171 protein-coding genes, 1 tRNA gene, 1 pseudogene and 1 riboswitch (1 of these 174 only partly in view) are annotated in these 176,669 nt (G+C 64.1%); of the genes and pseudogenes, 82 read left to right on the forward strand and 91 right to left on the reverse strand.

What is annotated here, in order from left to right:
- The 13 genes and pseudogenes from CN97_RS08220 to CN97_RS08275 form a co-directional block, all read right to left on the reverse strand.
- Window positions 1-1,422: the 5' portion of an FAD-dependent oxidoreductase gene (locus CN97_RS08220; protein WP_211253657.1), read on the reverse strand. It extends 180 nt beyond the left edge of the window; 1,422 of the gene's 1,602 nt are visible here — the first part of the coding sequence; the start codon lies at window positions 1,420-1,422; its stop codon lies beyond the left edge, outside the window.
- 722 nt (window positions 1,423-2,144) lie between these two features.
- Window positions 2,145-3,359, reverse strand: coding sequence for an NAD(P)/FAD-dependent oxidoreductase (locus CN97_RS08225; RefSeq protein ID WP_035709720.1), 1,215 nt, complete (start codon window positions 3,357-3,359; stop codon window positions 2,145-2,147).
- Window positions 3,356-3,676 carry a 2Fe-2S iron-sulfur cluster-binding protein gene (locus CN97_RS08230; protein ID WP_035709722.1) on the reverse strand — a complete coding sequence of 107 codons (321 nt, stop codon included), beginning with the start codon at window positions 3,674-3,676 and terminating at the stop codon, window positions 3,356-3,358. The genes CN97_RS08225 and CN97_RS08230 overlap by 4 nt, the downstream gene beginning before the upstream one ends.
- 42 nt (window positions 3,677-3,718) lie before the next feature.
- Window positions 3,719-4,906 (reverse strand): cytochrome P450, encoded by a 1,188-nt coding sequence (locus CN97_RS08235; RefSeq protein ID WP_035709724.1) that lies wholly within the window; start codon window positions 4,904-4,906, stop codon window positions 3,719-3,721.
- Window positions 4,896-5,624, reverse strand: a complete 729-nt coding sequence (locus CN97_RS08240) for an ABC transporter ATP-binding protein (RefSeq protein WP_035709727.1) — start codon at window positions 5,622-5,624, stop codon at window positions 4,896-4,898. The genes CN97_RS08235 and CN97_RS08240 overlap by 11 nt, the downstream gene beginning before the upstream one ends.
- Complete coding sequence (locus tag CN97_RS08245; RefSeq protein ID WP_035709734.1) at window positions 5,617-6,366, reverse strand: ABC transporter ATP-binding protein; 750 nt, start codon at window positions 6,364-6,366, stop codon at window positions 5,617-5,619. Before CN97_RS08245 ends, CN97_RS08240 begins: the two co-directional genes overlap by 8 nt.
- Window positions 6,363-7,406 (reverse strand): branched-chain amino acid ABC transporter permease, encoded by a 1,044-nt coding sequence (locus CN97_RS08250; RefSeq protein WP_051911077.1) that lies wholly within the window; start codon window positions 7,404-7,406, stop codon window positions 6,363-6,365. The genes CN97_RS08245 and CN97_RS08250 overlap by 4 nt, the downstream gene beginning before the upstream one ends.
- A gap of 38 nt (window positions 7,407-7,444) precedes the next feature.
- Window positions 7,445-8,134: a branched-chain amino acid ABC transporter permease gene (locus tag CN97_RS08255; protein ID WP_254915613.1), complete on the reverse strand. Its 690-nt coding sequence runs from the start codon at window positions 8,132-8,134 to the stop codon at window positions 7,445-7,447.
- 59 nt (window positions 8,135-8,193) lie between these two features.
- Window positions 8,194-8,382, reverse strand: a pseudogene (locus CN97_RS21385) (hypothetical protein); the annotation flags it as partial.
- A gap of 22 nt (window positions 8,383-8,404) precedes the next feature.
- Entirely contained in the window at window positions 8,405-9,583 is a 1,179-nt protein-coding gene (locus tag CN97_RS08260) for an ABC transporter substrate-binding protein (protein WP_035709737.1), read from the reverse strand.
- Window positions 9,584-9,640: 57 nt separating this feature from the next.
- The gene (locus CN97_RS08265) at window positions 9,641-10,399 is read right to left on the reverse strand and encodes a GntR family transcriptional regulator (RefSeq protein WP_165496703.1); all 759 of its coding nucleotides are present in this window, start codon (window positions 10,397-10,399) and stop codon (window positions 9,641-9,643) included.
- 116 nt (window positions 10,400-10,515) lie between these two features.
- The gene (locus tag CN97_RS08270) at window positions 10,516-11,739 is read right to left on the reverse strand and encodes a cytochrome P450 (RefSeq protein WP_035709740.1); all 1,224 of its coding nucleotides are present in this window, start codon (window positions 11,737-11,739) and stop codon (window positions 10,516-10,518) included.
- A gap of 109 nt (window positions 11,740-11,848) precedes the next feature.
- Window positions 11,849-13,030, reverse strand: coding sequence for an ABC transporter substrate-binding protein (locus CN97_RS08275; protein ID WP_035709742.1), 1,182 nt, complete (start codon window positions 13,028-13,030; stop codon window positions 11,849-11,851).
- A gap of 99 nt (window positions 13,031-13,129) precedes the next feature.
- On the opposite strand from CN97_RS08275, the gene CN97_RS08280 reads away from it, so the two are divergent.
- A complete protein-coding gene (locus tag CN97_RS08280) occupies window positions 13,130-14,080 on the forward strand; it encodes a LysR family transcriptional regulator (RefSeq protein ID WP_035710096.1) in 951 nt (316 codons plus the stop codon).
- A gap of 396 nt (window positions 14,081-14,476) precedes the next feature.
- On the opposite strand, the gene CN97_RS08285 is transcribed toward CN97_RS08280, so the two are convergent.
- Genes CN97_RS08285 through CN97_RS08305 form a run of 5 tightly spaced genes read right to left on the reverse strand, consistent with a single transcriptional unit; the run spans window position 14,477 to window position 18,405 of the window.
- Entirely contained in the window at window positions 14,477-15,247 is a 771-nt protein-coding gene (locus CN97_RS08285; RefSeq protein ID WP_211253658.1) for an ABC transporter permease, read from the reverse strand.
- On the reverse strand, window positions 15,244-16,014 hold the full coding sequence (locus CN97_RS08290) for an ABC transporter permease (protein ID WP_035709754.1): 771 nt from the start codon (window positions 16,012-16,014) through the stop codon (window positions 15,244-15,246). Before CN97_RS08290 ends, CN97_RS08285 begins: the two co-directional genes overlap by 4 nt.
- Window positions 16,011-16,778, reverse strand: coding sequence for an ABC transporter ATP-binding protein (locus CN97_RS08295; RefSeq protein WP_211253659.1), 768 nt, complete (start codon window positions 16,776-16,778; stop codon window positions 16,011-16,013). The genes CN97_RS08290 and CN97_RS08295 overlap by 4 nt, the downstream gene beginning before the upstream one ends.
- 20 nt (window positions 16,779-16,798) lie before the next feature.
- A complete protein-coding gene (locus CN97_RS08300) occupies window positions 16,799-17,473 on the reverse strand; it encodes a GntR family transcriptional regulator (RefSeq protein WP_035709759.1) in 675 nt (224 codons plus the stop codon).
- A 2-nt stretch (window positions 17,474-17,475) separates the two neighbouring features.
- Window positions 17,476-18,405: an ABC transporter substrate-binding protein gene (locus tag CN97_RS08305; protein WP_035709761.1), complete on the reverse strand. Its 930-nt coding sequence runs from the start codon at window positions 18,403-18,405 to the stop codon at window positions 17,476-17,478.
- 117 nt (window positions 18,406-18,522) lie between these two features.
- Here CN97_RS08305 and CN97_RS08310 point away from each other — a divergent pair, with 117 nt between their 5' ends.
- The 3 genes from CN97_RS08310 (at window position 18,523) to CN97_RS08320 (ending at window position 20,827) form a co-directional block, all read left to right on the forward strand.
- Window positions 18,523-19,533 (forward strand): fumarylacetoacetate hydrolase family protein, encoded by a 1,011-nt coding sequence (locus CN97_RS08310; protein WP_051911078.1) that lies wholly within the window; start codon window positions 18,523-18,525, stop codon window positions 19,531-19,533.
- Window positions 19,530-20,300: a cyclase family protein gene (locus CN97_RS08315; RefSeq protein WP_035709770.1), complete on the forward strand. Its 771-nt coding sequence runs from the start codon at window positions 19,530-19,532 to the stop codon at window positions 20,298-20,300. The genes CN97_RS08310 and CN97_RS08315 overlap by 4 nt, the downstream gene beginning before the upstream one ends.
- Before the next feature lie 74 nt (window positions 20,301-20,374).
- Window positions 20,375-20,827, forward strand: coding sequence for an aldehyde dehydrogenase family protein (locus CN97_RS08320; RefSeq protein WP_084684056.1), 453 nt, complete (start codon window positions 20,375-20,377; stop codon window positions 20,825-20,827).
- A 59-nt stretch (window positions 20,828-20,886) separates the two neighbouring features.
- Here the strand turns inward: CN97_RS08320 and CN97_RS08325 are convergent, their stop codons facing one another.
- Entirely contained in the window at window positions 20,887-21,297 is a 411-nt protein-coding gene (locus tag CN97_RS08325; RefSeq protein ID WP_035709774.1) for an amino acid-binding ACT domain-containing protein, read from the reverse strand.
- A complete protein-coding gene (locus CN97_RS08330; RefSeq protein WP_035709779.1) occupies window positions 21,284-21,652 on the reverse strand; it encodes an antibiotic biosynthesis monooxygenase family protein in 369 nt (122 codons plus the stop codon). The genes CN97_RS08325 and CN97_RS08330 overlap by 14 nt, the downstream gene beginning before the upstream one ends.
- A 396-nt stretch (window positions 21,653-22,048) precedes the next feature.
- Between CN97_RS08330 and CN97_RS08335 the strand changes: the two genes are divergently transcribed.
- Window positions 22,049-22,714 carry an ArsR/SmtB family transcription factor gene (locus CN97_RS08335; protein WP_035709781.1) on the forward strand — a complete coding sequence of 222 codons (666 nt, stop codon included), beginning with the start codon at window positions 22,049-22,051 and terminating at the stop codon, window positions 22,712-22,714.
- A gap of 269 nt (window positions 22,715-22,983) precedes the next feature.
- On the opposite strand, the gene CN97_RS08340 is transcribed toward CN97_RS08335, so the two are convergent.
- Genes CN97_RS08340 through CN97_RS21445 form a run of 6 tightly spaced genes read right to left on the reverse strand, consistent with a single transcriptional unit; the run spans window position 22,984 to window position 30,834 of the window.
- Window positions 22,984-23,685 carry a response regulator gene (locus CN97_RS08340; protein ID WP_035709783.1) on the reverse strand — a complete coding sequence of 234 codons (702 nt, stop codon included), beginning with the start codon at window positions 23,683-23,685 and terminating at the stop codon, window positions 22,984-22,986.
- Window positions 23,682-26,372, reverse strand: coding sequence for a sensor histidine kinase (locus CN97_RS08345; RefSeq protein WP_035709786.1), 2,691 nt, complete (start codon window positions 26,370-26,372; stop codon window positions 23,682-23,684). The genes CN97_RS08340 and CN97_RS08345 overlap by 4 nt, the downstream gene beginning before the upstream one ends.
- A gap of 8 nt (window positions 26,373-26,380) precedes the next feature.
- Entirely contained in the window at window positions 26,381-26,959 is a 579-nt protein-coding gene (gene kdpC, locus CN97_RS08350) for a potassium-transporting ATPase subunit KdpC (RefSeq protein WP_035709788.1), read from the reverse strand.
- A gap of 10 nt (window positions 26,960-26,969) precedes the next feature.
- On the reverse strand, window positions 26,970-28,994 hold the full coding sequence (kdpB, locus tag CN97_RS08355; protein WP_035709790.1) for a potassium-transporting ATPase subunit KdpB: 2,025 nt from the start codon (window positions 28,992-28,994) through the stop codon (window positions 26,970-26,972).
- Between the two features lie 57 nt (window positions 28,995-29,051).
- On the reverse strand, window positions 29,052-30,737 hold the full coding sequence (gene kdpA, locus CN97_RS08360; protein ID WP_035709791.1) for a potassium-transporting ATPase subunit KdpA: 1,686 nt from the start codon (window positions 30,735-30,737) through the stop codon (window positions 29,052-29,054).
- A 10-nt stretch (window positions 30,738-30,747) separates the two neighbouring features.
- A complete protein-coding gene (locus CN97_RS21445) occupies window positions 30,748-30,834 on the reverse strand; it encodes a potassium-transporting ATPase subunit F (RefSeq protein ID WP_035709801.1) in 87 nt (28 codons plus the stop codon).
- Between the two features lie 816 nt (window positions 30,835-31,650).
- Between CN97_RS21445 and CN97_RS08375 the strand changes: the two genes are divergently transcribed.
- From CN97_RS08375 to CN97_RS19820, 7 genes are all read left to right on the forward strand, one after another.
- Window positions 31,651-32,349 (forward strand): FCD domain-containing protein, encoded by a 699-nt coding sequence (locus CN97_RS08375; RefSeq protein WP_035709805.1) that lies wholly within the window; start codon window positions 31,651-31,653, stop codon window positions 32,347-32,349.
- Between the two features lie 82 nt (window positions 32,350-32,431).
- Entirely contained in the window at window positions 32,432-33,259 is an 828-nt protein-coding gene (locus CN97_RS08380) for a fumarylacetoacetate hydrolase family protein (protein WP_035709807.1), read from the forward strand.
- Between the two features lie 43 nt (window positions 33,260-33,302).
- Window positions 33,303-33,872: an NADPH-dependent FMN reductase gene (locus CN97_RS08385; RefSeq protein ID WP_035709810.1), complete on the forward strand. Its 570-nt coding sequence runs from the start codon at window positions 33,303-33,305 to the stop codon at window positions 33,870-33,872.
- A 73-nt stretch (window positions 33,873-33,945) separates the two neighbouring features.
- Window positions 33,946-34,908 carry a VOC family protein gene (locus CN97_RS08390; RefSeq protein WP_051911079.1) on the forward strand — a complete coding sequence of 321 codons (963 nt, stop codon included), beginning with the start codon at window positions 33,946-33,948 and terminating at the stop codon, window positions 34,906-34,908.
- A 34-nt stretch (window positions 34,909-34,942) separates the two neighbouring features.
- Window positions 34,943-35,869, forward strand: coding sequence for a hypothetical protein (locus CN97_RS08395; protein WP_051911080.1), 927 nt, complete (start codon window positions 34,943-34,945; stop codon window positions 35,867-35,869).
- Window positions 35,844-36,236 (forward strand): nuclear transport factor 2 family protein, encoded by a 393-nt coding sequence (locus CN97_RS08400; RefSeq protein WP_051911081.1) that lies wholly within the window; start codon window positions 35,844-35,846, stop codon window positions 36,234-36,236. Before CN97_RS08395 ends, CN97_RS08400 begins: the two co-directional genes overlap by 26 nt.
- Before the next feature lie 472 nt (window positions 36,237-36,708).
- The gene (locus CN97_RS19820; protein WP_051911082.1) at window positions 36,709-37,044 is read left to right on the forward strand and encodes an IS66 family transposase; all 336 of its coding nucleotides are present in this window, start codon (window positions 36,709-36,711) and stop codon (window positions 37,042-37,044) included.
- A 466-nt stretch (window positions 37,045-37,510) separates the two neighbouring features.
- Here the strand turns inward: CN97_RS19820 and CN97_RS20610 are convergent, their stop codons facing one another.
- From CN97_RS20610 to CN97_RS08425, 4 genes are all read right to left on the reverse strand, one after another.
- Window positions 37,511-39,160: a hypothetical protein gene (locus tag CN97_RS20610; protein ID WP_131389631.1), complete on the reverse strand. Its 1,650-nt coding sequence runs from the start codon at window positions 39,158-39,160 to the stop codon at window positions 37,511-37,513.
- Window positions 39,161-39,876: 716 nt separating this feature from the next.
- Window positions 39,877-41,757: a bifunctional sugar phosphate isomerase/epimerase/4-hydroxyphenylpyruvate dioxygenase family protein gene (locus CN97_RS08415; protein ID WP_035710106.1), complete on the reverse strand. Its 1,881-nt coding sequence runs from the start codon at window positions 41,755-41,757 to the stop codon at window positions 39,877-39,879.
- 24 nt (window positions 41,758-41,781) lie between these two features.
- A complete protein-coding gene (locus CN97_RS08420; RefSeq protein WP_035709814.1) occupies window positions 41,782-42,441 on the reverse strand; it encodes a GntR family transcriptional regulator in 660 nt (219 codons plus the stop codon).
- Window positions 42,438-43,118: a GntR family transcriptional regulator gene (locus CN97_RS08425; protein WP_035709817.1), complete on the reverse strand. Its 681-nt coding sequence runs from the start codon at window positions 43,116-43,118 to the stop codon at window positions 42,438-42,440. The genes CN97_RS08420 and CN97_RS08425 overlap by 4 nt, the downstream gene beginning before the upstream one ends.
- Window positions 43,119-43,255: 137 nt before the next feature.
- Between CN97_RS08425 and dctP the strand changes: the two genes are divergently transcribed.
- Genes dctP through CN97_RS08450 form a run of 5 tightly spaced genes read left to right on the forward strand, consistent with a single transcriptional unit; the run spans window position 43,256 to window position 47,416 of the window.
- Window positions 43,256-44,245 (forward strand): TRAP transporter substrate-binding protein DctP, encoded by a 990-nt coding sequence (gene dctP, locus CN97_RS08430; protein ID WP_051911083.1) that lies wholly within the window; start codon window positions 43,256-43,258, stop codon window positions 44,243-44,245.
- Window positions 44,246-44,298: 53 nt separating this feature from the next.
- Window positions 44,299-44,808 (forward strand): TRAP transporter small permease, encoded by a 510-nt coding sequence (locus CN97_RS08435; protein WP_035709819.1) that lies wholly within the window; start codon window positions 44,299-44,301, stop codon window positions 44,806-44,808.
- Window positions 44,805-46,106 (forward strand): TRAP transporter large permease, encoded by a 1,302-nt coding sequence (locus tag CN97_RS08440; RefSeq protein ID WP_035709821.1) that lies wholly within the window; start codon window positions 44,805-44,807, stop codon window positions 46,104-46,106. The genes CN97_RS08435 and CN97_RS08440 overlap by 4 nt, the downstream gene beginning before the upstream one ends.
- 15 nt (window positions 46,107-46,121) lie before the next feature.
- Window positions 46,122-46,562: a type II 3-dehydroquinate dehydratase gene (locus CN97_RS08445; protein WP_035709822.1), complete on the forward strand. Its 441-nt coding sequence runs from the start codon at window positions 46,122-46,124 to the stop codon at window positions 46,560-46,562.
- Window positions 46,559-47,416 carry a shikimate dehydrogenase gene (locus tag CN97_RS08450; protein ID WP_035709824.1) on the forward strand — a complete coding sequence of 286 codons (858 nt, stop codon included), beginning with the start codon at window positions 46,559-46,561 and terminating at the stop codon, window positions 47,414-47,416. Before CN97_RS08445 ends, CN97_RS08450 begins: the two co-directional genes overlap by 4 nt.
- Window positions 47,417-47,427: 11 nt before the next feature.
- Here CN97_RS08450 and CN97_RS08455 read toward each other — a convergent pair whose 3' ends face one another.
- Window positions 47,428-48,441 carry a cyclase family protein gene (locus tag CN97_RS08455; RefSeq protein ID WP_035709826.1) on the reverse strand — a complete coding sequence of 338 codons (1,014 nt, stop codon included), beginning with the start codon at window positions 48,439-48,441 and terminating at the stop codon, window positions 47,428-47,430.
- A 213-nt stretch (window positions 48,442-48,654) separates the two neighbouring features.
- Here CN97_RS08455 and CN97_RS08460 point away from each other — a divergent pair, with 213 nt between their 5' ends.
- Genes CN97_RS08460 through CN97_RS08475 form a run of 4 tightly spaced genes read left to right on the forward strand, consistent with a single transcriptional unit; the run spans window position 48,655 to window position 51,302 of the window.
- Window positions 48,655-49,992, forward strand: coding sequence for a short-chain fatty acid transporter (locus CN97_RS08460; protein ID WP_035709828.1), 1,338 nt, complete (start codon window positions 48,655-48,657; stop codon window positions 49,990-49,992).
- Between the two features lie 8 nt (window positions 49,993-50,000).
- The gene (locus CN97_RS08465; RefSeq protein WP_248700074.1) at window positions 50,001-50,297 is read left to right on the forward strand and encodes a YciI family protein; all 297 of its coding nucleotides are present in this window, start codon (window positions 50,001-50,003) and stop codon (window positions 50,295-50,297) included.
- Between the two features lies 1 nt (window position 50,298).
- The gene (gene catC / locus CN97_RS08470) at window positions 50,299-50,589 is read left to right on the forward strand and encodes a muconolactone Delta-isomerase (protein ID WP_035709834.1); all 291 of its coding nucleotides are present in this window, start codon (window positions 50,299-50,301) and stop codon (window positions 50,587-50,589) included.
- Complete coding sequence (locus CN97_RS08475) at window positions 50,589-51,302, forward strand: SDR family NAD(P)-dependent oxidoreductase (protein WP_035709837.1); 714 nt, start codon at window positions 50,589-50,591, stop codon at window positions 51,300-51,302. The genes catC and CN97_RS08475 overlap by 1 nt, the downstream gene beginning before the upstream one ends.
- A 45-nt stretch (window positions 51,303-51,347) precedes the next feature.
- Here CN97_RS08475 and pcaD read toward each other — a convergent pair whose 3' ends face one another.
- The 7 genes from pcaD to CN97_RS08510 form a co-directional block, all read right to left on the reverse strand.
- Window positions 51,348-52,124, reverse strand: a complete 777-nt coding sequence (gene pcaD, locus CN97_RS08480) for a 3-oxoadipate enol-lactonase (protein ID WP_242685254.1) — start codon at window positions 52,122-52,124, stop codon at window positions 51,348-51,350.
- Between the two features lies 1 nt (window position 52,125).
- Complete coding sequence (locus tag CN97_RS08485; RefSeq protein WP_035709839.1) at window positions 52,126-53,031, reverse strand: LysR family transcriptional regulator; 906 nt, start codon at window positions 53,029-53,031, stop codon at window positions 52,126-52,128.
- Between the two features lie 98 nt (window positions 53,032-53,129).
- Window positions 53,130-54,740 (reverse strand): FGGY-family carbohydrate kinase, encoded by a 1,611-nt coding sequence (locus tag CN97_RS08490; RefSeq protein ID WP_035709842.1) that lies wholly within the window; start codon window positions 54,738-54,740, stop codon window positions 53,130-53,132.
- 1 nt (window position 54,741) lies between these two features.
- Window positions 54,742-55,470, reverse strand: a complete 729-nt coding sequence (locus CN97_RS08495) for an SDR family oxidoreductase (RefSeq protein ID WP_035709844.1) — start codon at window positions 55,468-55,470, stop codon at window positions 54,742-54,744.
- Window positions 55,471-55,482: 12 nt separating this feature from the next.
- Window positions 55,483-56,736, reverse strand: coding sequence for a sugar ABC transporter permease (locus tag CN97_RS08500; RefSeq protein ID WP_035709855.1), 1,254 nt, complete (start codon window positions 56,734-56,736; stop codon window positions 55,483-55,485).
- Complete coding sequence (locus tag CN97_RS08505) at window positions 56,733-57,578, reverse strand: ATP-binding cassette domain-containing protein (RefSeq protein WP_051911084.1); 846 nt, start codon at window positions 57,576-57,578, stop codon at window positions 56,733-56,735. Before CN97_RS08505 ends, CN97_RS08500 begins: the two co-directional genes overlap by 4 nt.
- 61 nt (window positions 57,579-57,639) lie before the next feature.
- Window positions 57,640-58,704: an ABC transporter substrate-binding protein gene (locus tag CN97_RS08510; RefSeq protein WP_035709862.1), complete on the reverse strand. Its 1,065-nt coding sequence runs from the start codon at window positions 58,702-58,704 to the stop codon at window positions 57,640-57,642.
- A 171-nt stretch (window positions 58,705-58,875) separates the two neighbouring features.
- Between CN97_RS08510 and CN97_RS08515 the strand changes: the two genes are divergently transcribed.
- Window positions 58,876-59,910, forward strand: a complete 1,035-nt coding sequence (locus tag CN97_RS08515; protein ID WP_051911085.1) for a LacI family DNA-binding transcriptional regulator — start codon at window positions 58,876-58,878, stop codon at window positions 59,908-59,910.
- 6 nt (window positions 59,911-59,916) lie between these two features.
- Here the strand turns inward: CN97_RS08515 and CN97_RS08520 are convergent, their stop codons facing one another.
- The 5 genes from CN97_RS08520 to CN97_RS08540 all read right to left on the reverse strand — a co-directional run bounded on the left by CN97_RS08520 (window position 59,917) and on the right by CN97_RS08540 (window position 64,477).
- Window positions 59,917-60,618 (reverse strand): ABC transporter ATP-binding protein, encoded by a 702-nt coding sequence (locus CN97_RS08520; RefSeq protein ID WP_035709863.1) that lies wholly within the window; start codon window positions 60,616-60,618, stop codon window positions 59,917-59,919.
- Window positions 60,605-61,390 carry an ABC transporter ATP-binding protein gene (locus tag CN97_RS08525; RefSeq protein WP_084684058.1) on the reverse strand — a complete coding sequence of 262 codons (786 nt, stop codon included), beginning with the start codon at window positions 61,388-61,390 and terminating at the stop codon, window positions 60,605-60,607. Before CN97_RS08525 ends, CN97_RS08520 begins: the two co-directional genes overlap by 14 nt.
- Window positions 61,387-62,343, reverse strand: a complete 957-nt coding sequence (locus tag CN97_RS08530; RefSeq protein ID WP_035709864.1) for a branched-chain amino acid ABC transporter permease — start codon at window positions 62,341-62,343, stop codon at window positions 61,387-61,389. The genes CN97_RS08525 and CN97_RS08530 overlap by 4 nt, the downstream gene beginning before the upstream one ends.
- 4 nt (window positions 62,344-62,347) lie before the next feature.
- Window positions 62,348-63,220 carry a branched-chain amino acid ABC transporter permease gene (locus tag CN97_RS08535; protein WP_035709865.1) on the reverse strand — a complete coding sequence of 291 codons (873 nt, stop codon included), beginning with the start codon at window positions 63,218-63,220 and terminating at the stop codon, window positions 62,348-62,350.
- Between the two features lie 102 nt (window positions 63,221-63,322).
- Window positions 63,323-64,477, reverse strand: coding sequence for an ABC transporter substrate-binding protein (locus CN97_RS08540; protein WP_035709866.1), 1,155 nt, complete (start codon window positions 64,475-64,477; stop codon window positions 63,323-63,325).
- 236 nt (window positions 64,478-64,713) lie between these two features.
- Between CN97_RS08540 and paaG the strand changes: the two genes are divergently transcribed.
- From paaG to CN97_RS08560, 4 genes are all read left to right on the forward strand, one after another.
- Window positions 64,714-65,502: a 2-(1,2-epoxy-1,2-dihydrophenyl)acetyl-CoA isomerase PaaG gene (paaG, locus tag CN97_RS08545; RefSeq protein ID WP_035709867.1), complete on the forward strand. Its 789-nt coding sequence runs from the start codon at window positions 64,714-64,716 to the stop codon at window positions 65,500-65,502.
- 26 nt (window positions 65,503-65,528) lie between these two features.
- The gene (paaI, locus tag CN97_RS08550; RefSeq protein ID WP_211253665.1) at window positions 65,529-65,960 is read left to right on the forward strand and encodes a hydroxyphenylacetyl-CoA thioesterase PaaI; all 432 of its coding nucleotides are present in this window, start codon (window positions 65,529-65,531) and stop codon (window positions 65,958-65,960) included.
- Window positions 65,961-66,000: 40 nt separating this feature from the next.
- Window positions 66,001-67,311 carry a phenylacetate--CoA ligase PaaK gene (gene paaK, locus CN97_RS08555; RefSeq protein WP_035709868.1) on the forward strand — a complete coding sequence of 437 codons (1,311 nt, stop codon included), beginning with the start codon at window positions 66,001-66,003 and terminating at the stop codon, window positions 67,309-67,311.
- 66 nt (window positions 67,312-67,377) lie between these two features.
- On the forward strand, window positions 67,378-67,977 hold the full coding sequence (locus CN97_RS08560; protein ID WP_035709869.1) for a TetR/AcrR family transcriptional regulator: 600 nt from the start codon (window positions 67,378-67,380) through the stop codon (window positions 67,975-67,977).
- A 60-nt stretch (window positions 67,978-68,037) separates the two neighbouring features.
- On the opposite strand, the gene paaZ is transcribed toward CN97_RS08560, so the two are convergent.
- The 8 genes from paaZ to CN97_RS08600 form a co-directional block, all read right to left on the reverse strand.
- Entirely contained in the window at window positions 68,038-70,113 is a 2,076-nt protein-coding gene (gene paaZ / locus CN97_RS08565; protein WP_035709870.1) for a phenylacetic acid degradation bifunctional protein PaaZ, read from the reverse strand.
- A gap of 45 nt (window positions 70,114-70,158) precedes the next feature.
- Window positions 70,159-70,893 carry a Phenylacetic acid catabolic protein gene (locus CN97_RS08570; protein ID WP_407059731.1) on the reverse strand — a complete coding sequence of 245 codons (735 nt, stop codon included), beginning with the start codon at window positions 70,891-70,893 and terminating at the stop codon, window positions 70,159-70,161.
- 4 nt (window positions 70,894-70,897) lie between these two features.
- Window positions 70,898-71,974: a 1,2-phenylacetyl-CoA epoxidase subunit PaaE gene (gene paaE / locus CN97_RS08575; RefSeq protein WP_035709873.1), complete on the reverse strand. Its 1,077-nt coding sequence runs from the start codon at window positions 71,972-71,974 to the stop codon at window positions 70,898-70,900.
- An 18-nt stretch (window positions 71,975-71,992) separates the two neighbouring features.
- Window positions 71,993-72,517, reverse strand: coding sequence for a 1,2-phenylacetyl-CoA epoxidase subunit PaaD (paaD, locus tag CN97_RS08580; protein WP_035709874.1), 525 nt, complete (start codon window positions 72,515-72,517; stop codon window positions 71,993-71,995).
- Window positions 72,518-72,521: 4 nt separating this feature from the next.
- On the reverse strand, window positions 72,522-73,310 hold the full coding sequence (gene paaC, locus CN97_RS08585; protein ID WP_035709883.1) for a 1,2-phenylacetyl-CoA epoxidase subunit PaaC: 789 nt from the start codon (window positions 73,308-73,310) through the stop codon (window positions 72,522-72,524).
- Entirely contained in the window at window positions 73,310-73,594 is a 285-nt protein-coding gene (paaB, locus tag CN97_RS08590; RefSeq protein ID WP_035709888.1) for a 1,2-phenylacetyl-CoA epoxidase subunit PaaB, read from the reverse strand. Before paaB ends, paaC begins: the two co-directional genes overlap by 1 nt.
- 65 nt (window positions 73,595-73,659) lie before the next feature.
- Window positions 73,660-74,652 carry a 1,2-phenylacetyl-CoA epoxidase subunit PaaA gene (gene paaA, locus CN97_RS08595; RefSeq protein WP_035709889.1) on the reverse strand — a complete coding sequence of 331 codons (993 nt, stop codon included), beginning with the start codon at window positions 74,650-74,652 and terminating at the stop codon, window positions 73,660-73,662.
- A gap of 182 nt (window positions 74,653-74,834) precedes the next feature.
- A complete protein-coding gene (locus CN97_RS08600; protein WP_035709890.1) occupies window positions 74,835-75,668 on the reverse strand; it encodes a PaaX family transcriptional regulator C-terminal domain-containing protein in 834 nt (277 codons plus the stop codon).
- A 308-nt stretch (window positions 75,669-75,976) separates the two neighbouring features.
- Between CN97_RS08600 and CN97_RS08605 the strand changes: the two genes are divergently transcribed.
- From CN97_RS08605 to CN97_RS08625, 5 genes are read left to right on the forward strand one after another with little or no spacing between them, the layout of a single operon-like run.
- Complete coding sequence (locus CN97_RS08605) at window positions 75,977-77,026, forward strand: ABC transporter ATP-binding protein (protein ID WP_088217491.1); 1,050 nt, start codon at window positions 75,977-75,979, stop codon at window positions 77,024-77,026.
- A 3-nt stretch (window positions 77,027-77,029) separates the two neighbouring features.
- Window positions 77,030-77,938 (forward strand): ABC transporter permease, encoded by a 909-nt coding sequence (locus tag CN97_RS08610; protein WP_035709891.1) that lies wholly within the window; start codon window positions 77,030-77,032, stop codon window positions 77,936-77,938.
- Complete coding sequence (locus CN97_RS08615; protein WP_035709892.1) at window positions 77,931-78,734, forward strand: ABC transporter permease; 804 nt, start codon at window positions 77,931-77,933, stop codon at window positions 78,732-78,734. Before CN97_RS08610 ends, CN97_RS08615 begins: the two co-directional genes overlap by 8 nt.
- 22 nt (window positions 78,735-78,756) lie before the next feature.
- Window positions 78,757-79,785 (forward strand): extracellular solute-binding protein, encoded by a 1,029-nt coding sequence (locus CN97_RS08620; protein WP_035709895.1) that lies wholly within the window; start codon window positions 78,757-78,759, stop codon window positions 79,783-79,785.
- A gap of 16 nt (window positions 79,786-79,801) precedes the next feature.
- A complete protein-coding gene (locus tag CN97_RS08625) occupies window positions 79,802-81,487 on the forward strand; it encodes an amidohydrolase (protein WP_035709905.1) in 1,686 nt (561 codons plus the stop codon).
- Between the two features lie 282 nt (window positions 81,488-81,769).
- Here CN97_RS08625 and CN97_RS08630 read toward each other — a convergent pair whose 3' ends face one another.
- Window positions 81,770-83,290, reverse strand: a complete 1,521-nt coding sequence (locus tag CN97_RS08630) for a malonate--CoA ligase (protein WP_035709908.1) — start codon at window positions 83,288-83,290, stop codon at window positions 81,770-81,772.
- Window positions 83,291-85,279: 1,989 nt separating this feature from the next.
- Here CN97_RS08630 and CN97_RS08635 point away from each other — a divergent pair.
- The 4 genes from CN97_RS08635 to CN97_RS08650 all read left to right on the forward strand — a co-directional run bounded on the left by CN97_RS08635 (window position 85,280) and on the right by CN97_RS08650 (window position 89,402).
- Window positions 85,280-86,182, forward strand: a complete 903-nt coding sequence (locus tag CN97_RS08635; protein WP_035709911.1) for a polysaccharide deacetylase family protein — start codon at window positions 85,280-85,282, stop codon at window positions 86,180-86,182.
- 1 nt (window position 86,183) lies between these two features.
- Window positions 86,184-86,471: a hypothetical protein gene (locus CN97_RS08640; RefSeq protein ID WP_035709914.1), complete on the forward strand. Its 288-nt coding sequence runs from the start codon at window positions 86,184-86,186 to the stop codon at window positions 86,469-86,471.
- On the forward strand, window positions 86,468-87,430 hold the full coding sequence (locus CN97_RS08645) for a CobW family GTP-binding protein (RefSeq protein ID WP_035709915.1): 963 nt from the start codon (window positions 86,468-86,470) through the stop codon (window positions 87,428-87,430). The genes CN97_RS08640 and CN97_RS08645 overlap by 4 nt, the downstream gene beginning before the upstream one ends.
- Before the next feature lie 91 nt (window positions 87,431-87,521).
- Window positions 87,522-89,402, forward strand: a complete 1,881-nt coding sequence (locus CN97_RS08650) for an FAD-binding monooxygenase (protein ID WP_035709916.1) — start codon at window positions 87,522-87,524, stop codon at window positions 89,400-89,402.
- Window positions 89,403-89,437: 35 nt separating this feature from the next.
- Here CN97_RS08650 and CN97_RS08655 read toward each other — a convergent pair whose 3' ends face one another.
- Window positions 89,438-90,724 (reverse strand): MFS transporter, encoded by a 1,287-nt coding sequence (locus CN97_RS08655; protein WP_051911086.1) that lies wholly within the window; start codon window positions 90,722-90,724, stop codon window positions 89,438-89,440.
- A gap of 143 nt (window positions 90,725-90,867) precedes the next feature.
- Between CN97_RS08655 and CN97_RS08660 the strand changes: the two genes are divergently transcribed.
- The 4 genes from CN97_RS08660 (at window position 90,868) to CN97_RS08675 (ending at window position 94,303) form a co-directional block, all read left to right on the forward strand.
- Window positions 90,868-91,347 (forward strand): MarR family winged helix-turn-helix transcriptional regulator, encoded by a 480-nt coding sequence (locus tag CN97_RS08660; RefSeq protein ID WP_035709917.1) that lies wholly within the window; start codon window positions 90,868-90,870, stop codon window positions 91,345-91,347.
- 288 nt (window positions 91,348-91,635) lie between these two features.
- Window positions 91,636-92,475 carry an ABC transporter ATP-binding protein gene (locus CN97_RS08665; protein WP_035710131.1) on the forward strand — a complete coding sequence of 280 codons (840 nt, stop codon included), beginning with the start codon at window positions 91,636-91,638 and terminating at the stop codon, window positions 92,473-92,475.
- Window positions 92,472-93,245 carry an ABC transporter permease gene (locus CN97_RS08670; RefSeq protein WP_035709930.1) on the forward strand — a complete coding sequence of 258 codons (774 nt, stop codon included), beginning with the start codon at window positions 92,472-92,474 and terminating at the stop codon, window positions 93,243-93,245. The genes CN97_RS08665 and CN97_RS08670 overlap by 4 nt, the downstream gene beginning before the upstream one ends.
- A 35-nt stretch (window positions 93,246-93,280) precedes the next feature.
- Entirely contained in the window at window positions 93,281-94,303 is a 1,023-nt protein-coding gene (locus CN97_RS08675; protein WP_035709931.1) for an ABC transporter substrate-binding protein, read from the forward strand.
- A 32-nt stretch (window positions 94,304-94,335) separates the two neighbouring features.
- On the opposite strand, the gene CN97_RS08680 is transcribed toward CN97_RS08675, so the two are convergent.
- The 4 genes from CN97_RS08680 to tauA form a co-directional block, all read right to left on the reverse strand.
- Window positions 94,336-94,947, reverse strand: coding sequence for a hypothetical protein (locus tag CN97_RS08680; RefSeq protein ID WP_140418207.1), 612 nt, complete (start codon window positions 94,945-94,947; stop codon window positions 94,336-94,338).
- A 112-nt stretch (window positions 94,948-95,059) separates the two neighbouring features.
- A complete protein-coding gene (locus CN97_RS08685) occupies window positions 95,060-95,872 on the reverse strand; it encodes an ABC transporter permease subunit (protein ID WP_051911087.1) in 813 nt (270 codons plus the stop codon).
- Window positions 95,865-96,647 carry a taurine ABC transporter ATP-binding protein gene (locus CN97_RS08690; protein WP_035709936.1) on the reverse strand — a complete coding sequence of 261 codons (783 nt, stop codon included), beginning with the start codon at window positions 96,645-96,647 and terminating at the stop codon, window positions 95,865-95,867. The genes CN97_RS08685 and CN97_RS08690 overlap by 8 nt, the downstream gene beginning before the upstream one ends.
- Before the next feature lie 37 nt (window positions 96,648-96,684).
- Window positions 96,685-97,662, reverse strand: a complete 978-nt coding sequence (gene tauA / locus CN97_RS08695) for a taurine ABC transporter substrate-binding protein (protein ID WP_035709939.1) — start codon at window positions 97,660-97,662, stop codon at window positions 96,685-96,687.
- A gap of 251 nt (window positions 97,663-97,913) precedes the next feature.
- On the opposite strand from tauA, the gene blh reads away from it, so the two are divergent.
- The 4 genes from blh to CN97_RS08715 all read left to right on the forward strand — a co-directional run bounded on the left by blh (window position 97,914) and on the right by CN97_RS08715 (window position 103,691).
- Complete coding sequence (gene blh / locus CN97_RS08700) at window positions 97,914-99,209, forward strand: bifunctional sulfur transferase/dioxygenase Blh (protein WP_035709942.1); 1,296 nt, start codon at window positions 97,914-97,916, stop codon at window positions 99,207-99,209.
- 836 nt (window positions 99,210-100,045) lie between these two features.
- Window positions 100,046-100,561, forward strand: coding sequence for a 2Fe-2S iron-sulfur cluster-binding protein (locus tag CN97_RS08705; RefSeq protein WP_084684060.1), 516 nt, complete (start codon window positions 100,046-100,048; stop codon window positions 100,559-100,561).
- Window positions 100,558-101,520, forward strand: coding sequence for an FAD binding domain-containing protein (locus tag CN97_RS08710; RefSeq protein WP_035709945.1), 963 nt, complete (start codon window positions 100,558-100,560; stop codon window positions 101,518-101,520). The genes CN97_RS08705 and CN97_RS08710 overlap by 4 nt, the downstream gene beginning before the upstream one ends.
- Complete coding sequence (locus tag CN97_RS08715) at window positions 101,517-103,691, forward strand: xanthine dehydrogenase family protein molybdopterin-binding subunit (RefSeq protein ID WP_035709948.1); 2,175 nt, start codon at window positions 101,517-101,519, stop codon at window positions 103,689-103,691. The genes CN97_RS08710 and CN97_RS08715 overlap by 4 nt, the downstream gene beginning before the upstream one ends.
- Before the next feature lie 325 nt (window positions 103,692-104,016).
- Here the strand turns inward: CN97_RS08715 and CN97_RS08720 are convergent, their stop codons facing one another.
- The 6 genes from CN97_RS08720 to CN97_RS08745 form a co-directional block, all read right to left on the reverse strand.
- A complete protein-coding gene (locus tag CN97_RS08720) occupies window positions 104,017-104,679 on the reverse strand; it encodes an isochorismatase family protein (protein WP_211253661.1) in 663 nt (220 codons plus the stop codon).
- A gap of 880 nt (window positions 104,680-105,559) precedes the next feature.
- Window positions 105,560-106,285, reverse strand: coding sequence for an ABC transporter ATP-binding protein (locus CN97_RS08725; RefSeq protein WP_035709951.1), 726 nt, complete (start codon window positions 106,283-106,285; stop codon window positions 105,560-105,562).
- Window positions 106,286-106,288: 3 nt separating this feature from the next.
- The gene (locus CN97_RS08730; RefSeq protein ID WP_035709954.1) at window positions 106,289-107,047 is read right to left on the reverse strand and encodes an ABC transporter ATP-binding protein; all 759 of its coding nucleotides are present in this window, start codon (window positions 107,045-107,047) and stop codon (window positions 106,289-106,291) included.
- Window positions 107,044-107,976, reverse strand: coding sequence for a branched-chain amino acid ABC transporter permease (locus tag CN97_RS08735; RefSeq protein WP_035709957.1), 933 nt, complete (start codon window positions 107,974-107,976; stop codon window positions 107,044-107,046). The genes CN97_RS08730 and CN97_RS08735 overlap by 4 nt, the downstream gene beginning before the upstream one ends.
- Window position 107,977: 1 nt before the next feature.
- A complete protein-coding gene (locus tag CN97_RS08740; protein WP_035709959.1) occupies window positions 107,978-108,865 on the reverse strand; it encodes a branched-chain amino acid ABC transporter permease in 888 nt (295 codons plus the stop codon).
- A 41-nt stretch (window positions 108,866-108,906) separates the two neighbouring features.
- Window positions 108,907-110,034: an ABC transporter substrate-binding protein gene (locus tag CN97_RS08745; RefSeq protein ID WP_035709961.1), complete on the reverse strand. Its 1,128-nt coding sequence runs from the start codon at window positions 110,032-110,034 to the stop codon at window positions 108,907-108,909.
- Window positions 110,035-110,155: 121 nt separating this feature from the next.
- Between CN97_RS08745 and CN97_RS08750 the strand changes: the two genes are divergently transcribed.
- The 3 genes from CN97_RS08750 to CN97_RS08760 all read left to right on the forward strand — a co-directional run bounded on the left by CN97_RS08750 (window position 110,156) and on the right by CN97_RS08760 (window position 113,551).
- Window positions 110,156-110,896, forward strand: a complete 741-nt coding sequence (locus CN97_RS08750; protein WP_051911088.1) for an SDR family NAD(P)-dependent oxidoreductase — start codon at window positions 110,156-110,158, stop codon at window positions 110,894-110,896.
- A gap of 979 nt (window positions 110,897-111,875) precedes the next feature.
- Window positions 111,876-112,598 (forward strand): ribonuclease activity regulator RraA, encoded by a 723-nt coding sequence (locus CN97_RS08755; RefSeq protein ID WP_035709962.1) that lies wholly within the window; start codon window positions 111,876-111,878, stop codon window positions 112,596-112,598.
- Window positions 112,595-113,551 carry a dihydrodipicolinate synthase family protein gene (locus tag CN97_RS08760; protein ID WP_242685255.1) on the forward strand — a complete coding sequence of 319 codons (957 nt, stop codon included), beginning with the start codon at window positions 112,595-112,597 and terminating at the stop codon, window positions 113,549-113,551. The genes CN97_RS08755 and CN97_RS08760 overlap by 4 nt, the downstream gene beginning before the upstream one ends.
- A gap of 106 nt (window positions 113,552-113,657) precedes the next feature.
- Here CN97_RS08760 and CN97_RS21195 read toward each other — a convergent pair whose 3' ends face one another.
- Entirely contained in the window at window positions 113,658-113,951 is a 294-nt protein-coding gene (locus CN97_RS21195) for a hypothetical protein (protein WP_035709964.1), read from the reverse strand.
- A 181-nt stretch (window positions 113,952-114,132) separates the two neighbouring features.
- On the opposite strand from CN97_RS21195, the gene CN97_RS08770 reads away from it, so the two are divergent.
- Entirely contained in the window at window positions 114,133-114,726 is a 594-nt protein-coding gene (locus CN97_RS08770; RefSeq protein ID WP_084684062.1) for a nucleoside deaminase, read from the forward strand.
- 477 nt (window positions 114,727-115,203) lie between these two features.
- Here the strand turns inward: CN97_RS08770 and CN97_RS19825 are convergent, their stop codons facing one another.
- From CN97_RS19825 to CN97_RS20615, 8 genes are all read right to left on the reverse strand, one after another.
- Window positions 115,204-117,069, reverse strand: coding sequence for a copper resistance CopC/CopD family protein (locus CN97_RS19825; protein WP_051911089.1), 1,866 nt, complete (start codon window positions 117,067-117,069; stop codon window positions 115,204-115,206).
- 151 nt (window positions 117,070-117,220) lie between these two features.
- A complete protein-coding gene (locus tag CN97_RS08780) occupies window positions 117,221-117,685 on the reverse strand; it encodes a YcnI family protein (RefSeq protein WP_051911090.1) in 465 nt (154 codons plus the stop codon).
- 35 nt (window positions 117,686-117,720) lie between these two features.
- The gene (locus tag CN97_RS08785; protein WP_088217470.1) at window positions 117,721-118,533 is read right to left on the reverse strand and encodes an ABC transporter ATP-binding protein; all 813 of its coding nucleotides are present in this window, start codon (window positions 118,531-118,533) and stop codon (window positions 117,721-117,723) included.
- Window positions 118,527-119,720, reverse strand: a complete 1,194-nt coding sequence (locus CN97_RS08790) for an ABC transporter permease (RefSeq protein WP_242685256.1) — start codon at window positions 119,718-119,720, stop codon at window positions 118,527-118,529. The genes CN97_RS08785 and CN97_RS08790 overlap by 7 nt, the downstream gene beginning before the upstream one ends.
- A gap of 10 nt (window positions 119,721-119,730) precedes the next feature.
- A complete protein-coding gene (locus CN97_RS08795; protein WP_035709968.1) occupies window positions 119,731-120,747 on the reverse strand; it encodes an ABC transporter substrate-binding protein in 1,017 nt (338 codons plus the stop codon).
- 22 nt (window positions 120,748-120,769) lie between these two features.
- Window positions 120,770-121,870 (reverse strand): LLM class flavin-dependent oxidoreductase, encoded by a 1,101-nt coding sequence (locus CN97_RS08800; protein ID WP_035709970.1) that lies wholly within the window; start codon window positions 121,868-121,870, stop codon window positions 120,770-120,772.
- A 22-nt stretch (window positions 121,871-121,892) separates the two neighbouring features.
- Entirely contained in the window at window positions 121,893-123,062 is a 1,170-nt protein-coding gene (locus tag CN97_RS08805) for an acyl-CoA dehydrogenase family protein (protein ID WP_088217471.1), read from the reverse strand.
- 290 nt (window positions 123,063-123,352) lie between these two features.
- The gene (locus CN97_RS20615; protein ID WP_156969581.1) at window positions 123,353-123,943 is read right to left on the reverse strand and encodes a hypothetical protein; all 591 of its coding nucleotides are present in this window, start codon (window positions 123,941-123,943) and stop codon (window positions 123,353-123,355) included.
- A 412-nt stretch (window positions 123,944-124,355) separates the two neighbouring features.
- On the opposite strand from CN97_RS20615, the gene CN97_RS08810 reads away from it, so the two are divergent.
- A tRNA-Val gene (locus tag CN97_RS08810) sits at window positions 124,356-124,431 on the forward strand.
- A 453-nt stretch (window positions 124,432-124,884) separates the two neighbouring features.
- Here CN97_RS08810 and CN97_RS19830 read toward each other — a convergent pair.
- A complete protein-coding gene (locus CN97_RS19830) occupies window positions 124,885-125,442 on the reverse strand; it encodes a TetR/AcrR family transcriptional regulator (protein WP_169743191.1) in 558 nt (185 codons plus the stop codon).
- Between the two features lie 415 nt (window positions 125,443-125,857).
- Here CN97_RS19830 and CN97_RS08820 point away from each other — a divergent pair, with 415 nt between their 5' ends.
- The 12 genes from CN97_RS08820 to CN97_RS08875 all read left to right on the forward strand — a co-directional run bounded on the left by CN97_RS08820 (window position 125,858) and on the right by CN97_RS08875 (window position 135,635).
- The gene (locus tag CN97_RS08820; protein ID WP_035709972.1) at window positions 125,858-126,622 is read left to right on the forward strand and encodes an HpcH/HpaI aldolase family protein; all 765 of its coding nucleotides are present in this window, start codon (window positions 125,858-125,860) and stop codon (window positions 126,620-126,622) included.
- A gap of 87 nt (window positions 126,623-126,709) precedes the next feature.
- Window positions 126,710-127,189 carry a RidA family protein gene (locus CN97_RS08825; protein ID WP_035709974.1) on the forward strand — a complete coding sequence of 160 codons (480 nt, stop codon included), beginning with the start codon at window positions 126,710-126,712 and terminating at the stop codon, window positions 127,187-127,189.
- 110 nt (window positions 127,190-127,299) lie between these two features.
- Entirely contained in the window at window positions 127,300-128,370 is a 1,071-nt protein-coding gene (locus tag CN97_RS08830; protein WP_051911092.1) for a threonine ammonia-lyase, read from the forward strand.
- Window positions 128,371-128,637: 267 nt separating this feature from the next.
- Complete coding sequence (locus CN97_RS08835; protein ID WP_035709977.1) at window positions 128,638-129,396, forward strand: ABC transporter substrate-binding protein; 759 nt, start codon at window positions 128,638-128,640, stop codon at window positions 129,394-129,396.
- Between the two features lie 70 nt (window positions 129,397-129,466).
- Entirely contained in the window at window positions 129,467-130,087 is a 621-nt protein-coding gene (locus tag CN97_RS08840) for an amino acid ABC transporter permease (RefSeq protein ID WP_035709978.1), read from the forward strand.
- On the forward strand, window positions 130,084-130,740 hold the full coding sequence (locus tag CN97_RS08845) for an amino acid ABC transporter permease (protein WP_035709981.1): 657 nt from the start codon (window positions 130,084-130,086) through the stop codon (window positions 130,738-130,740). The genes CN97_RS08840 and CN97_RS08845 overlap by 4 nt, the downstream gene beginning before the upstream one ends.
- A gap of 2 nt (window positions 130,741-130,742) precedes the next feature.
- Window positions 130,743-131,465 (forward strand): amino acid ABC transporter ATP-binding protein, encoded by a 723-nt coding sequence (locus CN97_RS08850; protein WP_035709983.1) that lies wholly within the window; start codon window positions 130,743-130,745, stop codon window positions 131,463-131,465.
- 76 nt (window positions 131,466-131,541) lie between these two features.
- Window positions 131,542-132,471 (forward strand): 3-hydroxyacyl-CoA dehydrogenase NAD-binding domain-containing protein, encoded by a 930-nt coding sequence (locus tag CN97_RS08855; protein ID WP_035710165.1) that lies wholly within the window; start codon window positions 131,542-131,544, stop codon window positions 132,469-132,471.
- Window positions 132,464-133,147, forward strand: coding sequence for an aspartate/glutamate racemase family protein (locus tag CN97_RS08860; RefSeq protein ID WP_035709984.1), 684 nt, complete (start codon window positions 132,464-132,466; stop codon window positions 133,145-133,147). Before CN97_RS08855 ends, CN97_RS08860 begins: the two co-directional genes overlap by 8 nt.
- A 91-nt stretch (window positions 133,148-133,238) precedes the next feature.
- Window positions 133,239-134,669: an NAD-dependent succinate-semialdehyde dehydrogenase gene (locus tag CN97_RS08865; protein ID WP_035709985.1), complete on the forward strand. Its 1,431-nt coding sequence runs from the start codon at window positions 133,239-133,241 to the stop codon at window positions 134,667-134,669.
- A 76-nt stretch (window positions 134,670-134,745) separates the two neighbouring features.
- The gene (locus tag CN97_RS08870; RefSeq protein WP_035709986.1) at window positions 134,746-135,390 is read left to right on the forward strand and encodes an LPD3 domain-containing protein; all 645 of its coding nucleotides are present in this window, start codon (window positions 134,746-134,748) and stop codon (window positions 135,388-135,390) included.
- A 47-nt stretch (window positions 135,391-135,437) separates the two neighbouring features.
- Window positions 135,438-135,635 carry a hypothetical protein gene (locus CN97_RS08875; protein WP_035709987.1) on the forward strand — a complete coding sequence of 66 codons (198 nt, stop codon included), beginning with the start codon at window positions 135,438-135,440 and terminating at the stop codon, window positions 135,633-135,635.
- Window positions 135,636-135,850: 215 nt separating this feature from the next.
- On the opposite strand, the gene CN97_RS08880 is transcribed toward CN97_RS08875, so the two are convergent.
- Both CN97_RS08880 and CN97_RS08885 read right to left on the reverse strand, forming a co-directional pair.
- The gene (locus CN97_RS08880) at window positions 135,851-136,528 is read right to left on the reverse strand and encodes an AIM24 family protein (protein WP_035709988.1); all 678 of its coding nucleotides are present in this window, start codon (window positions 136,526-136,528) and stop codon (window positions 135,851-135,853) included.
- 12 nt (window positions 136,529-136,540) lie between these two features.
- Entirely contained in the window at window positions 136,541-137,341 is an 801-nt protein-coding gene (locus CN97_RS08885; protein WP_165496707.1) for a bestrophin-like domain, read from the reverse strand.
- 109 nt (window positions 137,342-137,450) lie between these two features.
- On the opposite strand from CN97_RS08885, the gene CN97_RS08890 reads away from it, so the two are divergent.
- The 5 genes from CN97_RS08890 to CN97_RS08910 all read left to right on the forward strand — a co-directional run bounded on the left by CN97_RS08890 (window position 137,451) and on the right by CN97_RS08910 (window position 142,533).
- Window positions 137,451-138,440, forward strand: coding sequence for a TAXI family TRAP transporter solute-binding subunit (locus tag CN97_RS08890; protein ID WP_169743192.1), 990 nt, complete (start codon window positions 137,451-137,453; stop codon window positions 138,438-138,440).
- A 257-nt stretch (window positions 138,441-138,697) separates the two neighbouring features.
- Window positions 138,698-139,486, forward strand: coding sequence for a pyrroline-5-carboxylate reductase family protein (locus CN97_RS08895; protein WP_035709994.1), 789 nt, complete (start codon window positions 138,698-138,700; stop codon window positions 139,484-139,486).
- Between the two features lie 73 nt (window positions 139,487-139,559).
- On the forward strand, window positions 139,560-140,558 hold the full coding sequence (locus CN97_RS08900) for an ABC transporter substrate-binding protein (RefSeq protein WP_035709996.1): 999 nt from the start codon (window positions 139,560-139,562) through the stop codon (window positions 140,556-140,558).
- Window positions 140,559-140,630: 72 nt separating this feature from the next.
- On the forward strand, window positions 140,631-141,518 hold the full coding sequence (locus tag CN97_RS08905) for an ABC transporter permease (RefSeq protein ID WP_035710000.1): 888 nt from the start codon (window positions 140,631-140,633) through the stop codon (window positions 141,516-141,518).
- On the forward strand, window positions 141,511-142,533 hold the full coding sequence (locus CN97_RS08910) for a quaternary amine ABC transporter ATP-binding protein (RefSeq protein ID WP_035710002.1): 1,023 nt from the start codon (window positions 141,511-141,513) through the stop codon (window positions 142,531-142,533). Before CN97_RS08905 ends, CN97_RS08910 begins: the two co-directional genes overlap by 8 nt.
- A gap of 17 nt (window positions 142,534-142,550) precedes the next feature.
- On the opposite strand, the gene iolB is transcribed toward CN97_RS08910, so the two are convergent.
- The 10 genes from iolB to iolG all read right to left on the reverse strand — a co-directional run bounded on the left by iolB (window position 142,551) and on the right by iolG (window position 153,918).
- Window positions 142,551-143,348, reverse strand: a complete 798-nt coding sequence (gene iolB / locus CN97_RS08915) for a 5-deoxy-glucuronate isomerase (protein ID WP_035710003.1) — start codon at window positions 143,346-143,348, stop codon at window positions 142,551-142,553.
- Window positions 143,345-144,268: a myo-inosose-2 dehydratase gene (iolE, locus tag CN97_RS08920; protein WP_035710006.1), complete on the reverse strand. Its 924-nt coding sequence runs from the start codon at window positions 144,266-144,268 to the stop codon at window positions 143,345-143,347. The genes iolB and iolE overlap by 4 nt, the downstream gene beginning before the upstream one ends.
- Window positions 144,269-144,280: 12 nt before the next feature.
- Complete coding sequence (iolD, locus tag CN97_RS08925) at window positions 144,281-146,113, reverse strand: 3D-(3,5/4)-trihydroxycyclohexane-1,2-dione acylhydrolase (decyclizing) (RefSeq protein ID WP_035710008.1); 1,833 nt, start codon at window positions 146,111-146,113, stop codon at window positions 144,281-144,283.
- The gene (locus CN97_RS08930; protein ID WP_035710010.1) at window positions 146,110-148,020 is read right to left on the reverse strand and encodes a bifunctional 5-dehydro-2-deoxygluconokinase/5-dehydro-2-deoxyphosphogluconate aldolase; all 1,911 of its coding nucleotides are present in this window, start codon (window positions 148,018-148,020) and stop codon (window positions 146,110-146,112) included. The genes iolD and CN97_RS08930 overlap by 4 nt, the downstream gene beginning before the upstream one ends.
- The gene (locus tag CN97_RS08935) at window positions 148,007-149,125 is read right to left on the reverse strand and encodes a Gfo/Idh/MocA family protein (RefSeq protein ID WP_035710013.1); all 1,119 of its coding nucleotides are present in this window, start codon (window positions 149,123-149,125) and stop codon (window positions 148,007-148,009) included. Before CN97_RS08935 ends, CN97_RS08930 begins: the two co-directional genes overlap by 14 nt.
- Window positions 149,125-149,904: an ATP-binding cassette domain-containing protein gene (locus tag CN97_RS08940; protein ID WP_035710015.1), complete on the reverse strand. Its 780-nt coding sequence runs from the start codon at window positions 149,902-149,904 to the stop codon at window positions 149,125-149,127. Before CN97_RS08940 ends, CN97_RS08935 begins: the two co-directional genes overlap by 1 nt.
- The gene (locus CN97_RS08945; protein WP_035710018.1) at window positions 149,904-151,013 is read right to left on the reverse strand and encodes an ABC transporter permease; all 1,110 of its coding nucleotides are present in this window, start codon (window positions 151,011-151,013) and stop codon (window positions 149,904-149,906) included. The genes CN97_RS08940 and CN97_RS08945 overlap by 1 nt, the downstream gene beginning before the upstream one ends.
- A 65-nt stretch (window positions 151,014-151,078) precedes the next feature.
- A complete protein-coding gene (locus CN97_RS08950) occupies window positions 151,079-152,002 on the reverse strand; it encodes a sugar ABC transporter substrate-binding protein (RefSeq protein ID WP_035710020.1) in 924 nt (307 codons plus the stop codon).
- 58 nt (window positions 152,003-152,060) lie between these two features.
- Window positions 152,061-152,909: a sugar phosphate isomerase/epimerase family protein gene (locus CN97_RS08955; protein ID WP_051911102.1), complete on the reverse strand. Its 849-nt coding sequence runs from the start codon at window positions 152,907-152,909 to the stop codon at window positions 152,061-152,063.
- A 1-nt stretch (window position 152,910) separates the two neighbouring features.
- Window positions 152,911-153,918, reverse strand: coding sequence for an inositol 2-dehydrogenase (gene iolG / locus CN97_RS08960; protein WP_035710023.1), 1,008 nt, complete (start codon window positions 153,916-153,918; stop codon window positions 152,911-152,913).
- Window positions 153,919-154,051: 133 nt separating this feature from the next.
- On the opposite strand from iolG, the gene CN97_RS08965 reads away from it, so the two are divergent.
- The 3 genes from CN97_RS08965 (at window position 154,052) to CN97_RS08980 (ending at window position 159,049) form a co-directional block, all read left to right on the forward strand.
- Window positions 154,052-155,059 carry a LacI family DNA-binding transcriptional regulator gene (locus CN97_RS08965; RefSeq protein WP_035710025.1) on the forward strand — a complete coding sequence of 336 codons (1,008 nt, stop codon included), beginning with the start codon at window positions 154,052-154,054 and terminating at the stop codon, window positions 155,057-155,059.
- 837 nt (window positions 155,060-155,896) lie between these two features.
- Window positions 155,897-156,820 (forward strand): helix-turn-helix domain-containing protein, encoded by a 924-nt coding sequence (locus tag CN97_RS08975; RefSeq protein ID WP_131389641.1) that lies wholly within the window; start codon window positions 155,897-155,899, stop codon window positions 156,818-156,820.
- A gap of 51 nt (window positions 156,821-156,871) precedes the next feature.
- Window positions 156,872-159,049 carry a TonB-dependent siderophore receptor gene (locus CN97_RS08980; protein ID WP_035710027.1) on the forward strand — a complete coding sequence of 726 codons (2,178 nt, stop codon included), beginning with the start codon at window positions 156,872-156,874 and terminating at the stop codon, window positions 159,047-159,049.
- Between the two features lie 86 nt (window positions 159,050-159,135).
- Here the strand turns inward: CN97_RS08980 and CN97_RS08985 are convergent, their stop codons facing one another.
- From CN97_RS08985 to trhO, 5 genes are all read right to left on the reverse strand, one after another.
- Entirely contained in the window at window positions 159,136-160,593 is a 1,458-nt protein-coding gene (locus CN97_RS08985) for a PAS domain-containing protein (protein ID WP_035710030.1), read from the reverse strand.
- A gap of 115 nt (window positions 160,594-160,708) precedes the next feature.
- A complete protein-coding gene (locus tag CN97_RS08990; RefSeq protein ID WP_035710031.1) occupies window positions 160,709-161,008 on the reverse strand; it encodes a CcdB family protein in 300 nt (99 codons plus the stop codon).
- Entirely contained in the window at window positions 161,008-161,241 is a 234-nt protein-coding gene (locus CN97_RS08995; protein ID WP_211253664.1) for a type II toxin-antitoxin system CcdA family antitoxin, read from the reverse strand. The genes CN97_RS08990 and CN97_RS08995 overlap by 1 nt, the downstream gene beginning before the upstream one ends.
- 68 nt (window positions 161,242-161,309) lie before the next feature.
- Window positions 161,310-162,353 carry an NAD(P)H-dependent flavin oxidoreductase gene (locus CN97_RS09000; protein WP_035710034.1) on the reverse strand — a complete coding sequence of 348 codons (1,044 nt, stop codon included), beginning with the start codon at window positions 162,351-162,353 and terminating at the stop codon, window positions 161,310-161,312.
- A 1,055-nt stretch (window positions 162,354-163,408) separates the two neighbouring features.
- Window positions 163,409-164,281, reverse strand: a complete 873-nt coding sequence (gene trhO / locus CN97_RS09005; protein WP_035710036.1) for an oxygen-dependent tRNA uridine(34) hydroxylase TrhO — start codon at window positions 164,279-164,281, stop codon at window positions 163,409-163,411.
- 109 nt (window positions 164,282-164,390) lie between these two features.
- On the opposite strand from trhO, the gene CN97_RS09010 reads away from it, so the two are divergent.
- From CN97_RS09010 to CN97_RS09055, 11 genes are all read left to right on the forward strand, one after another.
- A complete protein-coding gene (locus CN97_RS09010) occupies window positions 164,391-166,157 on the forward strand; it encodes an SLC13 family permease (protein ID WP_035710175.1) in 1,767 nt (588 codons plus the stop codon).
- A 174-nt stretch (window positions 166,158-166,331) separates the two neighbouring features.
- Entirely contained in the window at window positions 166,332-166,667 is a 336-nt protein-coding gene (locus CN97_RS09015) for a hypothetical protein (protein WP_051911095.1), read from the forward strand.
- A 3-nt stretch (window positions 166,668-166,670) separates the two neighbouring features.
- On the forward strand, window positions 166,671-166,949 hold the full coding sequence (locus tag CN97_RS19840; RefSeq protein WP_051911096.1) for a hypothetical protein: 279 nt from the start codon (window positions 166,671-166,673) through the stop codon (window positions 166,947-166,949).
- On the forward strand, window positions 166,946-167,305 hold the full coding sequence (locus tag CN97_RS09020; RefSeq protein ID WP_035710038.1) for an antibiotic biosynthesis monooxygenase family protein: 360 nt from the start codon (window positions 166,946-166,948) through the stop codon (window positions 167,303-167,305). Before CN97_RS19840 ends, CN97_RS09020 begins: the two co-directional genes overlap by 4 nt.
- A complete protein-coding gene (locus CN97_RS09025; protein ID WP_035710040.1) occupies window positions 167,298-167,657 on the forward strand; it encodes a hypothetical protein in 360 nt (119 codons plus the stop codon). The genes CN97_RS09020 and CN97_RS09025 overlap by 8 nt, the downstream gene beginning before the upstream one ends.
- Window positions 167,657-168,400, forward strand: coding sequence for a sulfite exporter TauE/SafE family protein (locus tag CN97_RS09030; protein WP_035710043.1), 744 nt, complete (start codon window positions 167,657-167,659; stop codon window positions 168,398-168,400). The genes CN97_RS09025 and CN97_RS09030 overlap by 1 nt, the downstream gene beginning before the upstream one ends.
- A 197-nt stretch (window positions 168,401-168,597) precedes the next feature.
- Entirely contained in the window at window positions 168,598-169,755 is a 1,158-nt protein-coding gene (locus CN97_RS09035; protein WP_035710045.1) for an NAD(P)/FAD-dependent oxidoreductase, read from the forward strand.
- A gap of 12 nt (window positions 169,756-169,767) precedes the next feature.
- Window positions 169,768-170,541, forward strand: a complete 774-nt coding sequence (locus CN97_RS09040; protein WP_035710048.1) for an SDR family NAD(P)-dependent oxidoreductase — start codon at window positions 169,768-169,770, stop codon at window positions 170,539-170,541.
- 38 nt (window positions 170,542-170,579) lie between these two features.
- A complete protein-coding gene (locus tag CN97_RS09045; RefSeq protein ID WP_035710178.1) occupies window positions 170,580-171,338 on the forward strand; it encodes a LamB/YcsF family protein in 759 nt (252 codons plus the stop codon).
- A gap of 2 nt (window positions 171,339-171,340) precedes the next feature.
- Entirely contained in the window at window positions 171,341-172,009 is a 669-nt protein-coding gene (locus CN97_RS09050) for a 5-oxoprolinase subunit B family protein (protein WP_035710050.1), read from the forward strand.
- Window positions 172,006-172,974, forward strand: coding sequence for a 5-oxoprolinase subunit C family protein (locus CN97_RS09055; RefSeq protein WP_051911097.1), 969 nt, complete (start codon window positions 172,006-172,008; stop codon window positions 172,972-172,974). Before CN97_RS09050 ends, CN97_RS09055 begins: the two co-directional genes overlap by 4 nt.
- Here CN97_RS09055 and CN97_RS09060 read toward each other — a convergent pair.
- Entirely contained in the window at window positions 172,971-173,906 is a 936-nt protein-coding gene (locus CN97_RS09060) for a LysR substrate-binding domain-containing protein (protein WP_035710051.1), read from the reverse strand. The two genes, CN97_RS09055 and CN97_RS09060, sit on opposite strands and share 4 nt — an antisense overlap.
- A 153-nt stretch (window positions 173,907-174,059) precedes the next feature.
- Window positions 174,060-174,256: riboswitch (cobalamin riboswitch) on the forward strand.
- Between the two features lie 146 nt (window positions 174,257-174,402).
- Here CN97_RS09060 and CN97_RS09065 point away from each other — a divergent pair.
- From CN97_RS09065 to CN97_RS09075, 3 genes are all read left to right on the forward strand, one after another.
- Window positions 174,403-175,413 carry an ABC transporter substrate-binding protein gene (locus CN97_RS09065; RefSeq protein ID WP_035710053.1) on the forward strand — a complete coding sequence of 337 codons (1,011 nt, stop codon included), beginning with the start codon at window positions 174,403-174,405 and terminating at the stop codon, window positions 175,411-175,413.
- Window positions 175,410-176,450, forward strand: a complete 1,041-nt coding sequence (locus tag CN97_RS09070) for a FecCD family ABC transporter permease (RefSeq protein ID WP_035710055.1) — start codon at window positions 175,410-175,412, stop codon at window positions 176,448-176,450. Before CN97_RS09065 ends, CN97_RS09070 begins: the two co-directional genes overlap by 4 nt.
- Window positions 176,447-176,669, forward strand: a 223-nt coding sequence (locus tag CN97_RS09075; protein ID WP_035710057.1) for an ATP-binding cassette domain-containing protein, incomplete at its 3' end; no start/stop codon positions are given. The genes CN97_RS09070 and CN97_RS09075, both read left to right, overlap by 4 nt.

Genomic DNA, 176,669 nt, shown 5'->3' on the forward strand with positions numbered 1-176,669 from the left:
TGTCGCCAGCATGGCGATGCCTTCGCGGGTGCGCACCGCCTCGGCCCGCGTCGCGGCATCGGCGCCGTGCAGCCCCGCCCACAGCCCATCCAGACGGGAGAGCGAGGCGGAGAGCCGGTCGCCGTGCCGCTGATAGGTGTGCTCGTAGGGCAGCACCTCGCCCCGGACGGCGGCGATCAGCGCCTGCGCGTCGATCGGCCCGCGCGCGCCGTCCCGCAGGCCGAGCCCGCCGGAACGGACCGCGCCGCGCCCGCGATGGGCGCGCGCATGGCCCGCCGCCCCGGCCCCGGCCCAGAAGCCGGAGGACATCGCCCAGGCGGCATTGTGGCTGCCCCCGCCGGTGAAGGCGCCGCAGATCAGCTCCCGCGTCGCGGCATCGCCCGCCGCGTAAAGCCCCGGCACCGTGGTGGCGCAGGTCTCATCCACCAGCCGGAGCCCTCCGGTGCCGCGCACCGTCGCCTCCAGCCGCAGCGTGACGGGGAAGCGGTCGGTGAACGGGTCCAGCCCCGAGCGGTCGAGCGGCAAGAAGAAGTTGGGCTGGTGGTGGCGCATGGCGCGCTGCTCCTCCGCATCCGCGGTCAGCCGGGCATAGACCGCCCGCCCGCTACCCAGTGTGCGGGCGATGGCGGACCGGCCGCCCTTCGACGCCGCCCCGGGGATGGGCGAGCCGTCGGCATAGGTGAATTCCGCCCAGTCGTAGAACCGCGTCTTCGTCACCGACCCGTTGGCCAGCGCCATCGCGTAGGAAGAGGAAAACTCCATTCCCGACAGATCCGCCCCCAGTTCCGCGGCCATCAGATAGCCGTCGCCGGTCAGCACATTGGTGCCGAGCGCGCGGGAGAGGAAGGCGCAGCCGCCCGTCGCGATCACCACGGCGCCGGCATGGACCGTCCAGACATCGCCGCGCTGCCGCCGGATGCCCGTCGCCCCCGCCACCGCGCCGGAGGCGTCGCGCAGCAGCTCCAGCGCCGGGGAATGGTCGAGGATGCGCACCCCCGCCGCCTTCACCCGTTTGCGCATCAGCCGCATGTAGTCCGGCCCGTCGAGCGAGGTGCGCACCTGCCCGCCCGCGCCGTCGTCCAGGAAGGGAAAGCCCCAGTCCGCGAGCAGGTTGACGTTCTCATAGGTCCGGTCCAGCACCCGGCGCATCCATGCGGGATCCGCCAGCCGCCCGCCGAGGTCCCAACGGCTGTTCATCGCCTTGGCGCGCCGGGCGGGATCGGGCGGCACATACCACACGCCGGTGCCCGAGGGCGCGGTGGCGCCGGAGGTGCCGCAAAAGCCCTTGTCGGCCAGGATCACCCGCGCGCCCTGGCTCGCCGCGGAAATCGCAGCCCAGGTGCCCGCGGGACCGCCGCCGATCACCAGCACATCGGCATCGAGATCGCGGCTCGCAATGGAAAGGGTGGAACGCTCTGTCACAGTCACCTCCTTCGGTTCGGGCCCAAGGTGGCGCTATATGTATAGTAAGTAAATAGACAATAAGAAGTGATTTTGCGGCCCCCGCAGGCGGTTTCTTCCTTTCCCGAAAGGTTGCGCAGCAGGTTTTCATTTCAGGCGCGGGTCAGTGGCGGGGCAACGACCTGTCAGGCGCGCCTCGTCTCCCACCTCCGCCGCTATCGCAGCGCGCGATCCCAGTTGGGCCGCCAGCATCCAGACCGGCACGACCGGCGCGGCGAGACGGGACGGGGCGTCATCCAGCTGGGCATCACGCCACGGGCGGGCGGGCGCCTGCAATGTTGTCTTGGCCGGGCTACACGCTGTTACAGATTTCGGTATCCGTTGCGGGTGCCCGCTTGGGCGCGGGCTGGCGCCTGTGTCGACGGCGCTTCGGATGGCGCGGCCTGAAGGCGGTTACCGCCGCTTCACCAGCCCGCGCGGCGCCTAGGGACGGGCGGAATCCCCGGAGCGCAGTGGTTAGGGCTGCACGCAGACGCACCGGGTGCCGATGGTGCCCGAACCGGCCGACCTGGTTGCCGGCTTTGCTGCCGCATTCGCCATGCCGCCCCTTTCGCCGAAGAAAATATCCGCGACCGCGTTGACCGAGGCCGGTAGCGCTTCCCGCGCCTGCTGCGGACCGGGTCGAGCTTGTCATGGCCTCGCCGAAGCCGGATCGAGGAGAGCCGGATCAGGCCCGAGCGAACCTACGCCGCGCCTGTCTTCAACGCGTCCTTCAGATCGTATCCTGCCGCCTCCAGCAGCGCTTGCGGCGCACCGATGAGCTTCCGGGCGGCCATGTGCTGCGGCACTGCGTTCACTGTCTCCACCGCGGCAAGACGGCCCGCGCGGAAGAGCAGCACCACCGCCTGCCCCTCCGCCTGCGGCAGGGCGACAACCTCCTCCGCGCCGGTGCCGAGCCCCGCGATCTGAAGCTTGTGCTTGCCCTGATCGCTCCAGAACCAGGGCACGGCGGCGTAGTCCGCCTCCTCTCCCTTCGCCAGACGCCGGGCGATGTGGCGCGCATGGTCCACCGCGGCCTGCACGGATTCGAGCCGCACCCGCCCGCCCTCCGGCAGCGGAAAGGCCGCGCAATCGCCAAGCGCGGAGATCGCCGGGTCGGAGGTCAGCAGCCGGCCATCGACCACCACGCCGTTTTCCACCGTGAGGCCCGCCGCCGCCGCCAGTTCCGCATTCGGGCGCACTCCCGTCGCGGCCAGCACCAGATCCCCCGCGACCATCCGCCCGTCGGTGAGGCGCACGCCGCGCCCGTTCTCCACCGCCTCCACGCAGGCGCCGAGCAGAACCTCCGTCCCCATGGCGCGATGCGCGGCCAGGAACCAGTCCGACATGGCGGGGGACAGCGCCCGCGCCATCAGCCGGGGCGCTGTCTCCAGCACCGTCACGGCCACGCCTGCCGCCCGCGCCATCGCCGCGAATTCCAGCCCGATGAACCCGCCGCCCACCACGATGGCATGGCGGGTCCGTGCCAGCCGGTCGCGCAGCAGCGCGGCATCGGCCAGCGTGCGCAGCTCCACCACCTCGTCCGCGTCCAGCCCCGGCACCGGCGGGCGGAAGGCGCGCGCGCCGGTGGCGAGCACCAGATGGTCATAGGGATGCGCCGCGCCGCCCTCCGTCTGCACCACGCGGGTCTCCCGGTCGATCCCGGTTGCCCGCGCCTCCACCAGCGTCAGGGCGGAGCGGTCGTAGAACCCCGCGGGCTTCAGCAGCAGCCGCTCCGCCTCCCCGTCGGCCATATAGGCCTTGGAGAGCGGCGGACGCTGATAGGGGAGGCCCGGCTCCTCGCCGATCAGGGTCACGGGGCCTGCGAACCCCTCCTGCCGGAGGCTGGCGGCAACCTGAAACCCGCCTTGCCCGGTGCCGATCACCACCACCCGCGCATCGGGGGCGAGCGGCGTCATATCTGCGCCTCGGGCAGATGCACGACGAGACCATCCAGATCCTCGCGCATCCTGATCTGGCACGACAGGCGGCTCGTCGGCTTCACCTCGGAGGCGGCGCAGTCCAGGAGATCGTCCTCCCCCTCGCCGCGCCCGCCGGTGGCCTCGGTCCAAGCGTCGTCCACGTAGCAATGGCAGGTCGCGCACATCATCGACCCGCCGCATTCGCCGATGATGCCGTCGACATCATTGGCAACGGCGGCCTGCATCACGCTGTCGCCCGCGCGTGCCTCCACTTGCGTCTCGGTGCCGTCGGCGGCGATATAGATGATCTTCATGGGGATGGCTCCTCGCAAAATCCGCGGCGCGGCGGGCCGCGGTCAGTTCAGGATGACAGGAAGGTTTATCGGGCCGCGAAAGCCGAAGCCGCGCCACTGCACGACCTCCGGGTCGGGCAGGGCGATGGCCGGGAAGCGCTCGAAGAGCAGCTCCAGCATCACCGCCCCCACCGTCCGGCGGGAGATATGCACGCCGCCGCAATGATGCGGGCCGGAACCGAAGGACTGGTGCGGGTTCTTTGCCCGGAACACGTCGAAGCGTTCGGGGTGGTCGTAGAGATCCTCGTCATGGTTGGCGGAGGCCTGAATGGTCATCACCGTGTCGCCCTTCGGGATCAGGCAGCCGCGGATCTCCACATCCTCCATCACGAGGCGGGAGGAGGCCTGGATCGGCGCGACCCAGCGCACGCCCTCCTCAAACGCCTGACCCCATTTGCCGGTGCGCCGGACCTCCTCCAGTTGCTCCGGCTCCGTCAGCAGGCCGTAGACGATGGTGGAAAGCGCGTCGCGCGGCTCATTGATGCCGCCGCCGATGGCGATCTTGATATTGGCGTAGATCTGGCTCATCGGGATCGGGTTTTCCGCATTGACCATGACGGAGAGCGCAGAGCGGTCCGGCTCCGCCCGCACCCGCTCAACGCAGCGGGCAAAGAGCGCGTCCATCTCGGCATTGGCGCGGTCGGAGACGGCGAAGGGCTCCGCCTGCCAGCCGAAATTCCCCGCCCCGTCGATCAGCGCCTGGCTCCAGAAGATCATCTCCTCATCCGTCGCCTCGGGAATGCCGAGGATATGGGCGAGGATCCGCGCGGCCAGCGGGCCGGAGACCAGCCTGTGCAGGTCCACGATCTCCCCCTTCGGCAGCCGGTCGAGATAGTCGCCCGCGAACTGCCGGTAAAGCGGCTGCCAGACCTCCTGCACCGTCTTCGGCATCAGCGCGGGGGCCATGGCCATCCGCTCCGCCAGATGCTCCGGCCCGTCCTTGCGCATCAGGGTATGGGCCTGAAAGGCGGGGCGCATCGGCGTGTTCGGATCGTTGGAGGAGAAGATCTCCGGCGTGTCTTTTACGTATTTCGTGTCGCTCGCCCGGGTCAGGAACGTCCGGCCCGCCGCCTTGACGCGCAGCACCGGCGCCTCCGCCCGCAGGCGGCGGTAGATCGGATAGGGGTCGAGGTGAAGCTGGTCGAGGGTGATCGTCTCATCCAGCGGGGCGAGCGTCGTGTCAGCTTGCATGGGTGGCTCCCTGTTTGGCGATGACGCCGAGATGGGTTTCCAGCGCGGCGGGATCGGAAAGGAGCGCGGCGCTCGCCCCCTCATGCACGACCCGTCCCCGGTCCAGGATCACGGCGCGGTCGGTGACGCCCAGGATCTTGCGGGCGTGCTGTTCGACGATGATCGTGGCCATCCCCTCCTCCCGGATGATCCGGCGGATGGAGGCGAGCAGATGCTCCACGATGATCGGGGCGAGGCCCTCCGTCGGCTCATCGAGGAGCAGCACGCGCGGGTTGAGCATCAGCGCCCGGCCCACGGCCAGCATCTGCTGCTCCCCGCCCGACAACTGGTTGCCCAGGTTGGCGCGGCGTTCCTCCAGCCGGGGAAACATCTCGTAGACACGGCGGAGCGTCCATTTGCCGGGCCGGGCGGTGGCGGTCAGGTTTTCCTCCACCGTCAGCGAACGGAAGATGTTGCGCTCCTGCGGCACCCAGCCGATGCCCGCCGCGGCGCGGGCCTCCGGCGCGGCACGGGTGAGATCCGCGCCGCTGAGCGTGACGGTGCCGCCGAAGCGGCGGGTCACACCGATGATGCTGTCCAGCAGCGTGGTCTTGCCGACGCCGTTGCGGCCTAGCACGGCCAGCGCCTCCCCCTCCGCCAGCCTGAGCGAGAGGTTGCGGATCACCACCGCATCGCCATAGCCGGTGGTCAGGTCGCGGAGTTCCAGAAGATCAGCCATGCTCGCCCCCCAGATAGACATCGCGGACACGCGGATCGGCCATCACCTCGGCCGGCGTGCCATCGGCAAAGAGCGCGCCGTTGACCAGCACGGAGATCCGGTCGGCGAAGGAGAACACCAGGTCCATGTCATGCTCGATCAGCATGATGGACACGTCCTTCGGCAGCGCGGCCAGCGTGTCCAGCAGCTCCTGCCGCTCCGCCTCCGGCACGCCTGCGGCGGGTTCGTCGAGCAGCAGGACGCGGGGATTTCCGGCCAGCGCCACAGCGATCTCCAGCAGCCGCTGCTTGCCGTAGGGCAGGCTGCGCGTCTGGTGATCCATCACATCCGTCAGCCGGAAGCGTTCGCAAAGCTCCACGATCTCCGCCACGATGTCGCGCCGCGTGCCCAGCCCGCGCCAGAAATCGCCGCCGCCGCCCATCCGCTCCGACACGGCAAGGCCGATGGATTCCACCGGCGTCATGGCGGGGAAAAGCTGGTTGATCTGGAAGGTCCGGCCCAGACCGCGCCGCGCGCGGTCCTGTTGCGACAGGCGGGTGACATCGGTGCCGTCGAGCAGCACCTGCCCCTCGTTCGCGGCCAGAACCCCGGTCAGCAGGTTGACGAAGGTGGTCTTGCCCGCGCCGTTCGGACCGATCAGCGCATGGCGCGCACCGTGGGCCAGCGTGAAGCTCACGTCATCGGTCGCCGTCAGCCCGCCGAAGCGTTTGCGCAGGTGGATGGTCTGAAGCGCGGCGCTCATTTGCCCCCCCGGATGCGGGTCCAGAGGGCGCGGGGCGCGGCATTGATCCGGTCCCGCCCGATCAGGACGATGACGACGAGGATGAGCCCGATCCAGAACATCCAGTATTGCGGCGTGAGGTTGGAGAGCACGTCCTGCAGCAGCTTGAACACCACCGCCCCGATCAGCCCGCCGTAGAGATAGCCGACACCGCCGAGGACCAGCACCAGAAGCACATCCGCCGAGCGGTGGAAGGCCAGCACGTCGAGGGAGACGAACATCGTCGTCTGCGTCAGCAGCCCGCCCGCGATGCCTGCGATGCCGGCGGAAAGCGCATAGATCGCCACCAGCCGCTTGCCCACGGGAATGCCGATGGTGGCGGAGCGCAGCGTATTGTCCCGGATCGCGCGGAGCGAAAGGCCATAGGGCGATGTCACCACCCGGCGGGCGATGAGGAACAGCAGGAAGGTCACGATCAGGCAATAGGCATAGGCCGTGGTGCCCATCAGGTCGAACTCGAACCGCCCGAAGAGCGGGTCGATCCAGACGCCCTGCAACCCGTCCGCGCCGCCGGTCAGCCAGGCGGCCTTGTTCGCGGCCTCCAGGAGCAGCATGGCGATGCCGAGCGTCACCATCAGCCGGGTGAGGTCGGAGGCGCGCAGCAGGAGGAGCGGCGCCGTCGCCGCGCCGAGCACTGCCGCCGCCGCCCCCGCGAGCAGCAGGCCGGTGATCGGCTCCCCCGTCAGATGCACGGAGACCAGCCCCGCCACATAGGCGCCCAGCCCGAAGAAGGCGCCATGCCCCAGCGACACGATGCCCGCGTAGCCGAGGATCAGGTCCAGCGAGAGCGCAAAAAGCCCGAGGATGGCGATTTCCGTCAGCAGCAGGTGCTTGTCGGGCAGCAGGAAGAAGGTCGCCGCAGCGAGCGCCCAGAAGGCGAATTCGGCGGGCTTCCAGCGCCCCGTGCGGCCGAGGTTGGAGAGCGCCCGCGCCTCCAGCGCGACGGCGGTGGGGCGCGCCGCGACGGGCGCGGGCTGGGTGAAGGGAATGTCTGTGGCCATGGGGCGTTTCCTTTCAGCGGGCGCGGATCAGTAGGGGATCAGCGGGAGCGGGCGATGAGCCCCTGCGGGCGCCAGACGAGGATTGCGATCATCAGCAGGTAGATGAGGAAGGCGCCGAGCTGCGGCACGTAGTATTTCCCCGCCACATCCGCGACGCCGATCAGCAGGGCCGCGATGAAGGGGCCGATCAGCCCCGCCGTGCCGCCGATGGTCACGACGATGAGGAAATAGATCATGTATTTCAGCGGGAAGGTCGGATCCATTCCGAGGATCTCCACCGACAGCGCCCCGCCCAGACCGGCCAGGCCGGAGCCGAAGGCAAAGGTGGCGGCGAAGATGGTCGACACCTTGATGCCCAGCCCGCGCGCCACCCGCTGATCGTCCACCGCCGCCCGCAGGCGGGAGCCGAAGCGGCTGCGGGTCAGCACCAGTTGCAGCCCCACCACCAGCACCGAACAGAGCACGATCAGAAAGGCACGATAGCGGCCCACGGGAATGCCGAAGAAATCGAACCTGCCCTGAAGCCAGGGCGGCAGGGTGATCAGCTGCTGCTGCGAGCCGATCAGGTAGTCGGTCGCCGCCACGACCATGAAGACGAGGCCGATGGAAAAGAGCACCTGGTCCAGATGGCTGCGCCGGTAGAGCCGGGCGTAGAGCGTCCTCTCCGCCAGCGCGCCCGCCAGCGCGGGCAGCAGGAAGGCCACCGGCAGGGTGAGCAGGAACGGCACCCCCAGCGGTTCATCAGGATCGCCGTGGCATAACCGCCCAGCAGCGCGAAGGCCCCATGCGCGAGGTTGATGAAATTCATCAGCCCGAGCGTGACCGAAAGCCCCGCCGCCAGGATGAAGAGCAGCATCCCATAGGCGATGCCGTCGATGAGGATGGTCAGCATGGCGAAAGGCTCCATGACAGGACAGGGAGAATGACGGGACAGGGAGGGGCAGCCCGGCGCCGAATGGGCGCCGGAGCGGGGCATCGGAAGCCGTGGTGGCCTCAGGTCAGGAGTCGGCCTTGCCGGGATCCTTCACTGCCTCGAAGGTCTCGAATTCGACGTTCCAGAGCTCACCGTTCACCCGCTCGACCTTGCGCATGTAGACGTTCTGCACGATGTCGCGCGTCTCGGGGTCGATGGTGATCGGGCCGCGCGGGCTGATCCAGCTCAGGCCCTTCATCGCCTCCATCAGGCTGTCGCCATCCGACTTGCCGCCGGTCTTTTCCAGCGCGGCATAGATCGCATGCATCCCGTCATAGCCGCCTGCGGCCATGAAGTTCGGGCGCATCCCCGGGTTGGCCTTGGTGAAGGCCTCGACAAAGGCGCGGTTCTCCGGGCTCGAATGCGCGGCGGAGTAGTGGAAGCCCGTGATCGCGGCCAGCGCCGGATCGCCCATGCCGTTCAGGATGTCGTCATCCGTGATCCCGCCATCGGCCAGCAGCCGGACGCCGGACTTGTCCAGCCCGCGTTCCACATATTGCTTCATGAAGGGCGCGCCCACGCCGGAGGGCACGAAGACGAAGATCGCATCGGGCTTCTGGTCCGCGACCTTCTGCAGGAAGGGCGAGAAGTCCGGGTTCGCCAGCGGCACGCGGAGGGATTCGGAGACCTGACCCCCGGCCTTGCTGAAATCCGCCACGAAGGTCTTTTCCGCGTCGATCCCGGGGCCGTAGTCGGAGACGATGGTGACGGCCGACCGGATGCCCTCCTTCGCCGCCCATTCCGCGATCTTCGAGGTGACCTGCGGCGTGGTGTAGCTGGTGCGCACGATATAGGGCGATTGTTCGGTGATGGAGGAGGTGGCCGCCGCCATGACCACGGCCGGAACCTTGGCCCGGGTGGCGAGCGGTGCGGTCGCCATGGCCAGCGGCGTCAGGCCGAAGCCTGCCAGCACCGCCACCTTGTCCTTCACGATCAGCTCCTGCGCCAGCCGTTTGGTGGTGTCGGCGACGCCCGCGTCATCCTTCACCAGCAGTTCGACCTCGCGCCCGGCGACACTCGCGCCATGTTCGGCGATGTAGAGCTTTGCCGCCGCTTCTATCTGCCGCCCGGTGGAGGCGAAGGGGCCGGTCATCGGCAGGATGAGCCCCACCTTCAGCGGCTCATCCGCCGCCAGCGCCGGAAGCCCGGCGAGAACCGCGGACACGCCGAGTATGGCGCCCGCAAGCAGGTTGCGTCGTTTCATCTTTCTCCTCCCCATTTTCGGATGCAGGCTCCCTTCCCGCACCCGGATCGTCCCGGATCAGCCGTAGCGGCGGATCAGGCTCGCCCCCGGCAGACCGTCGAGCGGCTTGTGCAGGCGAAGCGCCCGCATCAGATTGCGATGCGACAGCCGCGCATGTTCGCGCAGGATCGCCTCCACCCGCGCGCCTTCCCGGGCGCGGATCGCCTCCAGCACCGCGCGGTGCTGGTCCTGCGCGACGATCAGGTGACGCCGCGCCTGTTCGGTATTCTCATTCAATTGCACCAGCGCGCTGGCGGAGGCGAAGGGCCGCGCATTGGCCCGTTGCGCCTCCTGCCGGAGCAGTGCCGATCCGGTGGCCGCCACCAGCCCGGCATGGAATTCCGCGTTCACCGCGGAATAGCGCATGACCTGGGCCGGGCCGAAGACCGGCGCCTCCAGCACCGTGTCGATACCGTCGAGCACATGGTCGAGGCGGGAGAGCGCGTCCTCCGCCCCGCCCCGCTCTGCCAGAAGGCGGGCGGCAAGCCCCTCGATGGCACCGCGGATGTCGATGGCCTCAGCGATTTCCCGTGGCAGAAACCCCCGCACGGTGAAGCCGCCTGAGGTGAGCGGCTCAAGCAGCCCCTCCTCCCGCAACTGCTGGATGGCCGCGCGGATCGGGGTCCGCGACATGCATAGCCGCTCGGCCAGAAGAACCTCCGTGAACCGCTCGCCCGGCACCATTGCGCCAGTCACGATCAGGTCGCGCATCCCCATGACGGCGCGCGAGGTCTGTGTACCCGCCTGGGCATCTGCAGGGATGGCTTCCTCGGTCACGGTGGCTCCTCCTGCATCAGTGGTATACATGGAAGACGATTCTCGCAAAGGATTTGCGCGATACTCGCGGTTAACTCCCCCTAAAGTATGAGTGCCGCCAGTATGAGTGTATACATTTATCCCCCGACGAGCTGCACTGGCAGAGCGGCCAGGCCGCGAAGCGTATTGTTGTAGCTGCGCTGCGGCTCCCCCGCGAGGTTGATCGCGGAGCAGTGACGGGCCAGGGCGTCCAGCACCACCTCCCCCTCCAGCCGGGCCAGGAGCTGGCCCACGCACATGTGCACGCCGGAGCCGAAGCCGACATGGCCGGAGGCGCGCCGCCCGATGTCATAGCTCTCCGGCGCCTCCCACCGGCGGGGATCGCGGTTGGCGGAGGCGAGGAACATCAGCACCTTCGCGCCCTCCGGCAGGGTGATCCCGCCGACCTCCACCTCCCGCGTGGTGGTGCGGAAGAAGGTCTGCACCGGGCTTTCGAACCGGATCCCCTCCTCGAAGGCGGCGCGCGCCAGCGTCCGGTCCGCGCGCAGCCGCGCGAATTCACCGGGGTTGCGCGCCAGGCAGAAGAGCGCCGCGCCGATGCCGTTCACCGTGGTGTCGAGCCCCGCCGTCAGCAGGGAGCGGCAGAGCAGCACCGCCTCCTCCGGGGTGATCTCCCCCGTATCGGCGGCGGCATGGACGGCGGCGCCGAAGCCGTCGGGGGAGAGGTTCTCCCTCCGGCATTGCTCCGTCACCCAGGCGACATGCGGCGCGGCGCGTTCCAGCGCCTCCCGGCGCAGGCGGTTGTCCGGCCCGAAGGCGTTGAAGGCGAGCCCGGCATAGGGCAGCAGATGCTCCCGCCCCTCCTTGCAGAGCCCCACCGCATCGGGGAACACCGACAGCGGAAACGCCTCCGCCAGATCGGCGATGCCGTCGATTGCGCCCCGCGCCGCCAACCCCGCGACCAATGTGTCGGCGGCGGCGGCAAAATCCTCCTTCAGCCGCCGCATCACTAGGGGAGAGAGCACGCGCTGCAGCACGGCGCGGGCGCGGTCATGCTCCGGCGGATCGGTCTCCAGCACGAGGCTCGGCGGGCGCCACGGCTTTTCGCGGGCGAAGTCGGACAGTCCCACCCCGCGGGAGGAACAGAAGGTCTGCCAGTCGTTCAGCACGGCATGGACCTCCGCATAGCGCGCCACGGCATAGATGCCGTAGCGCGACAGCCAGACGACCGGCCCCGCCTCCCGCAGCGCCTCCTGCGCCGGATAGGGATCGTCGAAATAGGCGATGTCGAAGGGGTCGAGGTCGGAGACGGGCACGCCCGGCGGCGGGGCGGCAAGGGGTCTGAGCGCGGTGGCGGTCATGGCTTTCTCCTGGCGGGAAATGGGACTGGCGGGCGCATCCGCGCGTCCGGCGCGGAACGGACCGCGCCGGACGGGACGCCCGGGGGTGGGGGCGTCGGGGCAAGGGCGTTCAGGCCGCGGATTTCCCCGGGTCGCGCACGGCCTCGTAGGTCTGGAACTCCACGTTCCAGAGTTCGCCGTCGCGGCGTTCGACCTTGCGGATATAGACGTTCTGCACGATGTCGCGCGTCTCCGGGTCGATGGAGATCGGGCCGCGCGGGCTTTCCCAGGCCATGCCCTTCATCGCGGCGATCAGGCTGTCGCCATCCGACATCCCGCCGGTCTTCTTCAGCGCCTCATGGAGCAGGTGCATCCCGTCCCAGGCGGCCACCCCCATGAAGGCCGGGCGCGTGCCCGCCTTCGCCGCGTAATCGGCGACGAACTTGCGGTTCAGGTCGCTGTCATGCGCGGCGGAATAGTGGAACCCGGTCAGGATCCCTTCGGCGGGCGGCCCCATCATCGGCAGGGTCTCATCATCCGTCACGCCGCCGTCTGCGATGAGCCGGATGCCGGATTTGTCCAGCCCGCGTTCGACATATTGCTTCAGCAGCGGCCCGCCCACGCCCGACGGCACGAAGACGAACAGCGTCTGCGGCTTCAGATCCGCGACCTTCTGGAGAAAGGCGGAGAAATCCGGGTTCTGGAGCGGCACGCGCAGGCTTTCCAGCACCTTGCCGCCCGCCGCCTCGAACTTCGTCTTGAAGGTCGCCTCCGCATCGACGCCGGGGCCGTAGTCCATGACCAGCGTGACCGCGCTGCGGTCGCCCTGTTCCAGCACCCAGTCGGCGATCTTCGAGGTGACCTGTGGCGTGGTGTAGCTGGTGCGCACGATATAGGGCGACTTCTCCGTCACCACCGATGTCGCGGCGACCATCACGATCTGCGGCACCTTGGCCCGGGCGGAGATCGGCGCCGCAGCGAGCGCGAGCGGCGTCAGCCCGAAGCCCGCCAGCGCCTCCACCTTGTCATGCACCACCAGTTCCTGCGCGAGCCGTTTCGTCGCATCGGCGACCGCGCCATCATCCTTCACGACCAGTTCGATCCGCCGCCCGGCGACCTCCTCGCCATGCTGGGCGAGGTAGAGCCGCATCGCGGTCTCGATCTGCTTGCCATAGGGCGCGAAAGGCCCGGTCATCGGAACGATCACGCCGACCTTCAGCGGTTTCGCCTCCGCCCATGCCGGGCGCAGGCCCGCGGTCGCGCTCAACGTTGCACCGGCCGCTGCGGCGGCCAGGAAGCTGCGTCTGTCCATTTTCCCTCCCTTGCCGGACCTCCTCCGCCCGACAACAAAACCGTAGCAGCGGTTTTGAAATCTACTTAGCAAATTTATCAAATTATGATTATCTACGGCATGAATTACCGTGACTTGGACCTCAACCTGCTTCTCCTTCTTGAGGCACTTTATGCGGAGGGCAGCGTCACCGCCGCCGCCGCGCGGCTGAAGACCAGCCAGCCCACGGCCAGCTTTGGCCTGAACAAGCTGCGCGCAGCACTCGGGGACGAGCTTTTCGTGCGCGAGGGGGCGGGGATGCGCCCCACGCCCTTCGCCCAGCAGATAGAGGAGCCGGTGAGCCGCATCCTCGGCATCGTGCGCCAGGACCTGCTGCGCCAGCGCGGCTTCGACCCGAAGACCTCGCAGCGCAGTTTCGCCTTCTCCACCTCCGACATCGGGGAACTGGTGTTCCTGCCGGAGATCCTCTCCACCCTGCGAAGGGAGGCGCCCGGCGTCACCTTGCGCTGCCTGTCGCTGCCGCCGGACGAGTTGCAGCAGGCGCTGGCCGACGGGATCGTGGACATCGCCTTCGGCTATTTCCCCGACCTTCAGGGGGCGCTGATCTATCAGCAGAAGCTCTTCGTGCATCCGTTCACCTGTGTGGTGCGCGCGGATCACCCCCTGATCGGCGATGGCCTGACGCTGGAACAGTTCGCCTCGCTGGAACATGCCGTGGTGGAGCAGAAGGGGCGCAGCCAGGAGATCGCGGAACACCGGATGAAGGAGCTGGGGATCGAGCGGCGCATCGTGCTGCGCTCCCCGCATTTCATGTCGGTGCCGCTCTTGGTGGCGTCGTCGGACCTCATCTCCATCGTGCCGCTTGCCGTCGGGCGCGCCTATGCGCGGATCGCGCCGCTGAAACTGGTGCCGCCGCCCTTCGACATCCCGCTGATCGAGTTGAAGCAGTTCTGGCACCGCAGGCTTCATGCCGATCCGGGCGTCGTCTGGATGCGCGGGATCATCGCGCGGCTCTATCTCAACCGCGACCCTTCCGTGGACGCGCGCTCCCCGATCTTCCGCCTGCCGTAAACGGGAGGGCGGCTGATAGGCGCAAGTTTCGCCCAGGCGCTCCGGACGCTGCGGCGGGGCATCCGAGGCGGGAAGGCATCTGCAATCCCGCAGTGTTTCGGCGCGCAATCGCAGGCCGGGTGGCCGCGAATACGCAGGTGGGGCAGTGAGCGGGGAGAACAGCCGCGAATAGCCGTGGCCGTTGCGAGGCCGCCTACACCCGCCGTGACCCGCCGTCCGCCCCACACCATCCGTCATGCCACGAGCCGCCTGCCGTCTCACCGTCGCAGAGGGCATGACCTGCTCATGCGGATACCCTGGCGGGCCGATGTATTCGCACTCCTCGACATACACGGCCGTCCGCGCCTTTGCCGCCCTGCGGGGGTGTTGGCGCAGGTCGGGCAGTCGGGGGGAAGATCAGTGACCGCGTTCGCGCCAGCGCAGAAGGCGCGCTTCGACGAGGCTGACCAGCAGCGAGGAGAGGTAGCCGATGGCGCCGAGGATGATCACCCCGGCGAACAGGTCGGGAGACCGGTAGAGGCGCGCCGAAACCATGATGTAGTGCCCGAGCCCTTCCAGCCCGCCGATCATCTCGCAGACGACGGAGAGGATGAGCGCCGCCGTGACGCTGATCCGCATCCCGGCGAGGATGTCGGGCAGGGCAGAGGGCAGCACGATCTTCCAGATGGTCTCCAACCGGCTGAGATTGAGCGCCCGGGCGATCTCATAGAGCCGTGGCTCCACATTGGCAAAACCATGGATTGTGGAGAGCAGGATCGGCCAGATCGTCCCGAAGGCGATCACGAAGGTCGCCATCCCGTTCGAAAGGCCGAGGAAGGCGATGGCCAGCGGAATGACGGCGGAGGCGGGGAGGGGCCGCAGGAACTCCAGCATCGGGGTGGTCGCGGCCCGTGCCGTGCGCGAGATGCCGATGGCGGAGCCCAGCAGAATGGCCAGGACCGAGGCGACGAGCCAGCCGAAGAACATGTGCCGCAGCGTTCCCAGCGTCTGCGAGACGAGCGCCCCGTTCTGAAATCCCCGAACGAGGGAGGCCCAGGCCTTCTCCGGGCCGGGCAGGAAGAGGGGCGAGATCACACCGGAAGCCGAGACGAGGTACCACGCCAGCACCACGGCCGCTGCCACGAAGAAGCTCAGCAGCCGCGCGGCTGCGGGAGACATTGCGCTCATGGTTTCGCCTCCGCCAGCGCGGCGCGGCCGAAAAGCTTCCCCTGCGCCGCCAGAAGCAGGGCGTTCAGCGCAAGTCCTATGAAGCCGATCCAGAAGAAATAGGCGAGCATCAGATCCGGGCGGAGCGCCTGTTGCGCCGTCATGATCCCGTAGCCGAGGCCCTGAGGGTTGACCGCAATCTCGATCGTGATGGAGATGACGAGCGCCAGGCTCGCCGCGAGCCGGAAGGCCACGAAAAGCCGGGGCAGGATGGCGGGGAGGATGATCTTGCCCACCGTGGCGGAGCGCGACAGGCGAAGCGCGCGCGCCACCTCGCGAAGGCGGGGCTCGACCCCGCGCACCGCAGCGCGGGTCAGGATGAGCATGAGGAAGAAGCAGGATTTTCCCACGATGGCGAATTCCATCCCGTAGCCAAAGCCGAACACCATCAGTGCAACGGGCAGCAGGGCCACGGAAGGAATGGGGCGGAGCGCCTCCACCGTCACTTCCATCGCACGGTCGATGAGGGGCACCACCGCGAACAGGATCCCCGCCAGCATCCCGAGCACGCCGCCCATCAGCAGCCCCCCGAAGGCCCCGGCCAGCGTCTGCCCAGTGGCGCGAAGGACCGAACCATCGGCAAGGCCCGTCGCAAGAGCGGCGGCGATGGCGCTCGGCGGGGCGAGGGTATCGCTGACGATGGCACCGCTGCGGAGCCACAACTCCAGCCCCGCGAGTACGATCAGGGGCAGGACGGCGCCGATCCAGCGCGAGGGCCGGTCGCTCATGCTTCCGATTCCCTGATGAAATCGAACAGTTCGCGGCGCAGGCGCAGGAATTCCGGCTCCTCCCGGGTTTCGAGCTGACTGCGGGGCCGGGGAAGGCGTACCGGCACGTCGATGCCGACGCGCCCCGGATGGGGAAGCAGGCCGATGACCCGGTCGCCCAGATAGATCGCCTCCTCCAGATCATGGGTGACGAAGAGGACCGTGGTCCCGGTCCGTGCGACGAGATCCAGAACCTCGTCCTGCAGGCCCTGGCGCGTCATGGCGTCGAGCGCACCGAAGGGTTCGTCCATCAGCAGAACGGACGGATTCTGCGCAAGGCAGCGGGCGATCTGCAACCGCTGCTGCATGCCGCCCGACATCTCGGTGGGATATTTGTCGCCCTGTCCGGGAAGACCCACCAGCGTCAGCAGTTCCTCGATGCGGGCGGCGCGATCCGCGCGGGGCGTTCCCGCCGCTTCGAGGGCCAGAGAGACATTGCCCGCCGCGGTGCGCCAGGGCAGCAGCGCCTTGCCGTAATCCTGAAACACGATGGCCACGTCTGATCGCGGCCCGGTCATCGGCGCGCCGTCAAGGCGCACCGTACCCTTGCTGGGCGCATAAAGGCCGCCGGCCAGCCGGAGGGCGGTTGTCTTTCCGCATCCCGACGCCCCGATGACGCAGAGGAACTGGCCGGAGGGCACGGCGAAGGAAATGTCACGCAGTATCGTCTTCTGTCCGAAGGCGAGGGAGACAGTGTCGAAAACAAGCTTGGCGGCTTCGGCCACGCTGAGCACCTTCCTGTTTGTCAGCCGGGCGCGTCGGGGTAGACGTAGCGCAGCGTCGTTTCCAGATGCGCCGAAAGCAGCGGCGCGGCGCGGGCGTGGTCGCGCGCCAGCACGACCTCCGCCAGCGTCTCATGCACGGCGACGAAATGATCCGGGTCGGTGAGCCGGCGCAGCATCAGCCGGCGATACCGATAGGCCTGGTCGTAGAGGGTGGAGGCGGCCTCCAGCAGACGCGGCGATCCGCAGGCGGCCAGAAGCGACATGTGGAACGCCTTGTGCAGCACGTCATAGTCCGGTGTCCCTTCCAGCGCCTCCATTCCCGCGCGGCGGACCAGGGATTTGAGCCGGTGGAGCGAGGCGAGTATCTCCGCCTCCCAGCCGTCCTCGCCGTGCTGGAAGGCGAGGCGCAGGCCCTCCACCTCGACCAAAGCGCGCAGCTGCGTGAGATCGGCCAGATCGGCCCGGCTGATGTCGCTCACCCGAAAGCCCCGCCGCCCGATCGCGACGACGAGACCCTGCGCGACGAGCCGCGAGAGGCCCTCCCGCACCGGGGTCGTTCCCATGTCGTACTGACGCGCGATTTCCACGACGCCAAGCCGGTCACCGGGGCGCAATTCGCCGGACAGGATGCCCGACCTCAGGCGGAGCGCCGCACGCTCGGCCAGGGTCAGATCGAGTTCCTGCCCGGTCTCCATCCTCAGTCGGCCGCGATGACGCCGGCCGGATCGACATTCCCCTGCAACAGGCCCTGCGCCTTCATGAGGTCGAGCCACCAGCCGATATCCTCGGCCGAGAGCGTGGCGTCGTATTTCGACGGTGCCGTCGCCCGGACGAGATCGGGGCTCTGTTCGGTGAACTTTGCGACCGATGCAATCACAACCTCCCGGTCGGTTGCGGCAAGCTCCGCCGCCTCCGCGATCGCGGCGCGGAACTTCTGCACGGCCTCGGGGTTCGCCTCCGCCCAGTCGCGGGTCGAGGCATAGAAGATGATGGGCGCGGAACCGCCCAGTTCGGCGATGAAGCGCGGGCCCTCATGCCCATAGCCGGCGGAGAGGATCCTCTGCACCGTCGGGCCGCCGGAAAGCACCGCATCCACCGCGCCCATCCTCAACACATCGGGCATGGAGGGAAACGTCGTCTCCACCATGTTCACCTGCGCGGGATCGACGCCATTGGCCATCAGGTAACGGTTGAACAGGATGTGGATATACGCGCCGAATCCCGGAACGCCGACCTTCTTGCCGACGAAATCCTGTGCCTTTTCGATCGTGACGCCGTCCCTCACGATGGCGAGCGTCCCCTCGTTCGTCGCCTCGTGCATACGCGAGGCGCCGGCCAGCGCGACGAGATCGAGCCCCCCATCCACGGCCTGAAGGAAGACGGAGGATGTGGGCCCCCCGATCTCCAGCGATCGCGACAGGAGGGCGGGCGGAATGTTGGAGTTCAGCGCGATGCGCGTCATCTCCACGTCCAGTCCGTGTTTCTCGAAAATCCCCTGATCCACGGCGATCATCGCCGTTCCGCAATCGGCGGATGACGTGCAGCCGACGTGGATTTTCTGAGCTGCCGCCGGTGCCGCAAGCACTGCGGCAAGCCCTGCCGCCACGATTAGCGCGCGTTGTTTCATGTCGTCTCCCCCCATGCCGGTTCGGAACCAACCCTCCCGTTGACTCCACCGCATTTTATCGACAATCCTGATTATTGTGCATCCTGTCAAGCCGGGTGCGGGGGAGGGGAGACTGCAATGAAGCTGGCCACTTACCGGTCGGAAGACCGCGTTCGCATTGGTGTCGTGGATACGGAGGCCGGCACCATCTTGGATCTTGCTGCTGTCGCCGAAGGGGAGGGTGAGCGGCAGATGTTCTCTTCCATGCTGGCGCTCATCGACGCGGGGGAGGCGGGGCTGGATGCGGCGCGCGCACAGGTCGAGCGCCGGACGGGGGATGGCGAAGTCAGCCGCCCGCTCGCGCAGGCAAGCCTGCTTGCCCCGCTGCCGGAGCCGCGGCAGATGCGCGACGGCATGTCCTTTCCGACCCACATCCTGCAATCCGGTTCGGGAATGGGGCGGGCGCTGGCGGAGGCGCGCGCGGCGGGAGACGAGCAGGAGGTTGCGCGGATCATGGAACGCGCGTTGCCAGAGCTGCCGGAGATCTACAGCCGGATGCCGATCTACTACTTTACCAACCGCCTTGCCGTGACCGGGCCGGAAAGCACCGTGGTCTGGCCACGCTACAGCCGGGTGATGGATTACGAACTGGAGTTCGGCATCGTCACGGGCCGGAAGGGGAAGGACATCCGCGCGCAGGACGCGGAGGATCACATCTTCGGCTACACCATCTTCAACGACTTCTCCGCGCGCGATCAGCAGATGCAGGAGATGCAGGGCCGGCTTGGTCCCTCGAAGGGCAAGAGCTTCGAGAACTCCAACGCCCTTGGCCCGTGGATCGTGACGCGGGACGAAATCCCCGATCCCTACGGCCTGCGGATGACCGCGCGCATCAACGGGCGCACCGTCTGCGACAGCACGAGCAAGGGAATGCTGTTCAGCTTTGAGGAGATCCTCGCCCATGTCAGCCGCGACGAATGGATCCATCCGGGCGAATTCTTCGGCTCCGGCACCGTCGGGAATGGGTGCGGGTTGGAGAACGGCTGGTTCCTGTCGGACGGCGACACGATCGAACTGGAGGTGGAGGGGATAGGAGTGCTCCGCAACCACGTCGCCACGGCCGCCTCCACCAAGGAGAAAACCCAATGACCACGATCATCGATCTTTCCGTCCCGCTGGCGAACGACATTCCGGCCGACCCGCCCGGCAACGATCCCCGGATCGACTACATCGATCACAAGGCCAGCCTGCCCTCCATGCTCGCGCATTTCCCCGGTCTGACGCCGGATCAGCTGCCGGATGGAGAGGGCTGGGCGGTTGAACGCGTGACGCTTTCCACCCACAACGGCACCCATATCGATGCGCCGTGGCACTACCACTCGACGCAGGACCACGGAAAGCCGTCGTTGCGGATCGATGAGATCCCGCTCGATTGGTGTTTTCGCCCTGGCGTGAAGCTCGATTTTCGCCACCTGCCCGATGGGCATGTCGTCACGGCGGCGGAGGTACAGGCGGAGCTGGCCCGTATCGGTCATGTGCTCGAGCCCTTCGACATCGTGGTGGTCAATACCTCCGCCGGCAGGAAGTTCGGTCAGGCCGATTACGTCAGCAGCGGCTGCGGCATGGGGTATGAGGCGACGATGTTCCTGCTCGATCAGGGTGTCCGCGTGACGGGAACCGACGGCTGGAGCTGGGATGCGCCATTCGTCCACACTGCAAGGAAGTTCGCGGAAACCGGTGATGCCTCGCTGATCTGGGAGGGCCACAAGGCAGGGCGGCACACCGGTTATTGCCACATCGAGAAACTCCATAATCTGGAAGCGCTGCCGGCAACCGGGTTCACGCTCAGCTGTTTCCCGGTGAAGATCGAACGGGCCTCCGCAGGGTGGTGCCGCGCTGTCGCCATTCTGGACTGAGGGGACTGGCAGTTGCCCGGCATGGCGGCGGAAATCACCGGGAAGCCGAGGGGGGACCCATTCCTCAGGTTTCCATGGCGGTCCATCCCGCGGGTAGCAGGAGGGGTCTGCTCGGGAGCGGGTCTCCGGTTTGGGAGACGTTGCTGACCGCCTGGGCCATCGCGCGCTGCCTGCTGGATGCGGGTGTGACGCCGCAGGCGGTCAGCCTGCTCTGGGGGCAGGCGGCCGAGATCTCGGAGGCGCTGATCGCCGCGCCTGAAATCCACAAGGTCTCGCGGATCGGCTCCACCCGCGTCGGGCGCATCACAGCCGCGGCCGCGGGGCCGGCCTTGAGGAAATCCACCACGGAACCGGGCGGCCATGGGCCGGTGATCGTGGCCGCGGATGCTGTGGCTGAACCACTTTGCCTTGGCGCAGCCCGGAACGCCCTTTGGCGGCGTAATGGACAGCGGCTTCTGCGCAGAGGGCGGTATCGCGGCCCTGCAATCCTATTCCATGGCGATGCTCGTGCCGGGACACACCCTTGACCGCCCCGGCAGCGAAAAGGTCACGAGGATCAGAACAGCGCCGGAGAGGGGCAATTCGCTCATCGGATACCCGTCCGGAGATCGCCGAGGTCGGACCATTCCCCGGACGCCTGCCGCGCCAGATCCTCCTGATCGCAGATCAGCACAAGCCTGTTGTGATGGTCGGAATATTGCACGAGGATGTTGATCCCGGCATTGGCGAGCGCGCGAGAAATCGCGCCAAGCTGGCCCGGGATGCCCTGTTTCAATCTGCGGATCAGAGGTTTGCGGATCGCCACGACCACGATCCCGGCGTCGCGGGCCGCACGGGCCGCAGCCTCGCCATCGCGGAACAGGAAGTGCGCGATGGCTCGCTCACCTGTGCCGAACACCCCGCCGCCCTCGAACGACACCCCGGCCCGGCCCATCGTCTCGCCCAGTTCGGCGAGCGCGCCCGGACGGTTTTCCAGATGAAACTCAATGTCGAACATGATCGGGTGTCCCCTTGTGGGTCGCGCGGCTGTCAGTCGGGGTCTCATTGCAGGCGGTCATACCGTGATCCCGTATCGCCGGTGCGATACGCAGACGGTAGTCGGCAAGGACATGATCCCGTCCGGCGGCCTGCACGCGCCGGTGTTCATGCGTGTTTCGCCATGCCGCGATCGCCGCTTCGTCGCGCCGGAGAGACAGGGACAGAACCCTGCCGGGGATCGTCAGGCTCCGGGAACGCTCAATCGAGATGAAGCCGTCAATGGTCGCCAGCAGCGGGCGCAGCTGCTCAGCCAGCTCGGGGTACTCCTCCTGCGCCTCGCCCGAAGCCCCGGCCTCGAAAATGACGGCGATCATACATGCATCTCCTGTGGAGCCGAGACCCGCGTGACGAACCGGCGGCTTGCGTGCCGGATGAGCGCCTCGCATCTGGCAAATCCGCAGTTCTTGCGCTTCGATGGGTCCACCGCCAGTGGGGCGCGACGGTTTTCATATCCGGTAGAACAGACGCGGCAGTCGGCCGATCTTCGCCCCTCATGCGGCGCGAAATGGCGCATCGAACCGGCTCCGCGACGCAGACTGTATTCCCTGCATCGACTGGCATATTGCGGGACGAGGCCAGGCTGCTTCTGGTCGATGCGACAGGGCGTAGCGCGGGTAATCATGGGTTCTCCCTTTCTTGTGGGCCCCTGAATGAGCCGATTGGAGACTTAGCCGATTGGAGATCCGGAATGGTTCGGTTAAGATCGAACCATGAGAGAAGGCCCGGATATCGCGCGTATCGCCGCCCTGGTGGCTGATCCTGCTCGCAGTGCGATGCTGATCGCGCTGATGGATGGGCGTGCGCTGACCGCGACGGAGTTGGCGGGCCTCGGCGGAATTACGAAGCAGACCGCCAGTTCCCATCTTGCCAAGCTGGTGGATGGGGAGTTGCTGATTGTGGAGGCGCAGGGGCGACACCGCTACTTCCGTCTGGCCGGTTCCCACGTCGGCAGCCTGCTCGAAGCCTTGATGGTCTTTTCCAGAGATGCGGTGCGACCCCTGCGCACCGGTCCGCGCGATCCGGCGCTGCGCAAGGCCCGCATCTGCTACGATCATCTGGCGGGGGAGATGGGGGTTCGGCTTTTCGAGCGGATGCAGGGGGATCAATGGTTGGCGGAGGATCTGACCGTGACCGAGCGCGGCAGCACCAAGCTGACCGAGATCGGGCTGGACCTCAGGGATTTTCCGCCAAGCAACCGCCCGCTCTGCCGCGCCTGCCTTGACTGGAGTCAGCGGCGACAGCATCTCGCCGGACGGCTGGGCAAGGCGATACTGGACCATTTCATCGCCCGATCCTGGGCACAGCGATTACCAAACTCCCGCGTCATCAGCTTTACCGCCGAAGGCGAGCGGGTCTTCAACGGGTGGCTGCGCTGACCGGCGGAGCCGCCCGGAGCGAGGCCAATGGGGACGCGCTGTTGGTCCTGTGCCCCTCGGGTGGCGGCTTTAGGGGATGGGCAGTGGATTTCCCGATCAGCTTGTGCGCGCGGCGTCACCCCGACTGTCGCAAGAAACATGCCTGTCTTGCCTGCAATGCGCCGAAACTCTGATCTTCCGCGACTGCGGTATGAGGGGGACGGCGATGCTGGGAGAGGTGTTCCGACACGCATGCGCCGTCATCCCCAAGATCCGGGACTCAAGGCCGATCACCTGTGGGACAGCCGATAGCCAACCCCCGGCTCGGTGAAGATCCAACGCGGATCGGCGGCGTCGTCGCCCAGCTTGACGCGTAACTGGCGGATGTAGACGCGCAGATACTGACTGTCCTCGGCATGGGCGGGGCCCCAGATCGCCTTCAGGATCATGTCCTGCGTAACCAACCGCCCGGCGTGGCTGGCAAGAAGCCAGAGAAGATCGAATTCCTTGCGGGTCAGCTTCAGGTCCTCTCCCGCAAGGCTGGCCCGGTGATCGGCCGCATCAATCACCAAGGGGCCCAGTTCAAGAACCGCCGGAGCGGCATCCCTCGCCCGGTCGCGCAGGAGGCCCCGCAGTCGGGCCAGCAATTCACCCGTGGAAAAGGGCTTGGTCACGTAATCCTGCGCTCCGGCGTCAAGGGCTGCGATCTTGCCGGCCTCGTCGCTGCGCACCGACAGAACCAGAACCGGCAGTTGCGACCATTCCCGCACCGTCTTCAGCACAGAAATTCCATCTGCATCCGGGAGGCCGAGATCGAGAATGATCGCGGCGGGCGCCTCCCGCGCGGCCAGTGCGATCCCTTCGCGCGCCGTGCCCGCCTCTGACACCACATGCCCCTCGGTTTCCAGCGCCACACGCAGGAAGCGGCGGATCGGCGCCTCGTCCTCGATGATGAGGATGCGGGCGGGTGGGCTGTTTGCAGGGTCGCTCACGCGGAGACCTCCGGGTTCCACATCGGCAATTCGATCACGATCCTCGTGCCGCGCCCATCGGGATGCACGGCTTCGGCGAGGATGGTGCCGCCATGGGCTTCGACGATGCCCTTGCAGATGGCAAGACCCAAACCCGTGCCCGCCTGTCCGCCGTCCCCCTGCTCGGCCCGCCAGAACATGTCGAAGACCTTGTCCGCGGCCCCGGGCATAAGGCCAGGTCCGTCATCCTCGACCGTCAGGATCGCACGGGCCTTCGATTGATACGCGGCAATGCGGATCGGTCTGCCGGGACCGGCATATTTGCAGGCATTGTCGAGGATGTTGACCAGCACCTGCTCGATCAGCACGGGTTCGACCTGAACGGGGGCCATGTCGGCAGGGATCGCCACCGTAACCGGATGCCCGCGGAGCGGCCCCCGGAGCCGGTTTCGTGCGCCCCCGGCCAGTTCTCGCAGATCGCTGGCCATCGTGCGCGGCTTCAGCGCGCCATGGCCAAGCCGCGTCATGTCGAGCAGGTTCTGGATGTAGCGGTCGAGGCGCTCCCCTTCTTCCCGAATCGTCTCGACCAGCATCTGTGACCCTTCCGCGCTCAGACCCGGTTGCCCCAGCCCCTCGGCCGCGCCGAGGATCGAGACCAGCGGCGTGCGCAGATCATGGCTCACAGAGGAGAGCAGCGTCGTGCGCAGGCGCTCGGTCTCGCTCGTCACGCGGGCATGTCCCAGGTCGTCGGCAAGCTTCACCCGCTCCAACGCCAGCGCCACCTGATCGGCCAGTGCTTCGACCAACCGCCGGTCGCCCGGTGCCGGTTCACGCCCGTCCTCATAGGCCAGACCCAGAACCCCGATCCGTCGGTCCGAAGCGACCAAGGGAAGGAACAGCCAGCGCGAGGCGGGCAGGGTGGCAGTGCCCTTGCCCGCCGGTTCGCCATGTTCAAAGGCATAGGCGGCGGCAGAGATTTCACGCGGCTCCATCCGGTCTTCGGGCGGAAAGGCCCCCGCGATCGCCAGGGGCCGGCCTTCCTGCGGCAACAGCACAATCGACTGGCATTCGAGCACCGCCGCGACATGGCTGACCGCCGCCCAGACCACATCGTCGACCGAGGCCGCGGCGGCCGCCTTGCGCGAGAAGTCGTAAAGCTTGCGCGTCCGGTCAGAGATTGCGCGTTGGGCAACGGCCCGGTCCCGCAGACGCGCGGTGAGATTGCCGGTCAGGATGGAGGCGGCCAGAAACAGCAACAGCGTCAGAAACTGCCCCTGGTTCCAGATATGAAGGGTCAAACGTGGATCGGTGAACAGCAGGTTGTAGGCGAGGAAGCTCAGCAGCGCCGCCGCGACCGACGGCCAGCGTCCAAGTTTTGCCGCCACGGCCACGACGGCTGTCATATAGAGCAGCGACAGGCTGAGTACCGGGATCCACCTGTCCGCCGCGAAGGCCAGCAGCGTCGTCGCCGCGACCACCAGCGTCACCACACCGAAGATGCGCAGGGCGTTGCGGATATTTGTCGGCGCCGGACGCTGGCGCTGGCGGGCGGGGCGTTCCTCGTCAGTGACAAGGGTGAGTTCGAACTGCGTCGCCCCGCGCAGCAGCCCTGCGACAACCAGATCATGAGAGCTGGGCACCAGCCAGCGAAGCAAGCGCGATCTTGGGGCGGGACGCGGCAGGACGATGCGGCGGACGTTGCGCTTCTGCGCGAAGTCGAGAATGTCCTGCGCGGCATCGCCCTCGCATTGCAGCACCGTCACCTCGGCCCCCAGCCGTTCGGCAAGACGAAGGGAGCCGGTTCCGGGGTCTTCGGCCCCGCCCCGCCGCGTCTCCGCCCGCAGGCTGGTCATCGCCACAGCCAGCCATTCGACCCGCGCCCTGTCGGCCGAGCGTTTGGCGATGCGCACGGCATCGCGCCCCACCGCCTGTTCCGGCAGGACAACAAGGATGCGCTCCTGCGTGGGCCAGGGGCCTTCGATCGCATTGACCGCCATATGCTGCTTGAGTTGCGCATCGACCCGGTCCGCCGCCGTGCGCATCGCCAGTTCGCGCAACGCGGTCAGATTGCCCTTGGCAAAGAAGTTCGATACCGCCCGCGCCGCCTGATCCTGCATATAGACCTTGCCCGCCCGCAGACGCGCGATCAGCTCGTCCGGGGGCAGGTCGATCAGCTCGATCTCGTCGGCCAGCTCCAGCACCTGATCGGGCACCGTCTCGCGCACGCGGATGCCGGTGATGCGGGCCACCGTATCGTTCAACGTCTCGACATGCTGGACGTTCAGCGTGGTGTAGACATCGATCCCGGCGGCCAGAACATCCTCGACATCCTGCCAGCGTTTTTCATGACGGCTGCCAGAGAGGTTGGAATGCGCCAACTCGTCGATCAGGGCGAGGCCGGGGCGGCGGGCGATCAGCGCATCGACATCCATCTCCTGCAGAATATGGTTCTGATGATAGACCGCGCGGCGCGGAAGGACTTCGAATCCGCGCAGCATAGCTTCGGTTTCGGGCCGTCCATGGGTTTCGACCACCGCAGCCAGGACTTTGACGCCTTCGGCCGCGCGATCCCGCGCGGCCTGCAACATGGCAAAGGTCTTGCCCACCCCGGGCGCGGCGCCGAGAAATATCTTCAGCCGTCCCCGCCCGTCGCGGCGGGCCTCCATCAGCAGGGCATCCGGTTGGGGACGCGACGGTTCTGACGACATCTGACCTCTCAATCATTGCCAGCAGGTGGTAGCGGCAGCGCCTCGTCAAGCGCAAGGTTGGTCAGCAGCACATTGACGCGTGGCTGTCCATAGAGGCCAAGCCAGCGGGATTCGGCGTGGACGGAGATGATCCGCGTCACCTCGCTCACCGGGACGCCACGTGCCACGGCGATGCGCGCGGCCTGCCCATGGGCGTTTTCGAGCGAGATATCGGGGTCGAGGCCGGAACCCGACGCGGTCACCGCGTCCGTGGGGGCGGGGACGCCATTCTCCCTCTCCCATGCGATGCGGCGATTGGCGATCTCCTGCTGCAGGCTCGCCGAAGTCGGGCCGAGGTTGGAGGCGCCAGAGGGCATGGCGCTATAGGCCGCCGCCGAGGGGCGCGGATGCAGATAGGTGTCGCCCGTGAAATCCTGCGCGATCAGACGCGAGCCGACCGGGGTGCCTCCCCGTTCGATCAGGCTGCCGTTGGCGGCATCGGGCACCAGCCCTTGGGCGATGCCGGTCATCGCCAGGGGATAGGCAAACCCCGTCAGCGCGGTCATGGCCGCCAGGGTGACAAGGGCGGGGCGAAGCTGGTTCAGCATGGCAGGCTCCTTATGCGAGGCCGAGCGCGGTGACGGCCATGTCGATGGCCTTGATCCCGAGGAAGGGCACGATCAGCCCGCCCAACCCGTAGATCGACAGGTTGCGCCTGAGCAGGGCCGCGGCACTTGCGGGCTGATACTTCACCCCGCGCAACGCCAGCGGGATCAGCGCGATGATGATCAGTGCGTTGAAGATCACGGCCGAGAGGATCGCGCTCTGCGGCGAACTCAGGCCCATGACGTTCAGCACCGCCAGCCCCGGAAAGGCCGCGACAAAGATCGCGGGCAGGATGGCGAAATACTTCGCCACATCATTGGCGATGGAAAAGGTCGTCAGCGCCCCGCGGCTGATCAGCAACTGCTTTCCCACCATGACCACTTCGATCAGTTTGGTCGGATCACTGTCGAGGTCGATCAGGTTCGCAGCCTCTTTCGCCGCCGGAGTGCCGGAGTTCATCGCCACGCCCACATCGGCCTGCGCCAGCGCCGGGGCGTCGTTCGAGCCATCCCCGCACATCGCGACGAGCCGCCCGCCCGCCTGTTCGCGCCGGATGTAGTCGAGTTTCATCTCGGGCGTCGCTTCGGCAAGGAAATCGTCCACACCGGCCTCGGCAGCGATGGCGGCAGCGGTCAGGGGGTTGTCGCCGGTAATCATCACCGTGCGGATGCCCATGGCGCGCAGTTCGGCAAAGCGGTCGCGCACCCCCGGCTTGATTATGTCCTTCAGGTGGATCGCCCCAAGGATGCGCTCGTCTTCCGCCACCAGAAGCGGTGTGCCGCCGGACCGGGCAATGTCCTCGAGCCGGGCCTTCAGCGCGGGATCGGCCCGGCTTCCGGTGAACCGCTCGACGGCATCGACCGCGCCCTTGCGCAACTTGCGATCTGGCAGATCGACACCCGACAGCCGGGTCCGGGCCGAAAAGGTCACGGCCTCGCCGCCAGCGGAAGGCTGCCTCGACAGCCCGGCGACCAGCCTTTGCGCGAGGTCGACGATGGATTTTCCCTCGGGCGTCTCATCCGCCAGCGAGGCGAGATATGCCGCTTGCACCAGGTCCGTCTCGCTTACCCCCTGCGCCGGCAGGAAGGCCTCGGCCATGCGGTTGCCGAAGGTGATGGTGCCGGTCTTGTCCAGCAGCAGCGTATCGACATCGCCTGCCGCCTCGACCGCGCGGCCGGATTTGGCGATGACCTTGGCCCGCACGAGCCGATCCATCCCCGCAATGCCGATGGCGGAAAGCAGCCCGCCGATGGTGGTGGGGATGAGCGTCACGAACAGGGCCGCCAGCGTGATGACCGGAATCACGATCCCCGAATAGCGGGCGAATGGTTCCAGCGTTACGACGACGAGCAGGAAGATCAAGGTCAGGCCCGCCAGCAAGATGTTCAAGGCGATCTCGTTCGGGGTCTTTTGCCGCTCGGCCCCCTCGACGAGAGCGATCATCCGATCGAGAAAGCTCTTGCCGGGTTCGGCCGTTATCCTCAGGAGCAGACTGTCCGAAACGACACGCGTGCCACCGGTGACCGAAGAGCGGTCACCGCCGGATTCGCGTATGACGGGAGCGCTTTCGCCGGTGATGGCGCTCTCATCGACCGACGCGACCCCACGGATCACCTCGGCATCGGTCGGGATCAGATCGCCCGCCTGGACCAATACCAGCTGCCCCGGGCGCAGCTGCGAGGAGGGCACCACTTTCGGCGCGGGATCGTTCTCATGCGCCAGCAGTTTCACCATGGTTTCGGCTTTGGTGGCGCGCAAGCTGTCGGCGCGGGCGCGACCCCGGCCTTCGGCCAGCGCCTCCGCGAAATTGGCGAAGAGCACGCAGACCCAGAGCCAGAACGCGATCTGAAGGCTCACGCCCCAGCCTGTCACGCCAAGGGCGAGGTCGCGGAGAGCTAGCACCGTGGTCAGCGCCGCAGTGCTGGCGGTGACGAAGATCACCGCATTTCCCATCAGCGCCCGCGGACGCAGCTTGGTGAAGGCGGCCTTCAGCGCCGCCGAGTAAAGGCCCCTAAGGGCGGAGGAAGAGGTGGACATCGCTGTAGTGCCTGAACTGGTTGGGGAAGACGCGGCCCCTGACGGGCCGCACAGGAGTCAAAAGCTCTGCCCGGAGGTCAGTGCCGTCTGCTCGGCAATCGGGCCAAGCGCCAGCACCGGAAAGAAGGTCAGCGCCCCGAGGATCGTCACGGTCAGGACCAGCAGCGTCACGAACAGCGGCCCATGCGTCGGGAATGTCCCCGAGGTGACGGCTGCGCGCTTCTTCGCCGCCAGCGATCCGGCAATCGCCAGCATCGGCACGATGATCGCATAGCGACCAAGGAGCATGAGCAGCCCAAGGGCCGTGGTCTGCCATTGCGCCGCCGCCCCGAAGCCCCCGAAGGCCGAGCCGTTGTTGCCGACGGCAGAGCTGTAGGCATAGAGGATCTCGCTCAGCCCGTGCGGCCCCGGCTCCTGCACCGAGGCCACCGCCGCGGGCACGGTGGCGGAGATCGCCCCGCCCACAAGGATCCCGAGCGGCATCGACAGGAAGGCGAGCATCGCCAGCGTGACCTCACGCGCCTCGATCTTGCGGCCAAGATACTCCGGGGTGCGCCCGACCATCAGCCCGGCCAGAAAGACAGCGAGGACGACGTAGAGCAACATCCCGTAAAGCCCGGCGCCGACACCCCCGAAGATGACCTCGCCGATCATCATGTTGACCATCTGCACAAGGCCCGACAGCGGCATGAAGCTGTCATGCATGGCATTGACCGACCCGTTCGAGGCCGCCGTGGTCACTTCCGCCCAGAGCGCCGACAGGCCCGCGCCGAAGCGCTGCTCCTTGCCCTCCATGTTGGTGCCGAGGCCAAGCGCCGCGTTGCCGCCCGTCTCGCCCCACCAGATCACGATCAGGCCGATCAGGAACATGACACCCATGGCGGCATAGATCGCCCATCCCTGACGCGCGTCCTTCGCCATCCGACCAAAGAGAAAGCAGAACGCCACCGGGATCAGAAGGATCGACAGGCATTGCGCCATGTTCGACAGGATCGTGGGATTCTCGAAGGGATGGGCCGAGTTCACGCCAAAGAAACCGCCGCCATTGGTGCCGAGTTGCTTGATCGCGATCTGTGCCGCCGCTGGACCGCGGGCGATCAACTGATCCGCGCCCTCCAGGGTGGTCACATGCGCGGCGCCAAGAAGGGTCTGTGGTACGCCCTGCAGGATCAGCGCCAAGCCCAGCAGGATGGAGAGCGGCAGCAGCACATAAAGGACCGAGCGTGTCATATCGGCCCAGAAATTACCCAGGACCGCGCCTGTTTCGCCGGTGAAGCCGCGGATCACGGCGAGACCCACCGCCATCCCTGTCGCGGCCGAGGTGAAGTTCTGCACCGTCAGTCCGGCCATCTGCGCGAAGTAGCTCAACTGCGCCTCGCCGGAATAGGCCTGCCAGTTGGTGTTGGTGACAAAGCTGATCGCGGTGTTGAAGGCCAGGTCGGGGGACATGGGCCCGATACCGTCGGGATTCAGCGGCAGAACGCCCTGCAATCGCAGGATCGCGTAAAGCAGCAGGAAGCCCGCGAGATTGAAGACCAGCACCGCCAGCGCATAGGTCTTCCACCCATGCGTAACCTCGGTGCGAATGCCTGCCAGCCGGTAGACCGCCCGTTCGACCGGTCTGAGCACCGGCGAGAGCAGCACCCGATCTCCCGCATAGAGGCGCGCCATGAACCCGGCCAGAAGCCAGCCCGCAGCGGTCAGCACCGCGCAAAAGAGAACGTATCCGAGAAGGTCTTGCATGAGCGTCCCCTCAGAACCGGCCCGGGCGGATCAGCGCCAGGAGGAGGAAGCCGAAAATCCCCGCAGAGACTGCGAGGCCAAGGATGATGTCGAACATTCCGCTCTCACATCCGCTCAATGAGGCGCGCGGCGCTGGCGAAAAGGCCGAAGCCCGCCAGTCCGAGCGCGAGATAGATCAGGTCTGCCATCGCAGTCTCCCGCAGTTGTCATTGCGGGGTGATCGCTCTGAACAGCGTGAAGGCGATATGTGGAAGGCGGCGGGGAAGCATAAAGATCGCGTAAAGTCGAACACCGCCGGGACTTTACTCGCGTGCGATTTAACGCGTCGCCTCGCTGCAGTATGCATGAGAACCCGTTACGGGGAGATCGGCGCCGGTGCGGGATGAAGGCCCCGCGGCGCTGCCGGGAATCACCCCCCCTCGCCATGTGAAGCGGCGGTCTGCCCGCGCATCCTGTCGGCGGGCAGACCGCGGGGCGATCCCGCCCGCAAGAGCCTCGTCAGATGGGCACGCGGGGAGAGGTGCTGCAAGAGATGATCGTCTGTCACCCTCCGACCGAGTGTCATGAGGGCAAGGTCACGCCATGGCCCGCCATCCCCTCCACGCCGGAGGGCGGCAGCTGATTGGATGCGTGGAACGCCTTCGCTTGCCAGAGCGTATCGCAAAGCGCAGCATTGGCTTGGGAGGAACCTCGACCATCATCCGCTTCGAAACGCTGACAGAGCGCCAACATGAGAGCCACGCTTTCAGGCTTCGTCGCCGCTATCTTTTGATCAACATCTGGCGCAGCCAGCGAAAGTAACGTTGGAAATTTTCGAAAAAATAACTAAATTCCGATAATACTCGCGTTTTTCTTGCAAATGCGGGGCGGATGAACAAGAACGGCTCAAGTGGATGTTCGAGGAAGCAAGGCGATGACCGTAACCAAAACCGTCGAGGGAAACAGCAAGTCTCTGATGGCATCGGTATATGAGCGGCTCAGAGCCGACATCGTCGACGGCATCCGCCGGCCGGGCGACAAGATGCGCTTCGAGGAACTGCGCGAGACCTATGGGGTCGGGCTCAGTCCGCTGCGCGAAGCGCTGACCCGGCTCGCCGCCGAGAAACTGGTGGTGCTGGAGGAGCACAAGGGATTTCGCGTGGCGCCGATCTCGCGGCGTGACTTGGACGATCTGCTGTTCATGCGCCAGGAGGTGGAAGCCATGGCAATTCGCCGCTCGATCGAGCGGGGCGACGATCAATGGGAAGCGGGGATCGTTGCCGCGATCCATGCCCTTTCGAAACGGCACAGCCTGACGCCGGACGGCCATATCGACCCGGAATGGGAAATCCGGCACCGCAATTTTCACGATAGCCTGGTCGCCGCCTGCGATTCGCCGCGTCTGCTGCTGTTGCGCCAGCAGCTTACCGACCACGCCGACCGCTATCGCCGCCTGTCTCATCACTATCCCAGCGCTGGCCGCGACCATCTGAGCGAGCATCAGGCCATCGCCGATGCTGTGGTCTCACGCCGCATCGACGAGGCTGACAAGATGATCCGCGCCCATCTGGCCCGGACGGTCGACATCATTCTCTCAGGGGATGATCTACAGGGAAGCGGATTCGATGATTGATTTTCGAAAATATATTGATTTGCGATAATTGTTGTGGCATCAAGTTGATAACGAATGATTCACCCATGCCGGGAGGAAAAACATGAAGCTCATGACCTATGAGAAGGCGGGGACGCAGGGTGTGGCCGCGATGCGCGGGGCGGAGTGGGTCGATTTGGGGCCGATGGACCTGCTTGGTGCCATCGATGCGCCCGACCTGGATCAGCGGGTGAGCGCCGCGCCAGTGCTGGATATGAGCGGCGTCAAGCTGCTGCCGCCGCTGCCGAAGCCCGGCAAGATCATCTGCGTCGGCCTGAACTATGCCGACCACGCCGCCGAAAGCCCTTACGACGCGCCGGACTATCCAACGCTGTTCCCGCGCTTCACCACCAGCCTGATCGCCGATGGCGACCCCATCGTGCGGCCGCGCATCTCGCATGAGCTGGATTTCGAGGGTGAGCTGGTCGCCATCATCGGCACCACTGGCCGCAACATCCCCAAAGCCAAAGCGACCAGCCATGTCGCCGCCTACTCCATCTTCAATGACGGTTCGGTGCGTGACTACCAGTTCAAGGCGCCGCAATGGACGGTTGGCAAGAACTTCGACGACACCGGCGCTTTCGGGCCCTATGCCGTGACGGCGGATGAACTGCCGGATGGTGCCAAGGGGCTGAGGCTGCAAACCCGCCTGAACGGCGAGGTGGTGCAGAGCGCCTCGACCGATGACCTGCTGTTTCCCGTGGCCGATCTGATTTCGATCATCAGCGAAGCGATCACGCTTGAGGCAGGCGACATCATCGTCACTGGTACGCCGGCCGGGATCGGCTGGGCGCGTACGCCGAAGCTCTTCATGAAACCCGGCGACGTGGTCGAGGTGGAGATCGAGGGCATCGGCACGCTGCGCAATCCGGTCGTGGACGAGGCGGCCTGACAGGCACAACCGGGCGGCGTAACCCTTTGGGAGGAGGGGCAAGATGCTGAACCTGCAGATCATTATCGGCAGCGTACGTCAGGGGCGGGGCGGGCTTTCGGTCGCCGAATGGTTCGAGGGCGTCGCCCGAAGTGACCGCCGCTTCACCGTCGAGCGCGTCGACCTGGCCGAAATCGCGCTGCCGATCATGGATGAGCCGAACCACCCCCGGCTGCAGCAATACACCCACGAACACACCCGCGCCTTCAGCCGTCTGATCCAGCGCGCAGACGCCTATGTCTTTGTCACCACAGAATATAACTATTCCCTGCCCGGCGCGCTGAAGAACGCGCTGGACTACCTTGGCCCGGAATGGGCGGGCAAGCCGATGGCCGCGGTCGGCTATGGCGGCATCTCGGGCGCTGCCCGCGCCGTCGAGGACCTCCGCCGCGTTGCCATCGCGCTGCGCATGGTGCCGCTGGTGCAGGGTGTGGTCTGCCCGCTCTATGCCCAGCAGCGCGACGAGGAAGGTCGCTTCCACGCCAACCCTACCCAGACAACCGCCACCACCGAGACGCTGGATGCGCTGGCCGATCTCGGCGGCATTCTGAAGGCCCGTCGCGCGGCAGCCTGACCACGCCGCGACCGGTTCATTTTTGACCGAGGCCATGCGCGGGCACCTTCCCGCATGGAAAGGAGGGGGAAAGATGACCGCTATCACCGGAAGGATTGCCGCCACCAAGCGACCGGGAGAACTGGGCGTCCATTCGATGGATACCTTTACCATGCGCGTGCCCGACCTGAGGGTCGCCGACGATTTCTATCGCGCCTTCGGGTTGGACATACGCGAGGAAGGCAACACGCTTGGCCTGTATACCTTCGGCTCGGATCACCGTTGGCTCAGCCTGACAGAAGGGCCGAGAAAGCAGCTCAATCACCTGTCTCTAGCCGTGTTCGAGGAGGATTTCGAACCGCTGCGCCAACGGATCGAGCAGATGGGCGTGCGGCTGATGGATGCGCCGCGCGGCTTCGACAGTAACGGGTTCTGGTTTCACGACCCGTTCGGCGTGCTGATCGAGGTCAAGATCGCCGAAAAGACCTCGCCCGATGCAAAGACCCCGTTCTCGCTGAGCTCGACACCCGGCGGGGTGGCGGCGGCACCGATGCGCTCGAAGGCACCCATCGTGCGGCCGCGCCGGCTGGCGCATGTGCTGCTGTTCACGCCGGACGTGCCGAAAGCCATCGCGTTCTACACTCGGGCGCTGGGGCTGCGGCTCTCGGACCGCTCGGGCGATGTGATCTGCTTCATGCACGGCATCCACGGCTCGGACCACCATCTGCTGGCCTTTGCGAAGTCATCCGCCCCGGGGCTGCACCATTGCAGCTGGGACATGGGCGGCATCAATGAAATCGGCAAGGGCGCGATGCAGATGGCCGACAAGGGCTATTCGCACGGCTGGGGCATGGGGCGGCATGTCCTCGGCTCGAACTACTTCCATTATGTGCGCGATCCCTGGGGCAGCTATTCCGAATATTCCGCCGACATCGACTATATCCCGCACGACTGCGACTGGCAGGCCGGAGACTATCCGGGCGAGGATTCCATCTATCTCTGGGGGCCCGAAATGCCCGCCGATTTCGTCCATAACTACGAATCCGACGCGGACTAGAACGCCGGATTCGCCATGGGAAGAGGAGGAGCCCATGCCTGCACCACTGGTTTTCCGTCTTGGCTATGTCGCCCTGAACGTCACCGATCCCGAGGCTGCGGCCAAGGACACCTGCAACATCGCCGGTGCACGCATCAGCGCGCGCGAGGGCGAGCGGATCATGCTGACGTCGAACCAGCGACGGGCCGAGATGATCCTGTATCCTGCGGCCACCAACACCCTGCGCCGCGTCGGCCTGGAAGCCGTCACGCCCGAAGCGGTGGATGAGGTCGCTGTCCGGGCCCGCAAGGCCGGGCTGAAAATCCTGACCGATCGGCCTTCGTTGGACTGTATCAGCAAGGGCGTGACCTTCCTGACCAGCGAAGGCCATGCCATCGAGGTCCATACCCCGATGCCTCTGGATCAGCCCTTGCGCTATCATGGGCCCGGCGTGCATCCGCGTTTCCTCGACCATGTCAATTTCGCGGCCAGGGATCCGGTGACCTTTTCGCAAGAATTGCACGCCGCGACCGGGATGCTGCTGACCGAACGCACATCGGGCTATGAGATCATGTGGATGCGCGCGGCCGATGGCCGCCATCACACGCTCGCTGCGGTCAAGGGAAACACCGGGGTCCATCACATCAGCTGGGAGTTCAAGAATTTCGACGGCCTCAAGGGCATTGCAGATGAACTCGGCGTCGAGAACCGCCGGCTGCTCTGGGGGCCGGGCAGGCATGGTGCGGGCGACAACCTGTTCCTGTATTACGTCGACCGTTCCGGCTTCCTCATCGAATGCATCGCGGAAATGGAGGTGATTCAGGATCTGGATCTGCCCACCCGCGTCGCCGATCCCGGGGAGAATTTGTCGAACTGGCGCGTGGTCAACCAGTGGGGTGCCTTGCCCTCGTTGGAATGGATCCAGCACTTCACCGCCTGCTGCGGAGTGGACGAGCATGACGATCTTCTCCTCCTCGCCTGAGGATCGGGCGCTGGCCGACGAGCTGGAAGCACGGCGCTATCGCGCCATGCAGGCCGGCGACGCTACTGCGCTGGACGCAATGTTGGACGATGATCTGTCCTACACGCATTCCTTCGGCGACCGAGACAGCAAGGCCAGCTACCTGGACAAGCTGCGCGCGGGGTTTTTCCAGTATCACGAACTGCGACCGGTGACAGAGCAGGTGATCCGCCGTGGAGATGTGCTCGTTCTGGTGGGGTCGATGTGGGCACGCGCCACGGTGAATGGTCAAGACCGCGTCATCGACAATGTCTGCACCAGTGTCTGGGCAATGCGCGCGGATGAATGGCGATTCCTTGCCTTCTCACCGACCCCTCTGAAACGCTGAGCGGTTCGCGCTACAGGCTCGCCAACTCTGAAATCTGGCATGGTCAAAGATCGCCGCAGCAGGGCAGGGAAAAAGCCAATGCCGTCATTGAAGGCGTGTTTGCCCCTCGTCCGGAAGTCCAACAGGTTGATGGGATCTCGTGGGCAGTTGAACCGCATTGGACTGGATGGTCGCGTGCCGCCTTAAATGGGTTGCACTTCCACGGTCTGGACCCGTCCGGGCCGGAGCTTTCGGCGGTCGCTATGGCGGGCAAGCCAACAGCGCGGCTTCAGCCCCGATATCTTCCATATCGATGGTTGGACCGCTATAACCGGCTGATCAAACCATCGCGCGAGGGGGGTGCCCTTATTCGGATGGCCCATTGCCCGGTGAAAGCTGACGAGGCCTTCGACCGCGATGGTTCGGAGATTGCCGCGCGGGCCTGCGCCAGATTGCCGAAGTACATGCCGTCGAAGCAAACATCCGCAGTATCTTGCCCGGCCAGCGCCTCCTGGCCCGCCAGACTCGCACTGCACCACTGGTTGCCGCCTTCGGTGACTGGCAGCGGGCGCCGCGCCGGAAAATCTCCGCCAAATCCCGGCGGGGCGAAAAGTTGACACGCCTCCACAACCGATGGGGCGGGTTGCAGACTTTCCTGACCGACGGCCGCATCGAGATCGGCTCCAGCTGGATCGCAAATCTGAAGCGACCTATCGCCCCTAATCGAAAGAATGCGTTCTCCGCCGATCACAAAGCAGGCGGCATCGCCTGTATCGCCTTCCTGCTAGAGACCTGGAAGATCAACGGTGCCAAACTATCGCCCATCTGAAAACAACCCTCGTAGCCGTCGCTAACGGCCATTCACGAAGCTGCCTCGACGACCTCCTGCGCGGTCAGGCCGATCTGACGGCGCTGCCCGAGACCCCTTACGATACGAATGGGGGAAGCATCCACGGAATGGGTAATCCCGGAAAATATGCAACTGTTAGGAGCGGTGGAGTGACGGCCGCGTCTTTGCTCGGGTCTTCCGAAGACGGGAATGATCAACACGAGTTCAGAGATACCTTAAGCGGAGGTAAGAACATGTATCCTCGACACAAAGTCTCGCGAAAAATCTATAAAGCATGACCAATTCCGCTACAAACGGCGCAACAGGATCAAGATCATAATCGGGCGTCTGAAGGAATGGTGCCGCGCTGCCACCCGCTACGACCGAGGCGCGACGGTGTTACTTTTCCCTATAGTCTTCGCGGCTACCGTCTGGTTCTGGCTATGATGCAAGAGGTGCCCTCGCTCTAGAGCATTGCGCGCAATTGATTCAACGTGGCTTTGTGAGTCTCCTGCATCTCGTTTTCTGGAAAGACCTGGATAATCGCATCAATGGCAGCTTGAGCGGCATCGCGGTAACTTTCTTCCCCAGTCAGGCGATAAATTGCCGCCAGCGATCTTGCATCCCCGAAAAGACTTAGAAATAATAGTGCGTTCTTACTTTGAGACTGAGTTTTTGCTATACGCTTGTAAGAGAGTGATGCCATTTGCAGATTTTTGGTGTCACTGTCAATGCGGCCGACATTCTCCAGCGCTGAGGTAAAATAATACATGTGCCATGAACTCAGGCCAATCAGCGCCTTTTCCTCCGCAAGGTCCATCCAAGCTCGATAGGCGTTTCGTATCTTCTTCATGTCGTCAGTATTTATGGATTCTCTTGTCATTAGCCCAGCTTGAGCTATCCGCAAGGGCATCTCAACCCCATGCGAATTTGCTTTCTGCCGCAAGCCTTCAACAAGCTCTATCATCTCATTTTCTTTTCCATAAGAACTTGCCAGAAGACGTTCAGTAGCCTCGGACAAGTCCTTAATGATAATAGAGATCGCAGCATCATCTCCTGCCGCTTTGAAATGCTCTGCGGCTTCCACATATGCTGTGATCTCTCTATAGATATTATCAGAATCACGTGTAAAAGCGGATCTCTTTGAAATACCTAAGCCCATCGATCGGCGTGCATCCCCCCGAACTGTTTCATCAAGGGCTAAGCCTTCAGATCCAAGATAACCAAGAAGGATATTCTGACGTTCGTAGTTTTCAGCGTTGTATCGAGTATTGTTCCGCGACAAGTTCAAATTGTCGATCACGGCGTGAGCGAGAGAGGTTCGGAATACATCATCTCCCTTCCACAACAAGAAAGCTGAGAGTGCATGATCGGAAGCCCCGGCATAATTTCCTGTTGCAAAATTGATCCACCGAAGATCAGAATATAATAGTGCCCGGTCGTTTAAATTCTTGCCTCTATCCCGAGTTATCAAGCCGCTTATCTCTGTAAATGCCTTCTCGTAATCCGCAGTCTTGATATTCTCAAGCAAAGAGGTTCTTACGTCCTGCAATGCAGGGTCAGATGCCTTCGGGCTAGCTTCCAAGCCTCGGACAGCGATCGCATTATGGATGATGTACGCGGATACCAGATCTTGAAATCCCGGAGCGGAATTCCTGCCGGACAAGCGTTCCGCGGCCTGAAGAAGCCGTTTTCTGCCATTCATGCTCCATTCTCTAAGAGCAGGAATATACTGACCTAAGTCGGTATTCTTGCTGGCCGGGGCCGCAAGTGCTTCTTTTAACCGCTCCATATCGGCATTGCCCATGGAGCAAACCGCTGCCGCTTTCTCAGGTATCGGTGTCTTAAGCACTTTACCGGAGAGTATATCAGCGCATGTTTCCGCATCTGCCGGCAGGTTGAATTCTGTGTATTCTTGGGTCACTACTCCGAAAAACGCCTGGGCGGTCTGAGGAAGTGCGTTGGAGACCGAAAGCACTGCGCAGAAGATAATGAAGTTGGATTTTTGAAACTTTGAACTGATACTCTCTCCTTTCCTTCCTGAAATCTGCGAAGTCGAATGCACCGGAGTGCGGTCGCCGGAAACCGGCAGACGAAACAAGGTCAACGCGTCCATGCCTGCACCTGGAATACATAAAAGAGTCTTTAATAGGATGACCTCCCTGAAATGATTCGATCAAGAGGATTATCGGGGTAGGTAATCGGTCCTACACTGGTTGTCTGGCGTTGTATTGTTGCGGGCTGGGGGATTCCTCATGGTGCATTTTTTTGAAGCGCAACAATGCTTTAATGCTGCCCGGAAAGATTCAAGATGCCCGAATGCTCGACATCGACAAGCTCCCTCGCGGCGTCGGAGACGGGATCTTGGCAAGCCGATGACCATTTTTTGGAGGTAACGGACCGACTACGGGCCCTATTCCTGATTTGGAGGAGCGCGCGCGGGTTCAGGCGCTATCGCTTAGGCACAGGACGCTTTGATTTCCGGTTGTGCATCATCAATCAAGCTCCATGAGGAGACGTTCCCGATGAGCAAACTTCACTGGTTGCCCGAATAGCTGCCTCCACGCCTCTCCATACTGGTTCGCCTGCCGATGCGAGCTGTATCATGAGGAGAATAATTTTTTAATTACAATGTATTAATATACTGCTCCGCGCCGAAGAATACCGTCTAACGAAGACCCCACGTCGGCGCCGTCGCTTCCCAATGATTGCTGAATGTCAGAGCACCGTTCGGCCATGTTGCGTAGCGTGTGGATGGCCTTGCCGTCCGTTTCGCGACCGTTGTGCGGATCGTGGATCGGCTGCACATCCAATGCATTCTGTCAGCGTCACCTAGAGTTCCGGTACGGCAAGCGGCCGCAGGTGACGCTTCTGCGCGGCAATTCGGAACGGCGCGTTCGGAGCTCCGTAGCCCTGGTAGCCGCCTTGGCGCTGAACGACCTCAAGGAAAAGTTCCCCAGCCTGACCGGTACTGTAGAACTGATAGAAGCAACCCTCGCCGTCTTCATCATACATGATGTTCAGCCGCCGTAGCCTATCGACGAAGTCCGGCCTCAGATCGAAGCGAGCGGCGAGATCTGAATAGTAGTTGGCGCCGATGCCAAGAAACGGAAAGCCGCGCGCCTCCATTTGCTGGGCGGTTGCGAAGATGTCATTCGTTGCGAAAGCAATGTGCTGCACCGAAGCGCCGAACGTATCGTCGATGAACCTTCGTGCGAGGGTGCGCCGTGCTTCCGCGCCGTTCAGCGTGATGCGTAGCCCACCCGAGAGAATGGCCTGGCTGCGCACCAGCCCATCCGGGTCGACGACGTCCAGCATGGGCATGCGCTCCGCCTCGAACAGAGTGCTGTAGAACAGGGAGGCGCTCAGCATTTCCTCGTAAGCCATTGTCTGGGCGATGTGATCCGTGCGGGTGATGCCGCTTCCCGATGCGATACCGGTAGGGATGAACTCGTGCTCCCAAAGGCTTTGCAGTTCGGGGCCGTCATCGACAAAGCGAAGAACGGTGCCGCCTATCCCCCGGACCGCGGGCACGACTGGATCGTCGGGGGAAATCCTGTCGCCATGCGGCTCCGCCATGAGAGCGACAGCGCGGGTGACAGCCTCTGCCGCATCAGGGACGCGAATGCCGATCTCTGACACCGCTGTACCGTGTGTGACCCAGGAACTGTAGTTGAACCCGTCCGTCCCGGTGTTGAGCACGATGTTCACCTCGCCCTGCTGCCATCGCGTGACCGGTTTGGTCCGGTGACGGCCAACCTCAGCAAAACCGGCGCTTGCCAGGAAGCCGGCGAGGGCGGGGCGTGTCGCTTCATCCGTCGCGATCTCGATATACTCGATGCCTTCCGGCTGGACCGGTCGGGGAAGTCGGTTCTCTCCGGACAAGCAAAGATCAGGCTCCTCGCGGCCCATCTGGTCCATCAGTCCTATGAGGCTCCGCTTGCCGTCATGGGCGACAAGGCGAGGCAGGCCGGAGCGGAACTGATCGTTGAAGATCTCCAGGCTGATAGGACCGGCATAGCCCGTCGCCATCACCGCACGCATGAAGGCGGGGACATCCAGATCGCCCTCACCCGGCATGTTGCGGAAGTGACGCGACCAGTAGAGCAAATCCATCTCTATCCGGGGGGCGTCTGCAAGTTGCACGAAGAAGATGCGGTCGCCCGGTATCTCACGGATTGTCGCGGGAGCTATCCGCGGGCCAAGAGTGTGAAAACTGTCGAGGATCAGCCCGACGTTCGGATGGTCGGCGCGGCGCACGATCTCCCATGCATCCCGATGGTCGCGAACAAACCGGCCCCAGCAGAGCGCCTCATACCCGACGCGGATCCCGCGCGGCTGGGCGATTTCGCCGAGCGCTCGCAAATCGGCGGCCGCCCGATCGACGCCACCAAGCGCGGCAGGATGAACGGAGGAGCAGACAAGCAGCAGATCAACGCCCAGCTCCGCCATCAGGTCGAACTTCCGCTCCGCCCTCGCAAAGGCGCGCCGCCGGAGCGGTTCCGGGAGGGTCTCGAAATCCCGGAACGGCTGGAACAGCATGATTTCCAACCCGTGATCGCGCACCATCCTTCCAACCTCTCGCGGGCTGAAATCCGAGGCGATGAAATCCTGCTCGAATATCTCGATGCCGTCGAAGCCGGCGCTGGCGATGGCGCGCAGCTTTTCAGGAAGCATCCCGGCGATGGAGACAGTGGCAATGGCTGTTTTCATGGGCATCCCCGGCTTTGTCTGCGGCTACGGCGTTAGCGCTTGCATATGCTCCGTGGCGTGCGCGACACCCGCGTTGATATGCTCCCGCAGAATGGTGACTGCGGCAGCGCTGTCGTGGCGCAAGGCCGCATCCCGCAGTGCCCGGTGTTCCTGCCGAGACGCTTCCGGGCGAAAGGTCAATGCGATCATCTGATAGCGCAGATATTTGTCGAAGATCTCCGCATGTGTCTGCATCAGCACCCGCGAACCGCATGCGGAGATAAGTGTCTGGTGAAAGGTCCAGTCGCTTCGCCGCCATGCGGGAATATCCGCCGCATCCCCCGCTTCCAGCCGTTCCTCATGCGCATCGAGCTTGTGATGCGCGGAAAGCACCGCGGCCTCCCAGTCCAGCCCGCCCGTCGCAAAGGAGCGAGCGAGCGCATGCTCCTCCAGCAGCAGTCGCAGCGCGGCGATTTCATGCAGGCCGGCACGGGAAATCGGCGCCACTTCAAAGCCCCGCTGGCCTTCCGCCAGCACGAAACCGTCGGAAGCAAGCCGGGTCAGTGCTTCACGGAGGCTGCTGGTCGCCACATCGTAACTCTCCCGCAGTGTCTCCAGCCGGAGCTTCCGCCCCGGCGCCAGCTTGCCCATGATGATTTCGGACCGGAGCCGCGCATAGAGCGTGGGATGGGCATCCTCCGTCATGCCGCATCTCCCCGCAGCAGGTCATGCTCGACTGTGTAGTCGATACAGGCGCCGATATGCCGGGCGAGGAGCCTCTGCGCCGCGGGCACGTCCCTGTCGAGGGCGGCGCGGAGCAACGCGTGATGCTCCTCTGCCGCCACTGCGCCCCGGAACATCACCAGCAGGACCTGATAGCGCAGGAAACGGTCAAATATCCGGTCATGAGTCGCCAGAAGCTCGCTAGACCCGCATGCTGAGATCAGCGCAACATGGAATTCGCGATCATATCGCTTCCATGTCTCGCTAACGGTGTGATCCCCGCGCAGCATCCTCTCCTCCATGCGGGAAAGCTTGTGATGCGCTGCCACCACCGAGGCCTCCCACTCCAGATCGCCGTTGGCAAAGGACTGGGCGACCGCGTGGCACTCCAGCAGGAGACGCATTTCTGCAATGTCTCTCAGATCCGAGATGGAGATGGGCGCAACCTCGAACCCCCGCTGGTTCTCGGCGACGATCAGCCCCTCCGGCACGAGCCGTGTCAATATCTCACGCAGTGTCGCGATGCTCACCTCGTAGCGCGCGCGCAACTGCTCAAGCCGCAGCCGGCGCCCAGGTGCCAGCTTTCCGAAGATGATGTCGCTCCGCAGGCGGCGATAGGCGCTTTCCCCTGCGGTCTCTTCCCGGACTCCCGTAGCCATCCGCCTCTCCCGCGACATCAGTTAAAACACAAAATATCATATGAAACGAAAATCTCTAGTTGAAAACTGAAATTCCCGATGACATCCTCAGCGCAGGACGAAGCACGGAGGGGGTGCTTCGCCAAAGGGAGGACACCATGACCAAAGTGACCCGGCGCGGCTTTGCCGCGCTCGGCGGGGCCATGCTTGCCACGCCATTTCTCGCACGCCTCAGCCATGCCGCCGAGCAGAGCCGCATCCGCTTTTCCGCCGTGTTCTCCGAGCAGGACATCCGAGCGGGAATGATGAAGCAATTCGCCGAAGGCATCGGCCCGGACTTCAAGTACGAAGGCTTCTACGGCGGGACATTGTTCAAGCAGGGGACTGAGCTTGTCGCCCTCCAGCGCGGCAACCTGGAGATGTCGAATATCGCGCCCCAGGACATCTCCAACCAGATCCCGGCATGGTCCATTCTGACCTCCGGTTATCTGTTCCGCGATCCCGACCACTTGCGCAGCTTCTTCACCTCCGATGTCGGCGCGGAGACGAAGGCGCTGGCTGAGGGGCAGCTCGGTATCAAGATCCTTGGGCCTACCTTCTATGGCACGCGTCAGGTCGGTCTTCGCGGCAATCGCAAGATCGCCACCCCAGCCGACATGGCCGGTGTGAAGCTGCGTATGCCGGGCGGGGAGGCGTGGCAATTCCTGGGGCGTGCGCTTGGCGCAAATCCGACCCCCATGGCCTATGCGGAAGTCTATACCGGCCTGCAGACCGGTGCGATCGACGGGCAGGACAATCCATTGCCCAACGTGGACAACATGAAGTTCTACGAGGTGATGGACCAGATCGTCCTGACGTCGCATCTGGTCGCCTTTGACCTTCTGACCGTCTCTGGCCGGTTCTGGGAGAAGCTGACGGAGGAACAGCGCGCGGCGTTTCAGACGGCGGCCGACGGTGCCATCGGCTGGAGCACGGAGCAGCACGTCACGCGGGAGGCCGAGATCGCCAAGTCCTTCGCGGAGCGCGGCCTTGACGTCTACGCGCCTGATCTGGCCGCCTTCCGCAGCCATGTTCAGAAAGCCTATCTGGAATCCGATCTGGCGAAGGAATGGCCGGCCGGCATGATCGAGCGGATAGCCGCGGCCTGATGCAAACGGCGGCCCCGGGAAGGGCCGCCACTTCCCTTCATCGGAGAATGCCCATGCCGATCCGGCTTCTTCCCTGGCTCCAGCGCCGTTGCGAGGACATCCTCGTCTTCATGCTCGCGGCGATGTTCATCGTGTTTCTCATTCAGATCGTCTCCCGATATGTCCTCAACATGCCGATGGGCTGGACGCATGAAACCAGTGTCATTCTATGGATCTGGCTCGTGCTCTTCGGTGCTTCCTTCGTCATCCGTGACAGGGAGGAAATGCGGTTCGACCTCATCTACGGAGCAGCTGGCGAGAGAACCCGGCGCTGGATGGCGGCGGTGACCGGAGCGGCGTTGATCGCGATCTTCACGCTCTCGCTGCCCGCGACGTGGGACTATGTAACCTTCATGAAAGTGGAGCGTACGGCGTATCTGCGGCTCCGCTTCGACTGGCTCTATTCCATCTACATCGTTTTCATGATCGCGATGATTGTCCGTCATCTGTGGGTCGGCTGGAGGGCTGTCTTCGGACGGGCGCCGGAAGCTTATGACCCCACGACAGCGAGTTCCGGCGTATGACTTTTGCAAGCCCCTTTTCCCTCGCCATCACCACGATGACGGCGCTGGCCCTGCTTGGCCTGCCGATCGGCCTGTCGATGATCTGCGGCTCCGTTCTCTATCTCTGGATAACGGGGATGGACATGGGCACGGCCGCGGAGCAGTTCCTGAACGGGATGTATTCGAACTACATCATCCTTGCTGTCCCGCTTTTCATCCTTGCCGCGGAAATCATGAATTCCGGTTCCATGACGGAGCGGCTGCTGCGGTTCTGCAACGTGCTCGTCGGCCATATGCGCGGCGGGCTGGCGCAGATCAACGTCGTGCAGAGCCTGATCTTCGCCGGCATGTCGGGCTCCGCCATCGCCGATGCCGCCGGATCGGGACGGATGATGCAGAACATGATGACAAGGGAGGGCCGCTATACACCGAGCTACGCGGCGGCGTTGACCGCGGTGACCGCCGTCATCGGGCCTATCCTGCCGCCGTCCATTCCGATGGTCGTCTATGCGCTCGTCTCCGATGTCTCCATCGGCTACCTGTTCCTTGCGGGCGTGGTGCCAGGCCTGCTGATGACGGGAATGCAGATGCTTCAGGTCGCCTGGGATGCGAGGCGGCACAACTTTCCCGTGGAGCCGCGCGTTTCGCTTCGAGAGGTTCCGCGTGTCACCTGGCGGGCGCTGCCCACGCTGCTGATGCCGGTCATCCTGCTCGGCTGTATCTACACAGGCGTGACGACGCCCACCGAAGCCGCCGCTCTGGCCGCCGCCTATGCGGTGCTGGTCTCCGTGATCCTCTACCGCAGTCTGAGCTGGCGCGAGGGGTACAACGCGGTACTGATCAGCGCCAAGACTTCCGCCTCCATCGGCATGATGATCGGCGGCGCCCTGGTGTTCAACTACGTGGTGACGATTGAGAACATCCCGGAAACCCTTCGCGCGGTCCTGACGGGGTGGGAGCTGTCGCCCATCCAGTTCCTGCTCCTCGTCAACGTGCTCCTGCTGCTGCTGGGGTGCGTGCTGGAGGGTACGGCGATCCTCCTCATCATCGTGCCGGTGTTCATTCCCGCGGCCCAGGCGCTGGGGATCGACCTCGTGCACTTTGGGGTAGTGGTGGTGGTCAATATCATGCTCGGACTCGTGACCCCGCCCTATGGCCTGTTGCTCTTCATCATGACCAACATTTCCGGCTCGCCGATGAAGGACATCATCCGCGACTGCCTGCCATTCCTTGGGTGGATGCTGCTCTGCCTGGCAATCATAACCTTCTTCCCCGACCTCGTGCTGTGGCTGCCGCGTCTCGCGGGCTACGCCGGCTGAACCGAGAGTTTCTCCATGACCATCTGGATACTGAACGGACCCAACCTCAACCGGCTGGGAAAGCGCGAGCCGGAGATTTACGGCCGCACGACCTTGGCGGAAGTGGAAACCTGGGCGCGAGAGGCGGCCGGCGACACGCCCCTTCGGTTCCATCAGTCGAATGCCGAATACGAGATCATCGACTGGATTCATGAGGCCATCGACACGGGCGGACGCGGGATTGTCATCAATCCCGCAGGGCTCACCTTTACATCCGTGCCCGTGATGGATGCGCTGAAGATGTTCCCCGGCCCGATCATCGAGCTCCACATCTCCAACATTCACCGGCGCGAAGCCATCTATCACCGATCGCTGGTTTCACCGGTTGCGACGGCGGTCGTCGCGGGGCTTGGCGCGCGCGGTTATGTCCACGCTGTCCATGCGCTTGCAGAGATGATCGGGCAGGATGCGCCATGACCACACCGATCCGGGTGGGGCTGATCGGTGCCGGCATCGGCAGATCCCGCACACCCCTTTTGCATATGGCGGAGGCGGCGGCGCAGGGTTTCCGGCTCCGGTATGATCTCCTCGATATCGAGACGCAGACCGGTGACAAACCCTCGTTGGAGCGCCTCATCGCCGAGGCGGAGGCGCAGGGCTTTGCCGGGCTCAACATCACCCATCCGTTCAAGCAGGCGGTATTGCCCCTGCTGAACGAGCTGTCCGAAGACGCTGCGGCGCTTGGTGCGGTCAACACCGTGGTGTTCGGGGAGAGAGGGAGAACAGGCCACAACACCGACTGGTCGGGATTTCTTGAGGGGTTTCGCCAGGCGCTGCCCGACGTGCCGCGCACCGTCGTTCTGCAACTGGGTGCCGGCGGCGCGGGTGCCGCGGTCGCCTATGCGGCGCAGTCGTTGAAAGTGGAGCGGCTTCTCCTCTCCGACATGGATATCGGGAGGGCGGAGGCTTTGGCCGCGCGCATGAATGCCGTCGCCGGTCGGCCCTATGTCCACGTCGTGACCGACCTCCCGGCGGCGATGCAGGATGCGGAAGGACTGATCAACACCACGCCGATGGGGATGGCGGCGCATCCCGGCCTGCCGCTGCCCGCCGAGCTGCTAGCGCCGCGTCACTGGGTGGCGGATGTCGTGTATTTCCCGCTCGTTACTCCGCTGCTCGCCCTTGCTCGCGAGCGGGGCTGCCGGACCATGGATGGGAGTGGCATGGCCGTGTTTCAGGCGGTCGGCGCCTTCCGGTTGTTCACGGGAGAGGACGCCGATCCGCAGCGGATGCACGATACCTTTCAGGCCGCGACCCGAGTCACTGCCTGAGAGGCGTGCCGTCAGATCGTCGCGACGGGCGTCACGGGCGAGCCTACTGCGCCTGGCATGTAGAGCGGCGGCGCAGTCAGAAAGACCGCATGCCGACCGCGCTCTGCCAATGCGGTCGCCAGATCGCGCAGATACCATAGTTCCGCCAGAGGCAGGCCGATCTTGAACAGGCAGTGATGGTGAAGGGGCAGCCGCAGGCAGCAGTTCTCCCGGTCTGCATGGGCGTCCTCGACCGCGTAGTTGTCGGCGGCGATGGCCGAGATGCGGCTTTCCGTGATCCAGTCGTGAAGCGTCTCGTCCGCACCGTCCAGAACCGCGCCCGTCCGCTCCAGTCGCGCCGGATCCGGGCTGGCCTGCATGTCCAGAAGCGCTTCTGCAAAGCCGGTCCGCAGCAGGAGAATATCGCCTTCACGCACCTCCACCCCCTGCGCCCGCATCGCGTCATGAAGGGCGGCGCGCCCTACGACAGTGCGTTCCATGCCGAAGTGGCGGGCGAGATCAATCAGCACGCCGCGCCCCTGGACCGGGGTCTTTGCCATCTCCGTCACCGATAGCCGGTTTGCAAAGGAGGTGTTCGGGCCGTGCGCATCCGGCCCAAGGATGTCCCGCCCGGCAAGGTGGCCGTTGTAATAACAGCGCTCGGCGACACCGTCGCCGTCTGCGTCAAACAGCGCGCCGACATGCGCAAGCGAGTCCCATTGGGTCGAGAACTGCATGGACATCAGAACCTGATCGTCGCTGATCACGTCCTGCAGCAGCGGATCGACATTGCTTAGCGGGAAATTGACATATGGCGTGTCGCCCGAACATGTCGGGCCGAGACGCGGCGGTTTGCGGCGGGGGTTGAGAGAGATCGGCCCGGGCACATCCAGCGGCAGCGACAGACAATAGGCCCGGCCCTCGCGAATTTCGGCAGCCGCAGCGATACGATGCGCGTCCGTGATGTAATTCAGCGTTCCCAACTGATCGTCGGGTCCGAAATCTCCCCAGTTGGATTTCTCCGGTCGATTCACCCAATTCGGCATAGTCACTCCTCCGTCTGACGATCCCTGATGGCCATCTGGCAACGCGATCGCAAGGGGAAGACTTCTCGGCCCCGGATCGCTTCCTCCGCCCAGAAAGACATCTGAAACTTTCGCAAACATATATGTTGACATCATAACTGACAATGACTGATTAGCTTTGAGCATCATTGGAGAAGCCTGGCGCCCCTACCCGGTGCCTGGGAGGAGGGAAAATTGACAGCAGTCGCCAACTTTTTCACGCGTATCGTCAACCGCTACATGCCGGACCCACTGGTGGTAGCGATTATCCTCACCGGACTGACGCTCGTCTTTGCGATGATCTGGGAGGGAACGAATTTCGTCGATGCCACGCGCTACTGGGGCGACGGATTCTGGAACCTGCTGGCCTTCACGATGCAGATGACCGTCATTCTGCTCGCAGGCTACATCCTCGCCAAGACGCCGCTGGTGGACCGGCTGATGGATCGGGTCGTCGCCGGCATCCACACACCTCAGGCAGCCGTCATCGCCGCCACGCTTTTCGGCGGGATCGGCAGCTGGCTCAACTGGGGTTTCGGTCTGGTGCTGGGCACGCTGATTGCCCAGAAGTTGGGCCAGAAGGTCAAGGGCCTTCACTATCCGCTCGTGATTGCTGCCGGTTACTCCGGCTTTGCCGTCTATGGTGTGGGGCTTTCGGGTTCGGTGCCGTTGCTCATCAACACGCCCGGTCATTTCCTTGAAAGCTCGATCGGGCTGATCCCGCTCAGCGAGACGATCTTTTCCCCCTATCTCATCGTGATGAACCTCATCATCATCGTCACGCTGCCGCTGTTCAACGCCATGCTGCATCCGAAGCCCGGTGAGAAGGTCATCGAGGCAAAGCGCATCGCCCCCGCCGCGACCGAGAACTTGGAACAGCCCCAGAAATACGACACCCTCGCCGACCGGCTCAACAATTCGCCGGTGATCGGCATCGGGATGGGAGTGTTCGGTCTGATCTACGCCGTGCTCTACCTGCTTGAAGGCGGCGGCATCACGCTGAACTTCGTGAACCTGCTGTTCCTGTTCCTCGGGATCGCACTCTTCGTCACGCCCAACCGCTTTCTCGCCGCCGTGAATGACGGGGTGCGCGTCGTGGGGGGCATCATCATCCAGTATCCGTTCTATGCCGGTATTCTGGCAATTCTCGCCGGGTCCGGGCTGGTTGTCACCTTCTCGAACTGGTTCGTGTCCTTCTCCAGTGCAGAAACGCTGCCATTGTGGTCGTTCATCTCGGCGGGGCTGATCAACATCTTCGTGCCCTCGGGCGGTGGGCAGTGGGTCATCCAGGGGCCGGTGATGACGGAGGCCGCACTTCAGCTTGGCGCTTCCATCCCCGCAACCGCCCTCGCCGTCCAGATCGGGGACCAATGGACCAACATGGTGCAACCCTTCTGGCTTCTTCCTGCGCTGGCGATTTCCGGGCTGAAGCTCAAGGATATCATGGGCTACATGGTGCTGATCCTGTTCTACCTCGGTGTGATTTTCGGCGTCACCTGCGGCATCTGGGGCGTCATGGGGGCGGCTGCCTGATGCCGTGGATGGTAGAAACCTACGACAGGCCGGGCGCGGGGGATCTGCGCCTCCGCCTCCGGCCCGAACACCTCGCCTATCTGGAGGAGAACAAGGCTCTTCTCCTTGCCTGCGGCGCCAAACTCGATGACGCGGGCGAGGCTGCGAGCGGCGGCGTCTATCTGCTAGATGTGGAAAGCCGCGATGCCGCAGAAGCCTTCATCGCCGCCGATCCCTTCTTTTGGGGCGGGCTGTTCGAGACCGTCTTCGTCACCCGCTGGCGCAAGGCCTATCTCGACGGACGGAACACATTGCAGGAGGGCTGACATGCTCTATCAGGTCGAAATGACGGTGAACATTCCCCAGGATATGGAGGAGGACACCGTTGCCGGCATCAAGGCGAGAGAGAAGGCCTATTCTCAGGATCTGCAGCGGCAGGGTATCTGGAGGCATATCTGGCGCGTCGCCGGAAGCTATGCAAATGTCAGCATCCTTGATTGCCGCGACAATGCCCATCTGCACGAGGTGCTGACGGCGCTGCCGCTCTATCCCTACATGGATATCTCCGTAACCCCGCTTTGCCGGCATCCCTCCTCCGTCCGGGAGGGCGATCTGTGATGGGGTTCCAACGCCGTGCTGCCGTCATAACCGGCGGAAGCGGGGGCATCGGCGCGGCAATCACCGCGAGGCTGAAGCACGACGGTTTTCAGACGGTCGTCCTCGACGTCACGGAGCCGGAGGCGACCGTGGATGCCTTCGTTCGGGTGGACCTTTCCGATCTGGACGCGGCCCGTTCGGCCGCCGCAGAGATCGCGAACCGCTTTGCCGTCACCTGCCTTGTCAACAACGTGGGCGTGGTCATGCCAGCCCCGCTGGAGGCGGTGCGGGCAGAGGATATGGACCGGCTGATGAACATCAACCTGCGCCCCTCCATCGTCTGCGCGCAGGCTTTTCTTCCGGGGATGAAAGCGGCGGGCGGCGGGCGCATCGTGATGAACACAAGCCGGGTGACGCTCGGCAAGGAGCTTCGCACGCTCTATTCCGCGACCAAAGGGGCAGCACAGTCCATGGCGCGGACATGGGCGCTGGAGCTCGGCCCGCATGGCATCACGGTCAACTGCGTCGCTCCGGGCCCTATCGGCACCGACGCCTTCTGGCGGAACAATCCCCCCGACGCGCCGCGAACGCAGGAGATCGTCAATCACATCCCGGTCCGCCGCATCGGCACGGGGGAGGATGTGGCAAACGCCGTCTCCTTCTTCTGCGCGCCGGACGCAGGGTTCGTCACCGGACAGACGCTGTTCGTCTGTGGCGGCGTGACCGTCGGTTAGGTGGAAGGGGCAGTGGGGTGAAAGGGGCCGTAAGGCCCCTTTTCCTCAGGCCAGATGCTTTTGCAGCAGCGCGGCGACTTCGGCGGGCTGCTCGACGCAGGGCAGGTGTCCCGCGCGCGCGATTTCCACATAGGTCGCGTTTGGGATCGCTTCAGCCATTCCCTTGACCAAAGCGGGCGGTGTGGAGGCGTCATCCGCTCCGGCGATTACCAGCGTGGGCTGGGTGATACGCGCGAGATCGGCGGTATAATCGGCATCGCGGATCGCCTCGGAGACCTGGCAATAGCCGTCGGCGGGTGTCCGCTCCAGCATGGCCCGCCACATGGCGAAATCCTCGGTCGCCTCATAACCGGGAGCGAACCAGCGTTGCAGGATGGCAGCGCTCACGGAGGGAATGCCATTGGCTCGGATCGCTTCGATCCGGGGGTTCCAGATGTCCGGCGAGCCGATCTTCGCGGCGGTATCGGACAGCACGAGATGGCTCATGCCCTCCGGCCGCCGAACGGCGAGCCGCTGCATGATCAGCCCCCCGACCGACAGGCCGACGCCCGCGAAACGCCGGATGCCATGGTGGTCGAGCAACGTCTCCGTATCATCCGCCATCGTCTCGATGGTAAGCACCGGACGCGCCACGCTCAGCCCATGACCACGCTTGTCCTGCCGCAACAAGCCCCAGCTTTCCGGAAGCAGGGCAACGACCCGGTCCCAGACTCGCAGATCGGTACCAAGCGAATTGGCAAAGACAACCGTCGGTGCATCGCCCTGAGGCGCGCGCCAGCCGTGGTGGATGCCATCGACAGCGGTAAAGAACTCTTGGCGCAAATCAGTCTCCTTCAGCGGGATCGCTCCCGTCCAGACAGGACAGGAGCAGGTGCAGCGGGCGGCTTTCGCTGTCCGCACGATAGACGAGCGAGATATTGGCAGTAACGCCGGTCTCCGTCAGCGGGCGGTAAACGACCCCGCTCATCTGGATGTTGCGGATGGCTTCGGGCACGATGGCCACGCCCAACCCCGCCGCGACGAGGCTGACGATGGAGGCAAACTGCGGCGAGCGCTGCACGATGTTCGGCGTGATCCCCGCGACAGCGCAAGCCGCGTGCATCGCCGCCGAAAACCCCGTCTGCGGCGGAAGATGCGTGGCGATGAATGGATCGCGCGACAACTCGGCCAGCGCGACGCATTGTTCTGTCGCGAGGCGGTGGTCGGAGGGCAGGGCAATCCACAAGTTTTCTTCGCAGAGCGTCCTGCTCGCCACATTTTCCGGCATGTCGGCATAGGGCAACCGCACGATACCCGCATCGAGATTTCCTGCGGCGATCTCCGGGATCTGCTGGTCGAGGTCCATGAGGCGCAGCGTCAGCACCGTTTCGGGCGCACATGCGCGATAGTTACGGACAAGCTGCGTCAGCACCCCGTTGAAGGCCGCCGCGCCGATATAGCCAAGCGCCAGTTCCCCCATCATGCCGCGCCCGGCGCGAAGTGCGATGTCTTCCGCTCGCCGGGCCTGTCGCAGAACGGCGCGCGCTTCGGGCAGGATCAGCGCACCGGCCGGCGCAAGACGCACCCGTCGGCGGTTCCGATCAAAGAGCACGGCGCCGACGACTTCTTCCATCTGCTGCAGTTGAAGCGTGAGCTGCGGCTGCGAGATGTTCAGCCGCACCGCCGCATGGCCAAAGTGCAGTTCCTCTGCCAGAACGACAAGAAGTTCGTAGTGTTTGAGCGTGAGCACGTATCATTCAGCCGCTGTTATCAGAAAGACAGATAACAAAATTCGCCGGAAGGGCAACGGCAGCTTTTACCAGCGCGCATGACACGCTTCACGCGGCATTAGCCCTCCGTGATGGACCGAAGGCTCCGCGCCACATCCTGAAGCGCAAGAAAAGCTGCGTATCGCCTGCTGTGAAGAGCCGCGATATCGTCACCCGCTGGCCAGAACGTCTCTCCGGTTGCGGAAAGCCGCGACATGCCGTCCCGCATGTCGTGGACCAGACCGCCCGCCATGGCGCCGAGGATTGCGGAGCCGAGCAGCACCGGTTCATCCGATTTCGCGGAAAGCACCGGCAGGCCCGTCGTATCGGCGAGAAGCTGACGCACGAGCGGAAGTTGTCCCGCGCCGCCGGAGATCGTGATCCGCTCCACATGTGCGCCGGCCTGCTCCTGTGTCTCGATGATCTGCCGCAGCCCGTAGCCGATGCCGCACAGCCCCGCGATATAAAGTGCCGCGAGGCTGTCGATATCCCTGTCCATGCCCAGACCGGCGATGACCGCCCGCGCATGGGGATCGGCGAAGGGTGCGCGGTTCCCGAGGAACTCCGGAACCACATGCAGACCATCAGCCAGCAGGACGGCCTCAGAGGAAGAAGCCGCCCGGCGCATAGCTCTTCCTGCGAGGAAAGCGGGCAGGCTCTCTCCCTCTGCCCGGGCCATCTCCGCTGCCTCCTGCGTGGCGGGATGGGAAGCGATCAGCTGCTCGATAGCGGCGCCGGCTGCGGATTGCCCGCCTTCGTTCAACCACATGCCCGGGACCATCGCAGAGAAGTATGGCCCCCAGACACCGGGTACGAAAACGGGTTTCGCCGTGGTCGTCATGGTGCAGGATGAAGTCCCAAACACATAGCCGAGATTGGCCACAGGGTCGCCCTCGGCCCCGACAGTGCCTATGCCGCCCGCATGGGCGTCGATCAGGCCAGCGCCCACCGGCGTCCCGGGAAGAAGGCCAAGTTCCGACGCCGCCCTCTCCGTCAGGCCTTCGCCGAGTGCGGTGCCCGGCTCCAGGATCCGGGTGCCTATGCGGACGAACTGCTCCTCTGCCAACTGGCCCAATCCGATCTGGTGGAAGTAGCTCGCATCCCAGCGGCCCTCATGCGCGAGATATGTCCATTTGCATGTCACCGTGCAGGTGGAGCGGGCGATGTCCCCGGTCGCGCGCCATGTGAGGAAATCGGCGAGATCGAAGAACGCCCACGCGGCGCCGAACACTTCCGGCCGGTTCTCTCGCAGCCAGAGGAGTTTCGGCGTCTCCATCTCCGGCGAGATGCGACCGCCGACATAGTCAAGAACCGGATGGCCTTCGGCATTTATGCGTTCGGCCTGACCGATGGCCCGGTGATCCATCCAGACGATGATGTCGCGGGCAGGATCTTCGGAGGGCCCGACAGGCAGGGATGCGCCGCTTTCACCCAGAACGACAAGCGAGCATGTCGCGTCGAACCCGATGCCGAGCACGTCCTGCGGTACAAGAGCCGCGCGCCGCATCGCTTCCCGCACGGAAAGGCAGACGGCGTTCCAGATATCCGCGCTCGACTGCTCCACGATGCCGCCCGGCTCTCGCCACAGGCGTATGGGGTGGCTCGCCGAGGCGAGTGCCCGCCCGGTAAGATCGAAAAGCCCCGCCCGTGCGCTCCCCGTGCCGACATCGATACCGAGCACCGCCTGCATGTTACAGATCCACGCTGTTGGGCAGGATTACAAGATCGCGCACCACCACTCCCCGCGGGCGGGTGAGCATGAAGACGACGGCCTCCGCCACCTCTTTGGGCTGCATGAGAGAGCCGTTGGCCAGCGCCTCCTCCATCTTCGCCTTCGGCCAGTCATCCAGAAGAGCGGTGACGACTGGGCCGGGCAGCACCGCGCCGACCCGAATTCCATGCGGCGCAACCTGGCGACGAGTTGTGTGGACGAATGCCTGAACAGCAAATTTTGATGCGGTGTAGATCGGTTCCCACACGACCGGCACGACACCTGCGACGGAAGATGTGAAGAGGATATCGCCGGTTCTGCGCTCGATCATATAGGGCAGCACCGCGTGAACGGAACGGAAGGCTGCATTGATGTTGAGGTTCAGCATCCGGTCCCAGACATCCGGATCTCCCTCCGCCACGGGACCGCCGACATAGGCACCGGCATTGGCGTGAAAGATGTCAAGCGAACCCGCGAGGTCGAGGATCCGCGGAAGCAGGCCCGAGACCTGTGGGCCGTCCAGAAGATCGACGGTAAGGGGCAATGCCGCTGGCCCGATCTCGGCACAGAGCGTTTTCAGCCGCTCCTCCGCCCGGTCGATCAGCACCACTGTCGCCCCTTGGGCCACCAGCGTCCGGGCGCATTCCAGCCCGATCCCAGAGGCCGCACCGGTGATTGCGGCAACCTTGCCGTTGAGCGATTCCGCCATGTTTCCGTCCCCTTACGCGCGGCCGTGGCTGACGCGCGACTGCCGCGCGAGACTGTCCACGATAACCGCGATGGCCAGCACGCCGCCCGTGATCATGTAACGCAGCGAAGAACTGAGGTTGAGAAGTGTCAGGCCGTTGGAGATCGCCTGGATGACGATGATCCCCAGAAGCGCCGAATAGGCGCTCCCCCGTCCGCCAAAGAGAGAGGTCCCGCCGATTACCGCCGCAGCGATCGCGTTGAGGTTGACGTCGCCGGTGCCCGCCTGCTGGCTTGCCGAGGCGAGCCGCGCGGCCGAAAGGACACCCCCCAGCGCTGCCAGCGTGGAACAGAGAACGAAGGCCGAAATGGTGATCCGCCGGACATCAATGCCCGCCCGCCGCGCGGCCTCCGCATTCCCGCCCGTCGCGAACATGGACCGCCCCCATTTCGTACGGGTGAGCGCGTAATCCATCACCACGACGAGAGCGACGAACAACACGAACATGTAGGGAATGCCGCGGCCCTGATTGAGGTACCACACCGCGAACTCGATCCCGAGGGTCAGCGCCGCAGCCTTGAGGATCAGGACGCTGAGGCCGGGATAGGAGAGGTTCGCGGCCGCGCGACGCTGCATCGTCCTGAGGCCGAGCAGAAGTACAGCCAGCCCCGGGAGCGCGCCCAGTATGTAGGAGAGCCAGTCCGGCATCACGAGGATCTGGCCAAAGCGCACGAGGGGCGACGCATAGGGCAGGTTGATCGACCCGCTCGGACCCAGAATGTAGAGCTGCAACCCGAGCAGTGCCAGCAGTCCGGCGAGAGTGGAGACGAAGCTCGGCATCCCGAAGCGGTTGAGCAGCACGCCGTAGATCAGACCCACCAGCGCCCCGAAGGCCAGAGCGGCCAGAATGGCAAGCGGCAATGAGACGCCCATGTTCACCCAGAGCACGCCGACGATGGCGGAGGCCAGCCCGCTCATCGACCCGACGGACAGGTCGATCTGCCCGAGCATCAGGACAGCCACGATACCGAGTGAAATGAACCCGACCGTCGCACAGTCGAAGAGCAGGTTCACGAGATTGTTGGGGGCCAGGAAGACCGGGTTCAGCACACTGAACACGATCGAGATCACGATCAGGCCGACGATGACGGGGAGCATGCCGAGATCACCCGAGCGCACCCGGTCGATAAATCCGGTGAAGGCGCCACCCAACCCCTCGTCCCGGCGCAAACGGCTGTCGGAGCGGTCAAGACGCGCGGCGTCGGTTTTGCTGTCGGGAAGGGTCATTGTCGAAGTTCCTGCTCCTTGCGGGCCCGGCGGCGAGAGACGGCATTCTCGGTCGCCCCGGTGATCGCGGCGATCAGTTCGGCATGCGGCACATCGGCATCGAATGTGCCGCTGTTCCGCCCGAGCCTCAGCACCGCGATGCGATCGGCGACGGCGCGGACGTCTTCCATGTTATGGCTGATGATGATGACGCCCAGCCCCCGGTCCCGCACCCGCTCTATCAGGTTCAGAACTTCGGCTGTCTGGGCGACGCCGAGCGCGGCCGTTGGTTCATCCAGCATGATGATGCGCGGGTTGAGCAGGAGCGAGCGCGCGATGGCCACCGTCTGCCGCTGCCCGCCGGAAAGCGAGGCAATGGGTTCCCGGACCGAAGGAATGCGCGCGGCCAGTTCGCTCAGCAGCGTCCAGGCGCGTACTTCCATGGCCACCTCGTCAAGCCGGAATGGGGAAATCTCCTGCCCGAGGAAAAGGTTTGCTACGACGTCCAGGTTCTCGCACAGCGCGAGATCCTGAAAGACGGTGGCGATGCCCATTTCCAGCGCCTTGCGCGGGCTGTCGAGTGTAACGGGCTTTCCCATGAACTCTATAGTGCCCGAAGTGGGCTGGTGAACCCCGGCCAGAACCTTGACGAGCGTCGATTTTCCCGCGCCGTTATCTCCGACCAGCGCCACGACCTCTCCCGCCCGAACATCGAGCGAAATGTCGGTGAGAGCGGAGACCGCGCCGAACTGTTTGGAGATGCCTTTGAGCCGCAGGATGGGCGTGTCGCTGGAGGTGATCGTGCCGCTCTCCGGCCCCGCCGCTGCGCCGGCGCCGCCGTTGATGCCTTGCTCCGCCGTCATGTGAGATTACCCTTTCCTGTAAGCTGCTCCCGTCCCGTCATCGCGGGACGGGGGCGAGCCATCACTGGATACCGAGCTTCGCGCAGGCGGCGGCATATTCGCCGGTGCAGACCTCCGACGCCTTCTGGATGCCCTTGTCGAAGATCTCAGCCTTGATGTTCTCCGCAGTCACCACGGCGGGAACGAAAAGGCGCGAGGGCGTATCATAGAGCGTAGCCTCTGCCTTCGGGGTTTCGCCCTTCAGGAAAACTGCCACCACATCGGCCGCTGCTGCCGCGACCACCTCCGACGGTTTCGAGATTGTATTGTACTGGTCCCCGGCGATGATGAGTTGCAGCGCCGCGATCGTCGCGTCGTTGCCGGTGACGGGCGGAACCGGGTTTACTCCGGCGGCCTTGAACGCAGCAATCGCACCGCCAGCCGTGCCATCGTTCGCGGCGACCACGCCCTTGATATCCGCGCCGAAGCGGGTGATCTGACCCGCTGCCCATTCCTGCGCCTTGGGAGGTGCCCATTCCGGCGTATCGAATTCCGAGAGCGTCTTGTAATCCGATGCCTGCAGCGCCGCATGAATGCCGTCCCGGATCAGACCGGCTGCCGCGTCAGTGGGAGAGCCGTTGATCTGCAGCACTCCGGCACCAGCCGGCACGCCCGACGCTTTCATATGATCCACGAGCGACTGCGCGATGGCCTGTCCGATCGCCTTGTTGTCGAAGGAGACGTAGTAATCGGCAGGCTTGTCGGGGATCGGGCGGTCATAGGCGATGACCTTCACATCCTGCGATTGGGCAATCTCCACCAGCGCGGCGGCGGCGGCGCTGTCCACCGGGTCCAGCACGATGACTTTCGCACCTTGCGTGATGACCGAGTTGAATTGCTGCTGCTGCAGCGCCGCATTCCCGTTGGCATTCTGATAGATCACGGTGCAGCCCGCACAATGTTTCGCCATGGCCGCTTTGAAGCCGGGGAAGTCGTGCTGCTCATAGCGGGTCGATGCCTGATCCGGCATTAGGAAGGCGACGGTGGCATTGTCTTGCGCCATGGCAGCCGTCGCGACCGTCAGGCCCATCGCGACGCCAGCCGCAAGACGCGGGCCAAGTGCACCGGAAAAACGTGTGGATGTCATCTCTTTCCTCCCAGCGAGATGTCGTAGCTGCTCCGGCATCGCAACTCACCGCGTGCCTGATTCTCCATCAGCTACACCGATTGTGCAAGTTGGCTCAATCGGTGTAGCATGATTGAAAAACATGAAGCAGGATGTCAAGAGCATCCGGCGGAAGGCCAGGGGGAGGCGTCGATGAAAAGATTGGATGGCGACAGCTTCCCCGGAGAAGAGGTGGCTCAGCGGCGGCGGCCCACGATCTATGACCTCGCCTCGCTTGCCGGAACTTCGCCGAGTGCCGTGAGCGCGGTACTCAACGGCAGCTGGAAGAAACGGCGGATCAGCAAGGGGCTCGCTGACCGGATCAACCGTGTCGCGGAGGAGCAGGGCTACGCGGTGAACCGGCAGGCCAGCGCGCTGCGCTCCGCGCGCTCGGGTATCGTCGGCATGATCGTACCGAAATACGACAACCGCTATTTCGGCGCGATTGCCGAACAATTTGAGGCGGGGGCGCGACAGCGGGGGCTTTTCCCCGTCATCACCTGCACCCAGCGTGACCCGGAACTGGAGCTGGAGGCTGCGCGGGAGCTGCTGTCCTATCAGGTGGATTGCCTCGTCGCGACAGGCGCCACCGATCCTGACCGGATTGCCGAACTCTGTGCCGCATCGGGGGTGCGCACGGTCAATCTCGACCTGCCGGGGCTGGCGGCGCCCTCCGTGGTTTCGGATAATTTCGGCGGTGCGCGCGATCTGACCCATCTTATCCTCAGACGCACGGAGACGGTTTCCGGGCGCAGAAGGCCGCTGATGTTTCTTGGTGGCAGACGGAGCGACCACAATACGCTGGAACGCATCCGGGGGTTTCGCGCAGCACATGAGGCGGCCGGAATTCCCTTGCAGGAGGCGCATATCCTTCCCTGCGGCTATGCCGCCGACAAGGTGGAACGCGCCCTGGATGTGCTGGAAGGGCCGCTTGCTGACGGGATTTTTGTCAATTCCACGATCGCGCTGGAAGGGGTCGTGCGCTGGCTGAAAAAGCGGGGGACCGATCCCGAGGCATGCCTGTTCGGCTGTTTCGACTGGGATCCCTTCGCCGCCCTGCTGAAAGGTAATGTCGGCATGGTTCGTCAGGATGTCCCCGCAATGCTGACGGCGCTGTTTGCCCTGCTCGACGGCAAGGCAAAAGCGCCGCAGATCGTCGTCCCCGTGCTGATGGAGCCCGTCGGCTAGATAGACTTAGATCCCCAGATATGCCTCGCGTATCCGCGGGTCTGCGATCAGGGCCTCCGCCGGACCCGCAATGCTGATGCCGCCCGTTTCCATGACATAACCGCGATCCGCGATCTTCAAGGCACCGAAGGCGTTCTGCTCCACCAGCAGCACCGTGACGCCCCTGTTCTTCAGGCTCTTCACCACCTCGAAGATCTGTTGCACGATGATCGGAGCCAATCCCATGGACGGTTCATCGAGCAGCAAGCACGACGGACGCCCCATCAACGCACGCGCCATGGCCAGCATCTGTTGCTGGCCACCCGAGAGACCGCCGGCGGCCAGGTTCCGCTTCTCTCGCAGGATCGGGAACATGCCGAATGCGTCCTGCATGTCCGTCTCCACCTGCGCGTCGGAATAGGGATAGGCCCCCAGCCGCAGATTCTCCTCGACCGTGAGGTTCGTGAAAATCTGCCGCCCCTCCGGCGATTGGGTCAGCCCTCGCGAGGGCCGCCGATACGCGGGTAAGGTGGTGATCTCCTCCCCTCGGAAGGTGATCGAACCCGCGCTCACCGGCTGAACGCCGGACAGACATCGGAGCAGGGTTGTCTTGCCGGCGCCATTCGCGCCGACCACTGTCACGATTTCGCCCGCATCGACGTGAAGATCCACGCCATGCAGCACCTCTATCCGTCCGTAACGCGAGCGCAGCCCTTCAACCTTCAGCATGTTCAGCCCCGAGATATGCGGCGATGACCGATGGATTGCGGCTGACCGTGGCCGGGTCGCCTTCGGCAATTTTCTCGCCATGATCCAGCACGACAATATGGCTGGAGATCCGCATCACCATCTTCATGTCATGTTCGACCAACAGTATGGCGACCCCCGAGGCGGCCACTGCGGCGATAAGGTGGTCGATCTCCTCCGTCTCCACGGCATTGCACCCCGCTGCCGGTTCGTCGAGCAGCAGAATTTTCGGTTGCAGGGCAAGGGCGCGGGCGATCTCCAGCCGTTTGAGCGAACCGTAGGACAGGCTGCCCGCCTCTTTCCCCGCCGCACCTTCGAGACCGACACGCGCGAGCAGGTCCATGGCACCCACCTCGGCCTCCCGCGCGCGGCGACGCGCGGAGGGCAGGGCCAGCATATCGGCCAGGACCGTCCCCCGTTCTTGCAGGTGGTAGCCGGTCACCACATTCTCCAACACGGTCATCGACTGGAAAATCTGCAGGTTCTGGAATGTCCGGCTCATTCCACGACGGGCGAGAAGATGCGGGGCAAAACCCGTCACGTCCTCTCCCGCCAGCATGACCCGCCCCGAACCCGGCTGGTAAAGGCCCGATATCATGTTGAACAGCGTGGTCTTGCCCGCTCCGTTCGGCCCGATGACGGAGACGATCTCTCCGGGGCGGACGGCGAAACTCACGTCGCTCACAGCCTTCAGCCCGCCAAAGGCGATGCCCAACCCCTCAATCGAGAGAAGCGGGTTGCGGTCGCTCATCATTCTCCGTTCCTCCTCAGCTTGCGCAGGAGGGAGGGCAGAAGCCCCTGCGGCAGGAAGATCATCACCAGAACCATCACCAGACCCAGAACCATCTGCTCGTATTCGGCAAATACCGTCAGAACCTGCGGAAGAACCGTGAGAAGTGCGGTGCCGAAGATCGCGCCCAGAACTGAGCCGACACCGCCAAGGACCGCCATCGTCACCATCTCTATGGAATGCATGAAACCTGCGACATCCGGGGTGATGAACTTGTTCTGGAGCGCGAGCAGCGAACCAGAAACGGAGGCATATACCGCGGAGATCACGAAGGCCTTGAGCTTCATTTGCGATACGTCGATGCCGACCGTGCTTGCTGCGACCTCCGATCCGTGAACCGCGCGGAGCGCCCGCCCCGTCGGACTGTCATACAGATTGAGGGCCAGCCACGCGCCAACAACCATGCAAATGCCGCAGAAGAAGTACCAGAACTCACCATTCGACAGATCAAGCCCGATGCTTTTGAGAACCGCCCGCAGGCCGAGCTCCGGAACCGCCATCCCATCCGGCCCGCCGGTGAGGGCGCGTTCATTGTTCAACACCATGGAGACGAGGATGCCGAAGCCCAGCGTGGCGACCCCCAGATAATAGCCCTTCAGCCGCAGGATCGGGCGTCCGACCAGATAGGCGAGCGCCGCAGAAACCGCGGCCCCCAGCAGGATGGAAAGTGCAGGCGACAGCCCCAGATGCACCGGCGCCAACGCACAGGCATAGGCACCGATCCCGGCGAAACCGGCATGCCCGAGACTGATCTGCCCGGCATAACCGATCAGGATGACGATGCCCGTCACCGCGATTGCATTGACAAAGACCAGAGCCCCGACCCGGTAGTAGAAGCTCGACGGAAACAGCAGGGGAGACAATGTCACCAGCGCGATCAGCACTGCCAGAGTGGCGGTTTTCGTATCAAACCTCATGGCACTACACCCGTTCTGTCGATTTGCGGCCGAACAGCCCCTGTGGCCGGACAAAGAGAACGAGCAGGATCATCACGAAGGCGACCGCGTCCTTGTACTGGGAGGAGAGATAACCAGCAGTGAGCGCCTCTATCAGTCCGAGCAGGAACCCCCCCACCAGAGCGCCTTTGGGATTGCCCATGCCGCCCAGCATCGCGGCCGCAAAGCCTTTCAGCGCGAACCCGATCCCCACGCTATAGGCCGTTAGGGTAATGGGTGTCGCCAATACGCCGGCGAGCGCACCGATGGCGGCGGACAGCGCGAAGGACAGGGTCATGACGAAGGTCGTGTTGATGCCCACCAGCTGGGCCGCCAATCGGTTGTTGGAGGTGGCAAGTACCGCTCGCCCCAGCAGCGTTCGGGTAAAGAACACCCACAGGCCGACGAAAACCGCAATCGCGCCGCAGATGACCCAGAGACTTTGCGGCAGGATCGTGGCGCCGCCTATGCGAAGCGGTGCATCGCCGGAGAACGCGGGAAAGCTGTGGATCTGCTTGTCGAACACCACCTGCGCGCCACCCTGAATGAAGATCGACACCCCGATGGTGATGATGATGATCGACACCACAGGCGCGCCGCGGGCGGGTTCGATGGCAAGCTTGTTGATCGCGACGCCCACCGCCGCCGTCACCACGATGGCAATCAGTGCGGCCAGCGGCAGCGGTACGCCCGCCGCATGAGCGAACCACGTGATCATCCCGCCCAGCATGACAAATTCACCCTGTGCGAAATTGACCACGTCGGACGCGTTGTAGATGATCGTGAACCCGAGCGCGACGAGCGCGTAAACCGCGCCGACCGTCACGCCGGAAAAGATGAATTGCAGGAATTCCGGCATCTGGGCTGCTCCAATGGGCGGTGACCCCGAGGATCGCCCCGCCGTGAAGCGGGGCACTGGTTGTCGTCCGAGGCCGGGGATTTGTCGGCCAGCGCGATCAGGTCAATCGACCGGCACCCAGTTGCCGTCCCTGATTTCGAGCATACGGAACGCCGACAGATCGAGGCCGAGATGATCCTCCGGGCCGAACGTGTAGATCCCTGTCGTGCCCGCAAGGCCGGAGGTCGCCTCGATCGCATCGCGGATATCGCCCGGTTCGGTGGACCCGGCACGACCGATTGCATCGGTGAGGATCAGGAAGGCATCATGCGCATAGCCGCCGAATGTGCCGACAGGGGTCTTGGTCGCCGCCTCATAGGCCGTCTTGTAGCTCGTGACCGGTGCCTTCTGCGGATCGCCGTCGGCCAGCAGATCTGCAACGAGCAGCGCGGTTCCCGGCAGGCGGACCCCCTCCGCCGCGTCCGGGCCGGCCAGTTCGATGAAGCCCGCCGAGGCGACGCCATGCGACTGGTAGAAGGGCAGACCGATTGCCAACTGCTTGTAGTTCCGTGTGACGATCGACGGCCCCTGCCCGAAGCCGGGGTTCAGGACGGCCTGCACACCGGGCGTGCCCTTGATCTTGGTCAATTGCGCGGTCATGTCGGAATCGCGGGGATCGTAGGTTTCGTCGGCCACTATCTCGATACCGTAATCGCCCACGACCGTCTTGCACTGCGCCTGCATGGAGGCGCCGAAGCCATCCGTCCCGGAGATCATGCCGATCTTCGTATAGCCCTGCTTCTTCATGTCATCGAAGATTTTCTGGCACGCCATCCGGTCGGTATGGGGCGTCTTGAAGGTGAAGGGCTTCACCGGCTGAATGATGTCGATGGCCCCGGCGAGCGAGATGAACGGCACCTCCGCATCTTCCGCCACCGCAAGGATCGACATCGACGTACCCGTGGTCGTGCCGCCGATGATTGCCACAACCTCATCATCCTCGATCAGCCGGGTCGCGAAGGTGCGGGCCTTGTTGGGGTCGCCGCCGTCGTCATAGAACACCAGCGTGATCGGCTCGCCGTCCAGCCCGCCCGCCGCATTCGCCTTCTCGACAAGCATGTGCAGCGTCTTGGCCTCAGGGTCGCCAAGAAAGGCCGCAGGCCCCGTCGCGGAGATGCTCGCACCGATCTTGATCTCCGCAGATGCCCCGGATGGCAGCAGCGCCGCAGTGCCAAGAGCCAGGCCAGCCAGCGCGGTGGTGGTGATTGCCTTCTTCATCGGTCTCTCCTCCCAGAAACAGTGTTATCAGGTGATGATTTACGGGGTGGCCGATCTTCCGCGCCATGAAACGACGGCACCAACCCGTGCACGGGCTGGCCGTTCGCTGGCGAACAGGTCTGTCATGGCAACTCCCCCAAGGCGTCTCCCTCGCCTTGCTTTATCATTGACCGACCGGTCGGTGTATGCAACATGATTCTTGGAGGGCCCGTCAGATATTGGGCTGGGAGGCGAAAATGACATCGACAGTAGGCTCGGCACTGGCCGAAGGCGTCCTGACGCTCACGCTGAATCGTCCCGAAAAACTGAACTCCTTCAATGAGGAAATGCACGCAGCGCTCCGCGCGGGGTTTCTGCGGGCCACGGATGATCCCGCGATCCGGGCGGTGCTTCTGACCGGCGCGGGCAGGGGGTTCTGCGCCGGTCAGGATCTGGGCGATCGGGATCCGCGCAAATCGGAAGCTCCCCCCGATCTCGGCAACACGCTTGAGACATGGTACAATCCCACCCTTCGCCTGATACGCGCGTTGGAAAAGCCCGTTATCTGCGCTGTAAACGGGGTCGCCGCAGGGGCGGGAGCAAACATTGCGCTGGCCTGCGATATCGTGATCGCGGCCCGCTCGGCGAAGTTCATTCAAGCCTTCTCCCGCATCGGCCTTGTTCCTGACGCGGGGGGGAGTTGGAGTCTCACGCGGATAGTGGGCGAGCCGCGGGCCAAGGCGCTCGCGCTGACCGCGGAACCCCTGATGGCGCAGACGGCGGCTGACTGGGGTCTCATCTGGCAGGCTGTCGAGGATGCGGAGCTTATGCCAACCGCCACCGCTCTTGCGAGGAAACTTGCCGCAGGCCCGACCCTGGGTCTCGGCCTCACAAAGCGTCTCATTCAGGCGGCTGCGACCAACGATCTGGATGCGCAGCTCGACCTAGAACGCGATTGTCAGCGGGAGGCCGGACGGAGCGCCGACTATGCCGAAGGCGTCGCCGCCTTTCTGGAAAAACGCGCTCCGGTCTTCCTGGGGAAATGAGCTTCGGTATGAAACCTGTCCACGAGATGACCCCGGAAGAAGTGGCAAAGGCATCCGCCGCCGCGATGTGGGAGGAAGATACGGCGAGCCGGGGGCTCGGTATGCAGCTTCAACATGTGGCGCCGGGAGAGGCGACCATGGTGATGACGGTGACCCCGGCAATGTCGAACGGCCATGGCAATTGCCATGGTGGGTTCATGTTCGCCCTTGCCGACAGCGCCTTCGCCTTCGCCTGCAACAGCTACAACCAGGCAGTCGTCGCGCAGCACTGTTCCATTACCTACATCGCGCCCGGTCATGTGGGCGATGTGCTCACGGCGGAGGCGCGGGAGGTTTCACGCCGCGGCCGGTCGGGCATCTACGATATTCGCATCACCAATCAGCGCGGCGAGCATATTGCCGAGTTCCGCGGCCATTCCCGCAGCGTGAAAGGCACCCACCTGCCCGTCGAAGGCTGACGGGCTCCGCTGCGTTCAGACACTCCAAGGGAGGAGCACCATGGAAGACCTGACCCCTCGCAAAGAGGATCTGGATCCGATCGAAATCGCCTCGCGGGATGAGATCGAGGCCCTTCAGCTCGACCGCATGAAGCGGTCGCTGGCCCATGCCTATGCCAACTCGGCCTTTTACCGTCGCCGGTTCGACGAGGCGGGCGTACATCCGGATGATCTGCAGTCGTTAAAGGATCTCGCAAAGTTCCCGTTCACGGTGAAGCAGGATCTCCGCGATACCTATCCCTTCGGGATGTTCGCGGTCCCGCGGGAGAGGCTTGCACGGATACACGGCTCCTCCGGCACCACCGGCAAGCCCACGGTTGTAGGATACACCCAGAACGACATCGACATCTGGGCAGGGCTGATCGCGCGCTCTATCCGGGCCGGTGGGGGGCGACCGGGCGATATCCTGCACAACGCCTACGGTTATGGGCTGTTCACCGGGGGGCTGGGGGCACATTACGGTGCGGAGAAGCTGGGATGCACCGTCGTTCCTATGTCCGGCGGCATGACCGAACGTCAGGTCACGCTCATCAACGATTTCGAACCGCGCGTCATCATGGTGACGCCGAGCTACATGCTCTCGATCCTGGATGAGTTTCGCAAGCAGGGCGTCGATCCGCGCAAATCATCGCTCGCCGTGGGCATCTTCGGCGCTGAGCCATGGACGAACGCCATGCGGAAGGAGATCGAGGATGCCTTCGACATGCATGCCGTGGACATCTACGGCCTGTCGGAGATCATGGGTCCGGGTGTCGCCATGGAGTGCGTCGAAACGAAAGACGGGCTGCATTTCTGGGAAGACCACTTCTATCCCGAGATCATTGACCCTGTCACCGGAGAGCCGCTGCCGGACGGTGAAATGGGGGAGCTTGTCATCACCACCCTGACCAAGGAAGGGCTGCCCATGGTGCGGTATCGCACACGCGATCTCACCCGGCTTCTCCCCGGCACGGCGCGGAGCATGCGGCGCATCGAGAAGATCACCGGGCGGTCGGATGACATGATCATCCTGCGCGGGGTCAATGTCTTTCCGACGCAGATCGAGGAGCAGGTGCTGAAATGCCGGGGGCTTGCGCCACATTTTCAGATCGAACTTTCCCGCTCGGGCCGGATGGACAATCTTACTGTCCATGTGGAATGCGCACCCGATCACACCGCAGATGATGCGCGTACGAAATCCGCCAGGGAGCTTGCGCATCATATCAAGTCGATCGTCGGCGTCTCCACCCGGATCGAAGTGCATGACTGCGAGGGCATCTCGCGCTCCGAGGGCAAGGCGAAGCGGGTCATCGACAACCGGCCGAAAAGCTGAAATCAGTCCGCCGGCGCTGGGTCGGCGAACTGCTCCGCCTCAGGGCGATGTCAGGAGGGGCGACCCATGGCGCGAACGCGGGCGCAGGATTTTGAGGAAAAGCGGCGCGTGATCCTGGATTGCGCGGCGCAGGTCTTTGCCGAGCAAGGCATGGACAAGGCCTCCATGTCTCAGATTGCGGCCCAGGCGCAGGTGTCCAAGGCCCTCCTCTATCACTACTATCCCGGCAAGGGCGCGCTGATCTTTGCGATCATCATCACCCATCTGACCGAGGTGGACAGCGTTGTGGCGGAGTCGGACGATCCTGCTCTCTCCCCCGATCAGCGCCTCCGCCAGCTTGTCGGTGCGGTGCTGGAGGCCTATCGCGGGGCAGATAACGAACACAAGGTGCAGCTCAATGCCGCCTCCACCCTCTCCGAAGCGCAGCGGGAGGAAATTCTGACGATCGAGCGTCGCATCGTCCGGCGTTTCTCAACGGTTCTCGACCAGTTGAACCCGGAGCTGAAGGACAGGGAACGACCACTGCTCACCCCTGTCACCATGTCGCTCTTCGGCATGATGAACTGGATGTACATGTGGTTCCGGGAGGGCGGGCGCATCAGTCGGGAGGATTACGCCGACGTGGCGACAACGCTGATCCTCGAAGGAATACGCGCCGTCCGCTGACAGCCGTGTATCCCTTGGACAGGGGGTTGAGCAGGGGCCCGTCGCCGGACCCCCCTCTCGTCACTCCGCCGCATGTGCGGCTGCCGTCGGCCAGCTTTTTGCCACCATCGTCAGCACGTCGTATTGGGCGACGACCTCACCCTTCTGGTTGGTGACGCGGCAGTCCCAGCGAACCTCACCATGGTCGGCATTGGCGCGGGGATTGATCTCCTTGCATGTCAGCCGCACCTGAAGCGTGTCGCCGAAATAGACCGGCGTCAGGAAGCGGAGATTGTCGACGCCGTAGTTGGCGAGCACAGGCCCGGGGTTCGGCTCCACGAAAAGCCCGGCCGCAAAGGACGCGATGAGATAGCCATGCGCCACCCGGCCATCGAAGAACGGGTTCGCCTTCGCCGCGGCCTCATCCATATGGGCATAGAAGGTATCGCCGGTGAATTCCGCGAAATGCTCCACATCCTCCTGGGTTACCTGCCGGGCGGCGGTGATGAGCTGGTCGCCGATCCGGAGGTCTTCCAGAGATTTGCGGAAGGGGTGGATATCGCTCCGGACCTCCGCTCCATCCAGCCAGCGCCCGGTGACGGCGGAGAGAAGACGGGGCGTTCCCTGCACGGCGGTGCGCTGCATGTAGTGCTTGACGCCCCGCATCCCGCCCATTTCCTCGCCACCTCCCGCGCGCCCCGGCCCGCCGTGCACCAGCGGCGCGAGCGGCGATCCATGGCCGGTGGAGGTCTTGGCCGAGGCGCGGTTGCCGATCAGGATGCGTCCATGGAACGGGGCGGCCTCCAGAACGGCTTCTTCCGCGATGCGGGGATCGTCGGTGAAGACGGAGGCGACCAGCGATCCCTTGCCCATGCGGGTGAGGGCCAGCGCCTCGCCCAGATCATCGTATGGCATGACGGTGGAGACCGGGCCGAATGCCTCGACCTCATGCACCGCCGCCGCGCTGAAGGGCTTGGCCGCATGCAGCAGGACGGGGTTGAGGAAGGCGCCCGCATCCGCGTCGCCCGACGCGAGCGTGACGGTGTTGGGATCGCCCGCGACAATCTCCGACACCCTTGAAAGTTCCGCGATCCGCGCGCGCACCTCCTCCCGTTGGGCGAGGCTGGCGAGGGCCCCCATGCGCGTTGCTTCGTCCGCCGGCAGGCCGGGCGCGCTCTTGGCGAGCCGCGACCGCAGCGCGTCTATGAGCGCCTCCACCTGGCTCCGCGGCGCGATGACACGCCGGATCGCTGTGCATTTCTGCCCCGCCTTGGAGGTCATCTCCCGAGCGACCTCCTTCACGAAGAGGTCGAACTCAGGCGTGCCCGCGACCGCATCCGGACCGAGGATCGAGGCATTCAGACTGTCCGCCTCCATGGTGAAGCGCGTGGAGTTCCTCACGATGGCCGCATTCATGCGGAGCGACTGTCCGGTGGCTGCCGAACCGGTGAAGGTCACGACGTCCTGCCCGGTCACGTGATCGAGCATGTCGCCCACCGAACCGCAGATGAGCTGAATCGCGCCCTCCGGCAGAAGACCCGTCTCCACGATGCGACGTACGACAAGCTCGGTGAGATAGGCCGTCTGGCTTGCCGGTTTCACCACGCAGGGCATACCGGCGATGAGGCTGGGCGCGATCTTCTCCAACATGCCCCAGACGGGAAAGTTGTAGGCGTTGATATGCACGGCAACGCCCTGAAGCGGGGTCAGGATATGCTGCGCAACGAAGCTGCCATCCCGGGAAAGCCCCTCCACCTCTCCCTCGGTAAGCACGCGGGCATTGGGCAGCTCGCGGCGGGCCTTCGAAGCATAGGTCAGCATGGTGCCGATGCCGCCCTCTATATCCACCCATCCGTCGGCCCGGGTCGCGCCGGTGCGGAAGCTTTCGGTGTAGAACTCCTCCTTCCGCTCCATCAGCGCCATCCCAAGGGCACGGAGCATCAGGGCGCGATCATGGAAGCTCATGGCCCGCAGCCCCGCGCCTGCCTTGCGGCCGTGGTCGAGCACATCGGCAAAGTCGATCCCGGTGGAGTCGATGGTCGCGACCTCCGCCCCGGTGGCGGCGTCGAGCAAGGTTGCGCCCGTCTTCTGCCCCGGCGCCCATCCGCCACAGACATAGCTTTCAAGACGGCGCGGAGGCTGAACGGTTGCGGTCATGGGGTTCCTCAAACTTGGTCTGACAGCGGGTCGCCCCGCACAGGATTACAGGCCGAGATCGGCCAGATGTTGCTTGCTGCTCTGCTCCCAGCGGGCGCGCAGGTCTTCATTCGTCTCATGCCGCAGGCCAAGGTTCCGCAGCATCGCGAAGCGGTCCGATCCGGCAATTCCGAAACCCGCGCGGACCCGGGGCGACCAGTAATCGACGGCGGAGCGCACGCCCTCCGGGTCGGTAAGCACGAGCCGCGCCAGCGCCTCGGAGCCGAGTTCCCGGTGCCGCGCCTCGCGCGGGGCGATGGCCCGGAACACTTCGGCCAGCGGCGCATAGGAAAGGCGGGTCAGCTCGCCCATCTGCACACCCGTCGCCATGCCCTGCAGCACATTCATCACCACCGCATCAGTCCAACCGGTGATCGGGTAGTGAAAGACCGAAAGCCGCATGTCGCCTTCCTGACGTGCATGACCCAGATCCGCATCGCGTGGCAGACGCGCGGCCCAGTCATGCGTCGTCTCATAGCGGGCAGCATCGGCGCCGAAGCTCGCCATGACCGCGAGCACGCGCTCTGCATGGTCCGCCTTCTCCAATGTGATGCGGCTGGCCGCGATCCGTGCCTTGATGCCGGGCGCGTGATTGATCGACGCCGCAAAACCGGCGGAGGCTGCCAATTCGCTGTCCACGAAGGCGGACATCAGACGCAGAAGCTCTCCCCGGTAGCGGGCGGGAACGTTGTCTGGCGTCGTCAGCACGCCGCCCTGCGCCAGATACGCCTCCAAAGACATCGCCTCATTCATCATAGGTCACCACGACGCGGTCGCTGATCGGCGTGGCCTGGCAGGAGAGGACGTAACCGGCACGAACCTCGTAATCCTCCAGCGCGTGGTTCACCGCCATTTCCACCTCTCCCTCCAGCACCTTGCAGCGACAGGTGGAGCACACGCCCGCCTTGCAGGCATAGGGCGCGTCCATCTGGGCCGCGATGGCCGCATCGAGGATCGTCTGTCCCTGTCGTGGCATTTCGAAGGTCCGGGTCGCACCGTCGAGCGTCACTGTCGCCTGCGTGCCCGCACCAGGGTTTATGGCCACGCGTGAAACCGCCCGGGCCTTGGCGCGGCCGGGCTGTCCGCTGGCAAAAAGCTCGAACTTGATCTGATCGTCCCGCAGGCCCTGGGCGCGCAGGCTGTCCGCAATGGCCAGCATCACCGGCTCCGGCCCGCAGATGAAGGCAGTGTCTATCGCGCTGGCATCAAGCCAGTGCGTAAACAGGCCGCGCATCTTCTCTGCGTCGATCCGACCGGTGAACAGGTCGATCTCCTGTCCCTCCTGCTCCAGCACGTGGATGATGGAGAGCCGCCCGAGATAGAGGTTCTTCAGATCCTCCAGCTCCTCCCGGAACATGATCGTGTTGATCTGGCGGTTGGAATAGACCAGCGTGAATTTCGATCCCGGCTCCCGGGCCAGCACCGTCTTGATGATCGACAGCAAGGGGGTGATCCCGGAGCCGCCCGCGAAGCCCAGATACTGCCGGGAGGCCTGTGGGTTCAGCTCGGTGAAGAACCGGCCCATGGGCGGCATCGCCTCGATCTGATCGCCGACCCCCAGCATCTCGTTGGCCCAGGTGGAGAAGGCGCCGCCATCCACGCGCTTGATGCCGACCTTGAGGCAACCTTCGTCCCGTCCCGCGCAGATCGAGTAGCTGCGGCGCAGTTCTTCGCCATCGAAATCATGCCGGAAGGTGAGGTACTGGCCCTGCGTGAAATCGAACAGCGCCCTGTCCTCCTCCCGCGGGCGAAGGGTGACGACAACGGCGTCGCGGGTCTCACGGCGCACATCGGTAACAGTCAACGGATGGAAGCGTGCCATTTGGGTGTCCTCGGCATCCTAGATGCACTTGAAGTAATCGAAAGGCTCCAGACAGTCCTGACAGCGATAGCTCGCCTTGCAGGGCGTGGAGCCGAATTGGCTGATCTTCTCGGTCCGCGCGGAGCCGCAGCGCGGGCAGGCGATCGTCATGTTGCTGCCGCCTGCAAGCCGGGAGATCCGGCCTGCGAGCCGGCCATCCGCTGCGGTGCCATCGACAGGAGGGGCAATCCCGTAATCCCGGAGCTTCTGCCGACCCTCCTCGGTCAGCCAGTCTGTCGTCCAGGGCGGAGACAACTGCCGCTTGAGTCGTACCTGCTCTATGCCCCGGCTCTGCAGCGCCGTCTCGATATCGAGGTTGATGATCGCTGTGGCGGGACAGCCGGAATAGGTGGGCGTGACGGTCACGACCAGGGTTTCGCCTTCCCACGCCACATCGCGGATAATGCCCAGATCGGTCAGGCTGATGACCGGGATTTCCGGGTCCGGCACTTCGGAAAGCCAGTGCCAGACCTCGGCTAGATCGGGATGCGCAGCACCGTCCATCGCATTACCAGCGCGCGCCGGGATAGGCGCGTTGCAGGAACTGCATCTCGGCGAGAATGTAGCCCAGATGCTCGCTGTGCAGACCAGCCTTGCCACCGCGACCCTTCACACCATGCTGCCAGACATCGGCGGGCAGGCTCAGTGTGGCCTCGGCAAGCACCTCCCGGACCGTGCGGTCCCACCCGTCCTTCAGGCTCGAGGGCAGGGGGGCGATGCCCGCCGCGTTAACGTCCCGGTCGATATCGTCATCTGCGAACATCTCGCCCGTGTAGGGATAGAGAAGGTCCAGCGCCTTTTGCATCCGGTCATGGCTTTCCGGGCTGCCATCCCCCAGACGGATCACGAGATCGGCGGAGCGTTCGAGATGATAGGCCACCTCCTTCTCCGCCTTGGCCGCGATTTCCGCCACACGCGTGTCGGTCGAGCCTTTCAAACCGCTCAACAGCTCGAGATGGAAGGCGTCGAACAGGAACTGCCGCATCAGGGTCTGGCCGAAGTCCCCGTTCGGGCGTTCGACCAGCAGCAGATTGCGGAAGGCACCGGCATCGCGCAGATAGGCCAGATCATCGGCGCTGCGGCTCTGCCCCTCGACCTCCCCGGCATATTCCAGCCAGAGCTGACATTGACCGATGAGATCGAGCGCCTGGTTCGCGAGGGCGATATCTTCCTCCAGCGCCGGCGCATGGCCGCACCATTCGGAAACCCTGTGTCCGAGGATCAGTGCATTGTCGCCGAGCCGCAGAAGCCATTCGCCAAGGGCGGCCCTGCTCACCGTTTCAATCGCGGCAGCCATCACATATGCCCGATTTCTTCAGGAATGTCGAAGAAGGTCGGGTGACGATAGACTTTGCTGTTCGAGGGTTCGAAGAGCGGACCCTTGTCAGACGGAGACGAGGCGGTGATCTCGTTCGAGCGCACGACCCAGATGGAAACGCCTTCGTTGCGGCGGGTATAGACGTCGCGTGCGTTACGGATGGCCATCTCGGCATCGGGCGCGTGCAGGCTGCCGACGTGACGATGATTGAGGCCGTGCTGACCGCGGATGAAGATTTCCCAAAGGGGCCATTCGCTGGACATGTCTTGCTCCTCCCCGGAGGCTTGGATGTTCTGGCTGGACGGGCTGTTCTCGTTGGACAGGCAGATTATTCGGCTGCGATGGCGGAGCGCCGCGCCGAAGCCTTCTCCGCATGGGCCATCAGCCCGTCCCGGAACCAGGCGCCGTCCTCCCATGCCTTCACGCGTGCCCCGAGGCGTTCCGCGTTGCAGGGGCCGTTCCCCTGAATGACGGCGAAGAACTCCGACCAGTCGGGCTCGGAGAAATCGTACCCGCCTTTCTCCTCGTTCCATTTCAGATCGGGATCGGGAACGGTCAGGCCCAGATACTCCGCCTGCGGAACAGTCTGATCGACGAATTTCTGACGAAGCTCGTCATTCGTATTCATCTTGATTTTCCACGCCATGGATTGCGCGGAATGCACGCTGTCCTTGTCGGACGGGCCGAACATCATCAGGGAAGGATACCAGAAGCGGTCGAGGGCATCCTGTGCCATCGCCTTCTGCTCGGGTGTGCCGTTCGCCATCTTCATCATGATGTCGTAGCCCTGCCGCTGGTGGAAGCTCTCCTCCTTGCAGATGCGGATCATCGCGCGGCTGTAGGGACCGTAGCTTGTGCGTTGCAGCGGCACCTGGTTCATGATCGCTGCCCCATCGACCAGCCAGCCGACTGCGCCCATGTCGGCCCAGGTCAGCGTCGGATAGTTGAAGATGGAGGAATATTTCATGTTGCCGCTGTGGAGCTTCTCCAGCAGCTCGTCCCGGCTCACGCCAAGGGTCTCGGCGGCGGAGTAGAGATAAAGACCATGGCCCGCCTCGTCCTGCACCTTGGCGAGCAGGATGGCCTTGCGCTGCAGCGTGGGTGCGCGGGTGATCCAATTGCCCTCCGGCAGCTGGCCCACGATCTCCGAATGCGCGTGCTGGCCGATCTGACGGATCAGGGTCTTGCGATACCCTTCCGGCATCCATTCTTTCGGTTCGATCTTTTCGCCGCGATCGATGCGGTCCTGGAAGGCAAGCTCCTGCGGCGTCATCTCATCGCGATGCTTGGAGCCTTCGGATTTCACGAGCTGTGCATACATGGCTTTCCCTCCTCCAAAGTAGGCCCCGCGATCGGTGGGACCGCAGACAGACGAAATCGAATCTCCCCTTCGCCCGTCTCCGATCTTCATACACTACAACACATCACATAAGAAGACGAAAAATCAATAATTGTGTGATGTATCGTGCGACGCTTTTTCAAGTCAGTGAAAATAATGAATTTTTATCTCAATCCGGCGAGGCGCATGTCGCTTTCGCAGGTGTGGGCGGGAAGCGGACCGTCAAGACCTTCGAAGCTCGCGGCGATATGCCGTTCTGCCGCCTCCGAAAGCGCCAGATAATTGCGTCGGAACACCTCCCGCACCGCCGTTCCCCGCCAGTCGGCGGGCAGCGCTGCGGCTGGAAGGCGAGGATCGCGGAGCAGGACGTTGCGGTAGAGATGCACGAGCAGCAGTCTCGCCACCAAGGACGCCTCATCGGAGAGCGCGCCCTGCAGAACATCCTCCAGGAGACCCTCGAACCTGCGCCCGATATCGACATACTGCTCCTGCAGCGCCGAAAGATCCCAGAAGGCGGCAAGCTCCTTCGGGTGATCAACCGGAGCCGCACGGAGCATTACCGCGCCAGGCGGCGGCGGCTGATCCCGGTCGGGCCGGAGATAGACCGACCCGCCCATATGACCCAGCCGGAGCCGCTTCGCCTCTGCCTCGGTGAGATCGGGGGCATGCAGAATCTGCCACCCGCGTGGAGGCTCTTCGGTCGAATAGAGCAGCCGCGCAGCATGGCCGAACTCGGTCTGAGCCGATGCGTCCAGACGATAATAGCTCCGCCGACCGGCTCTCTCACCCGCAAGCTGCCGGGCCGCCACCAGACGGGAAACTGCTGTCCGCACGAGGGATTCGTTGATGCCGACGCGCGCGCAGATATCTATCAGCGTACCCGTCCAGAGTACGCCGCCGCGCGGCACCACCACATCGCCGTAAATCGTGACGATGAAGGGAGCAGAGCGAAGCTCCACCCCCGCCAGCAAGCGTGCTATCGCCTCGTCGCCCTTCATGGCCCTCACCCTCCGCTCCGTCTTCAACCCCTAGCGGAGAGAGCAAATTCTCCGCAAGAGCGGGTTTGGCTGCCTTGTGAGTGTCGCAAGGCGAGGGTTCCCGCGAGATTCACCCAAAGGCACGGTGGGTGAAGCGGGATTTCCGATCCGGGCGATGCAAAAATGTGCAACCTTGCATCAGAGGCGGGGCGACTCCGCTTCTGCGGGCCATGGGGGCTTGCCAGCCAACAGGCCCGGACCGGAAGATCAGAATATGCGCCGAAACAATGGCCGGATGCGAAAGGCAGGGACGTGTGACGGAAACGAGCATGATCGCCATCCGGCGGGTCAGCAAGGCATTCGGGCGGGGCGAGACGAGTGTCCGTGCGCTGGACGATGTATCCCTGGAAATCGCGCGGGGAGAGTTCTTCACATTGCTTGGCCCGTCCGGCTGCGGCAAAACCACTCTTCTGCGCATGATTGCAGGGTTCGAGATGCCGACGGAGGGCGAAATCTTCCTCGACGGCGCGGCGATCAGCCATCTGCCGCCGAACCGCAGGCCGGTGAACACCGTCTTTCAGAGCTATGCGCTTTTCCCCCATCTCACGGTGGCGGAGAACATCGCCTTCGGGCTGAAGATGCTGGGTCGGTCGCGGGCGGAGCAGCAGCAGCGGACGGAGCGGATGCTGTCGCTTGTCCGGCTTGAACCGCTCGCCGGACGGCGGACGAGCCAGCTCTCGGGCGGGCAGCAGCAGAGGGTTGCACTGGCCCGCGCGCTTGCTCCCGAGCCCAAGGTGCTTTTGCTGGACGAACCGCTTTCGGCGCTGGATCTGCAGCTGCGAAAGGAGATGCAGGTCGAGCTGAAACGCCTCCAGGCAGAAACCGGGATCACCTTCGTTTTCGTCACGCATGATCAGGAGGAGGCGTTGACCATGTCCGACCGTATCGGGGTGATGAGCGCCGGGCGGCTGCAGCAGATCGGCACCCCGCGAGAGGTCTATACCCGCCCCGCAAACCGCTTCGTCGCCGCCTTCATCGGAGAGACCAACCTTCTGCGCGGAATGGCCACGGGCGAGGGCGTCCGGCTGCCGGGCGGCTTTGTGCTCCCTGTCGGAGAGGCTGCTCAAGGGGAGGTCACGCTCACCATCCGCCCGGAGCATATCCGGCTCGTCGCAGCGGAGGAGCAGGGCGCGATCCCAGCAGAGGTCAAGAACGCGATCTATTTCGGCACCGATACGCATTACCACCTCGCTCTCGCAGACGGCACACCGCTCATCGCACGCGCCCAATCGGCGGTCGATGGCGTGGCCTCGCTCTCGGAGGGTCAGCGCGTCGGTCTCCGGTTCGCGCCGGGTGCGGCCCATGTGCTGGAGGATTGACGAATGACGGGGGAGAGGGAGATGGAGCGGCGCTCCGCGCGGAACGGATGGCTGCTCTCCATGCCGGCCCTCGTCGTGCTGCTCTTCGCGGCGGTGGGGCCGTTGTTCATCCTGCTGGTCTATTCCTTCCTTACGCGGAACGATGCGGGGACGGTCACCTGGGCCTTCTCGACGGATGGTTGGGTATCGGTGCTTTTCACCTATGATATCTTCGACGAGGCCTACCGGCTGGCGGATGCGCATCTGGCGATCCTTTGGCGTTCGGTATGGCTGTCCCTGATGACGACGTTCATCACCTTCGTCCTCGGTTTTCCCACGGCATGGTTCATCGCGACCCGGCCACCGCAGGCCCGCGCGCTGTGGCTGTTTCTCATCACCATACCCTTCTGGACAAACATCCTGATCCGCACCTTCGCCATCAACGAGATCATCCGCAACGAAGGGGTACTGAACACCGTGCTGCTCCGGCTCGGCCTGATCGAGGCGCCCCTGCAGATCATCTATACCGACCTCGCCGTGCTGATCGGGATGGCCTATGTCTATCTTCCGCTGATGGTCCTGCCCCTTTATGCCGCGATAGACCGGTTCGACATGCGGCTCATGGAGGCGGGCTACGACCTCTATGCCAGTCGCTGGCGCGCCCTGAGAAGCATCGTCCTGCCCATCGTCCGGCCAGGCATCATCGCCGGGTCCATTCTGGTCTTCGTGCCATCGCTCGGGGCCTATGTCACGCCGAGGGTTCTGGGGGGCGGACGCAACATGATGATCGGCAACTTCATAGAACTTCAGTTTCTTCAGGGAAGGAACTGGCCGCTGGGGGCGGCGCTGTCGATGACGCTGCTTCTTATCGTGGCGCTGGCGCTCATGGCCTATATCCGCGCGACAGGGCAGGGAAGGGGTCCGCATGGCTGACAGCCATTTCGACGCTACACGGCTGCCTGGCTTTGCGACCGTGGCCGTGGCGGCCTTCCTGCTGCTTTACCTGCCCATCGTTACCCTGGTGATCTATTCCTTCAACGCCTCGCAATCGGTGGCGCTGTGGGGCGGGTTCTCGCTTTCGTGGTATAGCCATGCATGGGGGAACGAGGCAGTGAAGGCGGCGGCGCTGCGGTCGCTTATCATCGCGAGCTTCGCCGCCGTCTTTTCCACCCTTCTCGCCACGATGGCCGCCCTCGGGACAACCCGACGCCGCGCCTTCCGGGGGGAGACACTGATCTACATGACGATCAATCAGCCCCTCATGGTTCCGGAGATTGTCACGGCAGTGGCGCTGATGATCTTCTTCGGCATCCTGAAGTTCTGGACGGGCTACCAGGGGCTGGGCTGGCTGATCGCCGCCCATACGGCCTTCTGCATCCCCTTTGCCTACCTGCCGATACGCGCGCGTCTCGAAGGGATGGACCTGTCGCTGGAGACAGCGGCGGCCGATCTCTATGCGACGCCGTGGCAGACATTCCGCTGGGTGACATTGCCGAACCTCGCCCCGGGCATTCTCGCTGGCGCCATGCTGGCCTTCGTCATTTCGCTCGATGACGTCGTCATTACCGAGTTCGTGAAATCGGGCGGTCAGGATACACTGCCAACCTACATGCTTGGCCAGATGCGCCGCGCCTTTACACCGGAGGTGAACGCCATATCGACCCTGCTGCTCGCCCTTACCATTGTGCTGCTGACGGCCTTCTTTCTGCTTACACCCAAGAAAAAATAATCGACATCGACGGGAGATCACCATGAAAACCTTGCTCGCCTCTGCGGCCTTGCTCTGCGCGCTCTCGACAACAGGTTACGCGGCGGGTCAGCTGCAGCTCTACAACTGGGGCAACTACACCAGCCCGGAATTGCTCAAGAAATTCGAGGATGAGACCGGCATCAAGGTGACGGTCACCGATTACGATTCCAACGATGTGGCGATTGCCAAGGTTGGGGCCGGCGGCTCCGGCTTCGATCTGGTGGTGCCTTCCGCCAACTACGTCCGCTTCTGGGTGGATCGCGGGTTGATCCAGGAACTTGATCACTCACGGCTGGCGAATATCGGCAATATCGCGGCCGAATGGAGGGATGTCGACTGGGATCCGGGGCGCAAGTTCACCATTCCGTGGCAGTGGGGTTCTACGGGGGTTGCGGTGAATACCAGTGTCTATTCGGGCGACATCAACACTTCCGCGATCTTCCTCGACCCTCCGGCGGAACTGGTCGGCAAGGTGAACGTCGTGCCGGAGATGAGCGACGTTCTGGCCTTGGCGACGATGTACGCAGGCGGCGAACCCTGCTCGGAGGATCCGGCGATCATGAAGAAGGTGCGCGACACCGTCCTCGCTGCCAAGCCGAAATGGATCTCCATGGATTATGGCGCGACGGAGCGGCTCTCGAACGGCGACTGGGCCGCCTCAGTGAACTGGAATGGCTCCACCATGCGCGCGCGGATCAATACGGAAGGCAAGGTCCAGTACGGCTATCCAAAGGAAGGCTACCCGTTGTTCATGGATTCCGTGGCACTGCTGTCGGATGCGAAGAATGTCGATGAGGCCTACAAGTTCATCGACTTCATCATGCTGCCGGAGAATGCGGCGATGATCTCCGCCTTTGCACGCTATGCCAACGGCATCGCCGGATCGGAGGCCTTCATGCCGGAAGACATGAAGACGGCACCCGAAGTCGTGGTGCCCGAAGCCGCCCGCGCTGCCGGACGCTTCCTGCCGGGCTGTACCGGCAAGGCGCTGGACTATCAGACGGCGATCTGGACGGAGTTGCAGAAGTAACCGCCCGGACGCGCATATGAGCAGCTCTTCAAGCCCAGCGACGCCTTGCGCCGCTGCGGACCTCATCATCACCAATGCACGCGTCCTGACGATGGAGGCGGCCCGACCCCGTGCAGAGGCCGTCGCCATTGCGCAGGGTCGGATCGTCGCGGTCGGGCGCAGTGCGGAGGTGGCGCAACTGCGGGCTCCCGAAACGGAGGTCATCGACGCAGGGGGGCGGACGCTGCTGCCGGGATTCGTGGAGAGTCACCTCCACCTTGTGCTCGGCGGGTTGGAACTTGACAGGCTCCAGCTTGGCGGGGTGCGCGGGCACGAGGCGCTCTCCGCCGCCTTTCAGCGTTATGCCGGAAAACATCCCGATGCGCCGCTGCTCATGGCGCACAGCGCGACCTACGACATTCTCGATCACCCTGTCAGCCGGCACGATCTGGACAGGGTGATCGCGGACCGGCCTGTGGCGATGATGGCCGCCGATCATCATACCGTCTGGGCGAACACCGCCGCTCTGGAGGCCGCGGGCCTGCTTCACGGTGCCGAGACACCCCCCGGGCATGTGATCGTCATGGGGCCGGACGGTATGGCGACGGGAGAGTTGCGGGAGTTCGAGGCTTTCGGCCGGGTGCTCGATCTGGACGGCACGGGGCATCTGCAACTCGGCATAGCCACGGGGGAGGAACCGGAGCCGTGGCCAGATGCCGCGCGGCGGGCCGAGGACAAGCGGATCATTGCAGCCGGCCTTGCCCACTGTGCGCGCCATGGGATCACCACAATGGTGAACATGGACGGCAACCGCTACACCCTTGCCCTGCTCCGCGAGATGGAGGGGGAGGGGCGTCTTACCGCGCGCGTCGTGGTGCCTTTCCACTTCAAGCCGCACATGGCCCTCTCCGCGCTCGACCGCGCCAGCGCCATGGCTGCCGATTTCCGCGGCGAGTGGGTCCGCTCGGGGTTCGTCAAGCTGTTCATGGATGGCGTTCTGGAAAGCCGGACCGCCTCCCTGCTTCAGGATTACCCCGATCATCCCGGCGAGCGGGGGGAGTCGCTCTTCAGCGCGGAGCGCTTTGCGGAAATCTGCACGGATATCGACCGCAGGGGACTTCAGATCGCGGTTCATGCCATCGGTGACGCTGCCGTTCGGCGCACGATCGACGGGTATGAAGCCGCCCGGCGGGCGAACGGTGGCCGCGACAGCCGCCATCGCATCGAGCATATCGAACTGATCGATCCTGCCGATGTGCCGCGGCTTGCCGCCAACGGGATCACCGCGAGCCTCCAGCCATCCCATCCTCCGGGGGCGATGGATTTTCCGCTGACCACGATGGAGGCGGTGCTGCCCGCGGCGCTTTGGCAGAACGCCTACCTCTGCCGTACATTGGCAGAGACAGGCACGCCTTTGGCCTTCGGCTCCGATTGGCCGGTCGCCGATGTCGATGTGCTTCGCAGTCTTTGCGCCCAGGGGTTGCGGTCACCCTATCCCGGCGGGGTCGATGAACGTGTGCCGCTGATGGATGCCCTCCACGCCTACACGGCAGGCGGCGCCTCGGCGGCGCATCTCGATCACCTGACGGGACGGCTCTCGCCCGGCCTTGCCGCTGATATGGTTTTGCTGGACAGCGATATCGAAGCGCTGGCGCCGGAGACATATCCCAGCGCGGGTATCCGGCTTACGATCGCGGGGGGCAGGATCGTCTACAGGGCGTGATTGTTCGCCTGCGCATTGGAAAGGGCATTGGCTTGGCGATGCAGAACTCCCTGAACGCCTCCATACAAGGTGGCCTCACGATGATCAGCCCGATGGACTGAGGGGTGAATGGCGTCTTCACCGATTATACCGATTTCGGTCGCTGTGGTGGACAACCTTGCGCCGGCTCCGGTTTCCGCGGCGCGGCTCCTGTTCGCTGCCGTCCGGTACGGGCTTGCCATCTTGCAGTGCGGCAAGATGGCATGACCTGCGGGGCGCCCCCGTCGTCGCCCGCAAACCGTCTCAGGCAATTGTTGCCGTGGCAAACAGTGTCTTGAACTGGTCCCGCAGCAGGTTCTTCTGCACCTTGCCCATGGTATTCCTCGGAAGCTCTGTCAGAAGGGCTATGTGCTTGGGCTGCTTGAAGCGGGCAAGACTTTGGCCCATTGCCGCCGTGATCGCGGCGACATCCGGGTCTTCGCCCGCCGAGGGCACCAGCACCGCAATGACGGCCTCGCCAAAGTCGGGATGCGGCACACCGATGACGGCGCTTTCCAGCACTCCCGGCTGTTCGTCCAGGATCAATTCGATCTCTTTCGGATAGACGTTGTATCCGCCGGTAATGATCAGATCCTTCTGCCGCCCCACGATGGTGACATAGCCTTCTTCGTCGATAACGCCGATGTCGCCGGTGATGAAGAACCCATCCTCGCGCAACTCCTCCCGCGTCTTTTCCGGCATCTCCCAATAGCCTTTGAACACGTTCGGTCCCCTGACTTCGATCATCCCCGGCTCACCGGCGAGGAGGGTCGCGCCGGTTTCCGGATAGGTGATCTTTACGTCCACGCCGGGAAGCGCAGGCCCCACCGTTCCCGCCCGTCGCTCCCCTTCGTAAGGATTGGAGGTGGTCATGTTGGTTTCCGTCATGCCGTAGCGCTCAAGGATCCGGTGACCCGTCCGGTCCTCAAACGCGCGATGCGTCTCGGCAAGCAGCGGAGCCGAGCCGGAGGTGAACAGCCTCATGTGGCCGACCAGCCCCTTCGTGAAGCGGGGATCGTCCAGGAGCCGGGTATAGAAGGTCGGCACGCCCATCATCGTCGTCGCCTGTGGCAAATGCGCGATGACCTGATCGAGCTTAAAGCCCGGAAGGAAGATCATCTTGCCGCCAGACAAAAGCGCCACATTGGTAGCCACGAAGAGCCCATGCGTATGGAAGATCGGCAACGCGTGGAGCAACACATCGTCGGACGTGAAGCGCCACGCTGCCACCAGAACCTCGGCATTGGATAGAAGATTGCGCTGCGTCAGCATCGCGCCCTTGGATCTGCCGGTCGTGCCCGAAGTATAGAGGATTGCGGCCAGATCCTCCTCGCCCCGTTGCACGGGAGCAAACAAGGCATCCGTTGCGCGCTCGGAAAAGCTTCCCTTCCCGGCAGAATCAAGCGTCTCGAATTTCGCACCATGGCGAGCAGCTACTTCACGCAGCGCGTCCGCCTTTTCTGGCGCTCCGATCAGGAGCGACGCGCGCGCATTACCGACAAAATAATCCACCTCATCCGCCGTATAGGCAGTATTCAGCGGAAGGAAGACGACACCCGCCGTTACGGCGCCAAGATAGAGGGCGAGCGCTTCAGGCGTTTTATCGACCTGCACAGCCACCCTTTCACCCGGTCCAACACCAAGATCGGCTAGCACCTTTGCGGCCGAGAGCGCCATTTGCGAGAGTTCGACCCCGGTAACCTGCCGACCGGAGCCGTCGGTCAGCACCCAGTCCTCCCGGTCGGCCAGCGGAGCGACAAGCGCGTCATAAAGCGGATTGCTCATTTGTGTCTTCCTGTCCTTGCACCCTGCGCGAACAGGGCTTCGACGTGGTCACGGTTCTGGCCACCACGAAGACTATATTGTCCGGGCCTGGCAAGGTCATAAAGATAGTTCACCATGCGCGCCAAGGCTTTCCAGGCCGGTCCGGCAACGTCAGGCAAGCCTGTCTTCACGCCGGCTGAACGCGTATATCCGGCGATCTTCTGCGACTATTGACGATTTACAATGGGTTTCGGAGGCGGACCGCGAAAACCCGTAGACTCGATCTTGCAATACCTGTGGTGACAAATCGTCATGCCTTATCGTGGTGATGGCAGTCGTTTTTGCTGACGCAACGCGGACTCCGATGGAACTTGGATCGAGGTGTTGACTGCGTTGGACTTCAAGGAAGTGAGCTCGGCTACGACAACCATGATCCCTTTGACGCGCCGGGGCGAGGAAATGGCGACCCGTGTTGCTGGCGCCAGGATCAGCGTTGAGGACATGCGGACCTCTAAGTTAGGCTCCCGGGCGAGCATCGAGGGATATCTGTGCTCTCTGTCCAGTGAGGGCGGTGGGCGCGATATTCCTGGACGAACCGGCGATGATCGCAAAGTTACCCGACGCACTACATCTCATCAATGTTGACAGCGAAAATCAGAGTATATCCGCGACCTCCGCAATCCCCCGGTTTGCAGGAACGCCTCCATGAATTGGCTACCATCCGTGCGAGTTTCGGACTAGGGAACTCTCAAGAAGGGGCATCTTTCCATAAGAATGCCATCTATGAAGCGGCGAGCACCCTCCCGTGATCTCACACGGACTGGAGCAGACGGCGATAGATAGACCGCTAATATGCCATCAATCCTGCAGATCTCGCTGCGTTGAGCGCTGAACCCGACGCCTTTACTCGCATATACCCTGCTTTTTGCCGTCCGCTTGTTCGGTCCCATCAAGCGGCTCCCTGTGTTGGGACTGATCTCCATCGGCCTGACGCTCCCGAAACGGCTCACAAGGTGAGCCTTTTCTTGTCGTGCGATCCATCCGCGTTCTCCCTTGTGCTTGGCTGTAAACCCTTCGCCGCTGCTGATGTTCCCGTTTGTCTCCAGTGAACGGTAATGCGCGGTACATTGCCACTGCGCAAACCAACCGGCGTGGGCAGCCGGGATCAGCACAACCGCCAGAGATAATCGTCGAAGCCACGGTCGGCTCTTCATGAGCGCGATGCACACCCGGCGCGCCGCAGATCGCTGCGGCGCCGGGCTATCCTCCCCAAGGTCAAAGGATGGGATTTTCTCGTAAGGAGTGAGCTCAGGAGATGCCCGAGAGAGATCCGCTTCATGGAGCATGGCAACCTCCGGCGCGAGGCGCTGTCCCTCATGTTTTGCCGGGCGCATGTGCTTGGGGCAGCGATTTTCTACAGCCGCGCTCCAATGGTGAAGTAGGGGAACCGACGGCTCAAGCGCACGTGCGCGGGCCTCAGCATACAGACCGAGTGCTCCAATAGGCGTCGGGAAAATGAACCGGCCTGATCAGCGCCGCAAGCTGGCCGGGAGTGCTGCGGCGACAACAGGGGTTTGCATCGCGGCCGGTCATCATCCCCGCGCCAATGACGGCACTGACCCTGCGGAGCTTTTCGTGAGAGCGCGACTGTTTCACCGCAGCCCGAACCGCGACGCCCCAGAATGCACTCATCGCAGAACCGCTCGAGGACTGGCAAAGACGCATAGAATTGGAGGTTTGGGTGTGCTTCCTTCACATGCGCTAGGTTCCGCGGCAGCCGTGGCACGAGGAGCGTGTCCTTCTGAACGCCGTCGGCGCGAAGTTCGTCCTTGTCGCGTGGGTGCTGATCCGCGACGGGAACCCTGTGTCGGAGCCTCGTCGCCTGAGGCTTTCGCCCATCATGTCCGAGCCTGAGCGGAGGGTGAGAGGTTCTCCACCCTTTCGCGGCTGGAGTTTGGGACTTACGGATAGGTAAGAGCCGGGAGAATCGGCGCATGACAGGAGGTTGCCATGACAAAGAAAATCTATTGCGCGTTCGGGACGGATATCGACTCTGTGGCGGGATGGATCGGATCTTACGGCGGCGGAGACAGTCCGTCAGACATCCAGCGGGGTGTTTTTGCGACGGAGGTGGGGATCCCCCGGCTGCTGCGGTTGTTCAGGAAATACGATCTGCGGACGAGCTTCTTCATTCCGGGCCACTCGCTCGAGACTTTCCCGGATCAGATGCGGATGATCGTCGATGCGGGGCATGAAGTCGGCGCGCATGGCTATCTGCATGAAAACCCCATCGCGATGACCCCACAGCAGGAGGAGGATGTGCTCGTCAAGTCCATCGCACTGATCGAGGGCCTGACGGGCAAGGTGCCGCGCGGCTATGTCGCCCCGTGGTGGGAAATGTCGAATTCAACTGCCGCGCTGCTGCAGAAATACGGTTTCAGCTACGATCACAGCCAGGGCTACCGTGATTTTCAGCCGTTCTACGCCCGCGTTGGCGATGAATGGAACACGATCGACTATTCCGGCCGGGCGGAAAGCTGGATGCGCCCGATGAAACACGGGACGGAAATCGACCTCGTCGATATCGCCGCGAACTGGTACGTGGACGATCTTCCGCCGATGATGTTCATCAAGAAGTCGCCGAACAGCCACGGCTTCGTCAATCCGCGTGATATCGAGGAACTCTGGCGCGACCAGTTCGACTGGGTCTATCGCGAGATGGAGTATGGCGTCTTTCCGATCACCATCCATCCCGATGTCTCCGGCAGGCCGCAGGTGCTGCTGATGCTGGAGCGGCTGATTGAATACATCAGCGGGCATGAGGGTGTTGAATGGGTCACGTTCGAGGAGATCGCAGACGACTTCCGCAAACGGTTTCCCTTCGCGGGAGCCGCGCGGCCCGAGGTAATCTGAGATGTGCTCTGCCTGCGGTTTTCCCGCGGCCCCCGGCCACTGGACGGATGCGGGGGCCGTCACTCCGGCGGATCGGCTCCGGCTTCGATTCCTGCGACTGGCCACAGTGAATCGCTTGCTCGCGCCCTATGGGCTGAAGGCACAGGATGATGGCGTGACGCCGGGGCTGCAGCTTTTCTCCCCGACCGGCGGATGGGAGATCGTGCCTGACCTGGAGGCGCTCTGGAAGGCCGCGGGGCGGATGGCGGGGGTGGCGATCGACCCGCTTTCGCCCCGGGCGCTCGCATGACTGCGGGCCGGCTGCCGCTCACAATCCTTGGGGGATTTCTGGGAGCTGGCAAGAGCACCTGGCTTCGTCACCAGCTCCACGAGGGGATTTTTGCGCAACACCATATCCTTGTGAACGAGGCGGCGGAGACGCCGGTTGACAATCTCCTGCTGGGTCGTGCGCGCCGCCTCGATGTGCTGGCCGGTGGCTGCGCCTGCTGTGTCGGGAAAGAGGCGCTTCTGGCCAAGCTCCGGGATATATGCAATTCCGCAAGCGGCGCGCGGGCGGGGGAGCTGGACGGCATTCTTCTGGAAACCAGCGGTCTCGCCGACCCGCTTGCGATAGCGGATGCCATCGCAAGAGATCCCGTGCTTGTGCGGCGGTTGTCGGTTGCGGGGCCGATCGTGCTGATGGATGCGAACCTTGGCGCGGAGCAACTCCAGACGGAACCGCTGGCCCGCGCACAGATCGAAACCGCGACACGCGTGATCCTGACGAAGCCTGACGCGGTTTCCCCCGATGCCCTTGCCCGACTGATTGCCACGCTTCGACAGATCATCCCGGGAGCGGAGCTTTCGCTTGCGGAGCGTGGCGTTCCGCGCACGTTGCCCGATGTCGGGCTGGAGGTGCCGCCGCTGCCACTCCCCGTTCTCGCGCAAGGCACGCCGATCCTCGCTCATCGCCTCGCGATCGGGGCGGAGGGCGATTGGACTGCCCTTTCCACCTGGCTCTCTGCCCTCCTTGTGGCGCGAGGAGAGGATGTCATCCGTGTGAAGGGTGTCGTACGTGCCCCTGCCGGCCGGCTGCTGCTGCAATCGGTGCGCCGCACAATGCAACCGCCGGAGATCCTGCCGGATGATGACGGCGGCTTTTCAGGGCCATCACCGCAGGAGGGGGTTATTGTCCTCATCGGGCGCAATCTTGAGGCGGACCTGTTGGCACGTTCCTGGGAACGGTTCGGCGGTGTTGGAGCAAAGTGACATCATGGCGGCATTATAAGTAGTATACTAATTGATTGTATGCGTTCCGTTATGCTAACCCCTGGGTCAGACACCTTGAGGGAGGACGCTCATGCAATTTCATCTCAATGGCTTCCGTACCGGCGCCCCGGATATGCAGGAGGCTGTGCCTGCCTCGCTCACGGACATTGTCGATGTCCTGATCGTCGGTTGCGGCCCTGCGGGGCTGACACTTGCCGCGCAGTTGGCCGCTTTTCCGGAGATCAGCACACGGATCGTGGAGCGAAAGGCCGGGCCGCTGGAGCTTGGCCAAGCCGACGGGATCGCCTGCCGGACAATGGAAATGTTCAACGCATTCGGCTTTGCCGACCGCGTGGAGCGGGAGGCCTATTGGGTCAACGAGACCACATTCTGGAAACCGGTCGATGACGCGGGGCATCGGATCATCCGTCACGGGCGCATCCCGGATACGGAAGAGGGGCTGTCGGAATTTCCGCATGTCATTCTTAATCAGGCGCGCGTGCATGATTTCTACCTTGAGAAGATGCGGAACGCGCCCACGCGGCTGAAACCGGATTACGGCCTCCGTCTTGTCGATCTGACAGTGCCGGAGGAGCTTGATGCGCCGGTTGTGGTGAGACTGCAACCGGTCGATGCAGAGGGAGAAGAGGGGATCGAGACGATCCGCGCCCGCTATGTGGTGGGCTGCGACGGAGCGCGGAGCGGGGTGCGCGCGTGTATCGGTCGGGAACTCCGGGGTGACAGCGCCAACCAGGCCTGGGGCGTCATGGATGTGCTGGCCTACACCGATTTTCCCGATATCCGCCTCAAGACAGCAATCCATTCGGCGAATGAAGGAAGCATCCTCATCATCCCGCGCGAGGGCGGATATCTCGTCCGCCTCTACGTGGAACTGGACAAGCTGGCTGCAGATGAACGCGTATCGTCGAAGAATATCACGCAGGACAGGCTCGTCGCAGCGGCGCAGCGCATCCTTCATCCCTATACTCTGGATGTGAAGCAGGTTGCCTGGTGGTCAGTCTATGAGATCGGCCAGCGTCTGACGGACAAGTTCGATGACGTGCCGGCTGGAGAGGAAGACAACCGCCTGCCGCGTGTGTTCATCGCGGGCGACGCCTGCCACACCCACAGTCCGAAAGCGGGGCAAGGAATGAACGTCTCCATGCAGGACACGTTCAATCTTGGCTGGAAGCTGGCCGCCGTGCTGCGCGGGCTGGCGGGGGCGGAGCTGCTGCACAGCTATTCGGCGGAGCGGCAGGCGATAGCGCAGGAGCTGATCGACTTCGACCGTGAATTCGCCAGGATGTTCAGCGCCAAACCCAAAACGGCAGAGGATGACGACGGTATCGATCCGGCCGAGTTCCAGCGCTATTTCATCAGGCAGGGCCGGTTCACCGCCGGCACTGCGACCCGCTACGCAGCCTCACGGTTGACAGGTCAGGGGCAGGATCAGGCATTGGCCGGGGGGCTGCCGGTGGGTATGCGATTCCACTCCGCGCCGGTGATCCGCCTTGCCGACGCAAAGCCGATGCAACTCGGGCACGTCCATGAAGCGGACGGACGCTGGCGCATCTATCTGTTCGCGGGCGCCGAAGGGCTGGGCGGGGATTTCGCCGCGCTCTGCGACTGGCTGAGCTCGGCGGACTCCCCCGTCCATCGGCACACCCCCGCAGCTGCCGATGTGGATGCTGTGTTCGATGTCAGGGCTGTGTTCCAGACTTCGCATCAGGCGATGTCGATGGATGAACTCCCTGAGATTCTCTGGCCGCAAAAAGGCCGCCTGGGTCTGAGGGATTACGAGAAGGCGTTCTGCGTCGATCCGGCCGCAGACATCTACGACATGCGGGCAATAGACCGGGCGCGCGGCTGTGTCGTCGTGGTGCGCCCGGACCAGTATATTGCGGAGGTGCTGCCGCTCGATGCGCGGGAGCAGTTGAAGCGCTACTTCGCCGGGCTACTCACCTGCCGCTGAAACCGAAGGGCCGGGGATTTTCCCCGGCCCCTTCTTCATCCGTGCCTGGGGATCAGGGCGGTTAGCAGCACACCCAAAAGGGCCAGCCCTGCGAGGATCATCAGGATCGACTGGATCGAAAGACCCGCCGCGATCAGCAGGCCACCGATCAGCGGGCCACCGACGCCACCGAGCCGTCCGAATCCCGCGCACCACGCGACGCCCGCACCTCGGACCCGTGTGGGGAAATAGTTGGCGACGAAGCCGTATATCAGGGTCTGGGTGCCGCTGGTTCCCACGCCCGCAAGCGCGACGATGCAAAGCAGCACTGCGATAGGCAGGTCGAGCGTCAGCAGCAGGATTGCCGCGGCGCCTGTCAGGAAGCTCATGGCGACCACCGGCTTCGGCCCCATCCGATCAGCAAACCGGGCCGCGATCAATGGGTCGACCATCGCGCCGCCATTCAGGACCAGCAAGAAGGAAAGCGAGCCCTTGGCGTTGTAGCCCGCCCGCAGCATCAGTTCCGGCAACCATGTGTTCAATGAATAGACGAGCAGCAATCCGGTCGCGCTCATCAATCCGATCAGAACAGCGGGGATCATGAAATCCCCGAAAAGGCCGCGATAACCGGTCCCGCTCCCCGTATCGGCCGCCTGTATGGAGGCCGTCTCCGGCATTGGCAGCCCAGTGCGTTCTGCAACTTCGCGCTCCTCCTCCAGACGCCCCCGGGAGACGAGCCAAGCCACCGATTCCGGCATCTTGAAAAAGGCGAGGGGAAGCAGGGTCACCAACGGCAACCCGCCGATCGCGAACATCCAGCGCCAGCCGATATGATCGAGCAGCAGGATTGCAAGTGCTGCCGCGGCGAGGCTCCCAAGCGGTACGCCGTTGTAGGTAATAGCGTTGTAGAGGTTCTTCCTCCCCGGCGGAGCGTATTCGGACACCAGTGCCGCTGTCGTCGCCAGCAGCGCGCCGACCCCGAGGCCGGTCAAAAAACGAAAGATGCCGAAGGTCGCGGCTGTATGCGTCAGTGCGGTACTGAACATCCCGATGGAGAACCATGCATAGGCTCCAAGCATCATCCGCCGCCGCCCGAGCCGGTCGCTGAAATTGCCCGACAGCAGTGCGCCCACCAGCACGCCGAGAAGGGCGTAGCTCCCAAGCGCTCCCGCCAGAGCAGGGTCGACAGGCCCGATATGGGACGGATCGCGCAGGAAGGTAGACACCACTGTTCCATATACCACGAGGTCGTAGCCGTCGAACATCAGTCCGGTCATCGAAAGGCCCACCACCCAGGCGACGGTTCGTCTCCTCCGCGCCTCGGCCTCAGCTTCGGTTGTCATGTTCGAGTCCCTCCCACAGGTTCGGTTGCAGGGCGGCATCCTCTACCGCCACACGGCGGTTATGTAGCGTACTCATCAATATAAGTAAGCATACTTTTTAAATGTCGCTTGAGCCGCGACGTTGCGGCACGTTAGGAAACGACATGAGCAGCCTTTACACCCTCCCCGGTCACCTGATCCGCCGTCTTCAGCAGATCGCTGTTGCGCTTTTTGCCGCTCGTATGGCGGAGGCCGGGCTGGACCTGACACCGGTACAGTATGCTGCCCTCAGCACCATTCATGACAATCCGGGTGTCGATCAGGCGACCTTGGCGGGGCTGATCGCCTATGACCGGGTTACGCTCGGGGGTGTGGTGGAGCGGCTGGAGCAGAAGGGCCTGGTCCGGCGTGAGGTCAGTGCACGGGATCGTCGTGCGCGAGAGATTCGGTTGACGGAGGCCGGCGATGACCTGCTCACCGCGGCTCTGCCCTGGGTCGAAAAAGTGCAGGCAGACATCGTGGAGGCTTTGGGCGCTGAGGAGCGGGCGGTGTTTCTGGCTCTGTTATCCAAGCTGACGGATGCGGGCAATGATCGAAGCCGCGCTCCGCTTCGCGATGATCGGACAGACCCGGCGCGGAGCTGACGGGACTGCTGCCGAGAGCGCTGTAGTATGCGCCACGCTGTATCCAATTCGGCGCTGCAGTCAGGATGGATCAATACCTTGGGATGCTCATTCAAATAGCTGTCCACTATAGCCGTCGCGAAATCGCCCAAAAACATAACAAAAATCAAGTATTCGCTGGGATTATATGCAGTAAGACGGGTTTTTGAGCCTACTATCCCCGCAGACTTGGACATCCCCGAGCGAGTTGCATGAATGTCTGTGTGTAATTGCATGCAATTCATACATGCAATTCTGATCGGAGTATTCATGCCTGCGACCCTTGCCCAACCGGCCCCCAAGCGTCCCCCTGCCGTTGAACTTTCGGAGGCCTCGGTGTCCTTTGGGCTCGGCGCAAATCGTGTGCAGGCGCTGCAGCCGACGACGCTGCGCATAGCAGAGGGGGAATTTCTGGCGTTGGTCGGCCCCTCTGGCTGCGGAAAGTCCACGATCTTGCGGCTTGCCTCTGGCTTGCTGGCTCCCAGTGGAGGAGCCGTGATGGTTGGCGGACGTGAAGTCGCGGCAAAGGCGCTTCGCGTCGGCATGGCGTTCCAGAATCCGACCATGCTCCCCTGGCTCAGCATCGAACGGAACGTCATGCTGCCGCTTCGCATCGTGCGGCCGTTCCGGCAAGACTATCAGCGCAAGAAGCGCGGTGAATATCGCGACAGGGCGCATGCGCTGCTGGAAGATGTCGGCCTGTCGAAATTTGCGGGACATTACCCGTGGCAGCTTTCGGGCGGAATGCTCCAGCGGGCGAACCTCTGCCGTGCGCTGATCCATGAGCCAAGCCTCCTGCTGCTCGATGAACCGTTCGGCGCGCTGGATCAGTTCACGCGGGAGGAACTCTGGAGCACGATGCAGGATCTGTGGATCAAGCGTCGGCCGACGGTGCTGCTCGTCACCCACGACCTCAAGGAGGCGGGCTTCCTCGCCTCCCGCATCTGCGTAATGAGCGCGCGCCCAGGCCGGATCATCGATGACAGCCCCGTGAACTTCCCGCGCCCCCGAACGGTCGACATGACATTTGCACCGGATTTCGTAGCCTTGAATCAGCGCCTCCGCGAGCGGATCACCGAGGCGCGTACGGCGTCCGAGGTGGCGGTATGAGCTATCGTGTCAGACGCCATCTCTGGGCTGCCGGATTGATCGTGCTGTTCTTCGTGACATGGGAGGTGCTGTGCATCGCGCTGAATGTCTCGGACCTGATCGTCCCGCGCCCGAGCCAGATATTCGAGGTGATGATCCGTCGGATGCCGGTTCTCTGGCCACATATGGTACAGACCCTGTGGACAACGATGATCGGTTTCGCCCTGGGCGTGGCGGTCGGCGTGGTAATCGGAGCGCTGGTCGGGACATCCCGCACCGCCTACGACACCGCCTATCCGCTGCTCATTGGCTTTTCCTCCATCCCGAAGGTCGCCGTCGTGCCGATCTTCGTGCTGTGGTTCGGGGTCGGTCCCGTGCCGGCAATCCTGACGGCGCTCGCGATGTGCTTCTTTCCCATCGTCGTCAATATTGCGACCGGCCTCGCAACGACGGAGCCGGAGCTGGAAGATGTGCTACGGTCGCTCGGCGCGTCCAAGTTCGATATCCTGCTGAATGTCGGGCTGCCGCGGACGATGCCGTTTTTCTTCGCCTCACTGAAGATCGCCGCGACCTTCGCCTTTGTCGGGACGGTGCTGGCGGAGACGGTCGCCTCCAACAAGGGGATCGGCAATGTCATGATGGCCGCCTCCTCCAACTTCGACGTGCCGCTGGTCTTTGCCGGTCTGTTCATTCTCGCTTTCATGGGTGTCGCCCTCTACGCGATCTTTTCGCTGATCGAGAGCCGGGTCGTCGGCTGGGCCGACCGGCGCGATAGCGGTCTTGCTGCCTGATTTTCCTGCTCCTCATACCAACACGGAGAAACGCCATGTTCCACAAGAGCCTTACCGGCCTGATCCTGGGACTCTGCCTCACCAGTGCTGCTCATGCCGAAACGGACGTTCGCTTCACGCTGGGCTGGAAGACCCAAGGGTCCGACGCTCCGATCCTGCTCGCCCTCTCCAAGGGCTATTTCAAGGAAGAGGGGCTGAACGTCACCGTCGATCAGGGGGAAGGGTCCGCCGCCACGGTCACGCGGATCATGTCGGGCACCTATGACGCCGGTTTCGGCGACATCAACGCGATCATCCAGAACGCTGCCACCCGGCCTGATGAAACTCCCCTGATGGTCTATCAGATGTGGAGCAAGCCGCCCTTTGCTATCGTCTCGAAGAAGGAAACCGGGATAGAAACACCCGCCGATCTTGAGGGCAAGACCCTGGGAGGGGCGCAGGGCACCCCGACGACGCGGCTTGTGACGGTCCTTGGCAGGGTGAACGATGTCGATATGGACAAGGTCGCCATCACCAACATGGCGCCCAATCTGCAGGAGCCGATGCTCATCAAGGGTGACATCGACGGCGCGCTGGTCTTCAATATCACGAGCTGGTTCAACCTGATCGCCAACCGGCAGAACCCGGCTGAGGACTATAACTGGCTGAACTTCGGGGATTTCGGGTTGGACCTCTATTCCAACGGGGTCATGGTTTCGCAGAAAATGGCGAAGGAGAACCCGGAGGCCATCGCAGGTCTGGTACGCGCCATCAATCGGGCGGCGTTGGAGATCGGCTCCGATACGCAAGCAGGTGTGGAGGCGATCACCGCCTATGACAACCTTGCCAATGCGGAGCTGGAGAAGGAGCGGATGCTGTTTGCCTATCGCAATCTGATGCAGTCGGAAGAGGTCGAGCGGATCGGCCTTGGCGATCTGGACGATGCACGACTGACCCGCTCCATCGAGATCGTCGGCGAGGGATATCAGCTTACCACCCTGCCCAAGGCGGAGCAGGTATTCAGCCGCGCCTTTCTGCCGCCGCTGGACGCACGGAAGCTGACTGTGGTCAGCGAGTAAGCGGCCAAGCTGCTGTGCCGGGCACGCTAATGTCAGCGCGTGATGCCGCAGCCTTTCATCGCCTCTGCGATGGTTGGGGCGGAACCGGCAAGCGGGAAGATGAGGGTGCGGCCGGTGGCGGCATCTCTCACCTCCGCCCTTCGTCCCGCCATCAGTGTACGCTGTATTGACGCGCCTGCCCGGAGATCGGCGAAGAGTGCGCTGCCTCGCGGAGAGAAGCGAAGACCGCTCGGCTTGCCGTCGATGCGAAGCTCCGCTCTCGCACCTGACCCGCCGATACCGCCCACCCCTATCAGTCCGCTGCCGTCCCGCCTGCACAGATAGGTGAGCGAGCCGCCCTGTATGTCAATGCCCGCAAAATGCTCGCCACTCTGCGCCGCGCCGTATCGCCATACCGCCTTGGGCGCGACCGAGGAACGGGAAGGCGGCTGCGCAGGTGGCTGTGATGGAGCCTCGCACATCTGCCGCACACAAGCTTGATAGCGCGGGTTCGAGGCCCCCGGATTGTGATAAAGGCACTGCCAGACGCAGCGCTGCATCTCATCTTCATCGGTGTTCATCTGGGCATGGGCGGAATTGTTGAGCAGACTGGCCAATGCGAGCGCCAGAGCTAATGCCGATGATCGGGAAAACGGGAAAATCATAGCCGCACCTTTGTGCTTCAAATGCGGCAAGACTAACCGATTATCGTGATAATTCCTAACCGAACCATAGTTTGCCGGCTTGATGGTCTACGGCGCTTTGGGATGAGGTCGTTCAGGTCTTTCCCACCCACGGCAGCAACCGCCGTTCGGCGTAACGGAGGGCAATTTCGCAGAGCGTTGCCAGCGCGGAAATGACGAGAATCCCGGCAATCACCATATCTGTCACCAGAAACTGTGCCGCGGATTGGATCATGTAGCCCAGGCCGCGTGTCGCTGCGACCAGTTCCGCCGCTACCAGCGTCGTCCAGCCTGCGCCGAGAGCGATGCGAATGCCGGTGAAGATGGATGGGAGAGCCGCGGGAAAGGTCACCTCCCGGATCATCTGCCACGGAGTTGCGCCGAAGGCACGGGCGGCGCGGATCTGGCTCTCGCCCGCCGCGCGGACGCCGGACACGGTGGAGATGACGATGGGGGCCAGCATGGCGATACCGATGACGAGGATCTTGGACGCCTCGCCGATACCGCACCAGATGATGATGAGCGGCAGATAGGCCAGCGGGGGCAGCGGGCGGATGAACTCGATGAGCGGGTCGAGAATGCCCCGGCCAACGCGGGACGTCGCAATCAGCAGCCCTGCCGGAACGCCGATGGCGAGTGTGCAGACAAGCGCCGCAAAGACCCGCCAGAGGCTGGCGGCCATATGCTGCCACAGCGTCGCATTGGCGTATCCGGAGGTCGCAGCAGTTACGATGGCATCCGCAACCCGGGCGGGGGAGGGCAGGAACACCGGCGAGGTCCAGCCAAGGCCGGAAGCAGCCGCCCAGAGCGCAAGCAGCGCAGCCACTGTCGCGACCCCGATGAAGGCGCCGAAAGGCAGTCGCTTGCGGCTGCCGGTGGATGCGAATTGCACCGTCGTCTCAGCCATCCCCGTCTCTCCTGTAAATCGCCGCTACCAGCCGTTCGCGGGCGGCGATGAAGCCTGGCTCAGATTTCAACTTGCGTGGATCCTCTCCCCTGAGGAACCGGCATCCGAAATCCGCCTCCTCCACGAGCGCGATCCTCCCGGGGTTCGGCGCGAGAACGACCACGCGTGTCGAAAGAAACAGCGCTTCCTCGACACTATGCGTGATGAGCAGCGCCCCGGCGTGGCTCTCCTCCCAGAGGCGCAGGAGAAGCTCGTGCATCTGATCGCGCGTCATCGCATCGAGCGCGCCGAGCGGCTCGTCCATCAAGAGGAATTCCGGCCGCCCAGAAAGGGCGCGCGCAATGCCTACGCGTTGACGCTGACCGCCAGAGAGCTCCCAGACCCGCTTGTTTCCCGCGCCTTCCAGGCCCACGGCCGCAAGAAGCTCCTGAGCGCGCGCCTCCCGCTCCGGCGTCGGGCGGCCTGCAAGCTTCAAGGGCAGCGCGACGTTTTCCTTCACCGTGCGCCATGGATAGAGCGCGTCGTCCTGAAAGACCACCGCACGCTCTGGCCCCGGCCCGGTCACCGGACTTCCGTCGATGATGACATGACCTGCACTCGGAAACACGAATCCGGCAGCGAGGTTCAGGATCGACGTTTTCCCCGACCCCGATCGTCCGATAACGGAGATGAACTCCCCCCGCGAAAGATCGAGGCTGATACCGCTCAGAACCGCCGGTGTCGTGCCGACCGGTCCATAATGGAGAGAGACGTGCTGAAGACTCAGGAGAGACATTGTGCCTTCCGGGGCGTAAAAGGCGTGCCCGCCCGGTTCATTTGCCGGCGGTTTCGGCGAAGCTCGCGTTCACATAGGGGCTGTAATCCTCCAGTGCCCGCGCCGACCCCTGCTCCTGCAAGAACCCGGCGGTGGCCTTCAGTGCTTCCGCCGTCGCGCCTCCAAGAAAAGCGGGTGAGACCTGATCCTTCAACCCTGCGAAAGCATAACCTTTGAGGAGCGCCGGCACATCGGCGGCGGGGGCACCTGTCAGCTTGGCGATCTTCTCCGCCGCTTGGGAGTCCGCTCCCCAGGCGGAGGGGTCCTTCAGATAGCTGTCCGTCGCATCACCCGTCGTCTTGACGAAAGCGGTGACGATTTCGGGGTGCTGCTCGGCATAATCCTTCCGTACGATCCACGCGTCGAATGTCGGGCCGCCCCAGTCCGCCACGTCCGCGCTGTCGGCGATCACCGTGCCGCCGGTGGACTTGATACGATTGAGCACGGGATCCCAGATATATGCGCCGTCGATATCTCCCCGCTCCCAGGCAGCCGCGATCTCCTGCGGGCGGAGGTTCAGCAGGCTCACCTCCGTGGGCTGGATACCCCAGTGCTTGAGTGCGGTGAGCAGCGAATAATGTGCGGTGGAGACGAAAGGCGTGGCGATCTTCTTGCCTTTCAGATCGGCAGGGGTGGTGATGCCCTTCGTCGCCAGCGCTTCGGCTTCGGCGATATTGCCGACGATGTATATCGCCTCGATTGGCAGGCCTTGTGAGGCCGCTGCGGTAAGGGGCGAGGAGCCGACATACCCGATATCGATGGCGCCGGATGCAATCGCCGCGATCACGTCGGCCCCGCCTCCGAAAAGGTTCCAGGTTATTTCGGCGCCCGTCGCCTTCTCATAGGCTCCGTCTGCCTGCGCCACCCGGGATGGCTCCACGATCTGCTGCCAGCCGATACGGAGGTTCTCCGCCAGCGCGGGAAAGGCGACGGAAGCGAGCAAACCTGCAAGCGTGAGTGTCAGGCGGAACGGCATGGCGGAACTCTCCAGGAGTCTGAGCGAAGACCAAGGGAATGTGCTTGAGAACAGCATTCTCGGCCATTCTGTATTTCGGCGGGAGAGCATGCGTGTGTTTCACGCTCGGCGGCTTTGCTGGAATTTTCATCTACAGAGCGCGATATGCGCGCAGGCTGAGGAAATATTGTCCTGTTGAGCCGCGCAGGCTGCGGCCAGCCTTCGCCGCGTAATGTGCTATATGTTGGTCTTGTCGATCCGAGGAGGCAGCCTTGAAGACATTGCGCATTTCTGACCGGCTCAGCATCTCCTGCCAGTTGGACCCCGCCGATTTCGCGGCACTTCAGCGTGCGGGCTTCGAGCGTGTGATTGACCTGCTGCCGAGGGACGAACGGTCCAGCGATTCAGGCTCCGGCATAGAGCGGCGGGCACTCGCAGCAGGACTGGCCTATGACGTCATCCCCGTCCGGGCGGAGGCAATCACCCGCGCCGATATTGCCGCTTTCGCCCACGCTACCGACGGGTCTGGGCCGGCTCTTGCATATTGTGCAAGCGGGCAGTGTGCCTTGTCGCTCCATGTGCTGGCCGAAACGCTTGCGGGGAGAGTGACACCCGCCGAAGTGATCGGCTTTGGGGATGAACGAGGACATGACTTGCGTATTGCGTCGGCATGGCTTGAACGTGATGCGGCTCTTTCGCCGAGAGTGGAGGGTTTCTACGATCCACGGACCTCAAGCGTCCAATATGTCGTGAGCGACCCGGCGACGCGCGCCTGTGCCATCATCGACCCTGTCCGCGATTTCGAGGAGAAATCGGGGGCCACACGAACAGATAATGCCGACAGGCTCCTCGCCTATGTCGCTGAGCAGGATCTGAGGGTCGAATGGATTCTCGACACCCATCCCCATGCCGATCACTTCTCCGCCGCGGCCTATCTGCGAGAGCGGACGGGGGCGCCGATCGCGATAGGTGCGGAGGTGGTAGAGGTTCAGAAACTCTGGCGCGACATCTACAATCTCGCGCATTTTCCGCTCGACGGATCGCCGTGGGATCGGCTGTTTGCGCCGGGGGATACGTTCCGGATCGGCTCGCTCGAGGGACGTGTAATGGCGTCTCCAGGCCATACGCTCGCCTCTGTCACCTATGTCATCGGGGATGCCGCCTTCATCCATGACACGCTTTTCATGCCCGACAGCGGTTCGGCGCGCGCCGACTTTCCCGGCGGCAGCGCGCAATCGCTCTGGCGCTCCATCAGCGACATTCTCTCCCTGCCCGATGAGACGCGCCTGTTCACCGGTCACGACTATCGGCCGGGTGGCCGTCATCCGCGCTGGGAGAGTACGCCCGCACAACAGAAACGCGAAAACCCTCATGTCGTAGCCCAGGACGAGGCCGGGTTTGTGGCGCTGCGCGCGGCAAGGGATGCGACGCTTCCGATGCCCAAGCTGATCCTGCCAGCGCTTCAGGTGAACCTGCGCGGCGGTCGTCTGCCGGAGCCGGAGTCGAACGGCACGCGTTATCTGAAAATCCCGCTCGACATGCTGCCAGGCGCGGTGTGGGGAGGCTGACCTTCTTGCACAACTCCGGGCGGAGGCGCTGTACAGGGCGCAGCCTCCGGTCAGCGTATTTCCCTGGGTCAGGAACGTTCGCTCCTGCCTCGGCAACGAACGCAATCATCCGGCTGCGGTGACTGTCGTTTGGCACCAGTGCTCGCACAATATGCTAAGTCACGCAGTCCCCCCAGCTAGGCCATGGTAAGTCGTTAAGCCGCCCCGGTCTTGCGTCTCTGATGGCCCCCGTATGGAGACCATTGCGAGCGTCGCCGATGTTGCCGATGTCCCCCGGGCGCATTGCCTTGGCAGACATCCGCATCGGCTGCACCAACCTGTCATCTGCGATGACCGCAACGCCCGGGTTGGGCGGTGGATTGGCAGGAGCGGGAGGGCTACGCCCCCTGTGCATGGCTGAAACGATGCCAGTTAGAGGTGAAATGGGGCGATGGTGGAGGACGGCTTGGATGTCGCCATGCTGCCGGATGGATCGTCCGCCATTGGTCGAATTGGGATGTATTGCGCCGGCCCTTGCGGTCGCGAAAATCGGGCGGGATGCGCGAGCGACGTGTTTCGCAGGAACCAGCAACGCGCCTGACTTGCCAGAATGACGACGCATGATGTTTGGGCGCCGATCACGGCTCGACGGCGCTGCATACACCGCTTCGCCGTCGGCGAAGATCGCCATTCCCCATGGATGCGACGGTGTCACGACCGGCAGTCGGGCGCGTGCCCTTGGTGTGGGGGGCTTGCATGCCCGTGGGCGAACTTTCAGCGCGACGGAACGAATTATCCGAACAGCCGTTGACCATGACCATCCCGCGAGCCCATTCGCCAGCGTCCCGGAGGTCTTCATGCGCATCACGCTCGACATAAACGGTGAGAGCCATCCCATTGAAGTGGATATCCGCACGACATTGCTTGATGCACTTCGACTGCACCTCGGACTGACCGGCACCAAGAAGGGCTGCGATCACGGTCAATGCGGAGCCTGCACCGTTCTCATGGACGGGCGGCGCGTGAATTCATGTCTGACACTCGCCTGCATGGCAGATGGTCGAGAGATCACGACCATCGAGGGTATGGGCGAGATGTCCGGGCTTCAGCAGGCTTTCGTGGAACACGACGCGTTTCAATGTGGCTACTGCACGCCGGGGCAGATTTGCTCGGCGACGGCCATGATCGAGGAAATGCGTGCCGGATGGCCGAGCCATGCCTCTGCCACGCTGGACGGCCCGTTCGCACCCAGCCACGCGGAGATCGCAGAGCGCATGAGCGGTAACCTCTGCCGCTGCGCCGCCTATTCGAACATCGTGGAGGCCATTCAGACGATGGCGCGACAGGCGGGCGAAAAGGTAGAGGCAGCATGAAGGAGTTCACCTATATACGCGCTGCCACTCTGACAGACTTGCCGACGGGCGCTACCATCATCGCGGGGGGTACCAATCTTCTCGATCTCATGAAGCATGAGGTCATGACGCCCGGTGCGCTGGTCGACATCAGCAGGACAGGCAATGACCAGGTTGAGGTAAGCGGCGAAGGGTTGAGGATCGGCGCCATGGTCCGCAACAGCGATTTGGCTACGAACCAGATCGTACGGCGCCATTACCCTGTCCTGTCCCGCGCGCTGCTTGCGGGGGCGAGCGGGCAGTTGCGGAATATGGCGACGACGGGTGGCAATCTCATGCAGCGTACCCGGTGCCCCTATTTCTACGACACGCGCATGGCCTGCAACAAGCGCAGCCCGGGGGCGGGATGCGCCGCTCGAGGCGGAGTCACCCGAAACCATGCGATCTTCGGGACGAGCGAGCACTGTATCGCCAGCCATCCGAGCGACATGGCCGTTGCGATGTGCGCGCTTGATGCGGAAGTGGAAATCGTCGGACCGGAGTCGCGTCGCGTCCCGCTTGACCAGTTCTACCGGTTACCCGGTGACAGGCCAGATATCGAGACTGTGCTGCAACCCGGCGAAGCGATTGCCGCCGTGCATCTTCCCGCTCCCGCAGGGGGTGTACAGAGATACCGGAAGGTACGGGACAGGGCCTCCTATGCCTTTGCGCTCGTCTCCGTGGCGGCGGTGGCGGTGCTGGTTTCCGGCAGGATCGAGCGCATTGCCCTCGCCTTCGGAGGGGTTGCGCCAAAACCTTGGAGAAACAGATCCGTGGAACAGGCATTGACGGGCGAAACTCCATCGCCTGCGCTGTTTTCCAACGCCGCTGACATTCTTCTTGCCGATGCGGCGGGGCAGGGCGGCAATGACTTCAAACTGCCGCTGCTACGCCGAACTCTGACGGCGGTGCTTCACGATGTTACGGAGGCCAGAGCATGAGCAATCATTTGAAGGTTGATGCGGCCGATACGGAAAACCGGCTCGATCATATGGCGCAAGGTGTGCTGGGACAGCCGCTCGACCGGCTGGAAGGTCCGCTCAAGGTCACCGGCAAGGCGATATATTCGGCGGAGGCACGCCGTCCGGGTCTTTTGCACGGGGTTCTGGTTCAGGCGGCTATCCCGCGCGGGAAGGTCATGGGCATGGACGACGCGCCCGGTGCGTTTGCGGTCATTACCGATCCACGCTTCTTGCGACAAGCCGCGCAGGGCTTGGACAGCAAGGGGCCTCCGTCCGGCCCGGACGACGTCGAGTATATGGGCCAGGCTGTAGCGCTGGTCGTCGCGGAGACTCTGGAAGCTGCGCAGTCGGCCGCCCGGAACCTGCGCATTCGCTATGAGCCTCGGAAGGCGGAGTTCGATCCAGAGGCGGTGGAGCCGGAGCTGCCGCCGAAGAAACAGAGTTCGACCGGCGATCTGGACGCGGCGATGGCATCCGCTGCCGCTGCGCTGGATGAGGTTTGGCACACACCTTCCATGTCGGCCGCGGCGATGGAACCCCATGCGGCCATCGCCGAATGGCAAGACGGGTCTGTCACCATCCGCGCGAGCATGCAGATGCTTTCGTCGAACCGCAAGCAGATGGCTGATGCGCTGGGGGTGGCCGAGGAGAAGGTTCGCCTTCTGGCTGCCTACGTCGGCGGCGGGTTCGGCTCGAAACTCGGGATCAACGCAGAGGCGGTTGCGGCGGCGATCGCGGCAGAGAAGCTGGGCCGCCCGGTGTCTGTCACGATGACGCGGCAGCAGGTCTTTGACCTCTCGCATCGCCGATCAGAAACCCGGCAGCGTGTTCTTCTGGCATGCGATGCCACAGGTAGGCTGACGGGGATCGGTCATGAGGCTTTGGTATCGAACCTTCCCGGCAGCAAATTCTCCGAGCCGGTGACACAGGCGACGCCTTTTACCTATGCGGCGGAAAATCGTCGTATCGTCCATGCGGTAGCGCGGGTGCATCGTTCCTCTGCCGGATCCGTCCGGGCGCCGGGCGAGGCGGTGGGCGTCACCATATTCGAATGCGCGATGGACGAACTGGCAGAGCGTGCTGGCCTCGATCCTGTTGAACTGCGACTGAAGAACATACCGGATACGGAGCCTGTTACCGACCGCCCCTTTTCCAGCCACAAGCTGGCGGAGGCGCTGCGTGTCGGCGCGGATAGGTTTGGCTGGTCGGAGCGCCGTGCACCGGGCGAACGTCAGGAGGGCGAATGGCTGATCGGCATCGGCATGGCGGCCGCCGTGCGGGTGAACATGCTGATCGAATCGCGCGCGCGTGTCACGCTTCAGCCATCGGGGGATGCGGTGGTTGAGACGGACATGACCGATATCGGCACAGGCACCTATACCATCCTTGGCCAGCTTGCTGCCGAGATGCTGGGATTGCCCCGCGATGGGGTGCGTGTGCTGCTGGGAGATACGGATTCTCCCCCTGCCTCCGGATCAGGCGGTTCTTTCGGCGCGGCCTCCAGCGGAACATCCGTGTATCTTGCCTGTCAGGACATCCGCCGCCACATCGCTGATCGTATGGGTTGTGACGAGCGGAACCTTACTCTTCAGAATGGCCGGGCACGGGCGGAGAACGTCGATCTGGCACTTGGTGAAGTGATGGACGGGCCGCTTGTCGGCGAGGGACACCTCGAACCCGGTGCGACGGAAAAAACCGTCCGGCAGGCGACCTGGGGAAGTCATTGGGCGGAAGTTGCCGTCAACCGCTGGACCGGGGAAACGCGCGTGCGGCGGATGCTGGGCGTTTTTGCCTGCGGACGGCTTTTGAATCCGAAGACGGCGCGGTCGCAGTGTCTGGGCGGAATGACGTTCGGGATCGGGATGGCGCTTACGGAGGAGTTGGCGCATGATCCCCGCGATGGTCATGTCGTGTCTCGCGATCTTGCCGAATACCACATTCCCTGTCACGCAGATGTTCCGGCGCTGGAAGTGGAGTTCCTTGAGGAGCGTGACGCCTTTGTCGGTCCTCTCCAGGCCAAGGGTATCGGAGAGCTCGGCATATGCGGTGCGGGAGCGGCTGTTCTGAACGCCATTTACAATGCCTGCGGAGTTCGTGTGCGGGAACTCCCCGCGACGCCTGACAAGATCATCGCGGGATTAATGGTCTGATGGAGGCGAGCGTTAGCTCGCCCATTACTTGCTGTGGTGGTATTTTAAGGTCACGGATCCGGGGATTTATTGGCGGGGCGATAGGGTCGAGAATTGCTTGAGTAGGCTTGAGAACGACCGTTGACAATCAATCCGATAAGACAAAATCGCTTATAAATTCATTAGGTTCGCATACGTCGGCCGCATTCGGTTCCGGATCCACCATTATCAGCATGACATGTCAGAATGTTAGATAAATGATTAGAAAACACTTTACCGGAAAGCGAGCATAATCAGAAGCGGTAAGACCTATAAGTCTTACCGCTATTCTCAAAGTTGGCCAAGTTTACTTGTAATTCTCCAAATTTGTTTCAGGACCATTTTTGGCAATGAATTGGGCTTTGTCGTAGCTTTCCATGAGGCACTTGTACTCTGGACAGACATGATTCGCCAGGATATCGGCGAATTTCGACCCTTCCGGCCTGTTCCACGTTTGCATCAGCTCGGCCACGATGGCGAATGTGTCGGTCGGAATAGCACCGGCCTGCGTCACGCGGGCAATAGTGATGTCCGTGGCCATCTTGCTCCAATTGCCGGAGGCGTCGACGACGCAATAAGCCTTATAACCCTCGCGAACGGCACTGATCGCGGGAAATGCCATGCATACGCTAGTCAGCGTTCCGGCAATAATGACAGTCTTCCTGCCGGTTTTCTTGATCTCCTCAACAAAAGGCGGGTTATCCCACGCATTGATTTGGCCCGTACGCGGCACATAAACAGCGTGGGGCGCATGCTCGTGCACATCGGGAATCAGCGGACCGTTTGGACCATCCGGAACAGACGCAGTAGTAATAACGGGGATATTCAAAAGTGAAGCCACTTTTGCGATTGCAATCACATAGTTGCGGAGGTCCGGTATCGGCACGTCCCGGACAGTATTGAACAGCCCACTCTGATGGTCGATCAGGAGGATAACGGCGTCATTGGGATCGATCATACCATTGGTCATTTTATCATCCTTGCAGGTTATAACCAGAATGTGACATCAACGTGAATTCATTCCGATCATTTCAGTTCACTCTCGCAGTTTATGAAAACCATTCGCGTTTTGCAAGTAATTACGGCTTATATAGTATGTATTCTTTAGGATCCGGCAGCGCGAGATCAAGTGGGGCTGTCAACATTGAAGCCAAGGTACGCTGTCCCGTCGAAGCGACGCTCAAAATAATAGGCAGAAAGTGGGAGGTGTTATTCTAATATCTTTTCGAGCCACCCATGCAGCCTTATCCAGGCGTCGTGGGTGTATCGCCGCGAGTACTTTCTTACGCAGGCTGTGAAAGAAACGGCATAATGATTATAAAGGGCTTCGCGGAGACGTCGTTTAAAAGGTCGATTACTAGATTTCGAATTTGGAAAAAATAGTATATTGCATATTATGCCTCATCTCCCAGTGAGGCGCCATTATAGAAGCGCGGGAAAATGACGAAGTCAGTCGTTTCCCATCGACGTGCAAAATTAATAGGGCCGTGATACCAGCGTTGTCGGGCATCGAGAACGCGAAATCCGCTACACGAAACCTTGGCTCATGCCGATAAATGCGAAGCCGGGTGCGGAGCTGGCCGGTAATGATGACGTCGCGGATGCTATCGACTGATTTGACATGGCGAGTTGCAACGAAGCACGCATTTTTACATGTAAGACTCAGCAGCCGAAGAGATCGCGCGGCTGACAATGGATGCGAGCCGTGGAAAAAAAGCTGGCCTCCCGCTGTATGAATGGCTCGTCGTGTCTATCCACTTAAATCGTGATCGGCCGTCTTGTTCGTCCGTAAGGCGCTGGTCGTGTGCCGACCTGCTATTTGCAAGGGTATCGGGCGCCTCAACGCTGTATCAACCGTGCAGATAGGCCTTGGACAGAGTTCCATCTGCCAGCGTCCGGTCCCATTCGCCGCGGCCGACCTCGTGCACCACGCGGCCCAGCGACATGACATAGGCGCGCTCCGTCATCTGGGCGGCAAGCTGAATGCTCTGCTCGACGATCAGCAGGCTGAGACCGCGGCTGCGCAGCTTATTCAGCGCTGCGAGGATTTCATGCACGATCTTTGGCGCCAGCCCAGTCGTCAACTCGTCGAGGATCAGCAGCCGGGGTTGCAGCAGCAGGGCCCGGGCGACGCAGACCTGTTGCTGCTGGCCGCCTGACAGCAACTCGACCCGCGTTTCCAGCTTCTCGCGCACCACCGGGAACAGCTCCAGGACCTCGTCCATGGCCATGCGGCGAAAGCTTTCCGGGCGGGGCGCTCGCTGGCCGGCATGGTCGGAGAGGCGCAGATGCTCGGCGACCGTCAGCTCCGAAAACAGGCCGCGCGTCTCCAGCACGGCGGCGATGCCGTATTGGACCATGCGATGCGCCGGCAGTCCGGCGATATCGGCGCCGTCCAGTTGGATGCGGCCCGCAGTCGGAGCGGAAAGGCCAAGGATGGCGCGCACCAGCGTCGATTTTCCAGCCCCGTTGGCGCCGACGATGGCCACCGCTTCATTGTCGCCGACCGTCATGCTGAGGTCGCGCAGAACGGGGATATGGCCATATCCGGCGTCGATTCCGTTAACCGCAAGCATGTGTCATCCCCCCAGATAAGCTTCGCGGACAGCGTCATTGGTCTGAATCCGTGCCATCGAGCCGCTGGCAATGATCTTGCCGAAGTAGAGCGCATGGACCTCCTCGCAGACCTGCATCAGCCCCATGTCATGCGAAACCAACAGGATGGTGATGCCCTCTGCCGCCAGTTCCTCTATCCACTGACGAAGACGTTGTACCTCGTCATGCGAGAGGCCGGAGGAGGGTTCGTCCAGCAGCAACAGGCGCGGCGCGGCCATGCGGGCACGCGCAATCTCGACAATGCGCTGCTGGCCTGCAGGTAACTCCCCCGCACGGCTGCGCGCCAGCGCGGTCAGTCCGAAACGGTCCAGCATGGCGGCGGTCTGTTCCTTCACCGTGGCATATTCGCGCCGTGCTGACGGGCTGCGCAACATCGCGCTGGCAAAACCCGCGCGGGTCTGCATGTAAAGCCCCATGGCAACATTGTCGGCGACGCTCATATGGCCAAAGACCTTGGGTGTCTGAAAGGTGCGGATGAGGCCGGCGCGGCTGCGGGCCGGTACGCTGCTGCGGGTGATGTCGCGCTCCTGTAACAGAATTTCACCCGCTTTCGGGATCAGATAGCCCGAGGCGATGTTGAACAACGTCGTCTTGCCCGAGCCGTTCGGTCCGATCAGCCCGGCGATGCCGCCACGCTGCACCGTGAAGCTGACATCGCGCAGCACGGTCAGCCCGCCGAAGGCATGCGCAACGCTGCGCAGTTCAAGGATTGGGTCGGTCATGCAGCCGTCCTCCGGCGCAGGCGGGCGGGTAGCCCGGTGAGGCCCTCGGGGAGCAAGACGACGACCAGCACCAGCACGATGCCGAACAGCATCTGGTGCATGTCGCCGAAGCGCGCCAGCCACTCGGGCACGAAGGTGATGAATAGCGCGCCTGGGATCACGCCCCAGACCATGCGTGCCCCGGCAATCACCGGGATCAACAGGAACACGATCGACCGCTGCACGGTGAAGCTTTCGACGCTGACATAGGTGACATGGTGGGCAAACAGCGATCCCGCCAGCGCGCCCAGCACTGCACCAATGACGAAAACCTTGACGCGCATGGCGTGGATATCGACGCCCAGCCCTTCAGCCGCTGGCGCCGCGTCGCGAACGGCGCGCATGGCAAGGCCTGGGCGGCCCTGTGTCAGGTTCCAGGCCAGCCCCAGCGCTGCCAGAGCGATCACCCAGGCAAGGTAGTAGAACCGCACGGGCGTGTCGAAGGCGAAGCCGGCGATGGAGAGCGGCGGCAGCCCACCAATCCCCCGCGTGCCTCCGGTCAGCCAGTCCCATTCGAAGAACAGGATGGTGCCGATGGTGCCGACCGCCAGCGTCGCCAGTGCCAGGAAGAAGCCCGAAAGCCGCAGGATTGGCCAGCCTATGGCCAGTGCCACCAACCCCGCCGTGACCATGCCGACAAGGATGCCCAGCCAGGGCGACCATTCCAGCATCACAGTGCCATAGGCCGAGGCATAGGCGCCGATGCCGTAGAAGAACGCTTGCGCCAGATTGACGATGCCGCATTGGCCCAGCAGCAGCCCGACGCCCAGCCCAGCGATACTGTAGAGTGCGGCAAAGATCATCAGGTCCAGCGTGTGTCGCGCCGCTACCAGCGGGAGTGCCGTCAGCAACAGGATGAGCACAGCGATCACAAGTGTCTGGCGGGTCATATCAACCTCCCTTGCGTCCGGCACGGCCCAGCAGGCCGTTTGGCAGCAGCACCATCATCACCAGCATGATCCCCAGCGCCACCACGTCCTTGTAGCCGGACGACAGGCCCACAGCGGCCAGCGCCTCGCTGAGGCCGATGACAAGACCCCCAAGCAGGGCGCCCAGCGGGTTGGTGAGGCCGCCGAGGATGGCGGCCGCGAAACCCTTCAGGGTGATGCCGAGCCCCATCTGGTAGCTGACGGCGATCAGCGGCGTCACAAGGATGCCGGCCAACGCGCCGATGGCGCCGCCCAGCAAGAAGGTGTAGCCCCGCATCCGCGCGACGTTGATGCCGTTGGTTGCGGCCCCTTCCGGGCTGATCGACGCGGCCGTCATCGACAGCCCGATGATCGAGAAGCGGTAGAAGGCCCAAAGCCCCGCGACCATGACCAGCGCGATCACGATCAGCCAGATGGCATGGATCGGCATATAGGCCCCGAAGATCTCCACCGAGCCGGAGCCGCCGATACCCGGCAGCAGATGCGCATCGCGCCCGGCAAAATACAGCACCGCGGCGCCGATCGTGAAGGCAAGGCCGATCGTCAGCAGCAGAAAGGCGTCCTCCTCGGCATGGCGACGCATCATCGGCCGCACACAAAGCAGGTCGATGAGCCAGCCGGTTGCAGCGCCCGCCACGATGCCGACCACGAAGCCCACGGGATAGGGCAACCCGCTCAGCGAGACGGCATAGACCGCGACCATGCCGCCGATCACCGCGAAATCGCCCTGCATGGCGTTGATGATGCGTGTGCCCTTGAAGATCACGGCAATGCCGATCCCGACCAGCGCATAGATGAAACTATTGGCCAGGCCGGCCAGAACCGCCTGCCACATCAATGTGGGTGTCATGATCTCTTCCCTTGGCGCGGCTTGCGCGGAGAGCGTCGCCGTCAGTCGGCGGCGCGATAGGGCAGGCGGCTGAACTGTCCCTTGGTCAGCAGCGAGTAGTTGAAGCTCGCCAGTGTCAGCCCGCCCATGTCGGCGGCGGAGAAGTCATAAGCGGCGAAGGCACCCGGCCATGGCCCGCGCAACGCTTCGCAGAGCGCGCCCTGCTCCGGTTCCGGCCCGGTCTTTTCCAGCGCGGCAGTGACGGCCATGACAGCATCCCAACCGGCGGCCTCCAGATGTTTGGGCGGCCGTCCGTATTCGGCCTCGAAAGCCTTCACGAATTCGGCCTGATAGGGCTGCGGGTCCTCGGCGATCAGGAATTCGGCATGGACCACGTTATCCGCCGCATCGCCCATCGCCCGCACAACGTCGTAAAGCGCCGTGCCATGAACCGAGACAATTGGCTGGCTCAGGCCGACCTGCCGGAGATTGCGAAATCCGGTGGCGTTTGAACTGAGAACGATCACCATGTCGGGTTCGGCAGCCTTGACCTTGGCGGCCTGCGGCGTGGCATCGGTAGCCGAAAGCTCGAATTTTTCGACCGCGACGAAATCGACGCCGAATTCCGGACCAAGCTTCTGCATCGCGCCCCAGACCACCTGGCCATAGCCGGAATCGTGCAGGACACCGATCTTCTTGCCGCCATGGTCACGAACATAGCTGAGAAGGGCGCGGGCGTTCAGCTCTTGCGCCGGGGTCAGATGCAGCACGCAGTTGCGCTTGGCCTCAACCGCCGGACCAAGGCCGGTGAAGGCCAGCACCGGCAGTTCCTCGCGCTGGGTGATGGCGCCGATCGCCACGGTCTGGGCGATACCGGAGGGGCCGATAACCGCAACCACGCCTTCGGAATGGGCCAGCATGTTGATCTTGCTCATCGCCGCGTCCGGGTTCGATCCGTCATCCTCCAGTATCAGCTTCAGCGGATGGCCGGCTACGCCACCGCGCGCGTTCACTGTCTTGATGCCCAGAAGAACGCCGTCGCGCTCTGCCAGTCCCAGCGAGGCGAGACCGCCCGTGGTCGACAGGATCGCCCCCAGCTTGATTGGCGCCTTGTCCTGCGCTGTGGCGGGTATGGCTGTCAGCAGGGCTGTCGCCGCAGCGACGCCCAGAAAAATCCTCCGCGAATCCATCTGTTCCTCCCTGTGGATTGCCCTACGACGATAACAAGAATAATTTTCAATTCAATATTGTATTTTCGAAAATACGATCACTATCGTACGATATGGCTCGTGCATCATTATGAGGGTTCCAATGCGACTGGATGAGAAGGTGGTGGTCGTGACAGGTGCCGAATCGGATATCGGGCGCGCCATCGCGCTGGCCTGCGCCGATCTCGGCGCGCGGCTGATGCTGGCTGGACTGGATGAGGAGGGGCTGGCCCGGACGAGCGCGCTCGCAGGGGCGGCGGAGGTCGACTGGAAGGTGACGGATATCTGCGCCCGCGCGCAACTTGCCGATCTGATAGACGGAACGTTGGCGCGTTTCGGGCGGCTGGACGCGATGGTTGCCAATGCCGGCGTGGCGCTGGCAAAAACGCCGATATTGGAGCTGGACGACGCGGAATGGGATCGGGTTGTGTCGGTGAACCTCACCGGCACCTACAACACGGTGATCGCGGCGGCGCGAGCGCTGGTAGCTCAGGGGCAGGGCGGCTCGATCATCGCCACCGGTTCATCGACGGCGCTGCGGGCCATGGCGGGGCTGACGCCCTATACGGCCGCCAAGGCCGGCGTGCATGGGCTGATGCGGCAACTGGCGCTGGAGTTGGCCCCGCATCGCATTCGTGTCAATACGCTGGTGCCGGGAACAACGGCCACACCGCTGGCCAAAGCGCTCCCCGGCCATCTGGAGGCCGCGGCGGCAGCCCTGCCGATGGGCGCGCCTGTCGATCCTGAGGAGCTGGGCCGCTATGTCGCATTTGCGCTGAGCGACGCCATGCCGCATATGACAGGGTCACTGCTGACCTTGGATTCGGGCAGGACGGTGGCATGACACAGCTTGGCAACGCGGCATGTTCTCCCCCCAGGACGATGGACCCGCTTGCGCTCGAGATCGTGCTGGTCGGATAACAATCGTCCTCCGGTGGTGCGATAGGAGTGTTCGCCTTGGCGGATGTAGCTTTTCTGGGGACTGCTCTCTTCGAAGCTGGCCAGGAAGCGGTCCAGCGTCATACCGACAAGGGGCCCCTCGGGCACTGCTTCCAGCATACCGACATCCTTGCGCGCTCCGTTCGCGCGAGCAAAAACGCCGAAGTCCCGTTGCTTGCACCGGGACATGAAAGTCGATGAAGGTCTGGTATTCCCGGCGGATCGAAGGGCTGGGACGCGCAATGCAATATGGAGCGCTGGTCGCGCCCGCAGGCAAAGCCTACGCCTCCCGGGCCACGGCATGGCGCGTCAGATCCGCGTCCGGGGTTTCCAGCACCCACGAGCCTGCCGATCCTGTAGATCAGGGCGCGAGAAGGCGTTCCTGCTGCGTGCGAGCGCGTCGCGCGGGAGTATCGGCCCATCGACCAAGGCTACGGTGGGGACGCGTAACACACGCGAGCCCGTATGTGCGCAGGTGGTCGCCGTCGCGCAGGAGCGCCGAGTAGTCGACGGTGCGTTGTTCAACATGACGTGCGAGCGACCTGCGCATGGTGATCGACCAGTGCACGGCGTCGTCATGGCGGAGCTGTGGCGGAGTGTCATCTGACTTGCCTGGGGAGGCCCTAAGAACAGCAGACGGACCTTCGCGCGGGTGCCTTGCCCGAACCCGCCGGAGGAGAGGGGGCGCGTGAACTCGGCACTCTGTCGGGCCGTAGGCGGGCGCCGTGCCCCCAGCGGATGTCTTCAGCGCATCGCATTGATATTCCACCGGACGGAGAAGGCATGTTTTCTTTGCTTTGCCCGCCGCTTAGAAGAAGGTGAAGACGGCCGCGGCCACCTGCCGCCGCGGCTTTTGCTACCCATGCAGATGACAAGGAGTTCACATGGCCGCCGACACTGCTCCGCTTGATCCTTCCGTCGTGGAGACGCTGAAAGGCGTATCCACCGCGACGCTGACCACGGTCCTGCTGAAGAAGGGGCTGCGCAATGTCTGGCTGCGGGGCACCCGGCCGATCCGCCCCAGTCAGCCGCGGATTGTCGGGCGCGCCTTCACCCTCCGCTTCGTGCCCGCGCGGGAGGATCTGGCCACGCCCGCCTCCTGGGCGTCGCCGATCTCCACCCGTGCGGCGATAGAGGCGATGCCTGAGGGGTGCGTCGCCGTTGCCGATGCCATGGGCGTGGCGGATGCGGGGATCTTCGGCGATATCCTCTGCGCTCGGATGCAAAAGCGTGGTGTCGCGGCGCTCATCACCGACGGGGTGCTGCGCGACGCGGCGGGAGTCCTCGGAACCGATCTGCCGGTCTGGTGCAGCGGGATCGCGGCGCCACCCTCCGTGGCCGGTCTGACCTTCGTCGGCTGGCAGGAGCCGGTCGCCTGCGGGGGCGTGGCAGTCTTTCCCGGCGACATCATCGTGGTGGACGACGACGGCGCGGTCGTCATCCCCGCAGCGCTTCTGGAGGATGTGCTTGCCGCGGCTCCTGAGCAGGAGGCGCAGGAAGCCTGGATCATGACCGAGATCGACCGCGGCGTGCCCCTGCCAGGGCTTTACCCGATGAACGAGGAAACCAAGGCGCGCTATGCGGCCTTTCGGGCGGCAGACACGTGAACGTTCAAGGCCAGAGCGCGCCCGCCATCGGCTTCAACGCCGAAACGAAGGGCGTCTACCCGATCGCCGCGACGCCATTCCATGCCGATCTTTCAGTTGACTGGGACAGCCTCGACCGCCTGACTGATTTCTATCAAGACGCAGGCGCGACCGGGATCACCATCCTCGGCATCATGGGGGAGGCACAGAAACTCACACCGGAGGAGAGCCGGGAGATCGCGCGCCGGGTCATCGCGCGTGCGCGGGTGCCGGTCGTGGTCGGTGTATCCAACCCATCCTTTGCCGCGATGGAGGCGCTGGCGAAGGAGGCGATGGATCTGGGCGCGGCGGGTGTCATGGTTGCCGGTCATGCCGCGCTGCGCTCGGACGAGCAGATTGCCGCGCATTTCCGCAACGCCGTGGAGGCTATCGGGCCGGACACGCCATGGGCATTGCAGGATTATCCGCTGACCCTTTCGGTCGTGCTGTCGGTGCCGATGATCCAGCGGCTGATGGCGGAACACCCGTCCTGCATCATGCTGAAGGCGGAGGACTGGCCCCAGCTTGAGAAGCTGTCCGCCATCCGTCGCCTGCAGGCGGACGGCGCGCTCAGGCCGTTTTCCATCCTGACGGCGAATGGCGGGCTGTTTCTCGATCTGGAACCCGGGCGTGGCTCCGATGGGGCAATGACGGGCTATGCCTTCCCGGACATGCTGGTGGAGCTGGACCGGCTTCACCGCAGCGGAGAGCGGGACGCCGCCCATGACCTGTTCGACGCACATCTACCGATGATCCGCATGGAGCAGCAGGCGGGGATCGGGCTGGCCGTGCGGAAATACCTGCTCATGCGGCGGGGGGCGATCGCGAATGATATTCAGCGCAAACCGGGGTCGTCCCTTACCCCGCAGGGACGGGCGGAGATCGACTATCTGCTTGTCCGCCTCGCCCGGAAGGATGCCCGTGCGCAGGTCTGACGCGCTGTGCTCCCGTCAACGCCTGTCGCGGCGGGAGCTATGCGTCTGCGGCGCAACTACGGAGCGTCAGGATGAGGGTGGTTCAAAGGGTCTGCACACGTCGTGGTCACCCGGACGGTCGTGTTGCTGTCACATGCCTGAGGCGGGCGCCGGGCGATACCCCCGCATCAGGGCGCAGAGATGGCCGCGCATGCACAGGCAGATGAGCGCCCGACGCACTTCGGGGCCGCGAAAAGGCGCTTCTTCCGCAGATCTGGTCGGCGAGTCCCTGCTCGACCACGCGGCCCCGGCGCATCATGACCCGGTCCGGCATGGTGCGAATGACGCCAAGGTCATGGCTGACCAGCACCATGGTGATTGCCCGGTCGCGCTGCAGTCGTTTCAAGGTATCCAGCACCATCAGCGAATTCGCTCACCCAGCAAAGCGGCCACGGGCGCCGTCGTTCCAAAACGCGGTTGAGATGGCAGCGTATGCGGCCACTTCAGAGAGTACCGCGAATGCGGGGCGGGGGTGGCCTCTCCCGCGGGTTTAATGGTTTATAGGACTGTCCAAGATGGTGGAGGAGGAAAGAGTGTCTCTCATGGAACGGCCTGATCTGGCTGACCTGCTGATGACTGTGATGGAGCGCGATATCCTGCCGCTCACCCGTGCGGGAGTGGAAGCAGGCAACAAGGTGTTCGGCGCCGCGCTGATCGACAAGACGACGGGGCGGCTCGTCATCGCCGGTACGAACAACGAGACGGCCAACCCGCTCTGGCATGGCGAGGTCCATACGCTGAAGCTGTTCTACGAACTGCCAGAAGAGGACCGGCCCGATACCCGCGACCTGATCTTCCTCTCGACGCATGAGCCGTGCTCGATGTGCCTGTCGGCGATCACATGGACGGGGTTCGACAATTTCTTTTATTTCTTCAGCCATGAGGACAGCCGCGACGCGTTTGCGATCCCGCATGACCTGCGCATCCTGAAGGAAGTCTTCACCCTTGGCCCCGGAGAATATGCGCGGGAGAATGCCTTCTGGCAGTCGCGCGCCATCTCCCGGCTGATCGCACAGGCCCCGGAGGATGAGCGCGCGACCTTGCAGGAGCGGGCACGGGCGATCGCGGCGGAATATGACCGGCTATCGGCGCTTTATCAGTCCGGCAAGACCGGCAATGCCATCCCGCTTAACTGACGCACCGGTGCACCGGTGTCGTCGCGGGTCTTCCGCGGCATTGGTGAGAGTTTTCGGGGTGAGAAGGGATGCCGGCAGGCGATACGGGAGGTGCTGCATGCCTTTCCTATCCGGATTTCACCCCGAGATCTCGCCCATGCGAAGGCCAGCGCGCATGACGGCCTGGCCTTGTGGGCGCGAGCCGCGAACTGTTCAGCTCCCGCCCGTCAACATGGACAGACAGGCGATATATCCATTCCGCCGGGCCGGAATAAACCTCTCTTCATATCGGTCGAGAGGCGCGCCACAGACCGTTGATTTTGCTGAGGGGGGTTCTTCCTTCTTGGCCGGGGCTGCGCGAAGACCGTAGGGGCAATAGCTGCCCCTGTTGGCAGACAGCCCTTTGTCTTCCAGAGAGGCGCGGGTTCGTTGAAGATGCCGCCGATGATCGTCGGGTTCGGGGGGAGCGGTGCCGGCTCTGTCTGGGGTGCGGGACGGTCAACGGGGTGTGAGAGTGACGATCTCCTTCGTCTCGCGGTTCTCGAAATCCGACAGGCGAAGCGTCAAGCGGACGACCCAGAACCCGTCGAGGGGCAGGACGAAGCGGGCCGGCTGGCCCGGCTGGAGATCTTGGGCGAACGGGCCGAGACCGTAGGCGGGCTTGGAGAATTCGATGTGGATTGCGGGCGGGGCGAAGCTCTGACCCGCGCGCCGCACATCGTCCACCACGACCGTGACCGGTCCGGCCACACCCGGCGCGACGGTCAGCCGGGCAGAAAGGCCGTCACCGCCCGGAAACGTGATCTGCTGAACCGCGGGGATCAGGGGGGCGGGGAGCGTGCGAGGGGGCGGCGTGAAGCGCCAGAGCGACAGGGTGGCTATCACCAGGAGCCCCAGAACCACCTCTGCGGCGATGCTGCGGCGCAGGAGCTTCGGCGAGGCGGAGAAGCGGAGCCGGTTGAGGGCCGCCAGCCCCAGCATGCCAAGGACGAGCGCCAGTTTCACCAGCAGCACCTTGCCATAGGCGGTGGTGAAGAGCGCCTCCGCCCGGCCGAGCTGCACCGCAGCGAGGGCTGCGCCGCTGGCCACCAGCAGGCCGACGACGACCGGAGCCGCAGCGGAAAACCGGCGAAGGGGGGTGAGCTCCCCCGCCCTGAGGCTGGCCGCAAGGGGCACCAGCGTGCCGAGCCAGAGCACGGCGCCGAGGACATGCAGGGCGACGGCCGGGCGCATCAGCAGTTGCGGTGGGGCGGTCGCGGCATGGCCGGTGACCACTGCCGCCGCCATCGTCAACCCGAGGGCGAGGAGGGCCGAGGCCCTCTCTGCCGTGCGAGGGGCGGGGCCGCGCGTGATTTCCGCTGGCCGCCGCGCCGCCGCGACAGGGGCTCCGGCGGGGAGGGGCGCGGTGGTGACCATGGCAGCAACAGGGGTGGTGGCAGCGGCGATGGCAGTGGCGTCTTGCCGGTCATGCCACACGGAGACCAGACGGGCGGAATTTCTGCCAGGCGCCGTGAGACTTGTTTCCTGTGTTCGCTTCCCGAATGGTCCGCCCGGCGCAGGGCGCGCGCGGCCCGAACCCGGGCCGTTCTCGGGGTTGTGCCGCGCGGCGAGGTTGGCAGCGGTGTCGCGATCTCCCCCGACAAGCGAGACCAGCAATGCCAGCGCGGTGAGGGTGAAGGCGAGCCGTGCCGGGCCAGTCATGGCTTCCGCCCAGGGTGGGGCGGTCAGAAGTGCGGCGGGGGGCAGACCCAGCAGGTCCAGCCCCTGCAACCCGGCGACAATCGGCACGAGCGCGAGGCCGATCAGCACCGCCCGCTTGCCCGCCCGCCAGTGCCGCCCGCCTGAAAAGGCCGCGAAAACACGGCTCCCCACGGCCAGCAGCGTCGTGGCCAGCAGCGCCGTGCGTGCGATCCACAGGCCGAGGCGGGTGGCAAGGGGTGTGCCGGTGTCCACGGAGGCTCCGCCGCTTGCCTCGCCGATGGAAAAGACCGTTCCGCCGGACAGGGCATGGCCGTCCGCGGCGGTCGCGCGCCAGGAGAGGACATGGCTGCCCTTGCCCGGCAGCGCGGGGAGCGGCCAGATCACCCGGTCACCCTCCACACGCGCACCCTCCAGCATCACCGTCCGCCCGTCGGGCGCGGTCAACCGTGCCACCAGCGGGCGCACCGGCTCATCGAAGGTGAGGGTGAGCTCAGAGGGCGGGATCTCCAGCACGATGCCGTCAGGAGGCGTGACGGAGATCAGCCCCGCATGGGCCTCCACCCGCCCAGGAAGGAGAGACGGCAAGAGCAGCGCAGAGACAAGCAGCGCGACAAGATGCAGGCGACCGGCCAAAGGCCGGGAGCCTGGAGGATCAGCGAGCATGTGGAGGATCAGCGAGCATGTGGAGGATCAGCGAGCATGTGGGAACGGGCGGCAACAGCGAAACTCCGCCGCCCCCGGCTTCCCCGGAGAGGGGAAGAAAGGTGCCGCAGGGCGACGGCGGCCAGGCAGCGGTTGTGCGGGAGAGGTGAGATCACGATCCGGGGGCGATGCGCAGGCGCGGCGCCGGGTGATCGCTGTCCGCCCCGTCGATCCATCGGACCACGGTATCGCCGCAGACCTGCACCACCGGCAGGACAAGATCACCCGCCGCCAGCCCTTCGCCTTGCAGGGTCGCGACAAAGGCGAACTTCTGCTTCGTGCCGTCGGGGAGGGGGCCGCCGGTCCAGCGGATTTCGGTCACGCGGCCTTCCCCGGGCGTCTCGACCTGCCATCCCGGACGGGGCGTAATCAGGATGTTCGAGAGCCCCTCCGGCAAGGCCACGCGGAGCGCGGTCGTCGCAGCGCCTGAGCAGCCGTGACCAACTTCAAGCGCGATCTCCACCGTCTGGCCCGCGCTGGCCTGCGTGGGGGAGACATGGATATGGGCCGCGGCGGGGAGTGCTGTGAGGAGCAGCGCAGGCAAGAGCGCCGGATAGGTGACGAAACGAAGGGTCATGGCATGTCCTAAGAAAATCGAAAGAAACGGGGAGGTCACCAAGTTGCCTCCAGGCCGAGGTGGCCGAGCGCTTGGTGGCGCAATTCCGCGAGGCGGGGATCGCCCCGGCGGCGGGGATAGGGCAGATCCACGGCCAGATCGGCCACGATCCGCGCAGGACGCGGGCCGAAGACGAGCACCCGCTGGGCGAGGAATACCGCCTCCTCCACGTCATGCGTCACGAGCACGGCGGTCAGCCCCGTCTGCTCCCACAGCCGCACCAGTTCCGCCTGCATGGCGAGACGCGTGAGGCTGTCGAGCTTGCCCAGCGGTTCGTCGAGCAGCAGCAGGTTCGGCCGGTTCACCAGCGCACGGGCAAGCGCCACGCGTTGCGCCATGCCGCCGGAGAGCTGATGGGGATAGGCGGCCTCGAACCCCGAAAGCCCGACGAGCCGGATCGCGGCATCGACGCGGTGGCCTTCGGATTTCAGGATGCCCTGCGCCTCCAGACCGAGCGCTACATTCGCCCGTACCGTGCGCCACGGGAAAAGCGTCGGATCCTGAAAGACGAGGATGCGCGAGGGGTCGGGATCGCCGACCTCCTCCCCATTCACGCGGATATGGCCCGCTGCGGGATGATCGAGCCCCGCGATCAGCCGCAGGAGCGTGGACTTGCCGCAACCCGAGGGGCCGAGGAGGGCCACGAAGGCACCGGGCTCCACGGAGAACGACACATCGTCCAGCACCGCTAGCGGCGCGCCTTCAAGATCGAAGTGGTGGGAGACGTCCGCCACGTCGATCCGGCGGCCCGCGGGTGCGGCTTCCGCTTCCGCGGACCCCTGGGGGGCGATCTTCTGATGGACTACCACCGAACAACTCCTTTCTGCCAGACGAGAACCCTGTCACGGATGCGGAACAGGAGGGTGATGAGGCCCGAGCACATCGCCGCCATCACGAAGAGCGCGCCATACATGTTGGCATAAGCGGCCCAGCCCTGCGCCCATTGCAGATACCAGCCAAGACCAGCCTCCACCCCCAGCATCTCCGCCACGACCAGCACGGCAAACGAGGTGGACAGGCCCATGAACAGGCCCACGAATACATGCGGCAGCGCCGCCGGGATCGCGACCTTGAGGATCAGGAAGCGGGGAGAGGCGCCAAGGGTGCGGGCGATCTCGTAATAGTCGCGGTTCACCGCCGCCACGCCCGACCAGGTGAGCACCGCCACCGGGAATGCCGTGGAGAAAGCGATGAGAAAGACCGAGGCAGAGCCGGAGGTCGGAAAGATGAAGAAGGCCAGCGGCAGCCAGGCCGTTGCCGGCAACGGCCCGATGTAGCGCAGGAGCGGCGTGGCCCAGTAGCTGACCTTCCGCGACCAGCCCATGGCGATGCCGATGGCGAAGCCCGCTGTGGCCCCGAAGAAGAACCCCTTGGCCAGCAGCCAGACGGAGAAGGAGGCGCTGTGCAGGATCTTCGGCCAGTCATAGAGGAACACCTCCAGCATGGCCTGCGGGGTGGGGAAGAAGGGCTGGGGCAGCCAGCCTGTCTTGGCGGTCACCACGGTCCAGACCGCGGCGAAAAGGGCTATGGCGGCGAGCCAGGGGCCACGCGCCCGCGTCCAGCGTCCCACCCGCCCGAGCCGGTCGCCCGCGAGCCCCAGCAGGATCAGGAGCGCGCCGGTTCCGATCCACAGCGCCGTGAGCTCCCGGCCAAGCGGCTGGAACGTCAGGTCCGGCCACCACGCCAGCAGCGCCGCAGCGGCGAGCCACAGAAGCCCCGCCAGCACCACTGTCGGCTGCGCCGGCGACAGGGAACCGGCGTCGCGGGGAAGGTGCCGCGCAGCAGTGCCGGTTTGCAGGCCGGCCGGCGCCCCGGCAGTGCTCGCGCCGGTCGCATCGTCTTGGGAGGGGTGCGGCGGGAGCAAACCTGTCCTCTCGGGCGCCGTCGAGGCGGGGCCGTCCGTGTCCGTGGGATCGGTCAGGACGGATCTGGTTCCCGTGGGGAGGGGTCTGGCGCGCACCGCGCCCGACCCGCCGGGAAAATCAATGGATGACATGTCTTCCCTTTCAGGCCGTCAGAACGTCGGCATAGACCCGTTCGGCAAATTGCTCGGGGTCGGTGGAGCGGCGGAAGATGTTGATCTGCTTCAGTTCGGTCGCGTATTGCGCAATCTCGGTCTTCAGGTTGCCGCCGGTCGGGGAATGGTCGTGAGTCTGGTCCTTCAGCACGGCCACCAGATCCTCAACGGTGCGGCCGCGCGGGGCCTGCGGCAGGAAGGCTTTTGCGGCGTCCTCCGGTCGTGCCACCGTCCAGTCCTGCGCCTCCAGCAGCGCGCGGGTCAGCGCCTTGGCCGTCGCCGGATCGTCCCGCACAAGGCTACCTGACAGGCCCGCGATGCAGCAGACGCGGTTTTCAAACCCGTGATCCAGGTTCGAGGCCACCTGCACGTATTTGCCCGGCGTGTCCTTCAGCCAGAAGTAGGCGCGGGGATCGCCATCCGCGATGGCGTCGATTTCCCCCCGCTCCGCCGCGATCTCCAGCACGTCGCTGGAGAAGGCGCGCCATTTAACATCGGTCTCCGGGTCGATCCCCGACTGATGCAGCAGGATGGAGAAGAAGTTCTTGCCCGGCGCGGCAAGGTCCGTCACCCCGATGGTCTTGCCCTTGAGCTGCGACAGTTCGGTGATCCCGGTCGATTGCAACGTGACGAGGCGGGAGCAGCCGCCATGGGTGCCCGCAGTGATCTTCACGTCGAACCCCTGCTCCAGCGCCTTCAGCCAGCGCAGCGCCATACCGATGCCGCCGTCGGCCTTGCCGGTGGCGATCGCTTCCAGCAGCGCCTCGGTGGATGCGCCGAAGTTCACGATCTCCACATCCAGCCCGTGTTTCTCGAAGATGCCATGGTCGCGGGCGACGAATACCGGCGCGAGGCAGATGGCGGAGGCGTTGGAGGCGAACTTGATCGGCTTCAGGCCGGCTGTCGCCTGCGCCCGGGCGAGGGATCCGACCCCCAGCCCGAGGAAGGGGGCGGCCAGGCCCACGCCTGCGGCGGTTCTAAGCAGGCTTCTGCGGGTCGTCGTCATCTGTGATCTCCGGTAAGGGGTGTCATTCTGCGGCATGGCTCTGCGCTCCTGCGGAGGTCAGCGCCCGCACCCGCGGGATGAGATCGCGCCCGTATTCGAGCGCATCGGCCAGCGGGTCGAAGCCGCGGATCAGAAAGGTGTCGATACCCAGGCGATGGTAATCGACCATCGCATCGGCCACCTGATCGGGCGTGCCGACCAGCGAGGTGGAATTGCCGTTGGCGCCGGTGAGCTGCGCGAGTTCTGTCCAGAGGCGCTTGTCCAGCCGCCCGCCCTGCGCCGCGGCGGCCAGCAGGCGGCGCGAGCCTTCGTTCGGCGGTGCGCCCGCTGTCACGTTGACCAGACGTTGCCCGGTGCCTGCAGCGCGGAGTTCCCGGGCGCGGGCAAGGATCCGCTCCGCCTTGGCCCAGGCTTCGTCCTCCGTCCGGCCCAGAATGGGGCGGAGGGACAGGGAGAAACGCGGGGTCCGGCCATGGGGCGCCGCCGCGGCCCGCACGGCGGCGATGGTTTCGGCCACCTGCGCATAGGTCTCACCCCAGAGGGCATAGACATCGGCATGTTTCCCCGCGACTTCGATCGCCGCCGGGGAGGAGCCGCCGAAGTACACGGGCACGCCTTCGGGCCCTTCGGGCTTCACGTCCGAGAACCCGCCCTCGATGCGGTAGAATTCCCCCCGGTAGTCGAAGGGCGACGCCGCCGTCCATTCCTGCCGGACGATGTCCAGATATTCCGAGGTGCGTGCGTAGCGCTCGTCCTTGGTCAGCCAGTCGCCATCCTGCGCCAGTTCCGCATCGCTGCCGCCGGTGATGATATGAACGGCCACGCGCCCGTCGGTCAGATGGTCGAGCGTGGCGAGCTGCCGCGCCGCGAGCGTCGGTGCCACGAAACCCGGCCGATGCGCGAGCATGAGCTTCAGCCGCCGCGTGTGATGGGCCACATACTGTCCGACATGCAGGCTTTCCGGCGTGGAGGAGTGGAATGCAAGCAGGACGCGGTCGAACCCGGCCTGTTCGTGAATTGCCGCAGATGCCCGGATGAACTCGCGGTCAATGACCGGGCCGCTGCGGGGGATGGTTTCGGAAGCGTTGTGGTTTCCGATGAAGCCGATGAATTCAACGGTCATGGGAGGATCCTTTCAGAGACTGTCAGCGGTCGAGCGTGATGCGCCCGGCGGCGATGAGGATGGTGTCTTCCTGCGGGCTATGGATGCGTCCACAAAGCACGTCGCGCAGGTGCCGCTCGAGCGGGTTCCGCCGCGCGATAGCGTGGTTGCCGCCGAGCTTCAGCGCACGTTCCACCGCCGCAATTGCGTTCTCGGTCGCCCGATGCTTGACGAGACCCGCTTCCGCCGCAGTGGGCGGGGAGCCGCTGTCGCTGTCCCGTGCCGCACTGTCGATAAGCCGGCGGGAGGTTGCGATCAGCTCCGCGATGGCTCCCGTCTGCTCCTGCACCCGGGGCAGATCCGCGAGCGGATGGCCGAGGTTCGCCGGCGCCCGCTCCTTGAGAAAACCGGCGATCCAGTCCCGCGCGGCCTCTGCCACGCCAGTATAGATCGCGCCGATCAGCAGCGTGCCCCAGACCGCCGCCTCATCGGACCGCGCCCCCCATTCGGCAGGCGGTCGGATGTCGGCGGCATGTTCGAGGGGAAGCTGCACTCCTTCCATCACCACGTCATGGCTACCCGAGGCGCGCAGGCCCAGCGTGTCCCATGTCCGCTCGATACGCACGCCGGGGCTGGCGAGCGGGAGGAGGAACTGTCCCACGCGCGGTTCCGCCTCGTCCGTACGCGCCCAGACGAGGCCCCATGTCAGCCCCTCGCAGCCGGTGGAGTAGATCTTGCGCCCCGACAGCGACCAGCCGGTCGGCGTGCGCCGCGCGATGGTGGCGGGCAGCCCCCCCCGGAGTGGTGTGCCAAGATCCGGCTCTACCCGGAATGCGTTGATGAGCGCCCCCCGTGCGCCCGCCCGCAGCACCGTGTTCAGCAGCGCAGGTGACCAGCGGCCCTTCGGCAGCGTGGCGAGGTTGATGTAATGCATGGCCAGGATCAGGGCGGCGGAAGGATCGCCCCGGCCGATCTCGCGGATGACCGCCACGGCCTGCCCAAGCCCCGCGCCAGCGCCCCCGAAGGCGGTCGGCGCCGTCAGGCCGAGCAGCCGCTCCTCCGCGAGACGGCGAAATTGGCGGGTTGGGAAGGCGCCCGCGCGATCATCCTCCGCGGCCCAGGGGGCGAAGGCATCGCCAAGCGCGGCGGCGCGGTCCGCATGGTCTCCGGTCGCGTCGGGGGACGCCGGGGTCGGAAAGGCCGAGATCAGCATGGTTGTTCCGTTCTATTAGTCCATCGGCAAACTATATTATAGAAACGTGATCCTCATCCCATTCCAAAGATCCGTCAGGAACAGAAGCTCTCTCCTACCGCCGCTGACGACAGGGGAGAATCCTTTCCGCGATAACGCTGCGGGCCTGCGCGGCGGCTGCGCCGGTTGGACATCTCGCCGCACAAAGCCTTGAGACGGACGCCGGGCAGCAGGGCTTCGTTCTGGAGAGGCGGAAGGGCAGGTCGCTCATCAGCTCGCGCATGGCCCTTCGGCGATACCCGCTCCGCCCGTCAGGCCGTCGCCCGTGAAATACCGGAGGGGACGCAGCGAGACGTGCCGAACCAAAAGCCGATGATGAACGCCGGACCGCGAGCCTGTAAGGCCTTGCATCGGCCTCCCGTCACATGTTCCGGTAGGTCGAAGGTCGAAGGTCGAAGGTCGAAGGTCGAAGGTCGAAGGTCGAAGGTCGAAGGTCGAAGGTCGAAGGTCGAAGGTCGAAGGTCGAAGGTCGAAGGTCGAAGGTCGAAGGTCGAAGGTCGAAGGTCGAAGGTCGAAGGTCGAAGGTCGAAGGTCGAAGGTCGAAGGTCGAAGGTCGAAGGTCGAAGGTCGAAGGTCGAAGGTCGAAGGTCGAAGGTCGAAGGTCGAAGGTCGAAGGTCGAAGGTCGAAGGTCGAAGGTCGAAGGTCGAAGGTCGAAGGTCGAAGGTCGAAGGTCGAAGGTCGAAGGTCGAAGGTCGAAGGTCGAAGGTCGAAGGTCGAAGGTCGAAGGTCGAAGGTCGAAGGTCGAAGGTCGAAGGTCGAAGGTCGAAGGTCGAAGGTCGAAGGTCGAAGGTCGAAGGTCGAAGGTCGAAGGTGCCAGGATTTTCTCGCGCGCGATGGCCATCGTACCCGCATGTTGTCGCGAATGGTGAGGAGCGACGCTGTCCGTTTTGGCCGCGAAGCCCTGGATCCGGTCAGAACGCTGGCTGAGTGCCGAGGTGTCTCCCTCTCCTCTCTCATGCGGATTGGCCCTTCTTGTCCGTGAGAGAACGGGCTCGGTGCATCTGCAAATGCTGGGAGGGCATCGGCAGGTGCCGCCTTCCTCCCGGTCTTTGCGTACACGTCGCTGATATGTCGAGGCGCGGGTGCCAAGGACCACCGCCCCGCGCGGGGCTTGATGCCTAAGTTCTCCTGAACGTGCATGTTCTCGGTCAGGGAAATCCTTGGTAGGTGAGTTCCGGCGGGTCGGTCGATGGGGAGCGCCGTGAAACGGAGGCTTGCGCGCCTGTTCGGTCATCGCTAAACGGTCGGTGTCAGGGTCGTTAGCTCAGTTGGTAGAGCGTCTCGCTTACACCGAGAATGTCGGCGGTTCGAACCCGTCACGACCCACCATTTTTCGATAACTTGGTGTGACTGCGATTATCGGCAATCTGTTGAAAGTTGCACATACCTCAGAACATCGGCTCACCGGGATGAGCAGGTCTGCTTGCATCCCAGCGATTGGCTTGCCGGAGCAGCTCGGAGGATCGGTCCAATCCTTGCTTGCGCTCGCCGATCGGTCGGAGAGAGTTCCGTTGCTAGACATGGAGTTCGGGTACGTCCGTCACTATGAAGGTCCGTCCCGGGACATCGACGCCTAGAGGCGCGCGGGCACAGCTGATCTTGCGATTGGACCTGCCGGCGGAGAGCAGAATGTCGCATTGGGTATCGATGTCACGCGGCCATGCGGCTCCCGGCTCCGTTCACGGGGTCTGTGCATGAAAGCCTGTCGCGCTACCCAAGGAGCGTCACGCGTCGGGAACTCGGCCAGACGGACCGTATCGTCCCTTCGCCCTGCTGATTGTACTATTCGTCGAGATGATCGAAGGCGGGATCGTCGATCACCGAGAGCAGCAGGGCAGAGACTCGGGCGCGCTCTTCGGTCTCAAAGGGCGTAAACCCGGCGAGATCGAGAAACCAGAGCCCCTCGATGGCCAGATAGGCGAGGGCGGCGCGGTTGAATCCGGCGCCTTTGCTCATGGCTGAGAAGCGCTCCTTGTGGTGCTCGCGCCCTTCGCTCGCGTCCCAGATGCCGGAGGTCATGATCTTGGCGCTGACCTCATCCAGTTTGGATCGCTTCTCGAGCGAGGAAATCGCCCAGCCCATGAGGGCTTTGGTCTTGCTGTCGGGAAGGCTTTCCGTCGCCTCGTGACGGGCCTGAAGGTAACGCTGGCGCACATGGGCGCGCACCGCGCGATTCAGCTCCTCGCGGTTGGGGAAGTGATAGATGACACCGCTTTTGCTGATGCCGGAATGCTGGGCGAGACTGTCGAAGCTCAGCCCTTCGACGCCGCGTTCCAGGATCAATTCCAACGCCTTGTCGAGGAGATCCGCGCGCGAACTGGGGCGCCCGCGCCGCCGCACGGGCCGGCCTTGTGTTGGGCTTTTCGAGGGCGAATTCATGGGAGCTCGTTTCTGATGGCAAAATCGGAACTGCGTTCCGGCGATTAACTCTAGTGCGAATCTCGGTATGAACTCAACCGCGTCTCCCGAGATATATGGCCCCGCGTCCACGCCCGGCTTTCCGAGATCGGCGGCAGGGCGGCGCGAATCCCGCCGCGAGTCGGGGCATGACTCCGCGAGATGGATGTATATTTCGCCTAACATTTATGCAAATCGCACCATCCTGCCCTGAACCGTGCAAGATCTCCGTCGTCCAGCCGCGAAATTCTTGACAGCCAGTGAATCGGCTATTTACTGCACCAAAAGGTCAGTAATTACCGAAAAGCGCCTCGGGCACGGTCCTGACCGTGCCCGCGCAGACAGGAAGGGAAGTGCGATGTCGAGCAAGCTGAAGGCCATGGTTGCGAGCGGTCAGTTCATTCGGAACGGCTGGCTTTCGCTTCCCTGCGCCTATTCTGCCGAACTGATGGCACGGCTGCCCTGGGATAGCCTGACGGTGGATCTTCAGCACGGGGTGCAGGATTATCAGAGCCTCGTGGCCTGCTTTCAGGGCATGGCGGGGTCCAAGGTGGTGCCGATGGCGCGGGTGCCGGAGAATGCACCGGGGATCATCGGCAAGGTTCTGGATGCGGGCGCCTGGGGCGTGATCTGCCCCATGGTCAACACCGCCGATCAGGCGCGCGCGCTGGTCGATGCCTGCCTCTATCCGCCGCAGGGGGCACGGTCCTTCGGGCCCAATCGGGCCGCGGGCTATGCGACCGATGTGCCCTATCACCATTTCGCCAATGACCAGTTGCTGGTTCTGCCGATGATCGAAACGCGCGAGGCGCTGGAGAATGCCGAGGAGATCCTCGCGGTTCCCGGCGTCAGCGGGGCCTATATCGGGCCGAGCGATCTGGGCTTCTCTCTTGGCTTCGGACCGGCTTTCGACCGTGACGAGCCGGAACTGCTGGCCGCGTTCGAGCGGGTTCGGGCCGCCGCGCAGGCGGCAGGGAAATTCACGGGGATCCATACGCTCAGCGCCGCCTATGCAAACCGGATGCGCGCTGCCGGCTTCGGGCTGGCGACGATCGGCAGCGACGGGTTCTTCATGCAGCAGGGCGCGCGGGCCGCGCTCGACGCCTGTCCCGCCGGAGGCTGAGCCGCTCGGGCGGCCCATAAGTGTCCACATCTCCAGACGGACGCCGCCGTGCTGCGGCGGCCACGATAATCGAGAAGGTTCTTCACAATGCCGGTTGCCGACAGACTCGCCGATCTCGGGATCACGCTTCCCCCGGTTTCGTCCCCGAAATACGCCTACCGGCCCTTCAAGCGCGCCGGAGACTTGGTCTTCCTGTCGGGCGCGGTGCCGCGCCTGCCGGATGGCAGCTTCCTGGTCGGTCAGGTCGGCACGGATGTCAGTACGGAGCAGGGCGCCGCAGCTGCCAGGCTCTGCGGCCTGCATCTTCTCGCCGTGGCACAGGAGATCACCGGGTCGCTCGACGATATCGAATTTCTCAAGATCACCGGGATGGTCAATGCGGAGCCGGGCTTTGGCGAGCAGGCGCAGGTGATGGAGGGCTGCTCCCGCCTTCTGGTTGAGGTGCTGGGGGAACGGGGCAGCCATGCAAGGTCCGCCGTCGGCATGGGCTCGCTTCCGCTGAACGTCAGCGTCGAGGTCGAAGCAATCATACAAGTGCGTCCTGACCCGGCCGAACCCCGCGGTTAGGGCCGAGGTCTATCGCCCGTGGCCCGGTTCCACTGGGCGAAGCCGTAACAGATTCCGGTGCCGCCGGCGCTCTGCGAGCCTGGCCGCGCCCCTTACAAGGTGCCGTCAAGATGCCCCTTTCCGCCTCTCCGGCGATTGCTTCTTTGAATTCGGTCGCGCCCGATGCGCCCTGGCATTTGCGCCCGCCCTCCTGGTCCGAAATCCTGGAGGCCCGCAGCGATGCACTCCTGCGTACGCCGGTTCTGGAAAGCGCCCGCGTGAATGCGCTGCTGGGCGGGCGGCTTCTGGTGAAGGCCGAAGGGCTTCAGGTCACCGGCAGCTTCAAGGTGCGCGGTGCGCTCAACCGGATCTCTGCCCTGACGGCGGAGGAACGGGCACGGGGCATCATCGCCTTTTCCTCGGGCAACCACGCGCAGGCGGTCGCCTGGTCCGCGGCCCGCTTCGGTATCCGGACGCTCATCCTGATGCCGGAGGGGGCGCCGGCCGTGAAGGTCGAGCGGACACGGGCGCTTGGCGCGACGGTCGAGCAACATGACTGGCGTGTGCATTCGTCGCGCGAGCTTGCCTCCCGGACTGCGGCGGAGCGCGACATGGTGCTTATTCCGCCCTTTGAGGACCGCCGCGTCCTGGCCGGCGCGGCGACGCTCGGGATGGAACTGGTGGAGCAGGCCGCCGCGATGGGGGAGGCGCGTCTTGATGCGGTGCTGACCGGATGCTCGGGCGGGGGCCTGCTGGCCGCGACCTCCATCGCCGTAAAGACACTGTCGCCCACGACCGAGCTTTGGGGCGTCGAGCCCGTGGGCTATGAGGATCTCGCCGAAAGCCTGACACAGGGCGCACGCGTCACCATCCCGCCCGGGCCGCCGACGATCTGCGATTCGCTCAATGCGCGCACCACGGGCGATCTGACCTTCGGTATCCTGCGCCACACGCTCTCCGGGGCCTTGGCGGTGACGGATGAGGAGGTGCTGCGCGCCATGCGATTCGCCTTCGAGGAGTTCAGGGTGGTCGTCGAACCCGGCGGTGCCGCCGCCCTTGCGGCTGTGCTCAGCGGGCGCTTCGCGTTGCGCGGGCGGACCGTCGCGGTGGTCGCCTCCGGGGCGAATGTTGACGCCGCTCTGGCCGCGCAGGCGCTGACCGGGAACCCGGCCGGTGCTCCGGAAACACCAAACGACAGCTGAGCGCGGCGGCACTTGAGAAGGATGTGCCGTAGAAATCGGCACTGCCTGAACGGAAGGCATTATCGCCGGCAGATATATTGACGGCCGCCTGTTTTCCGGGATTACTGTACTAATAGGTCAGTTTAAGAAATCTGGCACGAACAGCGATAAGGGAAGCGGCGCTCAATCCGGATGAGCCCATTCCGGGCCGCTTCCACGAACCACCAACCATCCGCGAAAACGCGGAGAGCCACCACAACCGACAGCCCGCACAACAGGGAGTTTGAAATGGGTCTGATCAAAATCATGAAGGCCGCCGCCTTCGCCGTTCTGGTTGCAGGGGCGCCTGCCACCGCGGATGTCATCAAGTCCGGGGCGACGGCCACCGGCGTGCCGTTCAACTTTCTCGATCCCAAGACCAATACGATGAGTGGCTTCATGCTCGACATCGCCAACGAGGTCGCCAAGCGCGGAGGGTTCGAATTCGACCTGCAAACGGTTGATTTTGCCTCGCTGGTGCCGGCGCTGCAGAGCCGCCGGATCGACATCATCACCTCGTCCTTCTCGATCACCGAGGAACGGTCGAAGGTCGTCGATTTCGCGGTGCCGGTCTACAGCTTTCACCAGGGCCTGCTCGTCCCCGCCGGCAATCCCAAGAAGCTTGCCACCTATGACGATATGAAGACCGCCAGGATCGGCACGAACATCGGCAACAGCGCCATCGCCGAAGGCCGCAAGATCGGTGTGACCTTTGAGCAATACAGCTCCATCCAGGACACGCTGCGCGACCTGTCGCTGGGCCGCATCGACGGCGCGATGGTCGACATGCCGATCGCCGACTGGATGATGAAAGCCAATCCGGACTACAAGATGGAATGGGTCGAAGGCTTCGAACCCTTCTTCACCGAATATTACACCTTCTCGGTGCGCAAGGGCGACACCGCGATACTGGATCGGGTGAACCCGATCCTCACCCAGATCAAGACCGATGGCACCTTGGCCGAGCTCATCAAGAAGTGGGGTATTTCCGTCCAGATCGCTCCGTGACGGCTTACCCCCGGCTCTGGTGCTCCCACCCACCCGGGTTGGGAGCACCCCAGACATCAAGGTGACGACAATGTTCGAATACTTGCCGCTGTTTTACGCGGGACTATGGACGACGTTGCTGCTGTGGCTGGGCGGGCTGGTGCTCGCGACGCTGCTCGGCGTGGTCTGGGCGATGCTGATCTGGCTGAAAGTTCCCGTGCTTGCGCAGTTCGCATCCACCTTCGTCCTCTTCGTCAGAAGTGTGCCGATCCTCGTCCAGATCTTCTACATCTTCTTTCTGCTGCCGGATATCGGCATCGTGCTGACGCCCTATTGGGCGGTGGTCTTCGGCCTGGGCCTGGCCTTCTCTGCCTATATGGCGGAGGTGTTCCGCGCCGGCATCCTGGCCATCGACCGTGGCCAGTTCGAGGCCGCGACCGCGATGGCCATGCCGCAGCTTCTGGTGGCGCGGCGCATCGTGTTGCCGCAGGCGATCAAGACCTCGCTGCCCGGCTATGCCAATGTGGTGGTGATGATCCTCAAGACGACCTCGCTTGGTTCCGTTATCGCGGTCCCGGAAATCTCGCGCACCGCGTATCTTCTCGTCCAGTCCACGTTGAAGAGCGTCGAGATCTTCAGCCTGCTGGCGCTCCTTTACATTGCCATCAGCGTGCCGCTGATCGTGCTGATCCGGCGGATGGAACGCAAATGACCCAGATATTCGATAACTGGCTGGGCTTCATGCCCGACCTTCTGAACGGTCTCTACCTGACGCTGATCATCTCCTTCGGCGCCATCGCGCTTGCCACCGTCTTCGGGCTGATCATCGAGGCGATGCGGTGGGGCGAACATCCGATCCTGACGGCCAGCAACACCGTTCTGGTGGTCGTGCTGCGCGGTATCCCGACGCTGGTGTTCATCTACTATGTCTATTTCGTCTTTCCCGTGATCGGGATCGACCTGCCCCCGGTCGCGGCGGGGATCCTCGCGCTGGCAATTTCACATGCCCCCTACATGGCCGAAAACATGCGGCTGAGCATCGAGGCGCTCGACAAGGGTCAGTTCGAGGCGGCGAGCTCGATGGGGATGAGCAAGGCCCTGATGATGCGGCGCGTGGTGCTGCCGCAGGCGGTCAGGAGCTTCCTGCCGCCCTATGGAAGCTCCATCGTGATGGCGATCAAGGACTCAAGCCTCTGCGCAGTGATCACCGTCGCCGAAATCACCCGGCAGGCCCAGATCATCGCGGCGGAGACCTTCCGCACGCTGGAAGTCTTCTCGCAGGCGGCGCTGCTCTATTGCGCGATCTGCGCCCCCCTCATTCTCGTGGTCCGCTTCATGGAAAGCCGGATCTCCCGAAAGGTCTGAAAATGATCGAGTTCAAGAACGTTCAGAAGTCCTACGGCACCGTCCAGGTCCTGCGCGGCATCAACGCCCATATTCCCGAAGGCAAGGTGACCTGCATCATCGGCCCCTCCGGCTCCGGCAAGTCGACCATGCTGCGCTGCATCAACGGTCTGGAAACCTATCAGGGCGGCGACATCATCGTGGGCGACACCAGGGTCGATCCGAAATCCGCCAAGGCGCTGCGCAAACATGTCTCGATGGTGTTCCAGCGGTTCAATCTCTTTCCGCATCGCACCGTGCTGGAAAACGTCATGGAAGCGCCGATCTACGTGCATGGCGTCGAGCGCAAGGCCGCCGAGGCACGGGCGCGCGAGTTGCTGGAACGGGTGGGTCTTGGGCATCGCATGACGGTCTATCCGCCATCGCTGTCGGGCGGCGAGCAGCAGCGCGTGGCCATCGCCCGCTCGGTCGCCACCGATCCTTCGGTGATCCTGTTCGACGAGCCGACCTCGGCGCTGGACCCCGAACTGGTCGGCGAGGTGCTTCAGGTGATGCGCACCCTGGCCGCAGGGGGGCTGACCATGATCGTGGTGACGCATGAAATCGAATTCGCCCGCACCGTCGGCGACAAGGTGCTGTTCATCGACAAGGGCGTGATCGTCGAGGAAGGCGATCCGAAAGAGGTTCTCGTAAACCCGCAGGAAAAGCGCACGCAGGACTTCCTGCGCCGGCTGTTGCAGCGGTAAGCCGCGCGGAACATGACAAGGAGGTCGAACCGGTGATGATCGGAACTTGGTCCGCGCGATGTGGGGCGGCGCGGCGATGAGCGCCTTGGAACGGGCAAGCGTCGCCGTGATCGGCTGCGGCCTGATCGGCATCAGCTGGGCGGCACTGTTGCGCTTTCACGGCCATGACGTGATCGCATGGGATCCCTCGGACGCGGCCCGCGAAAACATGGCCGAGGCGATGGAGCATCCCTTGGCGCAGCTGCGCGAACTGGGCGGCGGGCAGACCGCCACCGGGCGGTTCAGCATCGCCCCGACGCTGCAACAGGCCGTCCGTACGGCGCAGATCGTGCAGGAGAACGGCCCCGAACGGCTGGAGGTCAAGCGCGCGCTTTATCGCGACATCTTTGCCGCAGCACCCACTGACGCGATCATCTCCTCCTCCACCTCCTCGCTGATCTGGCGGGATCTGGCCGCCGAGGCGGGCACTGACGCGCGGCGCATCGTGACCGCGCATCCCTTCAATCCGCCGCATCTGATGCCGCTGGTCGAGCTTTTTGCCGCCGATGACGCGGTTCGGCAGCGCGCGGCTGCCTTCTACAGAGGACTGGGACGGGAGGTGGTCAGCCTGCGCAAGGATGCGGTCGGGCATATCGCCAATCGGCTCGCCTCCGCGCTGTGGCGCGAGGCGGTGCATATCGTCGCCGAGGGCATTGCCGATGTCGAGGACGTGGATCGCGCGCTGGTCCATGGTCCGGGCCTGCGCTGGTCGGTGGTGGGCGCGCATATGGGCTATCATCTGGGCGGCGGCGCAGGCGGCATGGCGCATTATCTGGACCATCTGGGCGCCAGTCAGGAACGCCGCTGGGCCAGCCTCGGCCAGCCCGCCCTGACAGAGGCAGTCAAGGAAAAGCTGATCGCGGGCATTGGCGCCGAAACGCGCGGGCGCAGCATTCAGGACCTGGAAACGGCGCGCGATGCGCAGCTCATCGCCATTCTGAAAGCCAAAGGGGGTCTTGATGTCTGACCTTGCCGCGCCGCGCATTGCGCTGGTCCATGCGCTGGAGGAATCGGTACTGCCCATTCGCGCGGCCTTTGCGCAGATCTGGCCGGAGGCGGCGACCTTCGATCTGCTGGACACTTCTCTGGCGCCCGACCGCGCCGCCGCCGGGCACTGCGATGCCGGGATTGTCGCGCGATTTAAGGCGCTCGGCCGATATGCCGCCGATCATCCGGGCAGCAGCGGGCCGACGCGCGCTCTCCTGTTCACCTGCTCGGCCTTTGGCCCGGCAATCGACGCCGTGCGGGACGATCTGCCGATCCCGGTGTTCAAGCCCAATGAGGCGGCCTTTCGCGAGGCGCTGGCCATTGGGCCGCGGGTCGGCCTCTGCGTGACCTTTGAACCCTCTCTGGCCTCGCTCTCGGCTGAACTCGAGGCCGAGGCTGCCCGTGCCAGAGTGCCACTGGACATCACCCCGGTGCTGGTTTCCGGCGCCCTTGCCGCGCTCAAGGCGGGCGACGCAGAGGCGCATGACGCGGCGGTGCAGGCCGCCTGCCGGGGGCTGCGGGGGCTGGATGTGCTGGTGCTGGGGCAGTTCTCTCTCGCCCGCGCCGCGCCGGGGCTGGCGGATCTGCCCTTCCCGGTGGTCACCACCCCCGGCTCGGCGGTACGTGCCTTGCGCGATCTTTTCGAGCGCCTTTGAAAAGCCGCACTGCGCGGTGAGGTGCTTTTCCGGGGCACGGGACGACAGTCCTTGCCTGCCCCATGCTGCATTTACCTTAAGGAACGCTGTCATGTTCGATCAAGCTGCACTCATCATCGGCGGCTCGGCGCGGCGGGAGGCGAGCGCCGGGACGCTGCGCGTTACCGACCCCGCCACCGACGCGCTGATCATGGAACTGCCGAAGGCTGGCGCGCCGGAGGCTGTCGAGGCCGCGCAACTCTCCATGGAGGGCTTTGGCGTCTGGTCTGCCAAGCCCGCCTATGAGCGCTACCAGATCCTGCGCCACGCGGCGCAGCTGATGCGCGAGCGCGCCGGGGCGGCTGCCGAGATGATGACGCGCGAGCAGGGCAAGCCGCGCATTCAGGCCCTGACCGAATGGAACAGCAGCGCGGATCTACTGGACTGGTCGGCGGAGGAGGGGCGCCGCGCCTATGGCCGTATCGTGCCGGGCCGTGCGGCGGATATCTCGCTCTCGGTGCTGAGCCGCCCGGTCGGGCCGGTCGCGATCTTCTCGCCCTGGAACGTGCCCGCCTGGGGGCCGATGCAGAAGATCGCGCCGGCGCTGGCCGCCGGCTGTTCGGTGGTCGTGAAGGCGGCCGAGGAGACGCCGCTGACCGCCTGGGCCATCGTACGCTGCCTGCTGGATGCGGGTGTGACGCCGCAGGCGGTCAGCCTGCTCTGGGGGCAGGCGGCCGAGATCTCGGAGGCGCTGATCGCCGCGCCTGAAATCCGCAAGGTCTCGCTGACCGGCTCCACCCGCGTCGGGCGCATCGTCGCCGCCGCAGCGGGGGCAGCCTTGAAGAAATCCACCATGGAACTGGGTGGCCATGCGCCGGTGATCGTGGCCGCGGATGCCGATCTGGATGCGCTGGTGCCGCTGGCGGTGACGTGGAAGTACCGCAATGCCGGGCAGATCTGCGTCTCGCCCACCCGCTTCCTGGTCGAGGACGCTCTCTATGAGCCCTTCGTCCGCCGGTTCACCGCCGAGACAAGCAAGCTGTCCGTTGGCAATGGTGCGGATCCGACCACAACCATGGGCCCGCTGACGACGCCGGGCCAGGTCGAGACGGTCGACGCGCTGGTGCAGGATGCGCTGGCACAAGGCGCGACGCTCGAGACCGGCGGCGCGCGGATCGGCAATGTCGGCAACTTCTATCAGCCGACGGTCCTGTCGGGCATGACCCCGGCGATGCGGGCGATGAACGACGAGCCCTTCGGGCCGCTGGCGCTGGTGATGCGGGTCGGCTCGCTGGAGGAGGCATTGACCGAAGCGAACCGGTTGCCGGTAGGCCTCGGCTCCTATGCCTTCACCCGCTCGGATGCGGCGGCTTCGCGGATCGTGCGCTCTATTCACGCCGGGATGCTGGGGCTGAACCACTTTGCCCTCGCGCTGCCCGAAACGCCCTTCGGCGGCGTAATGGACAGCGGCTTCGGCGCAGAGGGCGGTATCGAGGCCCTGCAATCCTATTCCATGGCGATGCTTGTGACCCACAGACACTGATCACGCCCATCAGCGCGGACGCAGCGGCTGCGGTCTGCCTGGCGCAGGCGATGAATGTCCGAAGCCCGTGGCGGCGATGTATCGCGAACGGGCGGCGGCGCGGGATGCCTCCGGCCCGCTCGCCCGCAGCTTCGCCAAGATCGCAGCCTTCCTGCGCGCGGTGGCCTCCGGGCTCCGGGGTGATGGCTTCACCGATGCCGCTTTGGTCATGGAGCGGATCGCCTCCGGCAAGGTCGGCGGGCGCGGGCCGGAAGGCGGCGGGCCGGGGCGGTTCCCGCCTGTCCCCGCCAAGCGTATCGCGCGAACCTTCGATGAGGCGCGCGCGGCGGCAAAGGCTTTCCAGAGCAAATGTCTGGTCAATGCTGCAACCGGCATGACCGCGGTGGTTTCCCGCAACACACTGGACAAGATGTTGAGCATGAAGGCCGTCTCAAAGTCTTCCAATGCTGCTGACCATGCGATGGCTGTGGCGAATGTCGATGCGCTCTTTGCGAACGCCATCCACGGCTGGAAAAAGGAAGACGCGGAGGCAGACAGCAATATCGCCTTCATTCATCGGCTTTTCTCGCCAATGCAAACCCCTGACGGCCGCATTCTTCTGACGAAACTGACCATCAAGGAGACCCTGCGGAAAGACCGAGACAATCCCCTCTACAGCGTAGGGGCCATTGAATTTGATGGGGGTCGTCCCCTGCGGCTATATGGGTGGGCGCGGCTCTAGGCGCTGATGGCATCGAACCGAGGGACATCCGCTCCGCAGAGGACGTGATGAATATGGCGCGCGAGGTGTCGCAGTTCAATCGGGAAACCAAGGAAAGCCGGTTCACCGACGCGGTGAAGAGGCGGATCGACAAGCTCGACATCGCGCTGACGGACGAGACGGAGCGCGGCACCCTCCACCGGGCCATCAGGAGCGCCATGGGCGGCAACTGCTCGCGGTGGACAGGCTTTCGGGGAGCGCGATGAATGAGACGGCTTCGTTGTCATCAGAGCCAGCTCTTTCTGAAGAGGATGAATGCTTCCCGCCCGTTAGCGACATATCATATACGGCGGCGAGGCTGTCAAAAATATCTGTGTGATCAACAAGCCAGAGGAGAGCCGTTTCGCCTCCTTACCCCTGGCTTTGCAGAGTATGCAACAGGCGGGAAGACACTTGGCCTCCCGGCCATCGAGACCGATGGTTAGCGGGCGCCATCCATCGCGGCCTGTTCAGAGATAGTCCTGTAAAGCCGTTCGTTCCAGTACGGAACCCAGCAGACAAGCGCGCGGCCCGTCCCGTGGAAGGCGCGCAGCCGGGTCTGACCGGAGATCAGGTTGCGCGGCCATCTCGCCGGTGCACGGGACGAAAACCGCAGCCCGCCCGTCCGCCCCAGAACGAGCCGTCCCTGAACCCTGAAGTCGCTGTCATCGACATCGATGGTCTCTACCGGGCCGGGCGCATTGATAGCGACCTTGCCCGCGCCTGACACGGTTGTCTTCCATGACAGCAGACCATCGCCTGCCCAGAAGCTGGACCACGCGGGATCGCGCGTCATGCCAAGCTGCACGGACCCTTCGGAGGCCCAGTAGGCGCCTGGCTCCAATATCCATTGCTCCCCGGGTATGACGTCAAGAAGATGATATCCGCCAAGCGTCGGCTGAAGGAGAACGGAACCTGTCCCGGTATAGAAGGGCCGGATCCGGGCGTCGGAGGTGAAGAAGGAGCGGAAGATGTCGCCGGGCGCGGGCAGACGGGGGGTCATGACCACGTCGCCCTGCATGGTGGACATCGCGCCGTGGCGCGCGCGCACTGTTTCATCCGCGATGTCGATGCGGATCTGACGCATCCCCTCGACTTCACGGACACTGAACTCCGCCATTGCCGTCTCCCTTCAGTAACGCGGCTCGTCCCAAGACATCGCACGCTCCCATACCATGATGAGGGATTCCGGCCTCAGCCCGGCGGCCCCCCGCAACGGCGCGTCCAGCGTGGACATGACGAACAGAATGACGGCGAGAAAGACAGAGGTGACAGCACCAAGGAAGAACTGCCGCCGTGGACGCATGCGCAGCAGGCAGATCAGCAGGACGCTGATGATCGCGCCGCCGAACACCGCGTACCACATCGCCTGCGGTATCCGCACGAAAACTGAGGCGATGCGCTGCTGCCGGGCCGCCACGAAATCGCGGAAGGCGGAGAGCACTTCGGCATGCACGATCTCCTGTCCCGGCGTCTTCGGCTCGAACTCAGCCAGACGCTGGCGCATGGCGTTGGAGCGGTTGTTGCCACCGTCGAGGAAATCACCGCGCTGATGTGCCGCCCAGTCCTTGTGGATGGTGAACAACACGTAATCGCGCAGCATCTCCTTCATGTCGGAGCGCAGCGGCTCGGGATACACATTCACATCGGCATAGAGCGCCGAGATGGAGTTCGCCTCCTCCAGCATCGAGGTGCGGACGCGGTCGTTGTTCTGATAGGCCGACACGGTGAGAAGGCCGAGCAGCAGGCCGTAGAACAGGCTGAAACCCGAGGTCGCATAGTTGATCGACTCATTCAGATCCGGCCCGGATCCGATCAGGAGGCGCATGACCGGTTTGAACACCAGCATGCCCAGCAACATGCCGATGATCGCCATGGCCAGGAAGCCGATCGCCAGTTGCTGCTGCGGAATATCATAGACAAAATCGAACATGCGCATGTGACCTTGAATGTCACAGCGAACCTACCGCGCGAAGCGATTTGCGCGAAGGATAAAATGCAAATTGTCGCATGTGGAACGCTCGATTATTCTGGTGTCGCAGATGCTGGTTCAGGGCGCACAGATGATCTCCTTTGCACGGCTCCTTCTGGTCCTGTCGATTGCGGTTGCGCCCCCGGCGATGGCCGTGGATCAGGCCTCTCCCGACCTGAGGTTTTTCTCGATCGGGACGGGGGAGGTGACGGGAAACTACTATGCCGCGGCGAAGGCGATCTGCGGTGCCGTAAACCGTCATTCCGACGGCAAGGTCCGCTGCAGCGCGGAGGCGACCCAGGGCACGATCTATAACCTCGCCGCGCTGAAGTCCGGCGATCTGGACTTCGCGATCGTGCAGTCGGACTGGTTGCGATATGCCTATCAGGGCGCGGGGCTGTTCGAGGCGCAAGGGCCGATGACCGAGCTTCGGACCGTCATGGACCTCTATCCCGAGACGCTGACCCTCCTTGTCGCCCGCGACCGCGGGATCGACAGTCTGCTGGACTTGCGGGGACACCGGATCGACATCGGCGCACCAGCCTCCGGGCGGCATGCGACGGCGCTGAGCATTCTCGACGCTGTCGGGTTGAGCAGCAACGACTTTCCCATGATCGTCGAACTTCCGATTGCGAGCGCCTATGAAGAGCTTTGCGCCGGGCGTATCGACGCCTCTCTTTTCGTGATGGGGCATCCAAATGCGGGTCTGGCCAGTGCCATTTCACGCTGCAACCTGGAAATCATCGGATTCGCCGCTTCGACGCGCGAGAGCATTCTCTCCCGCCACCCCGATTTCCGCGCCATCTCCATCGCCGCCTCCGACTACGGCCTGACGGCGGATGTGGAGTCTCTCGCAGTCACAGCGACGGTCATCACTTCCGCGGCGCAACCTGACGATCTGGTGAAGACGCTGGTGGAACAGACCCGCGCGGCGCTGCCGGCCTTACGAATAGAGACCCCGGTTTTCGGTGCGGTCGAAGAGTCGCGGATGGGGGAGGGAGCAGAGGTCGCGCCGCTTCATCCGGGCGCTGCGGCAGCGTATAAAGCGCTCTCGCCATGACCTTCGGCATAATCTGCGACCGCTAACGCCGCTTCACAGCATCGAAATATGCAGTATGGCGGAAATGGGAGATATATGGTCGTAAATCTTACTCCGCCCGACGCGGCTTCCGCCATCTTGGAGAGAGGTTTTGTAGGGGCGTGAAAAGCTGTGAAAGGCGCGGCAGACCGGAAATTCGGCCTTTGTGCGGGTAGGGTTCTCCGTCCGCTTCGCTCCTTGTCGGTAAAATGAGCGACGCGGTCCCGCGATCAGCGGACATGCGGATCGGTTTGATCGGTGCGACGGGTTGGATCGGCGCAGCCCTGGGTACGCGGCTTTTGACATCGGGCATCGTCGCGCCCACGAGGCTGGTTGCGATGAACCGCAGCGGCGACCCCGGCCCTTACAGGTCACATGAGATCGGCTGGGCCGAGGATCCGGCGGAACTGGTGGCGCGGGTGGATGTGGTCATCCTCGCGGTTCGCCCCGAGACATGGCCCGGTCTGCAGCTGCGAGCCTCGGGCAAGCTGCTCATTTCGCTAATGGCTGGCGTGGGAAGCGGCGATCTCGCCCGTAGCGGCGCGCGCGTTGTGCGCGCGATGCCAAACGCGGCTGCCGAAACGGGTACGTCCTACTCGCCCTTCTGGGCGGGGGCCGATGTGACAAAGGCGGATCGCGATTCGGTTCACCGTATTCTGGGTGCAATCGGCACCTTTGATGAATTGCCGGAGGAGCGGCAAATCGACATGATCACCGCCGTTTCCGGCTCTGGCGCGGCCTATCCGTCACTGATGATGGTTGCGATGGTTGACGTGATGAAGCGGCACGGAATTCCGGACGGCATCGCATGGCGTGCCGCGAAAGCCACCATCTGCGATGGTGCTGCCCTGCTGGCCGGGCAACCGCAGCTGGCGCAGAGCTTCCTCGCCGCCTATCGCGACTATGGGGGAACGACCGCATCCGGGCTGGACGCGGCAGCAAGAGGAGGATTTTCCACCGCGCTGGAAGCGGCGCTTGAAGCCGCTGCGGAAAGGGCACGAACCATGGCCAGTGCAGGAGCCGTTTGACGCATTTCAGGTGCCCGACGTGCCAAAGCGGCAGCTCGCGGGCAGATCACAAAAGCCGCAACAGGGAATGGAAATGAAAAAGCTAGCGTGTCTCATCGCGGTTGCCCTCCCGGCGGCAGCGTTTTCGACGGCTGCCAGCGCAGCTTGCGGCAGCTTTACCATCGCGAGCATGAATTGGCAGAGCGCCGAGGTGCTGGCGAGCCTCGACCAGTTCATTCTGAATAACGGTTATGGCTGCAACGCGGAGATCACCACCAGCGACACGGTGCCCGCCATCACCTCTCTGGTGGAGAAGGGCAAGCCCGAGGTGGTGCCGGAATCCTGGGTCGATCTTATGCCCGAGGTGGTTGCGGGCGGTCTGAAGGACGGCAAGATCGTCGAACTGTCCCGCTCGCTTTCCGACGGTGGGCAGCAGGGTTGGTTCATCCCGCGCTACATGCTCGACGCTCATCCCAACCTCAATAAGATCGAGGAGATCCTTGCCCATCCCGAACTCTTCCCCGCCCCGGAGGATAAATCGAAGGGTGCCGTCTATAACGGCCCGCAGGGCTGGGGCGGAACGGTGGTGACAACACAGCTCGCCAAGGCCTTCGGTGTGGAGGACAAGGGGTTCATACTCGTCGATACCGGCTCCGCCGCAGGGCTCGATGGCTCCATGGCCAAGGCCTATGAGCAGAAAGCGCCATGGCTTGGCTTCTACTGGTCGCCTACGTCCATGCTAGGCAAGTACGATATGGTCGCGGTGGATTTCGGCATCGCGAATGACCCTGCGGAATGGAAGCGCTGCACCTCTTCGGCCGATTGCGCCGATCCGAAGCCCAATGCCTTCCCCCGTGACAATGTCTTTACGCTGGTGTCGAAAAAATTCGCGGACGAAACCGATCCCGCGGTCATCGACTATCTTAAGAAGCGCAGCTGGACCAACGATACCGTGAACCAGCTCATGGCCTGGATGACGGACAATCAGGCGACGGGAGAGGACGGCGCGCGGCAGTTCCTGAAGGACCATCCCGATATGTGGAGCGCATGGGTCAGCCCCGAAGCAGCCGAGCGCATCAAGGCGGCGCTCTGATCCGCCGGCGGGGCCGCTCGTGCGGCTTCGCCGCCCCCCGCATGTCATAGCCCATCCGATCATGAGGTCGCCATGGCCTGGTTCGACAGGTTCCCGCAACTCGACGACGCGACCCTCCGTGATCTGAAGAAGGTCATCGACGAGGGTTTCCGCACCTTCACACGCTCCTACGGCGATGCGATCGAAGGCTTTTTCGAGCCGCTCCGGCAGTTTCTGGTGTGGTCGGAGGCGTTGTTGACGAGCACGCCCTGGCCCATCATCCTTGCCGCCATTGCCGCTCTCGCATGGTTCGCCAGTCGCAGTCTGCGCATCGTGATCGCCAGCGTGGCGACGCTTGCTCTGATAGGAGCGTTCGGGATGTGGGATGATACGATGAAGACCATCTCCATGATCCTGACATCGACGCTTCTTGCCATCCTTATCGGCTTGCCGATCGGCATTCTCATGTCGCGCTCCGACCGCGTTCAGTCTTTCGTCAACCCCGTGCTCGACGTGATGCAGACCATGCCGTCCTTTGTGTATCTGATCCCGGTCGTGATGCTGCTGGGCATCGGGAAGGTTCCCGGTCTCATCGCGGTGGTGATCTATGCCATTCCGCCCATGATACGGCTGACGAACCTTGGTATCCGCGAGGTGGATGGCGAGGTGTTGGAGGCGGCAGATGCCTTCGGCTCCTCCCCCTGGCAGCGGCTCGTGAAGGCGGAGCTTCCGCTCGCACTGCCGACGATCATGGCGGGCATCAACCAGACGATCATGATGGCGCTTGCGATGGTCGTCATAGCGTCGATGATCGGCGTGCAGGGGCTGGGCCAGCCGGTGCTGAAGGCGATTTCCAACCAGTATTTCACGCTGGGACTGTTCAACGGACTGGCCATCGTCGGTATCGCCATCGTCTTTGACCGGATCAGCCAAGCCTGGGGCTTCCGGCTTCAGAAGCATCGCGGCGGTCGCCGTGTCTGATCCCATCGGCATCGAAATCCGCCACCTCTTCAAGATATTCGGTCCTCGTGCCGCCGACTACGTAGAAGCGGTTCAAAACGGTCTGTCGAAGCAGGAACTCAACGAGCGGTATCGCCATGTCCTCGGGCTGCGCGATATCAACATTTCCATTGCCGCCGGCGGCATACAGGTGGTGATGGGTCTGTCCGGCTCGGGCAAATCCACGCTCATTCGCCACATCAACCGGCTGATCGACCCGACTGCGGGAGAGATCCTCGTGGAGGGGGAGGACGTGGTGAAGATGTCTTCAACGGCGCTTCGCGACTTCCGGCGACACCGGACGGCGATGGTATTCCAGAAGTTCGGCTTGCTCCCGCATCGAACCGTGCTCGACAATGTGGGTTATGGGCTGGAGGTGCAGGGAAGGGACACCGCCGAACGGAACCGCATCTCCGCCCGCTGGATCGACAGGGTGGGTCTCGCCGGGTTCGAACGGAAATATCCTGCCCAGTTGTCAGGCGGGATGCAGCAGCGGGTGGGTCTGGCGCGGGCGCTGGCCACTGATGCGCCGATCCTGCTGATGGACGAGGCGTATTCCGCGCTGGACCCGCTGATCCGCTACGACATGCAGACGGTTCTGCTCGATCTTCAGAAGGAGGTCCGCAAGACCATCGTCTTCATTACGCATGACCTCGACGAAGCCTTGCGCATCGGAGACCGTATCGCGCTGCTCAGGGACGGTGCGGTCATCCAGCAGGGGACAGGGCAGGATATCGTGCTGCATCCTGCCGACGACTACGTGGCGAACTTCGTGCAGCATGTGGACCGTGGCAAGGTGGTGCGCGTCGCCTCCGTGATGGAAGCGGGGGGGCAGGAAACTGCCGGCCCCACTGTGACGATGGAAACCACCCTGACGGATGCCCTTCGCGAGATGATGGGGCATGGCGTCCAGTGCCTTGTTGTGTGCGATGGGGCCGGCAGGACTGTCGGGCGGCTGTCCTTGCAACGTGCCATCGCGGTTTCGGCGGGAGTATGAGGAAGAAGACCCCTGCTTCACCCGGTGAGCGTCGCCATTTCGGGCGCAGTGATGAAGCGCCAGTTCCGCCGCGGGCCTGCCATCACGTTGAGATAATAGAGCTCGAAGCCGAAGGGGGCGCCGCAGGGATGATGGCCGCGCGGCACCAATACGACATCGCCATCCCGGACCGTCATTGTCTCGTTCAGGGTTCCGTCATCTGTATAGACGCGCTGGACCGCCCAGCCCTCCGACGGGCGAAGGCGATGGTAGTAGGTTTCCTCCAGATACGTGATCCGCGGAAAGTCGTCTTCGTCATGCCGATGGGAAGGATAGGACGACCAGTGGCCCGCAGGGGTAAAGACCTCCGTCACCAGCAGGCTGTCGCAGAAATCCTCTGCTTCCATGGCGATGTTGTTGATGTAGCGGGTATTGGTTCCTTGGCCGCGGGGGGTAAGCTCGATTCCGTCCGGCCCGATCCGCCGCGGCGGATGGCCACCGGTGGCCGGCCCTGTGCAGAGCGCGATCGTGCAGCCCGTCACTGCCTCCGCCGCCCAGTCCGATCCATTGGGGAGGTAGAGCGAATGGGGTGGGGTGCGGTCGAAAACGTCCATCCGGTCCCCGAGCACCCCCCAGTCCTGCCCCGCGGCCTGGAACGCGGCCTTGCCTTCCACCATGACGAAAATCGCCTCTCTGTCGCGCGTCGCACCGGAGACACGGTCGCCGGGGCGCAGGCGGTGGAGCGTGAAGCCCACGTAACGCCATCCGGCGTTTTCCGGTGTGATGCAGTGGACCTCGCCGTGATGACCGAAGGGACGGCGGAGAAGCGCGGTCATGGCCGCGTCTCCGCCGTGACGGCCCGGTCCAGCCCTGACTCCCGCGCGGCCGCGCGGAGAGAGTTGAGACCGAGGGTTTGGTAGGTGAGCGGATCGTAGCGATCGGGATCCTGCTCCGCTTCGATGACCAGCCAGCCCTGATAGTCTGCCTTCGCGAGTATCCGCAGAAGGGGCAGGAAGTCGATCGCCCCCTCCGGATCGCCCGGCACGGTGAACGCGCCCACCAGAACGCCCTGAAGGAAAGAGAGATGCTCCGTCCGCACGCGCTCTGTCACCGCACGGCGGATATTCTTGGCATGGAAATGCGCCACGCGTGCGGCATGGTGCATCAGCACCTTTTCCGGATCACCGCCTCCAAAGGCGCAATGGCCCGCGTCGAACAGCAGATGCGTCGCAGGCCCTGTTGCGCCCATGAAGGCGTCGATATCTTCGGGGCTTTCGACAACCGTGCCCATGTGGTGATGATAGGCAAGTGTCACTCCCTCCCCTGCCAGATAGCGGGCGAAGTCTTCCACTCGCGCGCCGAAGGCCTTCATCTCCGCTGCTGTCAGACGAGGACGATCGTTCACCGGCACCATGGGATCGCCATGTACGGTGTTGGAGCATTCGCACACGATGCAGACCTTGCAGCCGTTTACCTTGAGCTTCGCGAGATGGGGCTGAACGGCAAGGATTTCCTCATCCACACTGCGGGTGAGCAGGGCCATGGAATACCAGCCCGAAACGAAGCGGAGGCCATAGCTTGCCAGCAAAGTCTTCAGCGCCTCTGGGTCTTCGGGCCAGCGATGGCCGTTCTCAATTCCGTCGAAACCGATGACTTCGCCCGCTTCGTGCAGAATGCGGTCGGTTGGAATCCCCGCGCCGATGGAGCGGTCGTCGTCATTGGCCCAGGCGATAGGGTTGGTGCCGTAAAGGATCATCTTTGCCATCCGTCAGTTGACCAGATTCTGGCGCGCCAGCGCCTCGAGATACCGCGTGCGGGCGTGCTGGAGTTTCTCGCCATTTCCCGTCTCCGGGACAGCTACGTCCCACCAATGTCCCGCCTCGCCGAAACCGGGGCCATGGCTCGGATCCGTCTCGATCACGATGACAGTGGGTAAATTACGCAGACGCGCGGCAGCGACCTGTGCCTCCAGATCGGCGATGTCGGCAGCTTTGACCGCATGGGCGCCCATGCTGCGGGCATGGGCAACGAAGTCGATCTCCGGCTGTGCCTCGACCGCGCAATCGGCATAAAGGTTGTTGAAGGCCTCGCTCCCAGTGCCCTGCTGGAGACGGTTGATACATCCATATCCGCGATTGTCCGTCAGGATCACCGTGAACGGGATGCGCCGCATCACGGCGGTGGCGAGTTCTGAGTTGGCCATCATGTAACTGCCATCGCCGACAAAGCAGAGCACCTCCCGCTCCGGCCGCGCGAGCTTAAGTCCCATGGCACCGGCGATTTCGTAGCCCATGCAGGAATAGCCGTATTCCATGTGATACCCGCCCTGAGAGGCCTGCCACAACAGTTTCAGTGCTCCGGGCATGGTGCCCGCGGCGGACATGGCGATGCTGGCCTCTGTCGCGGCACGCTGCACAGCGCCGATGACCTGTGCATCGGTGGGCAACAGGTTGGTGTTCCGGGGGCGTGCGCAATGCGCCTCCACGGCCGACAACCAGCGGCTTCGCGCCGCCGCATCTGCATTCGTGGCGCGATAGGCCCCGAGCAGATCCCCCAGCCGGTCGAGCGCGACCCGCGCATCGGCTACCAGCCCGACGGCGCCGTGCTTGTCGGCGTCATATCCCTGCGTATTGATGCTGACGAGCCGGCGTCCAGGATGGGTGAACAGCGTCCATGAGCCCGTGGTGAAATCCTGAAATCGGGTGCCGATTCCGATGACCACATCTGCCTTGCCAGCGATGGCGTTGGCTGCCGCCGATCCATCCACCCCGGCCGCGCCGTAGTTCAGCGGATGCGCTTGCGGAAGTGCGGATTTCCCGGCCTGCGTCTCCACGACCGGGATGCGGTGGCGGTCGGCGAAATCGGCCAGCGCCCCCTCCGCGCCCGAATAGATCACCCCGCCCCCGCAGACGATCACCGGTGCGGTTGCTTCCCGGATCAGGTGCGCAACCTCTGCAAGGTCGGCGGCGTCTGGTTCGGGGCGGCGGATACGCCAGATGCGCGGTGCAAAGAACACCTCGGGCCAGTCATGGGCCTCCGTCTGCACGTCCTGACAGAAGGCCAGCGTCACCGGGCCGCATGTCGCCGGATCGGTCATCACCCGCATCGCACGGGGAAGGGCCGTCAGCAGGTGCTCCGGCCGGGTAATGCGGTCAAAGTAGCGGCTGACGGGCCGGAAGCAGTCGTTGGCGCTGACCGTGCCGTCATCGAAGTCCTCGATCTGCTGCAGAACCGGGTCTGGCCGACGATTGGCAAAGACGTCCCCGGGAATGAGGAGAAGCGGCAACCGGTTCACATGCGCCACGGCGGCGGCGGTCACCATGTTGGTGGCGCCCGGCCCGATGGAGCTTGTAACGGCCTGCGCGCGCCGACGGGCATTCCCTTTGGCATAAGCGATGGCGGCATGGGCCATCGTCTGTTCGTTCTGCCCCCGCCATGTCGGCAGATCGGCGCCCATCCCGTGCAGCGCCTCGCCCAGACCGGCCACGTTGCCATGACCGAAAATGGCCCATACGCCTTCGATGAACCGCTCCCCCGCTTCGTTTTTCTGTTGCGAGAGCCAGCGCACCATGGCCTGTGCCGCCGTCAATCTGAGCGTCATGCCGCCTCCCTCCGCGCGCTGGCGCGGGCCTTGTCCCAAAGATCACAGAGACGGCTGTAGCGCGCGGCCATCTCCGTCACTGCCGCGGCATCGTCCATCTGCCCGTCGAACCACTGCCGCGCCGCTTCCGAAAAGATCGTTCGCCCGACCGCGAAGCCCCGCACCAGTGGAAAGGCCGCCGCGATACGGAAGCTCTCTCCGAGCACCGCCTCGGGCGAGTCCAGACCAAGCACGACGATGCCGCGGGTATGGCTGTCATGCGCTTCGATGGCGGCGATCGCTGCTTCCCAGGCGGCCGGCGTGGTCATAGGCTCCAGCTTCCACCAGTCCGGTCGCACACCGATCTCGTAGAACTGCCGGATGAGCATAGCGGTGGTGCTGTCATCAACGGGGCCGACACGCGACGGAATGATCTCCAGCAGAAACTCCAGCCCGTTGCGGCGCGCCGCGGTGAACAGGCGGAGCACCGTCTCCTCCTGCGCTGCTCTCATGTCGGGCGGGTCGTCAGGGTGGCAGAGGCAGAGCACCTTCACCACGTTCTCCCTCGCCCACTCCTGCAAGCCGCCGCAATCCGGCCCCAGTTCCTGTTCCAGCATCAGGGGTCGGGAACCCGGCCATTCTGCGGGGCGGCCTATCCACAGCCCACTTCCCGAAGCCGCGTGCAGCGCGCGCCGCCCGATCCGGCTGTCGCAGAGAATGCCGTAGCCCGCCCGGCCGGCCTGTACCTGGCGCGCGGCCCGGAGGCAGAGCTCCTTGAAGGCGGCGCCCTTTGCAGGGGTGTAACCCGCCATCTCTTCCAGCTGCGCGCGATGGTCGAAGGCGAAGATGCGACAGTCATCCGCTCCCTTTGTTCGGGTCGTTGACCAGTGGAGCTGCTCAAGCTCCCAATCGTTGCGCAGATCGGGCCGACGGAGACCGCGCGCCAGAAAGAAGCGCAACTCCTCAAGGCTCGGATAGGCGGGTGTGCAGCCATGACGACTGACGGCAAAGGCTCCGCAGGCATTGGCGTATTCGAGCGCACGCGGCCAGCTCTCACCGTCCAGCCATCCCTTCAGGAGGCCGGAGAAAAACCCGTCGCCCGCGCCCAGCACGTTGAAGACCTCAATCGGAAAGCCCGGCCCCCTCTCGCCCGCATCGAGACTGTCGGGAATTGCTCCGGCAAAGGCGACGGCCCCCGCAGCGCCCCGCTTGCAGACGAGCACGGCGCCCGTGACGTTCCGCACCGTACGGAGCGCGTCCAGCGTATCAGTACTGCCGCCAGCGATATGGAACTCCTCCTCCGTGCCGACGATCAGGTCGAAGAGCGGCAGCGTTTTCTGAAGGCGGGCAGTCACCGCAGCGCTTTCCACGAATCGGCTCTCTCCTTCTCCGTGACCGGCCACCCCCCAGAGGTTCGGGCGATAATCGATGTCGAGCGCCGTGCGGGCCCCGTGTCTTCGCGCAAGGGCGAGCGCTTTCAGAACGGCGGCTTCCGTCCGGGGATGGCTCAGATGCGTGCCGGTCGCCAGAACCGACCGGGCCTCCGCGATAAGGTCTTCGTCGATATCGTCGGGCGAGAGCGCCATATCGGCACAGTTCTCCCGGTAGAAGATCAAAGGAAAGCGATCTTCGTCGCGGATGCCCAGCACGACGAGCGCGGTGAGCCGTTCCGGATCTGTGAGGACGCCGCGGGTATCGACACCCTCGCGCGTTAACTGTTCGCGAATGAACCGGCCCATGTGCTCATTTCCAACTTTAGTGATCACAGCCGATCGAAGACCCAAGCGGGAGGCACCGCAGGCGATGTTGGTAGGGCTTCCGCCAATGTATTTTGCGAAGGACGCCATGTCTTCCAGACGGCCGCCGATCTGCTGGCCGTAAAGATCGACCGATGATCGGCCTATGGTGATCACATCAAGCGTCTTCATGCGCTGTCTCCCTGATGCAGACTGGCTGGCCGTCGGAGGTGGCCATGGCATGGATCACCCGCTCGATCGCGAGGCCCTGCGCAAAATCGGGACCACGAGAAGGCGCGCCGCCAATCGCCGCGATGAGATCCCGGCATTCCACGACCTTCTGTTCGTTGAAGCCGAAGTTGTGGCCGGGCGCGGGGCAGAAGGCAGCAAAGTCCGGCTGCTCCGGGCCGGTGAGGTGACGTGTGAACCCGGCCTCTCCCCTCCGGTGGATCAAGAGTTCGTTCATGCTCTCCTGATCGAAAACCATGGTGCCATCGCTCCCCTGCACTTCCCATTGCAGGCGACACTTGCGCCCCTGCGCCACGCGGGATGTCGCGAAGGAACCAAGCGCGCCCGAAACGAAACGCACGAGGGCAAAGGCGCTGTCCTCGTTTTCCACCGCTCGCGGACCGTCGGGGGACAGCCGTTCGGGAACCGTGACCTGGGTCAGCGCCGTGACCTCGGCAACAGGCCCCATGAGCGTGACCATCTGGCTCACGAGATGGCATCCCAGATCGCCAAGTGCTCCCAAGCCCCCCTCCGCTTTCGTCATACGCCACGTCCAGGGAAGCGTGGGATCGGCGGAATAATCCTCGTCATAGACACCACGGAAAGCATGTGGGCGGCCTATCGTACCTTCGGCGATCATTTTAGCCGCTGCCTGAAACGCCGGACTGCGCAGGTAGTTGTAGCCGAGCATCGTGACCTGAGCGGGATGGCGGGCAGCGAGCGCCGCCATCGCTTCCGCATCCGCCAGCGTGAGCGCCATCGGCTTTTCAAGCCAGACATGCTTGCCCGCCCGCAGTGCCGCTTCCGCCATCCGGCGATGGAGCGCGTTGGGGGTGGTGATGGACACGACATCCACCGAGGGATCCTGCACGACCGTCTGCCAGTCTTCGCTGCTCCGGGCAAAACCGAACCGGGACGCCAGAGCGGCGGCCCTGTCCTTGGGAGTGTCGCAGAGCATCTCCAACCGTGCGGGAGCGCCGCCGAAGACGGTGGCCACATTGCGCCACGCCATGGCATGACACTTGCCCATGAAGCCCGTGCCGATCAGCGCCACACCCAAGCCGGCCATCAAATCGTTCCTCCGAGGCTGCCTTCAAGTTGCGCCATCTCCTGCCCGCCGGCCATCATGTCCTGAAGAGCGGAGGCGTCGATCTCTCCCTTGCGCGCGGTGCCGAGCGTCTGGCCACGGTTTAACACCGTAAATCGGTCCCCCACCGCCAGGGCATGGCGAACGTTATGGCTGATGAAGACCACGCCCACGCCCTGCGCCCGGACCCGTGCGATGGTCGCCAGGACGTTCGAGGTTTGCCGGACGCCGAGCGCGCTCGTCGGCTCATCCAGGATGAGAACCTTGGCCCCGAAATAGACTGCGCGTGCGATGGCGACCGTCTGCCGTTCTCCCCCCGATAAGGTGCCGACGGCCTGATCCGGCGCCCGCAGATTGATGCCCATGCGCCGCATCTCCTCCATGGTCACGGCATTCGCCCTTTCAATGTCGAAGCGCTTGAAGGGGCCGCGCCCGCGTGTCGGCTCCCGGCCCATGAAGAAGTTGCGGGTGACGCTCATCAGCGGGATCATGGCAAGATCCTGAAACACCGTGGCGATCCCGGCCTCCATCGCGTCACGCGGGCTTTGAAAGCTCATCGGCCTGTCCTCAAAGGCGATGGTGCCGGAAGTGGGTTTGTGCACCCCCGACATGGTCTTTATGAAGGTCGATTTCCCCGCGCCGTTGTCACCCAGCAGACAGTGACATTCTCCCGGCTGCACATCGAAGGTCACGCCGTTCAGGGCAATCACATTGCCGAAATGCTTACGGATGTTTTCCATCTGGATGATGGGCTCGGGCATCACCGCTCTCCCGTCACGCGCTTGCGTATCACGTTGTTGAAGATCACCGCGAGCAGGAGCATTCCGCCCAGGAACACCTGAAACCAGTCCTGATCGAAGCTGGTGTAGGTCAGGCCGATCGTGACCATGCCGAAGATGATCGCTCCGAAGAAAGCGCCAATGGCGGAGCCGTAACCCCCGGTGAGCAGGCAGCCGCCTATCACGGCCGCGATGATCGCCTCGAACTCCTTCATGAAACCCCGGCGCGCATCCGTGGACCCGGAGTCGATCACGGTGATGATGGCGATAAGGGCGGCGGCACAGGCCGTCAGCATGAACAGCGCGATTTTCACCCGCGGCACCGGCACGCCGGAGTTCTCTGCGGCATTCCGGTCGCCGCCCGTCGCGAATATCCAGTTGCCCCATGCGGTGCGCAGCAGCACGAAAGTGGCGAGCAGTGCGAAACCCACGAACCACAGGATCTCCACGGGCACACCCGGAACGCTTGGCGTGCCGGAGCGGAGCGTGGCGATCCAGCCGTGCCCGGCCATCCAGCGAAACAACCCGCCGAATGCATCGCCGGAGAAAAGCGGGGCAAGCCAATCGCCCTCCACAGCCTCGCGTATGCCGCGAAGCTGCGTGGAGCCATTGGTGAACAGCTTCAGCCCTACCAGCGACGCGCCCCGCAAGATGAACAGAAAGGCGAGCGTCACGATGAAGCTGGGCAGCCCGGTGCGGAGCACGATCACCCCGTTGAGAGCACCGATCCCTGCTGCGAAAGCCATGGTGAGCGGAATCGCGAGGATCAGCGGCAGGCCCATGTTGACGACAAGGACACCGAAGATCAGTCCGGCAAAGGCGATCATGGAGCCGATGGACAGGTCGAACTCCCCTCCGATCATCAGCATCGCGGCCGCGATGCCCAGGATGCCAAGTTGCGCCGCCGGGGTCATGAAGTTCATCACGCCCTGTGGCGTGAACATCGCAGGACTTGCGGTGATCATGAAGAAAACTGTGACGAGGACGAGGCCGCCGATCGCCCCGAGTTCCGGTCGTTTCATCAACCGCGTGACAAGGCTTTCCGACCGGATCCGCTCATCCGCGGCGAGAGTCGTCGTATCCGATGCCATGGGTTATTCCCCCTGTTCGGTTCGAGTTCAGCCGGGCGTGCGATGCGCCCGGCGGCTGTGACCGGTCAGCGGATGCCCTTGGCGGAGAGGTCGATGGCTTGCGAAGCTGCGGCCTTTTCAACCAGGTTCGGCCCGGAAGCCACGTCGCCCGCAGGCATCAGTCCGTATTTGGCATTGAGCGCGAGAAAGCTCACCGGCAGATAGCCCTGAAGGTATTGCTGCTGGTCAATGGCGAAGGCCGCCTTGCCGTCCGCCACATCCTGCAGGAACCCCGCGGAAAGGTCGAAGCTCGCCACCCTGACCTTATCGGTCTCTCCGAGGGCTTCGACGGCGGCGACGGCCGGCTCACCCACAAGTGCTGCCCCAAGCGTCAGGACGCTGTCGATCTCCGGGTCGGCCTCCAGCGCCGCGCGGACCTTGGACTGAACCTCCGCCGGGTCCATCTGGGTGGGAATCACGGCGACTGCATGGCCGAAGCCTTCGGCAAATCCGGCGCAGCGTTGGTCGAGGGAGACGTTGCCGACCTCATGGTTGACGCATATCCCCTTCTTGCCGCCCAGTTCCGCCAGTCGCGCGCCCGCAGCCTTGCCCGCGTCGAATTCTGACTGCCCGACGTGGAGCCTGACGCCGAGATCATGCGCGACATCGCCACCGGAATTCATCGAGATTACCGGGATCCCGGCCTCCACCGCGCGCCGTATGGATGGCCCAAGCGCATCGCCATCCGGGATGGACACCACGAGACCGTCCGGGTTCTGGTTGACCGCGGCATCGATGAGCTGCGCCATGCGCACCATGTCGAAGGTTTCGGGCGAACGGAAATCTACGGTGACCCCCGCTTCCTTACCGGCCGCCGCTGCGCCGTTCTTGACCACGGACCAGAACGGGTCCGCCGCCTGCCCATGCGCGACGACGACGATGTTCTGCGCCGCGACGGGCGAGGCGAGCGCCACTGCTATCGCCGCCATCGTGAGTTTCAGTCTGTTCATCTTTTCCTCCCCCTGCTTCGATTGTGGTCTGACCGGGCCTCCCGTCCCGGCAGGATCATCACGCGGGCAGGCTGGCCCGCTCCTGCGTGATCTCTTGAATTTTCCGAAGTCGCGCAGCAGAGGCGGTGATCATCGCCTCCAGCCGGTCGCGGAAGCCATCTCCCTTGTCGGCGCGGAACGGATCCGGTCCGGGAGTGGCAGGCTCCAGAATGATCGGCCCGCGATAACCGATGGCGTCGAGCGCGGCGACATGGGCTGCGAAATCCGTATGGCCTTCGCCGATGCCCTGCCGATTGGAATCAGCCGCGTGATACAGGCCGATTGCGCGGCCTGCAGCGCGGAGCGCCGCCGGTGGATCGGCTTCCTCGATATTCATGTGATAGGCGTCGGGCAGCAGTGACAGGTTGGGAGCCGCCACCCGTTCGATGAGAGACAGGCCCTGCGCCACGGTGTTCACCTGATGGCTCTCATAGCGATTGAGCAATTCAAAGACGACGGAAAGCCCCGCTTTCGCGGCAGCCGCGGCGATATGCTGAACGCTCTCCACAAGGAATTCCCATTCCGTCGTTTGATCTGCCAGCGGGCGGATGCGTCCGACCTGTCCATGTACTGAGAGCCGCACCCGGGGATGATCCAGCCGCACCACCCATTCAATGAGCCGCGCGTAGTAGGTGACGCCCGCCTGCCGCTGCATCGGGTCCGGATGGCTGATATCGGCATCGTCGGGAGTGACAGAGAAGACTTCAAGCCCCGCATCGGTCAGCAACCGCCCTGAGAGGGCAGGGTCCAGTCCGACCATGTCACCGTGCAGTTCGACACCGTTCAATTTTGCCCGACGGGCCCGCATCGCGATGGACGGCAGCTCTTCGCCCGCGAAAATCCAGGTGCAGCAGCCGATCGGGCGCATGTCAGGCATCCGCCATTTCAGGCGAAAAGCTGACTGCTCTGCCCGTCGCGGCGGATCGCGCTGCCAGTTCCGCGCAGGCGAGGGCGGTCACGCCATCCTGCAAGCTGACGGGCATCGGCCTGCCATCCTGCAGCGCTTCCACGAAGGCCGCCCATTCCCGCTCATAAGCCTGCATGTAGCGTTCGAGAAAGAAGTGGACCGGCTTGGCCGATAGCGCGCCTGCCGAGGTGATCTTCTGCACCGTGTTTTCGAGCACGTTCTGAGCCGACAGAAGCCCCTCGGATCCCAGGAGTTCTATCCGCTGGTCATACCCGTAGCCCGCACGGCGAGAATTGCGGATGACGGCGATCCGCCCATCCGCCCAGGTCATCGTGACAACCGCTGTATCCACATCGCCCGCGGCGCCGATCTCCGCATCCACCAGCGCACTGCCCGTGGCGAAGATCGTCTGCGGAGGACCGTCGAACAACCAGCAGGCCATGTCGAAATCGTGGATCATCATGTCTCGGAACAATCCGCCCGACACCTTTACATAGGCCACGGGCGGGGGCTCCGGATCGAAGGAGGTAATGGACAGCAGTTCCCCGCGCCCGACCTCTCCTCCGTCATAGGCAGCCTTTAGCGCGGCAAAATTCGGGTCGAAGCGACGATTGAAGCCGATCATAACCGGCCTGCCGGTATCGCCTGCCTTCTTAAGCGCCCGCTCTGCCCGCTCCAGCGAAAGATCAACCGGCTTTTCGCACAGAACAGCCTTCCCGGCGGCTGTCGCCCGTTCGATCAGATCGGAATGTGTATCGGTGGAGGTGGCGATCAGCACCGCGTCTATGGCGGGGTCGGTGAGAATATCCTCAATCCGGCGGACTTCCGCACACACGCCGGCCGCCACTTCCGCTGCGGCTTCGGCATTTGCATCCGCCACCGCAATGATGCGGCAGGTCTGCGTGGCGGACATGGATCTGGCATGGACGCGTCCGATGCGCCCCGCCCCGATCAGGGCAACCCTGAGCATTCATTTCCCCCCGAATCGCGTCTGCGACCTCATGTTAGCGCTAGATTGGCGATCAATGCACGCGCGTGCAACAGAAACTGCACGCGCGTGCAAATATCTTTCCTCTCCGACCGGCGCGAGGTAGAAACGGCAGATGGACAAGCTCCCCGATCCCGAAGTCAGCGTTACCGCCGATGACGTGGCCGCCGCCGCGGGCGTGTCCCGCTGGACGGTCGCCCGCGCTTTCAAGAAGGATGCCTCGATCTCTCCTGGAAGCCGGGATCGGGTGCTCACCGCCGCCCGGCGGTTGGGATACGCGCCTGATCTGCTGGCGGCATCCCTCGCTTCCGACCGTTCTAATCTGGTCGCGCTCATCACCAATGATTTCAACAATCCCCACAAGCTCGTGCTGCTTGAGCGATTGACGCGGATTCTGTCCGGTCATGGCTGGGCGACGCTGCTCATCCACATGTCGGACAGCGATGATGCATCGGCCGCGTTGCTGGCAGCGAGCCAACGGCGCGTGGATGCCGCGGTTCTGATCGGGACGCGGTTCGATGACAGCGTGCTGGACACCGCGCTTGGGGCAAGGCGGGTCAAGAAACTCGTCGTATTCGCCCGTTACAGCCAGAACCCGAACACGCTGACGATTGCCTGTGACGATATCCTCGCCATGGGGCGGATCGCGGATCATCTGGTTGAGCGTGGCTACCGGCGGCCCGCGTTCCTGGCCGGCCCGGATACGCAATCTGCCAAGCTTCACCGCAAAAGCGCCTTCATCGAGCATTGGCGGAGCCGGACAGGGGGCGATGTGGCGACCGTTCACGCCGAGGCATACGACTTCGGCGCGGCAATCGAGGCGGTCAGCCTGCTGTTCACCGGAGCGATGGAGAGCCGGCCGGACGTGCTTGTCTGCGAAAACGACATCCTTGCCATCGGGGCAATGGATGCCCTGCGCTATCGACTCGGGCTGAAAGTGCCGGAGGATGTTGCGGTCACCGGGTTCGACGACATTCCGCTGTCCCTGTCACCCGCCTACCGCCTCACCACGTATCGGCAGCCGATTACCCAGATGGCGGAGGCGCTGTTCGACGTGCTGGAGGGTAAGCGGGAGGGCGATGTCCTGCTGCCCGGTCAGTTCATTGCCCGTGACACTGCCTGACCCTTCGGGCGATCGTCTGGCCCGTTCTCGGGGCGGGTAGGGCGAAGTATCCAGAGGCCGGGCGTGGACATTCCTGTTTCCGCCACCGCCGCCGGCGCTTGTCGCCTGGTTCGTAGGCGTGACAGTCATGCGGAATTGCGGGGGCATCGCCGTCACGGTTCCGCACGAGATCGCCGGTCTCGACTTCTGCAGTCGCGTTTCTGGCCGCGCACGTGCCTTCGGGTGGGGCGAGCATCGCCATCAGGAACGGCGATGACCGGAGCGGCGACGCCACGGACGGGCATCATTACCGGGACGGCATCGCCGCAGAAGGGTTTGATCTTGCAGGCACGCCCGCGCTGCTGATCGGAGCGGGTGACGCCGGCGTGGTGACTGCATATGAAATGCGGGGCAAGCGAACTGGCGGTTCATGATATCGAGTTCGCGCGCCGCGACAGCCTGCTCGCGCGGCTGGAGCAGCAGTTTTCCGGCAAACTCTGTATCGGCGGAACCGATCCGTGGCGCTTTGCGCTCAGTGCTCATGCGACGCCGCATGGAATGAAGAAAGCGATCCCTTGCCGGAAAGATACCTCTTGCCCCGGTGCAGATCATTCTGTGGCGAATATGGGGGCATGCCCGGCCGTTTCACCGCTGATCACCGCCGCGCGGGTCACCGGTTGCTGGGCGATGCCCGGGAGCGGCATGCTCGAGGCGCAGGCATTTCTTCTGACGGAGCTTCTGATGAAGGCTCGCCATAGCGCTGGCTGACGGCTGGAATTGACCCTCCGGGCTGCGGATGATAGTTTTAGATGAGCCAGCCTGTGGGCGAGCCAGCCCCGCCACTCGCTGGATATTTCCGTGACATTTCGCCCGAACATGACGAGCCAGATCGAGGGCATCAGCCTTTGTGACTCCCTGTCATGGCGGGGCTGGGACGGCGTGGTAGCGGATGTCTGGCACGCGCGGGGCGACAAGGGGGCGGGTGGTACCTACCTGTCGCCGGACCCACGTGTCGTCGTGCTGCTTGAGGGGGCGGAGGCGTTGGCCCTCTCCCCGGCTGCCGGGCGGTCTTTCCGCCCGTCCGGGCGGGTTTGCTATATCCCGGCGGGAATGAGGGTCTGGAGTCGCGTCGATCACAGCCATTCCTTTCGGCACCTCGACCTTCATCTGGACCGGGCGCGGATGGAGGAGCGCCTGAGCGGCGTCATTCCTGACGAGTGCTGGTCACGGCCGATCCTTCAGGGCGGGAGCGCGGCGCTTATCACGCTCGCGGGGCTGATCGCGCGGGAGTGCATGGAAACCGAGCGTCATGATCTGGCCGGGGAAGGGCTGATACAGGCGTTCCTCGCGGAGCTTTTCGCCCTCCCGCCGGCGGCTGCGATGAAGGGGGCGCTCACGCGGCGGCAGCTCGCGCGCGTCCGCGAACATGTAGAGGCCAATCTTGCCGGAAGGATCGCGATCACCGATCTCGCTCAGGTGGCAGGTCTTTCCGAGAGCTGGTTCACCCGCGCTTTCAAGCAGACGACCGGACTGCCACCGCATCAATGGGTGCTGCGACGGAGATTGGCGAGAGCACAAGGATTGCTGGAAGCTTCCGACCTGCCACTGGCGGAAATCGCCTGCGCCGTGGGCTTTGCCGATCAGGCGCATCTGACGCGGAGCTTCCGTAGCGCCATCGGGATCACGCCGGGAAACTGGCGCCGCGAGCGCGATACCGTACGGCGGCGGAATCCGACAAATTCCGACAGAAACGATCAAGACGGATGGGGCGCTTCGCTCTAGCTGAGACCAGCGCGCGCCGCTCTATCTGCCTTACGCCTTCAGGGAGTTCCCATGTTCCGCACGCCACGTGCCCGCCTCGCCTCGACCACCGCCTGCCTGACGCTGCTCGCGGCACTGCCGGTTGCGGCCCAGCAGGCTACCCTCTCTCCGGTCTATCTTGAGGGCCAGGTCACCGGAACTGGCCCTGTCGGACCCGACGCCAATCCCGTCACGCTGGCGGGAACCAAAAGCGCCACGCCGATCACCGAGATCCCGCAATCCGTGAGCGTCATCGGGCAGGACGTGTTCAACGTCCTCCAACCCACCAAGGTCGATGAAATCCTCGGGTATACAGCGGGTGTGAGCCCCGCGCCCTTTGGCTTCGACACCGATACCAACTGGATCAACATCCGCGGCTTCGAAGCGACACAGACGGGGATGTTCCTTGATGGTCTTGCGCAATATGCCTTTGGCTTCGGGGGGTTCTACACCGACCCCTTCCTGCTGGAGCGGGTGGAAGTGCTGAAGGGACCGGCCTCCGTGCTGTACGGCGGCTCCAATCCCGGCGGTATCGTCAACATGGTGTCGAAGCGCCCGACGGGAACACCGGGCGGCATGGTGGAGGCCGGCGTGGGCACCGACAGCCGCCGTTGGATCGCGACCGATGTGAACGGTACGAACGGCGGCTACGACTGGCGCTTTCTTGGCAAGATCAACACCGAAAAGTCGAACGGCGCATTTGACGACGGACTGACCGGCCTGATTGCGCCCTCTGTCACCTTCGATCTGGGGGAGGCGACCGAGATAACGCTTTCCGCAACGCTCTACCGGGTGGATGAGACGCATGTCGGCGGCTCCTGGCTGCCCTATGTCGGCACCGTGAGAGGGGCGGAGTTCGGCTTCATTCCGCGCGATTTCAACACCTCCGATCCGCGGTTGGACTGGTATGAGCGGGATCAGGCCACGCTTTCCTCCGAGATACGGCACCGGTTCGATAACGGCTGGGTGCTGAGCCAAGGTATCCGTCTGGCATGGTCGGACATCGACGAAAGCGCGCCCTATGCCTATGGCTATGGGTACGGCGATACGTGGAACGAGACGTTCTCCAACCATTTCGCGATGCTCCCGCAGGATCCGAAGGCGAACCTGTCCCGTATCTTCTTCCAGCAGCAGACCACGTCGCGCAGCGCGCTTGCCGATACCCGACTTGAGGGAACCGTGGAGACCGGCGCGGTGCAGCATCGGCTGACCCTTGGGCTGGATCTTCGCATCTTCAAGATGGATCAGGTACAGGCATCCTCCTCCTCGCCGCTTGCCCCGACGATATCGGTCCTCGACCCGGTTCGCGGCGGGGTCTTCCCGCCTGCCGTTCCTTATATCGATCAGGACATCACCATGCGTCAGGCGGGGCTCTACGCACAGGATCAGATCCGCTGGGGCAACTGGATCGGCACGGCGAATGCGCGCTATGACTGGGTCGACACCGCATCGGGCCGGAACGAGGCCACGGGCACGGAAGGCGTGGATCGCTCCGACGGGGAGTTCACGGGGCGGCTCGGTCTTGCCTATGCCTTTGCCAATGGCGTGACCCCTTATGCTTCCTATGCCACCTATTTCACGCCGCAGATCGTCAACGACGCGGCGGGAAACAAGGTGGAGCCTGAGACCGGTCACCAATGGGAGGCAGGGGTGAAATGGGCGCCTTCCCAACGCGCGCTGCTGACCCTTTCCGCCTTTGATCTGGAGCGGGAAAACGTGTCGATCAGCGCTTGGGGCGGCGCGGGCTATGAGTACTTCCAGGTCGGCAAGATCCGTTCCCGCGGGGTGGAGTTGGAGGCGCGCGGGGAGATCGTGCAGGGCCTGACCCTCACCGGTGCGCTGACTTCCATGGAGGTCGAGGTGCGCGAGGATGTGAACCCGGCCCTCGTCGGCAAGACGCCCAAAGCTACGCCGGAGAATTTCGCGTCGCTCCGGCTCGACTGGCAGGTGGCGCAGGTGGAGGGGCTGAGCGTCATGGCCGGGGTGCGGCGGCTTGGCTCCTCATGGGCGGATGACCTCAATCAATACAAGGTCGATGGCGCGACGCTCTATGATCTGGGGGCGAGCTATGCGTTTGGCGAGGGCTGGCTGGTGGCCGCCTCGGTGACCAATATCACCGACCGGGACTATGTATCCTCCTGCGACGGCGCGCTGTCCTGCTTCTACGGCGATGGCCGGCGCGCCTCGCTCTCGCTTCGCAAGAGCTGGTGAGAAAAGGGGTGGCGCGTCCGGTGCGAGGAACGCCACCCTCGCCCAACTGGACGGAGTGTTCGTCGAAGCCTTATGGCCCGGCGCGGTCAGGGAGACTTCGTGTCGCCCGCCTGCATGGCCGCAAGATCGGTCACCAGCTGAAATCGCACTCCGCCGGGCAGATATTCCACCTGCGCCGTGCCATCGACCGAAGCTGAAAGGGCATATTCGATCATCGTGGAGCCGAAACCCGTCCGCTCGGGCAGCACGACGATGGGGCCGCCTGTCTCGATCCAGCGAAGTTCAAAGCGCTTGCCCTCTATGAACCACTCCACGCGCACGCGCCCCTCTTCCCCCGAGAGCGCCCCATATTTCACCGCATTCGTGGCGAGTTCGTGCAATGCCATCGTCAGCGCACTGCTGGCCCGGTGGGAAATGTCCAGATCGGGGCCGAAGTAGTGAATCCGGCGCTCGCCGTTAAATGGCAGCACGGCCCTCTCCACTGTCTGCCGAAGGGCGGCGATGTCCCAATCCTTGCCGGTGAGAACGTCATGCGCTCCGCTCAGCGCATTGATGCGCCGCAGCAGAACGTCCCGGATGTCGGGCAGCGGCGCTTCGGCGCGAAGGGACTGCCGGACAATGGATCGAACCGTCGTCAGGATATTCTTGATCCTATGCGCCATCTCCCGGTTCATCAGGTCACGATAGGCTTCGGCTTCCTTGCGCGCTGTGATGTCGATGGAGACGCCGCTCATCAACACCGGTCGACGGCTCTCGTCAAAGCGTGTTTCCGCCCGGACTTCGATCCAATGGACAGATCCGTCCGGCCAGATCGTGCGATACTCGACGTGGAGGTCGCCGCCAGACGCCATCGCTGTCGCTACCGCCGTACGCCAGCGATCCATGTCATCCGGATGAATGGAGCCCTTCAGATCGGCGTAGCTGAAGCTTTCAGCGGGGGCGCGACCGAAATTCGCCTTGCAGATCGCCGAGGCGACGAGCCGCTCGTTTCGCACGTCAAGCGTCCATGTCCCCAGCCCGCCCGCTTTCAGCGTAAAGTTCAGCCGCTCCTCGCTCGCCGTCAGATCGGCGATGCGCTGCTGCATCCCGCGTTCCATTTCGTTGCGGTCGCTGGAGAAACCGGCCGTCCGCTCCCATGTCACGTCGAGCTGGGAGGCAAAGAAATAGGTCAGTTCCCCTTCGTCAAACACGGGGGAGACGAGCAGCCGATTCCAGAAGATCGTGCCGTCCTTGCGGTAGTTGAGGAGGTCGATCTCCAGCGGTTCCCGATCCCGGATGGCATGGCGGAGCTGGCCAACATCGTCCACATTGGTGCCCGGCCCCTGAAGAAACCGGCAGTTGCGCCCGAGAATTTCGTCTCTGCCGTAGCCTGTAAGCTTCAGAAAGGCATCGTTGGCAAACACGATGGGATTGTCCGGCTGCCGCGGGTCCGTGATGATCATCGGCATCCGCGTTGCCCGCATGGCGGCGGCAAACGGGTCGGAGCCTTGCTTTCCGCTGTGTATCTCCCGGTCGATGCGGAGTTCTTCCAGAGAATTGCTCATTATGCTCTACGCTCGCCGTCGCCCGTGGGCAGTATTGTTCCAGTTATGTTCATGGCACATTGCCGCTCCCAAGTCCAACCGGCAGCGGCACTCCCGTTAACCACAATGTCGTGGATCAGATACCGGACAAAAGCATATCGAGGGCGTTCGTTATTTCCGTATCCCGCCCGATCAGCGACACGACGGGCCGATTCAGAAAGGCGAGCGGCACCGCGGCCATGAACTGCGTCACCATCACATGCGGCATTTCCGCTATATCGAAGAGCGGGTTCAGCCGTCGAGCGGGCAGGGGAGCGGTGGCTGGGGGGAGCAGGGGCACAACGACGCGGGTATTCAGCCCGTCCAGCAGGTCCGCCTGCACATCCAGCAGATATCCCGCTCCGCCAGGGTTGGGATATACGTCATAACGCGCCATCAGAACTGCCGGAACCTCTCCAGCGGCAGGCCGTTCTCTACGACCCAGTCGTTGGAGCTCTCAATGGCCCGGCTGTTTTCCGCCCGCCACGCGTCCGCCCGCGCCCGCGACACGGCGGAGCGCAGGCCCGCCTCGGCTGCTTGGGACAGGTTGACGCCGAACGATCGCGCCTCTGCCAACAGGGCCGGGTCTATGGTCAGGTTGGTGGGTTTGCGCGCAGCGGAAATGGGCATGGCATACCTCATGGCTCATGCGCATGATATATGCGCAACCTCGTGAAAGGCAAGCGGGATGGATGGCGTCAAACTTCTGCGACGAGCGCGCGCATCACTTCGGCGGCGTCTGCTTTCATGCCTCGCCCCGCCCCGGTCCCGGCCCATTGCGCACCATATCCCGTTTCGCCGCGCGTCTTGGCCGCGGCATTGAGCGCTTTGCCCAGGTCATAGGCGCGGGGATAGGCGGGCACATCCGCCTCGGGAAAAGCCTCACCCCAGTCCGTAAACCGGTTGGCAAGACAGCGGGCGGGTCTGCCCGATATCACGCGCGTCATCACCGTCTTGCCTCCTTGCGCCAGCCGCTGCCGATAGGGCTGATCGGCGGCGGATTCCGCGCAGTCGATGAAGGCGGTACCAAGTTGCGCTGCGGCGGCGCCGAGGTCGAGCATTCGACGAATATCCCCTCCCTCCATCAACCCGCCCGCTGCGACCACCGGAAGACCTGCCTCCTGCACCAGAAGGCGCGTGAGATCTCTGGTGGACAGGCGCTCATCAGGGCCATCCGGCTCGAATATCCCACGGTGCCCGCCGGCTTCCCAACCCTGCGCAATCACCGCATGGAAACCCGCATCGGCGATCAGCCGGGCTTCGGAGAGTGACGTGGCGCTGGCAATCAAGGTGAGGCCCGCGTCTCGCATGGCAGCGATCTGATGCGCGCGGGGGAGGCCGAAGTGGAAGCTGACAACAGCGGGGCGCAAGTCCAGAACGACGCGCAGGAAGTCATCCGTTTCCCGGAAGCTGATGTAGATCTCCTCCAGCTCGGAGGGAGGCGTGGCGCCGAAATCGGAAAAAAGGGGCGACGCGCTGCGGATCCATGCCTGTTCCACTGCCTCCGTCCGGGGAGCAGGCCGGTGACAGAAGAAATTGGCGTTGAACGGTCTCTCCGTCAGCGTCCGGGCTTCGCTGATCGCCTGATGCACAGCGGCGGCGGAGGATGCTCCCAGCCCGAGCGCCCCGAGACCCCCTGCCTCCGACACCGCCGCCGCAAGGGCCGGAGTGGAGACACCGGCCATCGGCGCCTGAAAGATCGGCAAGGTGATTCCGATCCGGTTGAGGATAGTTTGTGTCATGCGTTACCTCCGCGACTGGGAGGATGCCTCTGTACGGGAGCGCCTGCAATATACGACCGGCACACCAGCGATGACGGAATGCGCGCCAGCTTTCCAGCGCTGTCTCCGTCCCTCCGCCACCCGCGTCAGAGCGGCGGCACGTTCCAATCGCTGGGCCAGCGGCAGAGAAATCCCGGCTGGGGAAGCAGCGCGAGCGCCCTGCCTCGCTTGCCGCCAGTTGATCCCATACCCAGTGAGCGACCGGCAGATGATCCGCCGAAGTGTTTGCCTCTTTGCTCCGAGGCCGAAAGCGACGCTCATCCGCATCGGTATGACCTAAGGCAGCGTGGAAGATATGGCGGAAAGACCTGTTCCTCACCATCTGGCACACCCGCGCAGTTCGGCACGAACCGGGGGACGCTGCAGACTGAATATATGGGGCCGCCCGTAGCTGTCAGAGAGACGTGATCCGTGGCGGGCGCATCCCCTGCCGAATGACCTGGACCCAGCTGCCGATGACGCCGCGGAAAGCATAGCGCTCTGTGCCCGCTCTCTCGCGGGTTATCGTCAAGGAGGGGGCGTGGCACAGCCTATAAGGATGATGTGCCGCAGAGCGAGATAGTCACCGGGCGGGTCAGCCGCCGGGCACTGAGAAATCACGCATCAGCCACGGCTTGGAGCGACCGGGGTCATGAGCTGGGGGATCTGAAGCCTGACGAGGGCGGAACAAGCAACACATTCCGTTCGACTCGCTGCGCCATCGCGACAGTGGTCGCCCTTGCCATGTCGTGACCTGTGATGATTGGCGCGTGAAAGGGAGCCGGGGATCTGCATGGCGGGGCGCTGCTGGATACGCGTAAGGGTGCTGGCCCCGAGGCGGAATTCGCTCCCAGGCTGGTGACGGATCTGGCCACCACGAGGAGGGGCCGCTCCGGGGGCGAAAAGCCCCGAACAGCAGGGAATGGGCGCGCCAACATGCCCGGACCACTGTCCGGCAGAGGATCGGTTCGCAGTACACCGGTCCGAATGGGAGGGCGGCGGCGGAAAGGGCAAAGCCGCACAGAGCTGCGCAGGGGTTATCCTGTCATCTGCCTGTGGCGATCACGAAACCGGGCACGGTCGGCGTCCGAATACTGATCCCGACATTGCGGGCAGCTCACCCCATCCTCGAAGTGGGGATGAGCGCGGCCCTCTGCGGTGACCGGCCAGCCGCAGGCCCGGCAGAGCGTGTGATCTCCGGGTGCGAGACCGTGACCGACAGAGACACGCTCATCAAAAACGAAACACGCGCCTTGCCAGAGGCTGTTCTCCGCCGGAACCTCCTCCAGATACTTCAGGATGCCGCCCTTCAGGTGGTAGACCTCCGGCGCGCCTTCCTGCTTCAGCCAGCTCGTGGATTTCTCGCAGCGGATACCGCCCGTGCAAAACATGGCGAGCGTCTTGCCCGCGAACCGTGCCTTGTTCGCCTGCCACCAGTCGGGGAAATCGCGAAAGGTGTCGATTCCGGGATCGACCGCTCCCGCAAAGGTACCGATCGCGGTCTCATAGGCGTTGCGGGTGTCGATCACCACCACATCCTCCCGGGCGATCAGCTCGTTCCAGGACGCGGCGGAGACATAGGTTCCGACACTCGCCGTCGGATCAACACCCGGCTGGCCCATCGTCACGATCTCCCGCTTGATGCGGACCTTCATGCGGCGGAAGGGCATGATTTCAGCGATGCTCTCCTTCCACTCCAGCGCGGCGCAGCCGGGTATGGCGCGGATATGGGCGATCACCCGGTCTATCCCGGCACGGGGTCCGGCGATGGTCCCGTTGATGCCCTCCTCCGCCAGCAGGAGCGTGCCCCGGATCCCCTCCGCCTCGCAGAGCGTGGCGAGCGCGCCACGCTGCTCGGGCAGGGCTTCGAGGCGCGTGAAATGGTAAAGGGCGGCGACGGTGTGGGACATGCGGCTCTGTAAAGCTGCAACGCTTCGCGGGCAAGAGCAGCGGCGCAATGACAGCGCCGGAACCGGAAGCTATCCCTGCCCATTGAGCGGAGCCGCTGCAGGAGAAATGATGACCCAGCCTCAGATACTCGCCTTCCTCATCCTCGGCGGGATGATGGTCCTCTTCATCTGGGGCAGGCTTCGCTATGACGTTGTGGCGATGCTGGCGCTCGTCGCATCGCTGATTGCGGGCACCGTCCGCCCGGATGAGGCGTTCCGCGGATTCTCCGACGATATTGTCATAATCGTCGGCAGTGCGCTTGTGGTGAGCGCGGGCATCGCCCGGTCAGGTGTGGTGGAGGTGGCGTTGCAGTGGGTCGGGCGACGGGTGACTTCGCTCCGCTGGCAGCTCACGGTACTGGTCGGATCCGTGACGCTGCTGTCCGCCATCGTCAAGAACATCGGCGCGCTGGCCATGCTGATGCCCGCTGCGTTCGGCATGGCCAAGCGGTCCGGGGCATCGCCTTCTGTGTTCCTGATGCCCATGGCTTTCGGCTCGCTGCTGGGCGGGCTCATCACGCTCGTCGGCACCTCGCCGAACATCATCGTTTCCCGGGTGCGGGAGCAGATGACGGGAACGCCCTTTGGCATGTTCGACTACGCCCCCGTCGGTCTTGGGCTGTCCCTCGTAGGGCTGATCTTCCTGCGCTTCGGCTACCGGCTGCTCCCGAGCGGCCGGCGCGCGGCCGCGCGTGGATTGGGCGAGGCGGTCTTCGTCAGCGATTACAACACAGAGGCGCGGGTGCTGGAGACGTCGCGGGCGGCGGGCGTGACGGTATCTGACTTCCTCTCCGACATAGACGGGGCACTGGCAGTCACAGGCATCATCCGAGACGGGAAGCGGCGGGCAGCGGTCCTGCCCGACACGACGATCCTTGTGGGGGATCTGGTGCTTCTGCGCGGCGCACCGGATGCACTGGAGGCGGCGATCACGCGCGGGCGGCTCGCGCTCGCCCGGCAGGAAGCGGGTCGCGTTTCGGCGGGCGTGGCTCTGGTGGAGACGGTCGTCGTCCCTGAATCGCTCCTGGTCGGTCAGAGTGCGGGGGGCATGGCGCTTCATGACCGGCATGGGTTGAACCTCATCGCCATATCGCGAGCCGGTCACCGGATGAGCGAGCGTCTTGGAGACACTTCGATTGCCGCGGGGGATGTTCTGCTGGTGCAAGGGCCGGAGGCGGAAATGCCGGGGCAGATGCGGGCGCTCGGCCTGCTGCCGCTGGCGCAACGCAAGCTCGGACTCGGAAGCGTACGGAAGGCGCTGCTGCCCCTGATGATCCTCGGCTCCGCCATGGCGCTGACCGCGACGGGGGCTGTGCCTGTTGCGGTCGCCTTCTTCGGGGCGGCGACAGCGATGATCGCCAGTGGGGCTCTCCCCGCGCGAGAGGCGACGGAGGCCGTGGAATGGCCGATCCTTGTCATGCTCGGCGCGCTCATACCGGTGAGCGAGGCGTTGCAGACGACAGGAGCCACGGAGCTCATCGGAACGCTGCTTTCGGACATCGCGACTGGGCTGCCGGTCTGGGGCGCGATTACGCTCATCATGGTGGCGGCGATGGCGGTCACGCCGTTCCTCAACAACGCGGCGACAGTGCTGGTCATGGCCCCGATTGCCGCCACCTTCGCCACCGATCTGGGCTATCGTCCCGAAGCGTTCCTGATGGCCGTGGCGGTGGGCGCGGGCAGCGACTTTCTCACACCCATCGGGCATCAGTCGAATACGCTGGTCTTGGGGCCGGGAGGCTATCGCTTCGGTGATTATGCCCGTCTCGGCGCGCCCCTGTCGGCTCTGGTTGTTTTAGTCGGCGTCCCCCTCATCCTTGCCGTCTGGCCGGTCTGAAAGGTGGGTGGCTGTGGCATTTGTCTTCGCCGCCATGCGTAAAAACAAGGTGTCGATTGAACGGCATTGTCAGGAAGGATGACCCGCCCCTCGGCGGGGAGGGGAGACATACCTGTCAGCGGGCTAACGGGCGGATCACACTGCCGAGAACCGGCTCTGAGCCGCAGGACACTGATGCGGGGCACGGCTACCGGAATGCTTGCCGCCCCGCGCTGGTCGGCGCTGGTCGGCGAGGGGCTGGCGCAGGGTGCCGTGACATCGCGTGTCCAGTCGCACTGGCCAAAGGCGTCGAGCTCGTTCAACGACAGCCTCGGGATGTTTGCCAAGGAAGTCGAGCGCCGGGCGGATGGCGCTTTCAAGATGATCCTTCTGGGCGACGGGGAATTCGCCAAGGGCACCCATAAATATCGTGCGGCGCGGTGTGGTGCCGATGGGGACGATCAGCCTCTCCTATATGCGGAGGCGGCGTCTTTGCTCTACGGCATTCCCGTCGCGCTCCGGGAAAACTGAGAGATGCCGCATGTCGTCAAGACCCTCGGTATCGAGGCCCTGTTGACCGAGGATCAGGCCCAAGAAGGCAAGGTGGCACTGGCCGAAAAGGTGCTGCCGACGGAACTGACGCTCACCTCTGTCGGGGCCTTCTCGCATCGTTCGACGATAAGCGAACCATCACGGCCCGCTAATCGGATAGAAGGGCGAGGCAAGACGAAAGGCTATGACATGAGATACCGCAATCAACATCGCTTCTGCCGTGCTGCGGTGACCTGTTTCCCGAGGAGGGAAGGCGCATGATCGCCGTGATCTTTGAGGTTTCGATGCCGGATGAAAACCGCCGCGAATATCTTGACCTTGCTGCTGGCCTGCGGCCCCTGCTGGCCGAGGTCGACGGTTTCATCTCCGTCGAGCGGTTTCAGAGCCTGACCTCGCCCGACAAGCTCCTTTCGCTGTCCTTCTGGCGGGATGAGGCCGCCGTTACACGGTGGCGTACTCTGACGGAGCATCGGAAGGCGCAGGTGGCCGGGCGGGATCATGTGTTTTCCGGCTACCGCCTGCGGATCGCCGGCGTATTGCGGGACTACGGTATGGACAGGCGCGAAGACGCACCTTCTGACAGCCGCGGCTATCATACGGAGACGACCGATGTGTGATGTCGCGTTCGACCTGAATGCGCACGTTCTGACAGATCTGGGAGAGGTCACGGCGCGCGCCGGTATCGCATCGGAAGGCGACGGTATCTTCAGCCACGGGAACGGCGTGGCGGCGCATTCGCGGGCGGAGACCATGGAAGCTGCCGCGGGGGCGGCCGACATGGCTGCGACAGCCGTCCCCAGCGCGCTTGCCAGCGGGCTGAAAAAGCGCAGGCCAGGTCAGCCGGGCGCTGCCGGAAGGCGGCGTTGCGATCATCGGCCCATATTCCGCTCGCCACATCCGGTCGATCCTGCTGGGGGAGGGCATGGGGGCGGGTCATGTCGCGACTCCTGCACGGCAGGGGTAATGTGATGGACGGCCTTCTGCTCCTCTTCGGGCTGACGTTCCTCGCCGCAGGCTTCGTGAAAGGCGTGACCGGCATGGGTCTTCCTACCGTGGCAATGGGGGTTCTTGGCACTCTCATCCCGCCTGTCGCGGCGGCGGGGCTGTTGATTGTGCCCTCGTTCGTGACGAATGTGCTGCAATTCCTCAGCGGCCCCGATCCGCGGCAGACGGCGCTGCGATTCTGGCCGATGATGCTGGCGATCACCGTTGGCACCGTGGCCGCGATGCCGCTGATGGTCTGGGCCGACCCACGCCTTGCCTCCGAGCTGCTGGGTGGCGCGTTGCTCGGCTATGCGGTGTTTACGCTCCTCGTGGCGCCCCGGACGCTTCCCGCGCGGGCGGAGCGGGCAGCCTCGCCGGCGGTCGGGCTGGTGACAGGGATCATCACGGGCGCAACCGGCGTTTTCGTGATCCCCGCCGTGCCCTATCTCCAAGCGCTCGGTCTGCGGAAGGATGAGCTGGTCCAGGCTCTCGGTCTGTCCTTCACGGTATCAACTCTCGCCATGGCGGCGGGTCTTGCGGGACAAGGCGCGTTCGAGACAGCGGGAATGCTGCGGTCGTCCCTGCTGGTCGTGCCCGCGCTGGCAGGGATGTGGCTTGGCCAGCGGTTCCGCGATCGGATTTCGCAAAAGGCGTTCCGGCGTGGCTTCCTGATCGTTCTGGCCGTGTTGGGCGTTCAGATGGTCGCAAAGGCGATGGTTTCGGCATAGCTGCCACGCCGATGCGCCGTTTCATCGCCGTATCAGCGGAAGATATACACTTATGTTATACCTGATCGAACCAACCGGTCGCAGACAGGGCAGGAGCCGTGGTATAGGCAGGGCGGGCAGATCGGCAACCGAGGTCACCCCATGCCGCCCTTCTCCAGCGAAGCCTTTCGAGACAGCTTTTCCCGGTTCCACGCCATATGAGCGGGGTGGTGATCATCGGCGGCGGGATCATGGGGAGCACTGCTGCCTGGTTCCTGCGTCGGGAGGGCTTTACCGGCCCGATCAGCGTCGTCGAACCCGATCCCACCTATCAGTTCAGCTCGACAGCGCGGTCGGCTGCTTCGATCCGGATGCAGTTCGGCACGCCGCTCAATGTGCGAATGAGCTTGTTCGGGGTAGAGTTCTTTCGCGGGATTCGCACCATTTTCGGGCCGGATGCAGACATCGGCTATGTCGAGAACGGCTACCTCATCCTCGGCGGACCACAGGGCGCGGATGCGCGTCGCAAGGGCGCCGCCATGCAGCAGGCGGAAGGGGCGGATGTCGCGGTACTCCTGCCGGATGAGATCGCCGCTCGGTTTCCGTTCATCTCTCTGGAAGGGGTGGGGATCGGCACTTTCGGCTGCACGGGTGAAGGATGGTTTGACGCTTGGTCCCTGCTGTCTCTGATGCGCCGCGCGGCGCGCGACTGCGGCGTGAGGTATGAAAAGGCGGCCGTGGAAGGCTTCGATATCGGTGATCGGGTTCATGCCGTCCGCTTGAGCGATGGTTCACGCCTCGCTTGCGACATCTGCGTGCTTGCGGCGGGGGCGGCTTCAGGCAAACTTGCGGCGCTGGCCGGGATCGCGCTTCCCGTCAGCCCGCGCAAACGGTCGGTCTTCAACTTTCGCGCCCCCGTCGCGCCGACGGGCTTTCCCATGCTGTTCGACAGTTCCGGCATCTGGGTCAGGCCTGAAGGCGCGGGCTTCATCGGCGGTATCCAACCCCCGCCGGACCGAGACCCGGATGCCACGGGCGATTACGAGCCGCATCATGACCTGATGGAAGATCCTTTCTGGCCCGCGCTTGCCACCCGCATCCCGGCGATGGAACACCTGCGGCTGGAGCGTTCCTGGGCTGGTCATTATGAGGTCAACGCGCTCGATCACAACGGGATTGTGGGTCCGCATGACGAGATCGGGAACCTGCTATTTCTTACGGGCTTCTCCGGCCATGGGGTAATGCATGCTCCCGCGGCGGGGCGCGCTGTCGCGGAGCTGGTGACACAGGGTGGTTACCGGAGTCTCGATCTCTCCCCGCTCGGATACGAGCGGATCCGGGCCGGGGCACCGCTCCATGAAACCGTGGTTTATTAAAAGGACAGGGCTATGAGATTCACCGACAAGGTCGTGGTCATCACGGGGGGTGCTCAGGGGATCGGACGGGCTTGCGCGGAACGCTTCCTGTCCGAAGGCGCAAAGGTTGTCATCGGCGATGTGGATGCATCCAAACTGGCACGCACCGCCGAGGAGATCGGCACGGCAGCGACGGTGCTTCCGGTCACCACAGACGTCGCCCGCAAGGCCGATGTCGATGCGCTGATCGCGGCGGCTGTCGAACAGTTCGGTCGCGTGGATGTGATGATCAACAACGCCGGGGTCTGCCCTGTCGCCGATTTTCTGGATTTCACCGAAGAGCAGTACGACCAGACGCTGGCCGTGAACCTGAAGGGAGCGTTTCTGGGCACCCAGGCCGCTGCGCGGGCGATGATCGCCGGCGGCAGGGGCGGCGTCATCATCAACATGTCCTCCATCAACTCCGGCCTCGCCAACCCCTCGGTCGCACCCTATGCGATTTCGAAGGGCGGCATGAATCAGGTCACCTCCACCGCCGCCGTGGCGCTGGCGCCCCATGGCATCCGGGTTTGCGGGGTCGGCCCCGGCACCATCGCGACGGATATCATCAAGGGCGCCTTCACCGAGCGCGCGGGGATGGAGGCGATCCTCGCACGCACACCCATGGGGAGGCTGGGGGAACCCGAGGAGATCGCCGGTGTGGTCGCATTTCTTGCGTCACCAGACGCGTCCTACATCACGGGAGAGACGATCTATCCCGATGGCGGGCGGCGGATACTCAACTACACCGTTCCCGTGCGGGAGTGAGCGATGGGCCTTCCGCTTTCAGTGCCGGTGCTCGCGCCATGAGGATTGATCTGAACGCCGATCTGGGGGAAGGCTTCGGACCCTGGGTGATGGGCGATGACACGGCGATGCTCGATCTCGTTACTTCGGCGAATGTCGCCTGCGGGGGTCATGCCGGTGATCCGGAAACGATGTTCGACACGCTTCTCGCCGCTGCGGCGCGTGGTGTAAGCGTGGGGGCTCATCCGGGTTTCGCCGATCGGGAGGGCTTCGGGCGTCGCGTGATCCCGATGCGGGCGGCGCAGGTCGGGCGGCTCGTGGCGGCGCAAGTGGGTGCGCTGGCGGGCATTGCCGCGCTTGCCGAGGTGGAGCTGCGCTACGTGAAACCGCACGGGGCGCTCGGCAATCTGGCTGCCGATGATCGTGAGGTGGCGGAAGCCATCGTCACCGCCGTGCAGGCATTGCCGGGGAGGCTGGCGATCCTCGCAATCTCCGGTACGGTGCTGGAACAGGTGGCGCGGGCAGCGGGGCTGCCGGTCTATTCGGAGATATTCGCCGACCGGGCCTATCTCCCGAACGGGCGGCTTGTCCCCCGCTCGCGCGAGGGCGCGATGCTCCACGACCCGGACATGGCGGCGGAGCGGTTGATCCGGTTTCTTGACAGCGGTCTCATGCCGGTACTCGGCGGCGATCCGATCCGCCTCTCCGCACAGTCCATCTGTGTGCATGGTGACAGTCCGGGTGCGGTGGGCATGGCGCAGCAGGTCCGCCGTCGGCTGGAGGGGGCGGGTATCACCGTCTCGCCCTTCCTGCCGTGAGGATGCCGGTTTTCCGTCCGGTTGGAGAGCATGGCCTGCTGGTCGAGTTTGGTGACAGGATTTCCTCGGAAATCCATGAGCGCGTTCTTGCGTTGGACAGATTGCTTGAAGCGACGCCCTTTGCCGGTTTCCGGGAGGCGGTGCCGGCCTATGCGGCTCTCCTGATCCGTTTCGATCCGCTCGTGACCGATCACGCCAGCGTCCAACGCGCGGCGGAGGCGCTGTTGCATGCGCCGGCCATGCCCGCGGCGCCCTCAAGGTTGCGAGAGGTGGCGGTTTGCTATGACGATGATCTCGCCCCGGATCTGCCGGCCGTGGCACGCCAGAGCGGGCTGACGCGCGAGCAGGTCATCGCCACGCATCTGGCCGGGGAATATAGTGTCTTCATGTATGGCTTTGCGCCGGGCTATGCCTATCTCGCCGGCGTCCCGGAGGCGCTGCGCATGCCGCGAAAGCCAACCGCTGTCCGCGGGATTGCTGCGGGAAGCGTGGTGATCGCCGGACCGCAGTGCCTTGTCACCACGCTCGTCATGCCAACGGGCTGGTGGATCATCGGGCGATCGCCGACCGCGATCCTGACGGGTGATCCTGCCACCCCGTTTCTTTTCGACGTCGGCGACAGGGTGCGCTTTCGGCGCGTGAGCCGGTCGGAATATGAGGATATGACATGACGGGGGCCGTGCTGTCGGTCATCTTTGCAGGCCCCCATGTCTCTGTCCAGGATCGTGGGCGGCCGGGTCTGATGCGGTTCGGCGTTCCTCAATCCGGCGCGATGGACCGTGCGGCTTTTGCCGCGGCGAATACCGCGCTCGGCAATCCGCCGGAGACGCCGGGGGTAGAGGTGTCGCTCGGGGGGCTGACGCTCGAATGCCTTGCGGGGGAGGTCGGCTTTGCGGTGGCGGGCGGCGGCTTTCGCGTCGATCATGCGGGACGACGGCTTGGCTCCTGGACAGTCGCTACGCTGCGCGCGGGGGAGAGGTTGGTAATCCGCCCAGGACGATGGGGAAGCTGGTGTTACCTCGCACTCGCCGGAAACCTCCTCGCACCCCGCTGGCTGGGGAGCCAGGCAACCCACGCGCTCTCGGGCTTCGGCGGCGGCAGGCTCCAGGCAGGACAGAGGCTGACCATCGCGGAACCGCGTGAAGCCGCTGCGGGTGACATCCCGTGCCCGGTCTTCGCGCGTCCGCGCCGCTGCATCCATGTGACACTCGGCCCGCAGGACAGGTTCTTCCCGGCCGAGGCGCTGAAGACATTCCTTTCCACCTCGTGGCGAATGACCGATGCCTGGGACCGGATGGGTGTGCGGCTTTCCGGCCCGGCAATCGCCCCCTCGGCAGCGCTCGACATGCCGTCGGAACCGATCACCCGCGGTGCCGTGCAAGTTGCGGGGGACGGGGTGCCTACCGTTCTGCTTGCCGATCACCAGACGACCGGGGGTTATCCGAAGATCGCGACCGTGCTGGACTGCGATCTTGACGCCTTCGTTCAATTGCGGCCCCATGATGAGATTGAATTCCGACCTGTCACGACGGATCAGGCAATCCTGCGCGCGCGGGCGGCCGCCGCGAAGGCCGCACTCCATAAAGAGGGTATCGAACGGCGGATAGCCAAGGCGGGGATCAGCCTCTTTCCCTAGTCGCCGTTCGGCAGGCGCCCTTCCCATGTCCCGGCCTGAACGAGGGCGGCTGTCTCGGTCACCACGCTTCGTTCGAGATAATCCAGCAGACGGGACGGGCGGCGGTCCACCGGCACCGTCAGCATGAGCCGCCAGCCAGCGCGCGGATCGACAAGCGGCGCGATGCGAAGATGACCCCGCCGGATATCCTCCCGAATGGGCGAGGCGGGCAGTACGGTGTACCCCAGCCCGCTCTGCACCATATCCTTCAGAACCGAAAGGCTGTCCGCCTCCAGCACCACATTTGCGGTGACCCCCGCCGTCTGAGCGAGATTGTCTACCGTTTCCCGCATCCCGTGCCGGCTGCCTGACAGGATCATCGGCAGATCGGCCAGGCGCTTCGCCGTCACCGGGACTGACGGATCAAGCCGGCTTTCAGCAGGCCCTACGAGAAACAGCTCCTCCTCCAGCAAGGGGGATGCACGGAGCCATCGCAGCGGCTGGCTTTCGTAGAGAATGGCGATGTCCAGGTCTCCGCGTCGCAGCCAGTCGATCAGAAAGGCCGAGTAGGCGCTGACGATCCGAAGCCGTGCCTCGGGATGAGCGCGGCGAAAGGCGCGCGCCAAAGGAACGGCGAGGATCGCAGCGACCGTCGGCGGCATTCCGATGGAAGCTTCGCCGCGCAGTGGGACGTCGTCGTTGCCAAAGGGAAGGCTGCGGATCGCCTCCAGTTCCTGCATGATCTGCCGCGCGTGGAGAAGCAGCTCCTGACCCGCTTCGGTCAACTGCATGCCCCGCCCGTGGCGGCTGAACAGCCGGGTGCCGAGCTCCTGCTCCAGCAGCCGCACCTGCCGGCTGAGTGCAGGCTGCGCGATATGCAGCCGCTCGGCCGCCTTCGACAGGCTGCCGAGCTCGGCGACATGCAGCACGGTGCGCAGCTGGGCGATATCCATGCGACAGCATTAACCCGAGAGGGGAGCCTGCGGTAGCCGCCTCTGCTGCAGCATTGCGAAGGCGTCTCGGCCCCTTGCAGCCTGCCGGGATATTGACTGCAATACTCGCCGCCAATGCCGCCAATGCCGCCGCTTGCCGCGCGGGCCGTGATGGGTTAGGGGTCGGCTGTCGGTTTCCGAAAGGAATTGAAAGGGAATCCGCCGCCAGCCCGTCTGGCGAACCGGAACTGCCCCCGCAACTGTAGGCGGCGAGGAACACTGCGAACATGCCACTGTGGTGCAAGCCATGGGAAGGCCGCAGTTTCCGTTGACCCGCCAGTCAGGAGACCTGCCGACGTCTGAACGCAACACGGCCCGGGCGGGGTGTCCGGGGAGGTGCCATATGACGTCTGCCCAACGGGTGCCTTCGCGCGTCCGATCAGCCATATCTGTGCAGCGGCCCATGGCCGTTCCTCTCCGCATTGGCCGGGGCCATTACCCTGATCGGAGAACGTGCATGATCGCGCGACACAGTCTGGCCGCCCTGTTGGGCGCGGCCACCCTTGCCTCCGCCGCGATGGCGGAAAGCGCCTATCCGCTTCACCTGAAGAACTGCGGGATGGACCTGACGTTCGAGGCCGCCCCTGTGAGGGTGGTGACAGTCGGTCAAGCGGCGACCGAAGTGCTCTATGCCCTGGGGCTTGGTGAAAAGGTGGTGGGCACCTCGGTTTGGTTCACAGAAGTGCTACCGGAATTCCGGGAGCTGAATGCCGGTGTGGAGCGGCTCGCGGACAATGATCCGAGCTTCGAATCCGTCGTGGGCAAGCGCCCCGAACTGGTGGCCGCGCAGTATGAATGGCACGTGGGTCCACAGGGTATCGTGGCGACTCGCGAACAGTTCCGGGATGTCGGTATCCCTACCTATATTCTGCCCGCCGACTGCTGGAACAAGGACAATGCCGTCGGCTCTGACGGCACGCGTTCCGCAATGTTCGAGATGGAGAGCATTCATGCCGGCGTGCAGGAACTCTCGCGTATCTTCGACGTGCCCGAGCGCGGCGATGCGCTGGTCGCTGAGCTTCGCTCACGGGAGGAGGGCGCGATAGAGAGGGCTCAGGCGCTGGGGCTGAAGGATGCTTCCGCCCTGTTCTGGTTCTCCTCGGCGGAGATGGATATCGACCCCTATGTTGCCGGTCGCAAGGGGCCGCCCGCCTACATGATGGAGAAGCTGGGCCTCAGGAATGTGATCGAAAGCGACGAGGAATGGCCCGTGGTGAGCTGGGAAACCATTGCCCGCGCCAATCCGAGCGTCATCGTCATCGCCCGGATGGACCGTCGCCGGTTCGAGGCGGATGACTATGAGAAGAAGCTGGCCTTCCTGCGATCGGACCCTGTCGCCAGCCAGATGGAGGCGGTGAAGGCGAACCGGATCGTCGTGCTGGACGCGCATTCGATGGATCCCTCCATCCGCAATGTGAGCGCGCTTGAGACGCTTGCAGATGCATTGCCCTCGCTCGGTCTGAAATGACTGCGGACACCGACCTGCGCCCGCGCCTTGCTGCCCCGGTTTGGTTTGCGGCGCTTGGTGCCGGTGTCCTTCTGCTGGCGGTCCTTGCAGGGGTCGTCATCGGTGAGATGCCGCTGCCGGTGGAAACGGTGGCGGCGGTGCTTGGCAATCGACTGCTGGGGACCGCGCAACCGGTTGATGCGATCGATGCGGCGATCATCTGGAACTACCGTCTGCCGCGGACACTGGTCGCGGCGGCCTGCGGGGCGGGGCTCGCGCTCTCCGGCGTGGTGCTTCAGGCGCTGATACGCAATGCGCTGGCCGATCCGTATCTACTGGGGGTGTCTGCAGGGGCATCCACGGGGGCGGTCGCGGTGACCATCCTCGGGCTTGGGGGCGGGGCGATAGGGCTGTCGGCGGGGGCCTTCGGCGGGGCGGCGCTGGCCTTTCTGCTGGTCGCGGCCCTGGCCCGCGCGGCAGGTGGCGGACCAGCGCAGCTCGTGCTTGCCGGGATCGCCGGATCGCAGCTTTTCAACGCGCTGACGAGCTTCTTCATCGCCAAATCCGCGAATGCGGAACAGGCGCGCGGGATCATGTTCTGGCTGCTCGGCAACCTGTCCGGGGTGCGCTGGCCTGATGTGGCGCTGGCGGTTCCGGTCGCCCTGCTCGGGCTGCTCGTCTGCATCGGGCATGTCCGGGCGATGGATGCATTCTCCTTCGGCGCCCGCTCCGCGGCCTCGTTAGGTGTGTCGGTGCGGCGGGTTCATCTGCTGCTCATCGGCGTGACCACGCTGATGACCGCGGTCATGGTGAGCCTCGTCGGCTCCATCGGCTTCGTCGGTCTGGTCATACCCCACGCTGTCCGGTTTGTGGCCGGGCCGCGACACGGGACATTGGTGCCGCTTTCCGCCCTTACCGGCGCGGTGTTCCTCATTACGGCCGATATCGCGTCCCGCATGCTCATTCGCGGGCAGGTTGTGCCCATCGGGGTGGTTACGGCGCTGGTCGGAGCGCCCGGCTTCGCGCTCATCCTGATCCGTAACCGGAGACGCTCATGAGGGTGCTCGCCAAAGACCTCGGATGGCGGGTGCAGGCTCGGTCGCTCGTGGAACGCGTGAACCTTGACGTGGCATCGGGTGAGACGCTGGGGTTGATAGGGCCGAACGGATCGGGGAAATCCACGCTCCTCCGCCTCATCGCCGGGCTGGTTCCGCGGGGTGAGGGAGAGGTGTGGCTTGATGGCGCGCCCCTTTCGCGGCTGCATCGGCGGGAGGCTG

The organism is Haematobacter massiliensis, assembly GCF_000740795.1.
Lineage (GTDB): Bacteria > Pseudomonadota > Alphaproteobacteria > Rhodobacterales > Rhodobacteraceae > Haematobacter > Haematobacter massiliensis.

What these genes read in the sequence shown, in the direction of transcription:
- CN97_RS08225 (WP_035709720.1), bottom strand. Translation starts at nt 3,359, where the DNA reads ATGACGCCGCTCGCCCCCGATGCGCGGGTGGTGGTGATCGGCACCGGG.
- CN97_RS08230 (WP_035709722.1), bottom strand. Translation starts at nt 3,676, where the DNA reads ATGAAGATCATCTATATCGCCGCCGACGGCACCGAGACGCAAGTGGAG.
- CN97_RS08235 (WP_035709724.1), bottom strand. Translation starts at nt 4,906, where the DNA reads ATGCAAGCTGACACGACGCTCGCCCCGCTGGATGAGACGATCACCCTC.
- CN97_RS08240 (WP_035709727.1), bottom strand. Translation starts at nt 5,624, where the DNA reads ATGGCTGATCTTCTGGAACTCCGCGACCTGACCACCGGCTATGGCGAT.
- CN97_RS08245 (WP_035709734.1), bottom strand. Translation starts at nt 6,366, where the DNA reads ATGAGCGCCGCGCTTCAGACCATCCACCTGCGCAAACGCTTCGGCGGG.
- CN97_RS08250 (WP_051911077.1), bottom strand. Translation starts at nt 7,406, where the DNA reads ATGGCCACAGACATTCCCTTCACCCAGCCCGCGCCCGTCGCGGCGCGC.
- CN97_RS08260 (WP_035709737.1), bottom strand. Translation starts at nt 9,583, where the DNA reads ATGAAACGACGCAACCTGCTTGCGGGCGCCATACTCGGCGTGTCCGCG.
- CN97_RS08270 (WP_035709740.1), bottom strand. Translation starts at nt 11,739, where the DNA reads ATGACCGCCACCGCGCTCAGACCCCTTGCCGCCCCGCCGCCGGGCGTG.
- CN97_RS08275 (WP_035709742.1), bottom strand. Translation starts at nt 13,030, where the DNA reads ATGGACAGACGCAGCTTCCTGGCCGCCGCAGCGGCCGGTGCAACGTTG.
- CN97_RS08280 (WP_035710096.1), top strand. Translation starts at nt 13,130, where the DNA reads ATGAATTACCGTGACTTGGACCTCAACCTGCTTCTCCTTCTTGAGGCA.
- CN97_RS08285 (WP_211253658.1), bottom strand. Translation starts at nt 15,247, where the DNA reads ATGAGCGCAATGTCTCCCGCAGCCGCGCGGCTGCTGAGCTTCTTCGTG.
- CN97_RS08290 (WP_035709754.1), bottom strand. Translation starts at nt 16,014, where the DNA reads ATGAGCGACCGGCCCTCGCGCTGGATCGGCGCCGTCCTGCCCCTGATC.
- CN97_RS08300 (WP_035709759.1), bottom strand. Translation starts at nt 17,473, where the DNA reads ATGGAGACCGGGCAGGAACTCGATCTGACCCTGGCCGAGCGTGCGGCG.
- CN97_RS08305 (WP_035709761.1), bottom strand. Translation starts at nt 18,405, where the DNA reads ATGAAACAACGCGCGCTAATCGTGGCGGCAGGGCTTGCCGCAGTGCTT.
- CN97_RS08310 (WP_051911078.1), top strand. Translation starts at nt 18,523, where the DNA reads ATGAAGCTGGCCACTTACCGGTCGGAAGACCGCGTTCGCATTGGTGTC.
- CN97_RS08315 (WP_035709770.1), top strand. Translation starts at nt 19,530, where the DNA reads ATGACCACGATCATCGATCTTTCCGTCCCGCTGGCGAACGACATTCCG.
- CN97_RS08320 (WP_084684056.1), top strand. Translation starts at nt 20,375, where the DNA reads ATGGCGGTCCATCCCGCGGGTAGCAGGAGGGGTCTGCTCGGGAGCGGG.
- CN97_RS08325 (WP_035709774.1), bottom strand. Translation starts at nt 21,297, where the DNA reads ATGTTCGACATTGAGTTTCATCTGGAAAACCGTCCGGGCGCGCTCGCC.
- CN97_RS08330 (WP_035709779.1), bottom strand. Translation starts at nt 21,652, where the DNA reads ATGATCGCCGTCATTTTCGAGGCCGGGGCTTCGGGCGAGGCGCAGGAG.
- CN97_RS08335 (WP_035709781.1), top strand. Translation starts at nt 22,049, where the DNA reads ATGAGAGAAGGCCCGGATATCGCGCGTATCGCCGCCCTGGTGGCTGAT.
- CN97_RS08345 (WP_035709786.1), bottom strand. Translation starts at nt 26,372, where the DNA reads ATGTCGTCAGAACCGTCGCGTCCCCAACCGGATGCCCTGCTGATGGAG.
- kdpC (WP_035709788.1), bottom strand. Translation starts at nt 26,959, where the DNA reads ATGCTGAACCAGCTTCGCCCCGCCCTTGTCACCCTGGCGGCCATGACC.
- kdpB (WP_035709790.1), bottom strand. Translation starts at nt 28,994, where the DNA reads ATGTCCACCTCTTCCTCCGCCCTTAGGGGCCTTTACTCGGCGGCGCTG.
- kdpA (WP_035709791.1), bottom strand. Translation starts at nt 30,737, where the DNA reads ATGCAAGACCTTCTCGGATACGTTCTCTTTTGCGCGGTGCTGACCGCT.
- CN97_RS21445 (WP_035709801.1), bottom strand. Translation starts at nt 30,834, where the DNA reads ATGTTCGACATCATCCTTGGCCTCGCAGTCTCTGCGGGGATTTTCGGC.
- CN97_RS08375 (WP_035709805.1), top strand. Translation starts at nt 31,651, where the DNA reads ATGACCGTAACCAAAACCGTCGAGGGAAACAGCAAGTCTCTGATGGCA.
- CN97_RS08380 (WP_035709807.1), top strand. Translation starts at nt 32,432, where the DNA reads ATGAAGCTCATGACCTATGAGAAGGCGGGGACGCAGGGTGTGGCCGCG.
- CN97_RS08385 (WP_035709810.1), top strand. Translation starts at nt 33,303, where the DNA reads ATGCTGAACCTGCAGATCATTATCGGCAGCGTACGTCAGGGGCGGGGC.
- CN97_RS08390 (WP_051911079.1), top strand. Translation starts at nt 33,946, where the DNA reads ATGACCGCTATCACCGGAAGGATTGCCGCCACCAAGCGACCGGGAGAA.
- CN97_RS08395 (WP_051911080.1), top strand. Translation starts at nt 34,943, where the DNA reads ATGCCTGCACCACTGGTTTTCCGTCTTGGCTATGTCGCCCTGAACGTC.
- CN97_RS08400 (WP_051911081.1), top strand. Translation starts at nt 35,844, where the DNA reads ATGACGATCTTCTCCTCCTCGCCTGAGGATCGGGCGCTGGCCGACGAG.
- CN97_RS20610 (WP_131389631.1), bottom strand. Translation starts at nt 39,160, where the DNA reads ATGGACGCGTTGACCTTGTTTCGTCTGCCGGTTTCCGGCGACCGCACT.
- CN97_RS08415 (WP_035710106.1), bottom strand. Translation starts at nt 41,757, where the DNA reads ATGAAAACAGCCATTGCCACTGTCTCCATCGCCGGGATGCTTCCTGAA.
- CN97_RS08420 (WP_035709814.1), bottom strand. Translation starts at nt 42,441, where the DNA reads ATGACGGAGGATGCCCATCCCACGCTCTATGCGCGGCTCCGGTCCGAA.
- CN97_RS08425 (WP_035709817.1), bottom strand. Translation starts at nt 43,118, where the DNA reads ATGGCTACGGGAGTCCGGGAAGAGACCGCAGGGGAAAGCGCCTATCGC.
- dctP (WP_051911083.1), top strand. Translation starts at nt 43,256, where the DNA reads ATGACCAAAGTGACCCGGCGCGGCTTTGCCGCGCTCGGCGGGGCCATG.
- CN97_RS08435 (WP_035709819.1), top strand. Translation starts at nt 44,299, where the DNA reads ATGCCGATCCGGCTTCTTCCCTGGCTCCAGCGCCGTTGCGAGGACATC.
- CN97_RS08440 (WP_035709821.1), top strand. Translation starts at nt 44,805, where the DNA reads ATGACTTTTGCAAGCCCCTTTTCCCTCGCCATCACCACGATGACGGCG.
- CN97_RS08445 (WP_035709822.1), top strand. Translation starts at nt 46,122, where the DNA reads ATGACCATCTGGATACTGAACGGACCCAACCTCAACCGGCTGGGAAAG.
- CN97_RS08450 (WP_035709824.1), top strand. Translation starts at nt 46,559, where the DNA reads ATGACCACACCGATCCGGGTGGGGCTGATCGGTGCCGGCATCGGCAGA.
- CN97_RS08455 (WP_035709826.1), bottom strand. Translation starts at nt 48,441, where the DNA reads ATGCCGAATTGGGTGAATCGACCGGAGAAATCCAACTGGGGAGATTTC.
- CN97_RS08465 (WP_248700074.1), top strand. Translation starts at nt 50,001, where the DNA reads ATGGTAGAAACCTACGACAGGCCGGGCGCGGGGGATCTGCGCCTCCGC.
- catC (WP_035709834.1), top strand. Translation starts at nt 50,299, where the DNA reads ATGCTCTATCAGGTCGAAATGACGGTGAACATTCCCCAGGATATGGAG.
- CN97_RS08475 (WP_035709837.1), top strand. Translation starts at nt 50,589, where the DNA reads ATGGGGTTCCAACGCCGTGCTGCCGTCATAACCGGCGGAAGCGGGGGC.
- CN97_RS08490 (WP_035709842.1), bottom strand. Translation starts at nt 54,740, where the DNA reads ATGCAGGCGGTGCTCGGTATCGATGTCGGCACGGGGAGCGCACGGGCG.
- CN97_RS08495 (WP_035709844.1), bottom strand. Translation starts at nt 55,470, where the DNA reads ATGGCGGAATCGCTCAACGGCAAGGTTGCCGCAATCACCGGTGCGGCC.
- CN97_RS08500 (WP_035709855.1), bottom strand. Translation starts at nt 56,736, where the DNA reads ATGACCCTTCCCGACAGCAAAACCGACGCCGCGCGTCTTGACCGCTCC.
- CN97_RS08505 (WP_051911084.1), bottom strand. Translation starts at nt 57,578, where the DNA reads ATGACGGCGGAGCAAGGCATCAACGGCGGCGCCGGCGCAGCGGCGGGG.
- CN97_RS08510 (WP_035709862.1), bottom strand. Translation starts at nt 58,704, where the DNA reads ATGACATCCACACGTTTTTCCGGTGCACTTGGCCCGCGTCTTGCGGCT.
- CN97_RS08515 (WP_051911085.1), top strand. Translation starts at nt 58,876, where the DNA reads ATGAAAAGATTGGATGGCGACAGCTTCCCCGGAGAAGAGGTGGCTCAG.
- CN97_RS08520 (WP_035709863.1), bottom strand. Translation starts at nt 60,618, where the DNA reads ATGCTGAAGGTTGAAGGGCTGCGCTCGCGTTACGGACGGATAGAGGTG.
- CN97_RS08525 (WP_084684058.1), bottom strand. Translation starts at nt 61,390, where the DNA reads ATGATGAGCGACCGCAACCCGCTTCTCTCGATTGAGGGGTTGGGCATC.
- CN97_RS08530 (WP_035709864.1), bottom strand. Translation starts at nt 62,343, where the DNA reads ATGAGGTTTGATACGAAAACCGCCACTCTGGCAGTGCTGATCGCGCTG.
- CN97_RS08535 (WP_035709865.1), bottom strand. Translation starts at nt 63,220, where the DNA reads ATGCCGGAATTCCTGCAATTCATCTTTTCCGGCGTGACGGTCGGCGCG.
- CN97_RS08540 (WP_035709866.1), bottom strand. Translation starts at nt 64,477, where the DNA reads ATGAAGAAGGCAATCACCACCACCGCGCTGGCTGGCCTGGCTCTTGGC.
- paaG (WP_035709867.1), top strand. Translation starts at nt 64,714, where the DNA reads ATGACATCGACAGTAGGCTCGGCACTGGCCGAAGGCGTCCTGACGCTC.
- paaI (WP_211253665.1), top strand. Translation starts at nt 65,529, where the DNA reads ATGACCCCGGAAGAAGTGGCAAAGGCATCCGCCGCCGCGATGTGGGAG.
- paaK (WP_035709868.1), top strand. Translation starts at nt 66,001, where the DNA reads ATGGAAGACCTGACCCCTCGCAAAGAGGATCTGGATCCGATCGAAATC.
- CN97_RS08560 (WP_035709869.1), top strand. Translation starts at nt 67,378, where the DNA reads ATGGCGCGAACGCGGGCGCAGGATTTTGAGGAAAAGCGGCGCGTGATC.
- paaZ (WP_035709870.1), bottom strand. Translation starts at nt 70,113, where the DNA reads ATGACCGCAACCGTTCAGCCTCCGCGCCGTCTTGAAAGCTATGTCTGT.
- CN97_RS08570 (WP_407059731.1), bottom strand. Translation starts at nt 70,893, where the DNA reads ATGTCTTTGGAGGCGTATCTGGCGCAGGGCGGCGTGCTGACGACGCCA.
- paaE (WP_035709873.1), bottom strand. Translation starts at nt 71,974, where the DNA reads ATGGCACGCTTCCATCCGTTGACTGTTACCGATGTGCGCCGTGAGACC.
- paaD (WP_035709874.1), bottom strand. Translation starts at nt 72,517, where the DNA reads ATGGACGGTGCTGCGCATCCCGATCTAGCCGAGGTCTGGCACTGGCTT.
- paaC (WP_035709883.1), bottom strand. Translation starts at nt 73,310, where the DNA reads ATGGCTGCCGCGATTGAAACGGTGAGCAGGGCCGCCCTTGGCGAATGG.
- paaB (WP_035709888.1), bottom strand. Translation starts at nt 73,594, where the DNA reads ATGTCCAGCGAATGGCCCCTTTGGGAAATCTTCATCCGCGGTCAGCAC.
- paaA (WP_035709889.1), bottom strand. Translation starts at nt 74,652, where the DNA reads ATGTATGCACAGCTCGTGAAATCCGAAGGCTCCAAGCATCGCGATGAG.
- CN97_RS08600 (WP_035709890.1), bottom strand. Translation starts at nt 75,668, where the DNA reads ATGAAGGGCGACGAGGCGATAGCACGCTTGCTGGCGGGGGTGGAGCTT.
- CN97_RS08605 (WP_088217491.1), top strand. Translation starts at nt 75,977, where the DNA reads ATGATCGCCATCCGGCGGGTCAGCAAGGCATTCGGGCGGGGCGAGACG.
- CN97_RS08610 (WP_035709891.1), top strand. Translation starts at nt 77,030, where the DNA reads ATGACGGGGGAGAGGGAGATGGAGCGGCGCTCCGCGCGGAACGGATGG.
- CN97_RS08615 (WP_035709892.1), top strand. Translation starts at nt 77,931, where the DNA reads ATGGCTGACAGCCATTTCGACGCTACACGGCTGCCTGGCTTTGCGACC.
- CN97_RS08620 (WP_035709895.1), top strand. Translation starts at nt 78,757, where the DNA reads ATGAAAACCTTGCTCGCCTCTGCGGCCTTGCTCTGCGCGCTCTCGACA.
- CN97_RS08625 (WP_035709905.1), top strand. Translation starts at nt 79,802, where the DNA reads ATGAGCAGCTCTTCAAGCCCAGCGACGCCTTGCGCCGCTGCGGACCTC.
- CN97_RS08630 (WP_035709908.1), bottom strand. Translation starts at nt 83,290, where the DNA reads ATGAGCAATCCGCTTTATGACGCGCTTGTCGCTCCGCTGGCCGACCGG.
- CN97_RS08635 (WP_035709911.1), top strand. Translation starts at nt 85,280, where the DNA reads ATGACAAAGAAAATCTATTGCGCGTTCGGGACGGATATCGACTCTGTG.
- CN97_RS08640 (WP_035709914.1), top strand. Translation starts at nt 86,184, where the DNA reads ATGTGCTCTGCCTGCGGTTTTCCCGCGGCCCCCGGCCACTGGACGGAT.
- CN97_RS08645 (WP_035709915.1), top strand. Translation starts at nt 86,468, where the DNA reads ATGACTGCGGGCCGGCTGCCGCTCACAATCCTTGGGGGATTTCTGGGA.
- CN97_RS08650 (WP_035709916.1), top strand. Translation starts at nt 87,522, where the DNA reads ATGCAATTTCATCTCAATGGCTTCCGTACCGGCGCCCCGGATATGCAG.
- CN97_RS08655 (WP_051911086.1), bottom strand. Translation starts at nt 90,724, where the DNA reads ATGACAACCGAAGCTGAGGCCGAGGCGCGGAGGAGACGAACCGTCGCC.
- CN97_RS08660 (WP_035709917.1), top strand. Translation starts at nt 90,868, where the DNA reads ATGAGCAGCCTTTACACCCTCCCCGGTCACCTGATCCGCCGTCTTCAG.
- CN97_RS08665 (WP_035710131.1), top strand. Translation starts at nt 91,636, where the DNA reads ATGCCTGCGACCCTTGCCCAACCGGCCCCCAAGCGTCCCCCTGCCGTT.
- CN97_RS08670 (WP_035709930.1), top strand. Translation starts at nt 92,472, where the DNA reads ATGAGCTATCGTGTCAGACGCCATCTCTGGGCTGCCGGATTGATCGTG.
- CN97_RS08675 (WP_035709931.1), top strand. Translation starts at nt 93,281, where the DNA reads ATGTTCCACAAGAGCCTTACCGGCCTGATCCTGGGACTCTGCCTCACC.
- CN97_RS08680 (WP_140418207.1), bottom strand. Translation starts at nt 94,947, where the DNA reads ATGATTTTCCCGTTTTCCCGATCATCGGCATTAGCTCTGGCGCTCGCA.
- CN97_RS08685 (WP_051911087.1), bottom strand. Translation starts at nt 95,872, where the DNA reads ATGGCTGAGACGACGGTGCAATTCGCATCCACCGGCAGCCGCAAGCGA.
- CN97_RS08690 (WP_035709936.1), bottom strand. Translation starts at nt 96,647, where the DNA reads ATGTCTCTCCTGAGTCTTCAGCACGTCTCTCTCCATTATGGACCGGTC.
- tauA (WP_035709939.1), bottom strand. Translation starts at nt 97,662, where the DNA reads ATGCCGTTCCGCCTGACACTCACGCTTGCAGGTTTGCTCGCTTCCGTC.
- CN97_RS08705 (WP_084684060.1), top strand. Translation starts at nt 100,046, where the DNA reads ATGCGCATCACGCTCGACATAAACGGTGAGAGCCATCCCATTGAAGTG.
- CN97_RS08710 (WP_035709945.1), top strand. Translation starts at nt 100,558, where the DNA reads ATGAAGGAGTTCACCTATATACGCGCTGCCACTCTGACAGACTTGCCG.
- CN97_RS08715 (WP_035709948.1), top strand. Translation starts at nt 101,517, where the DNA reads ATGAGCAATCATTTGAAGGTTGATGCGGCCGATACGGAAAACCGGCTC.
- CN97_RS08720 (WP_211253661.1), bottom strand. Translation starts at nt 104,679, where the DNA reads ATGACCAATGGTATGATCGATCCCAATGACGCCGTTATCCTCCTGATC.
- CN97_RS08725 (WP_035709951.1), bottom strand. Translation starts at nt 106,285, where the DNA reads ATGCTTGCGGTTAACGGAATCGACGCCGGATATGGCCATATCCCCGTT.
- CN97_RS08730 (WP_035709954.1), bottom strand. Translation starts at nt 107,047, where the DNA reads ATGACCGACCCAATCCTTGAACTGCGCAGCGTTGCGCATGCCTTCGGC.
- CN97_RS08735 (WP_035709957.1), bottom strand. Translation starts at nt 107,976, where the DNA reads ATGACCCGCCAGACACTTGTGATCGCTGTGCTCATCCTGTTGCTGACG.
- CN97_RS08740 (WP_035709959.1), bottom strand. Translation starts at nt 108,865, where the DNA reads ATGACACCCACATTGATGTGGCAGGCGGTTCTGGCCGGCCTGGCCAAT.
- CN97_RS08745 (WP_035709961.1), bottom strand. Translation starts at nt 110,034, where the DNA reads ATGGATTCGCGGAGGATTTTTCTGGGCGTCGCTGCGGCGACAGCCCTG.
- CN97_RS08750 (WP_051911088.1), top strand. Translation starts at nt 110,156, where the DNA reads ATGCGACTGGATGAGAAGGTGGTGGTCGTGACAGGTGCCGAATCGGAT.
- CN97_RS08755 (WP_035709962.1), top strand. Translation starts at nt 111,876, where the DNA reads ATGGCCGCCGACACTGCTCCGCTTGATCCTTCCGTCGTGGAGACGCTG.
- CN97_RS21195 (WP_035709964.1), bottom strand. Translation starts at nt 113,951, where the DNA reads ATGGTGCTGGATACCTTGAAACGACTGCAGCGCGACCGGGCAATCACC.
- CN97_RS08770 (WP_084684062.1), top strand. Translation starts at nt 114,133, where the DNA reads ATGGAACGGCCTGATCTGGCTGACCTGCTGATGACTGTGATGGAGCGC.
- CN97_RS19825 (WP_051911089.1), bottom strand. Translation starts at nt 117,069, where the DNA reads ATGCTCGCTGATCCTCCAGGCTCCCGGCCTTTGGCCGGTCGCCTGCAT.
- CN97_RS08780 (WP_051911090.1), bottom strand. Translation starts at nt 117,685, where the DNA reads ATGACCCTTCGTTTCGTCACCTATCCGGCGCTCTTGCCTGCGCTGCTC.
- CN97_RS08790 (WP_242685256.1), bottom strand. Translation starts at nt 119,720, where the DNA reads ATGTCATCCATTGATTTTCCCGGCGGGTCGGGCGCGGTGCGCGCCAGA.
- CN97_RS08795 (WP_035709968.1), bottom strand. Translation starts at nt 120,747, where the DNA reads ATGACGACGACCCGCAGAAGCCTGCTTAGAACCGCCGCAGGCGTGGGC.
- CN97_RS08800 (WP_035709970.1), bottom strand. Translation starts at nt 121,870, where the DNA reads ATGACCGTTGAATTCATCGGCTTCATCGGAAACCACAACGCTTCCGAA.
- CN97_RS08805 (WP_088217471.1), bottom strand. Translation starts at nt 123,062, where the DNA reads ATGCTGATCTCGGCCTTTCCGACCCCGGCGTCCCCCGACGCGACCGGA.
- CN97_RS20615 (WP_156969581.1), bottom strand. Translation starts at nt 123,943, where the DNA reads ATGGCCATCGCGCGCGAGAAAATCCTGGCACCTTCGACCTTCGACCTT.
- CN97_RS08820 (WP_035709972.1), top strand. Translation starts at nt 125,858, where the DNA reads ATGTCGAGCAAGCTGAAGGCCATGGTTGCGAGCGGTCAGTTCATTCGG.
- CN97_RS08825 (WP_035709974.1), top strand. Translation starts at nt 126,710, where the DNA reads ATGCCGGTTGCCGACAGACTCGCCGATCTCGGGATCACGCTTCCCCCG.
- CN97_RS08830 (WP_051911092.1), top strand. Translation starts at nt 127,300, where the DNA reads ATGCCCCTTTCCGCCTCTCCGGCGATTGCTTCTTTGAATTCGGTCGCG.
- CN97_RS08835 (WP_035709977.1), top strand. Translation starts at nt 128,638, where the DNA reads ATGGGTCTGATCAAAATCATGAAGGCCGCCGCCTTCGCCGTTCTGGTT.
- CN97_RS08840 (WP_035709978.1), top strand. Translation starts at nt 129,467, where the DNA reads ATGTTCGAATACTTGCCGCTGTTTTACGCGGGACTATGGACGACGTTG.
- CN97_RS08845 (WP_035709981.1), top strand. Translation starts at nt 130,084, where the DNA reads ATGACCCAGATATTCGATAACTGGCTGGGCTTCATGCCCGACCTTCTG.
- CN97_RS08850 (WP_035709983.1), top strand. Translation starts at nt 130,743, where the DNA reads ATGATCGAGTTCAAGAACGTTCAGAAGTCCTACGGCACCGTCCAGGTC.
- CN97_RS08855 (WP_035710165.1), top strand. Translation starts at nt 131,542, where the DNA reads ATGAGCGCCTTGGAACGGGCAAGCGTCGCCGTGATCGGCTGCGGCCTG.
- CN97_RS08860 (WP_035709984.1), top strand. Translation starts at nt 132,464, where the DNA reads ATGTCTGACCTTGCCGCGCCGCGCATTGCGCTGGTCCATGCGCTGGAG.
- CN97_RS08865 (WP_035709985.1), top strand. Translation starts at nt 133,239, where the DNA reads ATGTTCGATCAAGCTGCACTCATCATCGGCGGCTCGGCGCGGCGGGAG.
- CN97_RS08870 (WP_035709986.1), top strand. Translation starts at nt 134,746, where the DNA reads ATGTATCGCGAACGGGCGGCGGCGCGGGATGCCTCCGGCCCGCTCGCC.
- CN97_RS08875 (WP_035709987.1), top strand. Translation starts at nt 135,438, where the DNA reads ATGAATATGGCGCGCGAGGTGTCGCAGTTCAATCGGGAAACCAAGGAA.
- CN97_RS08880 (WP_035709988.1), bottom strand. Translation starts at nt 136,528, where the DNA reads ATGGCGGAGTTCAGTGTCCGTGAAGTCGAGGGGATGCGTCAGATCCGC.
- CN97_RS08885 (WP_165496707.1), bottom strand. Translation starts at nt 137,341, where the DNA reads ATGTTCGATTTTGTCTATGATATTCCGCAGCAGCAACTGGCGATCGGC.
- CN97_RS08890 (WP_169743192.1), top strand. Translation starts at nt 137,451, where the DNA reads ATGCTGGTTCAGGGCGCACAGATGATCTCCTTTGCACGGCTCCTTCTG.
- CN97_RS08895 (WP_035709994.1), top strand. Translation starts at nt 138,698, where the DNA reads ATGCGGATCGGTTTGATCGGTGCGACGGGTTGGATCGGCGCAGCCCTG.
- CN97_RS08900 (WP_035709996.1), top strand. Translation starts at nt 139,560, where the DNA reads ATGAAAAAGCTAGCGTGTCTCATCGCGGTTGCCCTCCCGGCGGCAGCG.
- CN97_RS08905 (WP_035710000.1), top strand. Translation starts at nt 140,631, where the DNA reads ATGGCCTGGTTCGACAGGTTCCCGCAACTCGACGACGCGACCCTCCGT.
- iolB (WP_035710003.1), bottom strand. Translation starts at nt 143,348, where the DNA reads ATGACCGCGCTTCTCCGCCGTCCCTTCGGTCATCACGGCGAGGTCCAC.
- iolE (WP_035710006.1), bottom strand. Translation starts at nt 144,268, where the DNA reads ATGATCCTTTACGGCACCAACCCTATCGCCTGGGCCAATGACGACGAC.
- iolD (WP_035710008.1), bottom strand. Translation starts at nt 146,113, where the DNA reads ATGACGCTCAGATTGACGGCGGCACAGGCCATGGTGCGCTGGCTCTCG.
- CN97_RS08930 (WP_035710010.1), bottom strand. Translation starts at nt 148,020, where the DNA reads ATGAAGACGCTTGATGTGATCACCATAGGCCGATCATCGGTCGATCTT.
- CN97_RS08935 (WP_035710013.1), bottom strand. Translation starts at nt 149,125, where the DNA reads ATGGCCGGCTTGGGTGTGGCGCTGATCGGCACGGGCTTCATGGGCAAG.
- CN97_RS08940 (WP_035710015.1), bottom strand. Translation starts at nt 149,904, where the DNA reads ATGCCCGAGCCCATCATCCAGATGGAAAACATCCGTAAGCATTTCGGC.
- CN97_RS08945 (WP_035710018.1), bottom strand. Translation starts at nt 151,013, where the DNA reads ATGGCATCGGATACGACGACTCTCGCCGCGGATGAGCGGATCCGGTCG.
- CN97_RS08950 (WP_035710020.1), bottom strand. Translation starts at nt 152,002, where the DNA reads ATGAACAGACTGAAACTCACGATGGCGGCGATAGCAGTGGCGCTCGCC.
- CN97_RS08955 (WP_051911102.1), bottom strand. Translation starts at nt 152,909, where the DNA reads ATGCGCCCGATCGGCTGCTGCACCTGGATTTTCGCGGGCGAAGAGCTG.
- iolG (WP_035710023.1), bottom strand. Translation starts at nt 153,918, where the DNA reads ATGCTCAGGGTTGCCCTGATCGGGGCGGGGCGCATCGGACGCGTCCAT.
- CN97_RS08965 (WP_035710025.1), top strand. Translation starts at nt 154,052, where the DNA reads ATGGACAAGCTCCCCGATCCCGAAGTCAGCGTTACCGCCGATGACGTG.
- CN97_RS08980 (WP_035710027.1), top strand. Translation starts at nt 156,872, where the DNA reads ATGTTCCGCACGCCACGTGCCCGCCTCGCCTCGACCACCGCCTGCCTG.
- CN97_RS08985 (WP_035710030.1), bottom strand. Translation starts at nt 160,593, where the DNA reads ATGAGCAATTCTCTGGAAGAACTCCGCATCGACCGGGAGATACACAGC.
- CN97_RS08990 (WP_035710031.1), bottom strand. Translation starts at nt 161,008, where the DNA reads ATGGCGCGTTATGACGTATATCCCAACCCTGGCGGAGCGGGATATCTG.
- CN97_RS08995 (WP_211253664.1), bottom strand. Translation starts at nt 161,241, where the DNA reads ATGCCCATTTCCGCTGCGCGCAAACCCACCAACCTGACCATAGACCCG.
- CN97_RS09000 (WP_035710034.1), bottom strand. Translation starts at nt 162,353, where the DNA reads ATGACACAAACTATCCTCAACCGGATCGGAATCACCTTGCCGATCTTT.
- trhO (WP_035710036.1), bottom strand. Translation starts at nt 164,281, where the DNA reads ATGTCCCACACCGTCGCCGCCCTTTACCATTTCACGCGCCTCGAAGCC.
- CN97_RS09010 (WP_035710175.1), top strand. Translation starts at nt 164,391, where the DNA reads ATGACCCAGCCTCAGATACTCGCCTTCCTCATCCTCGGCGGGATGATG.
- CN97_RS09015 (WP_051911095.1), top strand. Translation starts at nt 166,332, where the DNA reads ATGCGGGGCACGGCTACCGGAATGCTTGCCGCCCCGCGCTGGTCGGCG.
- CN97_RS19840 (WP_051911096.1), top strand. Translation starts at nt 166,671, where the DNA reads ATGCCGCATGTCGTCAAGACCCTCGGTATCGAGGCCCTGTTGACCGAG.
- CN97_RS09020 (WP_035710038.1), top strand. Translation starts at nt 166,946, where the DNA reads ATGATCGCCGTGATCTTTGAGGTTTCGATGCCGGATGAAAACCGCCGC.
- CN97_RS09025 (WP_035710040.1), top strand. Translation starts at nt 167,298, where the DNA reads ATGTGTGATGTCGCGTTCGACCTGAATGCGCACGTTCTGACAGATCTG.
- CN97_RS09030 (WP_035710043.1), top strand. Translation starts at nt 167,657, where the DNA reads ATGGACGGCCTTCTGCTCCTCTTCGGGCTGACGTTCCTCGCCGCAGGC.
- CN97_RS09035 (WP_035710045.1), top strand. Translation starts at nt 168,598, where the DNA reads ATGAGCGGGGTGGTGATCATCGGCGGCGGGATCATGGGGAGCACTGCT.
- CN97_RS09040 (WP_035710048.1), top strand. Translation starts at nt 169,768, where the DNA reads ATGAGATTCACCGACAAGGTCGTGGTCATCACGGGGGGTGCTCAGGGG.
- CN97_RS09045 (WP_035710178.1), top strand. Translation starts at nt 170,580, where the DNA reads ATGAGGATTGATCTGAACGCCGATCTGGGGGAAGGCTTCGGACCCTGG.
- CN97_RS09050 (WP_035710050.1), top strand. Translation starts at nt 171,341, where the DNA reads ATGCCGGTTTTCCGTCCGGTTGGAGAGCATGGCCTGCTGGTCGAGTTT.
- CN97_RS09055 (WP_051911097.1), top strand. Translation starts at nt 172,006, where the DNA reads ATGACGGGGGCCGTGCTGTCGGTCATCTTTGCAGGCCCCCATGTCTCT.
- CN97_RS09060 (WP_035710051.1), bottom strand. Translation starts at nt 173,906, where the DNA reads ATGGATATCGCCCAGCTGCGCACCGTGCTGCATGTCGCCGAGCTCGGC.
- CN97_RS09065 (WP_035710053.1), top strand. Translation starts at nt 174,403, where the DNA reads ATGATCGCGCGACACAGTCTGGCCGCCCTGTTGGGCGCGGCCACCCTT.
- CN97_RS09070 (WP_035710055.1), top strand. Translation starts at nt 175,410, where the DNA reads ATGACTGCGGACACCGACCTGCGCCCGCGCCTTGCTGCCCCGGTTTGG.